Origin of the sequence: Nonomuraea sp. NPDC050310 (assembly GCF_040655795.1) — a bacterium.
GTDB lineage: Bacteria > Actinomycetota > Actinomycetes > Streptosporangiales > Streptosporangiaceae > Nonomuraea.
Genome location: NZ_JBFAKP010000001.1, coordinates 956,492 through 1,180,571 on the forward strand (window position 1 = coordinate 956,492; position 224,080 = coordinate 1,180,571).

Annotated in this window: 207 protein-coding genes, 1 tRNA gene, 1 pseudogene and 3 riboswitches (2 of these 212 cut by a window edge); of the genes and pseudogenes, 137 read left to right on the forward strand and 72 right to left on the reverse strand. The window is 71.7% G+C overall.

The features are described 5' to 3' along the window. The 4 genes in view from AB0I67_RS04520 to AB0I67_RS04535 are tightly spaced (each overlapping or abutting the next) and all read left to right on the forward strand, a layout consistent with a single transcriptional unit that may run on beyond the window. On the forward strand, positions 1-25 hold the 3' end of the coding sequence (locus tag AB0I67_RS04520) for a PadR family transcriptional regulator (RefSeq protein WP_357917453.1). Its footprint begins 482 nt before the window's first position; the window shows 25 of its 507 coding nt (coding positions 483-507); the start codon falls outside the window, past its left edge; its stop codon occupies positions 23-25. Next, positions 22-750, forward strand: a complete 729-nt coding sequence (locus tag AB0I67_RS04525) for an ABC transporter ATP-binding protein (protein WP_357917456.1) — start codon at positions 22-24, stop codon at positions 748-750. Before AB0I67_RS04520 ends, AB0I67_RS04525 begins: the two co-directional genes overlap by 4 nt. Continuing rightward, positions 747-3,026: an FtsX-like permease family protein gene (locus AB0I67_RS04530; RefSeq protein WP_357917459.1), complete on the forward strand. Its 2,280-nt coding sequence runs from the start codon at positions 747-749 to the stop codon at positions 3,024-3,026. The genes AB0I67_RS04525 and AB0I67_RS04530 overlap by 4 nt, the downstream gene beginning before the upstream one ends. Next, positions 3,023-3,538 carry a GNAT family protein gene (locus tag AB0I67_RS04535; protein ID WP_357917461.1) on the forward strand — a complete coding sequence of 172 codons (516 nt, stop codon included), beginning with the start codon at positions 3,023-3,025 and terminating at the stop codon, positions 3,536-3,538. Before AB0I67_RS04530 ends, AB0I67_RS04535 begins: the two co-directional genes overlap by 4 nt. Here the strand turns inward: AB0I67_RS04535 and treS are convergent. Together treS and AB0I67_RS04545 are read right to left on the reverse strand one after the other, a co-directional pair. Then, on the reverse strand, positions 3,519-5,216 hold the full coding sequence (gene treS, locus AB0I67_RS04540; protein ID WP_357917464.1) for a maltose alpha-D-glucosyltransferase: 1,698 nt from the start codon (positions 5,214-5,216) through the stop codon (positions 3,519-3,521). The genes AB0I67_RS04535 and treS overlap by 20 nt on opposite strands. A gap of 232 nt (positions 5,217-5,448) precedes the next feature. Continuing rightward, entirely contained in the window at positions 5,449-7,077 is a 1,629-nt protein-coding gene (locus tag AB0I67_RS04545; protein WP_357917467.1) for an asparagine synthetase B family protein, read from the reverse strand. 51 nt (positions 7,078-7,128) lie between these two features. Here AB0I67_RS04545 and AB0I67_RS04550 point away from each other — a divergent pair, with 51 nt between their 5' ends. From AB0I67_RS04550 to AB0I67_RS04565, 4 genes are all read left to right on the forward strand, one after another. Then, a complete protein-coding gene (locus AB0I67_RS04550) occupies positions 7,129-8,958 on the forward strand; it encodes a hypothetical protein (RefSeq protein ID WP_357917470.1) in 1,830 nt (609 codons plus the stop codon). A gap of 9 nt (positions 8,959-8,967) precedes the next feature. Continuing rightward, positions 8,968-9,558, forward strand: coding sequence for an anticodon-binding protein (locus AB0I67_RS04555; RefSeq protein ID WP_357917472.1), 591 nt, complete (start codon positions 8,968-8,970; stop codon positions 9,556-9,558). A gap of 78 nt (positions 9,559-9,636) precedes the next feature. Further along, the gene (gene lysA, locus AB0I67_RS04560) at positions 9,637-11,019 is read left to right on the forward strand and encodes a diaminopimelate decarboxylase (protein ID WP_357917475.1); all 1,383 of its coding nucleotides are present in this window, start codon (positions 9,637-9,639) and stop codon (positions 11,017-11,019) included. Positions 11,020-11,036: 17 nt separating this feature from the next. Beyond that, on the forward strand, positions 11,037-12,311 hold the full coding sequence (locus tag AB0I67_RS04565) for a homoserine dehydrogenase (protein ID WP_357918385.1): 1,275 nt from the start codon (positions 11,037-11,039) through the stop codon (positions 12,309-12,311). A 72-nt stretch (positions 12,312-12,383) separates the two neighbouring features. Here AB0I67_RS04565 and AB0I67_RS04570 read toward each other — a convergent pair whose 3' ends face one another. The 3 genes from AB0I67_RS04570 to AB0I67_RS04580 all read right to left on the reverse strand — a co-directional run bounded on the left by AB0I67_RS04570 (position 12,384) and on the right by AB0I67_RS04580 (position 15,448). Beyond that, on the reverse strand, positions 12,384-13,382 hold the full coding sequence (locus tag AB0I67_RS04570) for a lytic polysaccharide monooxygenase (RefSeq protein ID WP_357917478.1): 999 nt from the start codon (positions 13,380-13,382) through the stop codon (positions 12,384-12,386). A 99-nt stretch (positions 13,383-13,481) separates the two neighbouring features. Then, positions 13,482-14,774 (reverse strand): ATP-binding protein, encoded by a 1,293-nt coding sequence (locus AB0I67_RS04575; protein ID WP_357917481.1) that lies wholly within the window; start codon positions 14,772-14,774, stop codon positions 13,482-13,484. Then, positions 14,771-15,448 (reverse strand): response regulator transcription factor, encoded by a 678-nt coding sequence (locus AB0I67_RS04580; protein ID WP_357917484.1) that lies wholly within the window; start codon positions 15,446-15,448, stop codon positions 14,771-14,773. Before AB0I67_RS04580 ends, AB0I67_RS04575 begins: the two co-directional genes overlap by 4 nt. A gap of 51 nt (positions 15,449-15,499) precedes the next feature. Here AB0I67_RS04580 and AB0I67_RS04585 point away from each other — a divergent pair, with 51 nt between their 5' ends. After that, positions 15,500-15,955 carry a hypothetical protein gene (locus AB0I67_RS04585; RefSeq protein ID WP_357917487.1) on the forward strand — a complete coding sequence of 152 codons (456 nt, stop codon included), beginning with the start codon at positions 15,500-15,502 and terminating at the stop codon, positions 15,953-15,955. On the opposite strand, the gene AB0I67_RS04590 is transcribed toward AB0I67_RS04585, so the two are convergent. Beyond that, positions 15,952-18,258, reverse strand: coding sequence for an FHA domain-containing protein (locus AB0I67_RS04590; RefSeq protein ID WP_357917490.1), 2,307 nt, complete (start codon positions 18,256-18,258; stop codon positions 15,952-15,954). The genes AB0I67_RS04585 and AB0I67_RS04590 overlap by 4 nt on opposite strands. A 191-nt stretch (positions 18,259-18,449) precedes the next feature. On the opposite strand from AB0I67_RS04590, the gene AB0I67_RS04595 reads away from it, so the two are divergent. Both AB0I67_RS04595 and AB0I67_RS04600 read left to right on the forward strand, forming a co-directional pair. After that, positions 18,450-19,523, forward strand: coding sequence for a glycosyltransferase (locus AB0I67_RS04595; protein ID WP_357917492.1), 1,074 nt, complete (start codon positions 18,450-18,452; stop codon positions 19,521-19,523). Then, complete coding sequence (locus tag AB0I67_RS04600) at positions 19,513-21,315, forward strand: glycosyltransferase (protein ID WP_357917495.1); 1,803 nt, start codon at positions 19,513-19,515, stop codon at positions 21,313-21,315. The genes AB0I67_RS04595 and AB0I67_RS04600 overlap by 11 nt, the downstream gene beginning before the upstream one ends. Before the next feature lie 133 nt (positions 21,316-21,448). On the opposite strand, the gene AB0I67_RS04605 is transcribed toward AB0I67_RS04600, so the two are convergent. Continuing rightward, the gene (locus tag AB0I67_RS04605) at positions 21,449-23,029 is read right to left on the reverse strand and encodes a glycosyltransferase (RefSeq protein ID WP_357917498.1); all 1,581 of its coding nucleotides are present in this window, start codon (positions 23,027-23,029) and stop codon (positions 21,449-21,451) included. Positions 23,030-23,269: 240 nt separating this feature from the next. Here AB0I67_RS04605 and thrC point away from each other — a divergent pair, with 240 nt between their 5' ends. From thrC to rho, 3 genes are all read left to right on the forward strand, one after another. Further along, positions 23,270-24,328, forward strand: coding sequence for a threonine synthase (gene thrC, locus AB0I67_RS04610; protein WP_357917501.1), 1,059 nt, complete (start codon positions 23,270-23,272; stop codon positions 24,326-24,328). Between the two features lie 18 nt (positions 24,329-24,346). Beyond that, positions 24,347-25,366, forward strand: coding sequence for a homoserine kinase (locus tag AB0I67_RS04615; protein ID WP_357917504.1), 1,020 nt, complete (start codon positions 24,347-24,349; stop codon positions 25,364-25,366). Between the two features lie 435 nt (positions 25,367-25,801). Continuing rightward, entirely contained in the window at positions 25,802-27,847 is a 2,046-nt protein-coding gene (rho, locus tag AB0I67_RS04620; protein ID WP_357917506.1) for a transcription termination factor Rho, read from the forward strand. Between the two features lie 71 nt (positions 27,848-27,918). Here rho and AB0I67_RS04625 read toward each other — a convergent pair whose 3' ends face one another. Further along, positions 27,919-29,580 carry a helix-turn-helix domain-containing protein gene (locus AB0I67_RS04625; RefSeq protein ID WP_357917509.1) on the reverse strand — a complete coding sequence of 554 codons (1,662 nt, stop codon included), beginning with the start codon at positions 29,578-29,580 and terminating at the stop codon, positions 27,919-27,921. 91 nt (positions 29,581-29,671) lie between these two features. On the opposite strand from AB0I67_RS04625, the gene AB0I67_RS04630 reads away from it, so the two are divergent. The 9 genes from AB0I67_RS04630 to AB0I67_RS04670 all read left to right on the forward strand — a co-directional run bounded on the left by AB0I67_RS04630 (position 29,672) and on the right by AB0I67_RS04670 (position 39,346). After that, on the forward strand, positions 29,672-30,748 hold the full coding sequence (locus AB0I67_RS04630) for a DUF917 domain-containing protein (protein ID WP_357917512.1): 1,077 nt from the start codon (positions 29,672-29,674) through the stop codon (positions 30,746-30,748). Then, complete coding sequence (locus AB0I67_RS04635) at positions 30,741-32,273, forward strand: hydantoinase/oxoprolinase family protein (protein WP_357917515.1); 1,533 nt, start codon at positions 30,741-30,743, stop codon at positions 32,271-32,273. Before AB0I67_RS04630 ends, AB0I67_RS04635 begins: the two co-directional genes overlap by 8 nt. Positions 32,274-32,282: 9 nt before the next feature. Next, complete coding sequence (locus AB0I67_RS04640; RefSeq protein WP_357917518.1) at positions 32,283-33,857, forward strand: ABC transporter substrate-binding protein; 1,575 nt, start codon at positions 32,283-32,285, stop codon at positions 33,855-33,857. A 3-nt stretch (positions 33,858-33,860) separates the two neighbouring features. Then, the gene (locus tag AB0I67_RS04645; protein ID WP_357917521.1) at positions 33,861-34,877 is read left to right on the forward strand and encodes an ABC transporter permease; all 1,017 of its coding nucleotides are present in this window, start codon (positions 33,861-33,863) and stop codon (positions 34,875-34,877) included. Continuing rightward, positions 34,874-35,689: an ABC transporter permease gene (locus AB0I67_RS04650; protein ID WP_357917524.1), complete on the forward strand. Its 816-nt coding sequence runs from the start codon at positions 34,874-34,876 to the stop codon at positions 35,687-35,689. The genes AB0I67_RS04645 and AB0I67_RS04650 overlap by 4 nt, the downstream gene beginning before the upstream one ends. Further along, positions 35,686-36,450: an ABC transporter ATP-binding protein gene (locus AB0I67_RS04655; protein ID WP_357917527.1), complete on the forward strand. Its 765-nt coding sequence runs from the start codon at positions 35,686-35,688 to the stop codon at positions 36,448-36,450. Before AB0I67_RS04650 ends, AB0I67_RS04655 begins: the two co-directional genes overlap by 4 nt. After that, positions 36,437-37,378, forward strand: a complete 942-nt coding sequence (locus tag AB0I67_RS04660; protein WP_357917530.1) for an ABC transporter ATP-binding protein — start codon at positions 36,437-36,439, stop codon at positions 37,376-37,378. Before AB0I67_RS04655 ends, AB0I67_RS04660 begins: the two co-directional genes overlap by 14 nt. Positions 37,379-37,442: 64 nt before the next feature. After that, entirely contained in the window at positions 37,443-38,690 is a 1,248-nt protein-coding gene (locus AB0I67_RS04665) for a sensor domain-containing protein (protein ID WP_357917533.1), read from the forward strand. Between the two features lie 5 nt (positions 38,691-38,695). Next, positions 38,696-39,346, forward strand: a complete 651-nt coding sequence (locus tag AB0I67_RS04670) for a response regulator transcription factor (RefSeq protein ID WP_357917536.1) — start codon at positions 38,696-38,698, stop codon at positions 39,344-39,346. Positions 39,347-39,350: 4 nt separating this feature from the next. On the opposite strand, the gene AB0I67_RS04675 is transcribed toward AB0I67_RS04670, so the two are convergent. Continuing rightward, positions 39,351-40,574 (reverse strand): hypothetical protein, encoded by a 1,224-nt coding sequence (locus AB0I67_RS04675; protein WP_357917539.1) that lies wholly within the window; start codon positions 40,572-40,574, stop codon positions 39,351-39,353. Between the two features lie 270 nt (positions 40,575-40,844). Here AB0I67_RS04675 and rpmE point away from each other — a divergent pair, with 270 nt between their 5' ends. The 18 genes from rpmE (at position 40,845) to AB0I67_RS04765 (ending at position 56,476) form a co-directional block, all read left to right on the forward strand. Further along, a complete protein-coding gene (gene rpmE / locus AB0I67_RS04680; RefSeq protein ID WP_357917542.1) occupies positions 40,845-41,057 on the forward strand; it encodes a 50S ribosomal protein L31 in 213 nt (70 codons plus the stop codon). A 102-nt stretch (positions 41,058-41,159) separates the two neighbouring features. Beyond that, on the forward strand, positions 41,160-42,212 hold the full coding sequence (gene prfA / locus AB0I67_RS04685) for a peptide chain release factor 1 (RefSeq protein WP_357917545.1): 1,053 nt from the start codon (positions 41,160-41,162) through the stop codon (positions 42,210-42,212). Next, entirely contained in the window at positions 42,209-43,063 is an 855-nt protein-coding gene (prmC, locus tag AB0I67_RS04690) for a peptide chain release factor N(5)-glutamine methyltransferase (protein ID WP_357917548.1), read from the forward strand. Before prfA ends, prmC begins: the two co-directional genes overlap by 4 nt. 11 nt (positions 43,064-43,074) lie before the next feature. Next, positions 43,075-43,719, forward strand: coding sequence for an L-threonylcarbamoyladenylate synthase (locus AB0I67_RS04695; protein WP_357917551.1), 645 nt, complete (start codon positions 43,075-43,077; stop codon positions 43,717-43,719). A gap of 57 nt (positions 43,720-43,776) precedes the next feature. Then, positions 43,777-45,270, forward strand: coding sequence for a hypothetical protein (locus tag AB0I67_RS04700; RefSeq protein ID WP_357917553.1), 1,494 nt, complete (start codon positions 43,777-43,779; stop codon positions 45,268-45,270). After that, a complete protein-coding gene (locus AB0I67_RS04705) occupies positions 45,271-45,648 on the forward strand; it encodes a hypothetical protein (RefSeq protein ID WP_357917556.1) in 378 nt (125 codons plus the stop codon). It begins immediately after the preceding gene. Positions 45,649-45,773: 125 nt separating this feature from the next. Then, a complete protein-coding gene (gene glyA, locus AB0I67_RS04710) occupies positions 45,774-47,039 on the forward strand; it encodes a serine hydroxymethyltransferase (protein WP_357917558.1) in 1,266 nt (421 codons plus the stop codon). Positions 47,040-47,097: 58 nt separating this feature from the next. Then, positions 47,098-48,309: an MraY family glycosyltransferase gene (locus AB0I67_RS04715; protein ID WP_357917561.1), complete on the forward strand. Its 1,212-nt coding sequence runs from the start codon at positions 47,098-47,100 to the stop codon at positions 48,307-48,309. 195 nt (positions 48,310-48,504) lie between these two features. Then, positions 48,505-48,933, forward strand: coding sequence for a hypothetical protein (locus tag AB0I67_RS04720; protein ID WP_357917564.1), 429 nt, complete (start codon positions 48,505-48,507; stop codon positions 48,931-48,933). Between the two features lie 228 nt (positions 48,934-49,161). Then, positions 49,162-49,953 (forward strand): F0F1 ATP synthase subunit A, encoded by a 792-nt coding sequence (atpB, locus tag AB0I67_RS04725; protein ID WP_357917567.1) that lies wholly within the window; start codon positions 49,162-49,164, stop codon positions 49,951-49,953. A gap of 67 nt (positions 49,954-50,020) precedes the next feature. Then, positions 50,021-50,230, forward strand: a complete 210-nt coding sequence (gene atpE / locus AB0I67_RS04730; RefSeq protein WP_357917570.1) for an ATP synthase F0 subunit C — start codon at positions 50,021-50,023, stop codon at positions 50,228-50,230. A 29-nt stretch (positions 50,231-50,259) separates the two neighbouring features. After that, a complete protein-coding gene (locus AB0I67_RS04735; RefSeq protein ID WP_357917573.1) occupies positions 50,260-50,799 on the forward strand; it encodes a F0F1 ATP synthase subunit B in 540 nt (179 codons plus the stop codon). Continuing rightward, positions 50,799-51,608, forward strand: coding sequence for a F0F1 ATP synthase subunit delta (locus AB0I67_RS04740; protein ID WP_357917576.1), 810 nt, complete (start codon positions 50,799-50,801; stop codon positions 51,606-51,608). Before AB0I67_RS04735 ends, AB0I67_RS04740 begins: the two co-directional genes overlap by 1 nt. Before the next feature lie 24 nt (positions 51,609-51,632). Then, positions 51,633-53,282, forward strand: coding sequence for a F0F1 ATP synthase subunit alpha (gene atpA, locus AB0I67_RS04745; protein WP_357917579.1), 1,650 nt, complete (start codon positions 51,633-51,635; stop codon positions 53,280-53,282). 3 nt (positions 53,283-53,285) lie between these two features. Beyond that, entirely contained in the window at positions 53,286-54,188 is a 903-nt protein-coding gene (locus AB0I67_RS04750; RefSeq protein WP_357917581.1) for a F0F1 ATP synthase subunit gamma, read from the forward strand. Position 54,189: 1 nt separating this feature from the next. Next, a complete protein-coding gene (gene atpD, locus AB0I67_RS04755) occupies positions 54,190-55,623 on the forward strand; it encodes a F0F1 ATP synthase subunit beta (RefSeq protein WP_357917583.1) in 1,434 nt (477 codons plus the stop codon). 60 nt (positions 55,624-55,683) lie between these two features. Then, positions 55,684-56,085: a F0F1 ATP synthase subunit epsilon gene (locus AB0I67_RS04760; RefSeq protein WP_357917586.1), complete on the forward strand. Its 402-nt coding sequence runs from the start codon at positions 55,684-55,686 to the stop codon at positions 56,083-56,085. 16 nt (positions 56,086-56,101) lie between these two features. Then, entirely contained in the window at positions 56,102-56,476 is a 375-nt protein-coding gene (locus AB0I67_RS04765) for a DUF2550 domain-containing protein (protein WP_357917589.1), read from the forward strand. A gap of 21 nt (positions 56,477-56,497) precedes the next feature. Here AB0I67_RS04765 and AB0I67_RS04770 read toward each other — a convergent pair whose 3' ends face one another. Together AB0I67_RS04770 and AB0I67_RS04775 are read right to left on the reverse strand one after the other, a co-directional pair. Then, entirely contained in the window at positions 56,498-57,088 is a 591-nt protein-coding gene (locus AB0I67_RS04770) for a cob(I)yrinic acid a,c-diamide adenosyltransferase (protein WP_357917591.1), read from the reverse strand. 13 nt (positions 57,089-57,101) lie between these two features. Beyond that, a complete protein-coding gene (locus tag AB0I67_RS04775; RefSeq protein ID WP_357917593.1) occupies positions 57,102-58,274 on the reverse strand; it encodes an ROK family transcriptional regulator in 1,173 nt (390 codons plus the stop codon). Positions 58,275-58,444: 170 nt separating this feature from the next. Between AB0I67_RS04775 and AB0I67_RS04780 the strand changes: the two genes are divergently transcribed. The 6 genes from AB0I67_RS04780 (at position 58,445) to AB0I67_RS04805 (ending at position 63,642) form a co-directional block, all read left to right on the forward strand. Next, positions 58,445-59,356, forward strand: coding sequence for an ABC transporter ATP-binding protein (locus tag AB0I67_RS04780; RefSeq protein WP_357917595.1), 912 nt, complete (start codon positions 58,445-58,447; stop codon positions 59,354-59,356). Beyond that, entirely contained in the window at positions 59,353-60,084 is a 732-nt protein-coding gene (locus AB0I67_RS04785; protein ID WP_357917597.1) for an ABC transporter permease, read from the forward strand. The genes AB0I67_RS04780 and AB0I67_RS04785 overlap by 4 nt, the downstream gene beginning before the upstream one ends. A gap of 30 nt (positions 60,085-60,114) precedes the next feature. Further along, on the forward strand, positions 60,115-60,996 hold the full coding sequence (locus tag AB0I67_RS04790; protein WP_357917600.1) for an ATP-binding cassette domain-containing protein: 882 nt from the start codon (positions 60,115-60,117) through the stop codon (positions 60,994-60,996). Beyond that, entirely contained in the window at positions 60,993-62,108 is a 1,116-nt protein-coding gene (locus tag AB0I67_RS04795; protein WP_357917603.1) for an ABC transporter permease, read from the forward strand. The genes AB0I67_RS04790 and AB0I67_RS04795 overlap by 4 nt, the downstream gene beginning before the upstream one ends. Beyond that, a complete protein-coding gene (locus tag AB0I67_RS04800) occupies positions 62,109-63,239 on the forward strand; it encodes a histidine kinase (RefSeq protein WP_357917606.1) in 1,131 nt (376 codons plus the stop codon). Positions 63,240-63,324: 85 nt separating this feature from the next. Then, positions 63,325-63,642 carry an STAS domain-containing protein gene (locus tag AB0I67_RS04805; RefSeq protein WP_357917609.1) on the forward strand — a complete coding sequence of 106 codons (318 nt, stop codon included), beginning with the start codon at positions 63,325-63,327 and terminating at the stop codon, positions 63,640-63,642. A gap of 7 nt (positions 63,643-63,649) precedes the next feature. On the opposite strand, the gene AB0I67_RS04810 is transcribed toward AB0I67_RS04805, so the two are convergent. From AB0I67_RS04810 to nucS, 8 genes are all read right to left on the reverse strand, one after another. Further along, positions 63,650-64,744 carry a hypothetical protein gene (locus AB0I67_RS04810; RefSeq protein ID WP_357917612.1) on the reverse strand — a complete coding sequence of 365 codons (1,095 nt, stop codon included), beginning with the start codon at positions 64,742-64,744 and terminating at the stop codon, positions 63,650-63,652. 129 nt (positions 64,745-64,873) lie between these two features. Then, on the reverse strand, positions 64,874-65,419 hold the full coding sequence (locus tag AB0I67_RS04815; RefSeq protein ID WP_357917615.1) for a TetR/AcrR family transcriptional regulator: 546 nt from the start codon (positions 65,417-65,419) through the stop codon (positions 64,874-64,876). 143 nt (positions 65,420-65,562) lie between these two features. After that, positions 65,563-67,035 carry an aldehyde dehydrogenase family protein gene (locus AB0I67_RS04820; RefSeq protein WP_357917618.1) on the reverse strand — a complete coding sequence of 491 codons (1,473 nt, stop codon included), beginning with the start codon at positions 67,033-67,035 and terminating at the stop codon, positions 65,563-65,565. A 33-nt stretch (positions 67,036-67,068) separates the two neighbouring features. Continuing rightward, positions 67,069-67,689 (reverse strand): response regulator transcription factor, encoded by a 621-nt coding sequence (locus tag AB0I67_RS04825; RefSeq protein WP_357917622.1) that lies wholly within the window; start codon positions 67,687-67,689, stop codon positions 67,069-67,071. Next, positions 67,686-68,861: a sensor histidine kinase gene (locus tag AB0I67_RS04830; RefSeq protein WP_357917624.1), complete on the reverse strand. Its 1,176-nt coding sequence runs from the start codon at positions 68,859-68,861 to the stop codon at positions 67,686-67,688. The genes AB0I67_RS04825 and AB0I67_RS04830 overlap by 4 nt, the downstream gene beginning before the upstream one ends. Continuing rightward, positions 68,819-69,622 carry an ABC transporter permease gene (locus tag AB0I67_RS04835; RefSeq protein ID WP_357917627.1) on the reverse strand — a complete coding sequence of 268 codons (804 nt, stop codon included), beginning with the start codon at positions 69,620-69,622 and terminating at the stop codon, positions 68,819-68,821. The genes AB0I67_RS04830 and AB0I67_RS04835 overlap by 43 nt, the downstream gene beginning before the upstream one ends. Then, a complete protein-coding gene (locus AB0I67_RS04840; protein WP_357917630.1) occupies positions 69,619-70,446 on the reverse strand; it encodes an ABC transporter ATP-binding protein in 828 nt (275 codons plus the stop codon). The genes AB0I67_RS04835 and AB0I67_RS04840 overlap by 4 nt, the downstream gene beginning before the upstream one ends. 87 nt (positions 70,447-70,533) lie before the next feature. Beyond that, a complete protein-coding gene (gene nucS / locus AB0I67_RS04845) occupies positions 70,534-71,196 on the reverse strand; it encodes an endonuclease NucS (RefSeq protein ID WP_357917632.1) in 663 nt (220 codons plus the stop codon). Positions 71,197-71,257: 61 nt separating this feature from the next. Between nucS and AB0I67_RS04850 the strand changes: the two genes are divergently transcribed. From AB0I67_RS04850 to AB0I67_RS04870, 5 genes are all read left to right on the forward strand, one after another. Continuing rightward, positions 71,258-72,667, forward strand: a complete 1,410-nt coding sequence (locus AB0I67_RS04850; protein ID WP_357917635.1) for a 3-hydroxybutyryl-CoA dehydrogenase — start codon at positions 71,258-71,260, stop codon at positions 72,665-72,667. Further along, the gene (locus AB0I67_RS04855; RefSeq protein ID WP_357917637.1) at positions 72,664-72,954 is read left to right on the forward strand and encodes an ATP/GTP-binding protein; all 291 of its coding nucleotides are present in this window, start codon (positions 72,664-72,666) and stop codon (positions 72,952-72,954) included. Before AB0I67_RS04850 ends, AB0I67_RS04855 begins: the two co-directional genes overlap by 4 nt. 13 nt (positions 72,955-72,967) lie before the next feature. Beyond that, on the forward strand, positions 72,968-73,675 hold the full coding sequence (locus tag AB0I67_RS04860; protein ID WP_357917639.1) for an alpha/beta hydrolase: 708 nt from the start codon (positions 72,968-72,970) through the stop codon (positions 73,673-73,675). 11 nt (positions 73,676-73,686) lie between these two features. After that, positions 73,687-74,448, forward strand: a complete 762-nt coding sequence (locus tag AB0I67_RS04865; protein WP_357917642.1) for an SDR family NAD(P)-dependent oxidoreductase — start codon at positions 73,687-73,689, stop codon at positions 74,446-74,448. Between the two features lie 62 nt (positions 74,449-74,510). Continuing rightward, a complete protein-coding gene (locus AB0I67_RS04870; protein WP_357917644.1) occupies positions 74,511-75,308 on the forward strand; it encodes an alpha/beta fold hydrolase in 798 nt (265 codons plus the stop codon). Here the strand turns inward: AB0I67_RS04870 and AB0I67_RS04875 are convergent. The 4 genes from AB0I67_RS04875 to mce all read right to left on the reverse strand — a co-directional run bounded on the left by AB0I67_RS04875 (position 75,268) and on the right by mce (position 81,100). After that, positions 75,268-76,326, reverse strand: a complete 1,059-nt coding sequence (locus AB0I67_RS04875; protein WP_357917647.1) for an AI-2E family transporter — start codon at positions 76,324-76,326, stop codon at positions 75,268-75,270. The genes AB0I67_RS04870 and AB0I67_RS04875 overlap by 41 nt on opposite strands. A 90-nt stretch (positions 76,327-76,416) precedes the next feature. Beyond that, on the reverse strand, positions 76,417-78,951 hold the full coding sequence (locus tag AB0I67_RS04880) for a glycosyl hydrolase family 18 protein (RefSeq protein ID WP_357917650.1): 2,535 nt from the start codon (positions 78,949-78,951) through the stop codon (positions 76,417-76,419). A 237-nt stretch (positions 78,952-79,188) separates the two neighbouring features. Next, positions 79,189-80,505, reverse strand: a complete 1,317-nt coding sequence (locus AB0I67_RS04885) for a DivIVA domain-containing protein (protein ID WP_357917653.1) — start codon at positions 80,503-80,505, stop codon at positions 79,189-79,191. A 181-nt stretch (positions 80,506-80,686) separates the two neighbouring features. Then, a complete protein-coding gene (gene mce / locus AB0I67_RS04890; RefSeq protein ID WP_357917656.1) occupies positions 80,687-81,100 on the reverse strand; it encodes a methylmalonyl-CoA epimerase in 414 nt (137 codons plus the stop codon). A 48-nt stretch (positions 81,101-81,148) separates the two neighbouring features. On the opposite strand from mce, the gene AB0I67_RS04895 reads away from it, so the two are divergent. Then, a complete protein-coding gene (locus tag AB0I67_RS04895; RefSeq protein ID WP_357917659.1) occupies positions 81,149-82,318 on the forward strand; it encodes an acetyl-CoA C-acetyltransferase in 1,170 nt (389 codons plus the stop codon). Between the two features lie 39 nt (positions 82,319-82,357). Here AB0I67_RS04895 and AB0I67_RS04900 read toward each other — a convergent pair whose 3' ends face one another. The 3 genes from AB0I67_RS04900 to AB0I67_RS04910 form a co-directional block, all read right to left on the reverse strand. Then, complete coding sequence (locus tag AB0I67_RS04900; protein WP_357917661.1) at positions 82,358-83,023, reverse strand: TenA family protein; 666 nt, start codon at positions 83,021-83,023, stop codon at positions 82,358-82,360. After that, positions 83,011-83,108, reverse strand: a riboswitch (TPP riboswitch). It overlaps the preceding gene by 13 nt. Positions 83,109-83,440: 332 nt before the next feature. Further along, complete coding sequence (locus AB0I67_RS04905) at positions 83,441-84,100, reverse strand: DUF4230 domain-containing protein (protein ID WP_357917664.1); 660 nt, start codon at positions 84,098-84,100, stop codon at positions 83,441-83,443. A gap of 120 nt (positions 84,101-84,220) precedes the next feature. Then, positions 84,221-85,555 carry a hypothetical protein gene (locus AB0I67_RS04910; protein WP_357917667.1) on the reverse strand — a complete coding sequence of 445 codons (1,335 nt, stop codon included), beginning with the start codon at positions 85,553-85,555 and terminating at the stop codon, positions 84,221-84,223. A 146-nt stretch (positions 85,556-85,701) separates the two neighbouring features. On the opposite strand from AB0I67_RS04910, the gene AB0I67_RS04915 reads away from it, so the two are divergent. From AB0I67_RS04915 to AB0I67_RS04930, 4 genes are all read left to right on the forward strand, one after another. After that, the gene (locus AB0I67_RS04915) at positions 85,702-86,232 is read left to right on the forward strand and encodes a MarR family transcriptional regulator (protein WP_357917670.1); all 531 of its coding nucleotides are present in this window, start codon (positions 85,702-85,704) and stop codon (positions 86,230-86,232) included. Continuing rightward, the gene (locus AB0I67_RS04920) at positions 86,216-87,148 is read left to right on the forward strand and encodes a tetratricopeptide repeat protein (RefSeq protein ID WP_357917673.1); all 933 of its coding nucleotides are present in this window, start codon (positions 86,216-86,218) and stop codon (positions 87,146-87,148) included. Before AB0I67_RS04915 ends, AB0I67_RS04920 begins: the two co-directional genes overlap by 17 nt. Positions 87,149-87,445: 297 nt before the next feature. Next, the gene (locus tag AB0I67_RS04925; protein WP_357917676.1) at positions 87,446-88,075 is read left to right on the forward strand and encodes a cytidylate kinase-like family protein; all 630 of its coding nucleotides are present in this window, start codon (positions 87,446-87,448) and stop codon (positions 88,073-88,075) included. A gap of 58 nt (positions 88,076-88,133) precedes the next feature. Continuing rightward, positions 88,134-89,543 (forward strand): NAD-dependent malic enzyme, encoded by a 1,410-nt coding sequence (locus AB0I67_RS04930; protein ID WP_357917678.1) that lies wholly within the window; start codon positions 88,134-88,136, stop codon positions 89,541-89,543. Positions 89,544-89,620: 77 nt separating this feature from the next. Here AB0I67_RS04930 and AB0I67_RS04935 read toward each other — a convergent pair whose 3' ends face one another. Next, positions 89,621-90,196, reverse strand: coding sequence for a hypothetical protein (locus AB0I67_RS04935; protein ID WP_357917681.1), 576 nt, complete (start codon positions 90,194-90,196; stop codon positions 89,621-89,623). A 112-nt stretch (positions 90,197-90,308) separates the two neighbouring features. On the opposite strand from AB0I67_RS04935, the gene AB0I67_RS04940 reads away from it, so the two are divergent. Further along, positions 90,309-90,887 (forward strand): YqgE/AlgH family protein, encoded by a 579-nt coding sequence (locus AB0I67_RS04940; protein WP_357917683.1) that lies wholly within the window; start codon positions 90,309-90,311, stop codon positions 90,885-90,887. On the opposite strand, the gene AB0I67_RS04945 is transcribed toward AB0I67_RS04940, so the two are convergent. Continuing rightward, positions 90,884-91,501 (reverse strand): TetR family transcriptional regulator, encoded by a 618-nt coding sequence (locus AB0I67_RS04945; RefSeq protein WP_357917686.1) that lies wholly within the window; start codon positions 91,499-91,501, stop codon positions 90,884-90,886. The genes AB0I67_RS04940 and AB0I67_RS04945 overlap by 4 nt on opposite strands. Before the next feature lie 159 nt (positions 91,502-91,660). Between AB0I67_RS04945 and AB0I67_RS04950 the strand changes: the two genes are divergently transcribed. After that, positions 91,661-93,244, forward strand: a complete 1,584-nt coding sequence (locus AB0I67_RS04950; RefSeq protein ID WP_357917689.1) for a DHA2 family efflux MFS transporter permease subunit — start codon at positions 91,661-91,663, stop codon at positions 93,242-93,244. Between the two features lie 59 nt (positions 93,245-93,303). Here AB0I67_RS04950 and AB0I67_RS04955 read toward each other — a convergent pair whose 3' ends face one another. Continuing rightward, positions 93,304-94,707, reverse strand: a complete 1,404-nt coding sequence (locus AB0I67_RS04955; protein ID WP_357917692.1) for a cellulase family glycosylhydrolase — start codon at positions 94,705-94,707, stop codon at positions 93,304-93,306. 73 nt (positions 94,708-94,780) lie between these two features. Between AB0I67_RS04955 and AB0I67_RS04960 the strand changes: the two genes are divergently transcribed. The 12 genes and pseudogenes from AB0I67_RS04960 to AB0I67_RS05015 form a co-directional block, all read left to right on the forward strand. Next, positions 94,781-95,245 (forward strand): hypothetical protein, encoded by a 465-nt coding sequence (locus tag AB0I67_RS04960; protein ID WP_357917695.1) that lies wholly within the window; start codon positions 94,781-94,783, stop codon positions 95,243-95,245. Between the two features lie 34 nt (positions 95,246-95,279). Continuing rightward, entirely contained in the window at positions 95,280-95,813 is a 534-nt protein-coding gene (locus AB0I67_RS04965) for an RNA polymerase sigma factor (RefSeq protein ID WP_357917698.1), read from the forward strand. Beyond that, positions 95,797-96,537 (forward strand): hypothetical protein, encoded by a 741-nt coding sequence (locus tag AB0I67_RS04970; RefSeq protein ID WP_357917701.1) that lies wholly within the window; start codon positions 95,797-95,799, stop codon positions 96,535-96,537. Before AB0I67_RS04965 ends, AB0I67_RS04970 begins: the two co-directional genes overlap by 17 nt. Beyond that, entirely contained in the window at positions 96,534-97,196 is a 663-nt protein-coding gene (locus tag AB0I67_RS04975) for a hypothetical protein (protein WP_357917703.1), read from the forward strand. Before AB0I67_RS04970 ends, AB0I67_RS04975 begins: the two co-directional genes overlap by 4 nt. Next, positions 97,193-97,966, forward strand: a complete 774-nt coding sequence (locus tag AB0I67_RS04980) for a hypothetical protein (RefSeq protein WP_357917706.1) — start codon at positions 97,193-97,195, stop codon at positions 97,964-97,966. The genes AB0I67_RS04975 and AB0I67_RS04980 overlap by 4 nt, the downstream gene beginning before the upstream one ends. A 3-nt stretch (positions 97,967-97,969) precedes the next feature. Beyond that, positions 97,970-98,857 carry an ABC transporter ATP-binding protein gene (locus AB0I67_RS04985; protein WP_357917709.1) on the forward strand — a complete coding sequence of 296 codons (888 nt, stop codon included), beginning with the start codon at positions 97,970-97,972 and terminating at the stop codon, positions 98,855-98,857. Then, the gene (locus AB0I67_RS04990) at positions 98,854-99,102 is read left to right on the forward strand and encodes a DUF3039 domain-containing protein (protein ID WP_357917711.1); all 249 of its coding nucleotides are present in this window, start codon (positions 98,854-98,856) and stop codon (positions 99,100-99,102) included. Before AB0I67_RS04985 ends, AB0I67_RS04990 begins: the two co-directional genes overlap by 4 nt. 77 nt (positions 99,103-99,179) lie before the next feature. Then, positions 99,180-100,106: a M43 family zinc metalloprotease gene (locus AB0I67_RS04995; RefSeq protein WP_357917713.1), complete on the forward strand. Its 927-nt coding sequence runs from the start codon at positions 99,180-99,182 to the stop codon at positions 100,104-100,106. 34 nt (positions 100,107-100,140) lie between these two features. Next, a complete protein-coding gene (locus AB0I67_RS05000) occupies positions 100,141-101,541 on the forward strand; it encodes an MFS transporter (protein ID WP_357917716.1) in 1,401 nt (466 codons plus the stop codon). A gap of 103 nt (positions 101,542-101,644) precedes the next feature. Continuing rightward, positions 101,645-102,364 carry a hypothetical protein gene (locus tag AB0I67_RS05005; RefSeq protein WP_357917719.1) on the forward strand — a complete coding sequence of 240 codons (720 nt, stop codon included), beginning with the start codon at positions 101,645-101,647 and terminating at the stop codon, positions 102,362-102,364. A 148-nt stretch (positions 102,365-102,512) separates the two neighbouring features. Beyond that, complete coding sequence (locus AB0I67_RS05010; protein WP_357917721.1) at positions 102,513-104,264, forward strand: DEAD/DEAH box helicase; 1,752 nt, start codon at positions 102,513-102,515, stop codon at positions 104,262-104,264. 344 nt (positions 104,265-104,608) lie between these two features. Continuing rightward, positions 104,609-104,802, forward strand: a pseudogene (locus AB0I67_RS05015) (IS5/IS1182 family transposase); the annotation flags it as partial. Between the two features lie 76 nt (positions 104,803-104,878). On the opposite strand, the gene AB0I67_RS05020 reads toward AB0I67_RS05015, so the two are convergent. Further along, positions 104,879-105,217, reverse strand: a complete 339-nt coding sequence (locus AB0I67_RS05020) for a VOC family protein (RefSeq protein WP_357918387.1) — start codon at positions 105,215-105,217, stop codon at positions 104,879-104,881. 617 nt (positions 105,218-105,834) lie between these two features. Here AB0I67_RS05020 and rpmG point away from each other — a divergent pair. The 3 genes from rpmG to AB0I67_RS05035 all read left to right on the forward strand — a co-directional run bounded on the left by rpmG (position 105,835) and on the right by AB0I67_RS05035 (position 106,929). Next, positions 105,835-105,999, forward strand: a complete 165-nt coding sequence (gene rpmG / locus AB0I67_RS05025; RefSeq protein WP_357917724.1) for a 50S ribosomal protein L33 — start codon at positions 105,835-105,837, stop codon at positions 105,997-105,999. Continuing rightward, positions 105,996-106,241 (forward strand): type B 50S ribosomal protein L31, encoded by a 246-nt coding sequence (locus AB0I67_RS05030; RefSeq protein ID WP_357917727.1) that lies wholly within the window; start codon positions 105,996-105,998, stop codon positions 106,239-106,241. Before rpmG ends, AB0I67_RS05030 begins: the two co-directional genes overlap by 4 nt. Before the next feature lie 190 nt (positions 106,242-106,431). Next, on the forward strand, positions 106,432-106,929 hold the full coding sequence (locus tag AB0I67_RS05035) for a DUF1801 domain-containing protein (RefSeq protein ID WP_357917730.1): 498 nt from the start codon (positions 106,432-106,434) through the stop codon (positions 106,927-106,929). 105 nt (positions 106,930-107,034) lie between these two features. On the opposite strand, the gene AB0I67_RS05040 is transcribed toward AB0I67_RS05035, so the two are convergent. The 4 genes from AB0I67_RS05040 to AB0I67_RS05055 form a co-directional block, all read right to left on the reverse strand. After that, positions 107,035-109,335, reverse strand: coding sequence for a LuxR C-terminal-related transcriptional regulator (locus tag AB0I67_RS05040; protein ID WP_357917732.1), 2,301 nt, complete (start codon positions 109,333-109,335; stop codon positions 107,035-107,037). A 219-nt stretch (positions 109,336-109,554) separates the two neighbouring features. Continuing rightward, complete coding sequence (locus AB0I67_RS05045) at positions 109,555-110,058, reverse strand: hypothetical protein (protein ID WP_357917735.1); 504 nt, start codon at positions 110,056-110,058, stop codon at positions 109,555-109,557. 127 nt (positions 110,059-110,185) lie between these two features. Continuing rightward, positions 110,186-110,755 (reverse strand): nicotinamidase, encoded by a 570-nt coding sequence (locus tag AB0I67_RS05050; RefSeq protein ID WP_357917738.1) that lies wholly within the window; start codon positions 110,753-110,755, stop codon positions 110,186-110,188. 159 nt (positions 110,756-110,914) lie between these two features. Next, complete coding sequence (locus tag AB0I67_RS05055; protein ID WP_357917740.1) at positions 110,915-112,192, reverse strand: nicotinate phosphoribosyltransferase; 1,278 nt, start codon at positions 112,190-112,192, stop codon at positions 110,915-110,917. Between the two features lie 63 nt (positions 112,193-112,255). Here AB0I67_RS05055 and clpS point away from each other — a divergent pair, with 63 nt between their 5' ends. From clpS to AB0I67_RS05080, 5 genes are all read left to right on the forward strand, one after another. Next, the gene (gene clpS, locus AB0I67_RS05060) at positions 112,256-112,549 is read left to right on the forward strand and encodes an ATP-dependent Clp protease adapter ClpS (RefSeq protein ID WP_357917741.1); all 294 of its coding nucleotides are present in this window, start codon (positions 112,256-112,258) and stop codon (positions 112,547-112,549) included. Position 112,550: 1 nt separating this feature from the next. Next, entirely contained in the window at positions 112,551-113,075 is a 525-nt protein-coding gene (locus tag AB0I67_RS05065) for a DUF2017 domain-containing protein (protein WP_357917744.1), read from the forward strand. A 9-nt stretch (positions 113,076-113,084) separates the two neighbouring features. Beyond that, positions 113,085-113,483 carry a M67 family metallopeptidase gene (locus AB0I67_RS05070; protein WP_357917747.1) on the forward strand — a complete coding sequence of 133 codons (399 nt, stop codon included), beginning with the start codon at positions 113,085-113,087 and terminating at the stop codon, positions 113,481-113,483. Between the two features lie 131 nt (positions 113,484-113,614). Beyond that, positions 113,615-113,893, forward strand: coding sequence for a MoaD/ThiS family protein (locus tag AB0I67_RS05075; RefSeq protein ID WP_357917750.1), 279 nt, complete (start codon positions 113,615-113,617; stop codon positions 113,891-113,893). A gap of 2 nt (positions 113,894-113,895) precedes the next feature. Continuing rightward, positions 113,896-114,843 carry a cysteine synthase gene (locus tag AB0I67_RS05080; protein WP_357917753.1) on the forward strand — a complete coding sequence of 316 codons (948 nt, stop codon included), beginning with the start codon at positions 113,896-113,898 and terminating at the stop codon, positions 114,841-114,843. Between the two features lie 23 nt (positions 114,844-114,866). On the opposite strand, the gene AB0I67_RS05085 is transcribed toward AB0I67_RS05080, so the two are convergent. From AB0I67_RS05085 to AB0I67_RS05095, 3 genes are all read right to left on the reverse strand, one after another. After that, positions 114,867-115,529, reverse strand: coding sequence for an acyclic terpene utilization AtuA family protein (locus tag AB0I67_RS05085; RefSeq protein WP_357917755.1), 663 nt, complete (start codon positions 115,527-115,529; stop codon positions 114,867-114,869). A 124-nt stretch (positions 115,530-115,653) separates the two neighbouring features. Beyond that, entirely contained in the window at positions 115,654-117,441 is a 1,788-nt protein-coding gene (locus AB0I67_RS05090) for a DUF3352 domain-containing protein (protein ID WP_357917758.1), read from the reverse strand. A 122-nt stretch (positions 117,442-117,563) separates the two neighbouring features. Beyond that, on the reverse strand, positions 117,564-117,890 hold the full coding sequence (locus AB0I67_RS05095) for a hypothetical protein (protein ID WP_357917761.1): 327 nt from the start codon (positions 117,888-117,890) through the stop codon (positions 117,564-117,566). A 93-nt stretch (positions 117,891-117,983) separates the two neighbouring features. Here AB0I67_RS05095 and AB0I67_RS05100 point away from each other — a divergent pair, with 93 nt between their 5' ends. From AB0I67_RS05100 to AB0I67_RS05110, 3 genes are all read left to right on the forward strand, one after another. Beyond that, complete coding sequence (locus tag AB0I67_RS05100; RefSeq protein WP_357917767.1) at positions 117,984-118,778, forward strand: thioesterase family protein; 795 nt, start codon at positions 117,984-117,986, stop codon at positions 118,776-118,778. Between the two features lie 83 nt (positions 118,779-118,861). After that, a complete protein-coding gene (gene murI, locus AB0I67_RS05105; RefSeq protein WP_357917769.1) occupies positions 118,862-119,686 on the forward strand; it encodes a glutamate racemase in 825 nt (274 codons plus the stop codon). After that, positions 119,683-120,435, forward strand: coding sequence for an MBL fold metallo-hydrolase (locus tag AB0I67_RS05110; protein WP_357917772.1), 753 nt, complete (start codon positions 119,683-119,685; stop codon positions 120,433-120,435). Before murI ends, AB0I67_RS05110 begins: the two co-directional genes overlap by 4 nt. On the opposite strand, the gene AB0I67_RS05115 is transcribed toward AB0I67_RS05110, so the two are convergent. After that, a complete protein-coding gene (locus AB0I67_RS05115; RefSeq protein ID WP_357917775.1) occupies positions 120,420-121,658 on the reverse strand; it encodes an MFS transporter in 1,239 nt (412 codons plus the stop codon). The two genes, AB0I67_RS05110 and AB0I67_RS05115, sit on opposite strands and share 16 nt — an antisense overlap. Positions 121,659-121,726: 68 nt before the next feature. Between AB0I67_RS05115 and rph the strand changes: the two genes are divergently transcribed. The 3 genes from rph to AB0I67_RS05130 are packed head-to-tail and all read left to right on the forward strand — an operon-like array spanning position 121,727 to position 124,730. Next, on the forward strand, positions 121,727-122,443 hold the full coding sequence (gene rph / locus AB0I67_RS05120) for a ribonuclease PH (RefSeq protein WP_357917778.1): 717 nt from the start codon (positions 121,727-121,729) through the stop codon (positions 122,441-122,443). After that, positions 122,443-123,033, forward strand: coding sequence for an RdgB/HAM1 family non-canonical purine NTP pyrophosphatase (gene rdgB, locus AB0I67_RS05125; RefSeq protein ID WP_357917781.1), 591 nt, complete (start codon positions 122,443-122,445; stop codon positions 123,031-123,033). The genes rph and rdgB overlap by 1 nt, the downstream gene beginning before the upstream one ends. Before the next feature lie 47 nt (positions 123,034-123,080). After that, entirely contained in the window at positions 123,081-124,730 is a 1,650-nt protein-coding gene (locus AB0I67_RS05130) for a molybdopterin-dependent oxidoreductase (RefSeq protein WP_357917784.1), read from the forward strand. A 2-nt stretch (positions 124,731-124,732) separates the two neighbouring features. Here AB0I67_RS05130 and AB0I67_RS05135 read toward each other — a convergent pair whose 3' ends face one another. Genes AB0I67_RS05135 through AB0I67_RS05145 form a run of 3 tightly spaced genes read right to left on the reverse strand, consistent with a single transcriptional unit; the run spans position 124,733 to position 127,664 of the window. Continuing rightward, positions 124,733-125,548, reverse strand: coding sequence for a carbohydrate ABC transporter permease (locus tag AB0I67_RS05135; protein WP_357917787.1), 816 nt, complete (start codon positions 125,546-125,548; stop codon positions 124,733-124,735). Then, positions 125,545-126,414, reverse strand: a complete 870-nt coding sequence (locus AB0I67_RS05140) for a sugar ABC transporter permease (protein WP_357917789.1) — start codon at positions 126,412-126,414, stop codon at positions 125,545-125,547. Before AB0I67_RS05140 ends, AB0I67_RS05135 begins: the two co-directional genes overlap by 4 nt. Beyond that, positions 126,411-127,664, reverse strand: a complete 1,254-nt coding sequence (locus tag AB0I67_RS05145; RefSeq protein WP_357917792.1) for a sugar ABC transporter substrate-binding protein — start codon at positions 127,662-127,664, stop codon at positions 126,411-126,413. Before AB0I67_RS05145 ends, AB0I67_RS05140 begins: the two co-directional genes overlap by 4 nt. 254 nt (positions 127,665-127,918) lie before the next feature. On the opposite strand from AB0I67_RS05145, the gene AB0I67_RS05150 reads away from it, so the two are divergent. After that, a complete protein-coding gene (locus AB0I67_RS05150) occupies positions 127,919-128,911 on the forward strand; it encodes a LacI family DNA-binding transcriptional regulator (protein WP_357917794.1) in 993 nt (330 codons plus the stop codon). 60 nt (positions 128,912-128,971) lie between these two features. After that, a complete protein-coding gene (locus AB0I67_RS05155) occupies positions 128,972-130,378 on the forward strand; it encodes an arylsulfatase (RefSeq protein ID WP_357917797.1) in 1,407 nt (468 codons plus the stop codon). On the opposite strand, the gene AB0I67_RS05160 is transcribed toward AB0I67_RS05155, so the two are convergent. After that, a complete protein-coding gene (locus AB0I67_RS05160) occupies positions 130,344-131,549 on the reverse strand; it encodes an MFS transporter (RefSeq protein ID WP_357917800.1) in 1,206 nt (401 codons plus the stop codon). The two genes, AB0I67_RS05155 and AB0I67_RS05160, sit on opposite strands and share 35 nt — an antisense overlap. A 54-nt stretch (positions 131,550-131,603) precedes the next feature. Here AB0I67_RS05160 and AB0I67_RS05165 point away from each other — a divergent pair, with 54 nt between their 5' ends. Genes AB0I67_RS05165 through AB0I67_RS05175 form a run of 3 tightly spaced genes read left to right on the forward strand, consistent with a single transcriptional unit; the run spans position 131,604 to position 133,027 of the window. Further along, entirely contained in the window at positions 131,604-131,966 is a 363-nt protein-coding gene (locus AB0I67_RS05165; protein WP_357917803.1) for a MerR family transcriptional regulator, read from the forward strand. Positions 131,967-132,017: 51 nt separating this feature from the next. Next, a complete protein-coding gene (locus AB0I67_RS05170) occupies positions 132,018-132,785 on the forward strand; it encodes a toxin glutamine deamidase domain-containing protein (protein WP_357917805.1) in 768 nt (255 codons plus the stop codon). Next, entirely contained in the window at positions 132,782-133,027 is a 246-nt protein-coding gene (locus AB0I67_RS05175; protein ID WP_357917808.1) for a hypothetical protein, read from the forward strand. Before AB0I67_RS05170 ends, AB0I67_RS05175 begins: the two co-directional genes overlap by 4 nt. 36 nt (positions 133,028-133,063) lie before the next feature. Here the strand turns inward: AB0I67_RS05175 and AB0I67_RS05180 are convergent, their stop codons facing one another. From AB0I67_RS05180 to AB0I67_RS05195, 4 genes are all read right to left on the reverse strand, one after another. Continuing rightward, positions 133,064-135,556 carry an FtsX-like permease family protein gene (locus AB0I67_RS05180; RefSeq protein ID WP_357917811.1) on the reverse strand — a complete coding sequence of 831 codons (2,493 nt, stop codon included), beginning with the start codon at positions 135,554-135,556 and terminating at the stop codon, positions 133,064-133,066. A 3-nt stretch (positions 135,557-135,559) separates the two neighbouring features. Next, positions 135,560-136,306: an ABC transporter ATP-binding protein gene (locus AB0I67_RS05185; protein WP_357917813.1), complete on the reverse strand. Its 747-nt coding sequence runs from the start codon at positions 136,304-136,306 to the stop codon at positions 135,560-135,562. A 108-nt stretch (positions 136,307-136,414) separates the two neighbouring features. After that, positions 136,415-137,077: a response regulator transcription factor gene (locus tag AB0I67_RS05190; RefSeq protein WP_357917816.1), complete on the reverse strand. Its 663-nt coding sequence runs from the start codon at positions 137,075-137,077 to the stop codon at positions 136,415-136,417. After that, complete coding sequence (locus AB0I67_RS05195; RefSeq protein ID WP_357917819.1) at positions 137,074-138,252, reverse strand: sensor histidine kinase; 1,179 nt, start codon at positions 138,250-138,252, stop codon at positions 137,074-137,076. Before AB0I67_RS05195 ends, AB0I67_RS05190 begins: the two co-directional genes overlap by 4 nt. Before the next feature lie 135 nt (positions 138,253-138,387). On the opposite strand from AB0I67_RS05195, the gene AB0I67_RS05200 reads away from it, so the two are divergent. After that, positions 138,388-138,900 carry a hypothetical protein gene (locus AB0I67_RS05200; protein ID WP_357917822.1) on the forward strand — a complete coding sequence of 171 codons (513 nt, stop codon included), beginning with the start codon at positions 138,388-138,390 and terminating at the stop codon, positions 138,898-138,900. A 1-nt stretch (position 138,901) separates the two neighbouring features. Here AB0I67_RS05200 and AB0I67_RS05205 read toward each other — a convergent pair. Further along, a tRNA-Leu gene (locus tag AB0I67_RS05205) sits at positions 138,902-138,982 on the reverse strand. Between the two features lie 84 nt (positions 138,983-139,066). After that, the gene (gene bcp / locus AB0I67_RS05210) at positions 139,067-139,540 is read right to left on the reverse strand and encodes a thioredoxin-dependent thiol peroxidase (protein ID WP_357917825.1); all 474 of its coding nucleotides are present in this window, start codon (positions 139,538-139,540) and stop codon (positions 139,067-139,069) included. Positions 139,541-139,601: 61 nt separating this feature from the next. Here bcp and AB0I67_RS05215 point away from each other — a divergent pair, with 61 nt between their 5' ends. Continuing rightward, positions 139,602-139,928, forward strand: coding sequence for a DUF3618 domain-containing protein (locus AB0I67_RS05215; RefSeq protein WP_357917828.1), 327 nt, complete (start codon positions 139,602-139,604; stop codon positions 139,926-139,928). Between the two features lie 86 nt (positions 139,929-140,014). Continuing rightward, positions 140,015-141,427 (forward strand): WGR domain-containing protein, encoded by a 1,413-nt coding sequence (locus AB0I67_RS05220; RefSeq protein WP_357917831.1) that lies wholly within the window; start codon positions 140,015-140,017, stop codon positions 141,425-141,427. 14 nt (positions 141,428-141,441) lie between these two features. On the opposite strand, the gene AB0I67_RS05225 is transcribed toward AB0I67_RS05220, so the two are convergent. Beyond that, complete coding sequence (locus AB0I67_RS05225; RefSeq protein ID WP_357917834.1) at positions 141,442-142,623, reverse strand: amino acid deaminase/aldolase; 1,182 nt, start codon at positions 142,621-142,623, stop codon at positions 141,442-141,444. A 126-nt stretch (positions 142,624-142,749) separates the two neighbouring features. On the opposite strand from AB0I67_RS05225, the gene AB0I67_RS05230 reads away from it, so the two are divergent. The 3 genes from AB0I67_RS05230 (at position 142,750) to AB0I67_RS05240 (ending at position 144,334) form a co-directional block, all read left to right on the forward strand. Next, positions 142,750-143,343 carry a DUF6286 domain-containing protein gene (locus tag AB0I67_RS05230; RefSeq protein WP_357917837.1) on the forward strand — a complete coding sequence of 198 codons (594 nt, stop codon included), beginning with the start codon at positions 142,750-142,752 and terminating at the stop codon, positions 143,341-143,343. Between the two features lie 40 nt (positions 143,344-143,383). Next, positions 143,384-143,872, forward strand: coding sequence for a hypothetical protein (locus AB0I67_RS05235; protein WP_357917840.1), 489 nt, complete (start codon positions 143,384-143,386; stop codon positions 143,870-143,872). Between the two features lie 120 nt (positions 143,873-143,992). Further along, the gene (locus tag AB0I67_RS05240) at positions 143,993-144,334 is read left to right on the forward strand and encodes an ACT domain-containing protein (RefSeq protein WP_357917843.1); all 342 of its coding nucleotides are present in this window, start codon (positions 143,993-143,995) and stop codon (positions 144,332-144,334) included. Between the two features lie 233 nt (positions 144,335-144,567). Here the strand turns inward: AB0I67_RS05240 and AB0I67_RS05245 are convergent, their stop codons facing one another. Next, entirely contained in the window at positions 144,568-145,644 is a 1,077-nt protein-coding gene (locus AB0I67_RS05245) for a nucleoside hydrolase (protein WP_357917846.1), read from the reverse strand. 203 nt (positions 145,645-145,847) lie between these two features. Between AB0I67_RS05245 and AB0I67_RS05250 the strand changes: the two genes are divergently transcribed. Genes AB0I67_RS05250 through AB0I67_RS05275 form a run of 6 tightly spaced genes read left to right on the forward strand, consistent with a single transcriptional unit; the run spans position 145,848 to position 151,553 of the window. Continuing rightward, positions 145,848-146,873, forward strand: a complete 1,026-nt coding sequence (locus AB0I67_RS05250) for a LacI family DNA-binding transcriptional regulator (RefSeq protein ID WP_357917849.1) — start codon at positions 145,848-145,850, stop codon at positions 146,871-146,873. Beyond that, on the forward strand, positions 146,866-147,747 hold the full coding sequence (locus AB0I67_RS05255; RefSeq protein ID WP_357917852.1) for a ribokinase: 882 nt from the start codon (positions 146,866-146,868) through the stop codon (positions 147,745-147,747). The genes AB0I67_RS05250 and AB0I67_RS05255 overlap by 8 nt, the downstream gene beginning before the upstream one ends. After that, a complete protein-coding gene (locus AB0I67_RS05260; RefSeq protein WP_357917855.1) occupies positions 147,737-148,096 on the forward strand; it encodes an RbsD/FucU domain-containing protein in 360 nt (119 codons plus the stop codon). The genes AB0I67_RS05255 and AB0I67_RS05260 overlap by 11 nt, the downstream gene beginning before the upstream one ends. Positions 148,097-148,111: 15 nt before the next feature. Then, positions 148,112-149,080, forward strand: a complete 969-nt coding sequence (locus AB0I67_RS05265) for a sugar ABC transporter substrate-binding protein (protein ID WP_357917858.1) — start codon at positions 148,112-148,114, stop codon at positions 149,078-149,080. Beyond that, positions 149,077-150,564 carry a sugar ABC transporter ATP-binding protein gene (locus AB0I67_RS05270; protein WP_357917860.1) on the forward strand — a complete coding sequence of 496 codons (1,488 nt, stop codon included), beginning with the start codon at positions 149,077-149,079 and terminating at the stop codon, positions 150,562-150,564. The genes AB0I67_RS05265 and AB0I67_RS05270 overlap by 4 nt, the downstream gene beginning before the upstream one ends. Next, a complete protein-coding gene (locus AB0I67_RS05275) occupies positions 150,561-151,553 on the forward strand; it encodes an ABC transporter permease (protein WP_357917862.1) in 993 nt (330 codons plus the stop codon). Before AB0I67_RS05270 ends, AB0I67_RS05275 begins: the two co-directional genes overlap by 4 nt. 352 nt (positions 151,554-151,905) lie before the next feature. On the opposite strand, the gene AB0I67_RS05280 is transcribed toward AB0I67_RS05275, so the two are convergent. From AB0I67_RS05280 to AB0I67_RS05330, 11 genes are all read right to left on the reverse strand, one after another. Beyond that, positions 151,906-152,106 (reverse strand): hypothetical protein, encoded by a 201-nt coding sequence (locus AB0I67_RS05280; protein ID WP_357917865.1) that lies wholly within the window; start codon positions 152,104-152,106, stop codon positions 151,906-151,908. A 58-nt stretch (positions 152,107-152,164) separates the two neighbouring features. Beyond that, entirely contained in the window at positions 152,165-153,541 is a 1,377-nt protein-coding gene (locus AB0I67_RS05285) for an L-serine ammonia-lyase (RefSeq protein WP_357917868.1), read from the reverse strand. A 63-nt stretch (positions 153,542-153,604) separates the two neighbouring features. Further along, entirely contained in the window at positions 153,605-153,994 is a 390-nt protein-coding gene (gcvH, locus tag AB0I67_RS05290) for a glycine cleavage system protein GcvH (RefSeq protein ID WP_357917871.1), read from the reverse strand. Next, positions 153,991-155,076 carry a glycine cleavage system aminomethyltransferase GcvT gene (gene gcvT, locus AB0I67_RS05295; RefSeq protein WP_357917874.1) on the reverse strand — a complete coding sequence of 362 codons (1,086 nt, stop codon included), beginning with the start codon at positions 155,074-155,076 and terminating at the stop codon, positions 153,991-153,993. The genes gcvH and gcvT overlap by 4 nt, the downstream gene beginning before the upstream one ends. A 138-nt stretch (positions 155,077-155,214) precedes the next feature. Next, a riboswitch (glycine riboswitch) is annotated at positions 155,215-155,312 on the reverse strand. 235 nt (positions 155,313-155,547) lie between these two features. Further along, complete coding sequence (locus AB0I67_RS05300; protein ID WP_357917877.1) at positions 155,548-157,203, reverse strand: M28 family peptidase; 1,656 nt, start codon at positions 157,201-157,203, stop codon at positions 155,548-155,550. A 55-nt stretch (positions 157,204-157,258) separates the two neighbouring features. Then, complete coding sequence (locus tag AB0I67_RS05305; RefSeq protein WP_357917880.1) at positions 157,259-159,532, reverse strand: M4 family metallopeptidase; 2,274 nt, start codon at positions 159,530-159,532, stop codon at positions 157,259-157,261. Positions 159,533-159,646: 114 nt separating this feature from the next. After that, complete coding sequence (locus tag AB0I67_RS05310; protein ID WP_357917882.1) at positions 159,647-160,588, reverse strand: LysR family transcriptional regulator; 942 nt, start codon at positions 160,586-160,588, stop codon at positions 159,647-159,649. A 51-nt stretch (positions 160,589-160,639) separates the two neighbouring features. Next, the gene (locus AB0I67_RS05315) at positions 160,640-161,326 is read right to left on the reverse strand and encodes a gamma-glutamyl-gamma-aminobutyrate hydrolase family protein (protein WP_357917884.1); all 687 of its coding nucleotides are present in this window, start codon (positions 161,324-161,326) and stop codon (positions 160,640-160,642) included. A 12-nt stretch (positions 161,327-161,338) separates the two neighbouring features. Further along, positions 161,339-162,103, reverse strand: a complete 765-nt coding sequence (locus AB0I67_RS05320) for a 3-oxoacyl-ACP reductase (RefSeq protein WP_357917887.1) — start codon at positions 162,101-162,103, stop codon at positions 161,339-161,341. A 13-nt stretch (positions 162,104-162,116) separates the two neighbouring features. Beyond that, complete coding sequence (locus AB0I67_RS05325) at positions 162,117-163,460, reverse strand: aldehyde dehydrogenase family protein (protein ID WP_357917890.1); 1,344 nt, start codon at positions 163,458-163,460, stop codon at positions 162,117-162,119. A gap of 34 nt (positions 163,461-163,494) precedes the next feature. Next, positions 163,495-164,838, reverse strand: coding sequence for a glutamine synthetase family protein (locus AB0I67_RS05330; protein WP_357918390.1), 1,344 nt, complete (start codon positions 164,836-164,838; stop codon positions 163,495-163,497). Positions 164,839-164,955: 117 nt separating this feature from the next. Between AB0I67_RS05330 and AB0I67_RS05335 the strand changes: the two genes are divergently transcribed. From AB0I67_RS05335 to AB0I67_RS05345, 3 genes are all read left to right on the forward strand, one after another. Continuing rightward, on the forward strand, positions 164,956-165,651 hold the full coding sequence (locus tag AB0I67_RS05335; RefSeq protein WP_357917893.1) for a FadR/GntR family transcriptional regulator: 696 nt from the start codon (positions 164,956-164,958) through the stop codon (positions 165,649-165,651). A 20-nt stretch (positions 165,652-165,671) separates the two neighbouring features. After that, a riboswitch (ZMP/ZTP riboswitch) is annotated at positions 165,672-165,754 on the forward strand. Between the two features lie 15 nt (positions 165,755-165,769). Further along, a complete protein-coding gene (locus tag AB0I67_RS05340; protein WP_357917896.1) occupies positions 165,770-166,630 on the forward strand; it encodes a tetrahydrofolate dehydrogenase/cyclohydrolase catalytic domain-containing protein in 861 nt (286 codons plus the stop codon). 101 nt (positions 166,631-166,731) lie between these two features. Further along, positions 166,732-167,778, forward strand: a complete 1,047-nt coding sequence (locus AB0I67_RS05345) for a hypothetical protein (RefSeq protein ID WP_357917898.1) — start codon at positions 166,732-166,734, stop codon at positions 167,776-167,778. A gap of 10 nt (positions 167,779-167,788) precedes the next feature. On the opposite strand, the gene AB0I67_RS05350 is transcribed toward AB0I67_RS05345, so the two are convergent. Continuing rightward, the gene (locus AB0I67_RS05350; RefSeq protein ID WP_357917900.1) at positions 167,789-169,750 is read right to left on the reverse strand and encodes a DUF2264 domain-containing protein; all 1,962 of its coding nucleotides are present in this window, start codon (positions 169,748-169,750) and stop codon (positions 167,789-167,791) included. 122 nt (positions 169,751-169,872) lie between these two features. On the opposite strand from AB0I67_RS05350, the gene AB0I67_RS05355 reads away from it, so the two are divergent. The 9 genes from AB0I67_RS05355 to AB0I67_RS05395 all read left to right on the forward strand — a co-directional run bounded on the left by AB0I67_RS05355 (position 169,873) and on the right by AB0I67_RS05395 (position 182,373). Then, positions 169,873-171,255, forward strand: a complete 1,383-nt coding sequence (locus tag AB0I67_RS05355; RefSeq protein ID WP_357917903.1) for a substrate-binding domain-containing protein — start codon at positions 169,873-169,875, stop codon at positions 171,253-171,255. 119 nt (positions 171,256-171,374) lie between these two features. Further along, on the forward strand, positions 171,375-172,697 hold the full coding sequence (locus tag AB0I67_RS05360; RefSeq protein WP_357917906.1) for a sugar ABC transporter substrate-binding protein: 1,323 nt from the start codon (positions 171,375-171,377) through the stop codon (positions 172,695-172,697). 148 nt (positions 172,698-172,845) lie between these two features. Continuing rightward, positions 172,846-173,745, forward strand: coding sequence for a sugar ABC transporter permease (locus AB0I67_RS05365; protein WP_357917908.1), 900 nt, complete (start codon positions 172,846-172,848; stop codon positions 173,743-173,745). Continuing rightward, positions 173,742-174,578: a carbohydrate ABC transporter permease gene (locus AB0I67_RS05370; RefSeq protein ID WP_357917911.1), complete on the forward strand. Its 837-nt coding sequence runs from the start codon at positions 173,742-173,744 to the stop codon at positions 174,576-174,578. The genes AB0I67_RS05365 and AB0I67_RS05370 overlap by 4 nt, the downstream gene beginning before the upstream one ends. 20 nt (positions 174,579-174,598) lie before the next feature. Beyond that, positions 174,599-175,582, forward strand: a complete 984-nt coding sequence (locus AB0I67_RS05375; protein ID WP_357917914.1) for a hydroxyacid dehydrogenase — start codon at positions 174,599-174,601, stop codon at positions 175,580-175,582. Between the two features lie 28 nt (positions 175,583-175,610). Continuing rightward, positions 175,611-180,407 carry a polysaccharide lyase family 8 super-sandwich domain-containing protein gene (locus tag AB0I67_RS05380; protein WP_357917917.1) on the forward strand — a complete coding sequence of 1,599 codons (4,797 nt, stop codon included), beginning with the start codon at positions 175,611-175,613 and terminating at the stop codon, positions 180,405-180,407. A 5-nt stretch (positions 180,408-180,412) separates the two neighbouring features. Further along, a complete protein-coding gene (locus tag AB0I67_RS05385) occupies positions 180,413-181,006 on the forward strand; it encodes a hypothetical protein (RefSeq protein ID WP_357917920.1) in 594 nt (197 codons plus the stop codon). A gap of 15 nt (positions 181,007-181,021) precedes the next feature. Next, entirely contained in the window at positions 181,022-181,765 is a 744-nt protein-coding gene (locus AB0I67_RS05390; protein ID WP_357917923.1) for a hypothetical protein, read from the forward strand. A 2-nt stretch (positions 181,766-181,767) separates the two neighbouring features. Beyond that, entirely contained in the window at positions 181,768-182,373 is a 606-nt protein-coding gene (locus AB0I67_RS05395) for a hypothetical protein (RefSeq protein ID WP_357917926.1), read from the forward strand. Positions 182,374-182,392: 19 nt separating this feature from the next. Here the strand turns inward: AB0I67_RS05395 and katG are convergent, their stop codons facing one another. The 4 genes from katG to AB0I67_RS05415 all read right to left on the reverse strand — a co-directional run bounded on the left by katG (position 182,393) and on the right by AB0I67_RS05415 (position 188,846). Next, positions 182,393-184,636, reverse strand: coding sequence for a catalase/peroxidase HPI (gene katG, locus AB0I67_RS05400; protein WP_357917929.1), 2,244 nt, complete (start codon positions 184,634-184,636; stop codon positions 182,393-182,395). Positions 184,637-184,735: 99 nt separating this feature from the next. Then, positions 184,736-186,172 (reverse strand): High-affinity nickel-transporter, encoded by a 1,437-nt coding sequence (locus AB0I67_RS05405; RefSeq protein WP_357917932.1) that lies wholly within the window; start codon positions 186,170-186,172, stop codon positions 184,736-184,738. After that, positions 186,169-187,395, reverse strand: a complete 1,227-nt coding sequence (locus AB0I67_RS05410) for a tetratricopeptide repeat protein (protein ID WP_357917935.1) — start codon at positions 187,393-187,395, stop codon at positions 186,169-186,171. The genes AB0I67_RS05405 and AB0I67_RS05410 overlap by 4 nt, the downstream gene beginning before the upstream one ends. A 74-nt stretch (positions 187,396-187,469) precedes the next feature. Then, a complete protein-coding gene (locus AB0I67_RS05415; protein ID WP_357917937.1) occupies positions 187,470-188,846 on the reverse strand; it encodes a DUF4331 domain-containing protein in 1,377 nt (458 codons plus the stop codon). Positions 188,847-189,047: 201 nt separating this feature from the next. Between AB0I67_RS05415 and AB0I67_RS05420 the strand changes: the two genes are divergently transcribed. The 6 genes from AB0I67_RS05420 to AB0I67_RS05445 all read left to right on the forward strand — a co-directional run bounded on the left by AB0I67_RS05420 (position 189,048) and on the right by AB0I67_RS05445 (position 195,958). Further along, positions 189,048-190,805 (forward strand): ABC transporter ATP-binding protein, encoded by a 1,758-nt coding sequence (locus AB0I67_RS05420; RefSeq protein ID WP_357917940.1) that lies wholly within the window; start codon positions 189,048-189,050, stop codon positions 190,803-190,805. Positions 190,806-190,845: 40 nt separating this feature from the next. Next, positions 190,846-190,989 carry a hypothetical protein gene (locus tag AB0I67_RS05425; RefSeq protein ID WP_357917943.1) on the forward strand — a complete coding sequence of 48 codons (144 nt, stop codon included), beginning with the start codon at positions 190,846-190,848 and terminating at the stop codon, positions 190,987-190,989. Between the two features lie 10 nt (positions 190,990-190,999). Further along, positions 191,000-191,932: an MvdC/MvdD family ATP grasp protein gene (locus AB0I67_RS05430; RefSeq protein ID WP_357917946.1), complete on the forward strand. Its 933-nt coding sequence runs from the start codon at positions 191,000-191,002 to the stop codon at positions 191,930-191,932. Beyond that, positions 191,932-192,543 carry a TIGR04500 family putative peptide maturation system protein gene (locus AB0I67_RS05435; protein WP_357917949.1) on the forward strand — a complete coding sequence of 204 codons (612 nt, stop codon included), beginning with the start codon at positions 191,932-191,934 and terminating at the stop codon, positions 192,541-192,543. Before AB0I67_RS05430 ends, AB0I67_RS05435 begins: the two co-directional genes overlap by 1 nt. 56 nt (positions 192,544-192,599) lie before the next feature. Then, positions 192,600-194,249, forward strand: a complete 1,650-nt coding sequence (gene hutU / locus AB0I67_RS05440) for a urocanate hydratase (protein ID WP_357917952.1) — start codon at positions 192,600-192,602, stop codon at positions 194,247-194,249. A gap of 602 nt (positions 194,250-194,851) precedes the next feature. Further along, a complete protein-coding gene (locus AB0I67_RS05445) occupies positions 194,852-195,958 on the forward strand; it encodes a MurR/RpiR family transcriptional regulator (RefSeq protein WP_357917955.1) in 1,107 nt (368 codons plus the stop codon). A gap of 97 nt (positions 195,959-196,055) precedes the next feature. Here the strand turns inward: AB0I67_RS05445 and AB0I67_RS05450 are convergent, their stop codons facing one another. The 3 genes from AB0I67_RS05450 to AB0I67_RS05460 are packed head-to-tail and all read right to left on the reverse strand — an operon-like array spanning position 196,056 to position 198,305. Then, positions 196,056-196,802: an ABC transporter permease gene (locus AB0I67_RS05450; protein ID WP_357917958.1), complete on the reverse strand. Its 747-nt coding sequence runs from the start codon at positions 196,800-196,802 to the stop codon at positions 196,056-196,058. Then, entirely contained in the window at positions 196,799-197,752 is a 954-nt protein-coding gene (locus AB0I67_RS05455) for an ATP-binding cassette domain-containing protein (RefSeq protein WP_357917961.1), read from the reverse strand. Before AB0I67_RS05455 ends, AB0I67_RS05450 begins: the two co-directional genes overlap by 4 nt. Before the next feature lie 22 nt (positions 197,753-197,774). Then, complete coding sequence (locus AB0I67_RS05460; RefSeq protein WP_357917964.1) at positions 197,775-198,305, reverse strand: PadR family transcriptional regulator; 531 nt, start codon at positions 198,303-198,305, stop codon at positions 197,775-197,777. Positions 198,306-198,359: 54 nt separating this feature from the next. Here AB0I67_RS05460 and AB0I67_RS05465 point away from each other — a divergent pair, with 54 nt between their 5' ends. From AB0I67_RS05465 to AB0I67_RS05490, 6 genes are all read left to right on the forward strand, one after another. Further along, the gene (locus AB0I67_RS05465) at positions 198,360-199,034 is read left to right on the forward strand and encodes an SDR family oxidoreductase (protein ID WP_357917966.1); all 675 of its coding nucleotides are present in this window, start codon (positions 198,360-198,362) and stop codon (positions 199,032-199,034) included. Between the two features lie 26 nt (positions 199,035-199,060). Further along, a complete protein-coding gene (locus AB0I67_RS05470; RefSeq protein WP_357917969.1) occupies positions 199,061-200,233 on the forward strand; it encodes an allantoate amidohydrolase in 1,173 nt (390 codons plus the stop codon). Then, the gene (locus AB0I67_RS05475; protein WP_357917972.1) at positions 200,230-201,549 is read left to right on the forward strand and encodes a formimidoylglutamate deiminase; all 1,320 of its coding nucleotides are present in this window, start codon (positions 200,230-200,232) and stop codon (positions 201,547-201,549) included. Before AB0I67_RS05470 ends, AB0I67_RS05475 begins: the two co-directional genes overlap by 4 nt. A gap of 67 nt (positions 201,550-201,616) precedes the next feature. Further along, on the forward strand, positions 201,617-202,783 hold the full coding sequence (hutI, locus tag AB0I67_RS05480) for an imidazolonepropionase (RefSeq protein WP_357917975.1): 1,167 nt from the start codon (positions 201,617-201,619) through the stop codon (positions 202,781-202,783). A 108-nt stretch (positions 202,784-202,891) separates the two neighbouring features. Continuing rightward, positions 202,892-203,833 carry a sigma-70 family RNA polymerase sigma factor gene (locus AB0I67_RS05485; RefSeq protein WP_357917978.1) on the forward strand — a complete coding sequence of 314 codons (942 nt, stop codon included), beginning with the start codon at positions 202,892-202,894 and terminating at the stop codon, positions 203,831-203,833. Positions 203,834-204,045: 212 nt separating this feature from the next. Beyond that, positions 204,046-204,888 (forward strand): MOSC N-terminal beta barrel domain-containing protein, encoded by an 843-nt coding sequence (locus AB0I67_RS05490; protein WP_357917981.1) that lies wholly within the window; start codon positions 204,046-204,048, stop codon positions 204,886-204,888. 49 nt (positions 204,889-204,937) lie between these two features. Here AB0I67_RS05490 and AB0I67_RS05495 read toward each other — a convergent pair whose 3' ends face one another. Next, the gene (locus tag AB0I67_RS05495) at positions 204,938-205,828 is read right to left on the reverse strand and encodes an iron-siderophore ABC transporter substrate-binding protein (RefSeq protein ID WP_357917984.1); all 891 of its coding nucleotides are present in this window, start codon (positions 205,826-205,828) and stop codon (positions 204,938-204,940) included. 241 nt (positions 205,829-206,069) lie between these two features. Between AB0I67_RS05495 and AB0I67_RS05500 the strand changes: the two genes are divergently transcribed. From AB0I67_RS05500 to AB0I67_RS05540, 9 genes are all read left to right on the forward strand, one after another. Next, positions 206,070-207,419, forward strand: a complete 1,350-nt coding sequence (locus AB0I67_RS05500) for an ammonium transporter (RefSeq protein WP_357917987.1) — start codon at positions 206,070-206,072, stop codon at positions 207,417-207,419. Continuing rightward, positions 207,416-207,754 (forward strand): P-II family nitrogen regulator, encoded by a 339-nt coding sequence (locus AB0I67_RS05505; protein WP_357917989.1) that lies wholly within the window; start codon positions 207,416-207,418, stop codon positions 207,752-207,754. Before AB0I67_RS05500 ends, AB0I67_RS05505 begins: the two co-directional genes overlap by 4 nt. 2 nt (positions 207,755-207,756) lie before the next feature. Further along, positions 207,757-209,970 (forward strand): [protein-PII] uridylyltransferase, encoded by a 2,214-nt coding sequence (locus AB0I67_RS05510; RefSeq protein ID WP_357917991.1) that lies wholly within the window; start codon positions 207,757-207,759, stop codon positions 209,968-209,970. Positions 209,971-210,220: 250 nt separating this feature from the next. Continuing rightward, positions 210,221-213,211, forward strand: coding sequence for a nitrate- and nitrite sensing domain-containing protein (locus AB0I67_RS05515; protein ID WP_357917994.1), 2,991 nt, complete (start codon positions 210,221-210,223; stop codon positions 213,209-213,211). 67 nt (positions 213,212-213,278) lie between these two features. Then, positions 213,279-213,701, forward strand: coding sequence for a roadblock/LC7 domain-containing protein (locus AB0I67_RS05520; protein ID WP_084961465.1), 423 nt, complete (start codon positions 213,279-213,281; stop codon positions 213,699-213,701). A 4-nt stretch (positions 213,702-213,705) separates the two neighbouring features. After that, positions 213,706-214,071 carry a DUF742 domain-containing protein gene (locus AB0I67_RS05525; protein ID WP_357918392.1) on the forward strand — a complete coding sequence of 122 codons (366 nt, stop codon included), beginning with the start codon at positions 213,706-213,708 and terminating at the stop codon, positions 214,069-214,071. After that, positions 214,052-214,636 carry an ATP/GTP-binding protein gene (locus tag AB0I67_RS05530; protein ID WP_357917997.1) on the forward strand — a complete coding sequence of 195 codons (585 nt, stop codon included), beginning with the start codon at positions 214,052-214,054 and terminating at the stop codon, positions 214,634-214,636. Before AB0I67_RS05525 ends, AB0I67_RS05530 begins: the two co-directional genes overlap by 20 nt. 85 nt (positions 214,637-214,721) lie before the next feature. Further along, positions 214,722-215,450 carry a class I SAM-dependent methyltransferase gene (locus AB0I67_RS05535; protein ID WP_357918000.1) on the forward strand — a complete coding sequence of 243 codons (729 nt, stop codon included), beginning with the start codon at positions 214,722-214,724 and terminating at the stop codon, positions 215,448-215,450. Positions 215,451-215,536: 86 nt separating this feature from the next. Beyond that, positions 215,537-216,094: a dihydrofolate reductase family protein gene (locus AB0I67_RS05540; RefSeq protein ID WP_357918002.1), complete on the forward strand. Its 558-nt coding sequence runs from the start codon at positions 215,537-215,539 to the stop codon at positions 216,092-216,094. Positions 216,095-216,188: 94 nt separating this feature from the next. On the opposite strand, the gene AB0I67_RS05545 is transcribed toward AB0I67_RS05540, so the two are convergent. Together AB0I67_RS05545 and AB0I67_RS05550 are read right to left on the reverse strand one after the other, a co-directional pair. Further along, positions 216,189-221,996 carry a DNRLRE domain-containing protein gene (locus AB0I67_RS05545; RefSeq protein ID WP_357918005.1) on the reverse strand — a complete coding sequence of 1,936 codons (5,808 nt, stop codon included), beginning with the start codon at positions 221,994-221,996 and terminating at the stop codon, positions 216,189-216,191. Positions 221,997-222,102: 106 nt separating this feature from the next. Beyond that, positions 222,103-222,870, reverse strand: coding sequence for a TetR/AcrR family transcriptional regulator (locus AB0I67_RS05550; protein WP_357918008.1), 768 nt, complete (start codon positions 222,868-222,870; stop codon positions 222,103-222,105). Between the two features lie 59 nt (positions 222,871-222,929). Here AB0I67_RS05550 and AB0I67_RS05555 point away from each other — a divergent pair, with 59 nt between their 5' ends. Further along, a complete protein-coding gene (locus AB0I67_RS05555) occupies positions 222,930-223,964 on the forward strand; it encodes an ATP-binding cassette domain-containing protein (protein ID WP_357918011.1) in 1,035 nt (344 codons plus the stop codon). After that, positions 223,961-224,080 carry the 5' portion of an ABC transporter permease gene (locus tag AB0I67_RS05560; RefSeq protein WP_357918014.1) on the forward strand. 693 nt of this gene lie beyond the right edge of the window, so the window shows 120 of its 813 coding nt (coding positions 1-120); the start codon lies at positions 223,961-223,963; its stop codon lies beyond the right edge, outside the window. Before AB0I67_RS05555 ends, AB0I67_RS05560 begins: the two co-directional genes overlap by 4 nt.

Genomic DNA, 224,080 nt, shown 5'->3' on the forward strand with positions numbered 1-224,080 from the left:
GCGCTGTCAGGAGGAGCTCCTGTGACGTTGAAGGCGCACAACCTCGTCAAGATCTACTCCAACACCGGCGTGCCCGTGCACGCCGTGCGCGGGATCGACCTGGAGGTCGACGACGGGGAGTTCGTCGCGATCATGGGGCCGTCCGGATCGGGCAAGTCCACCCTGATCCACATGCTCGGCGGCCTCGACGTGCGCACCAGCGGTGAGATCTGGCTGGACGGCAAACGGGTGGACAGCCTCACCGAGAGCGCCTGGGCGGTGCTCAGGCGCCGCAAGATCGGCTTCGTCTTCCAGGGCTTCAACCTGGTCGCCAACATGACCGTCGCGGACAACGTCGAACTGCCCGCGCTGCTGGCCGGGGTCTCGCCCCGGGAGGCGCGCGAGCGGCGCGAGTTCCTGCTGGAACGCCTCACCCTCACCGACCGCGCCACCGCCTCGCCCGGCCGGCTGTCCGGCGGCGAGCAGCAGCGGGTCGCGCTGGCCCGGGCGCTGGCCAACCAGCCGAGCCTGCTGCTGGCCGACGAGCCGACCGGCAACCTCGACAGCCGCAACACCCGCGACGTGCTGCGGCTGCTGGGCGAGGTGCACCGCGACGGGCAGACGATCGTCATGGTCACGCACGACGCCCGGGTGGCCGCCCTGGCCGACCGGGTGATCTCGCTGCTCGACGGCGAGATCATCGACGACGGGCGCATCCCGCGCCGCCGCTCGGCCACCGGCACCGCCGGCGAGGTGATCGACCTCCGATGAGCGTCGTCCGGGCCGGGGGCCGGTTCATCCGGTCCGACCTGCGCGCGCGTCCCGCGCAGGCCCTGCTGACCGTGCTGTCGGTGGCCGGGATCGTCGCCGCGCTGCTCACCGGGGCGACGCTGCTGGAGGAGGGCACCAACCCCTGGCGCAGCCTGTTCGCCCAGACCGACGGCGCGCACATCTGGATCCACACCACCGACCCGCCCGACGTCGCCCGGTTGCGCGAGCTCGACGGGGTGGTGCGATCGGCCGGGCCGTACCGTTCGGCGCCGGTGACCGTGGTGCAGGACGGGAAGAAGGCCCCGGCGGCGTTGCGCGCGCTGCCCGCCGCGCTGCCGGAGGTGGCGCACCCGGTGGTGCGCGAGGGCGCCTGGCTGAGCTCGGCCCAGCCCGACGGGGTGGTCGTCGAGCAGTCCTTCGCCCGGGCGCTGGGCCTGCGGCTGGGCGCGCCGCTGACGGTCAACACGCTCGGCGGCGCCCGTCGCGTGCTCTACGTGCGCGGCGTCGCCGACTCCGCAGAGCAGGGCTTCTACCCCGAGTGGACGCCCGGCCTGGCCTGGGTGCTGCCCGGCACGCTCGACCAGGTCGAGCCGAAACACGGCCTGAGCGAATGGGTCACCGGGCTGCGCCTGGCCGACGCGGACGCCACCCAGGTGATCTCCCAGCGCGCGGTGGTCCGCCTCAGCCGGCTGGAGCGCGTCTACACCTGGCGCGAGGTGCGCGCGGCGATGGAACTGGACAACCGGCTCCTCGGCACGCTGCTCGCGCTCTTCGGCGTGGCCGGCCTGGTCGCCGCGGCGCTCGCGCTGGCCAACGCGGCCGGCGGGCGCGTGCTCGGCCAGCTTCGCGACCTGGCCACGCTCAAGTCGCTCGGTTTCACCAGGCACCAGATCGCCGCCCTGCTGGTGGTCGAGCACGGCGCGCTGGGCCTGCTCGGCATCGGGCTGGGCCTGTCGGCCGGCTGGGCGGCCTGCGTCTGGGTGCTCGGCGCGACCTCGGCCGCGCCCCTGCCGGTGCTGGCCATCGCGGTGGGCGCGGCACTCGTCGTGCTGGCCGCGGTCGGGCTGCCCGCCTGGCGCGGCGGGCGCACCCCGCCGATCCCGGCCGCGCCCGGCGCGCCGCCGCGCGGCCACCTGTCGCGCCTGGCCCGCCTGGCCCTGCTGGTACGGCTGCCGCCCGCCCTCGTGCTCGGCACCCGCGACGCCTTCACCCGCCCGGTCCCGGCCTTCCTGACCGCCTTCGGGCTCGCGGTGCCGATGATGATGATCACCATCGGGCTGGGCGTGTGGTCCACCCTCGACAACTTCCTGAAGCACCCGGAGCAGGTGGGCCAGTCGGCCGGCCTGATCGTCAAGAAGGGCAAGCTCACCCCCGCCGAGACCGAACTCCTGCTGCGGCAGAACCCCGACATCCGCAAGGTCTACCAGGGCAGCACCGTCAACGCCCTGGCCCCCGGCGAGGCCCGCTCGGTGCGGGTGCGCGCCATCGGCACCTCCCTCGACCCCTACCCGTATCCGGTCGCCGAGGGCAGGGGCTACACCCAGCCCGGCGAGGCCGTGGCCGGGCAGGGCCTGCTCGACCTGCTCGGCATCCGGATCGGCGACCGCGTCCGGCTCACCGTCGGCGGCACCCCGCTGATCGTCCGGGTGGTCGGCCGGGTGGTCGAGCCCGAACTCGACGGCCAGGTGCTGTCCGTCGGCCTCGACACCCTGGAGGCCAAGGACACCGTCCCGCCCGCCTTCTACGCCCTCGACCTGCGGCCGGGCGCCGACCCCGCCGAGGTCGCCCCGCGCCTGCTGGCCGCCTCGGGGGAGGCGCTCGACGTGCAGCGGGTGATCAACCCCGCCGAGCGGCTGGGCGTCATCCGGATGATCATCGTGGGCCTCATCGTGGTGCTCGCCCTCATCGCCCTGGCCAACCTGCTCACCGCCATCGCCCTCGGCCTGCGCGACCACGCCTCCGACCTGGCCGTCCTCAAGGCGATGGGGCTGACGCCGCGCCAGGTGACCGCGACCCTGGTGACCGCCACGGGGCTGCTGGTCATCCTCGGCGTGCTGGCCGGGACGGCGGCGGGCGCGCTGGTGGTGACCTGGCTGATCGACCTGCAGGGGCACACCAGCGGGGTGGGGGCGGGCATCGGGCGGCCGCCTGCCGTACCGGCGGTGGTGGCGGCGGTGCTGACGGCGGTCGGGGCCGCGCTGGCGGTGGCGCTCATCCCGGCCCGGCGGGCGGCGCGCGCGTCCGTCCCGGCGGCGGGGACTAGGCTCACCGGATGACTGTGATCCGCCCCCTGACGCTCGACGACGTCCCCGCCCTGACCACGTTGATCCGCGAGAACCGCGATTTCCTGGCCCCCTGGGAGCCCGAGCGGCCGGAGAGCTTCTTCACCGAGGAGGGCCAGCGCGAGGCGGTCGCCGGAGTACTGGCCCAGGACGACTGCCGGCCCTTCGTGATCCTCGACGAGCAGGGCGAGGTGGCCGGGCGCATCATCATCAACGGCATCGTCCGCGGGGCGTTCCAGTCGTGCTACGTGGGCTACTGGCTGGCCGAGAAGGCCGGCGGGCGCGGCCTGGCCACCCGGGCGCTGCGCGAGGTCATCGAGGTCGCCTTCGACGAGCTCGGCCTGCACCGCATCCAGGCGGACACGGTGCTCGACAACGTGCGCTCGCAGCGGATGCTGGAGCGTAACGGGTTCGTCCGTTACGCCCTCGCACCCACCTATCTGAAGATCGCGGGGAGGTGGCAGGACTGCTACCTCCACCAGCTGATCAATCCTCGGTCCGCCTGAGGGCGAACCAGTAGAAGCCGTGCCCCGGCAGGGTGAGCAGGTACGGCAGCGACCCGATCTTCGGGAAGTGCACCCCGCCCCTGGCCTCGATCGGCGTCATGCCCTCGAAGCGGCGCAGGTCGAGCTCGACCGGCTGCGGGAACTTGGCGAGGTTGTTGACGCACAGCATGAGGTCGTCGCCGTCCTCGCGCATGAAGGTCAGGACCGCGGGGTTGTTCGACCACATCTCGGTGTAGGCGCCGGTGCCGAACACCGGGTGCTCACGCCGGATCTGCAGCATGCGCCGGGTGAAGTGGAGCAGCGAGCCCTCGCTGCGCAACTGCGCCTCGACGTTGACCGCCTGGAACCCGTAGATCGGGTCCATGACGGCCGGCAGGTAGAGCCGGCCCGGGTCGGCCTGCGAGAAGCCGGCGTTGCGGTCCGGGCTCCACTGCATCGGGGTGCGGACCGCGTCGCGGTCCTCCAGCCAGATGTTGTCGCCCATGCCGATCTCGTCGCCGTAGTACATGACCGGCGAGCCCGGCAGCGACAGCAGCAGGGCGGTGAACAGCTCGATGCGGTCGCGGTCGTTGTCCAGCAGCGGCGCGAGCCGGCGGCGGATGCCCAGGTAGGCCCGCATACGCGGGTCCTTGGCGTACTCCGCGTGCATGTAGTCGCGCTCTTCCTCGGTGACGGTCTCCAGGGTGAGCTCGTCGTGGTTGCGGAGGAAGATGCCCCACTGGGCGGTGTCGGGCAGCTTGGGGGTGCGCGACATGATCTCGGAGATCGGCTCGCGCGACTCCTTCTTGACCGCCATGTAGATGCGCGGCATCAGTGGGAAGTGGAAGGCCATGTGGCACTCGTCGCCGCCGACCGTCGGGTCGCCGAAGTACTCGACCACGTCCTCGGGCCAGCCGTTGGCCTCGGCCAGCAGCACCCGGTCGGGGTAGAGCCTGTCGACCTCCGCGCGCACCTTCTTCAGGTAGGCGTGCGTCTCCGGCAGCCCGCTGCAGGAGGTGCCCTCCCGCTCGAACAGGTACGGCACGGCGTCCAGCCGGAAGCCGTCGATGCCCAGGTCGAGCCAGAAGCGCAGGACCTCCAGCATCGCCTCCTGCACCGCCGGGTTGTCGTAGTTGAGGTCCGGCTGGTGGTGGAAGAAGCGGTGCCAGTAGTACTGCTTGCGCACCGGGTCGTAGGTCCAGTTGGACTCCTCGGCCCCGATGAAGATGATCGGCGCGTCGGGGTAGCCCGTGGGCTTGTCCGACCAGACGTAGAAGTCGCCGTACGGGCCTTCCGGATCGTGCCGGGAGGCCTGGAACCAGGGGTGCTTGTCGCTGGTGTGGTTCATCACCAGGTCGGTGATGATCCGCAGCCCCCTGGCGTGCGCGGACTCGATGAGCTGCACGAAGTCGGCCAGGTCGCCGAACTCGGGCAGGATCTTCATGTAGTCCGAGATGTCGTAGCCGCCGTCTTTCAACGGCGACTCGTACAGCGGCAGCAACCACAGGCAGTCGACGCCGAGCCACTCGAGGTAGTCGAGCTTCTCGATCAGACCGCGAAGGTCGCCGGTGCCGTCACCGTTGGAGTCCTTGAACCCCCGGACCAGCACCTCGTAGAACACCGCCCGCTTGTACCAGCTAGGGTCCTCCGAGACGAAGGACTCGCTGACCGGATCCGGCGACGGGGATGCATAGCTCATTGGACGCTCACAGAAGGAGATGTGGGCAGGACGAAGTCACCGGTTCCCCGGCGTGAATTGTGGTGACCGCGCCGCCTGGAGCCGTCATCCCTGCGATCTCCATGCCCGTTCCGGGGGTTGCCCGGTTGTACGCGGCGCTTACGGGCCGAACACTACCAGCCCCGCGGGTATCCGGAACCACCTTCCGAACGTGCCCACGACGACTGTTCGTAATCTTCCTGTTACCTAGCGGTCACTCGAAGGGTGTTTGCGGTGCACAGTCGAAGTCACGCAGCCAGGCGCCGAACAGCGTCAGCCCCCGAACCCAGAACCGGTCGTTCCACCCGTGGAAGCGCGCCAGCGCGTCGGGGCCGTCGGCGATGACCGCGTGCGCCTCGGGGGAGAGCAGCCCGGGCACCCGGGAGGCGACGACGCTCAGCAGGTCGTGCGAGTAGGCCCGGGCCGGCGCGGCGGTCGAGCGCAGCGGGACGCGGCGCAACGGCTGCTTGACGACGTTGGTCGAGGGCAGCGCGGCGACCCGCGGGCCGGCGGCGTGGAGCAGCTCGCGGTAGAACCGGCCGCCGTCCTTGCGCCCGACGCCGACGGAGAGCGCGGCGTCGAAGAAGTCCGGGTGGATGAAGGGCGCGGCGAAGGACGCCTCGGGGCCGACCAGGTTGACCGCCGAGCGCGCGATGCCGCGCACGGTGCGGGTGTGCAGCACCGACAGCGGCAGCTCGGCGCGATGGCCGTGCAGCATGGAGGTCGACTCGGCGAACGCGTCGCGCACGGTTTCGGACATCCACTCCTGAGCCCGCTCCGACAGGAACGGCATCGACGGCGCGCCCAGCGAGAGCGAGTCGAGCAGGGCGGCCGAGCGCTCGGCCTGCGAGGAGGCGGCCAGGGCCGAGCCGCTGACCATGAAGTTCTTCAGCAGCGGGCCGCCGGCCAGGCCGTCGACCAGGACCCGGCCGGAACGCTGGACCTCGCGGGCGAAGGGCGCGTACCAGGCGTGGTGCGGGGTGAGGTACTCCAGCCGCCGCGCCACCTCCAGCGCGTCGCGCGGGTAGTCGGCGGCGTCCTGGGTGATGACGCGGTGCGGGATGCCGAGCTCGCGGGTGATCGCCCGGGCGAAGGCGATGTCGGTGTCGGTGCCGTCGTCGGGGCTGGTCGTCCACGACTCCACGTCGAAGCCGCGCGCCACCGCCACGCTGGCCAGCAGCCGCGAGTCGTACCCGCCGCTGACCGGCACCAGCAGCGGCCGGCCCTCGTAGTCCTTGTAGACCTCGTGCAGCAGGTCGAGCAGCTCGCCCGCGCTGGTCCAGGCCTCGTACGGCTCGCGCCGCAGCCAGCGGGGCAGCCGCCGCTCGGTGCGCAGCACCCCGTTCTCCAGCACGATCGCGCTCGACCCGGGCAGCCGCTTGACCCGCGAGTACGGGGTGGCCTCGCCCAGGGGGAAGGTCACCTGGAGGATCGCGGCCCACGCCGACCAGTCGATGTCCACCTCGACCAGCTCCAGCAGCGGCCAGATCAGCGAGGAGAAGTAGACCGCGTCGCCCTGCCGTACGTAATAGAGGTCGACCAGCCCGAGCCCGCCGGTGTGCAGCACGTGCCGGGCGGGCGAGCCGATCAGGCCGGGCGTCTCGAAGGTCTCGGCCACCGAGATCCACTCGTCCCCGCCGTACGGCTTGCGCTCGCCCCACGCGAAGGCGAAGTGCTCGCCCGCGCGGTGGTAGGGCGGCAGCGGGACGCTGCTGTACAGCGCCGCCTCCTCCGAGCGCAGCGCGGGCTTGACCCGCGGGCCGGCGCCGGTGAGCTTGTCCAGCAGCGTGCCGTCGATCCGGCCGAGAGCGCCGCAGATGTAGGGCCGCACATTGAACTGCACCGGATCTCACCCCTTCGAGCCATCAATGGGCAAAGAGTATCCTTCCCAATCGTGAGCACGGAGCTGGAGAGCACTCGTCGGGCCCTTCGGGAGGCCATCGCCCAGGCGGGGCAGGCGGCCGAGCTGGCCCGCCTGCTGGACGCCGCCCAGGCCAGGCTGGCCGAGGCCGAGCGCAGCGGCGAGGAGGCCAGGGTGCTCGCCGCGCGCCTCGAAGAGGCCGAGGAGCAGCTCCGGCGTGAGCGCGCCGCGGCCGAGAAGCTGCGCAAGGAGGCCGCCGAGCAGCGCTACCAGGCCGAGGTCGCGCAGTGGAAGCTGTCGTCGATGAAGGTGGCCCGCTGGACGCGGATCGGCGACGCCATCAAGTCCGGCAAGAGCAACCCGGTGCGCCTGGCCAAGGGGCTGCGGGTGGCGGCCAAGCCGGTCAAGCGGCCCTCGGCGCCCAAGCGCAAGCCGCTGCCGGTGGCCAAGGGCGCGGAGAAGTCGCACTTCCAGGCGACCAGCTCGATCCGCACGGTCGAGGGCGCCTCCTTCCGGCTCAAGCCGTTCCGGGTGCCGACCGGCCCCAACACCCGCCCGCACCTCACCGCGGCGGTCATCGCCGATCCGCACGTCGAGGCGCTGCTGCGGTATGAGTGGCGGCAGACGGTGGGGTTCACGCCGCGTGACTTCGCCCGGGTGCTGCCGCTGGAGACGCCGCACCTGCTGGTCGTCGAGTCCGTGACCGAGGGTCCGTGGGCGCAGGAGCTGCTCGGCGAGCCCGGCGAGGGGCTCCAGGCGCTGCTGGCCTGGTGCGCGGAGCGCGGCATCCGCACGGTCTTCTGGCACACCAAGGGCAACCTCGCCGACTACGCGGCGGCCGCGGCGCTGTTCGAGCACCGCTTCACCGTCGAGGACGCCTCCGGCTGGCCGCGGTTGAAGTTCGGCGTGCAGCCGCGCGTGCACAACCCGCTGCCGCTGCCCGGCGGGCGGATCGACCGGGTGCTGAGCCTGGAGCAGCTCCTGCCGGACGACCTGCCCTACCCCGACACCCTCACCTCCTACCGCTGGCCGGCCGCGGTCGAGGCGCCGCCCGGCACGCCGCAGTGGCGGCTGGCCGAGATCGCCGCCTGCGGCACGCCGATCGGCCCCGAGCCCGACTCGCGCCGCGCCCACGTCGCGCTGCGCCGCGCCTACGCCGGCGGCACGATGACCGAGCGCGTGGACGACCTGCTGGCGGCCATCGGCCTGCCCAGCCACCGGGCGACCCTGAACATCTCGGTCATGATGGTCGTGCACGACGACGTCGAGCAGGCGCTCGCGCAGGTGGCCCGGCAGGCCGGCGTCACCCAGCTCGTCGTCTTCGGCCCGGACGAGGCCGAGGAGCGCGCCCGCGAGCTCATGCCGGCCACCGACGTCGTCTTCCGCCCGCTCGACCCGGTGCTCACCACCGGCGCGATGCTCAACCGCGGCCTCGACCTGTGCGAGGGCGACCTGGTGGCGGTGATGGACCCGCGCGACGTCTACGGCAAGTACTACCTGTCCGACCTCACGCGCGCCTTCCTGTTCGCCAACGCCGACCTGGTCGGCAAGGCGGCCTTCTACGCGCACCTGCGCGCGCCACAGGCCACGCTGCTCAAGCAGCCGGAGGCGGAGTACGCCTACCTGCCGGAGATCAACGGCGCCACCCTGCTGGGCCGCCGCAACACCTTGCGCGAGCTGGGCATCGCCGACCTCACCGACGGCTGGGACACGGTGCTCATGCGCCAGTGCCGCACCGACGGCGTCAAGGTCTTCTCCGCCGACCGCTTCGGCTACGTGCGGGTCCGCCAGGAGGACCGCTGGCTGCTGGGCGCGGCGCACCTGGTCGAGTACGGCTCGGCGGAGCCGCACGCGCTGATCTAGCCTGCGAGGGTGGAGTTTCGCGTGCTGGGGGAGCCCGCCGACCCCGAGGGGGACTGGGCGGGCGAGGCGGTCTTCGTGTCGAGGGCCGCGCTGCGGCAGCGGCGCGACCCGCACGAGGTGGCCGCGGCCGTCCCCGGCGCCGAGGTGCTGCCCGGCGGGCTGATCCGGATCGTCGTGGCGCACCCGGGGGAGCTGCTCGGCGCCGAGCCGGGCGCGGTGCCGCAGGGCGAGTGGCCGGACCTGCCGCGGACGTGGGACAACCCCGGCTTCGTGGTGCGCTACGCGCACGTGCGCGCCCTCAACACCGAGCGGTGGGCGGCCGAGCTGGGGGTCGCCCGGGAGCCGTTCAGGGGCGAGCTGCTCGACGGGGTCTGGGACCGGCGGGTGCTGCGGGTGCTGGCGGAGCTGCCCGCGCGACAGGGCGCAAGAAATGGTGGCTGGGCGTCGTATTCGGTGCGGCTGGCGCTGGCCTACCATGACGCGCACGAGCGGGCGCCTGCCGTACCGAAGGGGGACGAGCCGGCGTCTGCCCTGCACACAGCCCGGGTACGGCTGGCGGAAGCCGTACGAAAAGTACTTCCTGGGCCAGACCGGTTGTAAAGGAAAATCTTTCGTGGACCGTCTCGACAGGTGGGCAGCGGGTCCAGCCGAAGCCGCCGGTCCGATAGCCTCGATCGGGTGAGTCGATTCGCCCATCCCGCCGGGGACCGGCACGCCGAGATGCTGCCCCATGAGCGCCCCCCGCTGGCGCCCGCCGACCTCAACCAGATCAACCCCGCGATCTGGCCGCGAACGTCCGGCCGGCGCGACGGCGCGCTCACGATCGGCGGCGTCGACGTCCGTGACCTGGCCGGACAGTACGGCACGCCGCTCTTCGTGGTCGACGAGGAGGACGTGCGCTCGCGGATGCGCGACTACGCCACCGCCTTCGCCGGATCCGACGTGCACTACGCGGGCAAGGCGTTCCTGTGCCGCGAGATCGTCCGCTGGCTCCACCAGGAGGGCCTCGGCCTCGACGTGGCCAGCGGCGGCGAGCTCGCCGTCGCGCTGAGCGTCGGCTTCCCGCCCGAGCGCATCACGATGCACGGCAACAACAAGTCCGTGGCCGAGCTCACCAAGGCCCTGGAGGTCGGCGTCGGGCACATCGTCGTCGACTCCTACGAGGAGATCGCCCGCCTGGGCTTCCTGGCCGAGCAGCACGGCAAGCGGCCCCGCGTGATGATCCGGGTCACCACCGGCGTCGAGGCGCACACCCACGAGTTCATCGCGACCGCGCACGACGACCAGAAGTTCGGCCTGTCGCTCAACACCGGCGCGGCGGCCGAGGCGGTCCGCCGCATCCTGGCCCTGCCGCAGCTCGAACTGGTCGGCCTGCACTCGCACATCGGGTCGCAGATCGTCGACACCGCCGGCTTCGAGGTGGCCGCGCGGCGGCTGGCGACGCTGCTGGTGCAGATCAAGGAGGAGCACGGCGTGCTCCTGCCCGAGCTCGACCTCGGCGGCGGGTACGGCATCGCCTACACCCCCGACGACCAGGCGCCCGACGTCAAGGAGATCGCCGACAGCCTGCGCGAGATCGTGGCGAAGGTCTGCACCGACGCCGGGCTGCCGGTGCCGCGGCTGACCGTCGAGCCCGGCCGGGCCATCGTCGGCCCCGGCGGGATCACGCTCTACGAGGTCGGCACGGTCAAGGACGTCGAGGGCTTGCGCACCTACGTGAGCATCGACGGCGGCATGAGCGACAACGTGCGCACCGCGCTCTACGGCGCGGAGTACACCACCGCGCTGGTCTCGCGCGAGTCGCAGGCCGAGCCGATGCTCAGCCGCGTGGTCGGCAAGCACTGCGAGAGCGGCGACATCGTGGTCCGCGACCACTACCTGCCCGCCGACCTCGCGCCCGGCGACCTGATCGCCGTGGCCGCCACCGGCGCCTACTGCCGGTCGCTGGCCAGCAACTACAACTACCTGCCCCGGCCCGCGGTGGTCGCCGTCGCGAACGGCGAGTCCCGCGTGATCGTCCAGGGCGAGACCGAGGACGACCTGCTCAGGGGGCAGTTGTGAGTGGCAAACCTCTCAAAGTGGCCCTGCTCGGGTGCGGGGTCGTCGGGTCGCAGGTCATCCGGCTCATGCACGAGCAGGCCGCCGACCTGGCCGCCCGCGTCGGCGCGCCGCTGGAACTGGCCGGCGTGGCCGTGCGGCGGTCCGGGCGCAAGCGCGACGTCGACTTCGACCCGGCCCTGCTCACCACCGACGCCGAGAGCCTGGTCGCCCGCGACGACGTGGACATCGTCGTCGAGGTGATCGGCGGCATCGAGCCGGCCCGCTCGCTGCTGGTCAGCGCGCTGTCCAAGGGCAAGGCCGTGGTCACGGCCAACAAGGCGCTGCTGGCCGAGGACGGCGCGGCGCTGTTCGAGGCGGGCCGCGCCGGCAACGGCGACCTCTACTACGAGGCCAGCGTCGCCGGGGCCATCCCGCTCCTGCGCCCGCTGCGCGAGTCGCTGGCCGGCGACCACGTCCGCCGGGTGCTCGGCATCGTCAACGGCACGACCAACTACATCCTCGACAAGATGGACAGCACCGGCGCCTCCTTCACCGAGGCGCTGGAGGAGGCGCAGTCGCTCGGCTACGCCGAGGCCGACCCGACCGCCGACGTCGAGGGCTTCGACGCCGCCGCCAAGGCGGCCATCCTCGCCGGGCTGGCCTTCCACAGCCGCGTCACCGCCGCCGAGGTGCACCGCGAGGGCATCACCGAGATCACCGCGACCGACGTCGCCTCCGCCAAGGCGATGGGCTACGTCATCAAGCTGCTGGCCATCTGCGCCAAGTCCGACGACGGCCGCTCGATCGGGGTGCGCGTGCACCCGGCGATGATCCCCAGGACGCACCCGCTGGCCGGGGTCGGCGAGGCCTACAACGCGGTCTTCGTCGAGGCCGAGTCCGCCGGGCAGCTCATGTTCTACGGCAAGGGCGCCGGCGGCGCGCCGACCGCCTCCGCGGTGCTCGGCGACATCGTGGCCGTGGCGCGCAACCGCATCGCGGGCACGCGCGGGCCGGACGAGTCCACCTACGCCTCGCTGGCGGTGCACCCGATGGGCGAGACGGTCACGCGCGTGCATGTGGCGCTCGACGTGGCCGACAAGCCCGGCGTGCTGGCCCGGGTGGCCGAGGAGTTCGCGCGGCACGACGTCTCGATCCAGACGGTGCGCCAGGAGGGGCACGGCGACGACGCCCAGCTCGTCATCGTCAGCCACCGCGCCACCGACGCGGCGCTCACCGCGACCATGGACGGGCTGCGTGAGCTCGACATCGTGCGGGCGGTGGCCAGTGTGATGCGGGTCGAGGGCGACGACTGACTGACCCTTTTGACCGATGGAAACGGCCCGTCCCCCAGGTAGGTGGGGACGGGCCGTTTCCGGTTTCGGGGGTCAGCTCCTGACAGTGAGGACGGTGCGGGCCAGGCCGCCGTTCTTGCAGTGCACGGTCACCGGGAAGGTGCCCGTGCGCGCTGTCTTCAGCGCCGGGGCCCAGGCCACGGTCGGGACTTCGGGGTGGGTGCGGGCCGGGACGAAGGCGTTCGAGGCGATGTGGGAGACCTGCGAGCTGCTGCACACCGCGGTCACCTTCACCTGGCCGCCCAGTCTGGCCGTGGTGGGGCTGAGGCCCACGCCGGCGTTGACGGCCCCTAGTGCGCCCCCAGGCGGAGTGGTCGGCGGCGTTGTGGGGGGAGTGGTGGGCGGGGTCGTCGGCGGGGTCGTCGGCGGGGTGGTCGGCGGGGTGGTCGGGGACTCGCCGCCGAAGACGACGTCGCTGCAGGAGTAGAAGGCCTCGGGGCTGTCGCTGCGCTGCCAGATCGCGTAGATCAGGTGGCGGCCCTTCTTGGCCGGCAGCCGCCCCTCCAGCACGTACGAGCCGTTGGCCAGCGTCGGGTCGGTCTGGCTGAGGAACGGCTTGGCCTCCAGGTCCGACCACTTCAGCGGCTGGGCCGGGTCGTAGCCGTCCTTCGTGACGTACAGCTCGAAGGCGCCCCGGTGCGGGGCCGTGGCACGGAAGCGGAAGGTGTACGGCGAGCCGGCCGACAGGGTCGTCGCGGGCCAGTCCGCCCGCGCCTGGTCGAGGCCGCGGTACTTGTCCCGCCCGGCGCCGCACAGCCGCCCGTCGGGGATGATCTCGCGGTGCCGCCCGGCGGCGTTGGCGATGTTGACCTCGTTCCAGTCGTAGAACGGCTGGGTGCCGCCGAGCTGGACCGCCTTCTTGCAGGCGTCGGACTTCGGGCTCTCGGGGTTCTCGCTGTAGCAGACCATGGCCCGGCTGGGCGGGTTGTTCATGGTGCCGTGCGCGTTCGCCGTGCCGGGAACGAGGGCGAGCATGAGCAGCGTGGGGGCGGCCAGGGAGGTGGCGAGGGTGGCCTTGCGGTTGATCTGCATGGCACCACCTTGGGGGAGCCTGCGGGGCGGAAAAGCCCGCTTAAGTGGCCGTTAAGGCGGCCTTAGGCACCTTTTCAGGGGGTGCCTAAGGGGGCTGCTTCAGTGCTTGGCGCGGCGGGTGGGACTTTCGGTGCGGAACCAGAGCTGGACCTGGGCGCCGCCCAGCGCTGAGCGGTCGAGCCGCAACGAGCCGCCGGTCGACTCGGCCAGCCGCCGCGCGATGTCCAGCCCCAGCCCGGTGGACCCGGCTCCGCTGGCCCCGCGCTCCAGGGCGGTCTGCGGGTCGGCGATGCCCGGCCCGGCGTCGGCGATGAGCAGCCCGACGGTGCCCTTGCCCTCGTGCAGGGTGACCGAGAAGGCGGTCCCCTCGGCCGTGTGCCGGAACACGTTGCCCAGCAACGCGTCGATCGTCGCGCTGAGCTCCCCGGCCGGCACCGGCACCCGCACCGGCAGCGAGCCCCCGATGAGCTGCCAGGGCCGCTGCTGGTCCTCGGCGAGCGCCGACCAGAAGGTGAGCCGCTCCCGCACGACCTCCGCCGCGTCGCAGCAGGCCGCCGCCCGCGACGGCCGCCGGGCGGCGGCGATGATCGAGTCCACCTCGCCCTCCAGCCGGGTCAGCGCCTCGCGGCTGGGTTCGGCGGGCGGGCCCAGCCGCTCCAGGCTGAGCCGGAGGGCGGCCAGCGGGGTGCGCAGCCGGTGGGACAGGTCGGCGGCCAGTTCCCGCTCGGCGGCCAGCAGCCGGCTCACCTGGCTGGCCATCGAGTTGAACGCGTTGGCCGCCGCGACCAGTTCTGGCGGCCCGTCGGGGTGGATGCGCTCGCCCAGGTCGCCCCGGCCGAGCGCGGTCGCCGCCCCGCCCAGCCGCCGGGCCGCCCGCACCACCCGCGCGCCCAGCCGGTCGCCGACCAGCACCGAGCCGAGGACGAGCACCACGGCCACCCCGGTCAGCACCGCCCACGAGCCGAGCACGTCCCGGTTGAGCTCCGCCGCGGGCACGAAGACCTCGACCACTGCCCGCCGCTCGCCGTCCAGCGCGACCGGCCGCAGCAGCACGTACGCCCCGTCGGGCAGTTCGAAGGTGCCCGCGGCGGCCTGCGCGCCGGCTCTGGCCACCTCGGCGGCCGGGGCCCGCGAGGTCCCTGTCACCCCCGCGCTGGTGTGGATCGCCAGCCGTTCCTGCCGGCCCGCCGCCGTCCGGGCCATCGCCAGCTCCAGGTCCTGGGCCCTGGTGGTCAGCGCCAGCACCGGAACCAGCGAGGAGGCCTGCCGTTCCGCGTCGGCCAGGGCCCTGCCGTGCGCGGTCTCCTTCACGATCAGCGCCAGGGGCACCAGGAAGGCCAGGGCCACCATCGAGGTGACCGCCACCATGAGGGCCGCCAGCGTCCGCCTCACCGCGCGGCCGAGAGCATCACGCCGACGCCGCGCACGGTGTGCAGGTACCGCGGGCTGGCCGCGCTCTCGCCCAGCTTGCGGCGCAACCACGACAGGTGCACGTCGATGGTCTGGTCGTCGCCGTAGGACTGCTGCCAGACCTCGCTCAGCAGCTCCCGCCGGGTGACCACCCGGTCGGCCCGGGCGGCCAGGTAGGCCAGCAGGTCGAACTCCCGGCGGGTCAGCGACAGCCGCACCCCGTCCAGGACGGCCTCGCGGCGGCCCAGGTCGACGCTCAGCCCTCCGGCCCGCACCACCTGCGGCGCCGGCGCCGAGCGGGCACGACGCAGCACGGCCTCCAGCCGGGCCGCGAGATGGTCGCCGGAGAACGGCTTGACCAGGTAGTCGTCCGCCCCGGCGGCCAGCAGCCGGACGATCTCCGTCTCGTCGTCGCGGGCGGTGGCCACGATCACCGGTACGTCGGAGACGCCGCGGACCATGCGCAACGCCTCGGACCCGTCCAGGTCGGGCAGGCCGAGGTCCAGGACGACCAGGTCGGGCGGGCGGCGGGAGATCTCGCGCAGCGCGTCCAGCGCGCATCCGGCGCTGCGTACGGCATGCCCCCGCCGGTCGAGCTCGTGGATCATCGCGGCTCGGACGAGCTCGTCGTCCTCGACCACGAGTACCGTCGCCATCGCGCCTCCCGACCTGGCCTGGGCCGCCATACTCGGCTTATGCGGCGAACCGTGAGATATGTTGCCATCTGGTTGGGGGCGACCGTGGTGGCGATCTCGGTTTCGTGGTTCGCGGTGCGTGGGGTGTTGCGCAGCGAGTTCGTGGCCGACGTGGTGGTCCGGCCGATGGCCGCGCACACCGAGACGGCCCGGAACACCGCGGCCCTGCCGTCGCCGGCGGCGGTGACGACGCCCGCGCCCCGGCCGGTCACGCAGCCGCCCACGCCCACGCCTCGCCGTACCAAGTCTGGAAAGGACCTGAAGGTCCTCACGGTGAAGGGCGGCGAGGTGGTGTTCCGGCTCGACCGGAACGGCTGCGCGCTGGTGTCGGCGACGCCGAAGAGCGGCTACACCACCCGGGTCAGCCGCAACGACGGCTGGATCCGGGTGGACCTCGCCCAGGGCGCCCACGGCTCGGCCGCGTTCTGCATCGGCTCGGAGCGGCGCACCGACACCTGGGAGTACTAGGGCTCGTGCCGCCGCAGGGCCAGCCGGACCAGCGCGCCGTACACCACGGCCATGCCGGCGAGCACGCCCATGCAGGCCAGCCAGGTGCCGGCGTCGTGGTCCCAGAGACCGTCGCGCATCCGGGAGATGTCGATGCGCTGCAGGTCCACGGTGGCCGCCGCGGCGGCGTAGCCCCAGCGGGTGGGCACGAGCCAGGCGAGCTGCTCCAGCCCGGTCCGGCCGACGACCTCGATCAGCTTCCCGATGAAGACGAACTGCGCCATGATCAGCACGACCATGGCCATCATCGCCTGCTCGTTGGTGGACACCAGCGCGCTGACCAGGAGCCCGAGCACGCTGCAGGTGAAGGCGACCAGCGCCACCACGACGGTGAGCTCCAGCGGGCCCAGCAGCAGCGGATCGGGCGGCGGTTCGCGGCCGAGCAGGCTGAGCGCGACGAAGAGCGCGGCCTGCACGAGGTTGACCGAGCCGAGCACGGCCAGCTTCGACAGCAGGTAGGCCAGCGGGGACAGCCCGACGGCCCGCTCGCGCCGGTAGATTGGCGCCTCTTTGACGATCTCCCGGATCGCCCCGATGAGGCCCATCAGCGCCGCGCCGAAGATCAGGATGATCAGCAGCGTCCCGGCCTCCTCGGTCGGCCGGGGCGGCACGCCGAGCCCGTCCGAGCCCTGGACGACCCGGCTCATCAGCGCGAGCGCGATCGGCAGGCCGATCATGGACAGCGCGGCGAGCCGGTCCGAGCGGATCACCGACGCCATGCGCTGGGCGAGGATGGCGAACTGCCGCACCCGGCTCTGCTTCGGCGGCGGTGGCGGGGCCGGGAGCGCCCGCCCGTCGCCGCCGCCCGGCCGCGGTGCCCCGCAGTACCGGGCGAAGTACGGCGAGCGCCGGAAGTGCTCGGCCCAGACGTCGGGCTGCTCGGAGACCAGCCGGAAGACCTCGGCGTATTCGGTCACGCCGAAGAAGCCCAGCAGTTCGTCTGGCGGGCCGAAATAGCCGACCTTGCCGCCCCGGCACAGCACGAGCACGCGGTCGCAGCCGCTCAGATGCAGCACGCTGTGCGTGACCACGACCACCGTCCGGCCGTCGTCGGCCAGCGCGCGCAACGTGGTCATGACCTCCTTGTCGAGCGAGGGGTCCAGGCCGGAGGTGGGCTCGTCGAGGAAGAGCAGCGAAGGCTTGGTGAGCAGTTCCAGGGCGACGCTGGTGCGCTTGCGCTGGCCGCCCGAGAGCCGGTCGATGCGCAGCCCGCGCCGCTCGCCGAGGCCGAGCTGGCCGATCACCTCGTCGATGCGCCGCTCGCGCTCGGCCCTGGTGACGTCCTGGGGGAAGCGCAGGGCGGCGGCGTAGCTCAGGGCCCGGTCGACGGTGAGCTCCTTGTGCAGGATGTCGTCCTGCGGGACCAGGCCGATGCGGTGGCGCAGGTCGTCGTAGTGCGCGTACAGGTCGCGTCCCTCGTAGACCACGCGGCCGGTGGTCGCCGGGCGGAAACCGGTCAGCGCGCCGAGCAGCGTCGACTTGCCCGCCCCCGAGGGGCCGACCACCGCCATCAGGCTGCGGGCCTCCAGGTGCAGGCTGACCCGGTCGAGCAGTACCGCCTGGCCGGCCCGCACGGTCAGCTCCTCGGCCTGCAGCGAGACCGCGCCGGTGTCGGCGTGCACGGCGATCCGGTCGCCGAGGAAGCGGATCTGGTGGTGGCCCACCGAGACCAGGTCGCCGGGGTTGAGCCGGTGCTCGCCGACCCGGACGCCGTTGACGTAGGTGCCGTTGCGGCTGCGCAGGTCGCGCAGCAGCGTGCCCGAGCCGTCGCGGCGCAGTTCGGCGTGGTGGCGCGAGACGAGCAGGTCGTCCTCGAAGGGCAGGTTGTTGTCCGGTGAGCGGCCGATGGTCAGTGACGGGCCGAGCGGCAGGACGAGTTGCGGGGCGCCGAGCGCCTGGGGGTTGCGCGGGGAGGACGGGCGGCCCACCGCGGTGACCGGCAGGTCGGGCAGGCGGGGCGCCGGTGGGCGGGGCGGTCCCTGCGGGGCGACGCTGAACTGCGGGCCGTCCTCCGCGCCGCCGAGCCGTACCGTCAGCGGGCGGGTCAGCTCCACGTCGAACACGCGGCGGCGGTCCACGTAGGTGCCGTTGCGGCTGCCCAGGTCGCGTAAGACCCAGACGCCCTGGTGGAAGAAGATCTCCGCGTGCCGCCGTGACACCCGGGCGTCCACGATGGCGATGTCGGCCTCGCGGCCGATCACCAGGCGTTGCCCCGGCACCAGCACGCGCTCCCCGGCCGGGCTCCGCACGATCAGCCCAGACATGAACCTTCCCCGTTGACGTGAGCCATCAGAATGGCCCCGCCGCCCCCACCCCGTCCACCCCACCCCCTCCTCCCACAGGTGGCGGGCTCCCACGGCCGCTGGGGTGACCCGTCCCTGTCCCGATATGCCGGGCAGGACCAGGGCGGCGTAAAGTAGCGGGGTTCCGTGCTAGATCGAGGAGTCAGCCCGCTGTGACTGCGACGCCGCCGATGGGTTTCGTCCGAACCCCCGAACCGGCGCTGGGCAGGCTGGGCTGGGACGGCGACGGCTGGACCGCCGACGGGGACCACCCGCGCGCCCTGCGTGCCGTGGAGGTCGACTGGCCTGCCGCGCCGGTGCCGCTGGACGGCCTGCTGGAGCTGGCCGCCGACGGCGTCCCGCTCACCGCCGCCACCGCACCGGCCTGGGTCCCGCCCGCCTTCGCCGAGGTGCTCACCGACCGGACCTGGCTGTCCTGCGTCCCCGACGGCAGCCCCCGCTGCGTCGCCGACCTGCGCCGGGAGGAGCACAGCGTACGGCTCCGCCGCGCCGCCCTGCCGCCCCCCGGCGAGCCCGAGGTCAGCGTGGTGCTGTCCACCATGCGCCCGCACCTGCTCGGCTTCGCCCTGGCGCAGATCGCCCGCCAGCGGCACGTCCGCGTCGAGATCATCCTCGGGCTGCACGGCGTGGCCTTCGAGTCGGTACGGCAGGCGGTCGAGGAGTGCCCGCTGCCGGTGACCTGGATCGAGGCCGGCACCGACACCGCCTTCGGGGAGGTGCTCAACCTCCTGGCGGCCAGGGCGTCGGGGGAGTACCTCGCCAAGTGGGACGACGACGACTGGTACGGCCCCGAGCACCTGGCCGACCTGGTGCGAGCCGAGCGCCACCGGGGCGCGGACGTCGTCGGCACGACGGGGGAGTTCTTCTACCTGGAGCCGTTGCGCGCCACCATCCGCCGCACCCGCTTCGCCAGCGGGGCGAACTACCCCAGCGAGGTGTGGACCGACCACGTCGCCGGGGGCACCATCTTCGTCTCCCGCACCACATTCCACGACATAGGCGGGTTCGCGGCGCTGCCCCGGGCGGTGGACAAGCGCTTCCTCGACGACGCCCGCGACGCCGGCGCCCGCATCTACCGCACCCACGGCCTCGGCTACATGCTGCGCCGTGCCGGTGGCGCCGAACACACCTGGCAACTGCCCCTGGCCCACTTCCTGCGCGTCCAGGCCAACCAGTGGCGCGGCCTGCGCCCGAGCGCGCTCATGGAGCTCCCCCATGCCCACTGACCCCACCCCTTCCGAGCCCACGGGCCTCCCCGACGAACCCGCCCCGACCTCCTCGGGCCTTTCAGCCGGTTCCGCCCCCGGTCCCCACGGCCACCTCACCGGCGCACGCCTTCCCCGGGTCAAAGGGAACGACTACCGCGACCTGCGCCCGCCCACCGGCGACTGGACCCCGACCCTCACCGTCAGCGTGGTCATCCCGGCCTACAACGGCCAGGACAAGCTCGACCTGGTCCTGGCCGCCCTGGCCGGCCAGACCTACCCCGCCGAGCTCACCGAGATCATCGTCGTCGACAACGGCAGCTCACCCCCGCTCACCGCCCCACCCCCGGTCCGGCTCATCCACTGCCCGGCCCCCGGACGCCCCGCCGCCCGCAACGCCGGCCTGGCCGCGGCCACCGGAGACGTCATCCACTGGCTCGACTCCGACGTCCTGCTCACCCCGGGCGCGCTCGACGCGCACATGCGCTGGCACCACGCCGCCCCGTACCTGTCGGTGACCGGCTACATCCGCTTCACCACCGCTCCCGTGCCCGCCGTACTGCCCGCCGACCTGGAAGCCGCCTTCGAGCCCGCCGAACCGCACGGCTGGCTCGTGGAACTCGTCGAGCGCACGCACGGCCTCACCGACCCCGCCCAGCGCCACTTCAGCCTGCACATCGGCGGCGCCACCTCGGTCAGCGCCGCCCTCCTCGCCGCCGCCGGCCCCATGGACGAGGACGTCGCCCTCGGCCAGGACACCGAGCTCGGCTACCGGCTGGCCCAGGCCGGCGCGGTCTTCGTCCCCGAGCCGTCCGCCCGTGCCTACCACCTCGGCCCGACCATGCGGATGCGCGACAAGCAGCCCATCGACCGGGTCAGCCACGCCTTCGTCGCCGACCGCATCCCCGTGTACCGGTGGCTGCGCTCCCACCCGGCGCGGCAGTGGAAGGTGCCCCTCGTCACCGCCGTCGTCCCGGCCGGGGGGTACGACGAGACGCGGGCCACCGTGGACGCCCTCCTCGCCGGGACCGTCCCTGACGTCTCCGTCGTCCTGACCGGCGACTGGCCCGCGGCCATCGGCGACCGCCGTGCCCCTCTCCGTGACCCCAACCTCGACCTGACCCTCCTCCGCGGCCACTACACCCACGAGGCGCGCGTACGGCTGGCAGCGGACCCCTCGGCCCCGCCGTACGAGCAGGGGACCGCGGTGGACCCGGCTGTGCCGTACGCGCGGGGTGCTCTGGTGGATCCGGCGGTGCCGTACGTGTTGCGGGTGCCTGCCGGGTGGGTTCCGGGGGCGGACACGCTGGCTCGCCTCCTCGACCTCATGCGCGAGGAGGACCACGGCCTCGTCAACGTCCTGCTCGCCGAGGACCCCGCCGGCCTGACCGTCGCCCGCCTGGAGAAGCGGGCCGCCTTCGCCCGCGCCGCCCTCGTGGTCACCCCGGGCGAGGACCTCGACGACGCCGTGGACGACGTCTCAGGCGTGCGCTGGGTGGACGGCGAGACCTTCGGCTTCGGCTCCGAACCACGCACGATCACCGGCCGCCGGAGTGCCTTCAGGGCCCGTCAGGAGGCCGAACGGGAGCGTGCCCGCCTCCACGCCGAGACCGTACGGCAGGCCGCCGAGATCGAACGCCTGCGCGCCCAGGTCGCCCGCTGGCGTGACGAGGCGGGCCGCTGGCGCAAGTCCTCCGTCGAGCTCCGCCGCGAGATCGGCACCCTCCGCCGCCAGCTCGGCACCCTCCGCCGCCGCAGCTGGCAACAGGTCGCCGCCACCCTCAAACGCGCCGTCAAGAACCGCCTCCCGTAGGGGGCCGCCGGGGTACCGGGGACACGAGAACCCCGCCTCCCACCAATACGGCGAGCAGCCGTGCGGCGGGTGGTGATCCTGTGCGGCGGGAGGGGCCGTCGGCGACCCACCCCGGAGAGAGGGAACCCGAGGGTCAGTCCTGCCGCAGAGCCGACCGGAGGCGGCCGAGGAGCCCCGAGGCGGACTGACCACGCCCGAGGGAAGCCTGAGCCCGCGGTGAGGCCGCAGAGGCAGTGGGCGCCTCGCCGGTCGCGGACGCGGACCCGCCCGCCCCTGGCTCGGGCCGAGTCCCGCCAGCGCCGGGCTTGGCCTGAGATCCGCCGATCCCAGGCTCGGGCTCACGGGTGGCGGGAGAAGCAGCCGCCTTGGGCGGGGGCCAGAAGCGGGCCGGGGTGGCGTGGCGGACGCCGTGGGTGACCTCGACAGCGGCCTCACCCAGGTACCGGGCCCGCCCCAGGGCGGAGGTGCGCTCCAACCGGGCGCTCCCACCGCCGGGAAGGTCGACGACAAGCACCCCCACCAAATCCTCCTGCACACTCTCGACCATCCGCTCCAACGTGACCCGATGCAGCGGCACCCCCACCGGCCCCCGATACCGGAACGGAATGGGCGCAGGCGACGCGGACGCCTCGTCGATGAGCCGGACGCGCTGGTCATGCCGGTAAAGGTCGCGAAGGTGGCGAAGGTCGAAGGACGGGTCCTCCAGCACCGACCGCCGCCCTTCCGCCAGCCCCGACCAGGGCGCGACCAGCGTGACGACGACGTCGTGCAGCTTCCCGTCGAGCGCCGCCCCCACCGCCTGCCGTACCGTCTCGGTGTCCGCGCCGGTCACGTCGTAGACCACCTCGACGTACGGCACCAGCCAGCTCCGCCCGGGTTCCTTGCGCAGGTCGCGCCGGAGCGGGATGCGGTGCGCGAGGTACGGCTCGACGGCTCGTACGGCCCGCTCCCGGTCGAGGTGCTGGGCGGGCAGCCCGAGGTGGACCGCCTCGGCGAGCGGGTCGGGGATGAAGACGACGCCGTGCATGGCCAGCCGGTAGGCGAACTCGGTGTCCTCCCCGCGCAAGACGGTCGGGTCGAGTCCGCCGACGGCGTGGAAGGTCTCGCGGCGCAGGCAGAAGGTCGGCCCCGTGCACACGTGGTAGGGGTTGCGGCTCTTGCGCAGCCCGTCGGTCTTGGCGATGGTCGCCTCGGTCGAGCTGGGCACCGCCCGCTCCAGGTCGAACAGCTCGCCCAGGCGGCGCGCGGCCCGCACCTGCGCGGCGGTGAGCGGCGGCGGGTCGACGAAGCGCTTCATCCCGATCGTCACGAGGTAGTCCGCGCAGCCGTGCCAGCGGGCGAGCGCCTCGATGTGCTCGGGCGCGGCGACCATGTCGGCGTCGAGCCGCTGGATGAGGTCGCCGTCGGCCTGCAGGGCGCCCGCGTTGACCGCGTTCGAGATGCCCCAGCCGGTGTCGGGGACGACGATCCGGGTGTTGAGCGGCCGGATCTCCGGCAGGGTCAGCGGCGGCTCGCTGCCGTCGTCGACGACGAGCACCTCCAGCAGGTGCGCGGGGTAGGTCTGCGCCGCCAGCGCGGCCAGGACCAGGTCGAGATGGCGGGCGTTCCGTGCCGGTACGACCACGCTCACGGATTCTTGCGGTGCCCAGGTGCCGAGCTCGGGCGGCGTCAGCGGTGAGTAGTCGTTCTGACGCAGCACGGGACGCGCGTTCATGATGATTGACCCCCTGGGGCTGACCTTATCGGGGATTGCTGGGGATTTGGTGCGGAGTGCGAGTGTCCAGGGAGTGGGCAGGTGTCCAGGGAATGGACCGGTCGCGTGCGCACGACGCCGGTGGCCCTAAACTCGGCGACAAACACCGCAGGTAGTTTCGCGGGTGGCCGGTCGCGGCGAAGTCCGGCGACCACCGGCGGGCCCGCGAGCGGAGCGAGCCAACAGGCTAGGGAGACGATCATGACCAGGGCGTGGCGTGGACTCATCGAGGAGTATCGAGACCGGCTGCCGGTCACCACGACGACTCCCGTGGTCACGCTCCTGGAAGGCGGCACCCCGCTGGTGCCCGCCCATCGCGTCTCCGCCCTGACCGGGTGCGAGGTCTACCTCAAGGTCGAGGGCGCCAACCCGACCGGCAGCTTCAAGGACCGTGGCATGACCATGGCCATCAGCAAGGCGGTCGAGGACGGGGCGAAGGCGGTCATCTGCGCCTCGACCGGCAACACCAGCGCCTCCGCCGCCGCCTACGCGGTGCGCGCCGGCCTCACCTGCGCGGTGCTCGTCCCGCGCGGCAAGATCGCGATGGGCAAGCTGGCCCAGGCGCTCGTGCACGGCGCCACCCTGCTGCAGGTCGAGGGCTCCTTCGACGACTGCCTGGAGATGACGCGCAAGCTGTCGGAGAACTACCCGATCGCGCTGGTCAACTCGGTCAACCCGTTCCGGCTCCAGGGCCAGAAGACCGCCGCCTTCGAGATCGTCGACGCGCTCGGCGACGCGCCCGACATCCACTGCATCCCGGTGGGCAACGCGGGCAACATCTCCGCCTACTGGATGGGCTACCAGGAGTACGCCGCCGACGACGTCGCCACCAAGACGCCGCGTATGTTCGGTTTCCAGGCCTCCGGCTCGGCGCCCATCGTCAACGGCGCGCCGGTCACGCACCCGCACACGATCGCGACCGCGATCCGCATCGGCAACCCGGCCTCGTGGCAGCTCGCCGAGGCCGCGCGTGACGAGTCCGGCGGGCTCATCGACTCGGTGACCGACCGGCAGATCGCCGCCGCCTACAAGCTGCTGGCGCAGGAGGAGGGCGTCTTCGTCGAGCTCGCCTCCGCCGCCAGCGTGGCCGGCCTGCTCCAGGCGCACGCGGCCGGTCTGGTCGAGCCCGGCCAGAAGATCGTGTGTACGGTCACCGGCAACGGCCTGAAGGACCCCGACTGGGCCATCTCCGGCGCTCCGGCCCCGGTGACCATCCCGATCGACGTCCACGCCGCCGCCTCGTCGCTCGGGCTCGTCTAACCCCGCTCTAGGAGAACGATGACCACCGCCAACCGGGTCGTGGTGCGCGTCCCCGCGACCTCCGCCAACCTCGGCCCGGGGTTCGACGCCCTCGGTCTCGCTCTGGCCCTGCACGACGAGGTGACGGCCGAGTTCGCGCCGCGCACCGAGGTCGTCGTCGAGGGGGAGGGCGCGGGGGAGGTGGACCTCGGCGAGGGCCACCTGATCGTCGCCACGATGCGCAGAACCTTTGGCAGGATGGGCTTCCCGCAGCCGGCCGGGATCCGGCTGACCTGCCGGAACGTCATCCCGCACGCGCGCGGGCTGGGCTCGTCGTCGGCGGCCATCGCGGCCGGCATCCTCGCCGCCCGCGCCCTGGCCCGCCTGCCGTACGGCACGGCGGCCGAGGACGGAACGGCACCCGCAGACGGCGCAGCCACCGCAGCCGGCGCGCCCGGCGCGGACGGCGGTGAGTTCGGCGTTGAGCGAACAGGCCACGATCTGTCCGACGACGAGGTGTTCGCGCTGGCAACCGAGATCGAGGGCCATCCCGACAACGTCGCCCCCTGCCTGGCCGGCGGCCTGACCGTCGCCTGGACCGACCAGGACGGATCGCCGCGTAAAGTGAAGCTGGCGCCGGATGCGGGGATCCGTCCGGTCGTCCTCATCCCGTCCTTCCGTCTGTCGACGGAGACGGCGCGGGGACTCCTGCCGAAGGAAGTGCCCCACAAGGACGCCGCCTTCAACTCCGGCAGGGCCGCGCTGCTGATCGCGGCGCTGACCCAGCGTCCGGAGAACGCGTTGCTGCTGGCCGCGACCGAGGACCGGCTGCACCAGGATTACCGCGCGCCTGCCATGCGGCAGACCGCGGACCTGGTACAACAGCTAAGGGCTCGGGGCGTGCCCGCGGTGGTTTCGGGCGCGGGTCCCACGATTCTTGCTTTCGCCACGGCGGAGACGCAGGATTTGATCGCGCCAGAAGTGGGTAATGACTGGCACATCCAGCATTTGGACGTCGACCCGTATGGTGCGAGCGTTCAGTTCCCCGAGACACGCTGATGCCTCTTAGACCTTCAGGGAATAGCCGTGCGCGCTGGTGATGTTAGGCTGATAGCCGCACCAGATGCCCCCATGGTGGGTGCGTGCTTGTCAGCCACACATCGTTGCATCATGCTTCACGTCGCGAGGCGTGAGCAGCGCGGCTGTCTCCCCGGAATCCGTCGCCTCCGGTTGGCCCACACCCGGTTGGCTCGACGCGAGGCGAAGACGACGGGGTCTGCGCGGTTCAATCCATCTGGCGACAGCAATCTGGGGGGTTTCCTCCACCCGTCACCGTCCTGTGACGGCCTGGACAAGCCTCTCCCCAAGCAGTGGCGGCCTCTGGCCGACGATCACAGATGTGCACCCCGACCCGGTCTGTCCTGCCGGATCGACAGCACCTCCGGGACGACCGGCGACACCAGCCGGCGCCCGACCCCTGGGAAGGACCTTTAGTTGAGCGACACCACCGAACTCCTCTCCGACGCAAGCGCGTCCGGCGACACCCCCACCCGCGCCGCGGCCAAGCCCCGTGCGCGTCGCTCCGGCACCGGCCTGTCCGCCAAGGTGCTGCCCGAGCTGCAGAAAATGGCTGCGGAGCTCGGCATCAGCGGCACTGGGCGGATGCGGAAGAGCCAGCTCATCGCCGCAATCCAGGAGAAGACGGGTGAAGGGGCCCCGGCCGCCGTTGAGGCCGCGCCGGTAGCCGAGGCGCCGGCGGTCTCCGCCGAGCGGCCCGCCCGTAGCCGCAGGGAACGTTCCCGCACCAAGACCGAGGTGGCCGAGGCGCCCGCGGCTGCCGCGGCCCCGGTGGCCGTCGCCGCCGAGCCCGTCGTGACCGCCGCGCCCGAGCCCGTGGTCGCCGCCGCCGAGCCCGTCGTGGAGCAGCAGCAGGCTGACTTCCAGGGCGACGCCCGCGGTGAGCGCGAGAGCCGTCGTGAGCGCCGCAACCGCCGCGAGCGCGGCGAGCGTGGCGACCGCGACCAGCAGCGTGGCGACGCGCCGCGTGGCGAGCAGCCGCGCGGTGACCAGCAGCGGGGCGAGCAGCGCAGCGACAGCCGCACCGACCGTGACCGCGGCGCCGACCGTGACCGCGTCAGCGACCGCGGTGACCGCACCGACCGTGCGGACCGCGGTGACCGCAACGACCGCGGTGACCGCGGTGACCGTGGCGAGCGCGGCGGCGACCGTGACCGCGACCGCCAGCAGTCGGCCGACCAGCGCGGCGGTGACCGCGACCGGCAGCCTCAGGGCGGTTTCGACGACGACGAGCGCGGCCGTGGCCGTCGCGGCCGTTTCCGCGAGCGCAACCGGGGCCGGGGCCGTGACCGCTTCGACAGCAACGAGCCGATCGTGGGCGAGGACGACGTCCTCATCCCGATCGCCGGCATCCTCGACATCCTCGACAACTACGCGTTCGTCCGGACCAGCGGCTACCTGCCCGGTTCCAACGACGTGTACGTCTCGCTCGCGCAGATCCGCCGCAACGGCCTGCGCAAGGGCGACGTCGTCACCGGTGCCGTGCGCCAGCCGCGCGACGGTGAGCGCCGCGAGAAGTTCAACGCCCTGGTCCGCCTCGACACCGTCAACGGCATGGACCCGGAGCAGGCGCGCAACCGCCCCGACTTCAACAAGCTCACGCCGCTCTACCCGCAGGAGCGCCTGCGGCTGGAGACCGAGCCGAACATCCTGACCACCAGGATCATCGACATGGTCTCGCCGATCGGCAAGGGCCAGCGTGGTCTGATCGTCTCGCCGCCCAAGGCCGGTAAGACGATGGTGCTGCAGTCGATCGCCAACGCGATCACCCGCAACAACCCCGAGTGCCACCTCATGGTCGTCCTGGTGGACGAGCGCCCTGAGGAAGTCACCGACATGCAGCGCTCGGTCAAGGGCGAGGTCATCCACTCGACCTTCGACCGTCCGGCCGAGGACCACACCACCGTCGCCGAGCTGGCCATCGAGCGCGCCAAGCGGCTCGTCGAGCTCGGTCACGACGTGGTCGTGCTGCTCGACTCGATCACCCGTCTGGGCCGCGCCTACAACCTGGCCGCGCCCGCCTCGGGCCGCATCCTGTCCGGTGGTGTCGACTCGACCGCGCTCTACCCGCCGAAGCGGTTCTTCGGCGCCGCGCGCAACATCGAGAACGGCGGCTCGCTGACCATCCTCGCCACCGCGCTGGTGGAGACCGGGTCCAAGATGGACGAGGTCATCTTCGAGGAGTTCAAGGGCACCGGCAACATGGAGCTCAAGCTCAACCGGTCGCTCGCCGACAAGCGCATCTTCCCGGCTGTCGACGTGGACGCGTCCGGCACCCGTAAGGAAGAGATCCTCATGGCGAAGGACGAGCTCCAGATCGTCTGGAAGCTCCGCCGCGTCCTGCACGCGCTGGACATGCAGCAGGCTCTTGAGCTTCTCCTGGAGAAGATGAAGGAGACCAAGTCCAACGCCGAGTTCCTGATGCAGGTGCAGAAGACCACGGTCAGCAACGACCGCGACTAGGTCTGATCGGCTGGAGAAGCGGCGAGGTGGTTCCCACCTCGCCGCTTTTTCGTGGTCCGGAACCGGTACGGCTAGCCGCCGCTCAGGTGGGTGAGGCGCAGGCGGCAGGCCAGGTGCAGGGCGAAGCGGGTCTCGTGGTCGTCGAGGTCCGCGCCCAGCGTCTCGGTGATCTTCCTGATCCGGTAGGAGACCGCGTTGAAGTGCAGGTTGAGACGCTTGCCGGCCAGCCGGGGGGAGCGCTGGACGTCGAGGTAGGCGGCGAGGGTGGTGACCGCCTGGAGGCTACGGTCCTTGCCGAGCGCGTCGAGCGGGCGCAGCAGCTCGTCGACGACGCGGCGGCTGAGCGTGGAGGCGGCGGCCTCGGCCAGGACGCGGCGGATGCCTGTGGCGTCGAACTGCTCGACCAGGGTGCCGCGCGCGGCGGCCGAGGCGGCGGCGGAGCGGGCTTCGAGGGCGGAGGTGCGCAGGCCGTCGAGGGCGGTCTGCGGGGTGCCGATGCCGCAGCGGAGCGCCCGGCCGGGGTGGCGGTCGGCGAGGGCGGTGACCAGGTCGTGGGCGGCCAGGCGCATCCGGTGGGTGGTGTCGGCGCCGCCCGCGGTGGAGCTGCACAGGATCAGCAGGGCTTCCTCGATGCGGGCGACGTTCCAGCGGCCTTCGGGGGTGCGGGGGCGTTGCAGGACGTCGAGGACGACCGAGTCGAGCAGGCGGCGGTGTTCGGCCAGGGAGCCGGCGATGCCGTCCTCGACGTCGACCCAGACGGCGACGTGCCGGCCGTCGACCGGCAGGCCCAGGACCCGGGCGCGGTCGGCCAGGCGGCTGGCCTGGGTGCGGTCGGCGACGACCAGTTCGGTGAGCAGGTCGGAGCGGAGCTGGCCGGGGGCGATCTCGTGGGCCAGCGCCGCGGCGCGCATCCGGGCCGCGGCGGCGGCGACCGCGGGCAGGGCCAGGCGGGCGGCCTCGTCGTCGGCGGCCAGGTCCTCGTAGGGCTCGGACAGGCGGGTGGCGGTGACCACGCCGATCAGCCGCCCGTCCAGCCACACCGGCTCCCCACCGAACCCCGCCCCGCCGGCCCCATCGGAGTCGCCGGTCCCGCCCGCGCCGTCCCGCCTTGCCGTACCAACGCCGCTCTCGTCGTCCCGCCTCGCCGTGGCAGGAGCCGAGTGCCTCGCCGTGGCAGGAACCGAATCCGGGTAGGCGGGGTCGTTCCGGGCCGCCGCGCCGGCGTCGGCGGGGTCGAGGAGGCGGAGGTGCAGGCCGAGGGCGGCGCCGGCGTCGTTGAGGAGCCGGGCGAGGTCGCCGGAGGGCTCGGCCTCCCGGACGGCGGCGAGGGCGGAACGGGCTCGCGCCAAGGCCTCGGCGGCGCCGCTGCGGATGATGCGGTCGATGGCGAGCACGACCTCGGCGACGTCCCGCTCCTCCACGACGCCGAGGACCGGCAGGTCGGCGCGGTCGGCCAGGCGCTGGGTGGTGATGGGCAGCCCGGTGCAGCCGATCAGCACGAGCGCGGTGAGATCGCGCTGGGCCGCATGCCGTACCGCCACATCCAGCTCGTACGGCACAGCCCGCGCGGCCACCCGGGCGGGCACGACGACGAGGGTCCCGGCCGGCGCCTGCCGCATGGCGGCGAGGGAGTCCAGCGAGGTCACCGCCCCGAGGGCTCGCGCGGCCAGCGGCCCGGCGAGCAGCCGGAGCGGCGGATGGGCCCCGGCGAGCAGGTCAGCGATACGCGCCATGGACGGAGCTTATCCGCGCATCACATAAAGTACGCAAAATTCGTTTTCCGCGCCCTATAGCGACAAAGCCGCAGGCAGGAAGGCTGTCGTCATGCACGACGGGAAGACAATCACGCCGGCGGAGATCCCGCCCCTCACCCGAGGCTGCGCGATCCTGGGCACCGGCGGCGGCGGAGTGGTGACGGTCGCCGCGCTGTCGGCCGAGCGGGCGCTGCGCCAGTACGGGGACGTGGACCTGGTGACCCTGGCCGACCTGCCCGCGGACGGCCTCGTGCTGCCGCTGGGGTCGATCGGCGCGCCGACGGTCTCGCACGAGATGCTGCCCAGCGGCGACGAGGGCCTGATCATCCGCGAGACGGTTGAGCAGACGCTCGGCAAGCCGGTGGTCGCGGTGATGGCCTCGGAGATCGGCGGCGGCAACGGCGTGGAGCCGGTGGCGCTGGCCGCGCGCCTGGGCCTGCCACTGCTGGACGCCGACGGCATGGGCCGCGCCTTCCCCGAGGTGCAGATGGTCTCGATGTACGTCGCCGGCCGCGACCCGGGCCTGGTGGTCCTGGCCGACGTGCAGGGCAACGTCGCGGCGCTGCGCCCGGCGAGCGGCACCTGGTCGGAGACCCTGGCCCGCGCGGTCTGCGTGGCGATGGGCAGCACGGCCCTGATGGCCGACTACATCCTGCCGGTCGGCGAGATGCGCGGCGCGGCCATCGAGGGCACGGTGAGCAGGGCGATCGCCATCGGCCGCGCGGTGATCGGCGCGGAGGACCCGGTCGGCTCGCTGACCGCCGAGCTCGGCGCCTCGAACCTGATCACCGGCAAGGTCGTCGACATCGAGCGGCGTACCGGCGGCGGCTTCGTCCGCGGCAGCGTCGTGATCGACGGGGTGGGCGACTGCAAGGGCCGCCTGCTGCGGGTGGAGATCCAGAACGAGAACCTGGTCGCGCTGGAGGACGGCGAGGTCCGCGCCAGCGTGCCCGACCTGATCACCATCGTGGACAGCCAGACCGCCGAGGCCATCTCGACCGAGTCCCTGCGCTACGGCCAGCGGGTGAGCGTCCTGGCCTGGCCGTGCGCGCCGCTGTGGCGCACCTCCGCGGGCCTGCGTACGGCCGGCCCCGCCGCCTTCGGTTACGACATCGACTACGTCCCGGTGGAGGAAGCCAATGCGTGACCTGCGAATCGGCGTGGACGTCGGCGGCACCAACACCGACGCGGTGGTGCTCGACGCGGCCAACCGGATCGTCGCCGCCACCAAGCAGGCGACCAGCGCCGACGTCACCGCCGGCATGCGCAACGCGATCACCGCGGTGCTGGAGCAGCTCGGCGACGAGCGGCAGCGGGTCGGCCGCGTGATGCTCGGCACCACGCACGCCACCAACGCCATCCTGGAGCGGCGCCGGCTCGGCCGGGTGGCCGCGGTCCGGCTGGGCGCGCCCTCGTCGAAGTCGGTGCCGCCGATGGAGTCGTGGCCGGCCGACCTGCGCGAATGCGTGCTGGCCGGCGCGGCCGTGCTGGGCGGCGGCAACTACGTCGACGGCCGCGAGATCGCCCCGCTCGACGAGGAGGGCCTGCGCCGCTTCCTGGCGACGATCGCCGGGCACGCCGACGCGGTGGCCGTCACCTCGGTCTTCAGCCCGGCCTCCAACGAGCAGGAGCTGCGCGCGGCCGAGATCGTGGCCGAGGAGCTCGGTGCGCAGGTGCCGGTCAGCGTCAGCCACGAGATCGGCGCGCTCGGCCTGCTGGAGCGGGAGAACGCCGCGGTGCTCAACGCCGCGCTCTACCAGGTCGCCGCGCACGTGCACGACGCCCTCCAGGAGGTGCTCGACCAGCACGGCCTCGACGTGACGCGCTACTTCGCGCAGAACGACGGCACGCTGATGACGGTCGACTACGCCGCCCGCTACCCGGTGCTGACCATCGGCTCCGGCCCGGCCAACTCCATCCGCGGCGCGGCCTACCTGTCGGGGCTGAGCGACGCGATCGTGGCCGACGTCGGCGGCACCTCCACCGACCTCGGCGTGCTGGTCAACGGCTTCCCCCGGGTCTCCTCGGCGGGCGTGGAGATCGGCGGGGTGCGCACCAACTTCCGCATGCCGGACATCCTCGCGCTGGCCCTGGGCGGCGGCACGGTCATCGGCACGGACGGCGTGCCGGGCACGACCTCGGTCGGCTACCGCATCGGTACCGAGGCGCTGGTGTTCGGCGGCTCGACCGCCACGATGACCGACGCGTGCGTGGCCGCGGGCCGGGCCGCGATCGGCACCGTCCGGCCGCCGGCCGAGCTGGCGGGGGTGCTCCGCCGTACCGACGAGCAGGTGGCCGACGCGGTCGACCGGATGTCGCTCGGCAAGAGCGACCTGCCGCTGGTCGTCGTGGGCGGCGGCGCCTTCCTGGTGCCGGACGGGCTGCCCGGCGTCAGCGAGGTGGTCCGGCCCTCGCACGGCGGCGTCGCCAACGCGGTCGGCGCGGCCATCGCACTGGTCAGCGGCTCGATCGAGACCATCGTCCCGGCGGGCGCCGGGCGTCGCGAGGCCATCGACACGGCTGTCGAGACCGCGCGCGGGCGAGCCGTACAGGCGGGGGCCGACCCGGCGGCGGTCGAGGTCGTCGAGGTGACCGAGATCCCGCTCAGCTACCTACCGGAGCCCGCGCTCCGGGTCCAGATCAAGGCGGCCGGGCCGCTCGGAAAGATCTAAGGAGGATCCATGCGCAGGACAACCCGCATCGTCAGCGCCATGGCCGCGCTCGCGCTGGCCGTCACCGCCTGCGGAGGCGGCCAGGTGCGCGGCGCCGCGAAGCCGGACGGCTCGTCGCCGCCGGGGGCGGCCTCACCGTCCGGGCCGTTCGTCTACAGCCACAACCTGGACATCGTGACCGACTGGAACCCGGCCACCTCGTCCTCCAACGAGATCATCGCGCTCCAGAACATCTACGAGACGCTGACCAAGTACAACCCGGCCACGCAGAAGGCCGAGCCGCGCCTGGCCACCTCGTGGACGGCCGCCGAGGACGGTAAGACCTGGACCTTCACCCTGCGTCCGGGCGTGAAGTTCCACAGCGGCAAGCCGCTCGACGCCGCCGCGGTCAAGGCCGCGATCGAGCACACCGTGCAGAAGAAGGGCTACGCGGCCTACATCTGGAGCGCGGTGGACAAGATCGAGACGCCGGACGCCTCGACGGTGAAGTTCACCCTGAAGTACCCGACCCCGCTCGACGTGGTCGCCTCGGCCGGTTACGGCGCCTACATCTACGACCCCACGGTCGACTTCGAGGCGGGCAAGGCCGACGGCGGCTCCGGCCCGTACACCATCGACACCTGGCAGAAGGGCCGCGAGACCGAGCTGACCCTGAAGGCCTTCGACGGCTACTGGGGCGGCTGGGACGGCCCGCACTACAAGCAGATGCAGTTCCGGGTCGTGCCCGAGGAGACCACCACCTGGCAGCTCCTGCAGCGCGGCGAGATCGACTTCGCCAACCGCCTCGGCCCGCAGTTGTTCGCGCAGGCCAAGGGCGCGGGCCTGCAGACGTCGGAGACCCCGTCCTTCCAGAACCTCCTGGTGCTGTTCAACACCGAGACGGTCGACGTGAAGGTGCGCAAGGCGCTGCAGAAGGCGATCGACTACGACGGCCTGGTCGCCGCCACCAAGGGCGCGGCGGTCGCCGCCAGCGGTCTGGTGCCGGAGGGGCTGCTCGGGCATGCTGCCGGGATGACCCCGAAGCAAGATCTCGCCGGCGCCGAGACGCTGCTCAAGGAGGCCGGTTTCGGCCCCGGCGGCAAGCCGCTGGAGCTGTCGATGACCTACGCCCAGGGCGACGAGGACCAGCAGCTCCTCGGCACCCTGCTGGCCACCGCGCTGAAGAAGCTCAACGTGGAGCTCACCCTGACCCCGCTCAACTGGAACACCCAGTGGGAGCAGGGCAAGAAGGGCAAGCAGGACGTCTTCGTCATGTACTGGTACCCCGACTACGCCGACGCCTACTCGTGGTTCGCCAACGTCTTCCGCAGCGCCGACCCGGTCAGCTTCAACCTGTCCTACCTGGCCGACAAGGAGCTCGACGCGCAGATCGACGCGCTGCCCGAGCTGGCCGCGACCGACCGGGCCAAGGCCGAGGCGGCCTACGCCGACCTGCAGAAGAAGATCATCGACGAGCAGGCCGCCGTGGCCGTGCCGTTCGTGCAGCGCTACCGCCGGGCCTTCAGCGGCGGCGTCGAGGGCTACGTGGACAACCCGGCCTACCCGAACGTCGTCTTCGCCTACGACCTGAAGCCGGGGAAGTAAACCGTGCTGAGGTACCTGATCCGCCGGCTCGGCCAGGCTCTCCTGGTCGTGGCCGGCGTGGTCGTGCTCACCTTCGCGATCATGCGGTTGCTGCCCGGCGACCCCGCGGTCGCCTACGCCGGGCCCAAGGCGACCGCGGCCGAGCTCGCGGAGGTGCGGGCCAGGTTCGGGCTCGACGCGCCGCTGCCGGTGCAGTTGTGGGAGTACGTGCGCGACCTGCTGAGCGGGGACCTCGGCACCAGCCTGCACACCCGGCAGCCGGTCCTGGACGACCTGATGCTCGCCTTCCCGGCCTCGCTGGAGCTGGTCGGGGCGGCCCTGCTGGTGGCGGTCGTGCTGGGGATCCCGCTGGGGATCGTCGCCGCCCGGTACAAGATGAGATTCCTGGACTTCTCGGTGCGGATCGGCGGGATGCTCGCCGTCTCCGTCCCGGTCTTCTGGCTCGCGCTCACCGCGCAGACCGTCTTCGCCAGCAACCTCGGCTGGTTCCCGGTGGCCGGCGAGTACGACGCCTCGCTCGACACCACCAGCCCGCTGACCGTCTACACCAACATCACGATCGTCGACTCGCTGATCACCGGCAACTGGCCGATGTTCACCGACACCCTGCACCACCTCGTGCTGCCCGCGCTGGTCGTGGCCGCCTACCCGATGGGCGTGATCGCGCAGCTCACCCGGGCCGCGCTGATCGAGGAGTCCGGGCTCGACCACGCCCGGATGGCCCGCGCGCTCGGCTTCGGCGAGAGCGCGGTGCTGACCCGCTTCTCGCTGCGCCCGGTGCTCAACCCGGTGCTGGCGCTGGTCGCGCTGGTCTTCGCCTACGCGATCGTCAACGGCTTCCTGGTCGAGGCGGTCTTCAACTGGCCCGGCCTGGGCCGCTACGCCGCCGACTCCATCCGCGCCCTGGACACCCCGGCCATCGCCGGGGTCACGCTCCTGGTGGCCCTGCTCTACGTGCTGGCCAACCTGGTCGTGGACCTGGTGCAGGGCGTCGTCGACCCGAGGGCGAGGGTGCGATGAGACGGCTCGATCCCCTGGCGCGCGTGGGCGCGGTCGTCCTGGCCCTGATCGTGCTGGCCGCGATCTTCGCCCCGCTGCTCTCGCCGTACCCCGAGGACGCCCTGGACCCGCTCAACAGCCTGCTGCCGCCCAGCGGCGAGCACTGGTTCGGCACCGACCAGGTCGGCCGGGACATCTTCACCCGCATCCTGTACGGCGCGCGGACCTCCCTCGGCATCGTCGCCGCGGTGCTGGGCCTGTCGGCGCTGATCGGCGTGACGCTCGGCGTCATCGCCGGATACGCGGGCGGCTGGACCCGGGACGTGATCATGCGCGTCACCGACGTCTTCCTCGCCTTCCCCGCGCTGCTGCTGGCCCTGGCCACCGCGGTGGTGCTGCGGCCGAGCGTGACCACGGTGATCGTCGCCATCGCGGCCACCTGGTGGCCGTGGTACGCCCGGCTCACCGCCTCGGTGGCGGCCTCGGTCGCCAAGCGCGGCTACGTGGACGCCGCGCAGTGCCTGGGCGTGAGCCCGCCGGCGATCGTGGTGCGGCACGTCCTGCCCAACTCGCTCACCCCGGTGCTGGTGCAGCTCTCCAACGACGGCGGCGGCATCATCCTCACCGCCGCGGCGCTGTCCTACCTCGGGCTGGGCGCGCAGGAGCCGACCGCCGAGTGGGGCCTGATGATCGAGCAGGGCCAGTCGCTGCTCACCACCGACTGGTGGGTCGTCACCTTCCCCGGCCTGGCCATCATGCTCACCGCCTTCGCCTTCAACGTGCTCGGCGAGGGACTGCGGGCCGCGCTCGACCCCAGGAGGCTGCCGCGATGATCAAGATCACCGACCTGGAGGTCCGCATCGGCGACCGCGTCATCGCGCAGGTGCCGTCGCTGGAGGTACGGCCCGGCGAGTGCGTGGCCATCGTGGGGGAGAGCGGCTCGGGCAAGACCACCACGCTCATGGCCGTGCTCGACCTGCTGGAGGGCGCCACCGTCACCGGCTCGATCGACGCCTTCGGCACCGACGTGGTGAAGCACGGCGCCAAGGACCTGCGCGGGTCGCGGATCGCGCTGGTCATGCAGAGCCCGCAGGGCGCGTTCAACCCGACGATGCGCCTGGGCGTCCTGCTGCGCAAGGCCCTGGCCAAGCACGGCGTCAAGGGCGGCGAGGCCGACCGCCGGGCCCGCGAGGCCGTGCGCGACGTGCTGCTCGACGAGTCGATCCTGCGCCGCTACCCGCACGAGGTCTCCGGTGGTCAGGCCCAGCGCTTCGCCATCGCCGTCGCGCTCGCTCTCGGCGCGGAGGTCATCCTCGCCGACGAGCCGACCAGCGCGCTCGACGTCACCGTCCAGGCCGAGGTGGTCGCGGTGCTGCGCCGCCTGCACGACGAGCGCGGCCTGGCCGTCCTGCTCGTCTCGCACGACCTGGCGCTTGTCTCGGCCATCGCCGACCACGTCACCGTCATGAAGGACGGCCGCGTCGTGGAGAGCGGGCCCGCCGCCGAGCTCTTCGCCAACCCCACGTCCGCCTACACGCGCGAGCTCATCGCCGCCGTGCCGACGCTCCCGGAGGCAGACCATGCTGAAGGCTGACAACGTGACCCTCGGGTACGGCGGGCGTCCCGTCGTGCACGACGTCAGCGTCGAGGTGACCGAGGGCGGCGTCGGGCTGATCGGGGAGAGCGGGTCCGGCAAGACGACCGTCGCCCGCGCTCTGCTCGGGCTGATCAAGCCGATGTCCGGGGCCATAACGTACGGCACGCGCGACCTCAACGCGCTGGGCCGGGCCGACCGGGCCGCCTTCCGCGGCCAGGTCCAGCCGGTCTTCCAAGACGGCAGCGAGGCCCTCGACCCGCGCATGCGGATCGGCTCCTCGATCGCCGAGGCGCTCGACGCCCACCACCGGCTCGACCGGGCCGCCCGCGACGCCCGCATCACCGAGCTCCTGGAGTCGGTCGGCCTCGACCCGGCCCTCGCCGAGCGCCGCCCGCACCAGCTCTCCGGCGGGCAGCGGCAGCGGGCCGTCATCGCCCGCGCGCTGGCCGTCGAGCCGGACATCCTCGTGCTCGACGAGCCGACCAGCGCGCTCGACGTCACCGTCCAGGCGCGGGTGCTGGACCTGCTGGCCTCGCTGGCGAGCTCGCGGGGGCTGACCTACTTCCTCATCACGCACAACCTGGCCGTGGTGGATCGGCTCTGCCGTACCTCCCAGGTGCTCTTCGCCGGGCGGGTCGTCGAGGCCGGGCCGACGCGCACGCTGCTCACCCGGCCCGCGCACCCGTACACCGCGGCCCTGCGCGACGCGGTGCCGAAGATCGGCGGCGCGCCGCCCAAGGCGGTCGGCAAGGTCGAGGCCGCGCCCGCCACCGAGGGCTGCGCCTTCCAGCGCCGCTGCCCGCTGGCCACCGACGTCTGCCGGACCGTGCGGCCGGTCGCCCGCGAGGTCGCCGGACGCAGCGTGGCCTGCCACCGGGCCGAAGAGGTCGTCGGCGGCCAGATCTCCGGCGCACAGGGGGGATAACCCGAAGCCGGACAATACGGATGGCTCCATTCACCGGGCGCGCTCCGGCGGGCAGGCTGGTGGGGTGGCGACTTCAGTGATCCGGTTCGTGGGCGGCCCGTGGGGCCCGGTGGGGCTGGCGCGTGACCCGATGACCTGGCGGGCGGCGCCGTACCTGCTGCTCAGCCCCCTGCTCGGGCTCGGCTGGTTCGTGGTGCTGGCGTTCCTGCTGCCGACCTCGCTGATCCTGATGATCTTCTGGGTGGGCGTGCTGCTGCTCGTCGCGACCATGTTCCTGTGGCGCGGCGGGGCGATGCTGGAGCGGCGGCTGCTGCGGCTGACCCTCGGGGTGCGCATCGCCGACCCCTACCGGCCGCAGCCCGAGCGCGGCCTGATCCGCTGGCTGGTCACCGACCCGGCCACCTGGAAGGACCTCGGCTACCTGCTCCTGCTCATCCCGCTGAGCTTCGTGGAGTTCGTGGCCTCGCTCCTGCTCTGGCTGACCACCTTCGCGCTGCTCGGCGCGCCGCTCTTCCTCCTGCTGGGCACGCCGGTGCAACTGGCCGGGTTCGAGCTCGACTCGCTGCCGCTCAGCCTCGTGGCCGTCCTGCTCGGGCTGGTCATGTTCGCCCTCACCCTGTACGGCGTGCGCGGCATGGCCTGGCTGCACGGCCTGCTCGCGGTCGCCCTGCTCGGCGGCAACGAGGCCGAACGCCTGCGCGCCAGCCGCGCCCGCGGGGTCGACGCCGCCGAGGCCGAACGCCGCCGCATCGAGCGCGACCTGCACGACGGCGCCCAGCAGCGGCTCCTGGCCGTCGCGGTCGACCTCGGCCGGGCCCGCGCCAAGCTCGACACCGACCCCGACGCCGCGCGCGAGCTCATCGTCCAGGCCCACGACGGCACCAAGGCGGCCATCGCCGAACTGCGCAACCTGGCCCGTGGCATCCACCCGGCGATCCTCACCGAACGCGGCCTCGACGCCGCCCTGTCCGCCCTCGCCGCCCGCGCCCCCGTCCCGGTCGACGTCGGCGTCGAGCTGCGCGCCCGGCCGCCGGCCGCGGTCGAGAGCATCGCCTACTTCACCGTCGCCGAGGCCCTGGCCAACCTCGCCAAGCACGCCGCCGCGACCGAGGCCTCGGTCCGGGTGCACGGGGACGGTTCCGCGGTGTTCGTGGAGGTCTGGGACAACGGGCTCGGCGGGGCGACCGTGCATCCCGGCGGCGGCCTGGCCGGGCTGGCCGACCGCGCGGCGACCATCGACGGCCTGCTCGTCCTGCACAGCCCCGTCGGGGGACCCACCCTGGTCAGAGCCGAGCTGCCCTGCGAGTATTGATCACCATGCGAGTGGTGATCGCCGAGGACTCCGTGCTGCTGCGCGAGGGCGTCTCCCGGCTGCTGGCCGACGGCGGCATCGAGACCGTGGCCCTGGTCGGCGACGCCGACGCCCTGCTGGAGGCGGTCTCGGCGCTCGCGCCCGACCTGGCGATCGTGGACGTCCGCATGCCGCCCGGCCACACCGACGAGGGCATCCGCGCGGCCCTGCGCATCCGCGCCTCCCGGCCGGGCTTCCCCATCGTGGTGCTGTCGCAGTACGTCGAGGAGCAGTACGCAGGCGAGCTGATCGGGCCGGGGGTGGGGTACCTGCTCAAGGAGCGCGTCTCCGACGTCGCCGAGTTCCTCGACGCGGTCCGCCAGGTCGCGGGCGGGGGGACGGTCATCGACCCCGAGGTGGTGCTGCAGCTGCTCAGCCGGCAGCGGCGAGGAGCTCCGCTCGACTCGCTCTCGCCCCGGGAGCGGGAGGTGCTGGCTCTGATGGCCGAGGGGCGGTCCAACACGGCGATCGCCGCGCGGCTGGTGATTTCGGAGGGGGCGGTGGAGAAGCACATTTCCGGAATTTTCGGGAAATTGAACCTCGGCCCCGCCCCCGACGACCACCGCCGGGTCCTCGCCGTCCTCGCCTACCTCGGCGGAACGGCGAGCGCCCGCTAACCGGTTAATTCACGTCCACGAGACTCGAGTTCGCGTAGGACTTCTTCGTCTTGCTGGTGCCCGGCACCACGACGCGCCAGTAGCCGTCGTACTTCTGCTTCACGTTCTTCGCCCACACACCGGTCGAGGTCGCCTTGGCGAAGCCGTAGAAGGTGAAGGACTTCTTGCCCTTCTTCTTGAAGTACAGCTCCAGGACCTTGCCGGAGTACCCCTTGGAACCGCGGTAGGCCTTGCCGTAGATCTTGAACGCCTTGCCGAGCTTGGCCTTCTTCGGCGCCTTGATGGTCACCTTGGAAGAGGCCTTGGGCGCGACGCCGTCCTCGGGGGCGAGGATGGTGAACGACATCCCGGTGGCCTCGATGGCCTCCTTGCCGCGGGTCCCCTTGATGACCAGGTACCAGCTGCCGGGCGAGGTGTCGTCCGCGAGGTAGGCGGTGTAGCGGTAGTTCCCGTCACCCTCCTTGGTGAGGGGGACGTTGATCCACATCGACCCGTCGTGCGGCCGCAGCTCCGCACTCACCCCGGTGGCGTTCTTCACGCTGGCGGTGATGCGAACCGGGACGTCCTGACCGCGCTTGAGCTGGATGGTGGAGGGAGAGACACTGCCGGAAGCGACTTCCTGCTTGCCGGAGACGTCGAACTCCTGGCAGTTGCCCGCCGTGTTACCGCCCGAGGTCCGGGTGACGGTGACCTTGACGGTCCACTTCCCGGCCTTGTCCTTGTCCGTCTCCTTGATGACGAACTGACCCTTGAGGTCGACGCTCTCCGGCACAGCCGCGACCGCGAGCTTCTCGGTGTTCTCCGGGATGCCGTCGGCGGTCTGCGGCACGGGCAGGTCGCCAGGGGCCCCGGTGAGGGCGATGGACTGGGACGCGGTCGTCTCACCGGTGCGGAAGATCTCGGCGGTGGCGGAGGTGACCACCGGCTTGACAACCCACTTGCGGTCCTTGAGCGCCGGCGCGGGGCTGGCGTCCTTGGTGGTGTCGACGACGGGGTACTCGGTGGCCTTCGGTCCGTAGGGGTCCTTCACCGCGACCGAGAGGTCTACCTTGAGGTCGTCCTTCAGTGGGATGTAGGAGTCGCCAAGCGTGATCTTGGTGACATCCGTGGCCGTGAGGGTACAGGCCGCGAGGGACTGTGCCGATGCTGCCGAGGAAGCCACGAAGGTGCTGGAGAGCACCGCCGCGCCGGTTACGGTCGCGAAGAGCAACCGCATCCTTCTCTTCATTTGATGGGGTTCCTTTTGCTCGGTCAACATGAGGGGAAAAGTTACGGTTTGGGCACCGGAGCCTAGTGTGACGGAAGTGACTCGTCCACATCCCAAGCTCAACGCCTCCTGGGAATGCCACGTGGCCTGGGAAGGTTGAACGATCTGGCACACTGGTAGCTGAACCGAAGCGGTACCGGTTCCCGCCCGCGCGCACCCCCGTGTGCGACAGCGCGCAAGCCGTACGGAATCTCCAAGGCGACCCGGCGACCGCAACTCGAAAGGACAGCAATGAAGCGCGACATCCACCCGGATTACCACGTCACGCAGGTGAGCTGCGCCTGCGGCAGCACCTTCACGACGCGCAGCACCGCCAAGAACGGCGTGATCCACGCTGACGTGTGCTCCGCCTGCCACCCGTTCTACACGGGCAAGCAGAAGATCCTCGACACCGGTGGCCGCGTGGCCAAGTTCGAGAAGCGGTTCGGCAGCAAGAAGGCTTAGCTTCCGCGACGCCGGCCCGGTGGCACGTTGGTGCCGTCGGGTCGGCGTTGTTGGTGATTGGGGCTCAAGCCGCCCAACCGCACCGAACGAGGAGGATGCACGGTGAATCTGGACGAGTTGCTCAAGGAGTATTCCGAGCTGGAGACGCAGCTCGCCGATCCCGCCGTGCACGCTGACCAGAACAAGGCGCGCACGCTGGGCAAGCGGTACGCGCAGCTCACCCCGGTGGTGGGCACCTACCGCGAGCTGGAGTCGGTACGCGACGACCTGTCCGCGGCCAAGGAGCTGGCCGGCGAGGACGCCACGTTCGCCGAGGAGGCCGCCGAGCTGGAAGGCCGCATCCCCAAGCTGGAGGAGCGCCTCAAGCACCTGCTGATCCCGCGCGATCCCAATGATGACAAGGACATCATCATGGAGATCAAGGCGGGCGAAGGCGGTGAGGAGTCGGCGCTGTTCGCCGGCGACCTGCTGCGGATGTACCTCCGCTACGCCGAGCGGCTCGGCTGGAAGGCCGAGATCATCGACGCGCAGCACTCCGACCTGGGCGGCTACAAGGACGTCACGGTCGGCATCAAGGCCAAGGGCGACGAGGGCGTGTGGTCGCGCCTGAAGTTCGAGGGCGGCGTCCACCGCGTGCAGCGCGTGCCCGCCACCGAGTCGCAGGGCCGCATCCACACCAGCGCCGCGGGCGTGCTCGTCTATCCGGAGGCCGAGGAGGTCGACATCCAGATCGACGCCAACGACCTGCGGATCGACGTCTACCGCAGCTCCGGCCCCGGCGGCCAGTCGGTCAACACCACCGACTCGGCGGTCCGCATCACCCACCTGCCCACGGGCGTGGTGGTCTCGTGCCAGAACGAGAAGAGCCAGCTCCAGAACAAGGAGTCCGCGCTGCGCATCCTGCGCGCCCGGCTCCAGGCGCTCGCCGAGGAGGAGGCCAACGCCGCCGCCCAGGCCGAGCGCAAGTCGCAGGTGCGCACCGTCGACCGCAGCGAGCGCATCCGCACCTACAACTTCCCGGAAAACCGCATCTCCGACCACCGCGTCGGCTTCAAGGCGTATAACCTCGACCAGGTGCTCGACGGCGAACTCAACGCCGTCACCCAAGCCCTCATCGACGCCGAGATGGCGGAGAAGCTCGCTGCCCACACATGACATTCCTCCTGGACGAGATCGCACACGCCACGGCCCGGCTGGCCGAGGCGGGGGTCCCTTCGCCGCGCACCGACGCCGAGGAGATCGCCGCGTTCGTCCATGGCGTGCGCAGAAGCGAACTGCACACGGTCCGCGACTCCGAGTTCGACGCCCTCTTCTGGGAGGGCATCGCCCGGCGTGAGGCGCGCGAGCCGCTGCAGCACATCACGGGCAAGGCCTACTTCCGCTACCTCGAGCTGAACGTCGGCCCGGGCGTCTTCGTGCCCCGGCCCGAGACCGAGGTGATGGCCGGCTGGGCGATCGAGCGGCTGCGCGAGATGGACGTCGCCGCGCCCCTCGTCGTCGACCTCGGCACCGGCTCGGGCGCCATCGCGCTGTCCATCGCGCAGGAGGTCGCCCTCGCCGAGGTCCACGCGGTCGAGGTCGATCCCGAGGCGTACGGCTGGGCCAAGCGCAACATCACCGAGCACGGCCAGGGCCGCGTGCACCTGCACCCCGAGGACCTCGCCGGCGCCCTGCCCGAGCTCAACGGCAAGGTCGACCTGGTGATCTCCAACCCGCCCTACATCCCGCCCGGCGCCATCCCGCGCGACCCCGAGGTGCGCGACTACGACCCGAGGCGGGCGCTGTTCGGCAGCGGCGAGGACGGCCTGGGCGAGGTCCGGGCGGTCGAACGTACGGCACGCCGCCTGCTCCGCCCAGGCGGCTGGGTGGCGGTGGAGCACGCCGACGAGCAAGGGCAGGCGGTCTACCTGCTCTTCCCCGAGGAACACGGCTGGCGCGACGCCCGGCTGCGCCAGGATCTGACGCGTAGAGACCGGTTCGTCACGGCCAGACTCGGCCAGGATTAGGGTGAAGCGACATGGCGGTTTTTGACTGTTCCGATCCCGACCAGCGCGCTGCGGGCCTCATCGAGGCGGCGGCAGCCGTACGCCTGGGTGATCTGGTCGTGATGCCGACCGACACCGTGTACGGCATCGGCTGCGACGCCTTCATCCACGCCTCGGTGCAGAAGCTCCTCGACGCCAAGGGCCGGGGCCGCGACATGCCGCCGCCCGTCCTGGTGGGCACCGTACGCGCCGCCACCGCGCTCGTGGAGGACATGGGCCCCTACGGCCAGGACCTCATCGACGCCTTCTGGCCCGGGCCGCTCACCATCGTCTGCAAGGCCAACCGGGCCCTGTCCTGGGACCTCGGCGACACCAAGGGCACCGTCGCCATCCGCATGCCGCTGCACGCGGTCGCGCTCGACCTGCTCAAGGAGACCGGCCCGATGGCCGTCTCCAGCGCCAACCGCTCCGGCGCCCCCGCCGCCACCACCGCGGCCAACGCCGAGGAGCAACTGGGCGAGTCCGTCTCCGTCTACCTCGACGGCGGGCCCTGCTCCGACGACGTGCCCTCGACCATCGTCGACCTCACCTCGGCCATCCCCCGGCTGCTGCGCAAGGGCGCCATCCCGGTGGAGAAGCTGCGCGGCATCGTGGGCTACGTCGCCACCGACGCGTAGGCATACCGGCTGAGCATCGCTCGGGCGTCCGGGCCACGGGACACCTACCGTGAGATCGTGGCCAAGTTCGACGGTATGGATCCCAAGCTGGTCCGTGAGTTGCTGGCAGAGGTACGGCAGGCGGCCGTGCAGATGCGTCAGATCGAGGGCCGGGTCGCGCAGGTGATGGGCGCGGCCGGGCTCGCGACCCAGACGACGCACCGGCCCGCCCAGGTGGCCGAGGCGTGTGACGGGATGGTCCGTGACGTCACGGCGCGGCTGACCTTGCTGGAGAAGCGCGAGGACGCCGGTACCACCACGCCCCCCACCGGCACCCAACAGGACACCAGCGGCAAACCGGACTCCGGTGCCAAGCCTGAGACCGAGGACAAGCCGGACGCCGAGGACAAGCCTGAGGTCGGGGACAAGCCGGAGGCTGGGGACAAGCCTGCGCCGTCCGAGTCCGCCACCACGACACCGGCCACCCCGGAGACCAAGCCCGCTCAGGACGGGAACTCGACCACCCCGCCGCCCAAGGCGATGACCGGGTCCGAGTCGGTCAGCGGTGCCGGCGAGGAGCTCAAGAAGGCCGCCCCGGTCAGCGGGACCACCACGCCTTCCGATGCGGGCAAGCCGCAGATCGTCGAGGTGGACGGCGTCAAGGTCGTGCAGATCCCGCTCGACTCCACCCCCACGGCCAAGGAGATCGCCGACCTGCTCGATAAGGCCGGTCAGGTCGAGCCCGCCGACCAGCCCGGCAAGACCGACGACGGGGACGTCGTCTCGGTGGAGGCCACGCGGCCTTCCGATGCGAAGTTGGCTGAGCTTGGGCAGAAGATCTCGGAGATTCCGCCGATGGAGATGCCTGGGGTGGAGGTGCCGAAGGGGGAGTGGGGGAAGGGTGAGTGGGTTCCGGAGAGCGTGAAGCCGGATGGGGCGGCGGGGGCGGTGGATCCCGGTGGACCTGCCACGCAGGCGGCCACCTCGGGCGGACCGGTGGGGACGCAGGCTGCGTCGGCTGGGGATGTGCAGCAGTGGGCCAGTGATGGCAGTGACGTGGTGTCGGTGGAGGCCACGCGGCCGTCCGACGCGAAGTTGGCTGAGCTTGGGCAGAACATCTCGGAGATTCCGCCGATGGAGATGCCTGGGGTGGAGGTGCCCAAGGGGGAGTGGGGCAAGGGTGAGTGGGTTCCGGAGAGCGTGAAGCCGGATGGCTCGGCGGGGGCGGTGGATCCCGGTGGACCTGCCACGCAGGCGGCGACCTCGGGTGGCCCGGTGGAGACGACGGGTGGGCCGTCGGCGACTTCGGGTGGGCCGGTGGGGACGCAGGCTGCGTCGGCTGGGGATGTGCAGCAGTGGGCCAGTGATGGCAGTGACGTGGTGTCGGTGGAGGCCACACGGCCGTCGGACGCGAAGCTGGCTGAGCTTGCGGAGAACATCTCGGAGATCCCGCCGATGGAGATGCCCAGTGTGGAGGTGCCGAAGGGGGAGTGGGGGAAGGGCGAGTGGGCCCCGGAGGAGATCGGGCCCGATGGGCCAGCCGGATCCGTCAAGCCAGGAGGACCTGCGTAAATGTACGCCGACCCGCCCGCACCGCAGCCCCGCCAGCCGGGTGAGCGCCCGCCGAGCACGGGGAGCGCAGGGCCGCTGGACGGTCAGCCGACGGCCTGGGAGTTCAACCCCGACTACCAGCGGCTGGTGACGGTCTGGCAGACCGTGCTGCCGGTGCTGGAGACGCTGACCGGTTCGCTGGACAAGGCCTATCAGATGGCCAAGAGCCCGCAGACGTGGGACGCCCCCGTGGGGACCAGGTATGTGGAGGACCTCGGGGAGTGGCGGACGCGGCTGCGGCTGTATCGGCAGGCGGTGCTGACGGCGATCAGTGACCAGGCGGCGGACACCCCGCGGTGGATCCCGGCCGCGTCGAGCGCCCCGCACGCTTTCTCCTGACCTTTTGGCGTGGCACGTCCTCCGCTAGGTCCCTCACGTGGCGAAGGGGTACGGCGACGCCGTACTCCGCCCCGAGCCGGTGGAAGGGCGTGGCGGAGCGGGGGAAGCGGGCATAGTGTGGTCAAGTGGGAGAGACGCCCTATTACGGCCCAGACTTCCGCGCCCTGCAGCAGCAGGACCCCGAGGTCGCCCAGGTGCTGCTGGACGAGCTGGCCCGGGTGCGGGGCGGGCTCCAGCTGGTGGCCAGCGAGAACTTCGCCAGCCCCGCCGTCCTGGCCGCGCTGGGCTCGACGCTGACCAACAAGTACGCCGAGGGCTACCCAGGCCGCCGCTACTACGGCGGCTGCGAGGTGGTGGACCGCGCCGAGTACCTGGCCATCGAACGCGCCAGGACGCTGTTCGGCGCCGAGCACGCCAACGTCCAGCCGCATTCGGGCGCGGGCGCCAACCTGGCCGCCTACGCCGCGTTGCTCAGGCCGGGTGACACGATGCTCGCGATGGATCCGGCGCACGGCGGCCATCTCACCCACGGGTCCAAGGTCAACTTCTCCGGCCGCTGGTTCGACGTGGTCTCTTACGGTGTCCGCCGCGACAACGAGCTGATCGACTACGACGAGGTGCGCGACCTGGCCCTGCGCCACGAGCCCAAGGTGATCGTGTGCGGCGCGACCGCCTACCCGCGGCTGATCGACTTCGCCGCCTTCCGCGGCATCGCCGACGAGGTGGGCGCGTGGTTGCTGGCCGACGTCGCGCACACGGTGGGGCTGATGGCCGGAGGCGCGATCCCGTCCGCCGTGCCGTACGCGGATGTGGTCACCTTCACCACGCACAAGGCGCTGCGCGGGCCGCGCGGCGGCGGCATCCTCTGTACGGCGGAGCTGGCCCGCAGGATCGACCGGGCGGTCTTCCCTTTCGTCCAGGACGGCCCGCAGATGCACACGATCGCCGCGAAGGCCGTGGCGTTCGGCGAGGCGGCCCGCCCGGAGTTCGCCGATTACGCCGCGCGGGTGGTGGCGAACGCGCGGGCGCTGTGCGACTCGATGGCCGAGGCGGGCATGCGGCCGGTCGCCGGGGGTACGGACACCCATCTGGCACTGGCCGACCTGCGAGGAGTGGGGGTGACGGGGGCGGAAGCCGAGCGCCGATGCGCCGAGGCCGGAATCACCCTGAACAGAAATGCCATTCCATACGATCCCGAACCGCCAGCGATCACGTCGGGTGTGCGGGTGGGAACGCCCTGTGTGACGACGCAGGGTATGGGCACTGAGGAGATGAGGGAGGTGGGAACTCTGGTGGCGGAGGCGGTCCGGAATCGGGAAAGCACGTATGTCACACGGCTCCGGGTTTCCAGTATCGTAGCCATCCACCGGCCATATCCCAGCGATTTGTAAGCTGAGTCTGTGTCTTTTTCCGGTCATGAGTGGCCGGAGGATCGTGGAAACTGGGTCCGTGCGCGAATACCTCTTCATGGCACTGGTTGCGGCTGTGGTGACCTACTTGCTGGTCCCACTGGTCCGCCGGTTCGCCATTCGCATCGGCGCCATGCCAGAGGTGCGTGACCGCGACGTCCACACCACTCCGACGCCCCGGCTGGGCGGTCTGGCGATGTACGGCGGTCTGGTCGCCGGCCTGCTGGTAACCGGACAACTTGAACATACTGGGGCAAAACTCGCAGAATCTCAAACCGTGCTCGCGCTGGTCGTGGCCGGAGGGATCATCACCCTCACCGGCTTCCTGGACGACTGGTGGGGCATGGACCCGTTCATCAAGCTGGGCGGGCAGATCGCCGCGGCGGGCACGCTGGTCTACTTCGGGGTCCGGCTCAACTTCGTGCCGCTGCCGAAGGACTGGGGCGGCTCGCTCGGCCTCGACTACACGCTGAGCGCGACCCTCACCATCCTGGTCGTGGTCGTCGTGATCAACGCGGTCAACTTCGTCGACGGGCTCGACGGCCTGGCGGCCGGCATCGTCTGCATCGCGGCCGTCGCCACCTGGGCCTACTCGGTCCAGCTCGACCAGGCGATCGAGGACAACCGGATCAACGTGACGGCGGCCATCATGGCCATCCTCATCGGCGTCTGCCTCGGCTTCCTGCCGCACAACTTCCACCCGGCCAAGATCTTCATGGGCGACACCGGGGCCATGCTGCTCGGCCTGGTGCTCGCCTCCTCGCTCATCACCGTCACCTCCGCGGCCGACCCCGAGCTGATCAAGGGCGTCAACAAGTTCGGCGCCCTGGTCCCGCTGCTGGTGCCGCTGGCCGTCCTGGTGCTGCCGCTGATCGACCTGATCACCGCGGTGGTCCGGCGTACCTCGCGCGGCCTGTCGCCGTTCGCCCCCGACCGGGGGCACCTGCACCACCTGCTGATGGACATCGGTCACTCGCACCGCCGCACGGTGCTGATCATGTACGCCTGGACCTTCCTGTTCGCCTTCGGGTTGATGGGCATGTCGACCGTGGGCGTGCCGGTCCTGCTCTTCCCCGTGGTGATCCTGCTCGCCCTGGGCGTCCTGGTGCTGATGGCCGCGCCGCGCTGGCGGGGCCGCGGCGCCCATCACGCGCCCCGGCGCAGACGTCGCGTTTCCGACGACGACGACGATGGACCACCGACCGGACCCATGCCTCCCATCACCGCGGAGGCGTCGAGCTTCAGCCGCTGAGGTCGGCGGACGGTCCGCCTACCGGTAAAAGGGTCGTCCGCAATCACCGGTTTCGGCAGGGCCGTTCGGGGCCCGCCGTCCACACGAAAGGACAGGTAAAGGCGGGCATCGGGGAGCTTGTGATATCTTTCACGAGCAGGAGGAAGCACCGCCTGAAACCTGGGCGAGTATTGACAACTCAGCTACGGAGCACCGATGCAGACCAACGACGTCCGGCTTCTCAAAGCCGCCGCGATCCCCGCAGTCGCGGTGGGCGCGCTCGTCGTCGCCGTCTGCGCGGTGGTCAGCGGAGTGCCCGGCCTGCTCGGCGCGCTCATCGGCACCGCGCTCGTGCTGGTCTTCTTCTCCATCAGCGTCTTCGCCCTCGGCTACGCCTCCCGCATCTCGCCCACCTTCATGATGGCCGCCGCGATGGGGACCTATCTCGTCAAGGCGCTCGCCCTGATCCTGGCGCTGTCCTCGCTCGAAGGCGTGACCGCGTGGAGCCCCAAGGCCTTCACCTGGGCGGTCATCGTCTGCACCGTGATGTGGACGCTCGCGGAGGCCCGGGCGGTCGTGAAGCTGAAGATGCTCTACGTCGACCCTGAGGGCAAAGTCCCCGGACACTACGGGGACAAAAAGTGACCAGGCCCCGGGTGGAGAGCCGAAGCGGCTGGCCCGATATGACTAGTCAGAAGCAACCCTGCTATTGTCGCGTGCGCGATGTGCTTGCCGGCGGACGGCCTGTGGAGTTTCCGTGAAGCGGTTCCCGCCCCATCGCAGCACACATCTGCCTGCTCCTCCCGGTGACTCGCCAACCAGCGGCGAAGCCGAAGACAAGATCTTGATTCATCTCGACGAAGGGAACGCCGAGTGACCGCCGCGCTGACGCCTCTCGCCTCAGAGGAGTTCCAAGCCCCGGGGCTCGGCCTGTTCGACTGGCCGCCGCTCGTCGAGGGGGTGGCCTGGTTCAACAAGCCGGCCCTTCTGGCGCTGATCACCATGCTGCTCGCCATCGTCCTGGCCTACGCCGCTTTCTCCCGGCCCAAGCTGGTGCCCAAGGGCGTCCAGAACCTGGGCGAGATGGCCTACGAGTTCGCCCGGGAGCAGATCGCCCGGCCGTTCCTCGGCAAGGACAGCGACCGGTGGATGCCGCTGATCTTCAGCCTGTTCATCTTCGTGCTGATCGCCAACCTGTTCGGCTCTGTGATCTTCATCCAGTTCCCGTTCATGTCGATCATCGGCTACCCGGCGATCCTGGCCATCGGCGTCTTCCTGCTGGTCACCTACCTGGGCATCAAGCACCAGGGCCCGGTCGGCTACTTCAAGAACATGATGTTCCCGCCCGGCCTGCCCAAGTGGATCTACGTCCTGGTCGCGCCGATCGAGTTCATCTCGACCTTCATCCTCCGGCACGTCACCCACGCGTTGCGACTCTTCGCCACGATGATGGCTGGCCACCTCATCCTCGCGCTCTTCTCCGAGGTCGGCTGGCACTTCCTGTTCGTCAACCTGACCCCGGCCGGCGCCATCGTCGGCGTGCTCGGCGTGGCGATGACCATCGTCATGACCGCGTTCGAGCTCTTCATCCAGGCGCTGCAGGCTTACGTGTTCGCGCTGCTGACGGCGATGTTCATCAGCACGTCGCTGCACGCCGAGCACTGATCCGACCAACGCCACACAAGCTCCGGTGAATGAGTCTCACCGGTCGACAGAAAAGGAACCAAGGGAAATGACTGGAAGCCTTGCCGCCATCGGTTACGGTCTCGCCGCGATCGGCCCCGGCATCGGCGTGGGCATCATCTTCGGTAACGGTGTGCAGGCCATCGCCCGCAACCCCGAGGCCTACCCGATCATCCGCACCAACATGATGCTCGGCTTCGTCTTCACCGAGGCGCTGGCCCTCATCGGCATCGCCCTCGGCTTCGTCTGGGCGGGCTGACCTAGCATTCTGACGAAAGGGCAGCACCAATGAGTCTGTATCTCGCGGCGGACGGGGCCAACAACCCCCTCATTCCGCACACCTCCGAGATGGTCGTCGGTGGCTTCGCGTTCCTGTTCGTCCTGTTCTTCGTTGGCAAGCTGCTCGTTCCGAAGATCCAGAAGGCCATGGACGAGCGCACTGAGGCCATCGTCGGTGGCCTGAGGAAGGCAGAAGAGGCCCAGGCCCACGCTGCCGAGCTGCAGCGGCAGTACAACGAGCAGCTCAAGGAGGCGCGTGCGGAAGCTGCTCGCCTCCGTGAGGACGCCCGGGAACAGGCGGCGCAGCTCAAGGTCGAACTCCGCGAGGAGGCGCAGACCGAGGCCCGCCGCATCATCGAGGCCGCGCACGCGCAGATCGAGGCCGACCGCCAGCAGGCGTTCGCCCAGCTCCGCACGGAGATCGGTCGCCTGTCGACCGACCTGGCCGGCCGCATCGTGGGCGAGTCCCTCGACGACGAGGCCCGGCAGCGCCGTACCATCGACCGCTTCCTGGACGAGCTCGAGGGCTCTGCGCAGGCGGTGCGCTGATGCGTGGTCTGAGCAGAGCCTCTCTGGCCGAGGTCGAGGAGCGCTTCAACGCGATCGCCGGATCGGCCGATCTGGGCCGCCTGGCCGAGGAACTCGACTCGGTCGCGGACCTGCTCGACCGTGAGCACGGCCTGCGGCGCGCGGTCTCGGACCCGGCCCGTCCGGCCGACCAGAAGACGCAGGTCGTCCGCGGCCTGCTGCAGGGCAAGATCAGCGACGCCGGTCTGGAGACCGTGGCCGCCGCCGTGGCGGCCAAGTGGTCGCGCCCCGGCGACCTGGCCGACGCCCTGGAGCGGCTGAGCATCTCGGCTTCGGCCGCGGAGGCGGAGTCGCTGCGGCGTATCGACGAGGTGGAGGACGAGCTCTTCCGCTTCGGCCGCATCGTCGCCGCCAACCCCGCGCTCCGGCGCGCGCTGAGCGACCCGTCCGTGCCCGAAGAGGGCAAGCAGGAGCTGCTGCGCGGCCTCCTGGACGGGAAGGTCGCACCGACCACCCTCCGGCTCGTGACCCAGGCGGTCGTGCATCCGAGAGGACGTAGCCTGGAAGGTGCGCTGGAGGAGATCGGCCAGCTCGTGGCCGAGCAACGCCAGCGTCTGGTGGCGGTCGTGCGCAGCGCCGTCGAGCTCACCGAGGAGCAGAAGCGGCGCCTCAGCGCGTGGCTGCGCGACTCCTACGGTCGTGACGTGCACCTGAACACTGAGGTGGACCCACGGGTGCTGGGTGGATTCTCGGTCCGCATCGGTGACGAGGTCATCGACAGCACCATCCTGGGACGAATCGAAGATGTCCGCCGCCGGTTGGCCGGCTAGGCGAATTTAGGAGACTGAAGAGAGATGGCGGAGCTTACGATCCGGCCGGATGAGATCCGGGACGCGCTTGAGCGCTTCGTCCAGGCGTACGAACCGGAAGGCGCCGCGCGCGAGGAGATCGGGACCGTCGTCGACGCTGGCGACGGTATCGCCCACGTCTCCGGACTGCCCTCGGCGATGGCCAACGAGCTGCTCGAGTTCGAGGACGGCACGCGCGGTCTGGCCCTGAACCTCGACCCCCGCGAGATCGGCGTCGTCGTCCTCGGCGACTTCAGCCGGATCGAGGAGGGCCAGACGGTGCGCCGCACGGGCGAGGTCCTGTCCGTGCCGGTCGGCGACAACTTCCTCGGCCGCGTGGTCGACCCCCTGGGCAACCCCCTCGACGGCAAGGGCGCCATCGAGTCCGAGGGCCTTCGCGCCCTCGAACTGCAGGCCCCCTCCGTCGTTCAGCGCCAGCCGGTGAAGGAGTCCCTCGCCACCGGCATCAAGGCGATCGACGCCATGACCGCCATCGGCCGTGGTCAGCGTCAGCTGATCATCGGTGACCGTGGCACCGGCAAGACCGCGATCGCCGTGGACACGATCCTCAACCAGCGCGAGAACTGGCTCTCGGGCGACCCGAGCAAGCAGGTCCGCTGCGTCTACGTCGCGGTCGGCCAGAAGGGCTCGACGATCGCGCAGGTCCGTGGCCGCCTGGAGGAGGCGGGCGCGATGGAGTACACCACCATCGTCGCCGCTCCGGCCTCCGACGCCGCGGGCTTCAAGTACCTCGCCCCCTACACCGGTTCTGCCATCGGCCAGCACTGGATGTACCAGGGCAAGCACGTCCTGATCGTCTTCGACGACCTGACCAAGCAGGCCGACGCCTACCGCGCGGTCTCGCTGCTGCTGCGCCGCCCGCCGGGCCGTGAGGCCTTCCCCGGCGACGTCTTCTACTTGCACTCCCGCCTGCTGGAGCGCTGCGCCAAGCTCTCCGACGACATGGGCGCGGGCTCGATGACCGGTCTGCCGATCATCGAGACCAAGGGCAACGACGTCTCGGCGTTCATCCCGACCAACGTCATCTCCATCACCGACGGCCAGGTCTTCCTCGAGACCGACCTGTTCAACGCCGGTGTCCGCCCCGCCATCAACGTCGGTATCTCGGTCTCCCGAGTCGGTGGTTCCGCGCAGAGCAAGGCGATGCGCAAGGTCGCCGGCACGCTCCGTCTGGCCCTGTCCCAGTACCGTGACCTGGAGGCCTTCGCGGCCTTCGCCTCCGACCTCGACGCCGCCTCGCGCGCTCAGCTCGACCGCGGTCAGCGTCTGGTGGAGCTGCTCAAGCAGCCGCAGTACTCCCCGTTCTCCCTGGAGCGCGAGGTCGTCTCGGTCTGGGCCGGCACCACCGGTGAGCTGGACGAGGTCCCGCTCGAGGACGTGCGCCGCTTCGAGGCCGAGTTCCTCGACTACATCGGCAGCGCCCAGAAGGGCATCTTCGACACCATCCGCGAGACGCGTGAGCTCTCCGACGACACGGTGACCGCCCTCAAGGGCGCCATCACCGAGTTCAAGAAGGGCTTCACCACCTCCGCGGGCGAGCTCCTGATCCAGGACGAGCCGGTCGCGCCGCTGGGCGCGGACGAGGTCGGCCAGGAGAAGATCCAGAAGGTCGTCCGCCCGGGCGAGAAGAAGTAGGCCATGGGCGCTCAGCTAAGGCTGCTGCGGCGGCGGATCTCCTCGGTCAAGTCGACCGCGAAGATCACGCGCGCCCAGGAGCTCATCGCCTCCTCGCGGATCGTGAAGGCGCAGCAGCGGATGCAGGCGGCGCTGCCGTACGAGCGCGAGATCACCCGCGCCGTCACCGGCGTCGTCAGCAACACCGTTGCCGTCACCCATCCGCTGACCGTGGCGAAGGAGAACCCGGTCAAGGCCGGCGTCCTCATCGTCACCAGTGACCGCGGCTTCTGTGGCGGTTTCAACGCGAACGTGCTGCGTGAGGCCGAGGCGCTGAAGGGGCTGCTGAAGTCCCGCGGCGTCGAGGCCGTGCCGTTCGTGGTGGGCCGCAAGGGCATCACGTGGCACAGCTTCCGCGGTCGGACCACGGCCGGCGAGTGGGACGGGTTCTCCGACAACCCGTCCTACGTCAACGCCAAGGACATCGCCTCGACGCTGATCGACTCCTTCAAGGACGACAACGGCATCGACGAGATCCACATCGTCTCGACCGAGTTCGTCTCGATGCTGACGCAGGACGTGGTGGTCAAGCGCGTGCTGCCGCTCGAGGTCGAGGAGGCCGAGGCCACCGAGGCCACGGCCATCCCTCCGTACTTCGAGTTCGAGCCGAGCGCCGACGAGGTGCTGGAGACGCTGCTCCCGCGTTACGTGGAGTCGCGCATCTTCAGCGCGCTGCTCCAGTCGGCCGCCTCGGAGCACGCGGCGCGTCGCCGGGCCATGAAGTCGGCGACCGACAACGCCAACGAGCTCGTCCGGGTCTTCACCCAGGAGATGAACAAGGCTCGTCAGGCCGAGATCACCCAGGAAATCAGCGAGATCGTCGGTGGCGCCAACGCGCTGGCTGACGCCGCAGCGGGGAAAGAGTGAAATGACTGCAGAGACTGTTGAGACCACGACTGGCACGGGCCGAGTCGCTCGCGTCACGGGTCCCGTCGTCGACGTGGAGTTCTCCGCCGAGACGATGCCCGAGATCTACAACGCCCTGAAGGTGGACGTCGTCCTCGGCGGGGAGTCCAAGACGCTGACCATGGAGGTCGCGCAGCACCTGGGTGACAACCTGGTCCGCGCCATCTCGATGCAGCCGACCGACGGCCTGGTCCGCGGCGCGGCCGTGACCGACACCGGCAGCCCGATCTCGGTGCCCGTCGGCGACGTCGTCAAGGGCCACGTGTGGAACGCGCTGGGCGAGTCGCTCGACGTGCCCACCGCCACCCTGAAGGTCGAGGAGCGCTGGGGCATCCACCGCCCGAGCCCGGCCTTCGACCAGCTCGAGTCCCGCACCGAGATGCTGCCCACCGGCATCAAGGTCATCGACCTGCTCACCCCGTACGTCAAGGGTGGCAAGATCGGTCTGTTCGGTGGCGCCGGCGTCGGCAAGACCGTTCTGATCCAGGAGATGATCCGCCGAGTCGCGCTGAAGTTCTCCGGCACCTCGTGCTTCGCGGGCGTCGGCGAGCGGACCCGTGAGGGCAACGACCTCTGGCTGGAGATGGAGGAGGCCGGCGTTCTCAAGGACACCGCCCTCGTCTTCGGCCAGATGGACGAGCCGCCGGGCACCCGGCTGCGCGTCGCGCTCTCCGCGCTGACCATGGCGGAGTACTTCCGTGACGTGCAGAAGCAGGACGTGCTTCTGTTCATCGACAACATCTTCCGCTTCACCCAGGCCGGTTCCGAGGTCTCCACCCTCCTCGGTCGTATGCCGTCCGCCGTGGGTTACCAGCCCACGCTGGCCGACGAGATGGGTGTGCTCCAGGAGCGCATCACCTCGACGCGTGGTCACTCGATCACCTCCATGCAGGCGATCTACGTGCCCGCGGACGACATCACCGACCCGGCGCCGCACAACGCCTTCGCCCACCTCGACGCTCAGACGGTTCTGTCCCGTCCGATCTCCGAGAAGGGCATCTACCCGGCGGTGGACCCGCTCGACTCCTCCTCCCGCATCCTCGACCCCACCGTGGTGGGCGAGGAGCACTACCGGGTGGCCCAGGAGACCAAGCGGATTCTGCAGAAGTACCGCGAGCTCCAGGACATCATCGCGATCCTCGGTATCGACGAGCTGTCCGAAGAGGACAAGGTCACCGTCAACCGGGCCCGCCGGATCGAGCGCTTCCTGTCGCACCCGATGTACGCCGCCGAGGCGTTCACCGGCCAGCCGGGTGAGTTCGTGCCGCTGGACGAGACCATCGCCTCGTTCAAGGGTCTGTGCGAGGGCAACTACGACCACCTGCCCGAGCAGGCGTTCTTCATGGTCGGTGGCATCGAGCAGGCCGAGGCCAAGGCCAAGGAACTTCAGCGCTAGGTCGGCTTCTGGGATGCCGGCGAGCCCGGCATCCCACTCTGATCGGAAAGGAACCTGCAAGTGGCCAAGCTGCAAGTAGGTGTCGTCTCACCTGAGCGTGAGATCTGGTCGGGCGAGGCCGACATGGTGATTGCCAAGACCGTGGACGGCGAGATCGGTATCCTTCCGCAGCATGCACCTGTTCTCGGCGTTCTCGTCGAGGGCGGGGTGCTGCGCGTGAAGCGCGACGGCGAGGACGACCTCGTCGCCGCGGTTCACGGGGGCTTCCTCTCCGTGGCCAACAACGAGGTGTCCGTGCTCGCCGAGGTGGCCGAGCTCGGTTCCGAGGTGGACGTGGCAGCAGCTCGCGACGCGCTCGCGCGTGCGCAGGCCGCGGTCGAGGCCAGCCAGGACGACGCGGACGCGGCGGTAGAGGCCAAGCGTGCCCGGGCCCGGCTGCGTGCCGCGGGCGAAGAGGTCTGATTCCGAAAGGGCGGCGATGACGGCAGCACTGATTCTCCTGAGTTGTGTGCTGCTGGTCGCCGCCCTCGTCGTTTTCCGTGGGTTCACGCTCTCGCGTTCGCGCGGCAGCGTGCCCTGTCGCCTTCGGGTCGGCACGCACGGCTGGCGCAGCGGGGTAGCCCGGTACGCTGACGGCGAGCTCCACTGGATCCCGCTCATGGGCCTGCGGTTGAGACCGCGCCACGCTATCGCGAGGCGCGGTCTCGTCGTTTCCGGGCGCCGCCAGCTCGAGGACGGGCTGTGGGCGGTGGACTGCGGCGGGGTCTCGCTGGCGATGAGCCACGACGCGCTCACCGGGTTCCTCGCCTGGCTGGAGTCGGCCCCGCCCGGGGCTTACCTAGACGTCTCCTGAGTTTTCCAGCCCCCGGTACGGCTAGCGCGTGCCGCCCGGCTTCCAGAGGATCTCCGAGCCGTCGTGGGCCACGCGGCACAGGATGAACAGCAGGTCCGACAGCCGGTTGAGGTACTTCGCGGTGAGCGGGTTCGTGTCGTCGTGCGCTTCGAGTGCCGCCCACGCGCTGCGTTCGGCCCGCCGTACCGTCACCCGGGCCAGGTGCAGGTGCGCGGTGGCCGGGTCGCCGCCGGGCAGGATGAAGCTGCGCAGCGGCTTGAGCGAGGCGTTGAAGTGGTCACACTGCGCCTCCAGCCATTCGACATAGGACGGCTCCACCCGCAGCGGCGGGAACTCGGGCTCGGCCACCACGGGGGTCGCCAGGTCGGCGCCGAGGTCGAAGAGCTCGTTCTGGATCCGCACCAGCACCGCGCTGAGCTCCGCCGGGAGCGTTCCGTAGGCCAGGGCGATGCCTATGTGCGCGTTGGCCTCCTCGACGTCGGCGTAGGCGGCCAGCCGGGTGTCGAGCTTGGACACGCGGCTCATGTCGCTCAGCGCCGTGGTGCCGTCGTCGCCGGTGCGGGTGTAGATGCGGGAGAGGACGACGGGCTTGTCCTTATCTGCTCGGGTCATGGCGACAAGGATCTCACACGCCGATATTAAAGAAGTTAGTCTTAATATCGGCCAACGGGGTGTCGATGTCGTAGAGCTGCGCGTCGACGTGGTTGAGCGCGTGCCGTACCGCGCCCAGGACCACGGCCTGGTCGCCGAGCACCGAGACGGTCAGCGCGGGCGGCTGGAGGCAGAGCGGGTCGAGGTGGCGGCGCAGCGGGTCGAGCAGCACGTCGCCGGAACGGGAGACGCCGCCGCCGAGCACGACCAGGTCCGGGTCGAGGGTCAGCACCAGGGCGGCGATGCCCTCGGCGAGGTCGTGGGCGTACTGCTCGACCGCCCAGCGCGCGGCCGGTTCCCCGGCGCGGGCGTCGGCGAAGACGAGCCCGGCGGTGTCTTCGGGCGCGGTGCCGGGCGGCAGGCCGGGGTAGGCGTTCAGGTGCGAGGGCGCGCGGTGCCAGCCGACCAGGGGGAGCGCGCCAATCTCGCCCGCGCCGCCGTGGCCGCCGCGGTGCAGCTTGCCGCCGATGAGGATCCCGGCGCCGGTGCGGACCCCCGACAGCACGAAGGCGACGTCGGAGACGCCGCGGGCCTCGCCGTGCCAGCCTTCGGCCAGGGCGGCGAGGTTGCAGTCGTTCTCCACCAGGACCGGGCAGGAGTAGTGCCGGCGGAGTTCGCCGGCCAGGTCGAGGCCGGTCCACTCGGGCAGGCCGTACGACAGCCGGACCACGCCGCCGGCGGTGACGACGCCCGTGGTGCCCGCGCAGACGGCGGCCAGGTCGCGCGCGTCGAGACCGCTCGCGGCCAGGGCGCCCTCAGCGGTCGCGTGCAGGACGGCCAGCCGCTCGGCCCGGCCGGCGGCGGCCGAGACGCGCTCGGTGTGCCGGGCGACCTCCGCCCCGTCCAGGTCGGCGACGGTGGCCCGGATGCTGTAGGAGCCGACGTCGATGCCCAGCACGTGCCCGGCCTCGCCGCGGAAGGCGACCAGCCGGGCCGGGCGGCCCATCTGCCCGGTCTCGGGCGGCAGTTCCTTGACCCAGCCCGCGGCGAGCAGCTCCTCCACCAGGCTCTCCACCGTCGGCCGGGAGAGCGCGGCCCGCCTGGCCAGGTCGGTCAGGCCGATCGGGCCCTGCCCGCGCAGCGCGCGCAGGGTCGTGCTCAGGTTGATCCGGCGCAGGCGCGAGGTGTCGCCGCCGCGAATCGTCATCCATCCCCCTTGACCGGCCTGGTGTGAGAGAAATACAAACACTCTTCATTAGTAACCCGCAACTCGGGACACCCGGATGACAAATGTCATCGCGGAAGGACGCACGATCCATGCCCGGGCGGTGATTCGCGTGTCTACCTGGCCGGTCCGGAAAACCGGACGATGGATCCATGACGACAGCGATCGAGGTGACCGGCCTCCGCCAGTCGTACGGCGCGTTCGAAGCCGTGCGGGGGGTCAGTTTCGAGGTGGGCCGGGGCGAGTTGTTCGCGCTGCTGGGCACGAACGGCGCGGGCAAGACCACGACGATGGAGGTGCTCGCCGGGTACGCCAAGGCGAGCGCCGGCCAGGTGCGGGTGCTGGGCCTCGACCCGATCGCCGAACGGCGCAGGCTGCGGCCGAAGGTGTCGATCATGGTGCAGGAGGCTGGCTTCCTCGGCGACCTGACGGTGGCCGAGACGGTCGGGCTGTGGCGGGGGATGTGCCTCGACGCCGGGCGGGAGCCGATCAAGGCCGACCCGCTGGAGCTGGTGCAGCTCAAGCCGAAGGCCAAGACCCGCGTGAAGCAGCTCTCCGGCGGCCAGCGCAGGCGGCTGGACCTGGCGCTCGCGGTGCTGAGCCGGCCGGAGGTGCTCTTCCTGGACGAGCCGACCACGGGCATGGACCCGGAGGCCCGGCAGGTGACGTGGGAGATCATCCGGGACGTGCGCGAGCAGGGCGCGACGGTGTTGCTCACCACGCACTACCTGGAGGAGGCCGAGCGGCTGGCCGACCGGCTGGCGATCATGCACGAGGGCGTGATCCACGTGCACGGCACGGTGGACGAGGTGGTGGCCACGACCGGCGACCGGATCCGGTTCCGCCTGCCGTACGACGGGGTGGACCTGCCGGTGCTGGAGGGCGAGCGGCCGGAGCTGCGCGAGCGGACGGCCACCTACAAGGTCGAGAAGGGCACGCACGCGGCGATGCGGCGGCTGCTCGACTGGGCCGACGGGCACGGCCTGACCCTGGAGAGGCTCGAGGTGCGGCCCGGCACGCTCGACGACGTGTTCCTGCGAGTGGCCAAGGAGAGCGCTCGATGAAGACCGATGTGCTGCACGCGGTACGGCTGGCCCGCACCGACCTGAAGCTCCTGGGCCGCAACTTCACCGCCCTGTTCAACGCGGTGATCCTGCCGCTGCTGTTCGGCGCCATGTTCTCGCTGACCGCCCCCGACGCCACCTTCGTGCTGACCGGCCTGCCGGGCGTGATGCTGGCCTTCGCGGTCTTCCTGAACCTGGTGAACACCTTCACCGCCCGCCGCGAGGAACTGGTGCTGAAGCGGCTGCGCGGCGGCCAGGGCTCGGCGCTGGCGATCTTCGGCGGGGCCGGCCTGGCCGCGTTCGCGGTCTTCGCCTTCCAGGTGGTGCTCCTGGCGATCTGGATCGACCGCACCGGCGGCGGGCTGCCGGCGAACATCCCGGTGATGCTGGGCGGCGCGGTGCTCGGCGTGGCGGTCTTCTCGCTGCTGGCCGCGGCCTTCTCCGGGATCACGCCGACCGCCGAGTCGGTGCAGGTGGCGGTGCTGCCGCCGCTGATGGTGATGATCTTCGCGTCGCCTCTGGTCGTCCCGCTGAGCGCGATGCCGGACGCGCTGGCGGTGTTCGCCCGGATGGTGCCGGCCACGCCGGTCATCGAGATCATGCGCGCCGGGTACACCGGAGAGCTGACGAGCGGTTTGTGGCTCTATGTCGGTATTCTGGGCGTCTGGTTGATCATCGGCGCTGCACTGGCCAAATGGCTCTTCCGCTGGGACCCCCGGCACAGCTGACCCCCGACAGACGACTGAGGATGAGGACGGATGCTGGAGATAACCGGACTGCGCAAGCAGTTCCCGGGTGGGAAGGTCGCGCTCGACGGCGTGGGCTTCGAAGTGCGCCCGGGTGAGATGTACGGATTCGTGGGCGCCAACGGAGCGGGCAAGACCACCACCATGCGGATCGTGATGGGCGTGCTGCAGGCCGACGCGGGCCAGGTCGCCTGGCACGGGCGGGTGCTGGACGCCGAGGTACGCAAGCGCATCGGCTACATGCCGGAGGAGCGCGGCCTCTACCAGAAGATGAAGGTCGCCGAGCAGATCGAGTACTTCGGCCGGCTGCACGGCCTCAGCGTCGCCGAGGCGCGCAAGGCCTCCGACGACCTGATCGAGCGCCTGGGCCTGACCGAGCGGCGCGGCGACGAGGTGGAGAAGCTCTCGCTCGGCAACCAGCAGCGGGTGCAGCTCGCGGTCGCGCTGGTGCACGACCCCGAGGTGCTGATCCTGGACGAGCCCTTCTCCGGGCTCGACCCGATCGCGGTGGACGCCCTGGTGACGGTGCTGCAGGCCCGCGCCAGGGGCGGCGTCCCGGTGATCTTCTCCAGCCACCAGCTCGAACTGGTCGAGCGGCTGTGCGACTCGGTCGGCATCGTCTCGGCCGGGCGCATGGTGGCCACCGGCCCGGTCGAGGAGCTGCGCAACGCGGCCGGTTCGGCGCTGCGGGTCGTGGTGCGCGGCGCCGCCCCCGGCTGGGCCGACGGCCTGGAGGGCCGGCTCAGCGCCGACGGCGACCGCGAGACGTTGCTCGTCGCGGTGGGCGGCGACGACCAGGAAGTCCTGCGCCGCGCCATGAAGGCGGGCCGGGTCGAGCACTTCGGCGTCGAGCGCCGCTCGCTCACCGAGATCTTCAAGGAGGCCGTGGCATGAGCCTGACCACCGTGTGGCTGGTCGCCAAGCGCGAGGTGACCCTCACCCTGCGGGCCCGCGCCTTCAAGATCGGCCTGTTCATCACCGCCCTGCTGGTCGGCGCGGCGGCCTTCGCCCCGACGCTGCTCGGCGGGCCCGACGAGTACAAGATCGGCCTGGTCAACTCCAAGCAGCTCCCGATGGCCCAGGCCGTGCCGGACGCCAAGTGGGACTGGGTGACCTTCCCCGACCGCGCCGCCGCCACCAAGGCCGTGCTGGACGGCGACGTGGACGTGGCGCTGGTCGACGACAACAAGCTCCTCAGCGACGGCGAGGTCGACAGCAAGCTCGGCGTGATGCTGCAGAGCGTCAACCGCGAGACCAAGCTGGGTGCCGCCGGGGTGAACGTCCCGCCGCTGGCGGTGGAGTCGGTCGGCGCCGACACGCGCTATCAGGGCGCCCGCATGGGCATCGCCTTCCTCTTCGTGATCGTGCTGTTCGGCCTGGTCATCCAGTCGGCCACCGCGGTGGCCATGGGTGTGGTGGAGGAGAAGGGCAGCCGGATCGTGGAGATCCTGCTCGCCTCGCTGCGCCCCTGGCAGCTGCTGACCGGCAAGGTGCTGGGCATGGGACTGGTCGGCCTGATCAACATGGCGGTCGTGCTGGTGGTCGGCCTCGGCGCGGCGGTCGCCTCGGGCTTCGCCGCCGACTTCCCGCCGGGCATGCCGGGGGTCATCGCCGGCGTGCTGGTCTGGTTCGTGCTGGGCTACGCCTTCTTCGCCACCTTCGCCGCCTCGCTGGGCTCGCTGGTCTCCCGGCAGGAGGAGGTCCAGAACGTGCTCGGCCCGATGATGATGACCATCATGATCACCTACGGCTTCTCCTTCTACGCCGCCGGCGACCCGACCTCGACGCTGGCGACCATCGTCTCGATGATCCCGCCGCTGTCGTCGATGGTGATGCCGGTCCGGATGGCCGCCACGACCGTGCCGTTCTGGGAGGTCGGCCTGTCGATGGCCTTCATGGTCCTCGCCGTGGCCGCCATGGCCGCGCTCGGCTCCCGCGTCTACGAGCGGGCCGTGACCCGCACCGGCGCGCGGGTCAACCTGCTCAGCGTGCTGCGCGAGCGGTAGATGGACCCGATCGCGCGGGCGCAGCGCACCACCGGCCGGATGCTCAACGCGGGAGTCTGGCTGATCTGGTTGATCGTGGCCGTCAGCATGCTGGCCCGCGAGCGGATCGACTGGTGGCGCGTGGTGCCCGCGTTGATCGCCGTCGCGGCGTTCACCTGGCTCGGGTTGCGGATCACCCGGGCCATGGTCGAGCGCCGCTACCCGGTGCGCGAGGTGGTCGCCTCGGGGGCGGTGGCGGTGGCGGGCACGGTGCTGGGCGGCGGCGAGCCGTTCGGGTTCGGCTTCCTGCTCCTGGCCTGGGTCTCGTTGGCCGCCGTCGGCGTCACCAAGCGCATCGCCATCGCCCTGGTCGCCGGCGCCTTCGCCGTCTCGGCGGTGCTGGCGTGGTTCCTGCCGAGCCCGGGGGCCGGCGGGTTCGGGTACGTGGGGATGATGGTGTGGTCCCTGATCATGTGCGTCTCGCTGCCGATCGGCAACCGGGTCTGGATCTGGATCTGGACCCTCGCCGTCCAGGCGCACGAGGGCCAGGAGGCCAAGGCCCAGCTCGCCGTGGCCGAGGAGCGCCTGCGCTTCGCCCGCGACCTGCACGACCTGGTGGGCCACCAGCTCTCGGCCATCGCGGTCAAGACCGAGCTCGCGGTACGGCTGTCGCGAGCCGGCCGGCCCGAGGCGGGCGACGAGCTGTCGGAGGTGCACCAGCTCACCCGGCAGGCGCTGAAGGAACTGCGCGAGGCGGTCCGGGGCTATCGCGAGCTCGACCTCACCTCCGAGCTGCACGGCGTGCGCGGGGTGCTGGAGGCGGCGGGGGTGGCCTGCGAGTTGCGCCTGCCGTACCGGGAACTGCCGGAGCGGGTGGCGCCGGTCTTCGCCTACGCGGTGCGGGAGGCGGCGACCAACGTGCTCAAGCACAGCGAGGCCACCCGGTGCTCGATCACGCTGCGCTTCAGCGTGGACGAGGCGGTGCTGGAGGTGCGCAACAACGGCGTCTCCCGCAAGCCCGCCGAGGACCTGGGCAGCGGCCTGCGGGGGATGGCCGAGCGGCTCGAACCGCTGGGCGGGACGGTGAAGGCCGAACCGGACGGGGGCTGGTTCGTGCTCACCGCGCGGGTGCCGCTCCGGGAGGGGCCATGAATAGCCCTCGCCGACCGGGGTAGGTCTCCGAAGCGGGCCATGCACGACTCCCTGCAGTGATGAGCGGCCTGGTCAAGGAGGTGGCATGCGCGTCAGGAGGATTCCGGAGGCCCAGGTGGTCCTGGTCGGGTCACGGCTCGATGCGGGGACCGTCGCGGGGGTGCGGCCGCGGTTGCACGAGGCGGTCGACTCCGGGGACGGTGATCTCGTCGTCGATCTGTCCGAGCTGGAGATGATCGACGCCACCGGGCTGGGAGTGCTCGTCGGCACGCATCGGCGCGCCCAGGGCGCGCATCGTCACCTCGTGCTCCGCAACGTGCCGCCGAGGATCATGCGGGTGCTGGCGGTGACCCGGCTGAACCGGGTGCTCCGCGTCGAGGCGCCGCGCGCCAAGGTGGCCTGAGAGCGGCTCAGCGGTCCTCGGGCCGGCCGTTCAGCCTGGCCAGGGTCTGCGGGCTCTGCGCCTCCAGCCAGTCGGTGAGCTGCTCGAAGGAGACGCACTTCACCCCCTCCCGCACGCAGGCTCGTTCCATGAGCGTGATGAGCGCCCGCATGTAGATGCCGCCGTTCCAGCTCTCGAAGTGGTTGCCGATGAAGACCGGCGCCCGGTCGGTGCGCCGCGCGTGCTCGACGGCGTGCAGGTAGGCCTGGGTGGTCTGCCGCTCCCAGCGGTTCCACAGGTGCGGTTGCCCGGTGCGGGCGCCGCTGTGGACGGCGAAGAAGTTGTAGTCCATGCCCAGCACGCTCTTGCCGGTGCTCGGCACGGTGATGCTGGGCAGCGGGTACTGCCACAGCCCGGCCCGCCGCCGCGGCCAGTTCACCCGGCCGGTGCCGGAGGCGTCGTAGCGCCAGCCGTAGGCGCGGAAGGCCTTGAACATCGCCTCCCGGTCGCCCTCCAGGCAGGGCGTGCGCCCGCCCTTGACCACGTCGCGGATGCGGAAGGGCAGGTCGGGCCGGCCGGTGTGGCCGGAGTTGGCCCGCCAGTTCTCGACCATCGAGTAGAACTGCTCGATCTCGCTGCGCCAGTCGGCGGCCGACCAGCTCTTGACGCCGGTGGCGCCGCAGAAGTGGCCGTTGAAGTGGGTGCCGATCTCGTGGCCGGCCCGGTAGGCGGCGGTCAGCTCGGCGGCCTGCTCCTCGATGCGGCCGGGCCGCTGGAAGCCGATGTCGGAGCTGCCGCGCGGCCGTCCCGGCGGCCGGTAGAGCTCGCGGCGGCCGGCGGGCAGCAGGTACACCCCGGACAGGAAGAAGGTCAGGTGCGCGCCGGTCCGGCGGGCCGTTTCCCGGAAGACGGGGAACCAGCCCTGGTCGTCGACGCCGGCACCGTCGAAGGAGATGACCACGAACTGCGGCGGGCGCTCGCCGGGCCGCAGCCGGCAGCGGTCGAAGACCGCGGCGGAGCCCCCGGTCTCCGGACACCAGGAGCGCCCAGCCCGGGAGACGGGTCCCGGCGTCGCGGACGGCGGCGCCGGAGTTCGGGTCGCGGGCGCATTCTCGGTAATCACCGAACGGCTCGTGATTCCGAGCCGGTCGGTGAGGGGATCCGCGGTGACTTGACCGCAGGACACCGCGGGTAGAAGAAGTGAGATGCCGATTAGCGGTGTGATTGTCCCCCGAGTCACTCCGTCATGTAATCACACTCCGTAATCAGGAGCCTGGAATGACCTGCAGAAGATGTGGATGGCGACCTCGACGAGTTCCTCCACCGCGGGTGCCGGCTCTGCCAGCACCCATTCGATGAGTAGCTCCTGGAGTGCCCCGACCATCGCCAGCGCGAGCAGGTGCCGGTGCGGGACCGAATACTGGCTCGTCTCGTCCTCTATCAACCTGGCGAACGCCTCGACCGCCCGTTGCCGGGCGCCGCTCAGGATGTCCCCTGACCTGCGAACTTCCAGGTGCATGATGCGGGCGCGGCGCGGATCCGCTGTTGTGAACTCGATATAGGCCCGTATTCCGGCCTTTATTCGGGCGTCCATTGTCGGGGCCGCATCCTGTAACGCTTTGGACACGGCCTCCAGGCTTTCCTCCATACACCGCTCGTGTATGGCGCGGAGCAGTTCCTCGCGGCCCCCGAAACACTCGTAGAAGGCGCGGTTGGAGATCCGCGCCTCCGAGCACAGCCGCTCGATGGTCGTGGCCGCGAAACCAGGCCTGGCATAGAGCGTGTATGCGGCTGTCATCAGCCGCTCCCGTCTGTCGGCCAGCCTTTGCTCAGCCGACATTCCCCGGTAAGACCGGTTCATTGCACCTCGTCCGAATGATCGTGAGCCCCCAGAACCCACAATTATGGACGGATGATCTTATTTGGGAAAGACCGGACAGATCACCTTTTGCGGCGGCCGTGGAGGAACGTGACAAGGCGGATCAACCGCTCCACTTCCGCCTCGCCCCGCGCGAAGGAGGTCAGGTTCATCCCCGGCATCCGGAAGCGCTGCCGTGAGATGGCCTTCGGCCGGGCGAACTCCCGCAGGCCGTCCGCGCCGTGGATGCGGCCGAAGCCCGACTCGCCGACCCCGCCGAAGGGCAGCGTGGGGATCGCGGCGAAGGAGATCACCGAGTTGATCGAGGTCATCCCGCTGCGCATCCGCCGGGCCAGCGCCATCGCGCGCCGCCGGTCGCCGGAGAAGATCGTCCCGGCCAGGCCGTACGCCGAGGCGTTGGCCAGCTCCAGCGCCTCGTCGGCGTCGCGGGTGCGGCGCACGGTGATCGTCGGGCCGAAGGTCTCCTCGCGCACGGCGGGGGAGTCCTCGGGGACCTCCTCGACGACGACCGGCTCCACGTAGGGGGCGTGCACCGACTCGGGGCCGCCGACGACCGCCCGGCCGCTCTTGGCCGCGTCGTCGATGTGCCGCTTGATGATGTCGAGCTGGCCGGGCATCGTGATCGGCCCGTACTCGCGGCCCGCCTTGAGCCCGGCGGCCTTGGCGGTCAGCAGCTTCATGAACGGCTCGTAGACGGCGTCGACCACGTAGGCCCGCTCGACGCCGACGCAGGTCTGCCCGGCGTTGGACATCGCGCCCCACACGCAGGCGTCGGCCGCCGCCTCCAGGTCGGCGTCGGCGTCGACGATGAAGGCGTCCTTGCCGCCGCACTCGGCCACGATCGGGGTCAGGTTCTCCGCGCAGGCGGCCATCACGCGCTTGGCCGTGGCGTAGGAGCCGGTGAAGGCGATCTTGCCCACCCGGGGGTCGCCGGCCAGGGCCGCGCCGGTCTCGCCCAGGCCGGTGACGGTCTGCAGGACCGGGTGCTCGGGCACCGACTCGCGGAAGAGCTCGGCCAGCCGCACGCCCACGCCGGGGGTGAGCTCGCTGGGCTTGAAGACGACCGCGTTGCCCGCGGCCAGGGCGTAGGCGATGGAGCCCATCGGGGTGAAGACCGGGTAGTTCCACGGGCCGATGACGCCGACCACGCCGAGCGGCAGGTATTCGAGCGTCGCGGCCATGTTGAGGCCGATCATGCCGGTGGAGACGCGGCGCGGGCCGAGCACCTTGGGCGCGTGCCGGGCGGCCCAGTCGATGTGCGTGATGGCCAGCACGATCTCCAGCGTCGCGTCGCCGGTCGGCTTGCCGGTCTCCTCGTGCACGAGCGCGGCCAGCTCGCGCAGGTTGCGGGTGACGACCGCCTTGAAGTCGAGCAGCCGGCGGCGGCGCTCGGCGTGGCCGAGTCCGGCCCACCACTCGGCCGCCGTCACGGCCCGGCCGACCGCCTCGTGCACGGCCTCGGCGTCCTGCTTCGGGTGGCTGCCCACGACCTGGCCGGTGGCCGGGTTGAGCGAGTCGAAGGTGATGGTCGTCATGAATGTCACGATAGTCCGGTAACTCAGTGCTTACTAGAGCAACCCTCGGTCCATGGCCGTCGTGACCGCGGCCGTCCGGTCGGAGACGCCGAGCTTGCCGAAGACCCGCAGCAGATGCGTCTTGACCGTGGTCTCGCTGATGAACAGCTCACGGCCGATGTCGGCGTTGGTCAGGCCCCGGGCCACCAGCCTCAGCACCTCCGCCTCGCGCGGCGTCAGCGACTCGGTCACCGGGGCGCGCATCCGGCTGACCAGCCGCGTCGCCACCGACGGCGACAGCACCGTCTCGCCCCGCACCGCCGAGCCGATGGCCGCCAGCAGGTCGGCGCGGCTGGTGTCCTTGAGCAGGTAGCCCGCCGCGCCCGCCTCGACCGCGCGCACGATGTCCTGGTCGGTCTCGTAGGTGGTCAGCACGATGATCCGGGCCCGGCCGCCGCCGGCCAGGATGCGGCCGATCGCGCTCACCCCGTCGCCGCCGGGCATCCGCAGGTCCATCAGGATGACGTCCGGGTCGTACTCGGCCGCACGGACCACCGCCTCGTCGCCGGAGCCCGCCTCGCCGACCACCTCCAGGCCCGGCTCCGGCTCCAGCATGCCGCGCAGGCCCTGCCGTACCACGGGGTGGTCGTCGACGATGAGCAGCCGGACCGTCATGCGGGCACCTCCACGATGAGCCTCGTCCCGCGGCCCGGCGCGCTGGCGACCTCCACCGAACCGCCCACCTGTTCCACCCGGCCGCGCATGGCCCGCAGACCATACCCCTCGGCGAGCGCCGGGTCGAACCCCCGCCCGTCGTCGGTCACCGTCAGGGCCACCTCGCGCGTGCCGTACCCGAGGGTGACCCGGACCCGCCCGGCGCCGGCGTGCTTGCGCACGTTGGCCAGCCCCTCCTGCAACGCCCGGATGAGCACGACCTCCGCCCCCGGCGGCAGCGCCCGCGTCTCGCCCTCGGTCGCGAACGCGGTGTCCGCGCCGGTCTCCTCACCGGTGCGGGCGGTGATCCGCCGCATCGACTCCAGCAGCGTGGAGGAGTCGAGCGGCGCGGGCGCGAGCGCCGCGACCAGCGCTCGCGCCTCGGCGAGGTTCTCTCTCGCGGTCTGTACGGCAAGCGGCACGTTCCGCCGCGGATCGGGCGCCTGCAGCAACATGATGATGCTGCTGAACCCCTGCGCCAAGGTGTCGTGGATCTCCCCGGCCAGCCGCTCGCGCTCGCCGCGCGCCCCCGCCTCGGCCGACAGCCGGGCCACCTCCGCCCGGCTCGACTCCAGCTCCGCGATGAGCTCGGCCCGCTCGCGGCTCTGGTCCCTGATGCGCTCCACCCAGACCCCGAAGACGCTGGAGAAGACGATCACGGTGGTCAGGATCACCAGCAGGTCGAACCACGCCTCCAGCGGCTCGTCCTGGCCCAGCCGCTGCAGCATCGGCATCGTGGCCAGCACCACCGGCCCGATCACCGCCCGGCGGGCCGGCAGCGCGATGAAGAACTGCGGGCACAGGCCGAACAGCGCGAACGTCGAGGCGGACAGCAGCAGCGCGGGCGGGGCGAACAGCACTGTCATGAGCACCAGGTAGACGACGCTGCGCGGGAGGTTCTCCGAGACGATCGCCGGCCGGCCCACGAACGCGTAGAGCGGGAGGATGGCCAGCAGGCAGCCGGCCACCACGAGCTGCTCACTCTGCGGCCGGTCGGAGAGCAGCACGTACCCCGAGGGCAGGACCAGGGAGAAGGTGAGCAGCACCTCCCAGCCCCACAGCCGTTCCCACGCGTGCGGTCCGGCGGAGCTCATCCGTCCCGCCTGCTCTTCCAGCGGAAGGTGATCAGGCACAGCACCAATCCTCCGACGACCCAGGCGCCCAGCACCAGAGCCACCCGCCCCAGTTCGTACGAACCGGTCATTTCCAGCGACTCGCCGCCCGGCCCCAGGATCACCGAGCGCACGCCCTGGCACATCCACTTGAGCGGGAAGATCGAGGACACGTTGACCAGCCAGGCGGGCAGCTCGGTGAAGGGGATGAACACCCCGGAGATGAACTGCAGCACCAGGAAGGGCAGCGTGACCACCGCCGAGGCGCTGCGCGCCGAGCGCGGCAGGCTGCTGACCGCGATGCCGAGCAGGCAGCCGGCCGCCAGGCCGAGGGTGAGCACCCAGCCGAGGGTCAGCCAGTCGGAGGGCAGTTCGAGCCCGTAGAGCAGCACCGCCACGGTGAGCAGCAGGACGAGCTCGCACACGCCCATCACCAGGACGCTGAGGATCTTGCCCAGGAAGTAGGAGGCGGGCGGCATCGGAGTGCCGGCCAGCCGCTTCAGCGTGCCGTCCTCCCGTTCCATCGCGATCGAGATGCCGAGGTTCTGGAAGCTGACCGCGAGCACGCCCGCGCCGATCATCCCGGCGGTGTACACCTCGGCGACGGTCACGCCGGTGCCGTCCCACTCGCCCTCGAAGACCGAGCCGAACAGCATGAGCAGCACCACGGGCAGGGAGAAGACGAAGATGACCTGCTCCCGCTCGCGGAAGAACTGCTTCAGCTCGTAGCCGGCCCGCACCAGGCCGAGGCGGGCGAAACCGGGCAGGGTGGTCTCGGTCATGACGCGTTCTCCTCGATCAGCCGCAGGTAGGTGTCCTCCAGGGTCGGCCTGGTCACCCGGAGCTCGGGGACCTCGCCGCCGTACCGCTCCATCAACCGCACCACCGTCTTCGCCGGCATGTCGGTCTCCTCGATGCCGTCCGCCCAGCTCACCGTGGCCTTCGCCGATGCCCGGCCGCCGAGCGTGCGCGGGTGCCCCTCGGCCACGACCCGGCCGGCCGCGATCACCGCCACCCGGTCGGCCAGCGCCTCGGCCTCCTCCAGGTAGTGCGTGGTGAGCAGGATCGTGGTGTGCTCCAGGCTCCGGATGAGCTCCCAGAAGGTACGGCGAGCCTCAGGGTCGAAGCCGGTGGTCGGCTCGTCCAGGAAGAGCAGCTCGGGGTTGCCCACCACGCCGAGCGCCACGTCCACCCGCCTGCGCTGGCCGCCGGAGAGCTGACGGATGCGCCGGTCGGCCTGCTCGGCCAGCCCGACCTGCTCGATCACCCGGTCGGGGTCGTTCGGGTTGGGGTAGTAGGTCGCGAAGTGCCGTACCACCTCGCGCACCGTCGCCTCGGGCACGTCCACCGAGTTCTGCAGGACGATGCCCAGCCTGCTGCGCCACCGCCTGGTCGCCTGCCGGGGGTCCACGCCCAGCACGCTCACCTCGCCGCCGTCGCGCGACCGGTGGCCCTCCAGGATCTCCACCGTGGTGGACTTGCCCGCGCCGTTCGGGCCGAGCAGGGCGAAGATCTCGCCCCTGCGGATCTCGAAGTCGACGCCCCTGACCGCTCTGACCTGACCGTAACTCCTGGTCAGGCCCTTCACTCGCACCGCTGTCTCCATGCCTCAAGCGTGCTCTCGGCAGCTTCGGCGCGGCACCATCGACGGATGGACCGAGGGGGTCCTCCGTTCGGAGGACCCGGCCGTCGGTCAGAAGAGGGTGGGGTTCTCCGGCTCGATGCCGCGCAGGGCGGCGTAGTCGAGGGTGACGCAGTCGATGCCGCGGTCGGCGGCCAGCACGCGGGCCTGTGGCTTGATCTCCTGGGCGGCGAAGACGCCGCGGACCGGGGCCAGGAGCGGATCGCGGTTGAGCAGCTCCAGGTAGCGGGTGAGCTGCTCGACGCCGTCGATCTCGCCGCGGCGCTTGATCTCGATGGCGACGGTGGCGCCGAGCGCGTCGCGGCAGAGGATGTCCACCGGGCCGATGGCGGTCATGTACTCGCGGCGGATCAGGCTCCAGCCCTCGCCCAGCGTGGTGATGTGCTCGGCCAGCAGTTCCTGCAGGTGCGCCTCGACGCCGTCCTTGATCAGCCCGGGGTCGACGCCCAGCTCGTGCGAGGAGTCGTGGAGGATCTCCTCCATCGTCAGCACCAGCTTCTCGCCGGTCTTGCCGTGGGTGACCGTCCAGGTGCCGTCGCCCTCGGCGAGCTTGCACGGCGGGTTCATCCAGTTGAGCGGCTTGAAGGCGCGGTCGTCGGCATGGATCGAGACGCTCCCGTCCGCCTTGAGCAGGATCAGGCGAGGCGCCATCGGCAGGTGAGCCGTGAGCCGTCCGATGTAATCCACGCTGCACCGCGCGATGACCAGCCGCATGAACGCCAACCTTACCGAGGATCGGAGCAGGCCACTCCGGGGACTCTGGAAAACTGGACACATGGCGGTGGAATCGGTAGGAGTGGTCGGACTCGGCACGATGGGCGCGGGCATCGCGGAGGTGTTCGCGCGAGCCGGGCTCGACGTCGTGGGCGTGGAGGCCGACGAGGCGGCGCTGAGCCGCGGACGCGGGCATCTGGAGCGGTCGCTGGGCCGCGCGGTCGAGCGGGGCAAGCTGGCCCCCGACGAGCGCGAGGCGATCCTGGGCCGGGTGCGGCTGACCACCGACCGGGCCGAGCTGGCCGGGGCGGACCTGGTGGTCGAGGCCATCCCCGAGGTGATGGCGTTCAAGAGCGCCCTGTTCGACGACCTCGACCGCATCTGCAAGCCGGAGGCGATCCTCGCCACCAACACCTCCTCGCTGCCGGTGACCAAGATCGCCGCCTCGACCGGACGGCCCGGCCGCGTGGTGGGGCTGCACTTCTTCAACCCCGCGCCGGTGATGCGGCTGGTCGAGGTGGTCAGGACGGTCGTCACCGAGCCCGGCGTCGCCGAGGAGATGGCCGAGCTGGCCCGGCGGCTGGGCAAGACGCCCGTGGTGGTGGGCGACCGCGCCGGGTTCGTGGTCAACCGGCTGCTGCTGCCCTACCTCAACCACGCGGCCCTCCTGCTGGAGCAGGGCGTGGCCACCCGGGACGGCATCGACACCGTGATGCGCCAGGGCGCCGGGCTGCCGATGGGGCCGTTCGCGCTGCTCGACCTGATCGGCCTCGACACCTCCTACGAGGTGATGGAGGTGCTCTACGACGAGACCCGGGACCGGCGGCACGCGCCCGCCCCCGGGCTGCGGGAGCTGGTCGCGGCGGGCCGGCTCGGGCGCAAGAGCGGGCACGGCTTCTACGGGCCGGAGGAGGCGCCGGCGCAGGCGCCGCCCAAGGGCACGCCGCTGACCTTCCGGGTCGTGGGCGACGACGAGCTCGCCGGGCGGCTGGAGGCGGCCGGCTTCAAGCAGGCGGCCGAGCCCGACGTGCTGCTTCACGTGGGCCTGGCGGCGACCGGCGAGCGGGAGGTGCGGGTCAACCTGGTGGGGGAGGGCGTGGCCGAGGTCGCGCCGAGCCTGCACGCCACCGCCGAGGGGGCCGCCGACCTGATGCGGGTGCTGGGCCGTACGCCGGTGGTGTGCCGGCAGCGGGCGGGTCTGGTGGCCGAGGCGCTGCTCTACCCGTACCTGAACGACGCGGTGCGGATGTACGACAGCGGCTACGCCGGCATCGAGGACATCGACGCCGCCATGCGCCTGGGCTGCGGCTACCCGGCCGGACCCTTCGAGATGCTGGAGTCGATCGGTCTGGAGCGGGTGCGCGACGGGCTGCGCGAGCTGCACGCGGAGTACCGCGAGCCGGCCTACGCCCCCGCGCCGCTGCTCGAGGAGCTGATCGCCGCCGGCCTGACCGCCTTCCCGCGCCGATGAGCCCGCGCAAGGCCCGCCGCCGCGCCGACGAACGCCCGCTGGGCCGCCCCCCGGGCGTCGACCACGTGGAGGAGTGGCCGGACGGCGACTGGAAGGTGCGACCCCTGTCCGGCGCCTCGGCCGGCAAGGCCTACCGTTGTCCCGGATGCGACCAGGAGATCGGGCCGGGCAAGCCGCACCTGGTGTCCTGGCCCGCCTGGCGGGGAGGGGACGAGGAGCGCAGGCACTGGCACACCGCGTGCTGGCGCAAACGCCTCGACCGCGGCCCCGGCCGAAGCCGTTACTAAGGAGCCATTGCAGATGGAGATTCGAGCGGCCACGGTGCTGCCGGCCCGGCGTGAGGACATCGAGCTGCACACCGGCGACGGCCTGACGCTGGTGGGCGAGCTGGCGCTGCCTGCCGACCGGCCGCCGGTCGCGACGCTGGTCACGCTGCACCCCCTGCCGACGCACGGCGGCTTCATGGACAGCCACGTCTACAAGAAGGCGGCCAACCGGCTGCCCGCCCTGGCCGACCTGGCGGTGCTGCGCTTCAACACCCGCGGCACCTCCTCCGAGCGCGGCACCTCCGGCGGGCACTTCGACGGCGGCGAGGGCGAGCGCTTCGACGTGGCGGCGGCGCTGGAGTACGCCGAGTTCAACGACCTGCCGCACGTGTGGGTGGTGGGCTGGTCGTTCGGCACCGAGCTGACCCTGAAGTGGGCGCACGACCCGCTGGTCGAGGGCGCGATCCTGCTGTCGCCGCCGCTGCACCGCGCCACCGACGACGACCTCGACGCCTGGGCGCGGTTCGGGCGGCCGCTGACCGCGCTGGTGCCGGAGTTCGACGACTACCTGCGGCCCGAGGAGGCCGAGCGGCGCTTCGCGCGGGTGCCGCAGGCCGAGGTGATCGGGGTCGAGGGGGCCAAGCACCTGTGGGTAGGCGAGCCGTACGTGCGGATCGTCCTGGACGAGATCGTGAAAAGGGTGAACCCGGCGGCCTATCCGCTGCCGACCGAGATTCACTAGAATTTCGTTCTATGCGGGCATTCGATCTTTCCGGGAAGAAGGCGCTCGTCACGGGCGCGTCGCGCGGCATCGGCCGGGCCATCGCGGTCGCCTACGCGGAGGCGGGGGCCGATGTCGCCCTGGTCTCGCGTTCGGCCGAATCGCTGGCGGAGGTGGCCAAGGAGGTCGAGGCGCTCGGCCGCACGGCCCACGTCCTGCCCGCCGACCTCAGCGACCGCGACGCCGCGGCGGAAGCCGTACGGCAGAGCATCGACCGCCTGGGCCACCTCGACGTCGTGGTCAACAACGCGGGCGGCTCGAACTTCATGGTCGAGTTCAAGGACCTGCGGCTGTCCGGCTGGGACAAGATCATGCGGCTCAACCTCGACTCGGCCATGGCCGTCTGCCACGCCGTGGCCCCGCACCTGCTGGGCCGCGGGTCCGGCTCGGTGATCAACGTCGCCTCCGTCGGCGGCCTGGGGTCGGCCCCCTTCCTGGCCCCGTACGGCGCGGCCAAGGCGGCGCTGATCTCGCTGACCAAGTCGCTCGCGGTGGAGTGGGGCGCGGCCGGCGTCCGGGTGAACGCGCTGTGCCCCGGCTGGACGGCGACCGACCTCAACCGCAACCTGTGGGAGGACGAGGAGGTCAGCGCCAGGACCGTCGGCCAGGTGCCGATGCGCCGGTGGGGGACCGCCGAGGAGATGGCGCACCCGGCGCTCTTCCTGGCCGCCGACGCCTCCGGCTACATGACCGGCCAGGTGCTGGTGATTGACGGCGGGTTGTCGACCGCCTGATACCGATATTTCGGTAGATGACGAAAAGGTGGGCTCGCGCTGAGCACGTTACGGTGTGATCCGTGCAGCTCTACACGAGATCAGCGGGGAGTGGTCTGCCGGTCGTCCTCCTCCACGCCTTCCCTCTCTCCTCCGCCATGTGGCTGGCCCAGCGGGAAGGGCTGGCCGCCACCTGCCGGGTCCTGACCCCGGACCTGCGCGGCTTCGGCGGGTCGAGGCTCGAACCGGCCGACGAGCCCTCCCTCGACCTGATGGCCGACGACGTCGCCGAGCTCCTCGACCGCGAGGGCATCGAGCAGGCGGTGGTGGGCGGTCTGTCCATGGGCGGTTACGTGACGATGGCCTTCTGCCGCCGGCACGCCGACCGCCTGCTCGGCGTGATCCTCGCCGACACCAAGGCCGCGCCCGACACCGAGCAGGCCCGCGCCAACCGCGAGCGCATCGCCGGCGAGGTGGTCGCGACCGGCACCGACGTGCTGCTGAGCGACGTGCTCCCGGCCCTGGTCGGCCCGACCACCAAGCAGCGCCGCGCGATGGTGCACGGCCGGGTGCGCGAGCTCGTGCGCTCCGCGCCGCCCGCGGCGGTGGCCTGGGCGCAACGGGCCATGGCCGCCCGGCCCGACTCCTTCGAGACGCTCGCCGCGCTCAAGGCGCCGGCCCTGGTCATCGTCGGCGACGAGGACGAGCTGGCCCCGCCCGCCGACGCCGAGGCGATGGCCCGCGTGGCCGGCGACACCCGCCTGCGGGTCATCGAGAAGGCCGGCCACCTCAGCGCGGTCGAGCAGCCGGAGGCGTTCAACGCGGCGGTGACCGACTTCGTCAGATCGCTGCCTGCCGAGGGTGCACGAGCTCGCGGATGATCAGCGCGATCGCCGCGGCCACCGGGATGGCCAGCAGCGCGCCGACGATGCCGAGCAACGCGCCGCCGACCAGCGCGGCGATCACGGTGACCGCCGGGGTGACGTTGACCGAGCGCTTCATCACGCGCGGGTAGATCAGGTAGTTCTCGATCTGCTGGTAGATCAGGAAGAACACGGCGCAGGCGATGCCGAGCGGCAGCGACTGCAGCAGCGCCACGGCCGACACGACCAGGGCGCCGATCGTCGCGCCCACCAGCGGGATGAGGTCGAGCACGGCGACCACCAGCGCGAGCGCGAGCGCGTACCTGACGCCGGCGATGGACAGGAACGCCCAGCTCACCACGCCCGCGATCAGCGAGATGAGCACGTTGCCCGCCACGTAGCCGCCGATGCCGGCCAGGATCTGGTCGCTGATCGACTCGGTGCGCGCCCGGCGCGAGGCGGGCACCAGCTTGAGCAGGTACTCCTTGGTGGAGTGCAGGGAGCCGAGGAAGTACAGCATCAGGACCAGCAGCGTGATGCCGTCGAACGCGCCGCCCAGCACGTTCAGCCCCGCGCCGACCAGGCCGCCGGCCAGCGTGCCGGTGACGAAGGAGGCGAGCTGGGGGAGAAGCTGGTAGTCGGCGTCGAGCTGGCGGACCGTCTCGTTGGCCATCAACTCGTTGAAGTAGCCGGGCAGCGCGGTGACGAAGGCGGACAGCTCCCGGCTGACCGGCGGCACGATCGCCACGCCGAACAGCACGAACAGCAGGATCACCCCGGTGAAGACCGCGGTGATCGACCAGCGCCTGGCCAGGCCGCGCCGCTGGAGCGCCTCGACGGCGGGGTTGAGGCCGACCGCGAGGAACATCGCGACCACGATCAGGATGATCACGCTCAGCGAGTGCATGACCATCTGGGCCAGCGCGATCGCGGTCAGCACGCCCAGGCCGCCGATCAGCCCGAACAGGAACGGGCCCCGGGCCAGGGGTTTGCCCGGCAGGCCGTACTCGGGCGTGGGGGATTCCGGCTCGGACACGCGGGGCTCCTGGGACTAAAGGGGCAAACGACAGGAGAGCCTAGCGAATCGCCAGGCTCTCCTTGGGTCAGTTGATCAGAGGCGTCGTGGTCAGAGGCGCTGCCAAAGCGCGGGGACGTTGGGAGGCTCCCAGCCGGTGATGGCGGTGTGCGGCTGGCGGCACTGGTAGGTGACGCCCTGGTAGGAGACCTTGGTCCCGGTCGTGTAGGCGGTGCCCGCCTTCCACGCGGGGAACTGGCCGGTCGGGGTGACGCTCGGGCTCGGGCTGACCGTGACGGTCGGGCTCGGGCTCGCGGTCACGGTGGGGCTCGGGCTCGCGGTCACCGTCGGGCTGACCGTCACGGTCGGGCTCGGGCTGGCGGTGACGGTCGGGCTGGGGCTCGAGGTGCCGCCGCCGCAGGAGCCGAGGTCGCGCCAGACGCCGTCCACGCCGGGCTCGTTGTTCTGCGTCCACCAGCGGGCCTCCCAGGTGCGGCCCTTGTGCGAGACGCGCTGCCCGCCGTTGTAGACCTTGCCCGCGTCCCACGCCGCGTCGGTGCAGGTGCCGCCGGTCGGCGTGACGGTGACGGTCGGGCTGGGGCTCGGCGTCACGACCGTGCCGCCCCGGGCCAGGTCCTGGACCAGGCCGTAGGTCTTCCCGCCGAAGGTGAGCGTGAAGTTGGCCACGCTCGGCGCCGGCAGGTAGTAGACGTAGTCGAGCGTCGCCGAGGCGCCCGGCGCGAGCGACTGCCAGCCCGGCAGCTTCACCGAGACCCGGTTGAAGTCGCCCTTCAGCCCGCCGATGTTGTTCGCCCCGGTGTGCTCGCTCTTGATCACCGTCAGCCCGAAGCCGGACTGGTCCTTGGCGTTGTTCGGCGAGGAGGAGGCGTAGTCCCACTGGAACTCCGCGCCGCCGGGGATGGTGACCTGCGAGCGGTTGGTGATGGTCAGCTTGGTGTTGATCGGGTAGTTGCTGTCACCCACCGGGAAGGCGCCCGGCGTGATGGTCACGTCGAGCTTCTCGCTGGGCAGGGTGATCTTGGCGCGGGTCGCGTTGTACGGCGAGGCGGTCTTGAGCGTCTCGTGCGCGAGCGTGGTCAGCGTCTCGCCCATCGTGTACTCGGTGCCGTTCCACTGGTAGTCGCCGGCCAGCTCCCAGATCATCATGCCGCCGAGGCCCTTGTCGCGCACGTACTCGGCCTTGGCCTTGATGGACTGCTCGTCCTCGGTGGACAGGAAGACCCGCTTGCTGGCGTTCCACAACCAGGGCGCGGTCAGCGTCGAGTCGTAGTGGCGGGTGTAGGTGCCGCTGATCCGGTCGGCCGGGTCGTTGGCCGGGTCGAGGCCGTAGGCCTGGACGTAGGAGCCCTGGATGCCCTTCTCCAGGTTCTTGGCGTGCCACATCGGGTTGCCGCCGCCCGGGGTCTCCTTGCCGTTGTCCAGGTCGTGCCAGACGTTGTCGATGCCGACCGCGCCGTCACCGCAGCTCGGCAGCCCGGTCGGGCACGGCTGCTGGCCCATCGCGGTGCCCCACAGGCCGTTGGTGCCGCCGTTGACGTTCTTCCAGCCTCTTGTGTAGTACGGCACGCCGATGTTGATCCTCCCGGGCGGGAGCGCGCCGCGGAAGTAGTGGTAGGCCCAGTCGGTGTTGAGGTAGCCGATGCCGCCGTACTGCGAGGTCGTGTAGACGCCCCACTTGGCCAGCTCGCCGTCCTTGCCGTCGTCGTAGAGCGCGGCGTTGGGCCCGACGAACTCGTTCCACGCCCCGTGCAGGTCGTAGGACATGATGTTGACGTAGTCGAGGTACTGCGTCACCTGGAAGGTCTCCATGCCGCGCAGCAGGTAGCCGCTGGCGGGGGCGGCGACGGTCAGCAGGTAGTGCTTGCCGTCGGCGGCCGAGGCGCGGTCCAGCTTCTCGCGCAGGGTCTTCATCAGCTTGACGTAGTTGCCCATGAGCGTGGCGCGGCGCGCGTTGGCGATCTGCCAGTCCAGCGGGTTGCCCGCGTCCTTCATGCTCGTCGGGTACTCGTAGTCGATGTCGACGCCGTTGAAGCCGTACTTGCGGATGAAGGCGACCGCCGAGTCGGCGAAGGTGTCGATCGACGCCTGGCTCTCGGCCATCGTGTAGAAGCCGCCGGAGGCCTGCCGGTTGCCCGCGGCGTCGAAGTAGCCGCCGCTCTCGGCCCAGCCGCCCACGCTGATCAGCGTCTTGGCGTGCGGGTTGGCCGCCTTGAGCTTGGTGAGCAGGTTGAAGTGCCCCTTGTACGGCAGGGCCGGGTCCTGGCCGGGGAAGGTCATCCCGGTGGCGGGGTTGTCGGCGTTGTCCGCGCCCACCGAGATCTTGTTGTCCGGTCCCACGTGCGCGAAGGCGTAGTTGATGTGGGTGATCTTCGACCAGGGGATGTTGTTCGCCAGGTAGGCGGGTCGGCCGTCCTTGCCGTGCCGCCAGCCGGTGAAGTAGCCGATCACGCGGCGGGGGTGGTCGGCCCCCATCTTCTCGCGGCCGGTCTCGTCGTAGACCGAGCAGTAGGGCACGTCGACGCCGGCGGTGCGGTAGAGGCCGTCGGGGCGGCAGGTCTCGTGGTCGACCGCGGCGGCCGCGGTGCCCACGAGGCTGGCGGCGGCCAGAGCCAGGGCAGCGGCCACGGCCGAGAGGGATAAGCGAACAGGGCTGGGCATTTCTCGCCGTCCAGGGGGGTGTGTATGGCGCTGTTGTCGCGAACGTAAGCGCCCTCCACCTGGCTGGTCAATCCTTTCTTTTAGGAAAGTTTCCAAATAATTCAGCGTAGGCCCACCGGCGGGACGAACGAGTGAGCCCGGTGACCTGGACCGGTCACCGGGCTCGCTCAGCCGTCGTTCAACTCCCCGAGAGACGGGGCCGCGTTACTCCTGCCACCACTCCGCGTCGTCGTCGGCCGACTTGGCGTCGTCCTTGGCCGCGGCGCCGTTGCTGGCCGCGACCGGCTGGGCCGGGACGGGCTTGTCGGCGGCCGGGGCGATGGCCGGCTTCGGCGGGGCCGCGGTGACCACGGGCGGCTCGGGCGTGGGCTCCATGCCCGGCAGCGAGGCGCCGCCGAGGAGCTGGCGGAGCTGCGCGAGGTGGCTGGTGATGCTGTCGCGCTGGCGGGTGAGGTCGTCGACGTGCCGCTGCATCTGGGTGCGGATGCGCTCGGCCTCGGACTTGGCCTCGGTGACGATGTGGTCGGCGCTCGACTTGGCCTCGGAGGCGATCTGCTCCGACTGCTTGCGGGCGTTGGCGACCATCTGCTTGGCGTGCGCGTCGGCCTCGCGACGGGTCTGCTCGGCCTGCTGGGTCGCCTTGGTGGCGCGGGTCTCGGCGGTCGCCGCCCGCTGCTCGGCCTCGGCCACCAGCTTCTGGGTGTTGGCCTGGGCGGTGGCGTGGCGCTCGGCGTCCTGGCGCTCGGCCTCCTCGCGGCGCGAGGCGAGCTGGATCTCGAACTCGGCCTCGTCCTGCGCCCGCTTGGCCTCCGACTCCTCCAGCACCCGCTGAGCCTGGGCGCGCATCTCGTCGGCCTGCCGCTTGGCGGTGGTGAGGACCTCGTCGCGCTCACGCTTGGTCGAGGCGCGGAGCTGGGCGACCTCGCGCTCGGTGGTGGTGCGGAGCTTGGCGATCTCGCGCTCGGCGTCGGCGCGCTTCTCGGCGACCTCGTGATCGGCGGTGGCGCGCAGCTTGGCGACCTCGCGCTCGGTGATCGCGGTCAGCTCGTCGGCCTCACGACGGGCGGTGGAGCGGGTCTCCTCGGCTTCTCGCTCGGCCGTCGTGCGCAGGTCCTCCGCCTCCCGGGAGGCCTGGGCGCGCACCGACGCGGCTTCGCTCTCGGCGGCGGCGCGAAGGTCGGCCGCCTCGACCTTGGCGGCGGCCTTGATCTCGTTGGCCTCGGACCGGGCCGCCTGCACGAGCTCGGTCGCCTGTTCCTCGGCGAGGCGGAGCAGCTGTTCTATACGAGCGCCCAGGCCCGAGTACGTCGGGCGTTCCTGCTCCTGGAGCTGGCGCTGGGAGTCGGACAGATCGCGCTGGAGCGCGCCAACCTGCTCGCGGGCCGTCCGCAGCTCGCCGTCGAGCTGCTTGAGGTGATCGTGAACCTGGTGCCGGTCATAACCCCGGAGCACCACGTCGAACTCGCGAGCGGGGGCATCCTCGAAGAAGTTGTTGAGCTGGGCGTCGATGTCGGACTGCATGGAGGCTCGATCCTGGGTTGTCGAGACGGCTACACGTGCCGGACGGGGGGTTCGGGGCATCCGAGCCAGGAGCCGGTGGCTCGGCGGCCAGGCTCCATGTCCGGTGGAAAGCCAGCGTACTCCGGTGTCGACGGCTTAGAGGCCCCGTCCGACTATCTGCGTTACCCGTTACTTATGAACGTTATTTGCGTTTGGCGGACTGGACTAGTTCCGTCAGCATTCCTCCCACGTCCTTGGGGTGCAGAAACGCTATGGATGACCCCATGGTCCCGTGTCTGGGGGCGCTGTCGAGGAGCCTGACGCCCTTCGCCGCGATCTCGTCCATGGTGAGCTTGACGTCGCCGACGCCGAACGCGACGTGGTGCACCCCCTCGCCCCGCTTGGCGAGGAACTTGCCCACCGGCGAGTCCGGGCTGAGCGGTTCGAGGAGCTGGATGTAGGAGTCGCCGGCCACCCGCAGCATGGCCTCCTTGACACCCTGCTCCTCGTTCACCTCGCGGGTGACGACCTCCAGCTCGAAGAGCTCGGAGAAGAGCTTGATCTTCTCCTCCAGGTCATGGCAGGCGATACCGACGTGATCGATGCGCAGCAGCATGTCGGTATCGTGTCAAACGACGCCGTCTTCGTTCCAGTGGAGGCCCCCATGTCTGGTTCCGTCATCGTCGCCGGAGCTCGCACGCCGATCGGCAAGCTGCTGGGTTCGCTGTCCGGGTTCTCCGGCACGGACCTGGGCGGGATCGCCATCAAGGCGGCCCTGGAGCGCTCGGGCGTCGCGCCCGAGCAGGTCGACTACGTGATCATGGGCCAGGTGCTCCAGGCGGGCGCCGGCCAGATCCCCTCCCGCCAGGCCGCGGTCAACGCCGGCATCCCGATGACCGTGCCGTCCCTGACCGTCAACAAGGTCTGCCTGTCCGGCCTCGACGCCATCGCGCTGGCCGACCAGCTCATCCGCGCCGGCGAGTTCGAGATCGTCGTCGCCGGCGGCATGGAGTCGATGACCAACGCCCCGCACCTGCTGCCCGGCCTGCGCAAGGGCGTCAAGTACGGCTCGTCCACGGTGCTCGACTCGATGGCGCACGACGGCCTGTTCTGCGCCTTCGACCAGTGCGCGATGGGCGAGTCCACCGAGCGGCACAACACCCGGCTCGGCATTGGCCGCGAGGAGCAGGACGCCTTCTCGGCCCGCTCCCACCAGCTCGCCGCCGCCGCGATCAAGAACGGCGTGTTCGCCGACGAGATCGTCCCGGTCGAGGTGCCCAAGAAGGGGCTGTTCGCCGACGACGAGGGCGTGCGCGCCGACACCACCGCCGAGACGCTCGCCCGGCTGCGCCCGGCCTTCGCCGCCGACGGCACCATCACCGCCGGCTCGGCCTCGCAGATCTCCGACGGCGCCTGCGCGGTGGTCGTGATGTCCAAGGCCAAGGCGGAGGAGCTGGGCCTGCCGTACCTCGCCGAGATCGGCCGGCACGGCAACGTGGCCGGGCCGGACGCCTCGCTGCAGTCGCAGCCGGCCAACGCCATCAAGCACGCCCTGGCCAAGCAGGGGCTCACCACCGGCGACCTCGACCTGGTCGAGATCAACGAGGCGTTCGCCAGCGTGGTGCTCCAGTCGGCCAAGGAGCTCGGCGTCGACCTGGACAAGGTCAACGTCAACGGCGGCGGCATCGCGCTGGGTCACCCGATCGGCGTCTCCGGCGCTCGCATCGTGCTCACCCTCGCCCACGAGCTCAAGCGGCGCGGCGGCGGGCTCGGCGCGGCCGGCCTCTGCGGTGGCGGCGGCCAGGGCGACGCGCTCATCATCCGCGTGCCCTGACCCGATCCGCTTGTCCGGCCCGGCGTATTGAGCGCCGGGTCAGGACAGCCACTGGGCCGTGGGCCAGGTCTCCAGGCGCCACGCGCTGTCCCAGAAGAGGTACTCGAACTCGGTGGCCCGGACGAAGGCGGCGGTCATCGCGCCGGTGTCGCCGCTCAGCGCGGCCCGGTCGGTGATCAGGCGCGCCTGGGTGACCGAGGCCTCGAAGGCCGGGTCGGCGTAGGTGGCGATCCAGGCGCGGTAGGGGTGGCTCGGGGTGCTCCGCCGTACCAGCGACTGGCCGACGTCCTGGTAGACCCAGAAGCAGGGCAGCACCGCGGCGGCCAGCACCTCGTAGGGCGCCGACAGCGCGGTGGCCTGCAGCCAGGAGGAGTAGGCCAGCGCGGTGGGCGAGGTGGCGACGCCGGCCAGGTCGGCCTCGGTCAGCCCGTACTCCTCGATGTAGCCGGCGTGCAGGGTGCGCTCGGCGGCGATGGCCCCGTGCGCGCTCTGCGCCCAGAAGGCCATCTCGTCCGGGTCGGCCGCGCGTACGGCCAGCGTCGCCAGCGCGCGGGAGAACGCCTCCAGGTAGCGCGCGTCCTGGACGATGTAGAAGGCGAAGCGCTCGCGATCGAGGGTGCCCTCGCCGAGCGCGGTGTTGAACGGGTGCTCGTGGATGGCCTCGAGCAGCTTGGCGGTCCGTGCCCAGACGTCGTCGCTGAACATGACGGTCCCTTCGCTAGTGCTAACTAGGGCAGGTTCGACGGGTCTGTTCTCAGCCCGGACATTCCGGGCACCCCGCGTCATGCGCGACTCTACTAGACGACCGATCAGTGCTCGCGGAGGAGTCTCCGCGGGAGCTGGGCGAACCCGGCGGGGTCGATTCCCAGCTTACGGGCGGCCGAAACGAGGGAAGCGGGGCAGCTTGCGGAGCTGCCGCTCGATCGCCGCGTCCCGGCGCATCTCTTCAAGCTGGTGCTTGGCGGCGAGGAAGTGAATGTCGTTGAACATGCTTCAAGCTTCGCGCTAAGCCATGGCCTCCCGCATGAGGCAGATGCCTTATCCGGGAGGCGGTGAGCGGTCCTAGCCCGTACGGGTGACGCCTAGGTACGGTTCCCTGCTCCCGCAGGGGGAGCCGCGGCCTCAGGCTCCGTCGGTGAAGGTGACGCTGACCTTGGTGAAGCCGAGCGACTTCAGCAGGCCCTCCAGCATGAGCTTGGTGTTGGTGTCGGCGCGGTTGCGCAGGTCGCTGGCCAGGGCCGCCTCGTTGATCTTCTTCTCCGCGAGGGTGTAGAGCTCGCGCTGGTCGGGCGGGGAGCCGGCGAGGAAGTCCGACACCCGGTCGACGAAGCCGCGCTGCTGGGCGAAGACGTAGGAGCGCGAGTTGTCCAGGTTCGGCTTCTCCAGTTGCGCCCGCGGGATCTTGATCGTCGCCTGGGTGCGGTCCTGGTTGACCGTCACCGCGTCCTTCGCCAGTCCCGAAAAGTCGACGTAGGCGTCGACGTTCCCGGCGCCCACGAAGAGCGTGCGCGAGCCCTTGATCGCGTCGGGCAGGAAGTTGGCGTCCTTCTCCAGGTCCACCACGACCTGGAAGCTGCCGGTGGCCGCCTCGAAGCGGCTCAGGTTGTGGATGGACTGCAGCAGCACCGGCTGGCTGCGGTCCACCGTCTGCTCGCCGAAGGGGTCGGCCCACGACCAGACCAGCCGGACGCCCACCACGGCCAGGGCGAGCAGCACTAAGGCGAGGGCGATATATCTCCACCGGCGGCGCCGGGACCCGAGCGCCATGGGAGTCGTTTTCATGGGCTTCTCTCTACCCCCTCGCCAGGCGATCATGGCGTGCCGGGGGGTGAGAAGTGAGTCGCGCGCCCGCCACGGTCACCCCGGAAGGCTCCACGGCGTACGGCAGGCCGCGCCGTACGCTCAGCGGGTGCCGGGCCAGGACACGCCCGTGACGGTGGCGTTCTGGCGGACCGGGTAGAGCTGCACCACGCCCGGGTTGGGCCGCGCCCGTCCGGCCATCGCGGCGGGCTCGCCGCCGAAGTGCCGCGCCGACAGGCGGCACGACTGGAAGTCGTTGTAGAACATCCGCAGCCAGCCGCGCCGCTGGTGCTCGCTGAGGCCGGAGAACCAGGCCGCGGCCGACTGGTGCTCGGGCAGCGGCCCGCCCGGCAGCGGCTCGCCCAGCAGCCACGCCACCACGATCTCGCGGTAGCCCGCGCCGGTCTCGCGCTCGCACCGGGCCGCCAGGCCCTCGACGTAGGCGCCGACCGCCTGCTCGGCGAAGCCGGGCGACAGGTCCGCCATGTGGATCGGCACCACGCCCGAGCCCGCCTTGAGCTCGCTGTCCAGCGGGCGCTGCTCGACGCGGGTGAAGGCGGCCGGCGTGCCCGACAGCCGCGAGGCGACCTTGGTGAAGGCCGCCGACAGCTCGGTCAGCCCGCCGCGCATGCCCGGATGCACGCAGACCGTGATCGGCCAGTCCTGGCAGGCGTAGGCGATCGAGGCGTGCTCGTCCGAAGCGCCCTGCGACAGCAGCCGGGCCACGCCGACCCCGGCGACCAGCACCGCCACCAGCGCCGCGGCGAGCGCCAGCCGCTGGCGCGTCACCCAGGCCGCCCAGCCGAGCAGGATCGTCGCGGTCACCCCGAGCAGCCACAACGTCTGGTCGAGGAAGGCCGCCGCGCTCAACCCCTGGAACAGGTCGTACGGCTCGCCCGTGCCCGGCGTCAGCCGGTCGAGCCAGGTGCTGGCCGGCGCCAGCCAGCTGAAGACCACGTACGAGGCCAGCCCGGTCAGCGCCGGCGTCCAGCCGTGCGGCAGCAGCCAGCCGATGACCCAGCCGATCATCGCGTAGAGCGCCAGCCCCGCCATGCCCATGGCCAGCCCCGGCACGCTGACCCGCCCGGCCTGCTCGGTGAGGACGGTCTTGACCGCCAGCACCAGCACCGTCGCCCCGAACGCGCCGGCGACGACCACCACGATGGCCAGCGGCGCCTTGAGCGCCCGCCACGCGCCGACCGACCGCCCCCGCAGCGCCCGCCGCTTGCGCAGCGCCACCCAGGCGGCGAACGCCGCGGCGACCGGACCGGTCAGCCGCAGCGACCCGATCACCGCCACGACGATGTTCTCCCATGCGTCGACGCCCGGAATCAGCACGCTCCACGCCGCGACCAGCCCCACGGCCATGAGGACCGCGACGGTCACCAGCGCGCTGTGCTTGAGCTCCTCGCGCGTCACGCCGGCGTGCTCACGCACGCCGAGCCCTGTTGACATACATCAACTACCCCCCGGTAGGTGACCCCCTGTGCGAGAACCATAACTGAGCGTGATGTTTGGCGTCCCGATTCTTGGTCAAGCCGTCGCGCTCCGTAGCTGCCCAAATCAGGCGCTACCGTAGCGCTGTGTCGCTCAACCTGCCCTTCGATCCCATCGAACGAGCCGCGGACACCTGGAGGGTGCACTTCGGCCCCTCTTCCGCCATGGCCGCCGTGACCTCGATCATGAGAGCGCACCAGATCCTGCTGTCGCAATTGGACGCACTGCTCAAGCCCTATGACTTGACCTTCGCCCGGTACGAGGCGCTGGTGCTCTTGACCTTCAGCAGAACCGGCGCGCTCCCCCTGTCCAAGATCGGTGAGCGGCTCATGGTCCATCCCACCAGCGTCACCAACACGGTGGACCGGCTGGAGCGGGCCGGACTGGTGCGCCGCCTGCGCAACCCGCGCGACGGCCGCGGCGTCCTCGCCGAGATCACCGACCGTGGCCGGGACGTCGTCCGCCAGTCCACCGCCGACCTCATGGCCGCCGACTTCGGCATGGGCGCGTACGGCGAAGCCGACCTCAGCCAGATGTTCGACCTGCTCCGCACCCTGCGGGTGGCGGCGGGTGACTTCGCCATGCGGCAAGATGAGGAGCATGGCGGACATCTCTAGGCCCGGATCGCTCTACGGAGCGATCGATCTGGGCGCCAGGAAGCAGGCTCTGGAGGCGCAGGCCCGGCGTGAGGCGGCAGGTCCGCAGGCGTCTTCGGCGTCGACCGTGGACGTGACCGAGGAGAGCTTCACCACCGATGTGGTCGACCGCTCGATGAGCGTGCCGGTCATCCTCGACCTGTGGTCCCCGCGCTCGCAGGCCAGCGCGCAGCTCGGCCCGGTGCTGGAGAAGGTCGTCGGCGAGCTGGGCGGCCGCGCCGTACTGGCGAAGGTCAACGTCGACCTCAACCCGCAGATCGTGGCGGCGTTGCGGGTGCAGGCGGTGCCGACGGTGCTGGCCATCTTCCAGGGCCAGCCGGTGACCGGATTCCAGCAGGTGCTGCCCGAGCCCGAGGTGCGGCGCTGGGTGGACGAGCTCATGGGGGCGATCGAGCAGTTCTACGAGGCCAACCCCTCGCTGCGGCCGCAGTTCGACGACGACGCCCCGGCGCCGGAGGAGGCGCCGCTCGACCCCGACCTCGCCGCCGCCGAGCAGGCCATCGACCAAGGTGACCTCGACGCGGCCGCGGCCGCCTACCAGCGGCTGCTGGCCCGTAACCCGGCCGACGAGGACGCCCGGATGGGGCTGGCCGGGGTGGGGCTCATCCAGCGCACCGCCGACGCCGACCCGGCCGACGTCCAGCGCCGCCTGGCCGACCCCGCCGACCTCGACGCCGCCCTGCTCGCGGCCGACCTGGAGATGTTGTCCGGCTCGGTGGACGAGGCGTTCGCCCGCCTGGTCGCCGTCGTCAAGCGCACCTCCGGGGACGACCGTGACCGGGTGCGCAAGCACCTCCTCGGCCTCTTCGACGCCCTGCCCTCCGACGACCCCGCCCTGGCCAAGGCCCGCCGCGCCCTCGCCAGCGCCCTCTTCTAACCCCCGCCCGCCGCGTCAGGCCCCACCGACCCGGGGCCTGACCCGCCACCCTCCAACCAACGCGGCGGCCAACCCGCGCGACGGGAAGTCGGTGCCGCCTCCAGGGAGGGGGCACCGATGCGGCGGCCAGCCTGTGCGGTGGGTGGTGCTCCTGTGCGGCGGAAGGACGGGTGACTGCCTCCCGAAAATGGGAGGGCGGGCGGCGGAAGGACGGGTGTCCCCCTCCAGGAAACGGAGGGAGGCGGTCAAAAGCCCCGAAGCCTAGGAATACCCCCACCCCAGGGTTAACCTGGACATATGCGGGTCGTGACGATCTCGGCGACATACGGCACAGCGGGCAGCGTCATAGGCCCCGCCGTAGCCGAACGCCTGGACGTGCCGTTCGTGGACCGTGCGATCCCCAGCGCCGTAGCCGAAGAGCTCGGCTGCACCCTGGAAGAGGCCCTCGCCCACGACGACCGAGCGGAACACGGCCTGGGCCGCCTCCTGGCCGGCGCGATGCGACTCCCGACGGTCACCTTCGGCGGCGTGGACATGTACGTCCCGGGCGTCCTCCCCCTGGCCCCCGAGGAGTTCGTCACCCGCACCGAACGCATGCTCAAGGAGTCCGCCACCAACCGGGGCGGCGTGTTCCTGGGCCGCGCCGGCGCCGTGGTCCTGGCCGACCACCCGGGCGCCCTGCACGTAAGGCTGGACGGCCCGCTACGCCGAAGGGTGCTCCAGACCGCCGCCTTCGCCGGGGTCACCGAGCGCGAGGCCCGCAAGCTGATCGAGGACAACGACCGCGCCCGCGCCGCCTACGTACGCCACTTCTATCGCACCGACGCCGCCGATCCGTGCCTGTACCACCTGGTCCTGGACAGCACCAGCATCCCGGTCCCGGCATGCGTGGACCTGATCGTGACCGCCGCGCAGGCGCTGGACTGAGCTGGAGCCCCCTACCATGGAGGGCATTCCCCGGTCAGGCGCAAAGGAGCGGATTGACGTGGCCACCGTCCCGAGTGTGTCGTACTCCATCACCGTCCGGCTCGAGGTGCCGGCGGGCGGCAAGGCCGTCAGCCAGCTCACTCACGCCGTAGAGTCGGCAGGAGGTGTGGTCACCGCGCTCGACGTCACCAACGCGGGGCACGAGAAGCTCCGCATCGACGTCACGTGTGCGGCCCGCGACACCGATCACGCCCAGGCGATCGTCGACTCGCTCGACGCCCTGGAGAACGTGGTCATCCACAAGGTCTCCGACCGCACCTTCCTGATGCACCTCGGCGGCAAGATCGAGATGAAGTCGAAGGTGCCGCTGCGCAACCGTGACGAGCTCTCGATGGCCTACACGCCGGGCGTCGCGCGGGTCTCGATGGCCATCGCGCGCAACCCGGAGGACGCGCGCCGCCTGACCATCAAGCGCAACAGCGTCGCGGTCGTCACCGACGGCTCGGCCGTGCTCGGCCTGGGCAACATCGGCCCGGCGGCCGCGCTGCCGGTCATGGAGGGCAAGGCCGCGCTGTTCAAGCGGTTCGCCGGCATCGACGCCTGGCCGATCTGCCTCGACACCCAGGACGTCGACGAGATCGTCCGCACCGTCCAGGTCATCGCGCCCGGCTTCGGCGGCATCAACCTGGAGGACATCTCCGCGCCGCGCTGCTTCGAGGTCGAGCGCCGGCTGCGCGAGCTGCTCGACATCCCGGTCTTCCACGACGACCAGCACGGCACCGCCATCTGCGTGCTGGCCGCGCTGACCAACGCCCTGCGCGTGGTCGACAAGGCGCTGCCGGACGTGCGCATCACCATGGCGGGCGCGGGCGCCGCCGGCACCGCCGTGCTGCGGCTGCTGCTGGCCGCCGGGGCGCGCAACGTGGTCGTCTGCGACTACCTGGGCGCGGTTCACCAGGGCCGGGAGGACCTCGACGACTCGCTGCGCTGGATCGCCGACCACACCAACAGCGAGGGCTACTCCGGCGACCTGCGGGGCGCGGTCAAGGGCTCCGACGTCTTCATCGGCGTCTCGGCGCCGGGCATCCTCACCGGCGACGACATCGCCACCATGGCTCCCGGGTCGGTCGTGTTCGCGCTGGCCAACCCCGAGCCCGAGGTGTCGCCCGACGACGCCCGCGAGCACGCGGCCGTGGTGGCGACCGGGCGGTCCGACTACCCCAACCAGATCAACAACGTGCTGGCCTTCCCCGGCGTCTTCCGCGGGCTGCTCGACGCGCAGGCGGTCGGGGTGACCGAGGAGATGCTGCTGGCCGCCGCCCGCGCGCTGGCCGCGGTGGTCACGCCCGAGGAGCTCGGGCCCAACTACATCATCCCCAGCGTCTTCCACCCGGACGTCTCGACCGTCGTGGCCGCCGCGGTCCGCGAGGCCGCGGGAGGCAAGGCCAGGGGCTTCACCGAGGCCTGAGGCGCCCTGTCCCGCCGGCCGACGGCCGCGCGGGGCTGAGCGCGCCGTGGGCCGGGTCTCGGAAGGGAGGCCGCGGGTCAGAAGCGGATGGGCCGGCGGCGGCCGAGGCCGGGCCCGCTGGGCGCGTCCTTGGGCCACATCGAGCTGAGCCCCCAGGCGATCCCCCCGGTCAGCACCAGCGCGGCGCCGGTGGCCAGCTTGCCCATCAGGTCGGCGGGCGGCCCGGTGTACGGCAGGCGCCGGCCGTACCCCCAGCCATGGTCGCGGTCACGGTCGTGGTCGCGATAGCGGCAGTCGTTGCGCACCCGCTGGGAGTCGACGAGCGTGTTGGGCTCGGAGTCGGTGACCGAGAAGGCCTCGATCTCCACCGCGCCCCCCTTGGGCACGCGCACGCTGCGGGTCACGGACTTGAGCGCGGCGATCGAGCCGTTGGCGAAGCTGCTGGAGTCGAGCTGCAGGTCGTAGCGGGCGGCCTGCCGGGTCTGGTTGCGGAGCGTCACCTTGACCTGGCCCTTGGTGCAGTTGACCTCACTCACGCTCATGATGAACGGGTCACCCGGATCGGGTGGTGCCGGCCAGGCCCACGCGGCCACAGGGAAGAGGATCGCGGCGCCGACCGGCAGGGCCGACCAGGCCAGCCTTCTGGAAATCATGTGACATGCCCCCGAGATGTGATCTTTGCTCCATAGCGTCCCCACCCATCACAGAAAGTAACATCGCTGCTCCGGGGCAGCAGGAAGCGCGATCACCCCTCATGATGGAGGTATGGCGGAGGCGATCTACGTCGGTGGGCTGCTGGTGGCGACGCCGGTGCTCGACGACCCCAACTTCCGGCGTAGCGTGGTGCTGGTCCTGGAACACGACCGCGACGGCGGCACTCTCGGCGTGGTGCTCAACCGCCCCAGCGAGATCTCCGTCACCCAGGTGCTCCCGGTCTGGGACTCGCTGGTGACCGGTCCTTCGGTGCTGTTCGAGGGCGGCCCGGTCCAGACCGACAGCGCGCTGGCGCTGGCGGCGGTGCCGAGCGGCCAGGAGCCGCTGGGCTGGCGGCGGCTGCACGCGGGCGCGCCGTCGGTGTCGCGGCTCGGCACGGTGGACCTCGACGCGCCGCCCGAGATCCTGCGCGGGGAGATCGCGCAGATGCGGATCTTCGCGGGCTACGCCGGGTGGAGCTCGGGGCAGTTGGAGAGCGAGATCGCCGAGGGCGCGTGGTACGTGGTCGACGCGGAGATGGACGACACCTTCCACACCGATCCGGCCACGTTGTGGCGGCGGGTGCTGCGCCGCCAGCCGGGGGAGCTGGCCTTCGTGGCGACCTGTCCCGACGATCCGACGATGAACTAGCCGCGGGCCAGGTCCCAGCCGGGCACCAGCGAGCGTTGGACCAGTTCGAGGGTGCTGTTCATGCGGGCGACCAGCTCGCGCAGGTCCGTGATCTCGTTGATCGGGCACTCGAAGCCGACGCGCATCGAGGCCATGGCGAAGGCGACCATCAGGTGGGGGAGCCGGTCGTCGTCGCCGCGTCCGGTGCGGCGGGCGATCTCGGCGGCCAGCCTTTGCTCGGTCTCCGCGCCCCGGGCCACCGACCGGCCGACCAGGACCGGGGTGCTGTCGTAAAGTTTGCGCAGTTTGAGGAAGCGTTCCGTGTCGTCCGGCGTTGACTCCGCCATGTCGCGCAGTGTCGCGCGCAACGCGTGCACGAGCGAGGTGAAGGGCGGCTCGTCCAGCGGGCGCGCGCTCAGCTCGGCCTGCATGACCTCCTCGGAGTGGTCGTGGAACCACAGCGCGAGGTGCTCCTTGCTGGCGAAGTAGCGGAAGAAGGTACGGGAGGACACTTCGACCACCCCCGCGATCTGCTCGATGGTGGTCGCCTCGTATCCTTGTTCGAGGAACAGGTCGAGCGCCGCGTCGAGAAGCGCGAGGCGCGTCTTCTCCTTCTTGCGTTCCCGCAGACCCACCGTGGCCACTCCCTCGCTACCTTGCTGTCACACTATGACAGAAGTCACGATGTGAAATTTAAAACCCATTTGTCATCTGTCATCGGCTGACATACATTACCTGAGGCTTAAGGGATGAATACCCCAGGTTGGGGTGTGTAGAGCTGAGGGGGAAGTTCAATGGCTCAGGCGAAGGCGGTGCAACTGGCACCGGCCGAGGGCCGACCTCAACAGGTGGGGAATCCGTGGCTGACGCTGCTCGCGGTCTGTCTCGGTGTGATCATGGTGATGCTCGACGGCACCGTCATGGGCATCGCCGCACCGGTGATGGGCGCGGAGTTGAACGCGACCCTGTCGGACATGCAGTGGGTGACCAACGGCTACCTGCTCGCGCTGGCGGTCTTCCTGATCACCGCCGGCAAGCTGGGTGACATCTTCGGTCACAAGCGGGTCTTCCTGGTGGGCGTCGCCGGTTTCGCGGTCAGCTCGCTGGCCATCGCGCTCAGCAGCGGCGTGACCGCGCTGATCATCTTCCGGGTGCTCCAGGGCCTGTTCGGCGCGCTGCTGCAGCCGGCCGCGCTGGCGCTGCTGCGGGCGAGCTTCCCCAAGGAGAAGCTCGGCCAGGCGATGGGCGCGTGGGGTGCGATCATCGGTCTGTCCAGCGCCGCCGGCCCGATCCTGGGCGGCCTGCTGGTCGAGAACGTGAGCTGGCAGTCGGTCTTCTACATCAACGTGCCGGTCGGCATCCTCGCCCTGGTCATGGGCATTATGATCATCAAGGAGCCGCGCTCCGAGATCCTGGGCAAGATCGACTGGCTGGGCGTCGTGCTGCTGTCCGGCATGATGTTCTCGCTGGTCTGGTCGATCATCAAGGCGCCCGAGTGGGGCTGGGGCGACGGCAAGACGCTCGGCTTCATCGCCGCCACCGTGGTGCTCGCCGCCGCGTTCATCTTCTGGCAGAGCAAGGCTCGCGAGCCGCTGATCCCGCTCTCGCTGTTCAGGAACGCCTCCATCTCCATCGGCACGGTCCTGATGATGATGGTCGCCTTCGCGATGTTCGGCGCGATGTTCTTCCTGGGCTTCTTCTTCCAGGGCGTGCACGGCCTGACCCCGCTCGACGCCGGTCTGCGCATGCTGCCGATGTCAGCGGGCATGATCGTCGCCTCGCCGCTGGCCGCCGTGCTGATCGGCAAGCTGGGCCCGAAGATCACCATGGCCGTCGGCCTGCTCATCACCGCCGGCTCGATGTTCCTGATGTCGCAGCTCAGCGTGGACGCCACGTTCATCGAGACGGGCCTGCCCTTCCTCCTGCTGGCCTTCGGCCTCTCGCCGGTCTTCGTCGGCGCGACCGAGATCATCGTGGGCAACGCCCCGATGGAGCTCGCCGGCGCGGCGGGCGGTCTGCAGCAGTCGGCCATGCAGGTCGGCGGCGCCCTCGGCACCGCCATCCTGGGCGCGGTGATGTCCAGCACCATCGCCGACAAGCTGCCCGGCTACATCGGCCCGGCCGCGCAGGCACTGCCGCCCGGCGCGATGGAGGGCCTGGAGAAGGCGGCCGCCTTCGGCACCCTGCCGCCCGAGGCCACCAAGAGCCTGCCGCAGCAGGTCGCCGACTCGCTGCTCAACGCGGTGCACAACGCCTTCATGGACGGCATGCACACCGCCTTCACGGTGAGCACCATCGTCATGGTCGTCATCGCGGGCCTCGCCCTGCTGGTGAAGTCCGGTCGCAAGATCGAGGACGCCCCGGTGCACGTCGGCTGATCACCTGAACGATCCGGTACGGCTCCCGCCTCTGCCCGAGGCGGGAGCCGTACCGCTGTCTAGGCCGGGGTGACGACCAGCTCGACGCGGCCCTGGGCGGGCGTCTGGACGGTCAGCACGCGGCGGGCGGCGTCCCAGACGCCGGTGCCGCCGGTGACCTTGCCGCCGTTCGGGTACTCGTCGGCGGGCAGGTAGATCTCGGTCGGCCCGCTCCCGTTGGCCTCGAAGCCCACCGTCAGCCGCCGCTCCCCGGCCTCGATCCGGTACGGCACGCCGCCGATGGCCCGCGGGTAGGCCCGGTTCATGACGGCGACCAGCGGCCCGGGCTCGCCCTTCTCCGAGTACGGACCCCACGGCCCCGGGTCGCGCGACCAGTACGCCCGGCCCATGCCCAGCTCGTCGCCCAGGTCGAGCACCCGCTCGACCAGGTCCTCCGCGCCGGGCTTGGTCATGTCCAGCCCGAACTCGCCCAGGATGATCGGCCCGCCGATCCGGTCGGCGGCCCGGAGCGTGTTCTCCTTCCACCAGCCGAGCGTGCGGTCGGTCCATTCGCGCGAGCCGCCCTCGTAGCCCTCGCCGAGGTCGAGGGGGAGCGGGTAGAGGTGCGGCGCCAGCCCGATGCGCGGCTCGCCCTCGCGCGGGTCGGCGATGGCGGGCAGGGCCGAGGGCAGGCCCCAGTTCACCCCGACCGCCTGCGGCTCCAGGAAGATCCACGTGTCGTTGTCGACGGCCCGGATGCGTTCGACGCACCTGCGGTAGAGCTCGGCCAGCGGGCCGCTCTCGAAGGCCGCGCCCTGCACCGAGCCGCCCCACGGCTCGTTCATCAGGTCGTAGCCGAGCACGGCCGGCTCGTCCTTGAAGCGCTCGGCGACCGCGCGCCAGGCGCCCGCGTAATGCTCCATCAGCTCGGGGTGCTCGCCGGTGGTGTTCCAGAAGTGGTCGAAGGCGCGGATGACGCCGGGTTCGAGGTAGTACATCTCCCAGGTCCAGTGGTCCTGGGCGACCGGCAGGCCGTCGAGGTGGGTGGCCCAGGCGGGGGCGCCGTTGCCGGCGACGGCCGTGGGGGTGATGCCGGGGCCCCACAGGTCCTGGTGCATGTCGAGCAGGACGTGGTAGCCGCGCTCGGCGTACCAGGAGATCCGTTCCGCCACCTTGTCGAGGTACTCGGTGTCGTAGACGCCTGGTCGCGGCTCCACGGCCCGCCACTGGAGCAGGAAGCGCACGAAGTTGGTGCCCATGTCGCGGTACTCCCGCTCGACGTCGGCCTCGGTGAGCTCCGGCATCGCGTCGGAGGTGCTCTTGGCGCTGCTGGCGGTGTTGAAGCCGTGCAGCAGCAGGGTGCGCCCGCGCTCGTCGGTGACGAAGCGGGCCGGGCCGGGCGCCTGGCGGGTGGCGGCGGCGACCGCGCCCGTGGCGAGCACCACGAGGGTCAGGGCGCCGGCCAGCAGTCGCGCACGCTTCATGCTTCGCTCCCTCGGGATCTTTCGGCGGACTGGGTCTTCCGCCGCGATCAGTCTGGCCGTTAGCCTGCCGAACGTGAGCCTTGTTCGCAATAGCCTGCACGGGATCGTCGCCGCGCTCATCCTGGTGGCCTTCGGACTCTTCGGCACGACGTTGCTCACCCGGGTCGGCTACCTCGCCGTGCCGGGTGCGATCGGCGCGCCGTACGGGCTGCCGGGCCTGCGGCTGTGGCCGCTCGGCGAGACCGGCTGGCTGCTCTTCCTCACCGACACCGTCGCCGCACTGCTGCTGGTCGCGCTGGTCTGGCGTAGCGGGCGCGGGTTCTGGGGGGTGTGGGGCGCGTTCGTGCTCGGCGCGGTGCTGGCCGACGGGCTGCGGGCGGTGGTCGCCTCGCAGGTGCTGCACGCGAGCCTCGGCGCCTACGCCGCCCACGTGGCCGGCGGCGTGCTGACCGGCCTGCTGTGGGGCCTCGCGCTGGGCTGGCTCCCCGCGCTGGCGCGACTGGCCCGGCCCAGGACCCAGGCCGCCGCGACCGGGTGAACCCGGCGGCCCGCTCGCCGCTACCCACCCGTCGATGGAGACGACACCCGCGGACGCCGCCCTCCTCGCCGCGATCGGCGAGGGGGACACCGCCGCCCTGCACGCGCTCTACGAGCGGTACGGCGGGCCGCTGTTCGGCTTCCTGTACCGGCTGGCCGGGGACCGGGGCACGGCCGAGGAGATCCTCCAGGACACCCTCCTGGCCGTCTGGCGCTCGGCGCACAGCTTCCAGGGCCGCTCCTCGCCGAGCACCTGGCTGTTCGGCGTCGCCCGGCGGCAGGCGCACAACCGGTTACGGCTGATGCCGCCGCCCGTGCCGGCCGAGCCGTACGAGCTGGCCGACCCGGAGCCGGGCCCCGAGGAGGCGGCGGTGGGCGCGGAACGGGTCCAGCGCGCCCTGCGGCGGCTGCCGCTCCAGCAGCGCGAGGTGCTGGCCCTGTCGGTCCTGGAGGATCTCAGCCACCAGGAGATCGCCGAGATCCTCGCCATCCCGGTGGGGACGGTCAAGAGCCGCCTCCACCACGCCCGCGCGACCCTGAGGGGGTGCCTCGATGAGCGAGTTTCCTGACCTGGACGCCGCCCTGCGGACCGGCCCGCCGCCGCCACCCGGTCCGGCGATCGTCCGCAGCGTCCTGCTGCGCGCGGCCACCACGCCGGTCGAGCTCGGCCGCGGCTCACGGCTCGGCCGCGCCTGGCACCTGCTGCTGGCCGAGGCGCGGCTGATGCACCGCGCGGTCTGGGTGACCGGCGCCGCGGTGATGGCGCTGGCCGTGGTGATCATGGCGCTCCAGCCGCACTCGATCGGCTGGCTGCTGGCCCTGATCGCCCCGCTGGTGGCCGGCGCGAGCGTGGCCACGCTCTACGCCCCCGAGCACGACGCGGCCTTCGAGGTGGTCGCGGCCACCCCGACGCCGCCGCGGGTGATCCTGCTGGCGCGCGTGCTGCTCGTGCTCGGCTACGACCTGCTGCTGGCGCTGGCCGCCTCCGGGCTCAGCCTGCTCAGGGGCGGCGTGCCGTACTCGCTGGGAGAGCTGATCGGGACCTGGCTGGCGCCGATGACGCTTCTCGCCGCGATCGGTCTGGCCCTGTCGGTGCAGTGGAACCCCGAGGCGGCGGTCGCCGTCTCGCTGGGAGCCTGGGTGCTGTACGCGCTCAGCCACACGCACCTGCTGTCCGGGCTTCCGCCCGGCTGGCGCACCCACCCGCTCACCTACGCCGTGGCCGTGGCGATGCTCGCGCTCGCCGTCCTGATTGAACCCCGCAGGAGGCTGCCCGCTACCCACGGGTCGTGAAAGACCTTCTCCTCCACGAGCTCCGCCGGGCCGGGCCGGCGGCCTGGGCGGGGCCACCGGCGCTGCTGGCGACCGGCCTCGGCCTGGCGGTCCTGGGACCGGCGCTGAACCTGCGCGAGGGGCTGGCCGGGATGTTCATCCTCGGCCTCCTGCAGGGCGCGTTCCCGCTGACCGCGGGCGTCGCCGCCGCCTCGCTCGTCCGCGACGACGCCGCCGAACTGCTGCACAGCCTGCCCGGCGGCTTCCGCCGCACCCTGTTCCGGCGGCTGGCCGTGCTGGTCGCGATGGCCTCGGCCGGCGCGCTGGTGCTGACACTGATCGCCGTGCTCACCGGGCACGCCGACCGCTGGGGCGGCGACCCGCTCACCCAGCTCACCTGGTTCGGGCCCCTGCTCGGCCTGACCGGCCTCGGCTTCTGCCTCACCGCGGGGATGCGGAGCGCCGCGGCGGGCGGCACCGTCATCACGCTCGTCTGGGGCATCCAGCTCGTCGCCGACTGGGGCATCCCGTGGTTCCTGCGGCTGTTCGAGAACGCCGTCCCGGCCGCGGACTGGCTGCCCAACCGGCTGGCCCTGCTCTCGCTCGGCCTCGCCCTCGTCGTCCTCGCCTGGTTCATGTACGGCAGGGCGGAACGTTTCCTCGGAAGAGAGAGCGAATGATCGCCACCCTGCGCTACGAGTTCCGCATGCAGATCCGCCGCCCCGCGCTGTGGATCGTGTACGGCATCGTCTTCGCCATCCAGGGCGTACTGATCAACTGGTACTTCACCCTGGACCGCGGCCTCGGCCCGATCCTCGACCCGCGCCAGGCCATGGCCGACGTGACGGCGTGGACGGCGACGCTGCCGATGATCGCCTACGGCTGCCTCATCGCCGACCGGCTGGTGCGCGACCGGACGCTTCGGGTCGACGGCATCCTCGACGCCACGCCCGCGGACGCGACCGCCCGCCTGCTCGGCAAGTTCGCCGGGGTCTGCCTGGCCGGCGCGGTGCCGCTCGCGCTCATGGTGGTCGGCCGCGGACTGGTCTGGACGGTCATGGAGGGCGACCCCGGGGGCCTGCTCTGGAGCATCGTGATCTTCGTCGTCGCGCTGGGGCCGGGCCTGCTCTTCACCGGCGCGCTGGCCCTGGTCGGCCCGCTGGTCATGCCGGTGACCGTGTTCCGGGTGGCGTTCGCCGCCTACTGGTTCTGGGGCAACCTGATCCCGCCGGACCTCATGCCCAACCTCGCCCACACCCTGCTCGCCGCCGACGGGGAGTACGCCCTGCTCGGCCTCTTCGGCTCGACCACCAGGGTCCCCGTCGAGGGCGCGTTGCTCAACTTCCTGCGTCCCGACCCCACCGCCGGCACCGGCCTGCTGTCGATCGCCCTGATCCTCCTCCTCGCCGGGGTCGCCCTGCCCCTGGCCCGCCTCCGACGGGAGCCGTGACCCATGCGCATCGAGATCTCCGGCCTCACCAAGACCTTCAAGGGCCGCGGCAACGCCCTCGACCACCTGGACCTGACCGTGCCGACCGGCATGTTCGGCCTGCTCGGCGCCAACGGCGCGGGCAAGACCACGCTCATGCGCATCCTGGCCGGCCTGCTCAGGCCCACCTCGGGGACCGTCCGCATCGGCGGCGAGGACCCGACCACCCCGGCCGGCCTGCTCGCCGTCCAGCGCACCCTCGGCTACCTGCCGCAGGACCTCGGCGTGTACCCGGACCTGACCGCCCGGCAGTTCCTCGACTACATCGCCCTGCTCAAGGGCCTCGACTCCCGCCCGGTACGGCGCCGCCGCATCGGCGAGCTGCTGGAGGTGGTCGCCCTCGCCCAGGACGCCGACCGGCGGCTCAAGGGCTTCTCCGGCGGCATGAAGCGCCGCGTCGGCATCGCCCAGGCGCTGCTGGCCAACCCCCGATTGCTCATCGTCGACGAGCCCACCGCAGGGCTCGACCCCGAGGAACGCATCCGCTTCCGCACCCTGCTGGCCCAGCTCGCGGGGGACCGTACCGTGCTGCTGAGCACGCACATCGTCGAGGACGTGGCCCAGACCTGCCGCATCCTGGCGGTCCTGGCCCGCGGGCGGCTGCTGTTCACCGGCGAGGTGGGCGAGCTGGCCGGCTTCGCCACCAACAAGGTGTGGACGCTCGCCACCCCCGGCCCGCCCCCGCCGGGCACCGTCGTGTCGGCGCTCCCCGAAGGCGGCGGCATGCGCTACCGCGTCGTCTCCGCCGCGTCACCCGGCCCAGGCGCCCAGTTGTTGCGCCCGACCCTGGAGGACGGCTATCTCGCCCTGATGGAGGAGCGCAGCGCGGGAGGCATAAAATCAGCAAGATGAGCACGCAGATCCTCCCAGACCAGAAAACCACCCCGCAGACCTCGCACGGGGACGGCGACCACGAGCGGTTCGCGCACTACGCCGACCGCAACAAGATCACCGAAGCCATGGTGACCGGCACGCCCATCCGCGCCCTCTGCGGCAAGGTCTGGGTGCCCAGCCGCGACCCGAAGAAGTTCCCGGTCTGCCCCGAGTGCAAGGAGATCTACGAGGGGCTTCCCGAGGGGGAGGACTCGAACGAGTGAGTGTTGCTCACGGCTGATCGCCCGGGATGGGGCTAGCGTCGTAGATGATCTAGCTCATGCCGTAACGGGGGATCCGCATGGCTCGGCGTGTGACCGCCGTCGCTCTGGTGTGCCTGCTGGGCCTGTGGCCCGCCGGACCGGTGGGGGCGGCGCAGGCCGCCGTACCTCGCTGCCCGGACACCGTGCCCGCCGCCGAGCCGCCTGACGCCTCGCGGAGGGAGCCGGCCGGGCGGGGTCCCGGACGGCTGCCCGGGCCGCGTGCTCCCGAGCCCGGCCAGGTCGCCAGCGTGCTCGCCGAACTGGCCACCCGGCTGTCGGGCCGCGCCGCGCCGGCGTCCGTCACCGTGCCCACCTGGGTCCACGTGCTCACCGACGGCCGCCGCCGCCCGCCGGACCAGGCCGTCCAGGCCCAGGTCGCCGCCCTCAACCTCGCCTACTCCGGCCGGTACGGCGGAGCCGACACCGGCGTGCGCTTCCGCCTGGACGGCGTCCAGGTCGTCCGGCGCGCCGACTGGTTCGCCGACCCGCTGGGCCACGAGCGCCCGATGAAGGCGGCCCTGCGCCGGGGCGGCCCGAGCACGCTCAACCTCTACCTGGCCCAGCTCCGCGAGCTCGTGCTCGGCTTCTCCACCTACCCGCACTGGTACGAGGCCTCGCCCCAGCTCGACGGCGTGGTGGTCGACTGGCGCAGCCTGCCGGGCGGTTCGCTGCGCAACTTCGACCTCGGCTTCACCGCCGTGCACGAGGTCGGGCACTGGCTCGGCCTCTTCCACACCTTCGAGAACGGCTGCGCCGAGCCGGGCGACGGCATCACCGACACTCCTGCCGAGCGCGACCCCACCGAGGGCTGCCCGCAGGGCAAGGACACCTGCCCGGCGCCCGGCGCCGACCCGGTGCACAACTACATGGACTACGGATACGACCGGTGCATGACCGAGTTCACCGCCGGCCAGGGGCGGCGGATGCTGGAGATGTGGGCCGCCTACCGCGACGTGGCTCGGTGACGAGCGGAAATATCGCACCGACTACCATGGATTGGTGACAGCACCGAAGACTCTCGACACTCCGTACCAACCGCCTCGCATCTTCGGTCCTCAGTACCGCACCGCGACCCTCGGCATCCTGCTGGTCGTCACGCTGATCGCCTTCGAGGGCATGTCCGTGGGCGTCGTGATGCCCGAGGTGTCCGTCGAACTGCGCGCGGTCAACCTCTACGGGATCAGCTTCTCGGCCTTCCTGATCGCCAGCCTGTTCGCCAACGTGGTGGCGGGCCTGTGGTCGGACCGCCGGGGGCATCGCGTCCCGTTCCTGCTCGGGGTGCTGCTGTTCGTGCTGGGCATGGCGCTGGCGGGGTTCGCCGGCTCCATGGAGATCTTCGTCGCCGCCCGCGTCCTGCAGGGGCTCGGCGCCGGCGGCGCGGTCGTGGCGATCTACGTGATGGTCGCGCGGGTCTACCCGCCGGACGCCCGCTCCAAGGTCTTCGCGGCGCTGTCGGCGGCCTGGGTGCTGCCCGCCATGATCGGCCCGGGCCTGGCCGGGATCGTCGCCACCCAGGCGTCCTGGCGCTGGGTCTTCTGGGGCATCGTGCCCCTCGTCGTGCCTGCCCTGGTCATGCTGCTGCCTGCCCTCCGGCAGACCCCTGGCGCGGCCGGCGAGCCGTCCACCGGGCCGCGCTCGCGCCCGCTGCCGATGTCGCTCGCCGCAGCCGCCACCGCCGGCGGCGCGGCCATGTTGCTCGCCGGCATCACCGCGCTGCCCGGCGCCTCCGGGCGGAGCCTGGTGCTCGGCGGGGCCGGGGTGGTGGCCGGGCTCGTGCTGCTCGTCGTGGGACTGCCCCGGTTGCTGCCCGCCGGAGCGGTCACCTTCCGCCGGGGGCTGGCGACCACGATCATGATGCGCGGTCTGCTGTCGGCGGCCTTCTTCGGCGTCAACGCCTACATCCCGCTGCTGCTCATCGAGTACAAGGAGTTCGACACCAGCGCCGCGGGGCTCGCGCTCACCTTCGGCGCGCTCGGCTGGTCGACCGGGTCCTACCTGCAGAGCCGGCGAACCGCCGAGCCGTCCGGGCGGATCCGGCGCGGCGCGGCCTGCGTGACCATCGGCGGGCTGCTGACCGCCCTCGCGGTGCTGCCCGGGGTGGCCGGATGGATCATGGTGCCCGCGTGGATCATCGCCGGGTTCGGCATGGGCATCGGCATGACCACCGTCAGCGTGACCGCCATGCAGCAGTCGCCCGCCAACGAGCAGGGGGCCAACTCGGCGGCGCTGTCGGTGACCGACATGCTCGGATCCGGGCTCGCGGTCGGGATCGGCGGCGCGCTGACCAACCTCATCGGGCACGAGCCGGACCAGATCGCCACCGGGTACGCGGTCATCGTCGGGTTGATGGCGCTCATCGGCGTCTCGGCCACCGTGCTCGCCGGGCGGGTCAAGGACTGACAGACAGGGCGGGTCTGGAACTCATTTGCCACCGCCGTCCCAGCGATCACGGTTCACCTGACCGCCTCGCGCCCGAGTGGTACACCTCGGGATGGGAGGTGTCATGGAGGACGACGACCAACGTGTCTGGCCCCGCCGTACCCCGGAGCGGGACGACGACGACCCGCCCTGGAACCCGCAACTGCGCCGCACCGCCGACCGCTTCGATTACGACGAACCGGCGAGCGGCGAGCGGACCCCCTGGGAGTCGCTGCCGCCCTCGGCGCGGCTGCACGGCACGCCCACCGCGCCCAGCCGCCAGTACCGCAGGCGCCGGGGCCGGTGGCGGCACCGCCTGGCCGCCGTCCTGGCCCTCGTGGTGGCCGGGGGACTGGTCGCCGGCTTCGCCGTCATGCTCCAGCGCGCCTCCGCGCCGGTCGCCCCCGACGCCGCGCTGAGCGACCCGCACTCCGGCGTGGGGGTACGGTTGCCCGCCGGGTGGCGGGAGATCGCGGTGCCGCCGGTCACCGGGTTCACCACCGCCGCCCGTGACGAGGCCGGGGGGCTGCTGATGATCAGGAAGGCGGCCGGGGTGGATCTCAAGGCGCTCGCGACCGACTACGCCGCCCTGCTGCTCCAGGGCGATCGGACGAGCATCGTCACCGACAGCGCGGTCACGCATGCCGTACGGGCGGAATATGACGATGTGGTCAACCGCCCGGCCTACCTCCGTGTGACACTTCTCACTCCCGAACGTGGCGGCGCGCTCCTGGTCGGACTCCTCCAACCGGACGATCCGGCTCGTCGCAGGGCCCTCGACACACTGATGGACAGCGTCAGATAACGCTCATAGCACGCGAGGGGAACCTTGGCCAGGATCATCGGTGTACGGCACGTCTTGTCGGTGCCGCCGATTACCCTTGGGTCACTGTGAGAGAGCGAAGCACACGAGACACAGAGGTGAACGTGCCCCGACGCGGTGAGGTGGAACGATGAGCACCTTCGCGGCGTCGCATCTGTCGCCCTCCTACCCCGACCGGGCCGCCTGGGGGACCGCCCCCAAGCTGCGCGCCTGGCAGCAGGAGGCCTTCGACCTCTACAGCCGCACGCACCCGCGCGACTTCCTCACCGTCGCCACCCCCGGCGCCGGCAAGACCACCTACGCCCTGCGCATCGCCAGCGAGCTGCTCGACCTCGGCGTCATCAAGGCGATCACCATCGTCACGCCCACCGAGCACCTCAAGCGCCAGTGGGCCGACGCCGCCGGGCGGGTCGGCATCAGCATCGACCCCGAGTTCAAGAACAGCCAGGGCGCCACCTCGCGCGACTACATCGGCGTCGCGGTCACCTACGCCCAGGTCGCCATGCACCCGGCGCTGCACCGCGCCCGCACCGAGGCCCGCAAGACCCTCGTCATCTTCGACGAGGTCCACCACGCCGGCGACGCCAAGTCCTGGGGCGACGGCATCCGCGAGGCCTTCGAGCCCGCCACCCGCCGCCTGCAGCTCACCGGCACGCCCTTCCGCTCCGACGACTCGCCCATCCCCTTCGTCCTCTACGAGGAGGACGCCGAGGGCTTCAAGCGCAGCCGCGCCGACTACTCCTACGGGTACGGCCCGGCCCTGCACGACGGCGTCGTGCGGCCGGTCATCTTCCTGGCCTACTCCGGCGAGATGAAGTGGCGCACCCGCGCCGGCGACGAGATCGCCGCCACCCTCGGCACGCCGCTCACCAAGGACCAGCTCTCCCAGGCCTGGCGGGCCGCCCTCGACCCCAAGGGCGACTGGATCCGCCAGGTCATGGCCGCCGCCGACCGTCGTCTCACCGAGGTACGGCGGGGCGTCCCCGACGCCGGCGGCCTCGTCATCGCCACCGACCACGAGGCCGCGCGGGCCTACGCCAAGCACCTGCGCGCCATCTGCGGCGAGAGCGCCACCATCGTCCTGTCCGACGACCCCGGCGCCTCGAAGAAGATCAAAGCCTTCGCGGCCTCCACCGACCGCTGGCTCGTCGCGGTGCGCATGGTCTCCGAAGGCGTGGACATCCCGCGCCTGTGCGTCGGCGTCTACGCCACCTCCACGCAGACCCCGCTCTTCTTCGCCCAGGCCGTCGGCCGTTTCGTCCGCGCCCGCAAGCGCGGCGAGACCGCGTCCGTCTTCCTGCCCTCGGTGCCCAACCTGCTCGGGCTGGCCAACGAGATGGAGGTCGAGCGCGACCACGTCCTCAACAAGCGGCCCCCCGAGGACGGGCTCGACGACACGCTCCTGGAGAACGCCAACCGCCGCCAGGACAACCCGGACGTCCTCGGCGACGAGCTGCCGTTCGAGACCATGGAGACCAACGCCACCTTCGACCGCGTCCTGTTCGACGGCGGCGAGTTCGGCACCGGGGCCGAGGTCGGCTCGGCCGAGGAGGAGGACTTCCTCGGCCTGCCCGGGCTCCTGGAGCCCGACCAGGTGGCCACCCTCCTCCGCAAGCGCCAGGCCGACCAGCAGGCCGCCCGCCGTAGCCAGCCCGCCGCCGCACCGGTCGCCCTGTCGCCGCACGAGCAGATCGCCGAGCTCCGGCGGGAGCTCAACGGGCTGGTCGGTGCTTGGAACCATCGGACCGGGCAGCCGCACGGGGTAATCCACTCGGAGCTTCGGCGGGCTTGCGGGGGGCCGCCTATCGCGCAGGCTACGGCCGAGCAGATCCAGGAACGCATCGCCAAGATCCGCGCCTGGGCCACCCAACGCTCCCGCTAAGCCACCCTTTGGGGGTGCGGGCCTGCTCAATGGGCCTTCGCCCTACGGGCTCGGACTGTTCTCTCGTGGGGGGCAGAGCCCCCCACACCCCCACCTGCCCACCCGTGAGGCGCCTGGACCTCCACGCGCCTCGGCCCACCCCGACGGTCCTCGCTCCGCTCGGGCGCCTTCCTGAGACGCGCCTCCGGCGCGCAGGGGCGCCTGCCGGCGCCTTGTGGGGTTGGGCTTCGCCCTCATCTGCTGTCGCGGCTTGAGGGGTGTGGAGTGCCAGGGAGGTTGTGCCGGCGTGCACAGGTCTCGGAGGTCGGCCCGGCCGAGGAGACCGTCAACCCCGCCCAGGACGACTGAACAAGGTCCGCGTCCCGCGACTTAGGCAGGGCAGGCCGCGGACCCGGCCGGATCGCGTGCGCGCCGATCAGCGTATGCCTCCCGGAAGAACCGCGCTCACCTGCGGCGCCACGGGATCCGCTGCACCCTCCCGGCCAAGGCCGACCAGGCCCGCAACCGCAGGAAACGCGGCTCCCGCGGCGCCCGTCCGCCGAAGTTCGATCCGCAGGACTACAAGGCTCCCGACCGCTACGGCGTCCGACCGGGGGCCTGTCACGCCGGTGATGTCAGGAAGACGTCAGGCAGAAGGGGTGGCCGGCCGGATCCAGGAGTACCCGCCAGCGTCCGTCGCCGGGCTGATGGTCCGGCTTGGCCGCTCCGAGTTCCAGCGCCAGCTCCTCCATCGCGTCGAGGTCGTCAGCGCGGAAATCCAGATGGAGCTGTTGTGGCACGTCCTGACCCGGCCACTGCGGAGCCCGGTATCCGTCGACCCGCTGGAATCCCAGATCACAGCCGGAGCCGTCCGTCAGAGCGACGAACTCGTCCGTACTGAAGAGCTCGCGCATCCCGGTGAGTGCGGCGTAGAAGCCCGCCAGCACTCGCGGGTCAGCACAGTCCACAGTCACCCCTCGCAGTACGGCGCCTGGCAACGTTCGCTCCTTCGGGTCCGCGCGTCTGTCCCCGCAAGCCGCCGCTGCACGCGATCACCGGCCACAGCCACACCGTACCTGCCGCATCCACCGGTGAAGTAGCGGTTTACCCCTGCCTCAAAGCAACGGGTGACTGTGGCCGACGCTTTCGCTACAAGGCGTCCGTTCATCGCTGGGTAGACAGCAACCGCTGCGATGCTCCACCGGCATCGGGTCGAGGGCGGACATGCAGGCGCTGGCCAGAAGCGCAGCCAGGCCAGCGCCAGTCAGGGGGTCAGCGAGAGGCGGTGGCACCCGCTCGCCGGCGTCACTCCCGATCCGGGACGAGAGCCGCAGCGCTCTCGCTCGGGGGTGCAGGGGTGAGAGACATGGCAGGAGAGTATCCGGAAAGCCGCCTTATCTGACATACGTTTCTGCGAGAAAGTTGGTGCTTCTGTCAGGGATGCCTTTGACGGATCACCATTTGTTCGCGGATAGCGGGACGTTTTACCCGCGCCTGCTTGTTCGGGGTCTGCAGACGGCGAGACAGGCGCGGGAATGAAAACCGTTCCTACCCGGTTGTACCGCGAGCGTCACCCCGAAAGGAGGCTCACATGGCCAGGAACGACCTCCGCCCAGTGGTCAAGCTCCGTTCGACCGCAGGCACGGGTCACACCTACGTGACCACCAAGAACCGCCGCACCTCGCCGGACCGGCTGGTGTTGCGCAAGTACGACCCGACCGTCCGCCGCCACGTCGAGTACCGGGAGGACCGATGAAGAAGAACACCCACCCCAGCTACCGCCCCGTCGTGTTCCGCGACCCGGGAGCGGACTTCGCCTTCCTGACCCGGTCGACCGCGACGAGCACGCGCACGATCGAGTGGACGGACGGCAACACCTACCCCGTGGTCGACGTGGACGTGTCCTCGGCGAGCCACCCGTTCTACACCGGCCGCAGCCGTGTCCTGGACACCGCCGGCCGGGTCGAGCGCTTCGAGCAGCGGTACGGCAAGCGGTAACGACCGCGGGGCCGGCGCGCCGAAGCGCCTGGGGGGTCATCGGTGCGTCAGCTCCGGTGGCCCCCCAGCTCTGTTTCCCGCACCGGCAGCCAGGCGTGGGGGATCGATCAGGAATCGAGAAGCCCTGACCAGTGGCCGTGGATAGCGTGAGGACATCCCCCTCCCGGCGACCGGCAAGGAGTGACACGTCATGAGCGGCACATCGAAGGCGGGCAGCGAGAAGGCGCAGCACGAGAAGGCGCGGCACGATGTCTCGGAGGAGGGATTCTCCGAGCAGGAGCGTGCCGCGATGAAGACGCGCGCCGCCGAGCTGAAGGCGGCGGCACGCGGCGGCCGAGGCGCGAAGAAGGCGGCCGCTGACGAGGCGGCGGTGCTGTCGGCGATCGCCGCGATGGCGGAGCCGGACCGGGCGCTGGCCGAGCGCGTCCACGCCATCGTCACCGACGCCGCCCCCGAGCTGGCGCCGAAGCTGTGGTACGGCCAGCCCGCCTACGCCAAGGCCGGGAAGGTGGTGTGCTTCTTCCGCAGCGGTCAGGGGGACAAGGAGCGCTACTCCACGCTGGGGTTCAGCGTGGAGGCGAACCTCGACGAGGACGACGGCATGTGGCCGACCGCCTACGCCCTGACGAAGCTGACCGAGGCCGGTGAGGCGGCGATCAGGAAGCTCGTCCAGAAGGCCGTGCGCTGACGCGGGAGTCTTCCGCGACCGGCTCCGATCGGGCGCATCGTGGTCGACCGCGCCGACCCCACCCAGCACTCCTGGCGGAGGGCCGGCGAACGGCTCGGAGCGAGGTCAGTCCAGGAAGGCGGCCACCTCGGTCCGGGAGGACAGGCCGAGCTTGGTCAGGATGTGCTCCACGTGGGCGTCCGCCGTCCGCTTCGAGATGACCAGCCGTTGCGCGATCTCCCGGTTGGACAGCCCCTGAACCACCAGCGAGGCCACCTCCCGCTCGCGCGGCGTGAGCACTTCGAGCCGGCGCGGGGCACGGGGGAGCGGCGCGAGGTGTTCGCTGCCGTTCTCGGCGGCGAGGACGACCTGCTCGATCGCCGCCCGGAAGCCCTGCGCGTGCCTCTCCGCGTACCGCACGCCGCCGAGCTTGGCGTGGGCGAGGCGTTCGGCGCGCTGGTGGTGGCTTTCCATGATGGCCGTGCCGCTGAGGCGGTTGCCGCCGCCCCACTGCCACAGGCGTTCGGCGGCGCCGAGGAGCCAGGCGACCCGTTCCATGCGCCCGGTCTCGGCCGCGTGCCAGGCGAGGCCCTCCAGGCAGTACGCCAGCCCCGTGTTGTCGCCCAGGCTGATCTTGATCCGCATGCCCTCCAGGAGCGGCTCGACGCACCCGTCGAGGTCGCCGTCGCGGAAGCGGGCGATGCCGATGAGGTAGTGCAGGTAGCCCCGGACCCACTGCTCACGGCTGTGCTCGCCGAGCCGGCGCATGCCGCGCTGGCAGCTCTCCAGGGAGCGGGCGGAGTCGCCGGCCAGGTGGTGCAGGTGGCCTTCCTGGGCGTCGATGCAGACGAGGCCGAGGTGGTCGCCGATCTCCTGCATGATCTCGCGCGCCCGCGCCCCGGCGGCGGTGGCCTCGTCGAGGCGGCCGGAGAAGACCAGGGCGAGATGCCGGTAGAGGTGGAGCCGTCCGAGAAGCAGCCGGTCGCCCAGCCGTTCGGCGAGCGGGACGGCCTCGGCGAGGTCCTGGACGGCGCTGCGCGGGTCGCCCTGGAAGGCGGTGATGTAGGCGCGGACGCCCAGCGCCCAGCCGCGTTGCGGGCAGTCGCCGGGGAAGCGCTCCAGCACCCGGGCCAGCCAGTATCGGGCCTCGGTGTAGAGGCCGGAGATCTGCCAGTAGCCCCACAGGGAGATCGCCAGCTCGGCCGCCGCCTCGTCCTGGCCGGGCTCGCTCAGCGCGTACTCGAAGGCGCTGCGCAGGTTGTCGTGCTCGCGGTGCAGGGAGTGGAAGCGGGCGAGCTGGTCGTCGTCGACGAAGTGGTCGCTGAAGTGCCGGGCCAGCGTGGCGTACCGGGCGATGTGCCGGGCGCGGACGCCGCTCTCCTCGCCGCTCTGGGCCAGCTTCTCGGCCCCGTACTCCCGGATCGTGTCCAGCGCCCGGTAGACGGCGTCGTCGTCGTCCGCCCGGACCACGATCGACTTGTCCACGAGCCCGATCAGCGTCTCCATGATCTCGTGCCGCCCCAGCTCGCCGCCGGAGCAGACCTCCTCGACCGCGGACAGCTCGAACGGCCCGGCGAAGATCGACAGCCTGGCCCACAACACCCGCTCGCGCGGGGTGCAGAGCTCGTAGCTCCAGTCGATCGTGGTGCGTAAGGTCTGATGCCGCGGCAGCGCCGTACGCCTGCCTCCGGTGAGCAGCCGGAAGCGGTCCTCCAGCCGGTTGATGAGCTGATCCAGAGGTACGGCCCGCAGCCGGACGGTGGCCAGCTCGATCGCGAGCGGGATGCCGTCGAGGCGGCGGCAGAGCGCGATGACGCGCTCGCGGTTGTCGTCGGTGATCTCGAAGCCGGGCACCACGGTCGCCGCGCGTTGCGCGAACAGCTCGACCGCGTCGTCGGTGCCGGCCCGCCCCTGGTCCGAGTCGGGCACAGGCAGCGGCGGGAGCGGGCAGGTGTGCTCGCCGGGCACGTCCAGCGGCTGGCGGCTGGTGGCCAGGACGGTGACCCGCGAGGTCTCGCGCATCAGTATGTCGGCGAGCATCGCGCAGTGGTCCACGAGGTGCTCGCAGGTGTCCAGGATGATCAGCAGATGCCGCTGCTGCAGATGGTCGAGCAGGGCGTCGAGCTGGGATTCCCCGGTCTGCTCCGGGAGGCCGAGCGCGGCGGCGACAGTGTGCGGGAGCAGCTCGGGATCCCGCAACCCGGACAGCTCGACCAGGCAGACACCGTGGTCGAACGCGTCCTTCTGACCGGCGGCCGCGCGGAGCGCAATGCGCGTCTTCCCCACCCCGCCCGGGCCCACCACCGTGATCATCCTGGCCCGGACGATCAGCTCGGACAGCTTCTCGAGCTCGGCTTTCCGGCCCACGAAGCCGGTGACCTCGACCGGCAGGCCGCCAGGGCGCCGCCGGATCATGCTGAACGTCATGTCCCTCCCCTACCTAGACGCATCGTACGCACTACACCACGACGAGTAGTGACGAATCGGATATCTCGTGAAGGGAAGTCGGTAGGTGAATAGGTAGGGCACACCGATGCGCCGGGCGGGCCGAAACGGGGATGCTCGAAGGGCCGGCACGCAGGTCCGGTCTACGCGCGGCGGCCGGGACTGGTGGTTTTGGAGGGGCACCGTCCCGGTCGCTGAACGTCAGTGGGTGCGGTCGACCGGGATGCGCTCGCCGGTGTGGCTGTCCACCGCCAGGAACCGGCCCCGCCCGCCGGGCTCCACCGGCACCCGCAGCGAGGCGACACCCTCGGACACGCTCACCGGCACCACCGTCGCCTGCTCGTGCCGGGCGCCGCCCTCGTGCACCCACACCCGCAGCCGGTGCCCCTTCTGCCGCACCAGGACCTCGGCCCGTGCGCACTCCCCGGCCGCGGCCGGCCACGACAGCGTCAGGTGCTCGTGCCCCACCTGTCCCCGCAGCGGCGCCGGGAACCGTTCCGCGCACGCCGCCGGGGGCGCGGGCGCGGGCCGTACGGCAAGCACGACCGGGGCGGTCGGCGGGGAGGGGAGCGCGATGGTGGCGGCCTCCAGCAGGCCGAGAGTCAGGACGGCGGCCACCTTGGCGAGCGCGCGGCCCCTGACCAGGAACCAGAGCGCGAGCGGAGCGAGCACGAGCCAGGCGACGCCGAGTGCGGGCATGAGCATGGGAGATCCTCGGATGCGGCGTGAGAGTCGTTTACCCTCGGTATTAGCTCACATCCGGAGCGTGATCGCCGGGTTAACCGGCTCATGGCCCGCCCATGGCCCACTCCGCACCTTGCACGCGCGACGGTCAGGCGTTGACCGGGGCGCCTTCCAGTACGGCTCCCGCCGCGTCGAGCTCGGCCAGCGCGTGGTCGGTGGTCTCGCGGGCGACGCCGGCGGTCAGGTTGAGCAGGACGCGGGTGGCGAAGCCGTTCTTGATCGCGTCGAGCGCCGTCGCGCGGACGCAGTGGTCGGTGGCGATGCCGACCACGTCCACCGTGTGGACGCCGTGCTCGCGCAGCCACTCCGCCAGCGGCACGCCGTCGCCCGAGGTGCCCTCGAAACCGCTGTAGGCGGCGCTGTGCGCGCCCTTGCTGAAGACCTCCTCCACCGCGGCGACGTCGAAGGCCGGGTGGAAGTCGGCGCCCGGGGTGCCGGCCACGCAGTGCGCCGGCCAGGTGTCCACGTAGTCGGGCTCGGCGGCGAAGTGCTTGCCGGGGTCGATGTGGTAGTCGCGGGTGGCGACCACGTGGCCGTAGGGGTGGTCGGCGACGTGCCGGGTGATCCTCGCGGCCACCTCGGAGCCGCCGGTCACCGGAAGGCTGCCGCCCTCACAGAAGTCATTCTGCACGTCGACGATGATCAGCGCGGTGCTCACCCCTCCGACTCTACGCCCCCACCCGCCGCCACCCCCGCCGCGCCCCGCCGCGGAAAGAGCCCACAGGGGTGCGCCGGGGAGGTGGGTGGCCTCCCACCGAGACGGGCCTCCGAAACGGTGGCGGGCCGGTCAGCGGTCCTCCGGGAGGAGAGGCGTGGGTCAGATGAACTCGGTGGGGATGGCGGCGTAGCCACGGGCCAGGTGGAGGGCGTCCAGGGGAAGGGTGGCGACGGCGTCGCGGTGGCGGGCGCGGGCGGCTTCGAGCGGCTCGGCCCCCACGACCTCGCCGTCCCGGACGAGCGGGTGCAACAGCGGGACACCGCCCTCGGGCGCCACCCCCGAGGTGCTGACCACCTCGGTCTCGTAGCGCCCGGCGGAGTCGAGCACGCGGTAGGCCTCCTTGCGCCCCCCGCGCGAAGGCTTGCCGACCGAGCGTTTGGCGACCGGCTCCAGGGCGCCGCCGGCGGTCTCGCGGGCGACCAGCTTGTAGACCAGCGCCGCCGTGGGCACGCCGGAGCCGGTGACGACGGAGGTGCCCACGCCGTACCCGTCGACCGGGGCGGCGGCGAGCGCGGCGATGGCGTACTCGTCGAGGTCGGAGGTGACCAGGATGCGGGTGGCGTGGGCGCCGAGCGAGTCGAGCTGCGCCCGCACCTCCTGCGCGGCCACGGCCAGGTCGCCGGAGTCGATGCGCACCGCGCCCAGCTTGGGCCCGGCGAGCTCGATCGCGGTACGGACCGCCGACGGCACGTCGTAGGTGTCGACGAGCAGGCTCGTCCCCGGCCCGAAGGAGGCGATCTGCGCCTCGAAGGCGGCCCGCTCGGAGTCGTGCAGCAGCGTGAAGGCGTGCGCGGCGGTGCCCGCGGTCGGCACGCCGTACTGCTTGCCGGCCATGAGGTTGGAGGTGGAGGCGAAGCCGGCGAGGTAGGCGGCGCGGGCGGCGGCGACGGCGGCGCGCTCGTGCGTGCGGCGCGAGCCCATCTCGATGATCGGCCGCCCGGCGGCGGCGTTGGTCATCCGGGAGGCGGCGGAGGCGATGGCGCAGTCGTGGTTGAGCGTCGACAGGATCATCGTCTCCAGCAGCACCGCCTCGGCGAAGGTGCCCTCGACGACCATGATGGGCGAGGCGGGGAAGTAGACGTCGCCCTCGCGATAGCCGTCCACATTTCCGGAAAACCGGTAATCGGCGAGAAACGCCAGAGTCTGCTCGTCCACGATGGCGTGCTCGCGGAGGAAGGCGAGCTCCTCGTCCCCGAAACGGAACCCGGCCAGCGATTCGAGCACCCGGCCGGTACCCGCAACCACCCCATACCGCCGCCCTCCGGGCAGGTGCCGGGCGAAGACCTCGAAGATCGCCCGGCGATGGGCGGCCCCGCTGCGCAACGCCGCCTGCAACATCGTCAGCTCATAGTGATCTGTGAGCAACGCAGTGCTCATACCTGGCCCCAAGGTCATAGTCACGAGTCGAGACTACGGCCCAGATAGGGCAGACTCGGGGATGTGGGTAGCACCGCTCCAATCGCCGTCGAGCGCCCGTCATCGGACGTTCGGCCCGATCTGCCGTGGGTGACCATCGTCTGGAACGACCCGGTGAACCTGATGTCGTATGTGACCTATGTCTTCCAGACCGTGTTCGGCTACACCAAGGAAAAGGCCGAGAAGCTCATGATGGACGTGCATCAGAAGGGCAAGGCCGTCGTCTCCAGCGGCTCGCGTGAAGAGATGGAACGCGATGTGCAGATTCTTCACTCCTACGGCCTGTGGGCGACACTCCAGCAGGATTCGGTCCACTGACATGAGCTCCGGGTTCAAGGCACGCCGCGGGGGCGGGGTCATCGCCAGCTTCGAGCCGGCCGAGGCCTCCATCCTGCGCTCCCTGGTCACGATGGTGCTGGGCATGGTCGAGCCGGCCGAGCAGAGCGACGACCCGCTGGAGCGCGCGCTGAGCATGGGCTCCAGCGAGGTGCCGAGCGACCCGGTGCTGGCGCGGCTGTTCCCGAGCGCGTACGCCGACGAGGAGCAGGCGGCGGAGTTCCGGCGCTACACCGAGACCTCGTTGCGCGAGGCCAAGCGGGCCGACGCGCAGACCATGCTGGACACCGCCCGCGCCGGCCGCACCGAGCTGACGCCGGAGCAGGCGCAGGCGTGGCTGCGCTCGCTGAACGACGTGCGGCTGACCCTCGGCACCCGGCTCGAGGTCACCGAAGAGGTGCACGAGGAGATCGCCACCATGTCGGAGGACGATCCCCGCTACCCCGCCTACGTCATGTACGACTGGCTGACCTACCTGCAGGACACCCTGGTTCGCGCTCTTTGGTAGCTTCCAGCCATGCTGGAGATCTCGCAGGAGCTGGTGGACAAGATCGTGGCCCACGCGCGCCGGGACCACCCGGACGAGGCGTGCGGGGTCATCGCGGGGCGTAACGGCGTGCCCGAGCGGTTCGTCGAGATGGAGAACGCCGAGCGTTCGCCCACCTTCTACCGGTTCGACTCGATGGAGCAGTTCAAGGTCTGGCGGGAGATGGACGACCGGGACGAGGAGCCGGTGGTCATCTACCACTCGCACACCGCCACGGAGGCCTACCCCTCGCGCACCGACGTGAGCTACGCCTCCGAGCCTGAGGCGCACTACGTGCTGGTCTCGACGCGGGACGAGAAGGACGTGGAGTTCCGGTCCTTCCGCATCGTGGACGGGGTCATCACCGAGGAAGAAGTCCGGATAAACTAGCCGGTATGAGGAGCCCAGCCGTGGTACAGAGCTTCCTCTTCGCGCACACTCCCTCTGTCGTCGTCTACGACTGTCGCTAAGGCGAAATACCCGACACCGTAGGCAAGTTTCACGACATATGGAGAAGAGTCATGGCCGTTGAAGTCCGTATTCCGACCATCCTGCGCACCTACACCGACGGCGCCAAGGCCGTCTCCGCCGAGGGCGCGACCCTCGACGAACTGATCTCCGACCTCGAGGCCAACCACCCCGGCCTCAAGGCCCGCCTGGTCGACCAGGGCGCGCTGCGCCGCTTCGTCAACGTCTATCTCAACGACGAGGACGTGCGCTTCCTCGGCGGCCTGGGCACGCCGGTCACCGACGGCGACACCGTGACGGTCCTGCCGGCCGTGGCCGGAGGCATGCGCTAGCCATGCGCTTCGACTCGTTGATCGACTCGGTCGGTCGCACCCCCCTCGTCGGGCTGCCCAGGCTCTCGCCCTCCCAGGACGTCCGGATCTGGGCCAAGCTGGAGGACCGCAACCCGACCGGGTCGATCAAGGACCGGCCCGCGCTCTGGATGGTCGAGCAGGCCGAGAAGGACGGCCTGCTCACCCCCGGCTGCACGATCCTGGAGCCCACCAGCGGCAACACCGGCATCTCGCTGGCCATGTCGGCCAAGCTCAAGGGCTACAAGCTGATCTGCGTGATGCCGGAGAACACCTCGGAGGAGCGCCGCCAGCTCCTGCGCATGTGGGGCGCGGAGATCATCTCCTCCCCGGCCGCGGGCGGCTCCAACGAGGCCGTCCGGGTGGCCAAGGAACTCGCGGCCCAGAACCCGAGCTGGGTCATGCTCTACCAGTACGGCAACCCGGCCAACTGGCGCTCCCACTACGAGAGCACCGGCCCGGAGATCCTCGCCGACCTGCCCACCGTCACCCACTTCGTCGCCGGCCTCGGCACCACCGGCACGCTCATGGGCGTCGGCCGCTACCTGCGCGAGCAGGTGCCGTCGGTCCAGATCGTCGCCGCCGAGCCGCGTTACGGGGAGCTGGTGTACGGCTTGCGCAACGTGGACGAGGGCTTCATCCCCGAGCTGTACGACGAGTCGGTGCTGACCACGCGCTTCTCCGTCGGCTCCGGCGACGCGTTGCGCCGTACCCGCGAGCTGCTGGCCGCCGAGGGTATCTTCGCCGGCATCTCCACCGGTGCCGCCCTGCACGCCGCGCTCGGCATGGCGGCCAAGGCGGTCAAGGCGGGGGAGCGGGCCGACATCGCGTTCGTGGTGGCGGACGGCGGGTGGAAGTACCTGTCGACCGGAGCCTACGAGGGCACCCTCGACGAGGCGGAGGACCGCCTCGAAGGCCAGCTCTGGGCCTGACCAGGGCACTCGGACACAGGTGGTCAGACGGCGGCCTCGATGGAGATGCCGTCGATGATGACGTTCTGCCGCTCCTCCCGCCGGACGGGCAGCCGGCCGGCCACGGGCTCGATCGCGACGCGGTCGGGCCCGTCCTGGTAGACGCGCAGCCCGTCGAGGTCCACCTCGACCTCGGGCGTCGTGTAAGAGCCGCGCAGGACCTCGCGCACGCTCGCCTCGCGCACCGGCCCGGGAGCACCGGGCGCGCGGGTGATCACCGCGTGCCCGTCGGGGTAGAGCTCGACCAGCCGCGGACGCGTGCTCTCGGCCAGGACCAGCCCGGCCGCCGCCGCACCGGCCAGCTCCACCAGGTCGGTGCGCCGCCAGCCGTAGCTCCACACCCCGGCCGCGACCGGCGCCACCTCCTCGACCGGCCCGGTGACCACGACGTCCACGCGCCGCGCCAGCGCCTCGGCCAGCGGCCGGGCACGGGCGGGGCCGTCGCTGACGTACGCGGCCCGGCCGCCCAGCCGGGCGACGGTGTCCGCGCAACGCGCGCGGGGGGTGCCGGCCGCGTCGACCAGGACGCGCACGCGGGCGGACAGGCAGGCGGCCAGCAGCTCCACAGGCAGCACCGACCACTCGCCGGCCAGCACGTCGATGGGGGCGAAACCGGTCCAGCCCTTGAAGCAGCCGATCCTGAGCACAGGTTTTATCTGATCTATTACCAGCAGTCATAAACCTTGTCAGAGGTTGACTTCCCAGCTCACGGGCAAAGAAAAACGGCCGCTCCCCCGAATCGGGGAAGCGGCCGCCGCGCGGGAGGGCGCGTCAGTTGAACAGCACTCGGAGCGAGAAGCTGGTGGTGTCGTCGGTCTGCGCGCTGCTGATGCCGACCGCGCGGAGCACCTCGGCGTTCGCCTTGGCGTCGCCTTCCAGGCTCTTCAGGTAGAACTTCTCCACCTTGTCGAGGTCGACGAAGATGGCGTAGGTGGCCTCGCCGGCGCTCGGGATGGCGGTCTGGAAGGTCTCGCTGTCGCCCAGCGCCCCCTCGGCGTTGAGCGCCTTGGCGTACTCCTCGCTGGAGGCGATGGTCAGGACGCCGTCGCCGGGGACCTTGGCCAGTTCCGGCACGGCGGTGCCGGTGTCGGAGATCATCTTCTGGATCTTGTCGAGCAGCGCCTGCGCCTTGCCCGGGTCGGTGGCGATGCGGAGGCCGACCTTGGGCTTGTCGCTGTCGAGGCCCTCGGCGTCGGCGACGACGGTCAGGTTCTTGCCCAGCAGCGTCGCCAGGTCGTCCGGCAGGGTGAGACCGGCCTGCTGCTTGAAGGACTCGATCATCTGGGTCGCCTCGGGGCCCGCGGCGGTCAGCGACTTCTCGTAGATGCCCCAGTACTTGGTGATCATCTGGTCGAGGCCGGAGATGGAGACCGCGCCGGCGGTGGTGGCCGGCAGCTTGGTGAGGTCGGCCTTGACCAGGTCGCCCTCGGTCTTGAAGTCGGCGCCGCGCACCATGCCGGTCAGCTCGGCGAAGCCGCTGTCGAAGCGGAGCGCGCCGATCAGGCTGGCGTTCTTGAGCTGGTCGGCCATGGCCTTCTGCTCGGCCGGGATGGTCTCGCCGGCCAGGTCCATGACCTTGCCGAAGTCGGCCCAGAAGGAGAGCACGCCGTCGCCGTCGAGCGCGGCCAGGTCGGCGGTGTACTTGGCGTTCTCCGACAGGCGGGAGCCGGTGGCGTACTTGTCGGCGTTGGCCTGCGTGTCGGTCAGGATCGCGTAGTCGTCACGGAAGGCCAGGCCGTACTCGCCGTCCTTGCCGATCAGCTTGGCGATGCCGGCCTTGGCGGCCTCCTGGTCGCTCACCTGCACCGCGACCGCGAAGCCGGGCTCGCCGCCGGCCTGCGCCGGGGGCAGCACCGCGGCGCCGAGACGGTCGCCGAGCCACGGCTCGACGTCCTTGGCGTAGTCGATGCCCTTCAGCCCGCCGCTGTCCTTCTGGATCGCGTCGAAGATGGACTTGCGAGGGTTCTCCTCGCTGTACTTGCCCTTGGTGACGGTGAACTTGTTGGAGATCGCCAGGAGCGCGGCCTTCTGGCCGGCGTCCGGGTTCAGGTCGAAGCGCACATATCCGACGGAGTTGCCGGGAAGCACCTCGTGAGGCTGAGTGCCGCCGCCCAGGATGCCGCTGGAGACCACCGCGTAGGCGCCGCCGCCCAGCAGGATCACCGCCAGTGCCGCCGCGATGGCGACGATCCAGCCCCTGCCGCCCTTCTTGGCGGGCGGCTCGGCGGGGCCGCCGAAGTCGACCGGGCCCTGCTGGTGCCAGCCCGGCTGGGGCTGGGCCGGGGCGCCGTACTGCGGCTGCTGACCATACTGGGGCTGCTGCTGGCCGTACTGCTGCTGCCCGTACTGCGGTTGCTGCTGCTGGCCGTACTGGGGCTGCTGGCCGTACTGCTGCTGGCCGCCGTACTGGGGCTGCTGCGGCTGCCCGTACTGCGGTTGCTGGCCGTACTGCGGCTGCTGTCCATACTGAGGCTGCTGCTGGCCGTACTGCTGGCCGCTCTGCAGGGGCATGGTCGGTGGGTTCTCGGGCTGCTGCCCCTGCTCCCAGCGGTATGCCACGGTGGGGTCATGGTCCCGGCCGTGACCGGGGGGATTGGTTGCAGACATCACTCAACTCACAAAGTGGACTTATCGACCACACGTAAGTTAGCTGATGTTGCTTTACCTTTGCTTGCAGTCCGCTAGACGCGCTCGAGGTCCTTGCGCGAGCCCTTGATGTGCACTTCTCCGTCCCCGTAGGCGTCGACGATCTCCCATGGCACGTAGGTGCACCGCGCATAGAGGACCTTCGTCGCAAGCCGGGAGATCCACCCGAAACTCCCGTCCGGCTCGGGGGTGACGCTCAGCAGCCAGGGCGCCCGGTTGGCCGAGACGAGCAGTCCCATGAGGGTGTGGCTCTGCAGCCCGGTGTCCCGGCTCCGCTTGACCCGTACGTCCACGACGTGGCCCACCCAGACGCCGTGCGCGTCCCATACCGACTGCCCCATTAGCTCCTTGACCCCCGTCATGCGCCTGACTGTGCCACGTTTCCGCAGGTAGACAGGTGGATGACCCGATGCCGTAGAGTATGTCTTTACTAGAATAAAATTCGGGAGTGTGGGATGACCAAGTTCGACGAAGCGACCCAGGCGATCAGGGTGGACGAGCACACCTATGACGTCTGCCTCGACCCTGGCTACTCGATCGGCGGCCCGCTGAACGGCGGCTATCTCATGGCCGTGCTCCTGCGCGCCGTGGTCGACGCCTCGCCGCACGCGCACCCGGTGAGCACCACCACCCAGTTCCTCAAGGCGCCCACGCCCGGACCCGCCCGCGTCCACGTGGAGCAGCTCCGGGCCGGCAGGACCGCGGCCTTCCACCGGGCCAGCCTGGTCAAGGACGGCGTCACCCAGCTCGAGGCCCTGGTGACCAGCGCGACGCTGCCCGCCGAGCAGGAGGTCGTCTACGCCGAACCGGCCGGCCCGGCCCTGCCCCCGGTCGAGGAGTGCCTGCGGCTGCCCGACCCCAAGCCCGAGTCGGGCATGACGCTCAACGCCCAGATGGACCTGCGGTTCGACCCGCCGAGCATCGGCTGGCTGCGCGGCGAGCCCACCGGCCGCCCCGAGTCGCGGGCCTGGTTCCGGATGGCCGAGCCGCAGGACCCCGACCCGTTCGTCCTGGCCCTCGCCGTCGACGCGCTCCCGCCGGTCGTCTTCTCCGCCGGGCTGCGCGGCTGGGCGCCGACCGTCGACCTCACCTGGCACCTGCGCGCCCTGCCCGCGCCGGGCTGGCTGAGCCTGTCCGGCAGCGGCCGGCTGATCGCCGACGGCTGGTTCGACGAGGAGGTCGAGGTCAGAGACGCCACCGGGAAACTGGTGGCCCAGTCGCGCCAGCTGGCTCGCGTGGGTCGCGGCTGACCTCCCTATACGTGCAGAAACGCCTGATGGTTGTGAGGATTCTTACGCTGACCGGCCGCTGAACCTCCCCTACAGTCGGAGGCGTGTCACAGGGGAGCATCGGCATCTTCGACAGCGGGGTAGGCGGACTGACGGTCGCCAGGGCGATCATCGACCAGTTGCCCCACGAGTCCATCACCTACGTGGCCGACACGGCGCACTTCCCGTACGGTCCCAAGCGGATCGCCGAGTTGCGCGCCTACGCCCTCGAGGTGATGGACCACCTCGTCGAGTCGGACGTGAAGATGCTCGTCATCGCCTGCAACAGCGCCAGCTCGGCGGTGTTGCGGGACGCGCGCGAACGGTACGACATGCCCGTCGTCGAGGTCATCCAGCCGGCGACGCGGCGTGCCGTACGGGCCACCAGGAACGGCCGGGTCGGGTTGATCGCCACCCAGGCCACCATCAGCTCCCTGGCCTACCAGGACGCCTTCGCCGCCGCACCCGACGTCGCCCTCACCGGCGTGGCCGCCCCACGCCTGGTGGAGTACGTCGAGCGCGGCGAGACGATGAGCGAGGAGCTCATCGAGGCGGTCCGCGGCTACCTGGACCCCATCCGGGACGCCGGGTGCGACACCCTGATCCTGGGGTGCACGCACTACCCGCTGCTCACCGGCGCCATCTCCTACGTCGCCGGCGACGGGCTCACGCTCGTGTCCAGCGCGGACGAGACCGCCAAGGACGTCTACCGCATCCTGCACGACCGCGGCCTCGCGGCCGGACCCGGCGCCACCCCCCGGCACCGCTTCCGCGCCACCGGAGACTCCGCTCTCTTCGCCCAGCTCGGGCGACGCTTCCTCGGCCCGGAGATCGAAGCGGTCGAACTCGCACCTGTGGGGGGAAGTACTCCGAACGGGAGGCCCCTATGAAATTGACGATCGTCGGTTGCTCCGGCAGTTTTCCGGGCCCCGACAGCCCCGCGTCCTGTTACCTGCTGGAAGCCGGCGGCTTCCGGCTCCTGCTCGACTTCGGCAGCGGCTCGCTGGGAGCGCTCCAGCGGCACATCGGCCTGTACGACGTGGATGCGATCATGCTGTCGCACCTGCACGCCGACCACTGCCTCGACCTGTGCGGCTACCACGTCGCCCGCACCTACGGGCCGGCCGCGCCGTACCCGCGGGTGCCGGTCTACGCGCCCGCCGACGCCCCGCAACGGCTCGCCGCCGCCTACGGCATGCCGGACGAGCCCGGGCTGGAGACCGCCTTCGACTTCATCCCGCTCTCCCCGGGCTCCTTCTACGTCGGTCCCTTCACCGTCACCGCCGCCCTGGTCAACCACCCCGTCGAGGCGTACGGCTTCCGCGTCGCCCACGACGGCCGGGCGATCGCCTACTCCGGCGACACCGGACGCTCCGAAGCTCTGGTGAAGCTGGCCGACGGGGTCGATCTGATGCTCTGCGAGGCGTCGATGCTGGACCGCCCCGACCTGCCGACCGACCTGCACCTGACCGGCCGGTGGGCGGCCGAGCACGCCGCCGCGGCCGGGGCCGAACGGCTCGTGCTCACCCACCTGGTGCCCTGGCACCCGCGCGAGCGCGTCCTGGAGGACGCCGCCCGAGGCGGCTACGACGGCCCGGTCGAGCTGGCCGTCAGCGGCGCGGTCTACGACCTGACCTGAGCCTCGTCGAAGTCGCGCATCTTCACCAGCGGCGACCACAGGATGGGCAGCGCCGCCAGCACCTTCCCGGTCATCAGCACCCACAGCGCCCCTCGCACGCTGACCTGCGTGGCCAGGAACCCGCCCAGCAACCCGCCCAGCGGCACCATGCCCCAGGTCAGGAACTGGGTGGCGGCGTTGACCCGGCCGAGCAGGTGGGGCGGGGTGACGCTCTGCCGGTAACTGGTGGCCCCGATGCCGAACAACGTCATGCCGAAGGTGATCACGGCCGAGGTGATCAGGTAGAAGCTCACCCGCCAGTCGGCCTCGGTCATCGGCAGCAGCAACGCGAACGGCGAGGTGACGAGCAACGGGATCCAGCTGATCCGGGCGGCTCCGAAGCGGGCGACGAGCCGGCGGCCGAGCAGCCCGGACAGCACGCCGCCGATGCCGCCGCCGACCAGCACCAGGCCGATGACGCCCGGCGCCAGGTGCACGGTCTCGGCCAGGAAGAGCACGCCGAGCGCGAGCACGCCGCTGACGAACAGCGTGGTGGCGGTGTGCACGAGCACGTTCACCCGCATGATCGGCTCGCGGAGGATGAAGGAGACGCCCTCGCCGATGTCGCGGGCCAGGCCGCGGCTCTTGCGGGGCTGCGGGAGCGGGTCGGCCGCCTTGATCCGGGTCAGCGCGACGGCCGAGCCGAGCGCCGAAAGGGCGATGACCGCCATGGTCAGCGGGGCGCCGATGATCTGGACGATGGCGCCGCCGATGGTCGGGCCGCTGCCGAAGCCGACGCTCCTGACCACCTGCAGCTTGCTGTTGCCGTCGGGGAGCGACTCCTTCGGCACGAGATCGGGCAGGTAGGTCTGGTCGGCGACGTCGTTGAGCACCTGCGCGCAGCCGACCAGGAGCGCTATGCCGTACAGGGCGAGCATGCTCAGCCCGCCCACCGCCCACAGCAGGGGGATCAGGGCGAGCAGCACGAATCTGGCCGAGTCGGTGACGACCAGCACCCGGCGGCGGCGCACCCGGTCCACCCAGACACCCGCGGGCAGCCCGAGTAAGAGATACGCGACGCTCTGCGCGGCGGCCAGGAGGCCGACCTCCAACGGGGAGGCGTGGAGTGACAGCACGGCGACGAGCGGCAGGGCCACCCTCGCCACGTTGGCTCCCGTCTCGTTCAATATGTGGGAGGTCAGGAAGAGGCGGAAATCGGGGTTCCGCAACACCCCCGTTGTCATTGCGTAAGGATCCCTGTGATTATGCCGGTCGGTCAAGACCGATCTGCCGTGGAGATAGGCTGATCTGCATGTCTCGACAGGATGGGCGCACCCCGGACCAGCTCCGACCGATCACCATCACGCGTGACTGGCTGGCGCACGCAGAGGGCTCCGTGCTGGTGGAGTTCGGCGGCACCAAGGTGCTGTGCGCCGCGTCCGTCCAGGACAGCGTGCCGCGCTGGCGCAAGGGTAGCGGCCTGGGCTGGGTGACGGCGGAGTATTCGATGCTGCCGCGGGCCACCAACACCCGCAACGACCGCGAATCGGTCAAGGGCCGCATCGGCGGGCGCACCCACGAGATCTCCCGGCTCATCGGCCGCTCGCTGCGGCCCTGTGTCGACCTGAAGAAGCTGGGCGAAAACTCCATCGTCCTCGACTGCGACGTGCTCCAGGCCGACGGCGGCACCCGCACCGCCGCGATCACCGGCGCCTACGTCGCGCTGGCCGACGCCATCGCCTGGATGCGCAAGCGGCGGATGACCCCCGGCGACCCGCTCGTCGACTCGGTCTCCGCGGTCTCGGTCGGCGTCATCGGCGGGGTGCCGATGCTCGACCTGTGCTACACCGAGGACGTCTCCGCCGAGACGGACATGAACGTCGTGATGACCGGCTCGGGCACCTTCGTCGAGGTGCAGGGCACCGCCGAGGGCGCGCCGTTCGACCGCAAGGCCCTCGACCAGTTGCTCGACCTGGCCGTGCTGGGCTGCGCCGAGCTCGCCGAGAAGCAGAAGGAGGCGCTGCGCTGATGCGGATCGTGCTCGCCACCCGCAACGCCGGGAAGATCGCCGAGCTGCGGCGGATCCTGGCCGGGTTCGACATCGTCGGGCTGGAGGAGTTCCCCGAGATCGGTGACATCCCCGAGACCGGGCTCACCTTCGCCGAGAACGCGCTGATCAAGGCGCATGCCGTGGCGCGCGCCTCCGGGCTGCCGGCGGTCGCCGACGACTCCGGGCTCTGCGTCGACGCGCTCAACGGCATGCCGGGCGTCTTCTCGGCCCGGTGGTCCGGCAAGCACGGCGACGACCAGGGGAACCTCGACCTGCTGCTCGCGCAGATCTCCGACGTGGCCGCCGAGCACCGGGGCGGCCGGTTCGTCTGCGCCGCCGCGCTCGCGCTGCCCTCCGGTGAGGAGCGGGTGGTCGAAGGGGTGCTGGAGGGCGAGGTCATCTTCGCGCCGCGGGGGAGCGGGGGGTTCGGGTACGACCCGATCTTCGTGCCCGAGGGGGAGAGCCGGACCACCGCCGAGCTCACCGCCGCCGAGAAGGACGCGATCAGTCACCGTGGGCGGGCCTTCCGGGCGTTGTCGCCGATCGTGGCCGAGGTGCTCGCGCCGTAAGGGGTGCGTAAGAACCCCGGTCGCCCGGCGGGCGTAGCGTTCGGAGCGTGGACACCTCTTCTGACGGTTCCGGCCGGGGCTCGTCCGGCGTTCCCGGGCAGGGCTCTTCTGGCGGTTCCGGCCTGGGCTCTGCTGTCGTTCCCGCCTGGGCTGGAGCGCTCGCCGGGCTCTGTGCCGCGCTGGTCGCGCTCGGCATCGCGCAGCTTGTCGCCGGGTTCACCGCGCCGGCCGCCTTTCCGGTCATCGCCGTCGGGGACGCGCTCGTCGACGGGGCGCCCGCGCCGGTCAAGGACTGGGCCATCCGCACCTTCGGCGAGAACGACAAGCCGGTGCTGGTCGCGGGCGTCTTCGTGGTGCTCCTGGCCGTGGCCGCCGGGCTCGGGATCCTCGCCCGCCGCAAGCTCTGGTACGGCGGAGCCGGCCTGGCCCTGCTCGGGCTGGCCGGTGGCGCCGCCGTCCTGACCCGTCCGGACGCCGGGCAGTTCGACGTGCTGCCCACCCTGGTCGGCCTGCTCGCCGGCTACTGGACGCTCAAGTGGCTCCTCGGCCGGGCCACGACGACCACCACCACTGCGGTTGAGTCGGCCGAGCAGCCGCCGGTGCAATGGGCACCTGGGATGGAGCTCAGCTTCGACCGGCGCCGGCTGTTCACCGGGGCGGGCGGTGCGGCGGTCGTCGCCGGGGCGGGCGCGGCCCTGGGCCGGGCCTGGTCGACCGGCGACGGCGTGGAGAGCGCCCGGCGGAGCCTCACCCTGCCCGCCGCCGCCTCCCCGGCAGGACCGCTCCCGGCCGGCGTGGACCTCAAGCTGCCCGGCCTGACCCCGTTCGTCACCCCGAACCAGGACTTCTACCGCGTCGACACCGCGCTGATCGTCCCCCGGGTGGACCCGGCCGAGTGGCGGCTGCGCATCCACGGCCTGGTGGACCGCCCGATCGAGCTGACCTACGACGATCTGCTCAAGCGCCCCCTGACCGAGGCCGACATCACGCTGACCTGCGTGTCCAACGAGGTGGGCGGGCCGTACGCCGGGAACGCCCGCTGGCTCGGCGTCCCGATGGCCGACCTGCTGCGCCAGGCGGGCGTGGCCGCCGGGGCCGACATGCTGCTGTCCACCTCCCAGGACGGCTGGACCTGCGGCACCCTGCTGGACGTGGTGCTGGACGGCCGCGACGCGTTGTTCGCCGTCGCCATGAACGGCGAGGTGCTGCCGGTCACGCACGGTTTCCCGGTCCGCCAGGTGGTGCCCGGCCTGTACGGCTACGTCTCGGCCACCAAGTGGGTGGTGGACGTGAAGGTGACCCGCTTCGACCGGGACGAGGCCTACTGGACGCCCCGCGGCTGGTCGGCGCGTGGCCCGATCAAGACCCAGTCCCGCATCGACCTGCCCCGCGACGGCGCCCAGCTCCCCAAGGGCCGGACGAAGATCGCCGGGGTGGCCTGGGCCCAGCACAAGGGTGTCGAGGCGGTCGAGGTGCGGATCGGCGGCGGCCCCTGGCAGCAGGCCCGCCTGGCCGCGACGCCCGGCCCGGACACCTGGCGGCAGTGGGAGCTCGACTGGGACGCCGTGGCGGGGACGCACACCATCGAGGTGCGCGCCACCGACGCCACGGGCTACACCCAGACCCCGCAGCGGGCCGATCCGGCGCCCGACGGGGCGGCCGGCTGGCACGCGGTGCGGGTGTCCGTGCCGGCCTGACCCTACTTGAGGCCGGTCAGCGTGATCCCGCGCACGAAGTAGCGCTGGCTGAACAGGAAGAGCACCGCCGTCGGGATGAACAGCACCACCGCCCCGGCGGCGGTCAGGTGCCACAGGATGAACTCCTCCTGGGCGAACAGCGTCAGGCCGACCGGCACGGTCCGCATCTCCTGGGTGGAGGTCGCCACCAGCGGCCACAGGAACTCGTTCCACTGGTGCACGAAGGTGAACAGCGCCAGCACCGCGAGCGCCGGCTTGAGCTGCGGCAGGATCACCTGGGCGTAGACCCGCAGCTCGGAGGCCCCGTCGATGCGGGCGGCGTGCAGCAGGTCGTCCGGGATGGGCTGGATGAACTGCCGGCACAGGAAGATCCCGAAGGCGTCCATCAGGAACGGGGTGATCAGCCCCTGGTAGGTGTCCAGCCAGCCGAGGTTCGCCATCGTCACGTACAGCGGGATCATCCGGATGAAGAACGGGATCATCATCGTGCCGAGCACCGCGACGAAGAGCGTCTCCTTGAACGGGAAGCGGAACTTGGCGAAGGCGTAGCCGACCAGCGGATCCAGCAGCACGTGCGCCAGCGAGATGGTCCCGGCCACGATCAGGCTGTTGAGGATGAACTGCCCGAACGGCGCCTTGTCGAAGATCGTCGAGTAGTTCTGCCACTGGGGCTCGGCCGGCCACAGCACCGGCGTGCCCTGCATGGTCTCGGCCTGCGTCTGCAGCGACAGCGAGACCATGTAGAGCAGCGGGAAGAGGGCGACCAGGCCCACGGCCACCAGCACCGTGTATCCGGCCAGCCGGGCGGGGAGCCTCACAGCGTCACCTCCTTCTTCTTGCCCGCCCGCAACTGCACGACGGTGACCGCGACGATCACCAGCAGGAGCAGGAAGGACATGGCGCTCGCGTAGCCGAAGTTCCGCTCGTCGAAAGCGGCCCGGTAGACGTGCAGGATGGACAGGTTGGTCGCGCCGGCCGGCCCGCCCTCGGTGATCAGGTACGGCAGCCCGAACATCTGCAGCCCGCCGATCACCGCCATGATCGACACGAAGACCGTGGTCGGCGCGAGCAGCGGCAGCGTCACGTGCCGGAAGCGCCGCCAGGCCCCGGCCCCGTCGATCAGCGCCGCCTCGTGGAACATCTGCGGGATGCCCTGCAGCCCCGCCAGGAAGATGACCATGACGTACCCGGTCTGCGACCAGAGCTGCACCCCGATCAACGTCAGCAGCGGGCTCTCGGTCAGCCAGTTCTGCGCCGGCAGCCCCAGCGAACCCAGCAGCCGGTTGAGGATGCCGAAGTTGGGGTTGAGGATGTTGCGCCACATCAGCCCGACCACCACGACCGAGGTGAGGTACGGCACGAGCAGCAGCGCCCGGAACAGCACCCGCCCGCGCAGGTTCTGGTTGAGCAGCAACGCCAGCGCGAGCCCCAGCACCACCGCCCCCACGGTCACCCCGAGCGTGAAGCCCACGGTGACCAGGAAGGAGTGGCGCACCGCCGGGTCGGCCAGCGCGCGGCTGAAGTTGCCCAGCCCGACGAACTGGTCGGCCCGCACGCCGGTCATCGTGCTGGTGGCCAGCACGTTGCCGATCGGCAGGTAGAAGAAGAGCGCGAAGAAGACCAGCGCCGGCGTGATGAACAGCAGGGCGGTGCGGGCGTAGCGCCGTTGGAGCCCGCCGGTCATGACCCGAGGACGGTCTTGGCGGCGGCCTGGAACTCGGCGTAGGCCTCGGCGGCCGGCACGTTCTGGATCAGCACGCTCTGGTAGAGCTTCTTGAACGGCTCCTCCAGCTCAGGGGCCTTGCCGGTGGCGCGCAGGTCCACGCTGAAGTCGCTGGCGTACCCGAGCCCGGCCGAGAAGCCCTTGATCACCGGGTCGGCGGCGACCTCGGGCGTCCGGACCCATGACTTGCGCGGCATCAGCATCGCCGCCTCCTTGGTGGCGGCCCGCTCGGTCTCCAGGGCGGTCAGCCGCTTGATCAGGTCCCAGGCCAGGTCGGGGTTCTTGGCCTTGGCCGGGATGAAGACCGAGGCGCCGGCGGCGTAGGTGGCCTGGGTGGCGTGCTTCAGGGCGGGGGCGATGGCGAACTTGAGGGCGGGGGCGGCCTCGCGGATGGGCTTGATGTCCCACGGGCCGGTGAAGATGATCGCCGCGCGGCCGGCGGTGAAGAGCTTCTGCGGCTCGGTGTAGTCGGTGGTGGCGGTCGGGACCGGGGTGACCTTGTGCTTGTGGACCAGGTCGGCCAGGAACTGCAGCGCCTCGATCGCCTTGTCGGCGGGGGCGAGCACCTGCTTGGTCTGCGGGTCGTAGTACTTCACGCCGTTCTGGAGCAGCCAGTTGGTGGCGTAGTCGGTGGCCGGGGCGAGGGCTACGCCGTACTGGCCGTCCTTGGTGAGCTTCTTGGCCGCCTCGACCAGCTCGTCCCAGGTGGTGGGGAAGGTGGTGACGCCGGCGGCGGCCAGCAGGTCGGTGTTGTAGACGGGCAGGTTGGCGGTCAGGTGGAGCTGGACGCCGTAGAGCTTGCCCTCGTGCGAGTTGCGCTCGACGGTGGCCGGCTGCCAGTCGGCGGGGATGCCCGAGGCGGCGCCGTCCTTGTCCACGAAGGGCTGCAGGGACAGCACGTCGCCTGAGACGGCGAACTGCTTGACCCCGCCCCAGCCCTCCTCGACCAGGTCGGGGACGGTGCCGGCGGCCAAGTCGGCGGCCAGCCGGGTGCGCAGGTCGGGCCAGGCGAACTTCTGCAGGTTGACCTCGACGCCGTGCGCCTTGGCGAAGTCGTCGAAGACCTGCTGGTAGGCGGCGTAGCCGTGGCCGTTGTTCCAGTAGACGGTGACGGTCTTCCGCGCGCCCTGCTCGGTGGCGGGTGCGCCGGAGCAGGCGGCCAGCAGGACGCCGCCGACGGCCATGCCGAGGATGCGGAGGGGGAGCTTCATGGGGGTGCCTTTCCAGCGAGGAGCGAGAAAGGCCGAAACCTGGAGGTGGCGCGGGTGCCGTCGCGCGGTGAGGCGGGACGCTAGCACGGGGCCGAGGCGGCGTGCAACTATGCTACATTTCCTATCGACTTAATGGGTTAAACGTTCTGATAACGACGCTTGACCCGGCTCAGTTAAACGATTAACAATCCTGCGGAAGCCGATTCCTGGAGATCTCCGGCATGGTGCCCAGAGGCCTGAGATCATGAACTGCGATGAGAAGGAGTGATGTGCCGCCCAAGGCCACCGTGCGCGACGTCGCACAACTCGCCGGCGTCTCGGTGGCGACCGTCTCCTACGTGCTCAACGACCGCGACGCCAGCCGCGCCCGGCCGGAGACCCGGCAACGGGTGCTGGACGCCGCCGCGCAGCTCGGCTACACCCCCAGCTTCACCGCCCGCGGCCTGCGGCGTGGCCGGACCGAACAGGTCTACGTCGTGCCCCGCTGGCCCGGTTCCCCCTTCGCCGCCGCCCTCGCCCACGACCTGGCGACCGAGGCGCAGCGGCACCGCTACTCCACCGCCATGTTCGTCCAGGGCGACTGGCTGGCCCACCTGGGCCGGCGCATCGCCGACGGCGCCGCCGTCGACCTGTGGCACCGCAACGACTTCGACCAGACCAGCCTGTCGCCGCTCGTGGAGATGGGGCTGGCGCTGCTGGTCTTCGGCAACGAGATCGAGCCCGACGGCATCGACGTGGTGCGCAGCAACGAGCAGGAGGCCTGCGAGCAGGCCGTGCGGCACCTCGTGGCCGCCGGGCACCGCCGCATCGCCCTGCTGTGCCGCCGGCCGTACGAGCGGGAGGAGGGCTACCGCCCCATCCGCTTCGAGGCCTACGCCGGGGTGCTGGGCGAGGTGGACGAGCGCCTGGTCCGGCACACCGACGGCTCGTGGGAACGCGCCTACGAGGTGACGACCGAGCTGCTCACCCGGCCCGACCGGCCGACGGCGCTGTTCGCGCTGAGCGACTCGGCCGGCATCGCCGCCTCCTGGGCCGCCGCGCGGCTCGGCCTGCGGGTGCCGGACGACCTGGCCATCATCGCCGTCGGCGGCGTGCGCGACAGCGGCGCCACCGGCCTCACCTTCGTCGAACCCGACCGCACCGACTTCGCCGTGGAGGCCGGCGCGCTCTTCGAGCGCCTGGCCGAACCGGGACCCGGCCGGGTGATCTTCCGGAACTGGAGCCTCGTCCACCGCGGCTCCGCCTGACACCGCACCGGCCGCGGCAGCTCGGCGGCCGGGCGTGGTGTCCACGCAGAAAGCGTTCGCATGCACCCCAACATCCTGGTGATCTTCACCGACCAGTGGCGTGGCGACTGCCTGTCCATCGAGGGCCACCCGGTGGTCGAGACCCCCTTCCTCGACCGCTGGGCCTCCGGCGCCCGCCGCTTCACCCGCGCCTACTCGGCCAACCCGACCTGCGTGCCCGCACGCGCCTCCCTGATGACCGGGCAGCGCGCCGAGACGCACGGGCGCGTCGGCTACCGCGACGGCGTGGCGTGGGAGTACGACACCACGCTGGCCGGGGAGTTCACCAAGGCCGGGTACCGCACCCACGCGATCGGCAAGATGCACGTCTACCCCGAGCGCCACCCGCTCGGGTTCGAGAGCGTCGAGCTGCACGACGGCTACCTGCACCACGCCCGGCGCAACGCGGCCGACCTGGCCGAGATCGACGACTACGTGCCCTGGCTGCGGCAGGTGAGCGGCCGGGCCGACGCCGACTACGCCGAGCACGGCGTCGACTGCAACAGCACGGTCGCCCGGCCCTGGCCCGGCCCGGAATGGCAGCACCCGACCAACTGGACCACCCAGCGGGCGGTCGAGTTCCTCCGGACGCGGGAGCGGGACCGGCCGTTCTTCCTGTTCGCCTCCTACCACCGGCCGCACCCGCCCTACGACCCGCCCGCCTGGGCCTTCGAGCAGTACCTCGCCAAGGAGATGCCCCCGCCGCCGGTCGGGGAGTGGAGCCGGACGGTGTGGGGCCGGGCGGGCAACCCGCACGATCCGGCCTCGCCCTACCTCGAACTCCCGCCCGGCCGCCTGCACCGGACCCGGGCCGGCTACTACGGGCACATGACGCACATCGACCACCAGGTCAACCGGCTCCTGGAGGTCGCGCTGGAGGAGGGCGCGGACGACACCGTCGTGCTGTTCGCCTCCGACCACGGCGAGCTGATGGGCGACCACCACCTGTTCCGCAAGTCGCTGCCCTACGAGGGGTCGGCCCGGATCCCGTTCATCCTGGGCGGGCCGGGCATCGAGCCGGGGGTGGACCGCCGGCTGACCGAGCTGCGGGACGTCATGCCGACGCTGCTGGAGGCGGCCGGACTGCCCGTGCCCGCCTCGGTCGAGGGGCGCAGCGTGCTGAGCGGGCCGGAGCGGGAGCTGCTGCACGGCGAGCACGTGGAGCACGTCATGGCCGAGGCGGGCAACGTGCACTGGCTCACCGACGGGCGGCGCAAGTACGTCTGGCGCAGCTCCGACGGGCTGGAGCAGCTCTTCGACCTGGAGCGCGACCCGTACGAGCTCGACGACCAGGCCGGGGACCCGGCGCCCTGGCGGGCCAGGCTCGCCGGGCGGCTCACCGGCCGCCCCGAGGGCTTCGTCCGCGACGGCGAACTGGTCCCCGGCCGCCCGGTCACCCCCGTCCTGCCCCGGGGCTGGCGTCCGTGAAGCCCTGCGCGGGGCCGGCGTCCTCGACTCGCTCGGTACGGCCGGCGCCGACCAGTGCGAGCGCGAGGACGAACAGGGGCAGCGCGGCCCAGGGCAGGGCGGCCGCCCCGGGCCCGGCCAGCACGAGGCCGCCGAGGAGCGAGCCGAGCGCGATGCCGAGGTTGTAGACGGTCGCCTGCATGGCCGTCGCGACCTCCGCCCCGCCCGGCCCGCTCGACGCGACGAGCGAGGTCTGCAGGGCGGTCGGCGCCCCGCCGAACGCGCACCCCCAGACCGCCACCGCCGCCAGCAGGGCGAGCGCGCCGCCGCCGAGCAGCCCGAGCACGGCCATGGCCAGGCCCAGCCCCGCCAGGCAGCCGAGCAGCACCGCCCGCGGTCCGCCCAGGCCGGGCCGGTCGCTCACCAGCCCCGCCAGCCAGATCCCGACCGGCGTCGCCGCCCCGAACACCAGCAGCGCCACCCCGGCATGCGGCAGCCCGCCGCGGGCCGACAGCGGGGCGAGGTAGGTGTAGACCGCCTGGTGGCCGAGGAGCACCACGAGCGTGGTGGCCAGCACGACCCGCACGCCGGGCAGGGCGGCGACCCGCCGCACCGGCATCCGCCGCGCGGCCGGCTCACCGGGGAAGGGCGGGACGCTTCGCCGTACCCACAGCAGGAGAAGCACGGCCACCACGGACAGGGCCGCGAAGGCGGCCCGCCAGCCCACCGCCGAGGCCAGCGCCGCGCCGAGCGGCAGGCCCACGGACATCGCGACGGTGATCCCGGCCAGCACGAGGGCGATCGCCCGCCCGCGCCACTCCTCGGGCACCATCCGCGCGGCGTACCCGGCCAGCATCGACCACATCACCCCGTCGGCCACGCCGGCCAGCACCCGCGAGCCCAGCGTGAGCACGAACCCGGAGGACACCGCGCTCACCGCGTTGAACGCGGCGAACGCGGTGATCGCCGCCATCAGGACGGTACGGCGCGGCAACCCGCGCAACGCGGCGGTCAGCGGGATCGCCGCCACGGCCGAGGCCAGGGCGTACCCGGTGACCAGCAGCCCGGCCCGGGCCTGCGGCACGCCGAGCGCGCCCGACAGCTCGGGCAGCAGCCCGGCGGGCAGCAGCTTGGTCAGCACCGCGGCGAAAGCCGCCGTGAACAGGGCCAGCAGGCCGGAGAGTCGCGGCATGCGACAATGGTCGAACCTTCACATCAATGTGAAGGCAAATGCCGTGGAGGGGACATGAGGATCGGGGAGCTCGCCCGGCGCACCGGAGTGCCCACCCGGCTGCTCCGCTACTACGAGGAGCAGGACCTGCTCCACCCCGAGCGGGCCGACAACGGCTACCGCAGCTACGACGAGGAGTCGGTCGATCGGGTGCGGCAGATCCGCGGCCTGCTCGACGCCGGCCTGACCACCGAGATCATCCGCCGCATCCTGCCCTTCCTGCACCAGCCCGGCCAGGTCGTCCTGCACCGCGACTGCCTGACCGCCGAGATGGCCGCGCAACTGCGGGGCGAGGCCGAGCGGATCCAGGCGCGCATCGACTGCCTCAGCCGCAACCGCGACGCGATCCACGCCTACCTGCGGGCGGTCGAGGCGTGAGTTTGGCGGAGTCGGCCTCCCGGCGCGGGTGACCGCTCTACCATCGGGGGCGTGTTCCGCGACCTCAGGCCTGGCGACGGGACCTACAACCCGGTGGTGGCCGACGGGGTGCGCTGGCGCGACTACGAGCTGGCCGCCGATCAGGCCGCAGAACAGGCCACCGATCAGGCCGCCGAGGCGACCGCCGGGCGCGAGGACGGCGACTGGTTCGACCGGGCCGATCGCCCGCCCAGGCTGACCGACTGCCGGCCGTACGGCGTGGCGGGCGGGCTGGCCAGGCCGGACCCGCAGGCCGAGCGGGACCTGGCGGACGCGGTGCCGGACGGTGTCCGGTTCCCCGACCCGCGCGGGACGTGGATCCGGCTGATCAACGCCGAGGGCCCGGCCGGGGATCCCTTCCGGGCCGGCAACGCGGCCGACTGCGCCCTCGCGGTGGTCTCCACCTGGCACGGGGAGCCCGCGGTCGCCGCGCCCCGGCAGCCGGAGTACGACCGGATCGGGCGGCCCCTGCTCACCGGCGAGGCGGGCGCGGCCGAGCGGATGGCGCGCTGGCTCGGCGTGCCGGTGGCCGTGGCGGGGGAGGGCCGCGAGACCTACCCGCACATCGCGCGGCGGCTGAGCGACGCCGGGCACGGCGCGGCGGCGGTGCTGATCGGGCGCTGGGCGACCGGCGGGACGCACGCCTGGAACGCAGTCAACCACCACGGCGAGGTGATCTGGATCGACGCGCAACGCGGGCACATGGCCGTCGAGGCGCCCTACCCGGCGGTGGCCGAGGTGTTCTGCGCGGTGCTCGACCGTGGCGGGCGGCCGGCATGAGGCTCGACCAGGCCCGGGCGGTGGCCGAGGAGTACTTCAACGGCGTGCGGCGGGAGCGGCTCGGCATCGGCGTGCACGCCTTTCCCGGGGGATACGTGGCCTGGGCGCGGCAGGAGGAGGCGCCCGGGACGGTCGGCGGCGGGTGCATCGTGATCGACGGGCAGACCGGGGAGGTGGCGGTCCGCCCGCTGCTGGACCCCGAGTCGGTCGCCGCCCTCTGGCCCGGCCCGACGCACCGCTGATCTCGCGGTGCGCCGGGAATCCCCTCGTGGGATGGGTCAGCCGGACGCCAGGGCGCCGACGACGGAGGTGCGGGCGGCGCGGCGGGCGGGCAGCAGCGAGGCGATCACCCCGGCCAGCCCGGCCCCCAGCACCAGCACCCCCACCTGCGCGTACGGCAGGACGAACACGGTGTCCTCCAGCAGCGACCGGATCGCCAGCCAGCCGAACCCGACCCCCAGCAGCACCCCCACCAGCGCCCCGACCAGCCCGAGCACCAGCGCCTCGATCGACAGCATGTTCCGTAGCTGCGGCCGGGTCAGCCCCAGCGCCCGCAGCAGCGCCGACTCACGGGTGCGCTCGTGCACCGACAGCGAGAGCGTGTTCGCGATGCCGACCAGCGAGATCAGCACCGCCAGCCCGAGCAGCCCGGTGATGATCATCAGTGCCATGTCGAGGGCGTCCTCGAACTCGCCGCGCATCTCGGTGGTGCTCAGCACCTTGACCACCGGGTAGGCCTCGACCGCCGCATCGACGACCATGCGAGCCTCGTCCCGGTTGGTGGCCGCCCGGTTCTTGACGTACACCTGCTGGTCGCCGACCTTGCCGAAGTGCCGGTCGAAGGCGTCGGGAGGCAGCGTGACGCCGGACAACGGAGCCTCGTCCTTGAGCACGCCGACCACCTTGAGCGGGACGGTCCGGCCCTTGGCCGCCTTGACCTCGACCGTGCTGCCGACCTTGAGCCCGTGCGACTCGGCCAGGTAGCCCGGCACGAGCGCGGTGTCGCCCTTGAGCGCGCCCAGCGAGCCGGAGGCGAGCGGCGGGTCGAGCGGGCCGTCGAAGCTGCCGGCGAAGATCCGCTGGCCGCCCAGCCGGCTGTCCACCTCGCGGACCCGCACGACCGCCTCGAACTCCGCCCGCCCGCTCAGCGCGTCGCCGACGGCACGCGGGATCGGCTGCTCGGCCGACTGCGAGCTCAGCACGTAGTCGGCGGGGAACTGCTGGTCGAGCTCGGCGCCGATGGAGGCCCGCGAGGAGGCGGTGATCACCGAGATCAGCGTCATCAGGGTGACGCCGACGGTCAGTGCGATCGTGGTGGTCGCGGCCCGGCGCGGGTTGCGCGCGGAGTTGTTCACCGCGAGCCGGCCCGGCACCCCGAACAGCTTGCGCGGCACCCAGCCGACCAGCGAGCTGAGCGGCTTGACCAGCGTGGGACCGAGCACCAGCACCGCGAGGAAGAGCAACGCGCACCCGGCCATGGCGGTGAAGAGCGTCGCCTGGTCGCCCCGCTTCATGGTGAGGGTGAACGCGACCAGCCCGCCGCCGCCGAGCAGCAGCACACCGGCCAGGATCGCGCGCAGCACCCCGGCGCGGAAGGTCTGCTCCTCGGCCTGGGTGCGCAGCGCCGCGATGGGCGGCACCCGGGTGGCCGCGCGGGCCGGCAGCAGGGCCGCCACGACGGTGACGACCAGGCCGATGGCCAAGCTGATGCCGATCGTCGCGGGGGCCAGGGTGGCCGCCGCGCCGGTGGGCAGCGGGGCGTCCACGGCCTGCAGGATCGCCATGGCGAGCGCGCCGAGCCCGTAGCCGGCGGCCAGGCCGAGCACCGAGGAGAGCAGCCCGACCACGACCGACTCCAGGAGCACCGAGCCGAACACCTGCCCCCGCGTGGCGCCCATGCAGCGCAGCAGCGCCATCTCGCGGGTGCGCTGCGCGATGAGGATGGTGAAGGTGTTGTAGATGACCAGCGCGGCCACGAACATAGCGATCACGCCGAACAGCAGCAGGGCCATGCCGAGTTCCTCGGTGCCCATGCCGGACTTCTTGGCCAGGTCGCTGGCCAGCTCGGCGCTGGTCTGGGCGGTGAAGCCCTCGGCCACGACGGCCCGCTTGAGCTGCTCGGCCGGGACGGTGCCGGCCAGGTCGATCTCGTAGAAGGTCTTCACCCCGGACAGCGCCTGGGCGGTGGGCAGGGTGAAGCCGACGCCGCCGTAGAAGCTGAGGTCGCGGTCGATGCCCGGGTCGAAGATCCCGACCAGCTCGAACTCGTGCCGCGCCTGCTTGCGGTCCAGGACGGTGATGGTGTCGCCGACCTTGAAACCCTGCGCGCGGGCGGTGTTCTCGTCGAGCACGGCCTGGCTGTCGCCGTTCGGGTAGCCGCCGCCGACCAGGGTGGTGCGGTTGAGCTTGCCGGCGGTCACCGAGATCGCCTGCGCCGGGTAGTCGCCGGCGGCGCGGCCGTTCTTGCCCAGCAGGATGACCTCGCCGCGGAGCAGGCCCTGGGCCTCGTCCACGCCGGGCACGGCCCTGAGCTTGTCCAGGTCCCGGGCGGTGAGTCCCGCCTCCCGCTCGGGGTCCTGGCTCTTGGGCGGCAGGACGGCGACGGTCACCTTGTCGGCCGAGGCGGTGACCTTCTGCGTGAAGCCCGCCTCCAGCGTGTCGGTGAGCACGAAGGTGCCGGCGATGAAGCCCACGCCGAGCGCGATGGCCAGGGAGGTCAGCAGCAGGCGCAGCTTGTGCGCCCGGAGCCCGGCCAGGGTGGTGCGCAGCACGGCTCAGGCCTCCAGCTTCATCAGGGTGTCGAGCACGGCCTGCGGGGTGGGCTGGAAGATCTCGGTGACCAGCGAGCCGTCGCGCAGGAAGACGACGCGGTCGGCGTAGGCGGCGGCCACCGGGTCGTGCGTCACCATCACGATGGTCTGGCCCAGCTCGCGGACGCTGGTGCGCAGGAACGACAGGACCTCGGCGCCGCTGCGCGAGTCGAGGTTGCCGGTCGGCTCGTCGGCGAAGATCACCTGCGGCTTGCTGATCAGCGCCCGGGCGACGGCCACGCGCTGCTGCTGGCCGCCGGACAGCTCGCTCGGCTTGTGCGCCAGCCGGTCGCTCAGCCCCACGGTCTCCACGACCCGGTCGAACAGGAGCTGGTCGGCCTGGCGGCCGGCGATCTCCAGCGGCAGCCGGATGTTCTGCTCGGCGCTCAGCGTGGGCAGCAGGTTGAAGGCCTGGAAGATGAAGCCGATGCGGTCGCGGCGCAGCAGCGTGAGCTGCTTGTCGCTCAGCCCGGTCAGCTCGACGTCGCCGATGTGCACCGTCCCGGCGCTCACCGTGTCGAGGCCGGCCAGGCAGTGCATCAGCGTGGACTTGCCCGAGCCGGACGGACCCATGATCGCGGTGAAGGCGCCGGTGGCGAAGCCCACGTCGACGCCGCGCAGCGCGTGGACCTCGGCGTCGCCCTTGCCGTACACCTTGCGCACGCCCCTGGCCAGGACGGCGGGCGGGGCTTGGGTCTGAGTGAGCGTCATCGATACTCCTGGATAGCGAAAAACCAACGAAACCCAAGCTAGGGGCGGATATTTCGCGATCCGTGGGACCTGAGGAGGGACTTGTGGTCAGACTGGCGACTACCCGGGTCAGCCATTCGGCCGATGCCGCGGGGTGATCAGCCCGTTCTCGTAGGCGTACACCACGACCTGGGCCCGGTCGCGCAGGCCCAGCTTGTTGAGGATGCGGCCCAGATGCGTCTTGACCGTCGCCTCGGCCACGGTGAGGCCGCGCGCGATCTCCTGGTTGGACAGCCCGCGCGCCACCTGCAGCAACACCTCGTGCTCGCGGGCGGTCAGCTCCTCCACCTCGCGCGGCGTGGCGTCGGGCAGGGCCGAGGCGAACTGGCCCAGCATGCGGCCGAGCGTCGTCGGCGCCACGACCGCGTCACCGGCGTGCACCGTGCGGATCGCGGCCACCAGCTCGTCCGGCGGCACGTCCTTGAGCAGGAAGCCCGAGGCCCCGGCCCGGACCGCGGCGAAGGCGTACTCGTCCAGGTCGAACGTGGTCAGGATGAGCACCTTGGGGCCGCCGGGCCGGGCGGAGATGTGCCGGGTCGCCTCCACCCCGTCCATGCGCGGCATGCGCACGTCCATCAGCACCACGTCCACCTCGGTGCGGTCGAGCACCTCCAGCGCCTCCATGCCGTCGCCCGCCTCGGCGGCCACCCGGATGTCCGGCTGGGCGCCCAGCACCATGGCGAAGCCCATGCGCAGCAGTGACTGGTCGTCGACCAGCAGGACCCGGATCACGCCGCCCTCACCGCGGGCACCGGCAGCCGGGCCGCGACCTCGTAGCCGCCGCCGGCTCGGGGGCCGGTGGTGACGGCTCCGCCGTACATGCCGGCTCGTTCGCGCATGCCGACCAGCCCGTGCCCGCCGGGCGCGGGGCGCGCGGCGGCGCCGCGGCCGTTGTCGGTCACCCGCAGCAGCAGCTCGGGGCCGGTGTAGTCGAGTTCGACCACCGCGCTGACGCCGGGGCCGCCGTGCTTGAGCGCGTTGGTCAGCGCCTCCTGGACGATCCGGTAGACGGTGAGCTGCTCGCCCTCCGGGAGCTCGGCGGGCGCGCCGCTCACCCGCAGCTCCACCGGCAGCCCCGCGCCCCTGACCAGGTCGTCGAGCTGCGCCAGGCCGGGCTGGGGCAGGTAGTCGGGGCCGCTCTCGTCCTGTCTCAGCACGCCGACCAGCCGCCGCATCTCGGCGAGCGCGTCGCGCCCGGTCTTGGAGATCGTCCGTACGGCTCGCCGCGCCAGCTCAGGGTCGGAGTCGAGCGCGTACGCCGCCCCGTCGGCCTGCACGACGATCACGCTCACGTTGTGCGCGACCACGTCGTGCAGCTCGCGGGCGATCCGGGTCCGCTCGGCCGCCGCGGCCATCTTGGCCCGCTGGTCGCGCTCGCGCTCGGCGCGCTCGGCCCGCTCCTCCAGGCCCTCCACGTAGCGGCGGCGGGTGCGGCTGTAGAGCCCGGCCAGGAAGACGGTCCCGCCGAAGATGGAGAAGGAGAAGAAGGTGCTGAGCGAGAGGTTCTCCCACCGGCTCAGCGCCAGCACCACGCCCAGCTCGGCCACCAGCGCGCCGGCCAGTGCCCAGCCGAACCGCTCGCGCACGGACAGCGCGTACAACGCGACCAGGACGGCGAAGTCGGCCGGCATCAGCTCGACGTCGGCCAGCCACTGGCCGAAGCACAGCACCGCGATCACCGCGAACACCGTCTTGGGCCGGTCGCTCCGCCACAGCAGCGGCAGCAGCAGCGTCACCGACAACAGCGTGTACCCCACCGGCCCCAAGTAGGTCCCGTGCGACACGCTGGCGCCGATCGCGGCGTACGGCACGCTGTACCACGCGCACACCAGAGCCAGCGGCGCGACCCTCAGGGCGTCGAGCAGCCGGCCATGCCGTCTCGACCACGCGCGTACCTTGCCGAACACATCCACACCCTACGAAGCGGAACGACCGCTTTGGTCAGTCTTCAGGGGGAGGTGTGGCTACGACCCTGGTCTTACGCCAGCCTTACTCCCCGTGCGGCAGGATCCTCCGGTAAGGGGAGTGAGTAAGGGGAGATCGTGACAGCAGATCATGATCGAGGCGTCGGGCCGCGTGGCGAAGAGGAAGCGTCACGCGGCCCGATTCCGTTGACGCCCGGCCCGGCCGAACCGGCCGGCGCCGAGACCACCGCGCCACCGCCGCCTGAGGCGAGCCCGCGGGAGGGTGCGACCGACCGGCTCATCCCGTACGGCACCTACGCCGAGAGCCCTGCCGACGCCTACCCCACCGCGCCCCTCGGCGCGGTCCCGCCGCAGCGCGGCGAGCTGCGGGGGTTCCTGCGCAACCGCTACACCCAGATCATCGGCGCCGCCCTGACCGGCGTGGCGGCGGGCGTCGTCATCGGCGGGCTGGCGGACGGCTCCGACCGGCACCGCGGCCCCGTCTGGGGTCACCACCCGGGCCATTCCGAGGAGTTCCCGGGCGCCTTCCGGATCGAAGTGCCCGACCGCGACGTCTTCCGGGTGCTCCCACCGGACCCCGACGCGCCCCAGGGCGTGCCCGACCCGGCCGCTCCGGAGCCGGGCGACTGAGTGCGGGCGGGGGGATTCGAACCCCCACGGTTCTCACCACCAGAACCTAAATCTGGCGCGTCTGCCATTTCGCCACGCCCGCCGGGCAGCGTGAGGACAGCCTAGCGGGTCCGTCCGCCGGTGGCACCGCCCCGGCCAGGGGCGGAGACGGTGCTCAGCGGCCGCTTCAGCCCAGGCCCAGCTTCTTCTTCAGCGAGGCGACGTGCCCCGTGGCCTTCACGTTGTAGAGCGGGAGCTCGACCTTGCCGTCGGCGTCGATGACGAAGGTGGAGCGGATCACGCCCTCGACCTCCTTGCCGTACAGCTTCTTGAGCCCGAACGCCCCGTACGCCTTGTGGACCTCCAGCGAGGGGTCGGACAGCAGCGGGAAGGTGAGGGCGTCGCGCTCCACGAACTTGGCGAGCTTGGCCGGGGTGTCCTTGGACACGCCGAGCACGACGTAGCCGTCCGCGGTGAGCTGCGCGAGGTTGTCGCGGAAGTCGCAGGCCTGCTTGGTGCACCCGGGCGTCATCGCGGCGGGGTAGAAGTAGAGGATGACGCGCTTGCCGCGGAAGGCGTCGAGCGAGACGGTGCTCCCGTCGGCCGCCGGCAGGGTGAAGTCGGGCGCGGCGTCGCCCGGTTCGAGTCTGGAGTCGGTCATGTGGTTAACCTACCTGTGACGACCTGACAGACTGATCACCTTGGGCTGGAGGAGGAGAGCCATGGCTGAGACCGACCCTGACGAGCTGGAGCGGCGGATCGCGCGGACTCGGGCGGATCTGGCGCGAACCGTCGACGCCATCGCCGACCGGGTGAGCCCGAAGCGGGTCGCCGAGCGGAGCGTGGCGGAGTTGAAGGGCCGGGCCAACCATCTGGTGGCCTCGGTGGGCGACTCGCTGGGCGTGCGGCCGCGGCCGGCGAGCGACGACCCCGACCGGCTCTGGGACGACGAGCAGCCGAACGTCGGGCCGCTGCTGATCGGGGTGGGCGCGGTGCTGGTGGTGGGGGCGGCGATCATGCTGCTCCGCCGGCGTCGCAAGCGCGGCTGAGCTCCACTTTCTCCGCTAGATAAAGAAATGTCGCCGCTTTGCCCTAATCTCCCGGATCACAGGAGCTGATCGGGAGAAAAGCGGACATGACATATCTTGAGCTGTCGGAAGACGGCGGGAGCTCGCACAAGTTCTACGAGGTGCGCGTCGACGGCACCCAGGTCACCATCACCTACGGGCGGATCGGGGAAGCCGGGCAGACCAAGGTCACCCAGTTCGCCACGCCCGACAAGGCCCAGGCCGCCGCGGACAAGAAGCTCGGCGAGAAGCTACGCAAGGGCTACGCGCCGGCCGTCCGCGGCCAGCGCCAGCGCCGCGCGGTCACCCGCCGCGAGATCGTCAGCACCCGGTCGACGGCCCACCAGGCCCCGGTGCTGTGGCGCTTCCGCAGCGGCGACGCGGCCTTCGGCATCTTCGTCGACGCCGAGCGCGCCTGGGTCGGCAACCAGCGCGGCGACGTCTACACCGTCACGCACGGCGGCGAGGTCACCGGCCGCTTCCGGCTGCCGGACGGGGTCAAGTGCATCGTCGCCGACGACTTCTGGATCTACGCCGGCTGCGACGACGGCAAGGTCTACGACCTCAGCGGCAAGATCCCGCGGGTGGCCTACGAGATCGCCCAGGACGTGGACATCTACTGGCTGGACATCCGCGACGGCGTCCTCGGCGTCTCCGACCGGGCCGGCCGGGTGACCACGATCGACTACGAGGACGAGTTCCAGTGGGCGCGCAAGGGCCAGGGCGACGCGGCCTGGATGGTCCGGTGCGACACCGACGCCGTCTACCACGGCCACTCGCGCGGCGTGGCGCGTTACGACGCCGGTGACGGCACGCCGATCTGGCAGACCTCGGTGGGCGGGTCGGTGCTGTTCGGCTGGCAGGAGGCGACCAGCGTCTACGCCGGGACGTCGAGCAACACCGTGCACCGGCTGAGCAAGGACGACGGGCGGATCGAGGCCGTCTACCGCTGCGACGCGGCGGTCTTCTCCTGCGCGACCGCGCCCGACGGGCGCTACGTCTTCGCCGGGGACAGCCACTCCTCGGTGTACTGCTTCGCCGCCTCCGGCGAGCGGCTGTGGAAGCTCGGCACGGGCTGCGGGTCGGCGTACTCGATGCAGTTCCTGGACGACCGGCTCTACATCGTCACCACCGACGGTTCGCTGGCCTGCATCGACGCCAGCGAGGCGGCGGTCAGCGCGGCCCGGGAGGGGACGGTGCCGAAGCCGGTGGACGTCAAGGTCGCCGCCAGCCTCACCGTGGTCGAGCCGTCGGCCGTGCTGGAGAGCGTCGCCACCCCGGGCGACGGCGTGCTCGTGGAGTGCGTGAACGAGGGCGGGCGGCTGCGGGTGCGCGTGCTCAGCCCCGGCTACGAGCGGTGGAACGTGCAGTTCCCGCAGCAGATCCGCGAGCCCGGGGCGAGGTACGTGGTCGAGTCCGTGCGGCCCTCGGCCCGGGGCGGCTTCTACCGGGCGCACGGCGAGATCCGCCGCCTCCTCTGAGCGGCGGGCGATCTTCAGAGGAAGGTCTTGCCCTCGCCGCGGTAGGTGGGCACCCGGTCCACCACCTCGTCCCCGTCCACCACGTGCAGCGTGTCGAAGCGCTCGCACAACTCGCCCGACTTGGCGTGCCGGAACCACACCCGGTCGCCGAGCGACAGGTCCTGGGCCGCCTGCCCGAGCAACGGCGTCTGCACCTCTCCCGCGCCCTCGTCGCCGGAGAAGCGCAGCCCCGCGGGCAGGTACGGCTGGGGCAGCCGGTCGGGTCCCGGCGAGCCGGAGGCGATGTACCCGCCGCCGAGCACGGTGACGCAGTCGGGGGAGGGCCGGCGCACCACCGGCAGGGCGAACAGCGCGGCCGGCCGGCCGGAGAAGCCGCGGTAGTTGTCGAACAGCCGGGGATGGAACAGCCCCGACCCGGCGGCGACCTCGGTGATCGCCTTCTCGCGTACGGTGACCTCCACCGAGCCGGTGCCGCCGCCGTTGACGAACTCCAGGTCGGCGTAGGCGCGCACCGCGTTGACGATCCGGCCGCGCCGGACGATGAGCTCGCGGGCCGACTGGCTCTTCATCACCCGGACCACCCGGTTCCAGGCGCCGCCGCCCGGTACGGCGTCGCCGACGCCGGCGATCTGGGCCTCGTAGGCCAGCACCCCGACCAGCCGGAAGCCGGGCCGCTTGGCGATCTCGGCGGCCAGGTCGGCGGCCTCGTCGGGGTGGCGGACCGGCGAGCGCAGGGCCCCGGCCCGGAACCTGCCGCCGAAGGCGACGAAGCCGGCGTCCACGTCCAGGCAGAGGCGAAGGTCGTGGGTGAGGCCGATCCCGGCGAGGTGGTCGAGGTGCTCGGCCGAGTCGATGGTCAGGGTGATCTCGCGGGCGGCCCGCGCGTCGGCGGTCAGGGCGGCGAGCGCCGCGCGGTCGGTCGTCGGGTAGGCGACCAGGACGTCGGTGAAGCCCTGCTCCACCAGCCAGAGCGCCTCGGGGAGGGTGAAGGCCATGATGCCGCGGAAGCCGTCCATCGACAGGACGCGTTCGAGGACGGCTCGCGAGCGGATGGACTTGCTGGCCACCCTGATCGGCTTACCGCCGGCGCGCCGTACCAGATCCGCCGCGTTCGCCTGCAGGGCGGCGAGATCGAGGATGGCGAAGGGGGGTTCGAGGGCCGCGGTGGCCCGGTCGTAGCGCTGACGGTCGTCCATGCTTGCAGCCTAATGACATAGGGGACAAATGAACATGAGTTGCATTCACGTCTGGTAATGATCCGGAAAACCGGCGGCGGGTGGGCAGGCGCGGTGCTAAAGGCGGGTGTACCCCTGATCGATGTGATGACCCCGCTCCAGGAAAGACTTCCCGCGCTCGCCCCGGCCGACAGCCCGCGTCGCCGGTCGGCCCGGGTGCTGCGACCCGCACGAACTCCGGCCGGGGTGAGCGTGGCCCTCGCCCTCACCGCCGCGCTCGGGCTGACCGCCGCCGAGGTGGTCTCCGGGATGCTCGGCCGGCCGCTCGGCTGGGTGCCGATCAACGAAGCCGTGGCCATGGGCGGCACCCACACCTGGGCCGACCTGCAGTTGGTCGCGATCGGGCTGGCGGCGGCCGGGACGGTGTTCGTGCTGCTGGCCGTACTGCCGGGCAGGGCCAGGCTGGTGGCCCTGGAGACCAGCGATCCGCTGATCGTCATCGGGATCACGCGCTCGGGGCTGCGCCGTACGCTCCGGGCGGTCGCGCAGCAGGTCGAGGGGGTCGGGCGGGCCAGGGTGCGGCTGCGGCGCGGCACCATCGAGGTCGTCGTGCTCACCCGCGCGGAGGCTCCGGGATCGATGTTGCGGCAGGTCGGCAGCGCCGTCGGCGACCGGCTGACCGCCCTCGGCGCCCTGGGCGGGGGCGAGGTCGTCGTCCGGCTCCGCAGGAGGGGCCTGTGACGGGCGGGGAGCGGCTGGACCGGACGGTGAGGGGGCTGTGATGCGGCAGTACGGCGGTAACCGGGTCGGGCTCGCGGTCTTCGGCGGGGTGTTGCTCGCGCTGGGCGGTTACGCCTGGTTGCGCGGGACCGAGCTGTCGCCCAAGGCGCGCATCCTGCCCGACCGCACCGTCGAGGCGGTCGCGGCGCACTCGTGGGCGGTGTGGGCGGCGGCCCTGCTCCTGGTCGTGCTCACCCTGGTCACCCTCCGCTGGCTCGTGCTCGCCCTGGGCTGGGGCAGGTACGGCCAGCAGACGGGCACCGGGAGCGCGATGTTGTGCGTCGGGCTGAAGGACGTCGAGGGCGTCACCAAGAGCAGCGTCCGGGTCGTCGGCGACTCCGAGCGGCTGCGCATCGCGCTGACCTGCCGTGAGAGCACCGACGTCGGCGCGGTCGCCGGGCGGCTCGACCGCGACCTGGTCGGCAAGATCCGCCGCGAGGTCAGCGACAACGACCTGGGCACCGTCGTGCGCCTGCACGTGCGCGGCTGACGAGACCCGGGCGGCGCGGAATCCGGGCGGCGCGGAACCCGGGCGGCGCGGAACCCGGGCGGAACCCGGGCGGTGCCCGGGTGCCGCGGACTGTCGGTGGCGGGTGCCATCATGGCCCGCATGAGCCACCGTCTCGGCGTCGTGCCGTCCTTCTTCGCCGTCGACCACCTCCCGCACGCCACCCTCCCCGAGGACGACGAGTGGATCGCGCTCGTCCGCGCCCCCGAGGGCCTGACCGTCGTGCGTGAGGCGTGGTCCGGCGAACGCTGGGTCGGCCTGTACGGCGGCGCCCCCGGCGGCCTGGCCGGAATGGTCGGCCCGCTCACCGACGCCGACATCCGGGTGTTCGTCGCCTCGACCTTCCACGGCGACCTGGTGCTGGTCCCCGAGCACCGCGCGAAGGAGGCCGTGCGGGTGCTGGAGGACGCCGGCCACCGCGTCGACGCCAAGCACCTGACCTGACGCCAAGAACCGGGCCCCGGCGCGACGGCCGGGGCCCGGTTCGCCGATCAGCTCACTTCTCGGGCCGAGCCCACACCGGCACGGCGGACAACGAGACCGTCTCGTGGGTGGAGCACTGGCAGTTCCCGCAACCAGGACGCATGATCCCTCCTCGCCATAGGGGAGAGGACATGTACCCGGCGGGCTCGGCCCCTACGCTCGCCGCGGTGCCAGACTTCCGGTCCCCAAGCCCGTCACTGGGTCAGCAGCCGCACGTACAGGTCCCAGAAACGCTTGGTGTCCACCCCGAAGACGATGGTGGCCTTCTGCGTCCCGGCCGGGTTGTCCGGCCGGTCGAACTCGCCGAGGTTGTACCCGAGCGACCGCCCGTAGTTCGGGCCCATGCCGGCGTCGACGTCCACGTAGCGCTCCTCCGACCTGGTCACCAGCGACGGGTCGAGCCAGACCGCGGCCGCGATGGCGTCCCAGACCAGGGTCTCCTCGCCCTTCTGCAGGACCTTGAACATCTTCTTGATCGGCGTCTCGCGCCCGGCGACGATCCGGTCGTACTCCTTGCGGGTGAACCTCACCTTGAGCGCCACGTCGTTGGGCACGATCGTCTGCTTCCTGAACGGCGTGCGGACCGCGATCTTCGCCGACTCGGGGTCGAACCACCAGTTGAACTCCGCGCCCGGGGTCACGTTGCCCGGCACGTCGAAGGCGCCCCCCATGTAGACGACCTCCTTGACCAGCGGCACGATCTCGGGGTGGGTGCGTACGGCCAGCGCGAGGTTGGTCGCCGGGCCGATCGCGAAGATCGTCACCTGGCCGGGGTTCCGTTTGACCTGGGCGGCGATCCACTCGGCGGCGGCGCCGGGGGTCGGGGCGGTCTTCGGGTAGCCGCCGTAGGGCTCCTTGGCGAGCTGGCGGTAGGAGGCGGGTCGGGGGTGCTCGAAGGCGCCGGTCCAGGGGGCCTTGCCGTACAGGTGGTCCTCGCCCTTGAGCGCGGCCAGCCGGCCGGGCATGAGCGGCTCGACGGCGCCCTGCACGACGGGGACGTTCTTGCGGCCGATGAGTTCGAGCTGGCGCAGGGTGTAGGCGGTGCCTTCCTCGGCCCAGGTGTTGCCCGCCACGGTGGTGACGCCGAGCAGGTCCACGTCCTTGCGCGCGGCCAGCATGAACAGGGTGACGGCGTCGTCGTTGAGCTCGCCCATGTCCGCGTCGATGATCACCTTCTTGGCCGCCACGGTCTCGGTCGCGTTGGCGGCGGGGGTGGCGCTGAGCGGGGCGAGCGGGGCGAGGACGAGTAACGCGGCGGCGAACAGCCTCATGGCGAATCCCTTCAACTCGTGTAGATGAGGCACTGTGAGCCACGGATCGGCGGGCGCACAACAGCCGGAGCCGTTTCGTGATGGTCCCGAAATCTTGGGATAACGCCTTGGTAACGGCGGATCTACACGTGTTGCCAACGCCTCGCGCCGGTCGAATACTGCGTCATCAACACGAGTTGAAACGACCGAAGGACACCATCGCAGTGGTCACACGCCGTGACGTGGCACGCCTGGCCGGCACCTCCGAGGCCGTCGTCAGCTACGTGCTCAACAACGGGCCGCGCAACGTCGCCCCGCCCACCCGCGAACGGGTGCTGCGGGCGATCGACGAGCTGGGGTACCGGCCGAACGTCGTGGCCCGCTCGCTGCGCACCAGCCGGACCCACACCATCGGGCTCGTCGTCCCCGACAACGCCAACCCGTTCTTCGCCGAGCTGGCCCGCGAGATCGAGGACGTCGCCTTCGAGCACGGCCTGACCCTGCTGCTCGGCAACGCCATGGACGACGACGAGCGCGAGGCCGCCTACGTCCGCACCCTGATCGACCGCCAGGTGGACGGGCTGATCCTGATTCCCGCCCACGGCCCGCGCACCTGGCGGTCCCTGCTGGCCGCCTCCGCAGTGCCGTGCATCGTGCTCGACCGTGAGCTCGACGAGGTGCCCGCCAGCCACCTGCTCATCGACAACGAGGGCGGCGCCCACGCGGCCACCGTCCACCTGATCGAGCACGGCCGCCGCCAGGTCGGCTGCGTGGCCGGGCCGGTCGGCATCCACCCGACCGTCGACCGCGTCGCCGGCTGGGCGCGGGCGCTGACCGAGGCCGGGCTCGACCCGGCGGAGATGCCGCTGGCGCACGGCCCCTTCGGCCGCCGGCAGGGCTACCTCAGCGGGCGCGACCTGCTCTCCCGGCAGGACCGGCCGCACGCGCTCTTCGTCACCAGCGACGAGCAGGCGTTCGGCGTGATGCGCGCGGCGGCCGAGCTCGGCCTGACCGTGCCCGGCGACGTGGCCATCTGCTCCTTCGACGGCATCGCCGCCTCCTCCTACACGGTTCCGGCGCTCACCACGATGCGCCAGCCGCTGGAGCAGCTCGGCCGGCAGTCCGTGGAACTGCTGGTCGCGCAGATCAAGGACCAGTCGGCCGGCGAGCGGGTGATCCTGCCCGCCACGCTGATCCGGCGCGGCTCCTGCGGTTGCCCCGACCCGGTGGGCGGTGTCGACGATGAGTGAGCTCAGCCTGGTCGTCGTCGGCAGCCTCAACGTCGACCTGACCGTGCCCGTCACCCGGCTGCCCGCGCCCGGCGAGACCGTCGCCGGTCCTGGCGCGCACCGCGCCCCCGGCGGCAAGGGCGCCAACCAGGCGGTGGCCGCCGCCCGGCTCGGCGCCCGGGTGCGGCTGGTCGGCCGGGTGGGCGACGACGACTTCGGCCGCGAGGTGCTGGCCGCGGTCGCCGCCGAAGGGGTGGACGTCTCGGGCGTCACCACCGGCGGCGCGGCGACCGGGATGGCGCTGGTCGTGGTCGAGGAGGGCGGCGAGAACATGATCACCGTCGCCCGGGGCGCCAACGGGCTGCTCGACGCGGCAGGGCTCGACCTGTCCGGCGCGGACGCGCTGCTGCTGCAGCTCGAGATCCCGCTGGAGGTCTGCCTCGCGGCGGCGGTCCGGGCGAAGGCCGCCGGCATCCCGGTGATCCTGAACGCCGCGCCCTTCCGGCCCGGTCTCGAAGACCTGCTGCGTCACGTGGACCTGCTGATCGTGAACGAGAGCGAGGCCGTGGCGCTCGGCGGGGACACCGACCCGGCCGCCCTGCTCGCCCTCGGGCCCGGGACGGTGGTGATCACCCTCGGGGAGCGCGGGGCGGTCGCCACCGACGGCCACGAGCTGGTCCGCGTGCCGTCCTTCGGCGTCGAGGTGGTGGACGCGGTGGGCGCGGGAGACACCTTCTGCGCTCAGCTCGCCATCAGTTATACGTATAGACGACCGCTTCGCGAAGCCCTGACCAGGGCCTGCGCCGCGGGCGCGCTGGCCACGACCGGGCCCGGCGCGCAGTCGGCCATGCCCACCGCCCGCCAAGTGGAAAGGCTGATGGCCGATGCGTCCTGACGGACTCTGGCACCCGCGGCTGCTGCAACTCATCGCGGCCATGGGCCACACCGACCTGATCGTGGTGGCCGACGCCGGCCTGCCGGTGCCGCCCGGCGTCGAGACGATCGACCTGCTCTGGCGGCGGGGCGAACCCGCCTTCCACCCGGTGCTCGACGCCATCAGCGCCGAACTCGTGGTGGAGCGCGCCTACGTCGCCCTCGAAGCGCCCGCCGCGTTCCTGCCCGACGCCGAGCGCATCCCGCACGAACACCTCAAACAGCTCACCGGCCGGGCCAGAGCCGTCGTCAGGACGGGCGAGGCGACGCCGTACTGCAACGTCGTCCTCCAGGCCGGCGTGCCCTTCTAGAAGGAGACACCTGAGATGAACAAGAAGATCGTCGCAGTGGCCGGTCTGGCCCTCGCCCTCACCGCGTGCGGCAAGGAGGGCGGCACCGGCGGCACGACCGCCGCCGCGCCGAAGCCGGGGGAGAAGCCGAGCATCTGCCTGGTGATGAAGTCGCTGGCCAACGAGTTCTTCCAGCAGATGCAGAAGGGCGCGGAGGAGCACGCCGCCAAGCGCGGCGACCTCGCCCTCAGCGTGGTCGGCATCCAGAACGAGACCGACATCGACAACCAGGTCGCCGCGGTCGAGAAGTGCGTCACCCAGCAGGCCAAGGCCGTGGTGATCGCCCCGGCCGACTCCCGCGCGCTGGTCCAGCCGCTCAAGCGGGCGGTGGACGCCGGGGTGCACGTGGTCAACATCGACGTCCAGCTCGACGAGGGCGCCATGAAGGCCGCCGGCATCGCCGACAAGGTGCCCTTCGTCGGCCCCGACAACCGCGACGGCGCCAAGCAGTCCGGCCTGGAGCTGGTCAAGGCCCTCGGTAAGGACGCCGAGGTGGTCATCCTGGAGGGCAACCCGGGCGCCGCCAACGCCACCCAGCGCAAGGCCGGCTTCGAGGACGCCATCAAGGAGGGCGGCCTCAAGCTCGTCGACTCCAAGACCGCGCACTGGGAGACAAACGAGGCGCACACCGTCTTCGGCAACATGCTCACCGCCCACCCCGGCATCAAGGGCGTGCTGGCCGCCAACGACAACATGGCGCTCGGCGCGCTCAAGGCGATCGAGGAGCAGGGCAAGAAGGACCAGATCAAGGTCGCCTCGTTCGACAACATCCCGGCCATCGCCTCCTACGTCAAGAGCGGCGCGGTCGTGGCCACCCTCGACCAGTACGGCGCGCAGCAGGCCGCCAACGGCATCGACTACGCGATGAAGATGATCGCGGGGGAGAGCTTCAGCGGCTGGCAGAAGACCGAGATCAAGCTGATCACCAAGGACAACGTCGGATGATGACGGTCACCGGCCTCGTCAAGCGCTTCCCCGGGGTGGTGGCGCTCGACGGGGTCGACCTGGAGCTTCGCGGGGGCGAGATCCACGCCCTCGTGGGGGAGAACGGCGCCGGCAAGTCGACGCTGGTCAAGGCGCTGGCCGGGGTCCACGCGCCGGACGCGGGCACGATGACCTTCGACGGCCGGCCGTACACCCCGGCGGGCGCGGCCGACGGGCTGGCGGCCGGCATCTCGGTGATGCACCAGGAGCTGGCGCTGCTGCCGTACCTCACGGTGGCCGAGAACCTGTTCCTGCGCGAGCTGCCGCGCAAGGCCGGCGTCGTCGACCGGCGGCGGCTGCGCGAGGCGGCGGCGCGGCTGCTGGCCGAGGTCGGCCTGGACGTCGCCCCCGACACCCCGGTGGAGCGGCTGGGCATCGCGCAGATGCAGCTCGTGGAGATCGCCAGGGCGCTGTCGGCCGAGTGCCGGCTGCTCATCCTGGACGAGCCGACCGCCACGCTCACCTCGCGCGAGGCGGGCCGGCTGTTCACCATCCTACGGGCGCTGCGCGAGCGCGGGGTGGCGATCGTCTACATCTCCCACCACCTGGAGGAGGTGCTGGAGCTCGCCGACCGGGTCACCGTCCTGCGCAACGGGCGCAGCATCGCCTCGATGCCGATGACCGGCGTCACCGCGCCCGACCTGGTCAAGCTCATGGTCGGGCGCGACCTGGCCCAGGAGTTCCCGGTCAAGCCGCCCACCGAGCCCGGCGAGGTCGCCCTGGCCGTCTCCGGGCTGAAGGTCGCCGGCTTCGAGGGCCCGCTGTCCTTCGAGGTACGGCGGGGCGAGGTCGTCGGCCTGGCCGGGCTGGTCGGCTCCGGCCGTACCGAGGCGATGCGCGCCGTCTTCGGCGCCGACCCCGCCCTGGCCGGCCAGATCGAGCTGTTCGGCCGGAAGGTGCGCATCCGGCACCCGAAGGACGCGGTGCGGGCCGGCATCAGCCTGCTCACCGAGGACCGCAAGTCCCAGGGCCTGGTGCTCGACCTGCCGATCAGCGCCAACGTCACGCTGGCCAAGCTCCGCGGCTTCCTGCTGCGCTTCGGCCAGGAACGCGCCCTGGCCCAGGACCTCGGGCAGCGCCTGCACCTGCGCTCGGCCGGCGTGAGCCAGCACGTGCGCACGCTGTCGGGCGGCAACCAGCAGAAGGTCGTCCTGGCCAAGTGGCTCAACGCCGGGGCCGACGTGCTGATCGTGGACGAACCCACCCGCGGCATCGACGTCGGCGCCAAGTACGAGATCCACGAGCTGCTCCTCGGCCTGGCGGCGCAGGGCAAGGCCCTGCTCGTCGTCTCCTCCGACCTGCCGGAGCTGATGGGGATCTGCGACCGGATCCTGGTCTTCTCCCGGGGCAGGATCGCCGGCTCGGTGCAGCGGGCCGACTTCGACGCCGAGCACATCCTCACCCTCGCCTACTCGGGCTACCTCAAGAACGGTGAAACACCATGATCAAAAGGCTCGTGCTCGGCGAGGCCGGCATCGGCGTCGCCCTCGTGGTGCTCGCGGGCTTCTTCGTCGTCGCCGCGCCGAACTTCGCCACCGAGCAGAACCTGCGCAACATCATGACCCAGATCACCCTGAACACCGTGCTCGCGGTGGGCATGACCTTCGTGATCCTGGTCGGCGGCATCGACCTGTCGGTCGGCTCGGCGATGGCGCTGTGCGCGGTGGTCTCGGGCACGCTGATGGCCGGGTCGTCCTCCCCGGTCACCCTGCTGGCCGGCATCCTGCTCAGCATGCTCGTCGGGGCGCTCGTCGGCCTGGCCAACGGGTTCATCTCCGAACAGTGGCGGGTGCCCTCGTTCATCGTCACGCTGGCCATGCTCAACATCGCCCGTGGCGCGGCCGAGCGCTACACCAACGCGGCCACCATCTACGACCTGCCCGCCGGGCTCAACGAGTTCGGCACCCTGACCGTCCTCGGCGTCCCCGCGGTCTTCTGGGTGGCGCTGCTGCTGGTCGGCGTGGGCTGGTTCGTGCTGTCCCGTACCGTCTTCGGGCGGCTCGTCTACGCCACCGGCAACAACGAGGAGGCCGTGCGGCTGTCCGGCCACAAGACCGCCCGAATCAAGATCGCCGCCTTCGTCATCGCCGGGTTCACCGTCGGCATCGCGGCCATCCTGTACATGGCGCGGCTCAACATCGCCAGCCCCATCCTGGGCCAGGGCTACGAGCTCAACGCCATCGCCGCCGTGGTGATCGGCGGAGCCAGCCTGATGGGCGGCCGTGGCTCCATGGTCGGCACCTTCCTCGGCGCCTGCCTGCTCGGCGTGCTCACCAACGGGCTGCTGCTCATGGGGGTCTCCGACTTCGAGCGGCAGATCATCACCGGGCTGGTCATCCTCATCGCCGTGGTGCTCGACGCCTACCGGCTGCGCCTGGCTCGCAAACTCGCCGTCACCCAGCCCGCCCAGGCCCTCACCCCGGTCACCGGCTAGAACGGGCCGGCCACCTCGCGGTCAGCACGTGGACGACGTTGACCGCGAGGGGGCCGCGGTGTCACGCATGGTTTTGATCGCCTTGTCGATCAATCCGAAGTCAGAGATTCGGGCGAACCACCTGGATGGTGATCACTTCTTCGCCCTCGTGAAGAGTGATCGTGTACCAGATGTGACGTCATCGCTGATGAGGTTCAACTCGTAGGCGTTCGGAACCCCGTCCATCGGGTCGGCGAGCGACGGACGCGGGTCCTCCAGCAGGGTGAAGACGGCGAGTTGGACAGGCCTGCGCAGACCTTCCGGTAGGGCTTCGATCTGCTCCCAAGCGCGCTCGGGAAAGGCGATGCGGCGGTCAGCCCTTGATGCCCCACTCAGCGGCGAGTTCGTCCCGAGTGAATGTCCGCACGGCGCCGGGATGGGCGGCATTCTCCATGATGGCGCGCATCGCCTGCTGGCGACCGATCTCACGGCGCAACCGTCGGACCTCGGCCTTGAGGGCCTCGTACTCGTCACGAGGGATGGTGATGACCTCATCGTGCTGGTGCGCCGTCATGCTCCCCACGCTACCCGCTTGCGACGACAGATTCCGGGCGCACCAGCCAAGCAGGAGATCAGCACTCGATGACGTTGACCGCGAGGCCGCCGCGGGAGGTCTCCTTGTACTTGTCGAGCATGTCCCGGCCGGTGTCGCGCATGGTTTTGATCGCCTTGTCCAGGGAGACGAAGTGTTTGCCGTCGCCGCGCAGGGCGATGCGGGCGGCGGTGATGGCCTTGATGGAGGCCACGGCGTTCCGCTCGATGCAGGGGATCTGGACGAGGCCGCCGATGGGGTCGCAGGTGAGGCCGAGGTTGTGCTCGATGCCGATCTCGGCGGCGTTCTCGACCTGCTCGGGGGTGCCGCCCAGCACCTCGGTGAGGCCGGCGGCGGCCATGGAGCAGGCCGAGCCGACCTCGCCCTGGCAGCCGACCTCGGCGCCGGAGATGGAGGCGTTCTCCTTGAACAGCACGCCGATGGCGGCGGCGGTGAGCAGGAAGCGCACCACTCCGGCGTCGTCGGCGCCCGGGACGAAGCGCGAGTAGTAGGTGAGGACCGCCGGGATGATGCCGGCGGCGCCGTTGGTGGGGGCGGTGACGATCCGGCCGCCGGCGGCGTTCTCCTCGTTGACGGCCAGGGCGAACAGGCCGACCCAGTCCATGGTCTGGAGCGGGTCGTGCGAGGGCGTCTCGGCCTGGAGGCGGCGGTGGAGCTGGTGCGCGCGACGCCTGACCTTGAGGCCGCCGGGCAGGACGCCCTCCTTGCCGATGCCGCGGCGCACGCACTCGGACATCACGTGCCAGATGTCGAGCAGCTTGGCGCGGATCTCGGCCTCGGTGCGGCCGAAGGCCTTCTCGTTCTCCATCATCAGCCCGGAGATGGACAGCCCGGTCTCCGAGCACTGGGCGAGCAGCTCGGCCGCGGTGCTGAAGGGGTACGGCAGAGCCGTGTCGTCGGGCTTGATGCGGTCGGCGCCGGTGGCGTTCTCGTCCACGACGAAGCCGCCGCCGACGGAGTAATAGACCTTCTCCCGCAGCACGTCGCCGTTGGCGGCGTAGGCGGTGAAGCGCATGCCGTTGGGGTGGCCCGGCAGCGAGATCTTGCGTTCGAAGACGAGGTCCTCGCCGACGACGAAGGGGATGGTGTGCGTGCCGTACAGGTCGATCTTGCCGGAGGCGCGCATCTGGGCCAGGCGCTCGTCCACGGTGTCGACGTCGACCAGTTCGGGCTTCTCGCCGGACAGGCCCAGGAGCACGGCCTTGTCGCTGCCGTGGCCCTTGCCGGTCAGGCCGAGCGAGCCGTACAGGATGGCTTCGACCCGGGCGACGTCCGGCAGGAGGCCGTCGGCGTCGAGGCCACGGGCGAACTTGTGCGCGGCGGCCATGGGCCCGCCGGTGTGCGAGCTCGACGGACCGATGCCGATCTTGAAGAGGTCGAAGACGCTGATCGCCATTGACTTGCGCCTTTCACGATAAAAGGGGTACCGGGGCTCCGGACGAAGCCCCGGCCGGGAAGATCAGGACTCGCCGGAGGTGAGGGCGGTGTACTCCTCGGCGGACAGCAGGTCCTCCGCGTCGCCCTCCAGGCGGACGCGGAACATCCAGCCCTCGCCGTACGGGTCGCTGTTGACCAGGTCGGGCTTCTCCACGACGGCCTGGTTGACCTCGACCACCTCGCCGCTCACCGGGGCGTAGATCTCGCTCACCGACTTGGTGGACTCCACCTCGCCGATGGAGTCGCCCGCCTCGACGGTGGCGCCGGCCTCGGGAAGCTGCACGTAGACGACGTCACCAAGGGCCTCCGCGGCGTAGGCGGTGACGCCCACGGTCACGGTGCGGCCGTCGTCCAGGCCCGCGACCCACTCGTGCTCTTTGGTGTAGTTCAGGTCGTCAGGGATGTTGCTCACTTGTTCCTCCTGTAGAAAGGCAGCTCAACCAGGTCCATAGGCTCTTGGCTGCCCCGGATGTCGACGGCTAGGCCGCCGGTGACGCCGGTGTCGACGTAGGCCATCGCGATCGGCTTGCCCAGGGTGGGCGAAGGGGCGCCGCTGGTGACCTCGCCGACGACCTGACCTCCGGCGACGACCGGGAACCCGTGGCGCGGGATCCGGCGGCCCTGGGCGACCAGGCCGACGAGGCGGCGCTTGGGCTCGCTCTCGCGGAGCGGTTCAAGCGCGGCCTTGCCGACGAAGTCGCCGGGCTTGTCGAATTTCACCACTCGGCCGAGGCCGGCGTCGAACGGGGTCAGGTCGGCGCTGAGCTCGTTGCCGTACAGCGGCATGCCGGCTTCGAGGCGGAGGGTGTCGCGGCACGACAGGCCTGCGGGAATCATCCCGTACGGCTCGCCCGCCTTCATCAGCTCCTGCCAGAGCGCGACCGCGTCGGCGTTGCGGACGAAGAGCTCGAACCCGTCCTCGCCGGTGTAGCCCGTGCGGGCGATGAGCGCCTCGGCCCCGGCGACCGTGCCGGGCAGGCCGGCGTAGTACTTCAGGCCCGCGAGGTCGGCGTCGGTGAGCTGGGCGAGGATCTCCTGGGCCCGCGGCCCCTGGACGGCGATGAGCGCGTAGGCGTCGGAGCGGTCGTCCACGTCGGCGTCGAACCCGCCGGCCCGGTGGCGGAGCTGCTCGGCGACCATGAGGTAGTTGGAGGCGTTGGCGACGACCATGAACTCCTGGTCGGCCAGCCGGTAGACGATCAGGTCGTCGAGCACGCCGCCCTCGGCGTTGACGATCATCGTGTAGCGGGCGCGGCCCGGGACGAGCGCGGACAGGTGCCCCACCAGGGCGTAGTCCAGCAGCTCGCCGGCCTGCGGCCCGGTCACGTAGATCTCCCCCATGTGGGAGAGGTCGAACAGGCCGGCGGCCTCGCGCACGGCCCGGTGCTCGGCCGACTCGCTCCCGTAGCGCAGCGGCATGAGCCAGCCGGCGAAGTCGGTGAGGGTGGCGCCGAGACTCTCGTGGACGTCTCGCAACGGTGTGGGTCGTGCCATGTGTTCGCACCTCAGAGGCAGGGTCGGATGCCAGGATCCTCCCCCTCTGTCATGATGCCTGAGAGTTTCGCCTGGATGTTTGCCCAGACTTTCACCTTCGGCGAGGCGGCTTTCCCGGCCTGCTTTCCAGAGGTCACCCTGGCCCGTACGGTCCTTTGCCTTGAGAGGTTCGCGGGGAGGGCTTGCTCCTTCAGGGGCCCTGACCGGATGTCAGGGCTCTCTCCCGCACGGGTTCATCGGTGTCGCCTTCAGCCTAGTGGGCGGGACACCCTCTGCGAAACCCGCAAGAACCGCCTGCCGTACCACGAGAAGAAAGGTGGACGAGGGGCGGGCTCCGGCCTGGTCACCCTCAGGCCTGTCGCGCGGCCGCCCGGGTAGCCCCGGTCCCAGCTCGGCCGGCGCGAGCCGTACCCCTCGTCCACCTGCTTGACCGCGTGACCACAAACCCCCAGCCGTGGCCACGCGGGGTTCTCAGATGCGCTGCCAGAGCGCCGGGACGTTCGGCGGCTCCCATCCGGGCAGGGCGGTGTGGCCCTGCAGGCAGCGGTAGCTGACGCCCTGGTAGGTCACCGTGGCGCCGGCCGCGTAGACGGTGTAGGCCGACCAGGTCGTCTCGCCCCCGCCGCCGCCGACGGTCAGCGAGAAGCTCGCCGAGCGGTCGGAGTTGCCGCGCAGGGTGATCTGGTGGGTCCCGGCCGGGGTGCCGGCCGCGACGGCGATCGTCACGGTGGCGGACTGGCCGGACTGGATCTGGACCGGGCTGAAGGAGACGGTCACGCCGGAGGGGGCGCCGGTGGCGGTCAGGCTGACCGGCTTGGCGTTCCCGCTGGTGACCGTGGTGTTCAGGGTCGCGGTCGTGCTCTGGCCCGGCTGGACGGTGGCCGAGGACGGGCTGACCGCCATCGAGTAGTCGTCACCGGTCGGGGTGCCGACGACCAGCGTGAAGGTCGCCGTCTTGGTGGAGTTGCCGCGCAGGGTGATCGGGTAGGTCCCGGCCGCGGTGCCGGCGCCGGCGGCGACGGTCACGGTGGCGGACTGGCCCGACTGGATCTGCGCCGGGCTGAAGGAGACGGTCACACCGGAGGGGGCGCCGGTGGCGGTCAGGCTGACCGGCTGGGCGCTGCCGCTGGTGATCGTCGTGGAGACGGTGGCGGTGGTGCTCTGGCCGGGCTGGACGGTCGCCGAGGACGGGCTGACCGCCATCGAGAAGTCGTTGCCGGGCTGCGAGGTCACCGCGAGCTGCCACAGGACGTGCGCGGCCGCGTCGGCGTTGCGGTCCAGGGCGGTGGTGTTGACGTTGGCCGGCCAGGTGTCGCACGCCGAGTGGTAGCAGCGGTCGAAGGACTGGTTGGCCTGGCCGCCCCACTTGGCCGCCTGGGCGGCGCTCTTGCGCTCGCTGGCGCCGGTGAAGACGCCGCCGACCCGCACGCCGGCGTTCTTGAACGAGGCGTGGTCGCTGCGGCCGTCGCCGATCCGCTCCGGCTCGGTCTGGATGCCGAGCGTGGCGTAGTAGTCGTTGAACAGGCGCTGCAACTGGGTGTCGTCGTCGTAGACGAAGTAGCCCGGGTTGGGCGAGCCGGTCATGTCGAAGTTGAGGTAGGCCTCGACGCCGGAGGCGCCGCCGTTCTGGACGTAGTACCGCGAGCCGACGAGACCCGACTCCTCGGCGCCCCACCAGCCGAAACGCACGTGCTTGCCGAGCGTCGGCCGCTGGGCGGCGACGGCGAGCGCGACCTCCAGCAGGGAGGCCGAGCCGGTGCCGTTGTCGTTGATGCCGGGGCCGGAGGTGACGCTGTCCAGGTGGGCGCCGAGCATGATGGTCGGGCTGGCGGGTCCCTGGGGCCAGTCGGCGATGAGGTTGCTGCCGCCGCTGAAGTTCTGGACGCGGGTGGTGTACCCGGCGGCGTCGAGCTTGCCCTTGATGTAGTTGAGCGAGGCGGTGTAGCCGGGCCGGCCGGAGGCGCGGTTGCCCCCGTTGGCCTGGGCGATCGACTGGAGCTGGCTCAGGTGCGCGGTGATGCTGCCGAGCGGGATGTCCGGGGCGGCGACCGCGCCCTGAGCGGGAGCGGCGGCCAGCCCGGTCAGCGTGAGCAGGCACGCGACTGCTGACAGAAGTGCTTTCTTCACGGGAAGAGCTCCTAGGAGGGCCCGGCCCCCTCGCGGGGGCCGGGTGCTCGATGGGTCAGAGTCGCTGCCAGAGGGCCGGGACGTTCGGCGGCTCCCAGCCGGGGAGGCTGGTGTGCGCCTGGAGGCACCGGTAGGAGACGCCCTCGTAGGTCACGGTCGCGCCGACCGCGTACGGGGTCCACGTCTGCCAGGTGGTGCCCTGGCTGCCGCCGACGGTCAGGCTGAAGGTGGCCGAGCGGTCCGCCGAGGCGCCGTCACCGGAGATGGTGATCGGGTAGGTGTTCGGCGAGACCGAGGCGCCCACCGAGATGGTCACGGTGGAGGACTGGCCGGACTGGATGGTCGCCGGGCTGAAGGAGACCGTCACGCCCGCCGGGGCCCCGGAGGCGCTCAGCGTCACCTGCTGGGCGTTTCCGCTGGTCACCGTGGTCTGGAGGGTGGTGGTGGCGGAGGAGCCGGCCTGGACCGAGGCGCTGCTCGGGTTGAGGGCCATGGAGTAGTCGTCGCCCTGGCTCGCGCCGATCTGCAGGCTGTAGCCGGCCTGGCGGTCGACCGAGGCGCCGTCGGCGATCACGGTGACCGAGTGGGTGCCGGCCGGGCTGCCCGAGGTGGTGGCGAGGGTCAGGGTGGAGGACTGCCCGGACTGGATGGTGGCCGGGTTGAAGGTGGCGGTCACGCCGGCGGGGAGCGGGCCGGTGCGCAGGGTGATCTGCTGGGCCGCGCCGCTGGTCACCGCGGTGCTCACGGTGGTGGTGGCGCTGCCGCCCGGCTGGACGGTGCCGGAGGCCGGGTTGAGGCTGACCGAGAAGTCGGGACCCTGCGAGGAGCAGGTCGGGTCACCGGCGCGCGGGCCGAGGTTGATGCCCTTCCAGGCCTCCAGCACCACGTTGAACTCGGTGCAGCTCGGCGCGAAGAGGGTCTTGGCGGCGTTCAGCGTGGCGACGCGGGCCTTGAGGTGGGTCCAGGGCGCGGTCTTGTTGTTCAGCGCGGTCATGAAGATCTGACCGGCCTTCTGGACGCCGAGACCGGTGATCGCCGGGCCGTTGTCGCAGCGGGTGCTGGCGCTGGTGCCGGCGGCGGTGAGCACGAACCAGTGGTTCTGCGGGCCCGCTCCGGCGTGGACCTCGGGGAAGGAGCCGGTGTAGCAGTTCGGGTGGCTCAGCGCGGAGGGGTTGGCCATGTTGCGGATCGCGCCGCCGGGGCCGCTGCCCAGACCGGTCTCCTCGCCGACCAGCCAGTCCGGCGGGTCGTTCGGGTTGTTGGCGTAGTTCTCGACCAGGGCGCCGAAGATGTCACCGGTGGACTCGTTCAGGCCGCCGGCCTCGTTGCCGCTGCCCGCGCCGCCCGGGGTGGTCTGGAAGATGGCGTGGCCGTACTCGTGGCCGACGACGTCCATGGGGACCAGGTTCTTGCGGGCGGTGCCGGACTTGCCGTTGTGCCCGAAGTTGGTGTAGCTGCCGTTCCAGTAGGCGTTCGCCTCGGCCAGGCCGACGCGCGCCGGGAAGCCGCGGCCGTTGCCGTCGATGCCGTTGCGGTTGAGCCATGCGCGCAGCATGTCCCATTCCTTCTGCACCGCGTAGAGGACGTCGGCGCAGGCGGTGGGCAGGTCGGCGTTGCCGCCGTTGCCCAGCACGCCGCCGGAGACGGCGTAGGCGGCGCCGTTCTGGCCGCCGCACTGGATGCCGGGGCGGGTGGGGTCGGTGGCGCTGGTGGCGGCGGTGTCGATGGTGACGGTGCCGTTGTGGTGGCCGTTGCCGGTGGTGTCCTTGACCAGGTCGTAGGAGTCGATGACCTTGCCGGAGACCGCGTCCACGAAGACGTGCAGGACGCTCGGCTTGGCGCTGGTGACCACGACCTCCCAGGCGAGCCGCGGCTTGCCGGTGGTGACGTGGACGACCAGGGAGGGGGTGCTGACCGTCTGGACCCGGCGGGACAGGGCGCGCGCCGTGACCGCCGCGGTGGCGGCGGTCACCGACGGGGTGGTGCCCACCTGGATCTCGGCCTCCTGGCCGGTGACGACCGAGTTGATCACTTGGCCGCTGGCGTCGGTGCCGACGACGACCTCACCACCGTGGACCGGTAGTCCCTTGTAGGACCGGCTGTAGGTGAGGAAGCGAAGGCCCTTGACGCCCTCGACGGCGCTCTGGAGCTGGAAGTCCTCCTCCGCGGTGGCGTGGAGGGCGGAGGCGTTGGTCAGGAGGGCGCCCTTCGCTGTCGAGAGGGCCAGCTCCTGGGGAGGGTCCGCTTGGGTTTGCGCGCTTGCGTTGCCCGTGAGGGTGAGGGCCAACGCGAGCACGGCGGCGGCCCCCAACCCGAGTTTGGGGTTCACTCTGGTGGCTCCTTGTGGGGGGTGTTACGGCGGAGCCCCGGCCGGCTGGGGTTGACACAAGTGCACACCGGCCGTTCAGCTAGCGGTAACCCAACAAAATGCCATAACGCCGCGCTATAGCGGCTTATGGTGCCTCAACCAGGCCCGATAGTCCGGGCTGCGCACCGCCTCGGCCCAATAGGTCTTGGTCACCGCCTGCACCAGATCCTTCGCGTGCGGCGCGATGGGCCCTTGCTCGGTCCAGCCGAGCAGGTGCCGGAAGCGCAGCGGGGAGTCCTTCAGCGGGCGGATGACGATGCCCTCGCGGGCGGGGCCGCTGGCTTGGAACAGCCCGACGCAGCGGCCCTCGGAGATCAGGTCGAGCGCCACGTCCACGGTCACCCCGTAGGCCACGCGCGGCACGAAGCCGTGCTCGGCGCAGGTGCGCCAGAAGTGCTCGCGGGGGGCGGCGTCCAGGACGCCGGGCTGGGCCCAGTCCTCCTCGGCCAGGTCGGTGAGGTCGATCTCGTCCCGACCGGCCAGCGGGTGCAGCGGCGACAGGCCGATGAAGATCGGCTCGGTGGCGATGGCCGCGTAGGCCGCGCCGGAGGGCGGGATCATCTCGTGGCCCGGGTACTCGTCGAGGCTGCCCAGCTCGATGCGCGCCGAGTCCAGCAGGTCGGGGATGACCTCGGTCGACTCCTCGGTGCGCAGGGTGACCTCGGCCTCGGGTAACAGCCGGTGCACGCTCTTGGCGACCATGCCGGCCAGCCGGGTCAGCGCGCACGCTATCCGGATCTGGGAGGCGTCGCCCGAGAAGCGCCGGGCGCTGCGTTCCAGATCGTCGAAGGCGGGCAACAGCGACCGGGACCGTGCCAGCAGCCAGTAGCCGAGCGCGGTCGGTCGGGCGCCGTCGTGGCCGCGCTCGAACAGGCGGCCGCCGAACATGCGCTCGATCCGGCGCAGCTGCGCCGCCAGGGCGGGTTGTGACATGCCGAGCGTCGCCGCCGCCTTGGAGATGCTCCCGGTGTCGGCGATCGCGCACAGCACTCTCAGATGACGAACCTCGAGCTCCACACCAAGAGCTTATTAGTAAAGAACCTTTTCAGTAAGGCCCAAATATTGAGGTCAGCAGGCGGCCACGAGCGCCTCGAAGAGCAGGCAGTCCTCGGCCGCCTCCGGGTGCCACTGCACGGCCAGCGCGAACGGGTGCGAGCCCAGCTCGACCGCCTCGACCGTGCCGTCCTCGGCGCGGGCCGAGACGGTCAGGCCGGGCGCCAGCCGGTCGATCGCCTGGTGGTGGTAGTGCGGCACGGTCGGCTCGCCGGGCAGGATGGCGGCCAGCCGGGTGTCCGGCTCGACCTTCACCGGCAGGTGGCCGAAGGTGGCCGGGGCAGGGGAGTGGCCCTCGTGGCCGACCACGTCGGGCAGGTGCTGGTGCAGGGAGCCGCCCAGGGTGACGTTGAGGACCTGCAGGCCCCGGCAGACCCCGAGGTACGGCAGGCCGCGGCCGAGCCAGGCGTCCAGCAGGCCGAACTCCGCCCGGTCGCGAAACTCCCGGACGTAGCCGACGCGCTCGTGGGCGGCTTCGCCGTACCGGCCGGGGTCGATGTCGCCCCCGCCGGCCAGGATCAGCCCGTCCAGCCGCGAGGCCAGGACGGACGGGTCCCCGGCCGGCGGGATGAGCACCGGCTGGCCGCCCGCCCGCACCACCTGGTCCACGTACATGGCCGGCAGGAGCGCCGCGGGCATGTCCCACACGGTGAAGCGCGCGGGCTCGACGTAACACGTGATGCCGATGATCGGGCGGGCCATGGCGGGCTCCTTCTACAGCGGGGTGACGTAGGCGCCGGAGATGCCGCCGTCGACCAGGAACTCCGCCCCGGTGATGAAGGAGGCGTCGTCGGAGGCCAGGAAGGCGACGGCGGCGGCGATCTCGGCCGCCTCGGCGAAGCGGCCCACCGGGATGTGCACCAGGCGGCGCTGGGCGCGCTCGGGGTCCTTGGCGAACAGCTCCTGCAGCAGCGGCGTGTTGACCGGGCCGGGGCACAGCGCGTTGACCCGGATGCCCTCGCGGGCGAACTGCACGCCGAGCTCGCGCGACATGGCCAGCACGCCGCCCTTGGAGGCGGTGTAGGAGATCTGCGAGGTGGCCGAGCCCATCACCGCGACGAAGGAGGCGGTGTTGATGATGGAGCCCTTGCCCTGCCGCTGCATGTACGGGATGGCGTGCTTGCAGCAGAGGTAGACGCTGGTCAGGTTGACCTCCTGCACCCGCTTCCACGCCTCCAGGCCGGTCTCCAGGATGGAGTCGTCGTCGGGCGGGGAGATGCCGGCGTTGTTGAAGGCGATGTCCACGCTGCCGTAGGTGTCGAAGGCGGTCCGGAACATGGCCTGGACGTCTTCCTCGCTGGTGACGTCCGCCTTGACGAAGATCCCGCCGACCTCGGCGGCGGCCTTGGTGCCGGCCTCCTCGTCGATGTCGACGCAGACGACCTTCGCGCCCTCCTCGGCGAAACGCCGGGCGGTGGCCAGGCCGATGCCGCTGCCCGCGCCGGTGATCACGGCCACGCGGTCCTGCAAACGCTGCATGCTCAGTCCTTGCTTACTCGTAGGAGATGAAGACGTTCTTGGTCTCGGTGAAGGCGTCCACCGCGTCGGGGCCCAGCTCGCGGCCGAGGCCGGACTGCTTGAAGCCGCCGAACGGGGTCCAGTAGCGGACGCTGGAGTGGGAGTTCACGCTGAGCGTGCCGGACTCCACCGCGCGCGCCACCCGCAGGGCCCGGCCCACGTCGCGGGTCCAGATCGAGCCGGACAGGCCGTAGCGGCTGTCGTTGGCCAGCCGGATCGCCTCGGCCTCGTCGGCGAAGGGCACCACGGTGACGACCGGCCCGAAGATCTCCTCGACGAAGGAGCGGTCCGTGGGCTGCCCGGCCAGCACGGTCGGCGGGAACCAGAAGCCCTTGCCGTCCGGGCAGGCGCCCTGGACGAGCGGGTCGCGGTCGATGAAGCCGCGCACCCGCTCGCGGTGCTCGGCGCTGATCAGCGGGCCCATGGCGGTGCCCGGGTCGAGCGGGTCGCCCACCTTGACCTCGTGCACGGCCCGGGCGAGCAGCTCCACGAACTCGTCGTGCACGTCCCGCTGGACGAGGATCCGGGAGCGGGCGCAGCAGTCCTGGCCGGAGTTGTCGAAGACCGCGCCGGGCGCGCTGGCGGCGGCCTTGGCCACGTCGGCGTCGGCGAAGACGATGTTGGCCGACTTGCCGCCCAGCTCCAGCGTCAGCCGCTTGACCTGGCCGGCGCACGTGGCGGCGATCTCCTTGCCGACCTCGGTCGAGCCGGTGAAGACGATCTTCGCGACGTCCGGGTGCTCGACCAGCCGGGCCCCGGCGCTCTCGCCCTCGCCCGGCACCACCTGGAGCACGCCCTCGGGCAGGCCCGCGGCCAGGGCCAGCTCCTGCAGCCGCAGGGCGGTCAGCGGGGTCCACTCGGCCGGCTTGACGATCACCGTGTTGCCCGCGGCCAGCGCCGGGGCGACGCCCCAGGTCATGATCACCATGGGGAAGTTCCACGGGACGATGATCCCCACCACGCCGAGCGGCTCCTGGAAGGTCACGTCGATGCCGCCCGCGACCGGGATCTGCCGGCCGTGCAGCCGCTCGGGCGAGCCGGCGTAGAAGTCGAGCACGTCACGGACGTTGCCCGCCTCCCAGCGGGCGTTGCCCAGCGGGTGACCGGAGTTGGTGGTCTCCAGCAGGGCCAGCTCCTCGGCGTGCGCCTCGACCTGGCGGGCGAAGGCGCGCAGCAGCCGGGCGCGGTCGCCGGGGGAGACCTCGCGCCAGGTGGCGAACGCCTTCCTGGCACGCTCCACGGCTCGGTCGATCTCGGCCGCGCCGGCCATCTCGACGTCGGCCACGACCTCTTCGGTCGCCGGGTTGATGATCTTCATCGATACAGCCTCTCGAAACCCAGGCTCTTCACGGTCACAGCCTCTCGAAGCCGCGGAAGAGCTCCCAGTCGGTGACGGCCGCGTCGAAGGCGGCCAGCTCCACCCGGGCGTTGTTGGCGTAGTGCGCGACCACCTCGTCGCCGAAGCTCTCGCGCGCGAGCTTCGACCCCTCGAACAGGGCGAGCGCGTCACGCAGCGTGTGCGGCACGGTCTCGGCCTCCGAGGCGTAGGCGTTGCCGGGGAACGGATCCTCCAGCGCCAGCTCGTTCTCGATCCCGTGCAGCCCCGCGGCGATCAGCGCCGAGACCGCCAGGTAGGGGTTGACGTCCCCGCCCGGCACCCGGTTCTCCACTCGCAGCGAGTGGCCGTGCCCGACCAGCCGCAGCGAGCAGGTGCGGTTGTCCACGCCCCACTTCACCGCGGTCGGCGCGAAGCTGCCCGGCACGAAACGCTTGTAGGAGTTGATGTTGGGCGCGTAGAGCAGCGTCATCTCGCGCAGGCAGGCGAGCTGGCCGGCGATGAACTGCTCGCCCAGGCGCGACAGCCCGTGGCCGCCGTCGCCGGCCATGACCGCCTCGCCCGACTCCGAGCGCACCGAGATGTGCACGTGGCAGGAGTTGCCCTCGCGCTGGTTCGGCTTGGCCATGAAGGTGATCGCCTTGCCCTCCTGGGTGGCGATCTCCTTGGCGCCGTTCTTGTAGATCGCGTGGTTGTCGCAGGTGCGCAGGGCGGTGTCGTAGCGGAAGGCGATCTCGTGCTGGCCGAGGTTGCACTCGCCCTTGGCCGACTCCACGTACATGCCCGCGCCGTCCATGGCCAGGCGGATGCGCCGCAGCAGGGGCTCCACGCGAGCCGTACCGAGGAGTGAGTAGTCGACGTTGTAGAGGTTGGCCGGGTGGAGGTCGCGGTAGGCCTGCCGCCAGGCCTGCTCGTAGCTGTCGTCGTAGACGACGAACTCCAGCTCCGTGCCGACGTAGGCGACCAGGCCGCGCTCGGCCAGCCGGTCGATCTGGCGGCGCAGGATCTGCCGCGGCGAGGCGATCACGTCGGAGCCGTCGCCCCAGGTCAGGTCGGCCATCAGCAGGACCGTCCCGTCCTGCCACGGCACGCGGCGCAGGGTGGACAGGTCGGGGCGCATCATGAAGTCGCCGTACCCGCGTTCCCACGACGACATCGCGTAGCCGCCGACGGTGTTCATGTCCACGTCCACCGCGAGCAGGTAGTTGCAGCCCTCCGAGCCGTGCGCGAGCACCTCGTCGAGGAAGAACCTGGCCGACAGCCTCTTGCCCTGCAACCTGCCCTGCATGTCCACCAGCGCGAGCAGGACGGTGTCTATCCGGCCGGCCGACACCTCGACCCGCAGTTCCTCGAGCGATATCACCGCGAAACGCTCCTGTTCCCGTTTATTGGGCTAGTGTCAGACCATTGATGTGTATCGCGGAATGCTTGTCAAGACCCTGAGGACACGGTGGACGAGTCGGCCAATCTGCTCACGATGTTGCGTCCGGTGCGAGCCGGCAACGCCTTCGAGGAGACCGTGGAACGGCTGCTCCAGGCGATCAAGCTGGGGGTCGTGCCGCCCGGCGAGAAGCTGCCGCCCGAACGCGAGCTCGCCGTCCGCCTCGGCATCAGCCGGGTCACCCTCCGCGAGGCCATCCGCGCGCTGCAGGAGGAGGGCTTCCTCGACGTACGGCGGGGCCGCTACGGCGGGGCGTTCGTCACCTACCGCCCGCCCGGCGGGGGCGACCTGCGCCAGGTGGTGACCGACATGGGCGGCGACGACCTGGCCGACGTGCTGACCTTCCGGCTGGCCGTGGAGTGCGGCGCGGCCCAGGTGCTGGCCGGCACCCGGCTCACCGCCGAACAGCGAGCCACGCTCACCCGCCGGCTCGACGAGCTCAACGCCGCGAGCCCCGAGGACTACCGCCGCCTCGACACCGCCTTCCACCTGGCCATCGCCGAGCTCACCGGCTCGCCGCTGCTGGCCGCGGCCTGCGCCGACGCCCGGCTGCGGGTCAGCGACCTGCTCAACGCCATCCCGATGCTGCAGGTCAACATCGAGCACGCCGGGGCGCAGCACGCCGCGATCGTGGCGGCGATCCTGGCCGGCGATCCCGAGGCCGCGCGGCGCGCCGTGACCGAGCACCTGGACGGGACGGCCGCTCTGCTGCGAGGCTTCCTGTCGAAATGACCGGCGATCATCGGGCATCCTAGAAGGAGCGCGACTGGCGGCCGGAGGATGGAATCGACCATCGGGGAGCACGCCGTGGGTGCCGACCGCCTGGGCCCCCACGAGTCCTGGGAGTGGCATGTCCAACGCGAGAATGCTGCCCGGCGGCCCCGTCGCCGAGCAGATCCTGGCCGACGTCGCCGAGCGGGTCGCCGCGCTGAAGGCCCGCGGGGTCGAGCCGGCCCTGGCGACGATCCTGGTCGGTGACGACGACGCGAGCGCCGGCTACATCCGCATCAAGCAGAAGCAGGCCGCCGAGCTGGGCTTCGTCTCGCCGCACGCGCACCTGCCCGCCACCGCGACGCAGGAGGACCTGCACGCCGCGATCAAGGGCTTCAACGACGACCCCAAGGTCCACGGCCTGCTGATCCAGTACCCCATCCCGGGCCACCTCGACTACGAGGCCGCGCTCGCCACGATGGACCCGGACATGGACGTCGACGGCATGCACCCGCTCAACATGGGCCGCCTGGCGCTGGGCATGCCCGGCCCGCTGCCCTGCACCCCCGCGGGCATCGAGGCGCTGCTGGCGTTCTACGAGATCCCGGTGGCCGGGCGCGACGTGGTCATCCTCGGCCGGGGCGCGACCCTGGGCCGCCCGCTGTCGCTGCTGCTCAGCCTCAAGCGGCCGACCGCCAACGCCGCGGTCACCGTCGTGCACACCGGGGTGCCCGACTGGGCCGACTACACCCGCCGGGCGGAGATCCTCATCGCCGCGGCCGGGGTGCCCGGCATCATCCAGCCCGAGCACGTCAAGCCCGGCGCGGTCGTCGTCGGCGGCGGCGTGCGGTACGAGGGGCGGCGGCTGCTGCCCGACGTGGACGAGTCCGTGGAGAAGGTCGCCGGGGCGATCACCCCGCGCGTCGGCGGGGTCGGGCCGACCACGGTCGCGATGCTCTTCCGCAACGCGGTGGCCGCCGCCGAGCGCGCCACGTCATGACTTCTCGCGATAAAACGGGTATCTAACTCCCGCTCGCCCCGTTCTCGTGCATCGTTAGAGGTGGCGCCGCGTGAGCGGCGCGACCCCTGGAGGTGCGCGGGATGGGTGCCATGCTGGCGCGGCGATGGCTGGCCCACATGCTGACCGTGGCCGGGATCGGCTGCCTGGCGGCGGGCGCGGGCCTGATGGTCCCGCCCGGCCTGTCCGGGCTGCCCGGCCTGGTGCCGGTCACGCAGGTGCCGAGCGTCCAGCAGTTACGCGTCATCCAGCCGCCCGCCGCCGCCGTGCCGCTGCCGGAGGCGGGGGTCGCCTCGCCCGGCGAGCTGCTGTACAGCCGGTGCCGGGAGCTCTGTCCTACCTATCTGGTCACGACCGCCGGTGACCAGTACGTCGTCCCAGGTGGTGAGGGGGCGCTCGAGCCGACCCTCGGCGAGGACTCCGGCCGGGCGAGCGTCCTGGCCGGGTCGACCAGGGCCGGGCTGTCCCCGGACGGGTGGCGGCTCGCCCTCACCGTCCGCGACGGCCTCCGGCTCGTCGACCTGCGCAGTGGGGCCACCGTGCTCGTCCCCCGGCCCGCCGACGCCGTGCCCAAGGGCGAGCTCCAGCCCTGGACGTGGTCCGACGACTCGCTCACCCTGCAGCTCCGCTACCCGCTCGACCCCGAGGGATACGGTTACCTGCACGTCTCCGTGGCCGACGGCGCGGTCCAGCCGGTCCACCTCCGGCCCGGTGACGAGCCGGTCGGGGTGCTGCTGCCCAGCCGCGAGCCGCTTTTCGCCGGGCAGCCTGCGTCCGTTGGGGGGCGGGTTCCGATCCGGCTCGGGTACGGCCGGCGGGAGGTCGGGCTTGAGGTCCGGCCGGGTGCGGAGGTCGCCGGGCGGTGGATCGACCGGGCTTCGGTCCGGGCGTGGGGGGACTGGGTCTACGGCGTCGTCGTCACCGCTGACGGGCCGGTCTCGGTGGTCGCGGTGTCCGGGCCTCTCCGGCTGCGGGTGCCGCTCGAACCGGCCGACGAGGTGCTGGGGATCGAGGAGCGGGGGGTGCTCGTGCGGCAGGGGAAGGTGATCTCGGTGGTGGGGGAGACCCGGCGGGAGGACCTGACCATCGTGCCTGAGGGCGCCACGGTCAAACTCCCGGGCGCCCGCTAGCCCTCCCGGCTCAGGTGGCCCGACGCGGTGTGGGGCCGGTGACGGCGAACGTCTCGGTCAGCCCGTCGGGCCAGACGAGGGTGACGGTCTCTCGGTGGGGATCGGTTCGCGCGGTGGTGGTCGTGACGGTGTCTTGAGCCGGGTCCGCTGGGTTTGTGGTGACGGTGGGGAGGCCGGCCGGGTCGTCGCCCAGGATCGCCGCCGCGACCGCCCAGCCGTCCGTGGCGGTGCCGTCGAGCTGGGGGACCAGGGCGGGGGCGCCGAACGCGGTGCCCGCCGGGTCCTCGGCGACGGAGGCCGCGGTGTAGCCGTGCAGCCCGACCAGGTGGGAGACCAGCCCGTTTGCCGCGCGAAGACTGATCCGGGCAGCCCCAGGGAGGTCGGTGGCGGCAGGGACGGGGAGGTCGGTGGTGGCGGGGATGGGGAGGTTCGTGGTGGCGGGTGCCGGGATTGCCCACCCGGTCTGGCGTACGGCGGAGCCGACCGGCACGCGGTGCACCCGCACCTCCACCGCGCCCCGCACGACGCTGAGGCTCTCGACCCCGCCCTCGCCTGCCGCGGAGACCCCGGCCTCGCCTGTCGCAGAGACCCCGCCCTCGCCCACCGATACGGCCCCGGCCTTGCCCGCCGATACGGCCCCGGCCGCGCTCACCGATGCGGCCCAGGCGAGTTCGCCCGACTGGCCCGCGCCGCGCGGGACGATGAGGCCGCGCGGGGGCACGGTGCCGTCCGCCGCCACCACGCCGAAGTGGTTGTCGGGCACCTCGGTGGCGGGTCCGGTGCGGGTGGAGTAGGCGTAGCGGTCGTAGAGGGGGTCGCCCACGTGGTGCTGGCTCCCGTGGTTGATCACCCGCGCCACGGCCCCGGTGTTGTGCACGACGAACCCCGGCTCGGGCAGCGCGGCCACCCCGGTGGGACCGAGCTCCTCGGTGGCCGTCCAGACGGGGTGGCCGGGCGGCAACAGCAGGCCGAGGAAGGCCTTCGAGGCCCAGTACGGCGACGCGGACCCGGAGTAGCCCTGCAGTGAAGGCTCATGCGGGCCGTACCAGCCGAGGGTGAGCAGTCCCTCGGCGGACAGCGCCCCCCGGTCGAGGAAGTGCCGCAGCACCGAGGAGGCGAGGCCACGGGTCTGGCCGGGCGACAGGGGCGAGGCGCCGGCCAGCTCCCCGGCGAAGAGCGGGGCGGCCGAGGCGAAGCGGTAGGTGACCGAACGCCCGTGGTAGAGCATGCCCCCGCTGTGGTCGAACATCAGCGCGTAGCCGCGCAGGTACTCGCCCAGCCGCTCGCCGTACACCTCGGCGGGGAGGCCGGGCACGGGCACGGTGGGGCGGGTGGCGGCCAGGTGGTGCAGGAGGACCGGGTAGAGGTGCATGGCCCAGCCGTTGTAGTGGTCGAAGGAGCGGTTGGCGCCGTCGGAGTACCAGCCGCCGCCCAGGTACCAGCCCTCGATGCGGTCCAGCCCGCGGCGCACGGCCGGCTCGTCGCCGAGGAAGCCGCCGACCATGACGGGGAAGAGCCACCAGTTGTTGTCCACCGGCTCGTGCCGCAGCGCCCCGGACAGCCAGTCGGTGACGCCGGCGCGGACGGCGGGGTCGAGGGTGTCCCACAGGTGCTCGCGGGTGAGCCACAGGCCGATCGCGATGGAGGCCGCCTCGACCATGGGCTGGGTGCGGTCGGTGATCGGCTGCCAGACCTTCGGCCCGGCGGCCAGACCGAGCCGGTACGGCGTCAGCAGCTCGGGCGGGCCGCCGCCGGCGACGCGGAAGGCGGCCAGGAGGAAGGTGCGGGCGAAGCCTTCGAGGCCGTCGCAGCCGGAGACGCTGGCGCGGCCCGGGAGGCGGACCTCTGCATGATCGTCGCTCCAGTAGGGTTCGAGCGCGGCCAGCAGGCCGTCGGCGACGGCCGCCCAGTGCGCGCGGGTCCAGCCGGTGTGCGGGCTGAGCGAACGGTCTTCGGGGGGAAGGGCGATCATGCGGCTGCCTCCAGGAAAACGCTTTCCCGGGGCAGGCTAGCACGTGATCGAACGACCGAAACGTTCACAAACGAAAGTCGGCTCGATAGGATCAGGTTGTCGGACTGCAAAGGAGCCCCCCGGTGTTCGTCGAGCAACGTCATGAACTCATCCTGCGCGAGCTGCACGAGCGCGGCTCGCTGCGGCTGGCCGAGCTCGCCGAGCGGCTGGGAGTCTCCGCGGTGACCCTGCGCAGGGACGTCGAACACCTGGCGGGGCAGGGGTTGCTCAAGCGGGTGCACGGCGGGATCACCCTTCCGGACGCCGAACGCCGCCCGTCCGGCAGCCGTGGCACCTCCTACCCTGGGCCCCCCGGTGGTCCGGGGTACGGCCCGGGAGAGGGCTGGAGTGGCGGCGAGCACGGGGGCGGCGACGGTTGGGGCGGCCCCGGCACCTACGGGCGGCCAGGCCCTGGCGGGTCGGGCACCCACGGCCAGGCGGGGCCGGGCGGCGGGGTGCGGGAGAACTTCGGGTTGCGGGACGGGTCCGGATCCTGGGAGGGGCCTGGGGCGGGCTGGGAAGGTGGCGGGCGTAGGGGGAGTGTCGGGCGGGGGCAGGCGGGTGGGCGTTCCGGGGCTGGGCAGGGTGTGGCCGGGCGCGGCGTGGCTGGGCGGGATGCCCGGTCGGGCGAAGGGGCGGCGCTGACCCTGGGGATGCTGGTCCCGAGCGCGACCTACTACTACCCGAACGTGATCAGAGGCGCCCGGGAACGGGCCGCCGAGCTGGGCGCACGCCTGGTGCTGGGCGTGTCACGGTACGACGAGGCCGAGGAGCGCATGCAGGTCGAGCAGCTCGCGGCCGGCGGCGTCGAGGGCCTGCTGCTGACGCTGTCCCGCCAGCCGGACGAGGAGCACGTGGCCTGGCTGGCCGGGCTGGACGTGCCGACGGTCCTGGTGGAACGCCGCGCGGAGCTGGGCGGCCCGGCGTCGCTGCTGGACGCGGTGGCCTCCCACCACGCCCACGGCGCCTACCTGGGCGTACGGCACCTGGCCGAGCTGGGCCACCGCCGGGTGGCGATGGTGACCAGGAACAGCCCGACCGCGCCACGGGTACGGCAGGGCTTCCTCAAGGCGGTGATCGACTTCGGCCTGCACGCCGACGGCGAGCTCGGCATCGACCAGGAGGGCCCGTCCGAGGCCCAGGTGGCGGCGGTGGTCGAGGCGATCGAGGACGGCGCGAGCGGCCTGCTGGTGCACAACGACGAGGACGCGCTCCTGCTGGTCCAGCACCTGCGGGTGGCCGGCGTGAACGTGCCGGGCCAGGTGTCGATCGTGGCCTACGACGACGAGGTGGCCGCGTTGAGCGACCCGCCGCTGACCGCGGTGGCCCCGCCGAAGAGCGCGGTGGGCCGGCATGCGGTGGACCTGCTGCTGCGCCGGATCCGGGAGGGCGCCCAGTCGCCCGGCCAGCACCTCGCGCTCCTGCCTGAGCTGCGCGTCCGCGACTCGACGATCGATCGTCGTTGACTGTGGCGTTTCGATCAATTGGCCGGTGAGATACTTTCGTTATTGATCGTTCACTAGACAATCGATCGAATGTGAGCGAATGATGTCTCATCGCGATTGATTCGCCTAAGGAGCACACGATGGGACGCAAACTCGCCGCCGCCGGCGTCCTGGCCGGCCTGACCCTCCTCGCCGCCTGCGGGAGCGGGAGCGGTTCTGGGACCGGCGGTTCTGGGACCGGAGGCGAGGCCGCCCCCGCCGGCCAGCCCACGACCGTCACGTTCTGGGGCTGGGCCAAGGGCACCCAGCAGGTCGTCGACGCCTTCAACAAGTCGCACAAGGACATCCAGATCAAGTTCGAGGAGATCCCCTCGGGCAACGCCGGCGGCTACGCCAAGTTCGCCAACGCGGTGAAGGCCGGCAACGCGCCCGACGTGATGTCCGTCGAGTACCCGCAGCTTCCCGACTTCGTCAACCAGGGCGCCCTGGAGGACATCTCCGGCGAGGTCGGCGACGTCAAGGCCAAGTACCCGGCCAACGTCTTCAGCCTGGTCGAGCTGGGCGGCAAGGCCTGGGCCCTGCCCATGGACGCCGCGCCGCAGGTGTTCTTCTACCGCAAGGACCTCTTCGAGGCCAACAAGATCGAAGTGCCCAAGACCTGGGACGACTTCCGCGCCGCCGCCGAGAAGGTCAAGAAGGCCGACGACAAGGCGCGCATCGCCACCTTCTTCCCCGACGACCCCAGCATCCTGGCCGCGCTCGCCTGGCAGGCCGGCGGCAAGTGGTTCGGCACCGAGGGCGACGCGTGGAAGGTCGCCGTCAACGACGAGGCCACCAAGAAGGTCGCCGGTTACTGGCAGGGGCTGGTCAAGGACGACCTGGTGAAGGTCCAGGCGTCCTTCTCGCAGGAATGGAACGCCGCCTTCGAGGACGACTCCCTCTGGGGCTACGTCGGCGCCAACTGGGGCGCGGGCGTCATGAAGGGCAACCACGCCGGGCAGTCCGGCAAGTGGGCCATCGCGCCCGTCCCGCACTGGGGCACCCCGGCCAGCGGCATGCTCGGCGGCACCACCTTCGGCGTCAGCAAGGGCAGCAAGAACACCAAGGCCGCGGTCGAGGTCATCAAGTGGCTCACCGGGTCGGAGGAGGCCTGGACCGCTCGGCTCTCGTCCGGGACGTCCAGCGGCTTCCCGGCCATCGCGGACCTGGTGCCGGTCGCGGCCAAGAGCTTCGACGCCTCCTTCTACGGCGGGCAGGACATCTACGCGCTGTTCTCCGAGTCGTACAAGACGATCCAGCCCGGGTGGACCTGGGGGCCGAGCATGGTGCAGGTGCTGACCTCCTTCAAGGACGCGCTGGGCAAGGTGTCCACGGGCGGGACGACGATCCCGGACGTGCTGGAGACCGTGCAGCAGGCGACCGTGGCCGAGATCAAGGGCCGCGGGCTCAACGTCGCCGCCTGATCTCCGGGTGGGCCGGGGGTCTCCCGGTCCACCCGCCTGCCCGCCGTACTCCCGGTGACGCGCCCGCCCGAAGCACCGCCTTCCGCTGGGTCGACGGGGCGGAGGGGGCGGGCCGTACTGGTGGGTGTGAGTGGAGGAGAGGGAGAGCATGACGATGAGGGCCGAGGCGCCGCCGGGCAGGGCGGGGGTGTGGCGGAGGCGAGGGGCGATCACGCTGTTCGTGGCGCCGTTCTTCGTGCTGTTCGCGCTGGTGATCGTCGCACCGCTGGGCTACGCGCTGGGGCTGAGCCTGTTCAGCGAGAAGTCCTCGGGCCTGGGGTTCGGCGGCAACGAGACGGTGTTCGCCGGCCTGCAGAACTACCTGGACACCCTGGCCGACCCGGCGTTCGCCGACGGGTTCCTGGTGGTTGCCGGGTACTGCCTGCTGTACATCCCGCTGATGATCGGCGGCGCGCTGGTGCTGGCGCTGCTGCTGGACTCGGGGCTGGCCAGGCTGACGAAGTTCTTCCAGCTCGCCCTGTTCATGCCGCACATCGTGCCCGGAGTGATCGCGGGCCTGATCTGGCTCTACCTCTACCTGCCCGGCATCAGCCCCGTGGTGGACCTGCTGGGTGATGTGGACTTCCTGGGCGCCGACCACGTGCTCGGCTCGGTGGTGAACATCGCGCTGTGGGAGTGGATCGGCTACAACATGATCATCTACTTCGCCGCCCTCCAGGCGATCCCGAAAGAGGTGATCGAGGCGGCGACGATCGACGGCGCCGGCCCGGTCAGGACCGCGGTGAGCGTGAAGCTCCCGCTGATCAGGGCCGCGGTCGTCACGACGGTGCTGTTCACGATCATCGGCTCGCTGCAGCTGTTCACCGAGCCGATGGTCCTCGACAACGTCAGCGACGGCGTGGTCAGCACGTGGACGCCGAACATGTACGCCTACACCGAGGCGTTCGCCAAGAACGACTACGGCCAGGCGGCGGCCTCCTCGCTCCTGCTGGCGGCGCTGGCCGCGGTCCTGTCGTTCTTCGTCACCAGGTGGGGGAACAAGCGATGACCAGGTTGCTGTCGCGCGGCGTCGTCAACGCGATGCTGCTGCTCGCGACGCTGTACACGCTGCTCCCGCTGAGCTGGCTGCTGTTCTCGGCGACCAAGTCGCTCCCGGACCTGTACGCGACCAACGGCTTCGCCTTCGGCGAGTTCAACCTGGGCGCGAACGTCGAGGCGGTCGCGGCGGAGAACGGCGGGATCTTCTTCCGCTGGTACCTCAACAGCGTGCTGTACGCCGGGTTCGGCGCGGCCGTGGGCGCCTTCATCAGCGTGATGTGCGGCTACGCCTTCGACAAGTACGCCTGGTGGGGCAAGGAGAAGCAGTTCGGCCTGGTGCTGCTGGGCGTGCTGGTCCCGACCACCGCCACGGCGCTGCCCCTCTACCTGCTGGCCTCGAAGGTCGGCGTGGTCAACACCTTCTGGGCGGTCTTCGTCCCGGTGCTGGTCAACCCGTTCGGCGTCTACCTGTCGCGGGTGCTGTCGGCCGGGTACGTGCCGGGCGAGGTGCTGGAGGCGGCGCGTTCGGACGGCGCGGGCGAGGTGCGGACGTTCCTGTCCATCTCGCTGCCGATGCTGAAGCCGGCCTTCGTGACCGTCTTCCTGTTCCAGTTCACCGCGATCTGGAACAACTTCTTCCTGCCGCTGGTGATGCTCTCCGACCAGAAGCTCTTCCCGCTCAGCCTCGGGCTGTTCTCGTGGAACTCGCAGGCGCACGCCTTCCCGGAGTTCCAGACGCTCACCATCACCGGCGCGCTGCTGTCGGTGGTGCCGCTGCTGGTGGTCTTCGGCTTCCTGCAGCGCTTCTGGAAGGCCGGCATGACGGCGGGCAGCGTCAAGTGATCGACATCTCGGGGGAGATCGTGAAGCGACCCAAGACGATGCTCGCGATGGCCGAGGGCGTCGCGGGGCGGATCCTGCAGGAGCCGGTCAGGCGACGGCTGGCGATGCTCGCCGACACCGACCCGGACCTCGTGGTCACCGACTTCGGCCAGGTGGACCTGACCGAGGTGGAGGTGCTCTACACCTCGTGGGGCTGCCCGCAGGTGACCGCCGAGGTGCTGAAGCGCGCTCCCCGGCTGCGGGCGATCGTGCACGCGGCCGGTTCGGTGAAGTGGCACGTCACCGACGCGGTGTGGCAGCGCGGCATCGTGGTCTCCTCGGCCGCGAGCGCCAACGCCGAGCCGGTGGCCGAGTTCACGCTGGCCTCCATCCTGTTCGCCAACAAGCGGGTGCTCGACATCGCCCGCGCCTACCGCCGCGACCGGCGCAACGACGACTGGGACGCGCGGTATCCGGGGTTCGGCAACTACCGCAAGACGGTCGGCATCGTCGGCGCCTCCCGCATCGGCCGCCGGGTGATCGAGCTGCTGCGGCCGTTCGACCTGGAGGTGCTGGTCAGCGACCCGTACCTGCGCGAGGACCTGGGTGTCGCCCGGGTCGAGCTGGACGAGCTGGTGGAGCGCTCCGACGTGGTCAGCCTGCACGCCCCCGACCTGCCCGAGACCCGGCACCTGATCGACGCGCGGCGGCTGGCCCGCATGCGCGACGGCGCCACCCTGATCAACACCGCCCGTGCCGCGCTGGTCGACCAGGAGGCGCTCACCGCCGAGCTGGCCGCCGGGCGGCTGTACGCGGTGCTGGACCACACCGAGCCGGAGTTCCTGCCGCCGGGCTCTCCGCTCTACGACCTGCCCAACGTCCTGGTCACGCCGCACATCGCGGGCTCGCTCGGCGGCGAGCTGGCCCGGATGGCCGACCTGGCCCTGGACGAGCTGGCCCGGTTCGCCCGCGGCCTGCCGTTCGAGCACGCCGTCGAGCGGGCGACCCTGTCCCGCTCGGCCTGACCGCACCTCTCACCCCCCGGAGGTCCTGTTGCCCCGCAGCAGATCCCTGCTCTTAGTGGCCACCGCGGCCACCCTCCTGGCGCCGATGGCGCTGCCGCTGCCCGTGGCCGCCCAGACCGTGGTCTCGGCCCAGGCCGCGGACCTGTCCCCGTCCCTCCAGCGCTGGCGTGACCTGGTCACCGGCGCGCCGGCGATCGACCCGGCCGCCGCCGACTTCCAGGCCGCCCTGGCCCGGCTCGACGCCTCGGCGGACGCGGCGGTCGCCGCCGGGTTCGCCGACGTCCAGGGCAACGACGGCGACACGGTGGCGCGGTACGCCGACCGGCTCCAGTCCGCCGCCCTGGCCTACGCCACCCCCGGCAGCCGCCGCCACCAGGACCAGGCCACCGTCCAGCACGTGCTGACCGGCCTGGAGTGGCTGCGGGCCAACCGCTACAAGACGGGCGCGGCCGAGCCCGGCAACTGGTGGGGCTGGGAGATCGGCGCCCCCGACCGGCTGCTCGACACCCTGCTCCTGCTCGGCGACGCCGTACCCGCCCAGCTCAGGTCCGACCTGCTGGCCGCCGTGGCGCACTTCGTGCCCGACCCGGCCCGCCGCAAGGTCTCGGGCGTCCCGGAGGTCGGCGCCAACCTGGTGGACAAGGTCTCCATCACGGTACGGCGGGGCCTGCTCGCGGGCGACGAGGCGGTGCTCGCCCTGGGCCGCGACAAGCTGGCCCCGGTCTTCGAGTACACCACCGGCGGCGACGGCTGGTACGCCGACGGCTCGCTGATCCAGCACTTCTACTTCGCCTACACCGGCGGCTACGGCAACGCCCTGATCAGGGGCGTCGCCGAGACCCTCGCCCTGCTCGCCGGCACCCCGTGGGCCACCCAGAGCCCCAACGTCACGAGCTGGATCTTCGACGGCGTCGAGCCGCTGCTCTTCCGCGGCCAGCTCATGGCCGGCGTCCGCGGCCGCGGCATCTCCCGGGCCGCCGACACCGACCAGGCCGCCGCCCGCGACCTGCTCGCCTCGATGGCCGTCCTCGGCGCCGCCGCCACCCCGGCCGACCGTGCCAGGCTGGCCGCGCTGGTGGCCGAGCACGCCCCGCACCTGACCGGCGAGGCCACCCCCGCCCAGCTCGCGCTGATCAAGCAGTTCACCGCCGGCGTCACCCCGCGCGGCGACGTGGAGTTCGCCAAGGTCTACGCGGGCATGGACCGCTTCGTCCGCTCCGACGACCGCTACGCCCTGCACGTCGCGGCGCGCAGCAACCGCGTCGGCGCCTACGAGTCCGGCAACGGCGAGAACCTCAAGGGCTGGTACACCGGCGAGGGCATGACGCTGCTCTACACCGCCAAGGGCGGCTACGACGGCGGCTTCTGGCCCACCGTCGACCCCTACCGGCTGCCCGGCGTCACCAACGCCACCGAGCAGACCTACCCGCGCACCGCCAAGGACACCGCCTGGTACGGCTACCGCCAGGCCGACCCGCACACCGGCGGCGTCGCCCTCGGCGAGCTGGCCGCCTACTCGATGCGCGTGCAGGCCGAGCCCGACCGGCACACCAAGAGGCCGATCGACCTGTCCGCCCGCAAGTCGTGGTTCACCGTCGGGGACACCGTGGTCGCGCTCGGCGCCGACATCACCGCGACCGGCGTCGCCGCCCAGACCACGGTCGAGAACCGGATGAACCCCGGCGCGGTGAGCAGCGGCGACGGCTGGCTGCACGTGGAGGGCTCGGGCGGGTACCTGTTCCCGCAGGGCATGCCGCATACGGTCCGCGAGAGCCGTACCGGAAGCTGGTCGCAGATCGGGACCGGCGCGGCCGACCCGCTGACCCGCGACTACCTGACCGCGTGGTTCGACCACGGGCCCGACCCGAAGCAGGCCGGTTACGCCTACTACGTGCTGCCCGGCGCGAGCGAGCTCCAGACCAGGACCGCCGCCCGGACCAACCGGGTGAAGATCGCCGACAACTCCGCCACCGTGCAGTCGGTGGTGGACGAGCGGCTGACCTCGCTGCGGCTGGGCGCGACCTTCTGGGACTGCGGCGCGACCGCGAACACGGTCCGGTCCTACGGCCCGGCCTCCGTCGCGCTCGCCCAGAACGGCGCCAACCTGGAGATCGCCGTCGCCGACCCGACGCAGAGCCAGGACCAGCTCCTGATCGAGGTGGCCCGCGAGGGCCGCGAGGTGGTCAGCGCCGATCCGCGGGTCAGGGTGCTCGCCACCAGCCCGACGATCAAGCTGCTCGCCGACACCAGGGGCGCGCTCGGCGCGGGCCTGAAGGTCGCGCTCAAGGTCAAGCCCACCGCCAAGCCGGCGCTCAGCGCCCTCGACTGCGCCGCCGCGAAGCGGCCGGTCGAGGCCGACGGCTACGTGCGCGGCGGCAGCTACGCCGCCCAGAACTTCACCGGCCAGGGCCTGCAGGTCAAGCACGTCAACGACAGCGAGAGCTTCGTCCGCCAGACCTTCCTGCGCTTCGAGCGGCCGGCCGGCGAGGTGGGCCTGGCCAAGGTGTGGATCAACGGCGCGACCGCCGACAACGACGGCACGGTGACCGGCTACACCCTCTACGAGGTGCCGGACACGACCTGGCAGGAAGCCACGCTCACCTGGAAGAACAAGCCCGCGCTCGGCCGCGTGGTGGGCAGCGTGACCATCTCCGGCCGCACGAACGCGTGGTACTCGATCGACGTCACCAAGCACCTGCGCGCCGGCCGTCCGGCGAGCTTCGCGCTGGCGGGACCGCCGGTCGGCAACAAGACGCTGGCCTCGGTCTTCCGCGACCGCGAATCCGGCGCGACCGCGCCCTACCTCCAGGTCTGGGACATCCCGGAGCTGCCGCCGGACCCGCCGCACCAGGCGGCCACCCGGCACGTCGACTGCCAGGCCCCGGCCGGCGGCGACGGCAGCGAGGCCAAGCCGCTCAACAGCCTGGCCGCGGTCAACGCCCGCGAGGTCGGGCCCGGCGACGTGGTCAAGTTCAAGGCCGGCACGGTCTGCACCGGCCGGCTGGAGCCGCTCGGGTCCGGCACGGCCGACAAGCCCGTCCTGTTCACCTCCTACGGCGAGGGTCCCAAGCCGATCCTGCAGGGCGACGGCGGCACCTGGACCGTGCACCTGGTGGACAACTCGCACCTGACCCTGGAGAAGCTGCACATCACCAACCCCGCCGCGCAGCAGGCGCAGCGGACCGGCGTGCAGTACAACTCGATCTCGGCGGAGCCGAAGGCCGGGATCGTCCTGCGCGACCTGGAGATCTCCGACGTCGCGGGCTGGGGCAACAAGACCGGCGCGAACAGCAGCTGGTACACCTACTCCGCGGCGATCAGCGTCCAGGTGCTGCCCGAGGGCGTCGGCGGCGCGATCGACGGCCTGCGGATCGAGGGCAACTACCTGCACGACGCGGGCGGCGGCGGGATCAAGATCTCCCGCATCGGCAACGACTACCACCGCAACGTGGTGATCAGGGCCAACACCATCCGCTCGGTGGGCGGCGACGGCATCGTCGTGCACGCCTCCGACAAGCCGCTGATCGAGCACAACCTGTTCGACGACGGCGGCGGCGGCAAGTACCCCTACGCCGACGGCAACTTCGCCGGCATGTGGCCGATCAACTCGGTCGACCCGGTCTTCCAGTACAACGAGGTCACCCGGCAGCGGCCGTCGATCTACGACTCCACCGCCTGGGACTGCGACGGGGCGATCAAGGGCACCTGCCTCTACCAGTACAACTACTCCCACGCCAACGGCGGCGGCTTCTACCTGGGCTGCCAGGGCTGCACCGAGTACCCCAACTTCAAGGCGACCGCGATCCTGCGGCACAACATCGCCCAGGACGACTGCCGGATCAAGTCCAACGACGGCGCCCCGCTCTGGCTGATCAACAACACCTTCTACTGCGCGAGCGAGCCCGTGGACTTCGCCGTCCCGGCGGCGAGCACGAAGCTGGTCAACAACGTCATCTACGCCCGCGAGGGCTCGCTGCCCAGCGCGACGTACGAGGCCAACGCCTACTTCGGCGGCATCGCGGCCCCCGCCGCCGACGCGCGGGCGGTCAAGGCCGACCCGCTGCTGGAGGCGCCCGGCACCGCCACCGGGCTGGGCCAGGCGCTCGGCTACCGGCTCACCGAGGGCTCCCCGCTGCTCGGCGCCGGGGTGCGCACCGAGGGGCTGGGCGAGCGCGACTACTTCGGCAACCCGATGGCCGAGCGGGTCAGCATCGGCGCGTACAGCGGCCCGGCCGTGCCGAAGCGCGTCTACGAGAAGCTGTCGGACGCCTACAACCTGGTCGGCGTCTCCAGCGACCACAACCCCAACGTCGGCGGGCTCGGCCGCTCCCGGCGCAGCTTCTCCGGCCAGGCCCTGGAGGCCGAGGGGCTCAGGCCGGGCGGCGTGCTCGCCGCCGGAGGCGTCGAGTTCACCTGGCACCCCGCCCCGTACGGCACGCCGGACGTGGTCAAGGCGGCCGGCCAGCAGATCAAGGTCAGCGGCTCCGGCAGCCGCCTGGTCTTCCTCGGCTTCGCCACGCACGGCGCCCAGAGCGGCACCGGCACGATCGCCTACACCGACGGCAGCACGGCGCCCTTCACCCTCGCGCTGCCCGACTACTGGAGCGCGGGCGAGGGCCTGGTCGTCCAGGCGGACTACCACAACAAGCCGCAGACCAGCTACAAGGACCCGCTCAGCGGGCGCTCCACCGAGTCCAAGACGGCGATCTTCACCGCCTCGGTCCCGCTGGAGCCGGGCAAGACCGTCGCCTCGGTGACGTTGCCCGCGGGCACCCCGCTGGCCGAGGCCGGACTGCACCTGTTCGACCTCAAGATCGGCGGCTGACGGCGGTGAGGGGCATCCTGCTCGCGCTGGTGGTGCTCCTCACCGCCTGCTCCACCGGCCTGCCGCCCGGCGTGGTGGCCACCGTGGACGGCCACCCGGTCGTCCAGGCCGAACTCGACCGGGCGCTGACCGGCGCCCGGGCCGAGGTGGCCGCCGCCCACGCCGGGCGGATCCCGGCCGACCGGCTGCGCGAGGCGGGGATGGCGGCAGCCGTACGGGAGAAGGTCCTGCGGCTGTGGGCGCACGAGGCCGGGCTGCTGGCCGACCCCGGCGAGCAGGCCTTCCAGGCGGCGCTCGCCGCCGAGAACGAGCGGCGGGCGCGGGCCAGAGCCGCCGGGCGGCCCCTGCCCGGCGTGCCGTCCTACGACCAGCACACCTACGCGCGGATCCAGGCGGCCGAGTTGCGGAACGCGCTGGAGAGCCGGATCGTTCTGGACGAGACGGCACTTTCGTCGCACTACCGCGAGCTCACCGCCTCGGTGACTGCGCCGCCGACCTACGAGGAGGCGCGGGAGCGGGTACGGCTGTCGCTTGCCCGGCGGGAGTTCGAGCGGGCGCTGGCCGACCGCGTCGCGAAGGCGGTGGTGCGCGAGCCGTAGCATGGGGGCGGATACATGATGGGGGACTGGTTCCAGCACAACATCATCGCGACAGGGCGGCTTCCGCTGTTCTGCTTCTTCGCCGCGCTCATCACCGCCTTCCTGTTCACCCGGGTGAACGTGCGGCTGATCCGCGCCAAGGTGGGCTGGTTCCGCAACGTCAACGTCGGCGACATGCACATCCACCACGTGGTCTTCGGCGTGGTGCTGATGCTCGGCGGCGGGGTGGCCGGGCTGCTCGTCTCGTCGGTCTCGCAGTTCTGGTACGCGGTGGCCGCGGGCGTCTTCGGCGTCGGCGCGGCCCTGGTGCTGGACGAGTTCGCGCTGATCCTGCACCTGCACGACGTCTACTGGGAGGAAGAGGGCCGCACCTCGGTCGACGCGGTCTTCGTGGCCATCGCGGTCACGGGGCTGCTGCTGATGGGCCTGCGCCCGCTGGTGGCCGACTTCGGCGGCGTCTGGCTGCCGGTCGCCAACCTCCTGCTGGCCATCGTCACCCTGCTCAAGGGGAAGATCTGGACCGGCCTGGTCGGCCTGTTCGTGCCCGGCCTCCTGCTGGTCGGCGCGGTACGGCTGGCGCGGCCCGGCTCGCCCTGGTCGCACTGGTTCTTCGTGGGCCGCCGGCCCCGCAAGCTGGCGACGGCCATCCACCGCGAGGAGCGGTGGCGGCGGCCGGTGATCCGGGCGAAGATCGCCGTCCAGGAGTTCGTCTCGGGCCGGCACGACCTGCCCTCGACCCGCAAGCGGCGGCCGGAGTGAGCGTGCTGCCCGATCCCCAGCGAGAAGCCCTCGACCGGCTGCGCCCGCTCTGCGAGGAGCACGAGCTGGGCGTCGCGGGCGGCTGGGCGCTGCGCCTGCACGGGCTGGACGGGCACGCCGGCCCCGGGCTGAGCCTCGTCACCGCGGCCGAGACGCCGCTGCCCGCGCTCGCCGGCCTGGTGCGGGCCACGGTGCCCGAAGCGGGCTGCGAGGTACGGCTGGCCCGCGAGCCGCTGCTCCAGCCGCTGGTGCGGCGCGAGGGCGTGCTGGTGGCCGGGCTCGACGACGTGGCCGGGCTCAAGGTGCGCGCCCTGGCCGGACGCGGCCTGCCCCGTGACGTCACCGACGTGGCCGCCGCCGCGCGCGTGTACGCCTGCCGGGCGCTGGAGGAGCTGGCCCGCGCCCGATCGGCCGACTTCTCCGTGCACGAGCTGCGCACCCGCCTGGAGTTCGTGGAGCTCATGGCGGACGAGGAGTTCGGGGCGCCGCCGGAACGGGTCGCGGAGATCCGCCGCTTCGCGCTGGGCTGGATCGAGGAGATCCAGCTCCGCCGGGCCGAGGAGGGCGACATCGACGTGGACGACCCCGGCCTGCCCGAGGTGGACTAGCCGGGGCCGTCGGCGGGGATCAGGCCAGGTCGAACCGGTCGAGGTTCATGACCTTGTCCCACGCGGCGACGAAGTCGCGCACGAACTTCTCCCCGGCGTCGTCGGCGGCGTAGACCTCCGCCAGCGCCCGCAGCTCGGAGTTGGCGCCGAACACCAGGTCGGCCCGGGTGCCGGTCCACCTGACCTCGCCGGTGGCGGTGTCACGGGCCTCGAAGGTCTCGGCGTCGCCGCCGACCGAGTGCCAGGTCGTGCCCAGGTCGAGCAGGTTGACGAAGAAGTCGTTGGTCAGCCGGCCCGGGGTCTCGGTCAGCACGCCCAGCTTCGTCCGCCCGGCGGTCGCGCCCAGCACCCGCAGGCCGCCGACCAGCACGGTCATCTCGGGCGCGCTGAGGGTGAGCAGGTTGGCGCGGTCGACCAGCAGGTACTCCGCCGGCAGGCGGTTGCCCTTGCCGAGGTAGTTGCGGAAGCCGTCGGCGGCCGGCTCCAGCGCGGCGAACGACTCCACGTCGGTCTGCTCCAGCGTGGCGTCCACGCGGCCCGGCGTGAACGGCACCTCGACCGTGAAGCCGGCGTCCGCGGCGGCCTTCTCCACGCCCGCCGCACCGGCCAGCACGATCAGGTCGGCCAGCGAGATCCGCTTGCCGCCGCTCTGGGCGGCGTTGAAGGACTCCTGGACGCCCTCCAGCGTGCGCAGCACGGTCGCGAGCCGGTCGGGGTCGTTGACCTCCCAGCCGTTCTGCGGCTCCAGGCGGATGCGCGCGCCGTTGGCGCCGCCGCGCTTGTCGCTGCCGCGGAAGGAGGCGGCCGAGGCCCACGCGGTGGCGACGAGCTCGGTGACGGCCAGGCCGGAGGCGAGCACCCGCGCCTTGAGCGCCGCCACGTCGGCGGCGTCGACCAGCTCGTGGTCGAGCGCGGGCAGCGGGTCCTGCCAGATGAGCACCTCGGCCGGGACCTCCGGGCCGAGGTAGCGCACGACCGGGCCCATGTCGCGGTGGGTCAGCTTGAACCAGGCGCGGGCGAAGGCGTCGGTCAGCTCCTCGGGGTGCTCCAGCCAGCGGCGGGTGATCTGCTCGTAGACCGGGTCGACGCGCATCGACAGGTCGGTGGTGAGCATCGTCGGGTGGGTGCGCTTGTTCGGGTCGTGGGCGTCCGGCACCAGGTCGGAGGCGGCGCCGTCCTTCGGCCGCCACTGGTGGGCGCCCGCGGGGCTCTTGAACAGCTCCCACTCGTAGCCGTAGAGGATCTCCAGGAAGCGGTTGTCCCAGCGGGTGGGCGTGTCGGTGAAGATGCCCTCCAGCCCGCTGGTGATGGTGTCGCCGCCCTTGCCGGTGCCGTAGGTGTTGGCCCAGCCCAGGCCCTGCGCCTCGATCGGCGCGGCCTCGGGGTCGGCGCCGACGTTGTCCGCCGGGCCCGCGCCGTGCGTCTTGCCGAAGGCGTGGCCGCCGACGATCAGCGCGGCGGTCTCCTCGTCGTTCATCGCCATCCGGCGGAAGGTCTCGCGGATGTCGCGGGCGGCGGCCAGCGGGTCGGGGTTGCCGTTGGGCCCCTCGGGGTTGACGTAGATCAGGCCCATCTGCACCGCGGCGAGCGGGGTCTCCAGCTCGCGGTCGCCGGTGTAGCGCTCGTCGCCGAGCCAGGTGGTCTCCGGGCCCCAGTAGACGTCGTCGTCGGCCTCCCACACGTCGGCCCGGCCGCCGGCGAAGCCGAAGGTCTTCAGCCCCATGCTCTCCAGGGCGACGTTGCCGGTGAGGATCATCAGGTCGGCCCACGAGATGCTCTGGCCGTACTTCTTCTTGATCGGCCACAGCAGGCGGCGGGCCTTGTCCAGGTTCCCGTTGTCCGGCCAGCTGTTGAGCGGGGCGAAGCGCTGCTGCCCGGCGCCCGCGCCGCCGCGGCCGTCGCTGATGCGGTAGGTGCCCGCGCTGTGCCACGCCATCCGGACCATGAGCGGGCCGTAGTGACCGAAGTCGGCCGGCCACCAGTCCTGGGAGGTGGTCAGCAGCTCGGCGATGTCCCGCTTCACGGCGGCCAGGTCGAGGCTCTTGAAGGCCTCGGCGTAGTCGAACTCCTCGCCCAGGGGGTTGGCCACCGCGGGGTTCTTGGCGAGGATCTTCAGGTTCAGCCGCTCCGGCCACCACTGACGGTTGCCGCCGCCCTGGGTGGGGTGCGCGGCGCGGGTGTGCGCGACCGGGCAGCCGCCCGAGCTCTGGCCCTTGGGCTGCGCGTCTTCCGTGACGAGCGGGTCGTGGTGCTGGTCAGACATGGAAATCCTTCCGGACGTGCACTTCGCTGTGCCCGGACAACTTATCGGCATAAACACGAATAGTTCAAGATAATGAGTCGTCCAAGTTAAGCGGGCTCGTCACAGCACCCCCGCGGCGGACCGTACGGCCAGCCCCGCGCCGAGCAGGACGACCATGGCCGCCGTCCCGGCCGGGGCCAGGCCGGACAGCCGGACGGCCAGCCGGTGCCCGGCCCGCGCCCGGCCTTCGAGGCGGCCGGCCAGCTTCACGAGCAGCAGGCCGGTGGCGGTCAGCGTGGCGGCCATGCCCAGCCCGTAGGCGGTCACGAGGGCGACGCCGAACCAGGTCCGGCCCAGCGCGATCGCGCCCAGCAGGACCACCAGGGCGCTCGGGCTCGGCACCAGGCCGCCCGCCACCCCCAGCCCGACCAGCCCCGCCCGCGAGGACCCGCCTTCCGCGTTCCCGTGTCCATGCCCGTGTCCATGCCCGTGTCCATGCCCGTGTCCATGCCCGTGTCCATGCCCGTGCCCATGGCCATGCCCGTGGCCGTGGCCGTGGCCGTGGTGGGTGTGGGGCGGGCGGCGCCGGGCGGTGTGGAGCAGCCGGATCCCGATCACCGCGATCAGCGCCCCGCTGGCCACCCCCAGCCAGCCCAGCACCGACTCCCCGGTCAGCGCGCCGAACAGGCTGAGCGCCAGCCCCACGACCAGCACCCCGGCCGTGTGCGTGGCGGTGACCGTCGCCCCGACCACCAGCGCGTCCCGTGGCCGCCCACGCCGTCCGGCCAGGTAGGCGGCCATGACGGTCTTCCCGTGCCCCGGGATCAGCGCGTGCCCGGCCCCCAGCACCGCGGCCAGCGCCACGGCCAGCGCCCCGAGCGGCACGGTGAGCCGGTCGGCGCCGACCAGCCCGGTGAAGGTGCGCTCCACGAACCCGAGCACGGCCTCCACCGGCGACCCGCTCCCGGCGGCCGGGCCCGGCGCGGCGGCGGGTCGGGCCGCCCCCTCCAGGCGGACGGTCGCGGTGCGCTGGTCGAGCGGGTCGGCCAGCAGGTCCTCGGGGTAGGCCCGCAGCTCGTCGCTGACGCTGCGCGCGGGGACGGACGCCTGCCGTACCCGCTCGCCCTGGACGGTGATCTCCCGCCAGCCGATGCGCTGCCCGTCGAAGGCGTCGGTGAGCTCGACGGTCCGTTCCGCGCGCACCGGCGCGACCAGGCCGCAGGCCAACCGGCTGGTCTCCAGGCCGCCCTGCCCGGGGGCGTAGGCGAAGGCGGCCGAGGCCATCCGCCAGGTCACGGGCACGCCGTCCACGACCAGGCGCCGGGCGGCGGCCAGCGCGGCGCACTGCGCCCCGGCCGGCCCGGCCGTGGGGCGGGCCTGGAGGGTGGGCAGCTCGGCGCTGTCCACGACGGCGGTGGCCTCGACCCGGTCGGCCAGCACCCGCAGCCCGGTGTAGTGGTTGACGGTGAAGTTGCCCAGCGGGTGCGCCGAGGCCGGGGCGGCCCCGCCGCCGAGCACGAGCCCGGCGGCGAGCGGGAGCAGGAGCAGGCGTCTCATGAGAACCTCGCGAGGGCGGGCAGGGCGGGGTCGAACCGGGGGTTGAACTCCAGGGCGCGCGAGCGCGCGGGCCGGCCCAGCGCCCGCTCGATCTCGGCGCGGTGGTGGTGGAGCAACGCGTTGCGCCAGCCGACGGCCGTCGCCTTCCGCGCGTACGGCAGGCCCTCGCGCGAGCGACCGGCCCGGTGCAGCGCCCACGCGAGGGCGTCGGCGGCCACCACGTTCGGGTTGCGCCCGTACTCGGCGCGCGCGTGCCGCACCGCGAGCTCCGGGTCGCCGTGGTCGGCCTCGAACTCGGCGGCGGTCAGGTCGTCGAGCACCCCGGCCTCGGCGGCCAGCCGCTGCTGGGCGCGCAGGAGCGCCCAGTCGGGCGCGAGCCCGGCCTTGATCCGCACCTCGCCCTGCTCGACCAGGTACTGCGGGAGCGGGAGCCGGGCGGTGATCCGGTCGTAGAGCGCCAGGGCGGCGGGGAGCTCGCCGGCCAGCGCGTGCGCGCGAGCCTGCCCGGCCAGCGCCGGCACGAAGCCGGGCGAGGCCGCCAGGGCCTGGCCGTACCAGCCGCGCGCGCCCGCCAGGTCGCCGGAGCGCAGGGCCAGCTCGCCCAGGTAGGTGCGGCAGTAGGCCAGGTCGGCGGGTGCGGTCGCGTCGGCCAGGGCGTGTTCGAGGAACCGGCGCGCTCCGGTGAGGTCGCCGCGGAGCTCGGCGGCGTAGGAGGCGCGGGTGAAGGCGGCGACGCCGGGGCGCAGCGCCATCATCCGCTCGGTCGCCTCGTGGGCGCCGTCGAGGTCGCCGAGCTGGGTGCGCGCGTCGGCCAGGACGCCGAAGGCGGCGGCGCCGTACGGGTTGGCCCGGACGGCCTGGAGCGCCAGCCGTGCCGCCGCCGGGAAGTCGTGCCGGGCGGCGGCCAGCGCCGCGCGGCCGCTCAGCACGGTGTCGTCGGCCGGGGCGAGCGCGGCGGCGGTGGCCAGGGCGCGCTCGGCCCGGGGGTAGAAGGAGGGGTCGCCGGTGAGGCGGGCCTGCTCGACGTACTGCACGCCGAGCCGCGCCCACGAGCGGTGGTCCTCGGGCAGGCGTTTGAGCCGCTCTTGGAGTGTTTCCGGCCGGGCCGCGGGCTCGGCGGCGGCGGGCCGCGGGTTCGACGGCGGCGGGGCGAGAGCGGAGGCGGCGGTGAACACCAGCGCGCCGCCCACGACCACGCTCCCGCCCACGATCAGGAGTCGCATGTCGGCTACCTCGATGGGAGATCGGCGGGGGAGGGCGGGCCGCGGGGGAATCGGGAGCCGCGGCCCGCCCGGTCCTAGCGCTGCTGGTTCACCGAGGTGTTGCCGGGCAGCGGGATGTAGGGGAACGCCGAGCCGAAGGGCTTGTCGTTCGCGTCCACCTTGTCGGTCAGCGCGGGGACGAGCCTGCCGGTCGTCGCCGCGCCGGCCATGGCCTGCAGCGCGATGTCCAGCACGTCGTCGGACAGGCGCCGGCCGTTCGGGAAGCCCTGGAGGTCGCCGGCGAGCACGCCGAGCCGGTTGGGGTTCCTGGCGGGCGGGATGGCCATGTTGAGCCGCAACATCTCGGCGGGACGCAGCTTGCCGGCGTCCTTGTTGAGCGTCTGCGAGTTCAGGTCGGCCATGATCGGCCCGTTGCCCTTGGCGATGCCGGTCAGGAAGATCTCGACCAGGTCCTTGCGCGGGGTGGTCGGGGCCTTGACGCCGTAGAGCGCTTCCAGCAGCTTGGGCAGCTCCGGCTCGGTGACGCGCTTGACGACGGCGGGGATGCCCGCGTCCTTCTCCGGCGGCAGCGCGTTGAAGGCGTCCTTGAGCCCGGCCGGCACCACGACCTCGTTGACCAGCGGCTGGCCCAGGCGCGAGACCTGGACGTAGCCGCGCGGGCTCCACTTGTCGGTGGTGGACCACACGCCGATCACGGGGTTGCGCCGGACGTTCCCCTTCAGGGCCAGGTCGGCGGCGGGCACCTGCAGGCCCAGGGTGTGCACGTTGTAGCCCTTGGTGGTGTCCTGGCCGACCTCCGAGAGGTCGCCGCCGTAGAGCAGGTCGAAGACGCGCAGGTCGAGGAAGAAGGCCTCGTCCGACTGCCCGGCGAAGGTCTGGCCGCCCGGGACGGGCCGGATCGACTGCCGGCGGAGCAGGCCGTAGTCGGGCATCGAGGCCGGGCCGGCGTTGCTCGGCGCGACGATCCCGTCGGCCACGAGGGTACGGCTGCCGCCGCGGGTGAGGCGCTTGAGCGTGTAGCGCTGGCGGAAGAGCAGGTCGGGGTCGTCGAGCGAGGTGACCGGGCCCTGGTTGTAGAGGAAGGTCGCGTTGCCGCGGCGGTCCTCGTTCCTGAAGGTCCACTGGTAGGTGATGTCCGGCTTGGCGTCGCCGTCGTTGTCGATCTTGATGTTGTAGCGCGAGTTGGTGTCGAAGGTGTAGAAGTTCGGGCCGCCGTTGGGTTCCTCGAAGGGGATCCAGTTGGCCAGCAGGGTGACGGTGTCCGGCTTGTCGGGGCTGACGAACGCGTAGACGTCGGTGTTGTCGTTGCGCGGGTCGCCGGCGATGGCCGGGGCCTCGCGGTGGGAGGAGGCCGTGCCGGGCTCGATGCGGAGCGCGGCGAGCGAGGAGGCGGTCAACGCCACCGCGACGCCCAGCCCGGCAACGGCGCGCCGGTTGATCCGGAGCTCCATGATGTCCGTCCTTCTGGGTCGGGTCGGTTGGGGCGAGGTCCGGCCGGGGTCCTCGTGGCCCTATTCGGCGCCGGAGCGCGGGCGGATGTGCCTACGGCGGAAGTACTTCTCCGGTAGGAGGGTCAACCAAAGTTGACATACTTAGGTCGTCAATTTAAGTTGACCGGTGTATTTCCCGCACTTTCGCACGTTGGAGCAGACATGAGTCAGGATCGCCCCGAAGGCACGGTCGACCCCGGGGAGAAAGCCCCCCTGCGCGAGCTGCTCGCGTACATCCGCCCGCACCGCAAGGTGCTCATCCTGGGCGGTGTCCTGTCCGTCGTCGGATCGGGCGCCGCGCTGGCCATCCCCCAGGTGGCCGAGTACATCGTCAACGCCTTCGGCTCCGGAGCCTCCATCGGCGGCCTGCTGGTCTGGCTGACCCTGGCGGTCATCGCCGGAGCCGCCGTCATGGCGTTCGGCACCTATCTGATGGAGCGCACCGGCGAAGGCATCGTCTACGACGCCCGCCGCACCCTGGTCGGCCGCATGATGCGGCTCAAGGTGGCCGACGTCGACCGGCTCAAGCCGGGAGACCTGCTCTCGCGCGTGACCGGCGACACCACGCTGCTGCGCACGGTGCTCACCAACGGCCTCATCGAGTCGATCGGCGCCGCCTTCATGCTGGTCGGCGCGATCGTGCTGATGGCGCTCAAGGACGGCGTGCTCTTCCTCGTCACGTTGCTCGTGCTGGTCGTCGTCGGCGGCATGGTCGGGCTGCTGATGCCGCGCATCCAGAAGGCCCAGTTCAAGGCGCAGGAAGCGGTCGGCGAGATGGGCGCGGTGCTCGACCGCACGCTCCAGGCCTACCGCACGGTCAAGGCCAGCGGCGTCGAGGAACGCGAGATCGCCATCGTCGGCGAGGCCGCCGGACGGGCCCGCGACCGCGGCGTCCAGGTGGCGGTCTGGGCGTCCCTGGCCGGCGTCTCGACCTGGGTCGCCTTCCAGATCGCCTTCGTGGCCGTCTTCGCCATCGGCGGCGCCCGCGTGGCCTCCGGCGCGCTGGAGGTCGCCGAGCTGATCGCCTTCTTCCTCTACCTGTTCTTCCTGGTCATGCCGATCGGCCAGCTCGTGCAGGGCGCCATCCTGGTGCAGAACGGCCTGGCCGCCCTGCACCGCATGAAGGAGATCCAGGACCTGCCCGCCGAGAACGCCGGCGTCCCGTCCCGCTCCGGTACGGCGGAGCCGGTCGGCCTGTCCTTCGACGAGGTGCACTTCCGCTACGGCGAGGACCGGCAGCCGGTGCACCACGGCGTCACCTTCGACGTGCCGCCCGGCGGCCTGACCGCGCTGGTCGGCCCCTCCGGCGCGGGCAAGTCCACCGTCTTCGCCCTGCTGGAGCGCTTCTACGAGCACCAGTCCGGCACGATCACCGTCGGCGGGCGCGACATCCGCGACTGGCCGCTCGGCGACCTGCGCGCCGCCCTCGGCTACGTCGAGCAGGACGCGCCCGTGCTGGCCGGGACGCTGCGGGAGAACCTGCTGTTCGCCGCCTCCGAGGCCACCGAGGAGGAACTGCTGCGCGCGGTGCGCCGGACCCGGCTCGACGACCTGGTCTCCAGGCTGCCGGACGGGCTGGAGACCGCGGTCGGCCACCGGGGCGTGCTGCTGTCCGGCGGCGAACGCCAGCGCGTCGCCATCGCCCGCGCGCTGCTGCGCAAGCCCCGCCTGCTCCTGCTGGACGAGGCCACCTCGCAGCTCGACGCGGTCAACGAGCTGCGGCTGCGCGAGGTCATCGCGGAGGTCGCCGCCGAGACGACCGTGTTGGTCATCGCGCACCGGCTGTCCACCGTCACCAACGCCGACCGCATCGTGGTGATGGAGGCGGGCCGGGTGCGGGCCGTCGGCACCCACGCCGAACTGGTGGGCGAGGACGACCTCTACCGGGAGCTCGCCGCCACGCAGTTCCTCACAACCTAGATCCAAGAGCGTTGCAAGCCCGCCCGGCCAGCCTGGAGGCATGAAGAACCTCGACGGCCTCGGGCCGGAACTGGACGAGAACCTGCTCGCGCAGGTCAGCGGTGGCATGTTCAAGGTGAGCTACTGGCCGAGCGGCGAGACGGTCACCGACTACTACAGCGACTACGAGCCGTGGTGCAGCTGAGGCCGGCGGCATGATCCTGGTTCTGACGCGGGACGACGACGAGCACGCCTCGCACGTCGTCCCGCTGCTCAGAAAGCGGGGGGCGGAGGTCGTCCGGCACGACCCCGCCTCCTTCCCGCGCTCGTCCCGCATGGCCGTCGCCTTCGAGCGGGACGGCGCGGCGGCCCGCCGGCTCGACGGGCTCGACCTGCGCGAGGTGCGCTCGATCTGGCTGCGCCGGCCCGGCGAGCCGGTCCCGCACGACTTCGCCGACCCCTCGGTGCGCGCGTACGTGCGCGACGAGCTGCGCGCCTTCGTCGGCACGAGCTGGGACGACCCGGGCCCCCGGACGGTGCCCGGCGGCCGGCGCGTGATCGACCACGCCGCGCGCAAGCAGCACCAGCTCCCGGCGGCGGCCCGCGCCGGGCTGGAGATCCCCGCCACGCTGATCACCAACGACCCCGAGGAGTTCCTCGGCTTCTACGACCGCTTCCACGGCAAGGTCATCACCAAGCCCGTGCACCTGCCCGCCCGCGGGCGGCTGACCAGGCCGGTCGCGCCGTCCGAGGTCGGGTACGCGGGGGCGCTGCGGTACTGCCCGGTGATCGTCCAGGAGTACGTGGACAAGAGGGTGGAGCTGCGGGTGACCGTGGTGGGGGAGCGGGTGTTCGCCGCCGAGATCGACTCCCAGGCCAACCACCTCACCGCGCACGACTCGCGCGACGACCGGCTCGGCCGCACGCCATACCGGCCGGTCCGGCTGCCCGCCGCGGTGGAACGCTCCTGCCTGGTGCTGACCCGCGCGCTCGGCCTGGCCTACGGCGCCATCGACCTGATCGTCACCCCGGACGGCCGGCACGTCTTTCTGGAGATCAACCCCAACGGCCAGTACCTGTGGGTGGAGCGGCGCACCGGCCTGCCCATCAGCGAGGCCCTCTGCGACCTGCTGCTGGAGGAACCCTGATGCTCGACGAGGCGCTGGAGGTGCTCAAGGCCGGTCTGGACGGGCTCGACGAGCTGCGCGCCCGCCACCCCGGCCACCGCTTCCGCGTGGTGCGCCAGCAAGAGGAGCACGACGGCTCGGTCCACCACGACCTGCTCATCACCTGCCCCGACGGCTCGACCGTCACGCTCTCCCACTGCCCCGACCGCGAGCTGCCTTGGCCGCTGCGCGGGCTCCGCCCGCCGACCCGGCCGATCCTGCTGCGCGTCAACGGGGTCGAGCGCACGATCCAGGAGGTCGTCCTCGACCTCGAAGACCTCTGGGCCGACCGGCGCATCGCCGAGCGGCTGGTGAACACCTGCCTGATCCAGCAGGAGCTCGACACCGAGCCGGTCGAGCTCGACGAGGCCGAACTGGAGCGGGCGGTCGAGGCCTTCCGGCGGACCAAGGGCCTGCTCACCGTGGCGGCCACCCGGCAGTGGCTGGCCGGACAGGGCCTGGACGAGAGCGCGCTGACCGAGCTCGCCGCCCGGCACGCCCGCGCCGCCAGGCTCGACGCCCGGCTGCCCGGCGGGCTGAGCGCCTGGCTCGCCGAACGGCGCGCGACGGCGAAGGTCGAGTGGTTCTGGTAACGGGGTCCTTCGTTGTACGCTGCCGGTGAATAGGTTCATTCACCGAAGGGGTCGCCATGTCCCGTACTGTTCGCGCGCCGCGAGGCACCACGCTGACCGCCAAGGGCTGGCCGCAGGAGGCCGCCCTGCGCATGCTGCAGAACAACCTCGACCCCGAGGTCGCGGAACATCCCGAACAACTCGTCGTCTACGGCGGCTCCGGCAAGGCCGCGCGCGACTGGCCGTCCTACGACGCGCTGGTCCGCACCCTCACCACGCTCGACGGCGACGAGACCCTCCTCGTGCAGTCCGGCCGCCCCGTCGGCGTCTTCCGCACCCACGAATGGGCGCCGCGCGTCCTCATCGCCAACTCCAACCTGGTGCCCGACTGGGCCAACTGGGAGGAGTTCCGCCGCCTGGAGGCCGCCGGCCTCACCATGTACGGCCAGATGACCGCCGGCTCCTGGATCTACATCGGCACCCAGGGCATCCTCCAGGGCACCTACGAGACCTTCGCCGCCGTCGCCGCCAAGCGCTTCGGCGGCTCCCTGGCCGGCACCATCACCCTCACCGCCGGCCTCGGCGGCATGGGCGGCGCCCAGCCGCTGGCCGTCACCATGAACGGCGGCGTCGCCATCTGCATCGACTGCGACCCGCGCAGTGTCAAGCGCCGCATCGAGCACCGCTACCTCGACGTCGAGGCCGCCTCCCTCGACGAGGCGCTCCAGCTCGCCTACGAGGCCCGCGACCAGCGCCGGCCGCTGTCCATCGGCGTCGTCGCCAACGCCGCCGAGGCGCTCCCCGAGCTGCTGGCCAAGGGCGCCGAGATCGACATCGTCACCGACCAGACCTCCGCGCACGACCCGCTGATGTACCTCCCGCTCGGCGTCGCCTTCGACGACATGGCCGCCGAGCGCGAGAAGGACCCGGCCGGCTTCACCCAGCGCGCCCGCGAGTCCATGGCCCGCCACGTCGAGGCCATGGTCGGCTTCCAGGACGCCGGCGCCGAGGTCTTCGACTACGGCAACTCCATCCGCGGCGAGGCCCAGCTCGCGGGCTACTCGCGCGCCTTCGCCTTCCCCGGCTTCGTGCCCGCCTACATCCGGCCGCTGTTCTGCGAGGGCAAGGGGCCGTTCCGCTGGGCCGCGCTCTCCGGCGACCCGGCCGACATCGCCGCCACCGACCGCGCCGTCCTGGAGCTCTTCCCGGACAACGAGCCGCTGGCCCGATGGATCCGCATGGCCGGGGAGCGGGTGCACTTCCAGGGGCTGCCCGCCCGGATCTGCTGGCTGGGGTACGGCGAGCGGCACCTCGCGGGGGAGCGGTTCAACGACATGGTCGCCTCCGGGGAGCTCCAGGCGCCCGTCGTCATCGGGCGTGACCACCTCGACTGCGGCAGTGTCGCCTCGCCGTACCGGGAGACCGAGGGCATGGCCGACGGCTCCGACGCCATCGCCGACTGGCCGCTGCTCAACGCCATGCTCAACACCGCCTCCGGGGCGGCCTGGGTCTCCATCCACCACGGTGGTGGCGTGGGCATCGGGCGCTCCATCCACTCCGGCCAGGTCACCGTCGCCGACGGCACCGCTCTGGCGCGGGAGAAGGTGAGCCGCGTCCTCACCAACGACCCCGGCACCGGCGTCATGCGCCACGTCGACGCCGGCTACCCCGAAGCCGCCCAGGTCGCCGCCGACCGCGGCGTCCGCATCCCCATGCGCGAGTCGTGACGCCCCCTGCCTGACCCCGAGCCCCGACCTCCACCTTCGGCCCCCGGCGCTCTCCCCGGTCGGGGGCTCGGTCGGCGCGGCCTTCGGACCTCCAGGCTCTTGGCTGCGGTCTCCGTCCTCAGCCCTCCGCGCTCGCGGGCTGCGGCCTCCGTCTACGGACCTCCGCGCTCGCGGGCTGCGGCCTCCGTCTACGGACCTCCGGGCTGCCCGGGCTCCGTCTACGAGACGCCGGGCTCCGTCTACGAGACGCCGGGCTCCGTCTACGGGACTCCGGGCTTCGTCTACAGGACTCTGGGCTCCCGGCCTGGCTCTCCCGTGCTTCGGGGGTCCGGGGCTCCCCGGCCCAACTCTCCTGTCCTTCAGGGGTCCGGGGCTCCAGGGCCTCGGTTCCTGGCCGCCGCGCCCGGATCCCTGGCCCGCAGCGCCCAGACCCCCGGGTCGCGGGGCCTGCGGCTGGGGTCACCTGGGGCGCAAGCCCTGAGGTCTCAGCCGCCGGTCTCGGAGCGCGGGGTGACGGGGTGGGTGCGGGTTCGTGGTGAGAGGGCTGGGAGACTTGGGTCGTTCGTGACGCTGTGCTCAGCCGTTCGGGTGGGGGTGTGGTGATGGAGGGCCTGGAGGAACTGCTGGCCGGGCGAAGGTTGTCCCCCGTCCAGCGAAGGATCGCGCTCTACCTGTCGGAGCACCTCGCCGAGGCGATCTTCCTGTCCAGCGTGGAACTGGCCGAACGAGCCGGAGTGAGCCAGCCGTCGGTCACCCGCTTCGCCATGGCCCTGGGCTTCGCGGGCTACCCCGAGCTCAGGCAGGCCCTCCGACCCTTGGTGGTCGGCGTCGACCCCCGCGGCGCGTCGTCCCCTGGCTACCGCCCAGACACCACCGCACCCAGCCCCCAAGGGCTCGCCCCCACCGCCGCTGATCACCCCGGATCACTCGGCAACCGTGGGTCCACCAGTCACCCAGGACCCGGCGCGGGCCGTCCCGGTCCCGCCGGCCACCTCGGAGCGGCCGGGGAACCAGGGGCTCCCGAGTTCCCTCCATCGGCCGGCGCGCCCAACGTCCCCGGACTCCCCGGTACGGCCGGAAGTGGGGCGGCGGCGGGTGGAGTGTGGGGCGCTGGAACGGGGCGGGGCTCGGTGTCGGGCAGCCTGCTGGAAGGGGCTCTCGAGAGCGAGATCCGAAACCTCCACCACATGCGCGACCGCCTGGCCACCCTCCCCCTGGCCGAACTCGGCGAGACCCTCGCCGCAGCCGAGCCGTTGCCCGTCTTCGGGCTGAGGGTCTCGGCCGGGCTGGCGACCACGTTCGGCTACTACGCCGGCCTCATCCACCCGGACGTGCGGCTGTTCACCAGCGGCGGCTCCCATCTCCTCGACGGCCTGCGCAACGTCCAGCGGGCCGGCGCACGGGTGGTCCTGGCCTTCGTGCTCCCGCGCTACCCGGCCGAGTCGATCCAGGCCCTGCAGTACGCGGAGAAACTGGGCTTGCGCCGCATCGTGGTCACCGACCGGCCAGGTCTGCCCGCCGAGGTGACCCTGGACGCGCCGGTGGGCGACCGGCTGGTGTTCGACTCGCACTCGGCGCCTTTGGCCATGGCCATGGCCCTGGTGGAGGCCATGGCCGACGCCGCACCCCTGCGCACCCAGGCCCGGCTGGAGGACTACGAACGGGCCGCGGACGAGGCCGGCATCTTCCTCCCCGGCGAACCCCCGTAACCCCGATAACCCCTGTAACCCCCTACCCGGGCCTCGCCGTACGACGGGGACTGGGTAAGGGGAAGGGGGCGTCGGCAGGTCAGATGTGAGGGGACGGTCAGCCCGCCAGGCGGCGCAAGGAGCGGACGGACCAGGTGGTCGTGAGGGCGGCCAGGACGATGAAGAGGCCGAACGCGAGCGGCACCTCCACGGACCCCACCTCCCCCCGGAACAACGCCCGCCCAGCCTCAACGGCGTGGTAGAGCGGGTTGACGGGAGCGACGGCCTGCATCCAGTCGGGCGCGAAGGAGATGTCCAGGAAGAGCCCCGCCAGCAACATCACCGGCAGCATGAAGGTCTGGATGATGGACGACATGCCCTGCTCGTCCCGCACCGCCAACGCCAGGCCCTGGGAGAGGCTGGAGGCGAACAGGCCGGTGGCGGCCATGAGCAGCAGCATGAGCAGCAGTTCCAGGACCCCGATCCGCAGCCCCATGAGCGCGGCGACGATGAAGACGATGATCGCCTGGGTGACCAGGGTGAGCATGTCGCGGAAGACCCGCCCGAGGACGATGGCGGGCCGCCAGGCGGGGCTGACGGCGAGCCGTTCCAGGGAGCCGTTGCGGAGTTCGGCGATGAGGCCGAAGCCGGTGAACAGCGAGCCGAAGACGGCGATCATCATCAGCGCGGCCGGGGTGAAGGCGCGCAGCGCCTCCTCGGACGACCCGCCGTACAGCCCGGAGGTGAGCGGGGCGAACATGAGCAGGTAGAGCACCGGCTGCATGATGCCCAGCAGCAGCCAGACCGGGTTGCGGAAGGTCTTGGCCACCTCGTAGCGCAGGAAGAGCGTGGTGTCGCGGATCATGCGGCGGCTCCGGTGTCGCGAAGGGACCGGCCGGTCTTGGCCAGGAAGACGTCGTCGAGGGTGGCCCGGTCGAGCGAGATGGACTTGAGCTGCACGTTGCGCTCCTCCAGGGTGCGCAGGAGGGCGGGCAGGGTGTGCTCGCCGTCGTCCACGTACAGTCTGAGCAGGTCGTCGTCGACCCTGACCTCCTTCGTCATCGGCCGCAACGTCTCGGCGGCCTGCTCCAGGTCGTCGACGCGCAGGGTGATGACGTCGCCGGAGACCTCGCGCTTGAGCCCGGCAGGGGTGCCCTCGGCGACGATGACGCCGTGGTCGACGATCGCCAGCCGGTCGCAGAGGGCGTCCGCCTCGTCGAGGTAGTGGGTGCTCAGCAGGACGGTGGTGCCCTGTTCGCGGAGTTCGCCGATGCGGTCCCAGAGGTTGGCGCGGTTCTGCGGGTCGAGCCCGGTGGTGGGCTCGTCGAGGAAGAGCAGGGGCGGGCTGTGCACCAGCCCCAGGGCGATGGCGACGCGGCGCTGCTGGCCTCCGGAGAGGGTACGGCCGGGCCGGTCGGCGAACTCGGTGAGCTCGAACTGCTTGAGCACCCGGTCGGTGGCCGCCACCGCGTCCGGCACGCCGTGCAGGCGGGCGGCGAAGAGGATCTGCACGCGGGGCGAGGTCTGGTCGTCGACGCCGCCGGCCTGGCTGACGTAGCCGAGGTTGCGGCGGATCTTCGCCGGTTCCTTGAGCAGGTCGTGGCCGGTGATGGTGGCGCGGCCGGCGTCGGGGGTGATCAGCGTGGACAGCATGCGGATCGTGGTGGTCTTCCCGGCGCCGTTGGGGCCGAGCACGCCGAAGATCTCGCCGGGGGCGATCTCCAGGCTGACGCCCTTGACCGCTTCGACGGTCTGGGTGCCTTTACGGGATCTGGTGGTGAATGTCTTGCGCAGGTCGTGTGCGCTGATGATCATGCGGAGTTTCTCCTCAGGGGGGTCAGGGGAGCTCGCCGTTCTCGACCTTCTGCAACGCCTGCCGGCACCAGGCCAGCTGCGCTTCGAGCATTCCCTTGGTGAGAATCAGGTTCTCGTCCACGTGGCGGGGGGCGCCGTACCTCTGCTTGGTGCCGATGGCGCGTTCGATGGACGTGATGCCCAGCGTGAGCTGCTCGATCCGGCCGCGCAGCCCGTCGAGCAGGCTCGGCCGGTCCAGGCGGTCCATGAAGGTCAGCGCCACCTGGAACGGGTCCACGATCGGCTTGAGCTCGTACCAGATGGCCATCAGCAGCCGGAAAAATTCGTAGCGTCCGGTCTCGTTGAGCTGATAGACCGTTTTTCCGCCCCGTCCGCTTTCGACGATGTCGAGCAGGCCCTCGTCGGCCATCTTGCCCAGCCCGTGGTAGATCGAGCCGTAGGCCACGTTGGCCCAGCTGTCCGCGCCCATGATCTCCAGTTGCTGGCGCACCTGGTACCCGTTGCGCGGGCCGTCGAGAAGAGTGCCGAGGATCAGGACGCGGGTCGAAACCATGGCTCAAGTTTGTATTCAAATTTGAGCACACGTCAAGCGAATTAGGCTCCTGCCATGACTGAACGACCGATCGCGCTGGTCACGGGGGCTTCGCGGGGTGTGGGGGAGGCGCTGGCCCGGGCGCTCGCGCCGACGCACCGGCTGATCCTCGGGGGCCGCGACCGCACCTTGCTCGACCGCCTGGCCGCCGACCTGCCGGACGCCCGGCCCTGGCCCGTCGAGCTGACCGGGATCACCCCGGCCGACGTGGCCGGCATCGACCGCCTCGACCTGCTCGTGCACAGCGCGGGCGTAGTGACGCTCGGCCCGATGGCGGAGACCCCGGCCGAGGTCTGGCGGCGCACGATGGAGATCAACGTGGTCGCCGTCGCCGAGCTCACCCGGCTCCTGCTGCCCGCCCTGCGCGCCGCGCGCGGGCACGTGGTCTGCGTCAACTCCGGCGCAGGCCAGCGCGCCAACCCCGGCTGGGTGTCCTACGCGGCCAGCAAGTTCGCCCTGCGGGCCTTCGCCGACGGCCTCCGCCTGGAGGAGCCGGAGCTGCGCGTCACCACCGTCTACCCCGGCCGCATCGCCACCGACATGCAGCGCGGCGTGCGCGAGATGGAGGGCGGCGCGTTCGAGCCGGAGAAGTACCTCGACCCGGACACCGTCGCCCGGGCGATCGTCGCCGCGGTCACCGCCGGGCCCGACGCTCATCTCACCGAGCTCACGATCCGGCCTCGCGAGTGAATGGGTTCATTCACTAGAGTGTCCTCATGCTCGAAGACCTGGCGCACATCGGACGTGACCCGGCGACCGGCGGCTACCTCCGGGACTCCTGGTCCGCGGCGGACATGGAGCTGCGGGAGTGGTTCTGGGGCGAGGCCCGCCGCCGCGGCCTCGACGTGCGCGAAGACCGCAACGGCAACCTCTGGGCCTGGTGGGGCGACCCGTCCCGCCGCCCTGGCGTGGTCACCGGCAGCCACCTCGACTCGGTACGGCAGGGCGGCGCGTTCGACGGCCCGCTGGGCGTGGTCTCGGCCTTCGCCGCCCTCGACGTGCTGCGCGAGCGCGGCTTCGAGCCGTCGGCGCCGCTCGGCGTGGCCTGCTTCACCGACGAGGAGGGCGCCCGGTTCGGCGTGCCGTGCCTGGGGTCGCGGCTGCTGACCGGCGTGCTCGACCCCGCCCGCGCGCTCGCGCTCACCGACGACGCGGGGGAGTCGCTCGCCGAGGTGCTGCGGCGGCGGGGCCGCACGCCCGAGGGGCTGGGCGCCGACCCGGCCACCCTCGCCCACGTCGGTTCCTACGTCGAGCTCCACGTCGAGCAGGGGCGCGGCCTCGTCGACCTCGACGCGCCGGTCGGAGTGGCCAGCGCGATCTGGCCGCACGGGCGCTGGCGTTTCGACTTCCACGGCCAGGCCAACCACGCGGGCACCACCCGGCTCGAAGACCGGGACGACCCGATGCTGGCCTACGCGGCCAAGGTGCTGGCCGCCCGGGAAGCCGCGGTGCGGCACGGGATCGTCGCCACCTTCGGCAAGGTGCGGGTCTCGCCCAACAACGCCAACGCCGTGCCCGGCCTGGTCTCGGCCTGGCTCGACGCGCGCGGGGCCGGCGAGGAGGCGGTGCGCGCGCTGGTGGCTGAGCTGGCCGAGGGGGCCGACGTGCGGGAGGAGTCGTGGACGCCGATCGTCGAGTTCGAGCCGCTGCTGCGCGACCGCATCGCCGAAGCCGCGGCGCAGACCCCGGGGAGCGGGGCGGTGCCGGTGCTGGCGACCGGGGCCGGGCACGACGCGGGCATCCTCGCCGGGGCGGGCGTGCCGAGCGCGATGCTTTTCGTCCGCAACCCGACGGGTATCAGTCACTCTCCGGCCGAACACGCCGAGGCCGACGACTGCGCGGCCGGGGTGCGCGCGCTGGCGAACGTGCTCGAGGAGCTGTGCCGATGACGACCTACTGGTGCGAGTACGCCTGGCTGCCCGAAGGCCTGACCCGCAGCGTGCTGGTCGAGGTGGACGGCGAGCGGATCGCGCGGGTGACCCAGGGCGAGCCCGGGACCGCCACCCGGCTGGCCGGGCTGACCCTGCCCGGCCTGGCCAACGCGCACTCCCACGCCTTCCACCGGGCCCTGCGCGGCGCGACGCAGCGCGGCAAGGGCGACTTCTGGACCTGGCGCGACCAGATGTACGAGGTCGCCGCCAAGCTCGACCCCGAGTCCTACCTGCGGCTGGCCACGGCCGTCTACGCCGAGATGGCGCTGGCCGGGGTCACCTGCGTGGGCGAGTTCCACTACCTGCACCACGGGCCGGGCGGCGTGCCGTACGACGAGCCCAACGAGATGGGGCTCGCGCTGGTCGAGGCGGCGCGCGCCGCCGGGGTGCGCATCACGTTGCTCGACACCTGCTACTTGACCGGCGGGGTGGGCACCGCGCTGGCCGGGGCGCAGGTGCGTTTCGGCGACGGGAACGCCGAGCGGTGGGCGGTGCGGGCCGAGGGGCTGGCCTCCGCGCTGCGCGGGCGTTCCGGGGTGGTGGCCGGGGCGGCGATCCACTCGGTGCGCGCGGTGCCGCCGGAGCAGATGCCGACCGTCGCCGAGTTCTCCCATCACCATGCCGCGCCGCTGCACATGCACGTCTCCGAGCAGCGGGCCGAGAACGACGCCTGCGTCGAGCGGTACGCGGCCACGCCGGTGCAGCTCCTGCACGAGCACGGCGCGCTCGGCCCCCGGTCCACTGCGGTGCACGCGACGCACCTGACCGAGGTGGACGTGCAGCTCCTGGGGCAGTCGCGCACGTACGTGTGCATGTGTCCCACGACCGAGCGCGACCTCGCCGACGGGATCGGGCCCGCGCGCACGCTGTTCGAGCACGGGTCGCCGATCACGCTCGGCTCCGACAGCCACGCGGTCATCGACCTGTTCGAGGAGGCCAGGGCGGTCGAGCTGAACGAGCGGCTGGCCACCGAGCGGCGCGGCCACTGGCCGGCCGCCGACCTGCTGGCCGCCGCCACCTCGGCCGGGCACGCCTCGCTGGGCTTTCCCGACGCCGGGCTGCTGGTCGCGGGCGCGTGGGCCGACCTGGTGTCGGTCCGGCTCGATTCGGTCCGTACGGCAGGCGCCACCGGGGCCGAGGCGGCGGTCTTCGCGGCGGGTGCGGCGGACGTGCACTCGGTGGTCTCGTCCGGGCGGCGCATCGTCACCGACGGGCGGCACGTGCTGGGCGAGGTGGGCACCCTGCTGACCGACTCGATCGCCGCCCTGAGATGAGCGGGCCGGTGGAGGAGATGGGTGCGCTCGGCGTGGGCGGGCGTGCGGAGCTGATGGGAGCAGCCGGGTGAGCGAGTTCGTGGACACTTCGACCTTCGGGGCGCGCAGCGTCCTGGTCGACAACATCGGCCTGCTCTACACGGGCGACCCCGCGCGGGAGGAGATCCCCGACGCGGCCCTGGTGATCCAGGACGGCCAGGTCGCCTGGGTCGGCCCGTCCGGCGAGGCGCCCGACGCCGACGACCGGGTGGACGTCCAGGGCGCCGGGGTCATCCCCGGGTTCGTGGACAGCCACGCCCACCTCGTCTTCGCGGGCGACCGCACGGCGGAGTTCAACGCCCGCATGTCCGGCCAGGCCTACACCGCCGGGGGCATCCGCACCACGGTCGCCGCGACCCGGGCCGCCTCCCGCGAGACGCTGACCGGCCGCATGCACGACCTGGTCGCCGAGATGCGGGCGCAGGGCACGACCACCGTCGAGATCAAGAGCGGCTACGGCCTGACCGTGGAGGACGAGCGGCGCTCGCTGGAGTACGCGCGGGAGGTGACCGAGGAGACGACCTTCCTCGGGGCGCACGTGGTCCCGGCGGACATGGCGGCCGACGATTACGTCCGGCTTGTCACGGGTGAGATGCTCGCGGCGTGCGCGCCGTACGCGAAGTGGGTTGATGTCTTTTGTGAACGAGGCGCATTTGATGGCGACCAAACCCGCGAAATCCTGACGTCCGGGATTAAAGCTGGACTTTTGCCGAGAATTCATGCCAATCAACTCACAGAAGGCCCGGGTGTCCAGCTCGCGGTCGAGCTCGACGCCGCCTCGGCCGACCACTGCACCCACCTCACCGACGCCGACGTCGAGGCGCTGGCCTCGGGAAACACCGTCGCGACGCTGCTGCCGGGCGCCGAGTTCTCCACCCGCTCGCCCTACCCCGACGCCCGCCGCCTCATCGACGCCGGAGCCGTCGTCGCCATCGCCACCGACTGCAATCCCGGCTCTTCCTTCACCTCGTCCATGCCGTTCTGCGTGGCACTCGCCGTACGTGAGATGCGCATGACGCCGCTGGAGGCCATCCGCGCCGCGACGTACGGCGGAGCCCGCGCACTACGTCGGGACGACGTCGGCGTGCTCCGCCCCGGAGCCCGCGCCGACCTCGTCGTTCTCGACGCGCCCTCCTATGTTCACCTTGCGTATCGCCCCGGAGTACCGCTTATTCGCACGGTTTTCTCCTCCTAAAGGAGGAGGAACAAAACCATCCCAACGGCGTACTGCTTTAGGGAATCTTTGCCACGGGTCACGCGTTGCCGGGGTATAGAACGCAGCCTGCGGAAGAGGTGCCTGGGGATGGCAAGGCCTACGGGGAGTCGCACGCAGGAGCAGGCGGTCGCGGATCGAGATCTGCTGGGGACCTACCTGGCGGAGATCGGGCGGGTACCGCTGCTCAGCGCGGAGGAGGAGGTCGAGCTCGCCAAGCGGATCGAGGCGGGCCTCTTCGCCGAGCAGCTACTCGATCGGGGCGGCAACGAACCCAAGATCGGTGACGCGAGCGACGAGGAGCTCAACGCCCTGGCCATATCCGGGCAACGGGCCAAGGACGAGTTCATCCAGTCCAACCTGCGACTGGTCGTCGCGGTCGCGCGCAAGTACTCCGGTCGCGGGATGCCGCTCATCGACCTGGTCCAGGAGGGGAACCTGGGCCTGGTGCGCGCGGTGGAGAAGTTCGACTACCGGCGGGGATACAAGTTCTCGACGTACGCGACGTGGTGGATCCGGCAGTCCGTCGGGCGGGCCATCCACGAGCAGGCCCGGCCGGTCCGGCTGCCCACGCACGCCGGGGAGCAGATGACCCGGCTCATGCGGGTGCGGCGGGACATGCTCGCCGAGTTCGACGTCGAGCCGACCGACGAGGACCTCTCCAAGGTGCTCGAGCTGCCCATCGAGCGGGTGCGGGAGCTGCGGCGCTGGGCGTCCGACCCGGTTTCGCTGCAGCTCGGGGTGGGGGACGAGGACGAGACCGAGCTGGGCGACATGATCGCCGACGAGACGTGGGCCGACCCCGAGCAGCAGGCGATCGACATCCTCGAACGGGAGCGGCTCGACGAGTGGCTCACCGGGCTGGAGCGCGACACCAGCGAGATGTTGCGGTGGCGGTACGGGCTGGTGGACGGGCGGGAGCACACCTTGACCGAGGTGGGCGAGCGGTACGGCATCGGGCGGGACCGGGCTCGGCGGATCGAGCGGGACGCGCTGGCACGGCTTCGGAAGATGGCCACCTCTGCTGCTTGACCCTTCCACCTGTTGACCCTTTTCACCTGCTCTCACTGACGACCCGGCCGCTCGCATCGGCCGGGTCGTTCTGCGTGGAGGTGGATTCGGGGGAGAACACGAGGTGGCGGGCGCGGCCTCAGGGAGGGTCGAGGGGGTCGGCGGGGGGATTCCGGGGGCTTGGGCGGGGAGCTCCTGAATTGGTGGGAGAGGCCGGCTCGTAGGATCCGGGGATGCGGGTGGAGGAGATTCGGCGGTATCCGATCAAGTCGATGCTCGGGGAGAGCCTGGCCGGCAGTGAGGTGACGGCCCAGGGGCTGGCGGGGGATCGGGCGAGGGCGGTGCTGGATGTGGCCACCGGCAAGGTCGCCAGCGCCAAGCACCCCCGGCTGTGGCGGGACCTGCTCGGCCTCCACGGGACGCAGGAGCACGATGACGCGAGCCTGTCGGCGGTGCTGGGCCGGCAGGTACGGCTGATCGCCACCCCGCCGGAGAACGCCGAGCTGGAGAAGGCCGACCCCGAGGAAGTGCTGGCCCGGGAGGCCGACCTGGAGAGCCGGCCCGAAATGAGACTGGCTCGGGAGGGCGGGCCCGAAAGGGGGCTGGCTCGGGAGGGCGGGTCCACAGAGGGGCCGGCTCGGGAGGCTGATGACGTGACGGTCAGGGTGGGCCGGTTGGGTGGGGCGGCGCCGGGGACGTTCTTCGACTTCGCGCCCGTCCACCTGATCACCACCTCGACGCTCACCGCCCTGGGCGGGATGGAGGCGGTCCGGTACCGGCCGAACCTGGTGATCGGGGGCGCGGCCGAGGGGTTCCCGGAGAACGGGTGGGTCGGGCGGGAGGTGGGTGTGGGGGCGGAGGTCGTGCTGGAGGTCATCGTGGTGAGCCCCCGGTGCGTGGTGCCCACCCTGGCCCACGGGGACCTGCCGAAGGATAGGGAGGCGTTGCGCCGCCCGGCGGAACGTAACCGGGTGCCGGTGTTCGACCTGGGAGAGCTGCCGTGCGCCGGGGCCTACGCCAAGGTCCTGCGGCCGGGGACGATCCGCACCGGCGACCCGGTCGCCCTCCTGACCTGACCCACCCCGATAGCGGGGGAACCGTCCTGAGCCGGTTCCCCGCCAAGGGTCAGGCCAGGTGCTTCTGGAGGTCGTCGAGGATCTTGCCCGCAGCGGTGACCCCGATGCCGAGCATCCACACCTCGTCGTCCACGTTGTGCTTGACCGCCTTGAGGTTCTGCCACAGCGGCCCCGCGGTGACCGCCGCCTGCGACTCCTCGGCCGCCTTGCCGTACGCGCTGTAGAAGAGCACGTCCCCGTCGGCCAGCGCGAGGTTCTCGGCGGAGAGCTTGCCGAAGCGCTTGTCCTCCTGGTTGGCGAGGAGCTGTGCCTCGGGCCGGGGCACCCCGGCGTCCCCGAGGACGATGCCGCTGAAGGACTCGGGCCCGTACATCCGGATCTCGGTCGGCATGAACCGGACGATGCTCGCCTTCTTGGTGGTCTTGATCGTCTTGGCCCGGGCCTCGTAGTCGGCGAGGAGCTTGGTGGCCTCGCCCTTCTTCCCCAGCGCCTCGGCGTCGAGGAGGAAGTTCTCCTTCCAGGTGATCCCCACCTTCTCGGTGAACACCGTGGGGGCGATCTTGGAGAGCTTGTCGTAGAAGGCGGCCTGCCGGAACTTGGTGCCCAGGATCAGGTCCGGCTTCAGCGCCATGATCGCTTCGAGGTTGGGCGCCTGGAGGGTGCCGACCGCCTTGGTGGCGTCGAGCGAGGAGCCGAGGTAGGCCGGCCACTTCTGGTTCTCGGCGGCCTGGGCGGCCCCGACCGGGGTGAGGCCGAGGGTGACCATGGTGTCGAGCTTGTCGGTGTCGAGCACGACGACCCGCTTGGGCGAGGCGGGGACCTGGGTGGAGCCCATGGCGTGCTTGACGGTCGGCCCGTCGGCGGTAGCCGTACCCCCCGAGGAGCAGGCGGTGAGGGCGAGGACGGGCAGCAGGGCCAGGGCGGCCGAGCGCAGGCGCATGGGGAGACTTCCTTGATCACGAAACTAAGGCAACCCTAAGTTTAACCGCATCCAGGTTTAGTGAGCTGTCCGAAACACCCGCGAAACACCCTCCCGGGGAGATTCACCAGCGCGAAACACACCTGGTCGTGGCCCGAAACGGCGGAAGAACACAGTTCGGTGCATCGTCAGATGCGCAGCCGGTCAACGGAGTCCGGGCGGCGCCGCAATGGACAAGCCCAACCTAAGGAGGGTCGCGTCGATGATCGACGGCGGCACTACCGCCTGGATGCTCGTGTGCACCGCCCTGGTGCTGCTGATGACTCCGGGCCTCGCGTTCTTCTACGGTGGCATGACCCGGGCCAAGAGCGTGCTCAACATGATGATGATGTCGTTCGCGAGCATCATCGTGGTGACCATCGCGTGGGTCATGTACGGCTACTCCCTGGCCTTCGACTCCTCGGAAGGCTTCCTCAACAACCTGGTCGGCGGTCTCGACTACCTGGGCCTGTCGGGCGTCTTCAACGCCGTCTACGAGAACCTGATCGTCGAGGACGCGGCCAAGCAGATCACCGCCGAGATGGCCGCGGCCGACAACTTCCCGCTGATGGTCTTCTCCGCCTTCCAGCTCACCTTCGCCATCATCACCGTCGCGCTGATCAGCGGCGCCATCGCCGACCGGGCGAAGTTCGGGGCGTGGGTGCTGTTCGCCCTGGTGTGGGTGACGGTCGTGTACTTCCCGGTCGCGCACTGGGTGTGGGGCGGCGGCTGGCTGGGCCAGCTCGGCATCGAGGACTTCGCCGGCGGCACGGTGGTGCACATCAACGCCGGAGCCGCGGCCCTCGCGCTCGCCCTGGTCCTGGGCAAGCGCAAGGGCTGGGGCAAGGAGCCGATGCGCCCGCACAACCTGACCCTGGTGCTGCTCGGCACCGGCCTGCTGTGGTTCGGCTGGTTCGGCTTCAACGCCGGCTCGGAGCTGGCCCCCGACCAGACCGCGGGCCTGGCCTTCATGAACACCCAGATCGCCACCGCCGTCGCCGCGGGCGCCTGGATCGTCGTGGAGAAGCTGCGTGACCGCCACTCCACCACGCTGGGCGTCGCCTCCGGCGCGGTCGCCGGCCTGGTCGCCATCACCCCGGCCTGCGGCTTCGTGGACCCCTGGGCCGCCGTGGTCATCGGCCTGCTGGCCGGCGTCGCCTGCTGCTACGCGGTGGGGCTGAAGAACCGGCTCGGCTTCGACGACTCGCTCGACGTGGTCGGCGTGCACCTCGTCGGCGGCGTGATCGGCGCGGTCGCCCTCGGCTTCGTCGCCGCCTACCCCTTCCTGCCCGGCCAGAACAAGGGCGTCCTGATCGAGGGCGGCCAGTGGAGCCAGGTCGGCCTGCAGATCCTCGGCCCGGTCGCGGTCGGCGTGTACTCCTTCGTGGTCTCCTGGGTGCTGGGCAAGCTCATCGACAAGACGATGGGCTTCCGCATCCCGGAGGAGGCCGAGGTGGCGGGCATCGACATCACCACCCACGCCGAGACCGGCTACGACCTGGGCAGTGTGCACGCCTCCGGCGTGATCTCCGCCAACGCCCCCGTGATCGCTGCCAAGAAGGTGGACGCATGAGACTGATCACCGCCGTCATCAAGCCGTTCAAGCTCGACGACGTCAAGGCCGCCCTGGAGCAGTTCGGGGTCAAGGGCATGACGGTCAGCGAGGCCAGCGGGTACGGCAGGCAGAAGGGCCACACCGAGGTCTACCGAGGCGCGGAGTACCAGGTCGACCTGGTGCCGAAGGTCCGCCTGGAGGTGCTGGCGGAGGAGGACGACGCCGAGGAGGTCATCGACGTCATCGTGAAGGCCGCCCAGACCGGCAAGATCGGCGACGGCAAGGTCTGGTCGGTGCCCGTGGACACGGTGATCCGCGTGCGCACCGGTGAGCGCGGACCCGGAGCGCTCTAGCGGTGCGGGGCTTCGCCGCGGCCCGCCGCGAGCGGGCCGCGGAGATCGACCGCTGGCTCAAGGACCTGCTCGGTACGGCTGGCGGCACCGCCCGGCTCGCGCTGGTCGCCGTGGGCAGCCTGGGCCGGGCGGAACCGGCCCCCGGCAGCGATCTCGACCTGGTCCTGCTGCACGACGGCGAGCCCGGCATCGCCAGGATCGCCGACCGCGTCTGGTACCCCGTCTGGGACTCCGGCATCGGCCTCGACCACTCGGTCCGCACCGTGGCCGAGGCGGTCGAGGTGGCCAGGAACGACCTGAAGGCGGTGCTCGGCCTCATCCAGGCCCGGCACGTGGCCGGCGACCCCGACCTGACCAGGAGCGTGCGCGAGGCGGTGCTGGCCGAGTGGCGGGCCGACTCGCGCCGCCGGCTCGGCGAGCTGCGCGAGGCGGCCGGCCGGCGGGCCGAGCACGCCGGGGAGCTCGCCTTCCTCCTGGAGCCCGACCTGCGCGACTGCCGGGGCGGCCTGCGCGACTTCCAGGCGATGCAGGCCGTGGCCGCCGCCTGGGTCGCCTCCGCGCCCGGGCCGCGGGTGCGGGAGGCGCACGAGGTCGTCCTCGACGTCCGGCACGCGTTGCACGAGGTCACCGGCCGCGGCGCCGACCGGCTGGTGCTGCAGGAGCAGGAGGCCGTGGCCGCGACGCTCGGCCTGCTGGACGCCGACGCGCTGATGCGCCGGGTGTCGGAGGCGGGCCGGACCGTCGCGCACGCCTTCGACCTCACCTGGCGCAGCGTCGACCGCCTGGTCTCGGGACCGGCGCCGCGCGGTCGCCGCCCGCTGGCCGACGGGGTCGTCGAGCACGGCGGCGAGGTGGTGCTGGCCCGTGGGGTCAACCCGGCCAAGGATCCGGTCCTGCTGCTGCGGGCCGCCGCCGCGGCGGCCGAGGCGGGGCTGCCGCTGTCCCCGGTGACCGTCGCGACGCTCGCCGCCCAGGCGCCGCCGCTGCCGGTGCCGTGGCCCGCCGAGGCGCGGGACGCGCTGGTGGCGCTGCTCGGCGCGGGCCGGGCCGCGGTGCCGGTCTGGGAGGAGCTCGACCAGGCGGGCGTGCTGGTGAAGCTGCTGCCCGAGTGGGAGAGCGTGCGGCACCGGCCGCAGCGCAACCCGATCCACCGCTTCACCGTGGACCGCCATCTGATCGAGACGGCCGCCAACGCCGCCGCCCACACCCGGGAGGTGCCGCGGCCCGACCTGCTGCTGATCGGCGCGCTCCTGCACGACATCGGCAAGGGCGGGCCGGGCGACCACTCGGTCGGCGGCGCCGTGGTGGTGCGCGACCTCGCCGCCCGTCTCGGCCTGCCCGCCGCCGACGCCGATCTGCTGGCCGGGCTGGTCCGCCACCATCTGCTGCTGCCGGAGACCGCCACCCGCCGCGACCTGGACGACCCGGTCACCATCGAGAAGGTCGCCGCCGCGGTCGGCTCGCGCGAGCTGCTCGACCTGCTGGCCGCGCTGGCCGTCGCCGACGGGCTGGCGACCGGGCCCGCCGCCTGGAACTCGTGGAAGGCCGGGCTCGTCGCCGAGCTGGTCCGCCGCGTGCGCTCGGTGCTGGCCGGCTCGCCGCCGCCCAGGGCGCCCGTGCTCTCCCCGGCCCAGGCCGCGCTGGCCCGGCACGGCGGGGGAGCGGTGCGGGTGAACGGCGCCGGCGTCACCGTCGTCGCGCCCGACCGGCCCGGCCTGCTGTGGAGCGCTGCGGGCGTGCTGGCCGCGCATCACCTGGTCGTCAGGTCCGCCTCGGCGGCCTCGGCCGGCTCCACCGCCGTCCTGGAGTTCTCCGTCATCCCCGAGTACGGCTCGCCGCCCGACCCCGCCACGCTGGAGGCGGATCTGCGGCTGGTGCTCGCCGGGCGGCTCGACATCGAGCAGCGGCTGGCTCGCCGTACCAGAGCCATGAGACCTGCTCGCGTCCCCGTGGCCCCGCCGCGGGTGCGGCTCCTTGACGACGCGTCTGCCACAGCGACAGTTGTCGAGGTCAGAGCGCATGACCGACCTGGACTTTTGTGGCGCATCGGGCGTGCGTTTGGGGATTGCGGGCTTGACGTGAAAGCTGCTCATGTGGAGACTCTGGGCGCGGAGGCGGTTGACGTCTTCTATGTGGTGGATCGCGCCGGGCGCCCCCTCAGCGATGACGTGCAACGCCGCGCGGTGCGTGATCAGGTGCTTGCCGCTTTGCGATAACCGGACATGCACAGTCTGTGGTCACATTTGTAACAATTGTGTCTGTTTTGCCTGGTCATCGACGTCCGGCGGATACCTTGTGGACGACCTATGACCCGTCTTTTGCGACGGGATGACCGAGGGGTAGCGAACAGCGGTGACAACGCGTAACAACGTGCCAGACCCAGGCACACGCAGGGAGGCGCCGGACGCGGGCAAGTTTGACGCCCGCGGCGGCCGGGCCGCCCGGCGAGACCGCCAAAAGCGGTCGTTGCCACGGTTCGCGCTGCGCAACTGGCGCGTACGGTGGCGCCTCACGGCTCTCATCCTGGTGCCCACGATCGCCGGTGTCACCCTCGCCGGTGCGCGCGTGGTCACCTCCGTCGAGAGCGTCGGCGACTACACCCGGCTGGCGACCGCCGCCGAGCAGGCCGGACACATCCGCGACCTCCTCCAGTCGATCGGACTGGAGCGTGACACGGCGGGCTGGTACTACCTGTCGCGGAACAACGACAAGCTCCAGGAGCACGTCCAGAACCGGGAGAAGGAGACCGACCGCAACGCGAAGGTCGTCCTCGCCGACCTGGCCACGATCGACTCCAGCTACGGGGTCCGCGCCGAGGCGCGCGCCCGCCTCGCCGCCGCCTCCGTCCGCGGCCTGTCGACCGTCCGCAAGGAGAAGCTGACCGCCCGCTACAGCGGCATGGTGGAGAACCTGCTGGCCCTGCACGAGGAGCTCACGCTGCTCACCCAGGACTCCAAGACGGTCGGCCTGCTGCGCGGGCTGAGCGAGCTGGCGCGGGCCAAGGAAGCCATCTCCGAGCAGCGCATCCTCCTTCTCCAGACGGCCTACCAGAAGTCCGCGGTCACCGCGCTCCAGGTCGAGGACTTCATCGCCCTGCGCGCCCAGCAGCGCGCGGCCATGATCGCCTTCGGCTCCGAAGCCGGTCCGGAGTTCGCCAAGGAACTCCAGGACGCCCTGAACGAGCAGCGCTACTACCGGTCGGAACTGACCAAGGGTCGTGCCATCACCATGGCAGACGGCGGCCCGAAGATCCAATCGAGGCTGATCTCGGACAGGGCCGAGGGCATCAGCGAGTGGTTCAACGACAACTCCTGGGCCATCGACCAGATCCGCGGCAAGGTCGAGACGAAGGCCGCCGCCCAGGCCCTCCTGCGCGCCAACCAGCTGCGCGAGGCCGAGGTCCGCAACGCGATCCTCGCCGGCGCCGCGATCCTCGTCCTGCTGCTGCTCGTCCTGGTCCTGACCGTGCTCATCGCCCGGTCGATGGTCACCCCGCTGCGCCGCCTGCGCTCGGAGGCCCTGGAGATCGCCGGCATCCGGCTGCCCGACGTGGTGCGCACGCTGCGCGTCTCGGGCGACTCCAACCCGCCCGACATCCTGCCGATCCCGATCGAGGGCAAGGACGAGATCGGCGAAGTGGCGCAGGCCTTCGACGAGGTCCACCGCCAGGCCGTCCGCCTGGCCGCCGAGGAGGCCGAGCTGCGCGGCAACATCAGCGCGATGTTCGTCAACCTCTCCCGCCGCACCCAGACCCTGGTCGAGCGGCAGATCTCGCTGATCGACGGCCTGGAGAAGGGCGAGCAGGACGGCGCCCGGCTGGCCGACCTGTTCAAGCTCGACCACCTCGCCACCCGCATGCGGCGCAACTCCGAGAACCTCCTGGTCCTCGCCGGCCACGAACCGGCCCGCCGCCGCAGCCAGCCCGCCCGCCTCGTCGACGTCGTCCGCGCGGCGCTGTCGGAGGTCGAGGACTACGAGCGCGTCCAGGTGCGCGTGCACCGCGCCACCATGGTGGTCGGCAGCGCCGCCAACGACCTCGTCCACCTCGTCGCCGAGCTGGTCGAGAACGCCGTGCAGTTCTCCCCGAAGAACTCCCAGGTCGTCGTCACCTCCAGCATCATCGAAGGCGGCGGCGCGCTGGTGTCGGTCAGCGACTCCGGCATCAGCATGACCGAGGACGAGCTCGCCGAGGCCAACCGCCGCCTGGCCGAGCCGCCCGTCGTCGACGTCTCTGTCTCCCGCCGCATGGGCCTGTTCGTGGTCGGCCGCCTGGCCCTGCGCCACGGCATCCGCGTCCAGCTCCGCAAGGGCGAGGGCAGCGGCCTGATCGCGATGATCCTGCTGCCGCCGTCGCTCATCCCGGATGCCGGCCAGCCGCCCGTGCCGCAGCGTCCCGCCTTCGGCGGCAGCGCCAACGCCGCCCCGGCCGCGCAGAACGGCTTCCAGTCCTTCCCGAGCGGCGACTGGGACACCACCGGCTCCTCCGGGCTCACCAGCGGCCGGCAGGGCCTCGGCTCCTTCACCGCCGACCCCGCCCAGGCCTTCCCGCAGCCGCCGTCCGGACCGTTCGCGCCCGGCTCGCACCCGTCCTTTCCCAGCAACCCGGGCAACTACCCGAGCCTGGACAACGCCGCCTTCCCCAGCCTGGACAGCTCGTCCTTCCCGAGCTTCCCCAGCGGGGACAACCCGGTGCGCCGCGAGCAGCAGCCGCCGCAGACCGGCTCCTACCCGGGCTACCCGCAGGCGGAGGGCAACGGCCTGCCGCGCCGCGACGGCGGAGCGTTCCCGAGCGGCGACACCGGCGCCTTCGGCAGCCGCGACACCGGATCGTTCGGCCGTGACACCGGCGCCTTCGGCGGCGGGGGCGCGTTCGGCAGCCGGGACAACGGCTTCCCCAGCGGCGACAACGGCGCGGGACCGCTCCCGAGCAGGGACGGCTCGCTCCCCGGCCGCGACAGCGGGGCGTTCGCCGCCCCGCACTACACCAGCGACCTGCAGCGCCCGGCCACCCCGTCGGTGGAGTTCTCGTCGATGGAGCCGGAGCAGGAGGAGTACCTCCCGATCTTCGCCTCGGTGGAGTCGGCCTGGTTCCGCCGGCCCGACGCCTCCCAGGAGCCGGCTCCGCGCAAGGCCGCCGAGCCGGCCGCCGAAGAGGCCGCGGCGCCTGCCGTACCGGCCGGTGACGCCTGGCGCACCCCCGCCGACGCCGGCTGGCGTGCGGCGGCGGCGGCCAGCGACCCCAGCCTCGGCGGCGTGACCCAGGCCGGGCTCCCGCGCCGAACGCCGAAGGCGAACCTGGTGCCCGGCACGGCCGCGGCCCAGCCGGCACAACCACAGGCGCCGGTCCCGCCGGCGCCGCCGGTCTCGGCGGACCGGATCCGCAACCGTATGTCCAGCTTCCAGCAGGGCGTCCGGCGCGGCCGGGCCGAGCTGAACGAGCAGGAGGACCAAGCGTGAGCGAGCTTGCCGGGCGACAGGCCCGGCACAGCATCACTGCGGGCACGCTTACGACCAAGGAGGAAGAGTGACGACCCTCAGCCATGAGGCGCATCGGTTCGACTGGCTGATCACCGACTTCGTGCGCAACACCCCTGGTGTCGCCCACGCCGTGGTGGTCTCGGCCGACGGACTCTGCCTGGCCTCGTCGGAGGGCTTCCCCCCGGACCGGGCCGACCAGCTGGCGGCGGTCTCGGCGGGACTGCTCTCGCTCACCGTGGGCGCTTCGCGCGTTTTCGAGGGCGGGGCGGTGACGCAGACCGTGGTGGAGATGCAGCGCGGCCTGCTGCTGGTGATGGCGATCAGCGACGGTTCGGTGCTGACGGTCCTGGCCGCGCCCGACTGCGACATGGGGCTGGTGGCCTACCAGATGACGTTGCTGGTGGACCGGGCCGGCCAGGCGCTGACCCCGGCCCTGCGCGCGGAACTGCAAGCCGCCAGGACCCGGTGATGTGATGGTGTACGGCGCCGACGGTTCGGGGGACGAGGAGCCCCTGTTCCGTCCGTATGCGGTGACGGGCGGCCGGTCGGAGCCTCGCTACCACCTGGCCATGGAGACGCTGGTCTCCTCGATGTCCATCCCGGACGACGAGCTCGCCCTGCTCACCCCCGAGCAGGAAGCCATCATGCAGCTATGCCGTACCTTCCGCTCCGTGGCGGAGATCTCAGCGCTGCTGCGGGTCCCGCTCGGGGTGGCGCGCGTGCTGATCGCCGACATGTCGGACGAAGGTCTCGTCCGGCTCCACCAGCCGCGCCTGGAACAAGGTCAGCCAGACCTCAACATGCTCGAAAGGGTGCTCAGTGGACTTCGCAGGCTCTAGCCCCGGGCTGACGTCGACGAAGATCGTCGTCGCCGGCGGCTTCGGCGTCGGGAAGACGACGTTCGTGGGCGCCGTGTCCGAGATCCTCCCGCTCACCACCGAAGCGGTCATGACCGATGCCTCCGCGGGCATCGACGACCTCGGTATGACGCCGAACAAGCAGACCACCACGGTGGCCATGGACTTCGGCCGGTTGTCGCTCGACCGGGACCTGATCCTGTACCTGTTCGGCACGCCCGGGCAGCACCGGTTCTGGTTCATGTGGGACGACCTGGTCCGTGGCGCCATCGGCGCGGTCGTGCTGGTCGACACCCGGCGGCTGGCCGACAGCTTCCCGGCGATCGACTACTTCGAAGAGGCCAAGCTGCCGTTCGTCATCGCGATCAACGGCTGGGACGGCACCTTCGCCCACGCCGAGAACGAGGTGCGCGAGGCGCTCGCGCTGGCCCCGCACGTGCCGATCGTGCGGACCGACGCGCGCCACCGCGACGCGGTCAAGCAGACGCTGATCACGCTGGTCGAGCACGTCGTCCGCATCCGCGCGGCGTACGGCACGCCGGCCTGACCCGCGGCGGAAGGCTCGTGACCCCCTGCCCGGCCCGCCAGGAAAACCGGTTGGCGGCGCCGGGCCGGGTGGTGACACTGTCGGAATGTTCTCCGACGCCGACGTAGCGGCTCTCTACGACCAGCTCGCCCCCTGGGACCCCGCCCGCGCCGAGTGCGCCTTCGTGACGGAACACGTCCTGGCCGCTTCGGACGTGCTCGACGTGGGCTGCGGCACCGGCAGCCTGCTGCAGGACGCCCGCGAGCGCGGCCACACCGGCCGGCTGACCGGCGTCGACCCCGACCCGGCGATGCTGGACCGCGCCCGGCGGCATCCGGGCGTCGAATGGGTGGCGGGCAAGGCGGCCGACCTCGGCTGGACGGCCGAGTTCGACCTGGCGACCATGACCAGCAACGCCTTCCAGTGCCTGATCACCGACGCCGACCTGCGCGCCTCCCTGCGCGCGATCCACACCGCCCTGCGGCCCGGCGGGCGCTTCGTCTTCGGCACCCGCCACCCCCAGGCCCGCGCCTGGACCGGCTGGCACCCGGGCAACGCCTCCGACGTCGAGACCGCCGACGGCCGCAAGCTGCGGATGTGGCACGAGGCCGAAATGGGAGCGGGCGGCGTCGTCGCGCTGAGCGAGACCACCGCGACGCCCGACGGCACCGTGCTCCGGGTCGACCGGGCCGAGCTGCGCTTCCTCGACCCCGCCGAGCTCAACGCCTTCCTGGCCGAGGCCGGGTACGTGATCGAGGCGCAGTACGGCGACTGGGTCCGCGGGCCTCTTACCGACGACTCCCGGGAGATCATCACCGTGGCGCTGCGGCCTTAAGAGGGACGGAAGGAAACCGTAAGGCGACCCCGGCAGAGTGAGGGACATCGGAAAGCACGGCCCCCACCACGAAAGAGACGGCGATCATGCGTAAGTTCAAGCTCCAGGTCCAGGTCACCGCCGACGGCTACATGGCCGGCCCGAACGGCGAGATGGACTGGATGACCTTCCCCTGGACCGACGACCTCAACGCCTACCTCGACGCGCTGACCAAGCCGGTCGACCTCATCGTCCTGGGCCGCAAGCTGGCCGAGGGCTTCATCCCCACCTGGGCCGCCGCGCCCGAGGGCGAGGACGAGGCGACGGTCGCCTGGATGAACGAGACCCCGAAGGTCGTCGTCTCCAGCACGCTCACCGAGTCGCCGTGGGAGAACGCGACCGTCGCCGGCGGCGACCTGGCCGAGGCGATCAACGAGCTGAAGGCGCGGCCGGGCGGCGACATGATCGCCTACGGCGGCGGCACCTTCGTGGCCAACCTGATCGCCGCCGGGCTGCTGGACGACCTGCACCTGCTGGTCAACCCGACCGCGATCGGCTCGGGCATGCCGGTCTTCCCGGCCGGCGCCCACCACCGGATGGAGCTGGTGGAGGCGCGGCCGTTCGAGTGCGGGATCGTCGCCCTGCACTACCGACCCAAGCGCTAGCGCCCGTGCGGCGGGTGCAGGGCCGGTCCCGAGGGTGCCGGCCGATGGGACGCGAAAGGGGCCCGGACCGGCTGCCCGGGCCCCTGGTCAGGCGTCAGCCCCTGCGCCACCAGCGCCGCAGGCGCCAGCCGCCGCGCACGATGCCCCAGCCACCGCCGATGCCGGCGCCCCACTTGGCGCCGTTCAGCCAGGCGTTGCCGCAGCCGGACCAGGTCCGCTTGCGGTAGCAGCCGTAGGAACCGTAGGCCACCGCGCCGACGAAGCCGCCACGGCTGAACCAGCGGCGACCGCTGCTGGCCCAGCGCTTGAGCGTCCTGCCGGCCTGGCCCCGCTTGCCCCACTGCTTCTTGCCCCAGCGCCAGCCGCTCTTGCCCCAGCCCCACGCCTTGCGGCCCCAGGAGCCAGCCCGCGAGCACCAGCGCAGGCAGGCCGCGATGGCCGGGATCCAGAATGCCTTGCCGTCCAGGTCGGTGCAGTTGACCGGGTCGCCCGCGCAGTACTCGTAGGCGTTGGCGCTGCCGCCGGTCACCGGGTCGATCTGCAGGAAGCGGCCCAGGGCCGGCGAGTAGAGCCGCACGCCCATCAGGACGACCCCGTCGAGCGTCTCGGCCGAGCGCTGCTTGCCGCCCAGCCAGCCGTACCGCCTGGGCTCGGAGCGGGAGACGCCGAACTCGTCGGCGTCCACCACCGTGGCGGTCAGCGTGGCCAGGTCGAGCTCGGTGGCCACGTCGCCGTGCAGGGAGGTGAGCTGGAGGCGCACCTGCCCGTCGCGGCCGGTCAGGGCGGCCAGGTTGCCGTCCATGCCGTTGACGTTGCGGGTGACGCCGCCGTCGGCCTCGGCCACCCAGGACGGGGTGTCGCCCTCGCCGTCGTAGTGGTTGACGGTCGTTCCGGCCGGGCCGGTGAACGAGCGGATCCGGTCGGCCGCGTCGAGGGTCCAGGTCATCGTGCGCTCGCCCACGGTCTGCTTGTGGACGAAGTCGTTGACGTGGTACTCGAAGGTGCTGCCCGGCAGGGCGGTGGTCCGGCCGAGCTGGTCGTAGGCGATGCCCTCGCCGGTGAGCCGGTCGGCCGCGTCGTAGGCGTAGCCGGTCTCGGTGACCTTCCCCTCGCAGTCCTCGGCCGCGAGCTTGGTGCGGTTGGTGTTGGCGTCGAAGGAGTAGGTGCGCTTCTCGCAGCCCTCGGTGACCGAGGTCAGGCGGCCGGCCTTGTCGTAGCCGTAGCTCCGCCGGCCGTCGCGCAGCCGCTGGCCGTGCGCCGAGACCTCCACCTGCTCGGCCAGGAGCGGCTCCTCCTGCCCGTCGCGGGTGTAGACGCGGGACAGGTCGGTGCCCCGCTCGTCGTCCTCGACCGCCAGGTGCAGGCCGCCCGGCAGGTCGCCGCCGGCGAAGCCGCCGTCGGCGTCGTAGCGGGCGGTGAAGGCGCCGGCCACCGAGTCCGTCACCGACGTGGCCAGGCCGCGCGGCTCGGCCGCGTGGTCGTAGGCGTACACGACGGTGGACGGCAGGCTGTCGGACACCTTCGTGGTACGGCCCAGCAGGTCGTACTCCGTGGTGGTCACCGCGCCGTCGGCGTCGGTGTAGGAGATCGTCTGCCCGAGCAGGTCGTAGCCCGTCGCCACGCGTTCGGTGACGTTGCCCTGCGCGTCGAGCCGCCGGCGCTCCAGCACCTTGCCGGTGGTGCTGGAGTAGACGACGCCGGAGACCGGCACCTGCTGCCCGACGCCGCCGGTGATCCACGAGGTCAGCGGCCGGTCGGCCGCGTCGTAGCCGGTGTGGGTCGTCCTGGTCACGCCGCCGGCGCTCTCCGCCACGGTCAGCGGGCTGCCGAAGCGGGTGTAGGTGGTGGTCTTGACCGGGGTCTGCGTGCCGCTCTCCGGAGCGATCCGGCAGACCAGGCCGGCCCAGGCGGGCTTGCCGCCGCAGGGCGCGGCGCCGGTCGCGGTGTAGTAGGTGGTGAGCAGGGTGGCGCCCGCGTTGCCGCGCGGCAGGGTCGTCCGGATGGCCCGGCCCTCGGCGTCGTAGGACGTCGTGGTGGTCAGGTTCAGCCCGCCCGGGTCCTTCACGATCTTGGTGGGCTGGCCGAGCTTCCAGTCGTACTCGGTCACCGTGACGCGCACGTCGGTGTCGCTCGCCGCGCCCGGCGCACGGGCTCCGACGCTCTCCTTGGTGACGAGGTTCTTGGTCGCGGCGTCGGCCGGGCGGCCTTCGTCGTAGACCTTGACCGTGTGCAGCCTGGCCGGCTCGGCGCCGATCAGGTGCAGCGGGCCGTACTCCTCCAGCTCGCGCTGGCCCTCCTCGTCGTAGATCGAGCGGGTCGAGAGCAGTTCGGCTCGCTCGGCCGTACCGAGGGCGGAGATGCCCAGGTCGTCCAGGCGCGGGGCGCTCCCGAGCGCCAACTCCAGGTTGGCCGCGCCGAGCTCGCGCACGGTGTTGCCGAACTTGTCGTGCTCGGTCACCGACAGGTGCCCGCCGGGGGTGAGGGTGTTGACCTCGCGCCCGCTGGCGTCCAGGTAGTGCACGGTCGCGCGGGCCCAGCCGGAGCCGGGCCTCTGGTCGGGCGGGAGGATCGCGGTGGCGTCGGTCGGGTTGTTGCGCTGGCCCCAGACCGCGGTGTGCTGCGGCTTGAGGTCGGCGGGACCGCCCGACGCCTTGTCCAGCGGCACGTCGTACACGATCGAGGTGCGGGCCTCGCCCTCGACCTGGTCGGCCGTGCCCGCGCGCAGGCCCGGCCTGGACACGTGCTGCAGCCGGCCCTCGGCGTCGTAGGCGTAGGTCCAGGGCAGCTCGCCCGGCGGGGTGAGCCGCACGATCCGGCCGGCGGCGTCGTAGGCGTAGGTGGTCTTGAGCGCGGGCGTGACGCGCGGGTCCCACGCCTCGATCAGGCGGCGCGAGGCGTCGTAGGCGTACTGCGCCACGGCCACGGGCGTGCCCGAGTCGTGGAAGAGCACCTTGCCCACGCGGTCACCCTCGTAGACCAGCTCCAGCACGCGGCAGCCGGGCTTGGGCGAGGGCAGCGCGCAGTCGACCGCCAGGTCGGCCACCGCGCCGGTGGGCGCGATGATCGCCTTGAGCCGGTCGGCCTCGTAGACGTAGCGCGTGACGTTGTTCGCGCCGGGCGGCGTGGTGGTCGCCGGGCGGAAGAGCGTCGAGCCGGCCGGCTTGGTGAAGGTGGTCACCACGCCGTCGGCGTCCTTGAGCGTGTAGGCGCCGGTGAGCGTGAGCTCCTCCGCGCCCTCCTCCGGCTTCCAGCCCGAGCCGGTCCTGGTGAACTGGATCGGGCTGCCGTCGGCCAGGGTGAGCTCTACCGAGCTGGCCGAGGTCTCGGTCAGCGAGGTGTACTCCGACTCGGCCACCTCCGAGACGCCGCCCGCCGACCACTCCGGCCCGAAGGGCGAGGTGGTCTTGCCGAGCTTGGGGTCACGCGAGGAGGCGGTGCGCGACAGCGCCAGGCCGAACAGCTCGGCCTCGGACTCCTCCAGGCGGAAGTCGCCGGTCAGCAGGTTGACCGTGCCGGAGCCGAGCTCCTCGGTGGCCGCGCCGCTGGCCTGCCGGTCGGCGACCACGTCGGTGGCCACCGTCGGCGAGGTCGCGCCGGAGGCGTTGCCGAAGACCGCCCGCACCTGCACGGCGCCGTCGCCGCCGAGCTGGTCGACCAGGTTCCAGGTGAGCCCGGAGACGGTCGCCGTGGCGCCGCTGACCGTGGCCGCCACCGGCCAGGCCGTCAACGGCCGGCCGTCGGCGCCCAGCACCTGGGCGGGCGGGATGGCGGCCCACGGGTCGGTCTCGGCCCGCCGCCACTCGAAGGTGACCCGGTCGTACTGGCTGCGGGCGCTGGCCGACAGCTCGGTACGGCGGGCCGTACGCTCGCCGTCGGCGGGCGCGGCGACGTTCCCGGCGCCCACGTTGAAGGTGTAGACCGCCGGGGCGGAGGCGTTGCCCGCCGGGTCGATGGTCTGCACGCTCACCGTGTGCTCGCCCGGCGTGGCCGGGGTGACGCTGAAGGTCTTGGCCGCGCCGGTGGTCGCCACGCGGGTGGTCGGGCCCTCGTCGAGGCGGTAGGCCAGCCACGCGGTGTCGGTGTTGCCCGGGGTGGCGGTGAAGGTCGCCGCCTTGCCGGGGTCGCCGTGCCAGCCCGTGTCGGGGTGGGTGGAGCTGGTCACCGAGGGCGCGGGCGGCTTGGCGGTGTCGACGCGGATGACCTTGTCGACGTACTCCTTGGAGTTGAGCGAGCCGTCGTTGGTCCAGCCGCGCACGGTGTAGGTGTGGCCGTTGACCAGCTTGCCGGCCGGGATGGCGGCGGAGCTGGAGAAGCCGCCGCTGCCGACGTAGGCGCCGTAGATGTCCTTGATCACAAGGTTGCCGCCCTCGCGGATCTCGAACCGGCCGCGCACGTTGCCGCCGTCCTGGTCACCGACGTGTGCCCGGAGCTGCGGGGTCGTGGTGGTGGTCCACATCGTGGTGCCGGCGACGGTGTGCGGGGAGACCCACACCGACTGCGGCTTGGTCGGGTAGGAGTTGTAGGTGACCGAGATGTAGGGCACGTGGCTCGTGGCGTTGCCGGAGTTGAAGCGCTTCCACGAGTAGGGGTCGCTCTCGTTCGAGGCGCGCAGGCCCATGCCCGACTCGCTCCAGCCCTGGTCGGCCCAGTGCTGCACGAGCGAGGTCACGTTGGCGCCCACCCAGCCGTCGGCGCAGCCGGAGCTGTGGCCCTTGGTCTGGCTGGAGGTGGCGTACTTGGCGGCCATGGTCGGCCCGGGGTAGCGGCTGGCGGTCGTGGCCTGGTTGGCCGACCAGACCTCCCAGCTCCGCGCCTCGCACGACCAGGAGTGGAAGTTCCACAGGTTGAGCGTGGCCGACAGGATGCGCTTGCCGCTGATGCCGGGCGTCTTCCACGTGATGAAGGAGCGGGCGATCTGGCCGCTGCCGTTGTTGCCCAGCTTGAGCTCGGTCGAGCCGGACATGTCGGTGCCGTAGCCCTGCTGGACGAAGGTGTCGAACACCTGGCCCAGGTTGAGCGTGGGGTCGACGGTGACCGGGTAGACGGTCGCCGGATCCGAGAGGAAGGCCGGATCCGGCGTGATCACCAGGTCGTTGCCGCGCACCCGCATGTCCACCGCGCCGCGGCGCAGGTGGTCGCCGGAGCCGGGGTCGACCTGGGCGTCCCACATGACCGGCGCGGGCACGGTCACGGTCACCTTGTTGCGGCGGTCGAGCAGTTCGACGCCGCCGTCGGCGGCCTGGCGGAGCTTCATGCCGGGCGCCTTGAGCCGCAGCCGGTAGGTCAGCGGCGTGGCGGGCCGCTCCTTGACCACGACGAACTGCTCGGCGCCGGTGCGGGTGGCGGTGATGACCACGTCGGCGGTGCCGAGCGCGGCCGGGTAGGTGACGGTGTCGCCGGAGACCTGCGGCGCGGGCAGCGGCCCCGGCCACTGCAGCGTCACCGGGCCGAGCGTGACCAGGTCGGTCGCGGTGCGGTCGGGCTTGCCGCCGATGCGCAGGTCGCGCTGGTGGGAGCGGACCGCGACGCTCTGGTCGTCCTGCTTGACCAGGGTGGGGTCGAGGGTGACCCAGGCTTCGCCCTCCCGCTGGCGGATCGGTCCAGAAAACGTTTCCACCGTGAGCGTGCCGTCAGGGTTGGCGTAGGTCGAGCTGGTCTCCGAGCGGGCGGCCTCGATCTCCACCCGCTTGCCGGTGAGCCGGGCGCTGAGCAGGGCGGAGGCCTCGTCCGGCGCGGTGGGGCCGGGCGGCGCCGCCGAGGGGTCGACGAGCGCGGGGTCGGGGGCGGGGGGCGGGGTTAAGGTGACTCTCGCTTGCGCCGGCTGCGCTTCCACGATCGCGAGGATCATGAAGACGCTCAGCGCCGCGGCGATCCTGCGCGCGGCCGGCTGGAACCGGCCCACGCGAGAACTGCCAGGAACCACGGGGTTCTCCGATCACGAGTGCGGTGAATTGCGCCGTGATCGTAGGTTTTTGGGCTTACCGGGTGAAAGATCACCTACGGAGGATTCAGGTGATCGTCATCTTCCGTTCGATCATGAACTGGACGCCGTCCAGGATCCGCTCCAGCCCGAAGTCGAAGGCGAACGCAGGGTCGTAGGCGGACTGGTGCGCCTCGCCCGCCGCCTGGCCGACCCGGGAGGCGACGGGGTACTGGGTGTAGTCGGCGATCCGGCTCAGGAAGGGCGCGTGCGCGGTCCACCACTGCTGGTCGGTCACGCCGGTGGACTTCTCCGCCTGGGCCGCGGCCACCGCGCCCCGCGCCGTGCCGTGCACGAAATCGGTGATCAGGGTGAGCACCGCGTCCATCTCGACGTCGCTGAGGCCGATGCCGTCGATGGCCCGCAGCTCGTAGTCGTACTTGGCGGTCAGGTTGGGGCCGAGCACCGGCCGGTTGCTGGCCACCTGGAGCAGCCACGGGTGGCGCAGGTAGAGCGCCCAGTTCTCGCGGGCGATGTGGGCGAGCCGGGCCCGCCAGCCGTCGAACTCCTCGCTGCGGTCGGTCTCGCCGTACACCGTGTCGAGCATGACGTCGAGCAGTTCCGGCTTGCCGGGGACGTAGGTGTAGAGCGACATCGTGCCCACGCCGAGCTGCTCGGCCACGCGGCGCATGGACAGTGCCGGCAGGCCCTCCTCGTCGGCCACCGTGATGGCGGCGCGCACGATGCGGTCGACGTTCAGTTCCGGCTTGCCCTTGCGGCTCGGCTTCTCGCTGGTGCGCCAGAGCAGCGCGAGGGAGCGGGCGGGGTCGCCCTTGCCCGAGTACTCGATCGTCATATCCGTACGGTACAACGTACGCTTGCTTTTCTTGAACCGTATGGCGTACGGTACAGCGTATGATAGTCGCCGAGAAGGTACACAAGAGCTACCGGGGCAAGGCCGCCCTGGCCGGCTTCGACCTGGAGGTCCGCCCCGGCACCGTCTGCGGCCTGCTCGGCCCCAACGGCGCCGGCAAGACCACCGCGGTCCGCATCCTGACCACCCTGCTGGGCTTCGACGCCGGCCGCGCCAGCGTCGCCGGCTTCGACGTGGCCACCCACCCCGCGGAGGTACGGCGGAGCATCGGCCTGGTCGGCCAGCACGCCGCCCTGGACGAGATCCTCAGCGGCCGGCGCAACCTGGAGATGTTCGGCCGCCTGTACCACCTCGGCGCCCGCCGCGCCCGGGCCAGGGCCGACGAGCTGCTCGAACGTTTCGGCCTGGCCGAGACCGGCGGCAAGCCGGTCAAGGACTACTCGGGCGGCATGCGCCGCCGCCTCGACCTGGCGGCCGGCATGATCCTCTCGCCGCCCGTGCTCTTCCTCGACGAGCCCACCACCGGCCTCGACCCGCGCAGCCGCGCCGAGGTCTGGGCCGCCGTGCGCGGGCTCGGCGCGACCGTGCTGCTGACCACCCAGTACCTGGAGGAGGCCGACCAGCTCGCCGACCGGATCGTGGTGCTCGACGCCGGCCGGGTGGTGGCCGAGGGCACCTCGGCCGAGCTCAAGGCCCGGCTCGGCGGCGACCGCCTGGACGTGGTGGTCCGTGACGTGGCCGACCTGCCCCGGGTCGCCGGGCTGCTGGCCGGGATCGGCAGCGGCGAACCCGAGACCGACCCCGACACCCGGCACGTCAGCGTGCCGGTGCGCGACCGGATGGCCGCCCTCGCCGCCGCGGTGACCGCCCTGGACAGGCTGGCGATCGAGGACCTGGCGGTCCGCCGACCCACCCTGGACGAGGTCTTCCTCGACCTGACCGAAAACCCGACCCACCCCCGCACCGAAACCCCGTCCAACCCCAGCACCGAAACCCCCGCCGGAACCCCCGCCGACCCCCGCACCGAAGCCCGCGCCGAGAGCCCGGGTCCGGTGGAGAAGGAGGATGTCCGATGAGTGCCGTCCCGCTGACCGGTTCGCGGCTCGGCTGGGCGCTGGCCGACGGGTGGACCGTCGCCCGGCGCGACCTGCTCCACTGGGCCGCCCAGCCCGCCGGAGCCGTCTTCGGCCTG

What these genes read in the sequence shown, in the direction of transcription:
- AB0I67_RS05285 (WP_357917868.1), bottom strand. Translation starts at nt 153,541, where the DNA reads ATGGCGATCAGCGTCTTCGACCTCTTCAAGATCGGCATCGGTCCGTCG.
- AB0I67_RS05075 (WP_357917750.1), top strand. Translation starts at nt 113,615, where the DNA reads ATGGCCGTTGAAGTCCGTATTCCGACCATCCTGCGCACCTACACCGAC.
- AB0I67_RS05240 (WP_357917843.1), top strand. Translation starts at nt 143,993, where the DNA reads ATGAGCCACCGTCTCGGCGTCGTGCCGTCCTTCTTCGCCGTCGACCAC.
- AB0I67_RS05435 (WP_357917949.1), top strand. Translation starts at nt 191,932, where the DNA reads ATGCTCGACGAGGCGCTGGAGGTGCTCAAGGCCGGTCTGGACGGGCTC.
- AB0I67_RS05235 (WP_357917840.1), top strand. Translation starts at nt 143,384, where the DNA reads ATGCGGCAGTACGGCGGTAACCGGGTCGGGCTCGCGGTCTTCGGCGGG.
- prmC (WP_357917548.1), top strand. Translation starts at nt 42,209, where the DNA reads ATGACATTCCTCCTGGACGAGATCGCACACGCCACGGCCCGGCTGGCC.
- AB0I67_RS05320 (WP_357917887.1), bottom strand. Translation starts at nt 162,103, where the DNA reads ATGCAGCGTTTGCAGGACCGCGTGGCCGTGATCACCGGCGCGGGCAGC.
- AB0I67_RS05045 (WP_357917735.1), bottom strand. Translation starts at nt 110,058, where the DNA reads ATGCTCATGCCCGCACTCGGCGTCGCCTGGCTCGTGCTCGCTCCGCTC.
- AB0I67_RS04835 (WP_357917627.1), bottom strand. Translation starts at nt 69,622, where the DNA reads ATGACCGAGACCACCCTGCCCGGTTTCGCCCGCCTCGGCCTGGTGCGG.
- AB0I67_RS05370 (WP_357917911.1), top strand. Translation starts at nt 173,742, where the DNA reads ATGACCAGGTTGCTGTCGCGCGGCGTCGTCAACGCGATGCTGCTGCTC.
- thrC (WP_357917501.1), top strand. Translation starts at nt 23,270, where the DNA reads ATGACCAGGGCGTGGCGTGGACTCATCGAGGAGTATCGAGACCGGCTG.
- AB0I67_RS05415 (WP_357917937.1), bottom strand. Translation starts at nt 188,846, where the DNA reads ATGGAGCTCCGGATCAACCGGCGCGCCGTTGCCGGGCTGGGCGTCGCG.
- AB0I67_RS05390 (WP_357917923.1), top strand. Translation starts at nt 181,022, where the DNA reads ATGATGGGGGACTGGTTCCAGCACAACATCATCGCGACAGGGCGGCTT.
- AB0I67_RS05535 (WP_357918000.1), top strand. Translation starts at nt 214,722, where the DNA reads ATGTTCTCCGACGCCGACGTAGCGGCTCTCTACGACCAGCTCGCCCCC.
- AB0I67_RS04605 (WP_357917498.1), bottom strand. Translation starts at nt 23,029, where the DNA reads ATGAACGCGCGTCCCGTGCTGCGTCAGAACGACTACTCACCGCTGACG.
- AB0I67_RS05065 (WP_357917744.1), top strand. Translation starts at nt 112,551, where the DNA reads ATGAGCTCCGGGTTCAAGGCACGCCGCGGGGGCGGGGTCATCGCCAGC.
- AB0I67_RS04815 (WP_357917615.1), bottom strand. Translation starts at nt 65,419, where the DNA reads ATGACAGCCGCATACACGCTCTATGCCAGGCCTGGTTTCGCGGCCACG.
- AB0I67_RS05040 (WP_357917732.1), bottom strand. Translation starts at nt 109,335, where the DNA reads ATGACGTTCAGCATGATCCGGCGGCGCCCTGGCGGCCTGCCGGTCGAG.
- katG (WP_357917929.1), bottom strand. Translation starts at nt 184,636, where the DNA reads ATGTCTGACCAGCACCACGACCCGCTCGTCACGGAAGACGCGCAGCCC.
- AB0I67_RS05475 (WP_357917972.1), top strand. Translation starts at nt 200,230, where the DNA reads ATGACGACCTACTGGTGCGAGTACGCCTGGCTGCCCGAAGGCCTGACC.
- AB0I67_RS05100 (WP_357917767.1), top strand. Translation starts at nt 117,984, where the DNA reads ATGACCAAGTTCGACGAAGCGACCCAGGCGATCAGGGTGGACGAGCAC.
- AB0I67_RS05140 (WP_357917789.1), bottom strand. Translation starts at nt 126,414, where the DNA reads ATGACCGGCGGGCTCCAACGGCGCTACGCCCGCACCGCCCTGCTGTTC.
- hutU (WP_357917952.1), top strand. Translation starts at nt 192,600, where the DNA reads ATGTCCCGTACTGTTCGCGCGCCGCGAGGCACCACGCTGACCGCCAAG.
- AB0I67_RS05430 (WP_357917946.1), top strand. Translation starts at nt 191,000, where the DNA reads ATGATCCTGGTTCTGACGCGGGACGACGACGAGCACGCCTCGCACGTC.
- AB0I67_RS05325 (WP_357917890.1), bottom strand. Translation starts at nt 163,460, where the DNA reads ATGAAGATCATCAACCCGGCGACCGAAGAGGTCGTGGCCGACGTCGAG.
- AB0I67_RS05470 (WP_357917969.1), top strand. Translation starts at nt 199,061, where the DNA reads ATGCTCGAAGACCTGGCGCACATCGGACGTGACCCGGCGACCGGCGGC.
- AB0I67_RS04820 (WP_357917618.1), bottom strand. Translation starts at nt 67,035, where the DNA reads ATGACGACCATCACCTTCGACTCGCTCAACCCGGCCACCGGCCAGGTC.
- AB0I67_RS05550 (WP_357918008.1), bottom strand. Translation starts at nt 222,870, where the DNA reads ATGACGATCGAGTACTCGGGCAAGGGCGACCCCGCCCGCTCCCTCGCG.
- AB0I67_RS04980 (WP_357917706.1), top strand. Translation starts at nt 97,193, where the DNA reads ATGATCGCCACCCTGCGCTACGAGTTCCGCATGCAGATCCGCCGCCCC.
- AB0I67_RS05225 (WP_357917834.1), bottom strand. Translation starts at nt 142,623, where the DNA reads ATGGACGACCGTCAGCGCTACGACCGGGCCACCGCGGCCCTCGAACCC.
- AB0I67_RS04905 (WP_357917664.1), bottom strand. Translation starts at nt 84,100, where the DNA reads ATGAAAACGACTCCCATGGCGCTCGGGTCCCGGCGCCGCCGGTGGAGA.
- AB0I67_RS05150 (WP_357917794.1), top strand. Translation starts at nt 127,919, where the DNA reads ATGAGAAGGAGTGATGTGCCGCCCAAGGCCACCGTGCGCGACGTCGCA.
- AB0I67_RS04855 (WP_357917637.1), top strand. Translation starts at nt 72,664, where the DNA reads ATGAGCCCGCGCAAGGCCCGCCGCCGCGCCGACGAACGCCCGCTGGGC.
- AB0I67_RS05500 (WP_357917987.1), top strand. Translation starts at nt 206,070, where the DNA reads ATGATCGACGGCGGCACTACCGCCTGGATGCTCGTGTGCACCGCCCTG.
- AB0I67_RS05485 (WP_357917978.1), top strand. Translation starts at nt 202,892, where the DNA reads ATGGCAAGGCCTACGGGGAGTCGCACGCAGGAGCAGGCGGTCGCGGAT.
- atpD (WP_357917583.1), top strand. Translation starts at nt 54,190, where the DNA reads ATGACTGCAGAGACTGTTGAGACCACGACTGGCACGGGCCGAGTCGCT.
- AB0I67_RS04660 (WP_357917530.1), top strand. Translation starts at nt 36,437, where the DNA reads ATGCTGAAGGCTGACAACGTGACCCTCGGGTACGGCGGGCGTCCCGTC.
- AB0I67_RS04735 (WP_357917573.1), top strand. Translation starts at nt 50,260, where the DNA reads ATGAGTCTGTATCTCGCGGCGGACGGGGCCAACAACCCCCTCATTCCG.
- AB0I67_RS05175 (WP_357917808.1), top strand. Translation starts at nt 132,782, where the DNA reads ATGAGGCTCGACCAGGCCCGGGCGGTGGCCGAGGAGTACTTCAACGGC.
- AB0I67_RS04950 (WP_357917689.1), top strand. Translation starts at nt 91,661, where the DNA reads ATGGCTCAGGCGAAGGCGGTGCAACTGGCACCGGCCGAGGGCCGACCT.
- AB0I67_RS04780 (WP_357917595.1), top strand. Translation starts at nt 58,445, where the DNA reads ATGACGACAGCGATCGAGGTGACCGGCCTCCGCCAGTCGTACGGCGCG.
- AB0I67_RS04590 (WP_357917490.1), bottom strand. Translation starts at nt 18,258, where the DNA reads ATGTCTGGGCTGATCGTGCGGAGCCCGGCCGGGGAGCGCGTGCTGGTG.
- bcp (WP_357917825.1), bottom strand. Translation starts at nt 139,540, where the DNA reads ATGACCGACTCCAGACTCGAACCGGGCGACGCCGCGCCCGACTTCACC.
- AB0I67_RS05280 (WP_357917865.1), bottom strand. Translation starts at nt 152,106, where the DNA reads ATGACGGCGCACCAGCACGATGAGGTCATCACCATCCCTCGTGACGAG.
- AB0I67_RS04795 (WP_357917603.1), top strand. Translation starts at nt 60,993, where the DNA reads ATGAGCCTGACCACCGTGTGGCTGGTCGCCAAGCGCGAGGTGACCCTC.
- AB0I67_RS04900 (WP_357917661.1), bottom strand. Translation starts at nt 83,023, where the DNA reads ATGTTCAGCGACGACGTCTGGGCACGGACCGCCAAGCTGCTCGAGGCC.
- AB0I67_RS04885 (WP_357917653.1), bottom strand. Translation starts at nt 80,505, where the DNA reads ATGCAGTCCGACATCGACGCCCAGCTCAACAACTTCTTCGAGGATGCC.
- AB0I67_RS04615 (WP_357917504.1), top strand. Translation starts at nt 24,347, where the DNA reads ATGACCACCGCCAACCGGGTCGTGGTGCGCGTCCCCGCGACCTCCGCC.
- AB0I67_RS05115 (WP_357917775.1), bottom strand. Translation starts at nt 121,658, where the DNA reads ATGACAACGGGGGTGTTGCGGAACCCCGATTTCCGCCTCTTCCTGACC.
- AB0I67_RS05215 (WP_357917828.1), top strand. Translation starts at nt 139,602, where the DNA reads ATGGCTGAGACCGACCCTGACGAGCTGGAGCGGCGGATCGCGCGGACT.
- AB0I67_RS05255 (WP_357917852.1), top strand. Translation starts at nt 146,866, where the DNA reads ATGAGTGAGCTCAGCCTGGTCGTCGTCGGCAGCCTCAACGTCGACCTG.
- AB0I67_RS05335 (WP_357917893.1), top strand. Translation starts at nt 164,956, where the DNA reads ATGTTGCGTCCGGTGCGAGCCGGCAACGCCTTCGAGGAGACCGTGGAA.
- AB0I67_RS05265 (WP_357917858.1), top strand. Translation starts at nt 148,112, where the DNA reads ATGAACAAGAAGATCGTCGCAGTGGCCGGTCTGGCCCTCGCCCTCACC.
- AB0I67_RS04530 (WP_357917459.1), top strand. Translation starts at nt 747, where the DNA reads ATGAGCGTCGTCCGGGCCGGGGGCCGGTTCATCCGGTCCGACCTGCGC.
- AB0I67_RS04640 (WP_357917518.1), top strand. Translation starts at nt 32,283, where the DNA reads ATGCGCAGGACAACCCGCATCGTCAGCGCCATGGCCGCGCTCGCGCTG.
- AB0I67_RS05525 (WP_357918392.1), top strand. Translation starts at nt 213,706, where the DNA reads ATGGTGTACGGCGCCGACGGTTCGGGGGACGAGGAGCCCCTGTTCCGT.
- AB0I67_RS05070 (WP_357917747.1), top strand. Translation starts at nt 113,085, where the DNA reads ATGCTGGAGATCTCGCAGGAGCTGGTGGACAAGATCGTGGCCCACGCG.
- AB0I67_RS04860 (WP_357917639.1), top strand. Translation starts at nt 72,968, where the DNA reads ATGGAGATTCGAGCGGCCACGGTGCTGCCGGCCCGGCGTGAGGACATC.
- AB0I67_RS04990 (WP_357917711.1), top strand. Translation starts at nt 98,854, where the DNA reads ATGAGCACGCAGATCCTCCCAGACCAGAAAACCACCCCGCAGACCTCG.
- atpA (WP_357917579.1), top strand. Translation starts at nt 51,633, where the DNA reads ATGGCGGAGCTTACGATCCGGCCGGATGAGATCCGGGACGCGCTTGAG.
- AB0I67_RS04720 (WP_357917564.1), top strand. Translation starts at nt 48,505, where the DNA reads ATGCAGACCAACGACGTCCGGCTTCTCAAAGCCGCCGCGATCCCCGCA.
- AB0I67_RS05185 (WP_357917813.1), bottom strand. Translation starts at nt 136,306, where the DNA reads ATGACGCTCACTCAGACCCAAGCCCCGCCCGCCGTCCTGGCCAGGGGC.
- AB0I67_RS05080 (WP_357917753.1), top strand. Translation starts at nt 113,896, where the DNA reads ATGCGCTTCGACTCGTTGATCGACTCGGTCGGTCGCACCCCCCTCGTC.
- AB0I67_RS05315 (WP_357917884.1), bottom strand. Translation starts at nt 161,326, where the DNA reads ATGGCCCGCCCGATCATCGGCATCACGTGTTACGTCGAGCCCGCGCGC.
- AB0I67_RS04750 (WP_357917581.1), top strand. Translation starts at nt 53,286, where the DNA reads ATGGGCGCTCAGCTAAGGCTGCTGCGGCGGCGGATCTCCTCGGTCAAG.
- AB0I67_RS04675 (WP_357917539.1), bottom strand. Translation starts at nt 40,574, where the DNA reads ATGAAGAGAAGGATGCGGTTGCTCTTCGCGACCGTAACCGGCGCGGCG.
- treS (WP_357917464.1), bottom strand. Translation starts at nt 5,216, where the DNA reads ATGAGCTATGCATCCCCGTCGCCGGATCCGGTCAGCGAGTCCTTCGTC.
- AB0I67_RS05110 (WP_357917772.1), top strand. Translation starts at nt 119,683, where the DNA reads ATGAAATTGACGATCGTCGGTTGCTCCGGCAGTTTTCCGGGCCCCGAC.
- AB0I67_RS05005 (WP_357917719.1), top strand. Translation starts at nt 101,645, where the DNA reads ATGGAGGACGACGACCAACGTGTCTGGCCCCGCCGTACCCCGGAGCGG.
- AB0I67_RS04570 (WP_357917478.1), bottom strand. Translation starts at nt 13,382, where the DNA reads ATGCAGATCAACCGCAAGGCCACCCTCGCCACCTCCCTGGCCGCCCCC.
- AB0I67_RS05365 (WP_357917908.1), top strand. Translation starts at nt 172,846, where the DNA reads ATGACGATGAGGGCCGAGGCGCCGCCGGGCAGGGCGGGGGTGTGGCGG.
- AB0I67_RS05540 (WP_357918002.1), top strand. Translation starts at nt 215,537, where the DNA reads ATGCGTAAGTTCAAGCTCCAGGTCCAGGTCACCGCCGACGGCTACATG.
- AB0I67_RS05270 (WP_357917860.1), top strand. Translation starts at nt 149,077, where the DNA reads ATGATGACGGTCACCGGCCTCGTCAAGCGCTTCCCCGGGGTGGTGGCG.
- AB0I67_RS04705 (WP_357917556.1), top strand. Translation starts at nt 45,271, where the DNA reads ATGTACGCCGACCCGCCCGCACCGCAGCCCCGCCAGCCGGGTGAGCGC.
- AB0I67_RS05445 (WP_357917955.1), top strand. Translation starts at nt 194,852, where the DNA reads ATGGAGGGCCTGGAGGAACTGCTGGCCGGGCGAAGGTTGTCCCCCGTC.
- AB0I67_RS04825 (WP_357917622.1), bottom strand. Translation starts at nt 67,689, where the DNA reads ATGACGGTCCGGCTGCTCATCGTCGACGACCACCCCGTGGTACGGCAG.
- AB0I67_RS05155 (WP_357917797.1), top strand. Translation starts at nt 128,972, where the DNA reads ATGCACCCCAACATCCTGGTGATCTTCACCGACCAGTGGCGTGGCGAC.
- AB0I67_RS04840 (WP_357917630.1), bottom strand. Translation starts at nt 70,446, where the DNA reads ATGGAGACAGCGGTGCGAGTGAAGGGCCTGACCAGGAGTTACGGTCAG.
- AB0I67_RS05030 (WP_357917727.1), top strand. Translation starts at nt 105,996, where the DNA reads ATGAAGAAGAACACCCACCCCAGCTACCGCCCCGTCGTGTTCCGCGAC.
- AB0I67_RS05420 (WP_357917940.1), top strand. Translation starts at nt 189,048, where the DNA reads ATGAGTCAGGATCGCCCCGAAGGCACGGTCGACCCCGGGGAGAAAGCC.
- AB0I67_RS04935 (WP_357917681.1), bottom strand. Translation starts at nt 90,196, where the DNA reads ATGATTTCCAGAAGGCTGGCCTGGTCGGCCCTGCCGGTCGGCGCCGCG.
- AB0I67_RS04580 (WP_357917484.1), bottom strand. Translation starts at nt 15,448, where the DNA reads ATGGCGACGGTACTCGTGGTCGAGGACGACGAGCTCGTCCGAGCCGCG.
- AB0I67_RS05450 (WP_357917958.1), bottom strand. Translation starts at nt 196,802, where the DNA reads ATGATCCGCGACACCACGCTCTTCCTGCGCTACGAGGTGGCCAAGACC.
- AB0I67_RS05160 (WP_357917800.1), bottom strand. Translation starts at nt 131,549, where the DNA reads ATGCCGCGACTCTCCGGCCTGCTGGCCCTGTTCACGGCGGCTTTCGCC.
- AB0I67_RS04925 (WP_357917676.1), top strand. Translation starts at nt 87,446, where the DNA reads ATGCGGGTCGTGACGATCTCGGCGACATACGGCACAGCGGGCAGCGTC.
- AB0I67_RS04770 (WP_357917591.1), bottom strand. Translation starts at nt 57,088, where the DNA reads ATGACCCGAGCAGATAAGGACAAGCCCGTCGTCCTCTCCCGCATCTAC.
- AB0I67_RS04740 (WP_357917576.1), top strand. Translation starts at nt 50,799, where the DNA reads ATGCGTGGTCTGAGCAGAGCCTCTCTGGCCGAGGTCGAGGAGCGCTTC.
- nucS (WP_357917632.1), bottom strand. Translation starts at nt 71,196, where the DNA reads ATGCGGCTGGTCATCGCGCGGTGCAGCGTGGATTACATCGGACGGCTC.
- AB0I67_RS04920 (WP_357917673.1), top strand. Translation starts at nt 86,216, where the DNA reads ATGGCGGACATCTCTAGGCCCGGATCGCTCTACGGAGCGATCGATCTG.
- AB0I67_RS05275 (WP_357917862.1), top strand. Translation starts at nt 150,561, where the DNA reads ATGATCAAAAGGCTCGTGCTCGGCGAGGCCGGCATCGGCGTCGCCCTC.
- AB0I67_RS04670 (WP_357917536.1), top strand. Translation starts at nt 38,696, where the DNA reads ATGCGAGTGGTGATCGCCGAGGACTCCGTGCTGCTGCGCGAGGGCGTC.
- AB0I67_RS04970 (WP_357917701.1), top strand. Translation starts at nt 95,797, where the DNA reads ATGAGCGAGTTTCCTGACCTGGACGCCGCCCTGCGGACCGGCCCGCCG.
- rpmE (WP_357917542.1), top strand. Translation starts at nt 40,845, where the DNA reads ATGAAGCGCGACATCCACCCGGATTACCACGTCACGCAGGTGAGCTGC.
- AB0I67_RS04940 (WP_357917683.1), top strand. Translation starts at nt 90,309, where the DNA reads ATGGCGGAGGCGATCTACGTCGGTGGGCTGCTGGTGGCGACGCCGGTG.
- AB0I67_RS04635 (WP_357917515.1), top strand. Translation starts at nt 30,741, where the DNA reads ATGCGTGACCTGCGAATCGGCGTGGACGTCGGCGGCACCAACACCGAC.
- AB0I67_RS05495 (WP_357917984.1), bottom strand. Translation starts at nt 205,828, where the DNA reads ATGCGCCTGCGCTCGGCCGCCCTGGCCCTGCTGCCCGTCCTCGCCCTC.
- AB0I67_RS04850 (WP_357917635.1), top strand. Translation starts at nt 71,258, where the DNA reads ATGGCGGTGGAATCGGTAGGAGTGGTCGGACTCGGCACGATGGGCGCG.
- AB0I67_RS04800 (WP_357917606.1), top strand. Translation starts at nt 62,109, where the DNA reads ATGGACCCGATCGCGCGGGCGCAGCGCACCACCGGCCGGATGCTCAAC.
- AB0I67_RS04775 (WP_357917593.1), bottom strand. Translation starts at nt 58,274, where the DNA reads ATGACGATTCGCGGCGGCGACACCTCGCGCCTGCGCCGGATCAACCTG.
- AB0I67_RS05260 (WP_357917855.1), top strand. Translation starts at nt 147,737, where the DNA reads ATGCGTCCTGACGGACTCTGGCACCCGCGGCTGCTGCAACTCATCGCG.
- AB0I67_RS05220 (WP_357917831.1), top strand. Translation starts at nt 140,015, where the DNA reads ATGACATATCTTGAGCTGTCGGAAGACGGCGGGAGCTCGCACAAGTTC.
- AB0I67_RS05455 (WP_357917961.1), bottom strand. Translation starts at nt 197,752, where the DNA reads ATGATCATCAGCGCACACGACCTGCGCAAGACATTCACCACCAGATCC.
- AB0I67_RS04650 (WP_357917524.1), top strand. Translation starts at nt 34,874, where the DNA reads ATGAGACGGCTCGATCCCCTGGCGCGCGTGGGCGCGGTCGTCCTGGCC.
- mce (WP_357917656.1), bottom strand. Translation starts at nt 81,100, where the DNA reads ATGCTGCTGCGCATCGATCACGTCGGTATCGCCTGCCATGACCTGGAG.
- AB0I67_RS05035 (WP_357917730.1), top strand. Translation starts at nt 106,432, where the DNA reads ATGAGCGGCACATCGAAGGCGGGCAGCGAGAAGGCGCAGCACGAGAAG.
- rdgB (WP_357917781.1), top strand. Translation starts at nt 122,443, where the DNA reads ATGCGGATCGTGCTCGCCACCCGCAACGCCGGGAAGATCGCCGAGCTG.
- AB0I67_RS04630 (WP_357917512.1), top strand. Translation starts at nt 29,672, where the DNA reads ATGCACGACGGGAAGACAATCACGCCGGCGGAGATCCCGCCCCTCACC.
- AB0I67_RS04790 (WP_357917600.1), top strand. Translation starts at nt 60,115, where the DNA reads ATGCTGGAGATAACCGGACTGCGCAAGCAGTTCCCGGGTGGGAAGGTC.
- atpE (WP_357917570.1), top strand. Translation starts at nt 50,021, where the DNA reads ATGACTGGAAGCCTTGCCGCCATCGGTTACGGTCTCGCCGCGATCGGC.
- AB0I67_RS04955 (WP_357917692.1), bottom strand. Translation starts at nt 94,707, where the DNA reads ATGAAGCGTGCGCGACTGCTGGCCGGCGCCCTGACCCTCGTGGTGCTC.
- AB0I67_RS05145 (WP_357917792.1), bottom strand. Translation starts at nt 127,664, where the DNA reads ATGAAGCTCCCCCTCCGCATCCTCGGCATGGCCGTCGGCGGCGTCCTG.
- rpmG (WP_357917724.1), top strand. Translation starts at nt 105,835, where the DNA reads ATGGCCAGGAACGACCTCCGCCCAGTGGTCAAGCTCCGTTCGACCGCA.
- AB0I67_RS04695 (WP_357917551.1), top strand. Translation starts at nt 43,075, where the DNA reads ATGGCGGTTTTTGACTGTTCCGATCCCGACCAGCGCGCTGCGGGCCTC.
- AB0I67_RS05165 (WP_357917803.1), top strand. Translation starts at nt 131,604, where the DNA reads ATGAGGATCGGGGAGCTCGCCCGGCGCACCGGAGTGCCCACCCGGCTG.
- AB0I67_RS05010 (WP_357917721.1), top strand. Translation starts at nt 102,513, where the DNA reads ATGAGCACCTTCGCGGCGTCGCATCTGTCGCCCTCCTACCCCGACCGG.
- AB0I67_RS04995 (WP_357917713.1), top strand. Translation starts at nt 99,180, where the DNA reads ATGGCTCGGCGTGTGACCGCCGTCGCTCTGGTGTGCCTGCTGGGCCTG.
- AB0I67_RS05345 (WP_357917898.1), top strand. Translation starts at nt 166,732, where the DNA reads ATGGGTGCCATGCTGGCGCGGCGATGGCTGGCCCACATGCTGACCGTG.
- AB0I67_RS05490 (WP_357917981.1), top strand. Translation starts at nt 204,046, where the DNA reads ATGCGGGTGGAGGAGATTCGGCGGTATCCGATCAAGTCGATGCTCGGG.
- rph (WP_357917778.1), top strand. Translation starts at nt 121,727, where the DNA reads ATGTCTCGACAGGATGGGCGCACCCCGGACCAGCTCCGACCGATCACC.
- AB0I67_RS05055 (WP_357917740.1), bottom strand. Translation starts at nt 112,192, where the DNA reads ATGAGCACTGCGTTGCTCACAGATCACTATGAGCTGACGATGTTGCAG.
- gcvT (WP_357917874.1), bottom strand. Translation starts at nt 155,076, where the DNA reads ATGGCACGACCCACACCGTTGCGAGACGTCCACGAGAGTCTCGGCGCC.
- AB0I67_RS04805 (WP_357917609.1), top strand. Translation starts at nt 63,325, where the DNA reads ATGCGCGTCAGGAGGATTCCGGAGGCCCAGGTGGTCCTGGTCGGGTCA.
- AB0I67_RS04600 (WP_357917495.1), top strand. Translation starts at nt 19,513, where the DNA reads ATGCCCACTGACCCCACCCCTTCCGAGCCCACGGGCCTCCCCGACGAA.
- AB0I67_RS04785 (WP_357917597.1), top strand. Translation starts at nt 59,353, where the DNA reads ATGAAGACCGATGTGCTGCACGCGGTACGGCTGGCCCGCACCGACCTG.
- AB0I67_RS05350 (WP_357917900.1), bottom strand. Translation starts at nt 169,750, where the DNA reads ATGATCGCCCTTCCCCCCGAAGACCGTTCGCTCAGCCCGCACACCGGC.
- AB0I67_RS04535 (WP_357917461.1), top strand. Translation starts at nt 3,023, where the DNA reads ATGACTGTGATCCGCCCCCTGACGCTCGACGACGTCCCCGCCCTGACC.
- AB0I67_RS05095 (WP_357917761.1), bottom strand. Translation starts at nt 117,890, where the DNA reads ATGACGGGGGTCAAGGAGCTAATGGGGCAGTCGGTATGGGACGCGCAC.
- AB0I67_RS05555 (WP_357918011.1), top strand. Translation starts at nt 222,930, where the DNA reads ATGATAGTCGCCGAGAAGGTACACAAGAGCTACCGGGGCAAGGCCGCC.
- AB0I67_RS05360 (WP_357917906.1), top strand. Translation starts at nt 171,375, where the DNA reads ATGGGACGCAAACTCGCCGCCGCCGGCGTCCTGGCCGGCCTGACCCTC.
- AB0I67_RS05410 (WP_357917935.1), bottom strand. Translation starts at nt 187,395, where the DNA reads ATGCGACTCCTGATCGTGGGCGGGAGCGTGGTCGTGGGCGGCGCGCTG.
- AB0I67_RS04985 (WP_357917709.1), top strand. Translation starts at nt 97,970, where the DNA reads ATGCGCATCGAGATCTCCGGCCTCACCAAGACCTTCAAGGGCCGCGGC.
- AB0I67_RS05230 (WP_357917837.1), top strand. Translation starts at nt 142,750, where the DNA reads ATGACCCCGCTCCAGGAAAGACTTCCCGCGCTCGCCCCGGCCGACAGC.
- AB0I67_RS04965 (WP_357917698.1), top strand. Translation starts at nt 95,280, where the DNA reads ATGGAGACGACACCCGCGGACGCCGCCCTCCTCGCCGCGATCGGCGAG.
- AB0I67_RS05460 (WP_357917964.1), bottom strand. Translation starts at nt 198,305, where the DNA reads ATGGTTTCGACCCGCGTCCTGATCCTCGGCACTCTTCTCGACGGCCCG.
- AB0I67_RS04895 (WP_357917659.1), top strand. Translation starts at nt 81,149, where the DNA reads ATGTCTGGTTCCGTCATCGTCGCCGGAGCTCGCACGCCGATCGGCAAG.
- AB0I67_RS05505 (WP_357917989.1), top strand. Translation starts at nt 207,416, where the DNA reads ATGAGACTGATCACCGCCGTCATCAAGCCGTTCAAGCTCGACGACGTC.
- AB0I67_RS04625 (WP_357917509.1), bottom strand. Translation starts at nt 29,580, where the DNA reads ATGGCGCGTATCGCTGACCTGCTCGCCGGGGCCCATCCGCCGCTCCGG.
- AB0I67_RS05245 (WP_357917846.1), bottom strand. Translation starts at nt 145,644, where the DNA reads ATGAGGCTGTTCGCCGCCGCGTTACTCGTCCTCGCCCCGCTCGCCCCG.
- AB0I67_RS05405 (WP_357917932.1), bottom strand. Translation starts at nt 186,172, where the DNA reads ATGAGACGCCTGCTCCTGCTCCCGCTCGCCGCCGGGCTCGTGCTCGGC.
- AB0I67_RS05465 (WP_357917966.1), top strand. Translation starts at nt 198,360, where the DNA reads ATGACTGAACGACCGATCGCGCTGGTCACGGGGGCTTCGCGGGGTGTG.
- AB0I67_RS04765 (WP_357917589.1), top strand. Translation starts at nt 56,102, where the DNA reads ATGACGGCAGCACTGATTCTCCTGAGTTGTGTGCTGCTGGTCGCCGCC.
- AB0I67_RS04865 (WP_357917642.1), top strand. Translation starts at nt 73,687, where the DNA reads ATGCGGGCATTCGATCTTTCCGGGAAGAAGGCGCTCGTCACGGGCGCG.
- AB0I67_RS05340 (WP_357917896.1), top strand. Translation starts at nt 165,770, where the DNA reads ATGTCCAACGCGAGAATGCTGCCCGGCGGCCCCGTCGCCGAGCAGATC.
- AB0I67_RS04655 (WP_357917527.1), top strand. Translation starts at nt 35,686, where the DNA reads ATGATCAAGATCACCGACCTGGAGGTCCGCATCGGCGACCGCGTCATC.
- AB0I67_RS05425 (WP_357917943.1), top strand. Translation starts at nt 190,846, where the DNA reads ATGAAGAACCTCGACGGCCTCGGGCCGGAACTGGACGAGAACCTGCTC.